Genomic DNA, 225036 nt, shown 5'->3' with positions numbered 1-225036 from the left:
CTGCTGGAGGCGTTCAGCGAGACCTGCGAGTGCTGCAAGGGCCGGGGCGTCATCATCCACACCGAGCCGGTGCCGGAGAAGCCGCGTCCCGCTGGCGCGGGGGAGAAGGTCAAGGCGGTCGCCTCAGCGGTGGCTCCCGCTCCGGCGGCCGAGCAGGGTGCCCCCTCGTCCCGTCGCCGGGCGCGCAAGAACGCCCCGGCCGCGGCCGAGCGGACCGCTGTCGAGGTCGTCGACACCGACACCACGGCCGAGCCGGACGCCGACTACCAGGACACCATGGGCTACGACCTGTCCCGCTACGAGTCGGACACTGCCGCCGCACCGGCGATCTCCGACGCTCAGCAGGGTGAGTCGGCTCGGTTGGCCGCGGCGGACGACCCGGACGCGCTCGCCGACGCTGAGGGCGACGAGGAAAGCGCCGAGGGCGGTGGCGGCCGTCGCCGGTCGCGTCGCGGTGGCGCCCGTCGGCGGACCCGCCCCTGAGCGCCTGACCGGCCACGTGTTTGACGAGGTCCCTCTCCCGGCAAAGTGACGGGGGAGGGACCTCGCCGTTGTGGCCACCCGGTCCTCGGTCGGCTGTCCCCGGTCAGGAGAAGAAGATGCGCCGTCTGCTCGCGGTCACCGCGCTGCTCACCATGCTCTCCGTCGCGGCCGGCTGCTCCACCGGTGGGACCGCCGAGGACGCCGGCTCGGCGGTCGCTGGCACCCCGGGGGGCCCGACCGGCATGCCGGCCAGCGGTGGTGTGGCGGGCGGCAACGCCACGCAGGTGTGCGCCGCCACACAGGAGGCCAGCACCACTGCCGCCCGGACGTACGTGGCTGAGCTCGGTCGGATGCTCGCGGCGGTGGGCGCCGGGGACAGCCGCACCGCCGAGGCCGCCCGGGGCCGGGCCGAGGGGGCGCTGGCGGGCTGGCGGACCGTACTGCGGGAGCAGTCGGAGCGGACCGACGATCCGCAGCTCAAGACGCTGCTCACCGACCTCGGCACCGAGGTTTCGGCACTCGGTGCCGACGTCGAGTCGATCGACGAGACCGAACTCGACCGGCTCCAGCAGCGCCTCGACCAGCTCTGCGCGCGCTGACCAGGGCGGGCCGGTTTGGGGTCCGGGCCAGCGATGGCGTACTCTTGCCTGCGGCCCACCTTTGGTGTGCCGAGTTCCCGTGTGCCCGCGCCGCCGTGCACTGCTACCCGGCGAGCCGCTGCGGGAACGACCGCCAGCAGCCTCAACGACAGGGAGTCCGCCTCCGATGTACGCGATCGTCAAGACCGGCGGCAAGCAGTACAAGGTCGCCGAGGGCGACGTGATCGAGGTCGAGAAGCTCACCGGTGCCCCCGGTGACGCGGTGAAGCTCACCGCGGTGCTCCTCGTCGACGGTGACGACCTGGTGACCGACGCGGCGAAGCTTGCCGAGGTCGCGGTGTCCGGCGAAATCGCCGCGCACACCAAGGGCCCGAAGATCCGGATCCACAAGTTCAAGAACAAGACTGGCTACCACAAGCGCCAGGGTCACCGTCAGCCGTTGACCCAGGTCAAGGTGACCGGCATCTCCAGCGGGAAGTAGGTCGTCCTCCAATGGCTCACAAAAAGGGTGCGTCCAGCTCGCGTAACGGTCGTGACTCCGCGGCCCAGCGACTCGGCGTGAAGCGCTTCGGTGGTCAGGTCGTCAGCGCCGGTGAGATCATCATCCGGCAGCGTGGCACCAAGTTCCACCCCGGTGACCTGGTCGGCCGTGGCGGCGACGACACGCTGTTCGCGCTGTCCGCCGGTGCGGTCCTGTTCGGCACCAAGCGCGGTCGCAAGACCGTCAGCATCGTTCCGCAGCAGTAGTTCTCTTCGCTCAAGCGGGCCGCGGACCTCCGGGTCCCGGCCCGCTTAGCCTTTTTCGCGTAGTGCGAGGTTGGACCTCGCTGGAAGGATTGACGCCGTGGCAACGTTCGTTGACCGGGTCGTTCTGCATCTGCAGGCCGGCGATGGCGGGCACGGTTGTGTCTCGATCCACCGCGAGAAGTTCAAGCCCTTCGGTGGACCGGACGGCGGCAACGGTGGGCACGGGGGCAGCGTGTCCCTGGTGGTCGACCCGCAGGTGACCACGCTGCTCGACTTCCACTTCCACCCGCACGTCAAGGCCGACAATGGCAAGGGCGGCGCTGGCTCGAACCGGGACGGGGCCAACGGCCGCAACCTGGTGCTCAAGGTGCCCAACGGCACAGTGGTGCAGACCTCCGACGGCACGGTGCTGGCCGACATGGTCGGCGCCGGCACCACCTTCGAGGTCGCCCGTGGTGGGCGCGGCGGGCGGGGCAACGCCTCGCTGGCCAACGCCAAGCGCAAGGCGCCCGGCTTCGCCGAGCTGGGGGAGCCCGGCGACCAACTGGACATCGTGCTGGAGCTGAAGAGCGTCGCCGATGTGGGCCTGGTGGGCTTCCCGTCCGCCGGCAAGTCGTCGCTGATCTCGGTGATCTCCGCCGCGAAGCCGAAGATCGCCGACTACCCGTTCACCACCCTGGTGCCCAACCTCGGCGTGGTCCGGATGGACAACCACACCTTCACCGTCGCGGACGTGCCGGGCCTGATCCCCGGCGCGGCCACCGGTAAGGGCCTCGGCCTGGAGTTCCTGCGGCACATCGAGCGCTGCGCGGTGCTGGTGCACGTCATCGACTCGGCGACCCTGGAGCCCGGCCGCGACCCGGTGGCCGACATCGACGCCATCGAGGCGGAGCTGAGCCAGTACGGCGGCCTGGCCGACCGCCCACGTCTGGTCGCCGTCAACAAGGTCGACGTGCCGGACGGTCGCGACCTCGCCGAGATCGTGCGCCCCGACCTGGAGGAGCGCGGTTACCAGGTGTTCGAGGTCTCCGCGGCCACCCGGGAAGGGCTCAAGGAGTTGACCTACGCGATGGCCGAGCTGGTCGACGCGGAGCGTAAGGCCGCTCCGCCGGCCGAGCCGACCCGGATCGTCATCCGCCCGATCGCGGTGGACGACGACGGTTTCACCATCACGGCCGAGGCGGACGGCTCGTTCACGGTGCGCGGTGTGCGGCCGGAGCGTTGGGTCAAGCAGACCAACTTCGACAACGACGAGGCGGTCGGCTACCTGGCTGACCGGCTGGCCCGGCTCGGGGTGGAGGACAAGCTGGCCAAGGCCGGCGCGCAGCCCGGTGATCTGGTCCGGATCGGCGCGCGCGAGTTCGACTGGCAGCCGACGCTCTTCGCCGGCGTGGAGTTCGTGCCCGGTAACCGGGGCACCGACGTCCGCCTGGAGGAGAAGTCGAACCGGGCCTCCGCCGCGGATCGGCTCGCCGCCCGGAAGGCTCGCCGCGTGCGGCCGGAGGATGAGGTGGGCGCGGACCTCTCCGACGACGACATCGACGATGACATCGACGGCGAGGACGACGCCGAGTAGTTCGTTGCGCTCCGTGGTGGGGTTGATTTCCGGAAACCTCCGCGAAATCCACGCGTCCTAGCGTGGGGTGATGCTGATCGAGTCCCGGCCTGCCACCGATCCGGAGATCACCGCCATGGTCATCGCGCAGCAGCGTGAGCTGCGCGAGGCCGATGGCGGGTTGGACGGGCAGGTCTTCGTCCCCCATGACGACGTCCACTACCTGGCGGTGGTGCTGAACGGTCGGGCGGTCGCCTGCGGCGGGCTCCAGGCACTTGATGCCGAGACCGGCGAGGTCAAGCGGATGTACGTCCGGCCCGCGTTCCGGGGGCGGGGGATCGGTCGTCACTTGCTCGCCGCGCTGGAGGAGTGCGCGTTCCGGCAGGGGCAGTCGGTGGTCTGCCTGGAGACGGGCACCTACCTGCCGGCCGCGATCGCTCTGTACTCCGCGTGTGGCTACCAGCAGATCCCGGTGTACGGCGAGTACGTGGGCAACCCGTACAGCGTCTGTTTCGCCAAGCGGTTGCCGGTCGCGGCCTGACGGCCGCGTCGCCGCTGCTGGCGTGCTCGACGGTCACCGGCTTCGGCCCGGCCGAACCCCGCTGCACCGAAACCCAGGTCAGTGCCGGTTGGCGGGGTTGTCCAGGCGTCCGCCGGTGCCGGCCTGGTTCGACAGCAGCAGCCCGAGCGCGAGCATCCCGAAGCCGAGCGCCAGGTGCAGCCAGTTGTCGGCGTCGTTGACCGGCAGGATGTTCGCTCCGCCCTCCGGGTTGACCGCCTCGATCGCCAGGCCGTACAGCCAGAGAGCGAGGTAGACCGCGCCACCGGCGGCCAGGAAGACGCGGGCACCGGCGACGCTTCGGGCCAGCACCAGGCCGACCAGCCCGAAGAGCAGATGCACCACGTTGTGCAGGATCGACACCTGGAACAGCCCGAGCAGGTGGGCGTCCGAGTGGTGCCCGGCGAACCTCAGCTCGCCGTAGTCGGTGGTGATGCCGGGGATGAAGCCGAGGACGCCGATCAGCAGGAAGACCCCGGCCACCACCAGCGCGGCCAGCTGGACCCGGGGTCGGGGACCGGCCGCTCGGCCGCCTCGTGCGTCTCGTGCCATCGCTGCCCCCTCCGTGGATCTGCCGATCTCGCGAACCTCACTGTCCGCAGCGGCGACGTGACGCAGCCCGACGATCCTCCATTTTGAAGACCAACCAGGGGGCCGCGCAGATAAATGCACGAAGAGGTATGGAAGCCGAAACGCAGGGTAGGTCAATGGTCAGCGGCCGCGGCAACGGGCCGCATCCCCCCAGCACAACCGCGACGACTTTCTGAGCGGAAGGGAAATCATGACTTACGATCTTTCACCTACGTCTTCCACGTACGGGCAGCAGTCGACCAACGGCGGTGGCGTCCGCGACCAGGCGCGCCAGGTCGGGTCGGAGGCCGCGCAGGCTGGTGGCGCGGTCGCCCAGACCGCCAAGGAGCAGGGCACCGAGGTCGGCCGTGAGGCGGCCCGGCAGGCCCGCAACCTGTACGGCGAGGCCCGCAGTCAGCTGGCCAGCCAGACCGGTGAGCAGCAGCGCCGGGCTGCCGGCGGGTTGCGTTCGCTGGCCGACGAGATGCGCTCGATGGCCGAGCAGGGTGGCCAGGCCGGCCCGGTGAGCGAGCTCGCCCGCCAGGCCGCCGACCGGGTGCACGGCGTCGCCGGCTGGCTCGAGGAGCGTGAGCCCGGTGACCTGATCACCGAGGTACGCGACTACGCGCGGCGTAACCCGGGCACCTTCCTGGTCGGCGCGGCGGTGCTCGGTGTGCTGGCCGGCCGGCTGACCCGTGGCATCTCGGCTGCCGGCGACGACTCCGGCAACGGTTCCTCGAACTTCCGGGGCGCCGGGGCGTACGACCCGGAGCAGACCGCTGTGATCCCGACGCCGCCGCCCGCGCCCCGCGCGGTGCCGGACGCCGTCCCGCCGGGCGGCTACCTCGACCCGACCCCCGGTACGCACACCCCGTCGACGTCCGGTGGCTACGCCGACCAGACGCCCGGTACCTACGCCGACTCGGCGCCCGGTGACTACGCCGAGCCCACTCGGGGCGACCACCCGGAGCACTCCGGCACCGGTCAGCCGCTGCCGCCGGTGACCCAGACCGACCCGCTGCCGGGCGTGCCGTCCAGCGGCAGCCCCCGCCCGTGAGCCGCCGAGTCATCCGAAGGGAGGCGACGGCATGAGCATGCCGACGCAGGGGTCCGGACTGGACTCCGGTTACCACCCCGACGCGGGTGCCCCGCACACCGCGTCGGAGGTGAAGAGCAGCTCCCTGGGTGACCTGATGCGTCAGGTCACCACCGACCTGTCGACGCTGATGCGTCAGGAGGTCGAGCTGGCCAAGGCCGAGATCCGGCAGGAGGGCAAGAAGGCCGGCAAGGCCGCAGGCCTCTTCGGCGGTGCCGGCTTCGGTGGCTACATGGTGGCCCTGTTCGTGTCCATCGCCGTCTGGCAGTTCCTGGACAACGTCATGGACTCCGGCCTGGCCGCGCTGATCGTGGCCGTGATCTGGGCAGTGGTCGCCGCGGTCCTCTACTCGATGGCCAAGAAGAACGCCCAGCACGTACGCGGGCTCAAGCAGACGAACGACAGCGTGCAGCGGATCCCTGACGCGCTCAAGCCGCACCCGGAGGGAGTCACCCGATGAGCACCGATCCCGATCAGATCCGCCGGGAGATCGAAGCCACCCGTAACAGTCTCAGCTCCGACGTGGACGCGCTGGCGTACAAGGTCAGCCCGAGCCGCATCGTCGACGACCGCAAGCAGCGGGCCCGTTCCGCTCTGCAGAATGTGAGGGACAAGGTCATGGGAACCGCGTCTGACCTCGGCCACGGCACCGGCCAGGCCGCCCACTCGGTGGGTGACCGCGCCTCGTCGGCGGCCTCCAGCGTCAGCGACGCCGCGCACTCGGCGGCGACCACTGTCAGCGACGCCGCGCACAGCGCGCCGCGGGTGATCCGGCAGAAATCCCAGGGCAACCCTCTCGCCGCCGGCCTGATCGCGTTCGGGGTCGGCTGGCTGGCCTCGTCACTGATCCCGGCCTCCCGTCGCGAGCAGGAGGCCGCCGCCCAGGTGAAGGCCAAGGTCAGCGAGCACAGCGGGGCGGTGAAGGAGAAGCTGAGCGAGGTGGCCAGCGAGCTGCGCGAGCCGGCCCAGCAGGCCGCCGAGTCGGTGAAGTCCACCGCTCAGGACGCCGTGCACGCGGTCAAGGACGACACGAAGTCCGCCGCCCACCAGGTCAAGGACCACGCCACTCCCTGAAACACCCCCTCACCAGCACGACAGCTCGCGGTCACCCTCGGGTGCCCGCGAGCTGTCGCGTTGAGGTCAGCGCCGATCTTGCGGTTTCGGCTGGAGTTCTGTGCGTCTACCGGCGGTAATGTCCCAACCGGAAGTGCAAGATCGCGGGGAGCGGTGGGTTGCGCGGGGCGGGGTTGGCGGCTCGGCGGATTCGGGTGTCGCCGTAGCGGACGCCGCCCAGCAGGAGGCGTCGGGTGACCGCCAGCCAGCCGCACACACCACGTTCCAGCAGCCAGAGTGGGGCCGCCAGCGCCGTGCCCGGCGGGAACACCCGGGTGCCGCCGGCGCGGCGGCGACCCGTCTCGGCCAGGGCGACGACACCGGCCACCGCGCCGAGCAACAGCCTGGGGCGGCGCGACGCGACCGCCACCGCCGGGAGCACCGCGAGCGCGGTCAGCAGGCGAGCCGGCTGAGCCAGATCGTCGTACGCCTGACGCACTCGTTGACCACGGAAATGCGCGGCGTCCGGAGGCAGTCGGCGGACGTACAACCAGGCCGGAGTCGCCTCGGTGCCGCCGTACCCGCGCACCGTGCGGATCAGCTCCAGGTTCTCGAAGAGCACGTCCGGGTCGTACCCGCCCATGGCGAGGAAGGTGCTGCGCCGCACGGCGAGGGTGCCCGGGTAGTCCGCCCCGAGCGCCCGGTTGAGCAGGGTGCGGCCGGTGTCCCACCAGGCGTGCCAGGGCAGCGGGTCGAAGTAGTTCTGCGGTCGTACCAGGTCGGCCCGGTCCAGCAGCCGGTGTACCGCGGTCAGCGCGGACCCGTCGTACCGGACGTCGTCGTCGGCGATCACCACGTGCTGGTGGCCGGCCGCGCGGACGCCGGTGTGTACGCCCAGCACCTTGCCGTTGAGCCCACGCTCACCCGGATCCGGTGGAAGGTGCCGGACCAGCCCTCGCCACGCCTCGGCGTGTCGGGCGAAGACAGGCGGAGGCGAGCCGTCGACCACGAGCACCTCCACCCGGTCACCCAGCCAGCGCAGGTAGTCGGTCAGCTCGGTCAGGCCGGTGTCAGTGTGCCAGCGCAGCGGCAGCACGTACGTCATCGGTAGGCGGGTCGGTGGGGCTTCGGTCCGCCGTTTCACGTCGTCACCTCGACCACGCACGATCATCGTCCGTTCGGGAGGAATGGCGGACGTTGGTGAGGGTCAGCCCGAGGGGCGGCAGCGCGGGCATCCGGTGCAGATCCAGGGCCAGGTTCTGGACCGGCACGTCGTAGCGCATGGTGGTGGTCAGGTTGGTGACCGCCCGCTTCATCAGGTCGATGGTGATCCACTCGCCGGCGCAGCGGTGTCCGGCCCAGTGGTCGCCACCGCCCTGCGGGATCAGCTCGAACGGGTCCACCCGGCGGCCGGCGAACCGCTCCGGGCGGAACAGCTCCGGTTGTGGCCAGAGCGTCGGGTGGTGGTTGGTGCCGTAGAGGTCGAGCAGCACACGTCGACCCTTCGGGAAGTGGTGGCCCTGCCAGTCGAAGGACCGCCGGACCCGGGCCGCCGCCATCGGAAAGAACGGGTAGTAACGGCGTACCTCCTGGACGAAACGCTCGGTGGACTCGTCGTCGTCGCGGACCCGTTCCCGCCATCCCGGATGGTCGTGCAGGGCGAGCGCGGCGAAGGTCATGTACTGGTCGACGGCGACCACCGGGCGCAGCACGTTGAGCAGCTCCACCGCAGCGAACCGCCGGGGCAGGAGGTTGCCGCGCCCGTCCCGGTGTTCGGCGATCACGGCCAGGGCGCTGCCGGCCGGCGCCGGGGCGAAACCGACCCGGGTCCGTTCGACGAGGTCGGCGAGCCAGCGTTCGGCGCGGTACCGGGCGATCCGTCCCCGCCAGTGTCGGGGTCCCATCACCGCCGGGGCCTCGATCATGGCGTGCAGCTCGACGGCGCGGCGTTCGACCTGTGACGCGGGCAGCGGAATCCCGGCCCAGGCGCAGACCACCCGGGTCAGCAGCCGACCCAGCTCGTCGTAGAGCGACACCGGACCGGCGCGCTCCCAGGCGGCGACCCGGGTCCGCCACTCGTCGTCGAAGAGCTGACCGAGCCGCTGGATCGCCGCCGGCGTCATGATCGACATGAACATGGCCTTGCGGTCGACGTGCTCCGGCCCGTCCAGCCCCTGCACCCCGCCCCTCCCGGTCAGGGTCCGCTGCACGCGCAGCGGCATGGCGGTGGCGCGCTGGAAGCGGTCGTCGTCGTAGAACAACTCCGCCGCCGGCCGGCCACGCAGGCAGATGGTCGGGGCGAGCAGGATTCGGGTCTCGAAGACGTCGCTGCCGTACCGCTCGCAGCGCTCGCCGATGAACCGGTAACCGGCGCGGAGCAGCGCGAGGGTGCTGTCCGGGCTGCGGTCGGCCGGCATGGTCGCCATCGGGTCTCCTCACGCGCAGGTGGGCTGGTCGCGTTTGGCGCTGCGCTTACCCCCGTCGTCGCCGCTGAACCCCGCTCGGCTGGCCCCTCCCAGGGACGGCGGAACCTGGTTTGCTGGTGAAACGAGCACGGGGAGGGCGGATGCGCGACAACAGAGCGCCGCACTGGCGGCAGCGGCGAGTGGCCGGGGCACTGGGCGGAGGCCGCGACGGGCGGTCCCTGATCGGGCCGCCTCGGCGGCCCACCCGTCCGCATCGGTTCTTCACTGTGCACCTGGGCTTCACCGCGCCCGGCCCGGCCGAGGCGCGCGAGCTGGCGGTGGCGTACGCGGAGGCGCTGAGCCTGCTGCGGTCGGAGGTGGCACTCGGTGCGGCGGCCCTGTCACCGGCGGACGCCTGGCAGCGGGCCGAGCGGCTGTTCTGCGGGGCGGTCGGCCCGGACGGGGAGCGCTGCGTCGACGTCACCGACCATCCCGGTTTCCACCACGCCCCGGGCCCGGGTGGCCTCGGTTGGGGCGACGGCGACGGCCCCGGCGATGGTTGACCGCCAGCCCCGGGTGGCCGACCCGGGAGTGCGCCGGCCAACCCGCCAGCGTGGCCGTGCCGGTGTCCCGACCACGGGCACCGGCACGGCGATCCACCACCGACTGGTCGGCGGGCGCGGTCAGTCCAGGTCGAACTCGCCGTCCTGCGCGCCGGCCACGAAGGCGTCCCACTCGGCCTGGGTGAAGACCAGCACCGGCCCGTTCGGCTCGGCCGAGTTGCGCATCCCGATCAGATCGTCGACGAAGGCGACCTCGACGGCGCTGTCGGAGGTGTCCCCCTCGGCCCGCTGCCAGACCGCCCGAGAGAGGTCGAAGTCGCCCTTGGGGTGCTGCGCCATGGTTCTTTCCTCCAGTGCCGAGGGTCGTGTGGTGACCGGGTGCCGATCCCCATCGGGCAGGATAAGCGGATGCCGAGCCTGACCCGTGTAGAGGCGACCGCGCGTGGCGCGGCGATTACTGTCGAGTCCTATCAGGTGGACCTCGACCTGACCGCTGGCGGCGACCTGTTCCGCTCCCGCGTCGAGATCCGGTTCCGGGCCACCGCCGGCGCCGCGACCTTCGTCGAGGTCAGGCCCGTCACACTGCACGGTGTACGCCTCAACCACCGTGACCTGGACCCCGGCCTGCACACCGACAACCGGTTGCCGCTCGACGGGCTGGCCGAGGAGAACACGCTCGTCGTCGAGGCCGACATGGCGTACTCGAAGACGGGGGAGGGGATGCACCGCTTCGTCGACCCGGCCGACGGCGAGACGTACCTCTACGCCATGTCGTTCCTCGACAACGCGCAGCGCATCTTCGCCGCCTTCGACCAGCCCGACCTCAAGGCCCCGATCACCCTCTCGGTCACCGCGCCGTCGCAGTGGATCGTCGCGGGCAACGCCGAGCTGGCGGCCAACCCGGCCCCCGGGCGTTGGGAGTTCGCCCCGAGCGAGCCCCTGGCCACGTACTTCTTCTCGCTGATCGCCGGGCCGTACCACGTCCGGCGGGCCGAGCACGACGGCGTGCCGCTGGGCATCTACTGCCGCCGGTCGCTCGCCGAGCACCTGGACGCCGACGCCGACGAGATCTTCGACGTCACCCGGCAGTGTCTGGACCGGTTCCACCAGCTCTTCACCGAGCGCTACCCGTTCGGCAAGTACGACCAGGCGTTCGTGCCCGAGTTCAACGCCGGGGCGATGGAGAATCCCGGCATCGTCACCTTCCGCGACGACTATGTGTTCCGTTCGGCGGTCACCGACACCGAACGCGAGCAGCGGGCCACCACCATCGCCCACGAGATGGCGCACATGTGGTTCGGCGACCTGGTCACCATGCGCTGGTGGGACGACCTGTGGTTGAACGAGTCCTTCGCCGAATACCTCGGCACCCGGGTCACCGCCGAGGCGACCCGCTTCGACCAGGCCTGGACGACCTTCGCGATGCGACGCAAGGCCTGGGGCTACGCCGCCGACCAGCGGCCCTCCACCCACCCGATCGCCCCGCCGGAGGTCGTCGACGCCGAGGCGGGCCTGCTCAACTTCGACGGCATCTCGTACGCCAAGGGCGCCAGCGTGCTGCGGCAACTGGTCGCGTGGCTCGGCGACGAGGCTTTCCTCGCCGGCCTGAACGCGCACTTCGCCGCACACCGCTTCGGCAACGCCACCCTCGCCGACCTGCTGGCCAGCCTCTCCGCCAGCAGCGGAAGGGACCTGTCCGACTGGGCCGAGCTGTGGTTGCGCCGCCCGCAGGTCAACACGCTGCGTGCCGAGGTCGCCGTGGACGCGGACGGTCGCTACAGCGAGGTGGCAGTGGTGCAGACCGCGCCCGAGTCGTACCCGGTGCTGCGCCCACACCGGATCGGCGTGGGCCGCTACTCGATGGACGGCAGCGCGCGGCGCGACGAGGTGGACATCGATTCGAACGCCGACGGGGGTCGTACCGTTCTCGGTGCGTTGACCGGCGAGCCGGCGGCCCGGTTGTTGCTGCTCAACGACGGTGACCTCACCTTCGCGAAAGTTCGCCTCGACCCGGCGTCGGCGGGCGCCGTCCCGCAGGTGCTGCCCGTTCTGACCGACCCGCTGGCCCGGGCGGTGCTCTGGCGCGAGGCACTGGACGCGACGATCGACGGCGAGCGGCCGGTCACCGGCCTGGTCGACCTGATGGCCGCCGCGCTGCCCGCCGAGACCGAGGTGATCATCGCGGAGGACGTCCTGACGCTCAGCCGGTCCCTGGTCGACCGCTACCTCGACCCGCTGACCCGCTCCGCGGCGCTGGCCAGGGTCGCGGGGACGTGCCAGCGGCTGCTCGACGGCGCACCGGCCGGGCAGTCTTTGCAGCTCGCCGCCGCACGGGGTTGGATCGCCGCGACCACCGACGCGGATCTGCTCGTCGGTTGGCTCGCCGGCCGGGACGTGCCAGCCGGTCTGAAGGTCGACGCGGAGCTGCGCTGGGCGGTGCTGCGCCGCCTGGTGGTGCTGGGTGCCGCCGGCGAGGCGGAGATCGCCGTCGAGGCCGCCGCCGACAACAGCTCCACGGGCGCGGAACGGGCCGCCCACTGCCGGGCGGCACTGCCCGACCCGGTGGTCAAGCAGGCGACCTGGGAGATCATCGTGCGGGACACCGCACTGTCCGGTCGGCTGTTGGAGGCGATCGCCGAGGGGTTCTGGCAGCCCGAGCAGGCCGACCTGACCGCCGCGTACGTCGATCGGTACTTCGCGGAGATGCCGGCCGCCGCGCATCTGCGTACCCCCTGGACGGCCGACCGGGTGGCAGCCCTGGCGTTCCCCCGCTACGCCGTGGCGCAGCCCACCCGGGAGGCGGCCGCGGCGCTGCTGGCCCGCGACGACCTGACCCCCGGCCTGCGCCGGGTGGTGACCGACGCCGACGACGACCTCCGTCGCGCGCTGGTCGCCCGGACGGCGGTGGCCGCCGCCTCGGCCTGACCGCTGCCCGCGCCTCCTGACGCCGTGGGTGGCCGGCCCGCGCCTCGCGGCCGGCCCGATCGCCGGCCGCGAAGGCGATGGCCGCTGCGGGGTGGCTGGCCGGCCACCCCGCAGTCACCGCTCAGCGCAGGGCGGGCTCCACCGTGACCGGCGAGTCCCAGTCGATGACGTAACGCTGCTCGTCGGCGACGGTCTTCTCCGGGTCCAGCACGGTGCGCACCATCAGCGGCATCAGCAACGGCATCAGTGTCCGCGCTACCGCACCGGGGGCCTTCGCGTGGTTGATCCGGGCCGCGCGGGCCGCGACCTTCTCCACCCGGGCACGCCGCAGCCGCACGTACGCGGCGAACGCCGCCTGGACGTCCGGCAGGTCCCGCAGGCAGCGGGCGAGTTGCACGGCGCTCTCGATGGCCAGCGACGCACCCTGCCCCGAACTGTTCGACGGTGCGTGCGCGGCGTCGCCGACCAGCACCATCCGGCCCCGATACCAGTGCGGCACGGGCGGCATGATCTGCAACGACCCGACCACCTGGAGATCGTCGGCGTTGCTGGTCGCCATCAACTCCCGGCCCGGGTCGTCGTCGCCGTAGGCGGCGCGCAGCGTGTCCAGCCACTGCTCCGCCGGCAGCGCCCGGGCCTCGACGAGGCTCATCGGCCGCTGCTGCGGCAGGTTGGCCCCCCACCGGGTGCCGCCGCCCGGCTCCGGCCAGTACAGGTAGTAGCCGCGCCGGCCGAACGCGAACGTCATTGTGCCCGGCTCGGCGTCCACGTCGTGCCGGGCGACCGCCTCGAAGCCGAGCAGCCCGGTGAACCGGGGGCCGGGCGCGGCGGGGTCGATGAGACCCCGGACCGTGGAGCGGATCCCGTCCGCGCCGACGAGGATGTCCGCGGTCGCGGTGCTGCCGTCCTCGAAACGTGCGATCACGCCGTCGCCGGTCTGCTCGGCGTCGACCAGCCGCTTGCCGTACGCGAACGGCACGCCCTCGGCGAATGCCTGGTCGTGCAGCACCTGGTACAGCTCGGCCCGGTGCACCACGCGCAGCGGCGGCACCCCGGTCAGCGTGGGCATGGCGATCCGACGCCGGCCGACGGCCAGAGCGCTGCGTTCGATCGGTGTGGCGATCGCCGTCACCGCCTCGTGCGCGCCGACCGTACGCAGAGCCGCCACGCCGTTGGGCGCGAGGGCGAGGGTTCCGCCGATGCCGCTGGCCGTGGTCGGGTACGCCTCGTAGACGGTTGCGGTGATGCCGGCGCGGCGCAGCGCGAGCGCTGTCACCGGCCCGGCGATGCCACCGCCGATGACGATCGCGGTTCGTACAGTGGTCATGCTCTCTCCCTGGTGTGGTCGTCGGTGCGCGGGCGCGCGGACCTGGTGTGGTCGGTGCGCGGGCGCGCGGACCTGGGAGGGAGCCCGGTTATCCTCGTGGTTGCCGCTTCGGGCCGGGTGCCTTCCCAGGCGTCGGTTCGGGGTCAGGGCCCCGGTGAGGTGTTGGCGCACCTCGCCGGGGCCGCTCTTCAGCCGGTGGTGTCGGTGCCTGCCTCCGGGGTGGGGGTGTCGGGGTTGGACTTCGGGGCGAGCCTGCTCTCGGCCAACTCGGTCAGTTCGGCCGGCATCTCGCCCGTCTCGTGGAAGGCCCGCCAGGTGTCCAACCCGGGGTAGGTCCCCGAGGTCAGCTCCGCGAGCAGCGCCCGCAGCCAGTCGGCCTCCGCGTTCCGGATGGCGAGGTCGTACTCCGACTCCACCAGGAACAGCCGAGGGATCTCCCGCAGGTGCGTGTCGAGCGTCTCGCGGTCCTGGCGAAGCGCGGCCTCCAGCAGGTCGAGTCGTTGCCGCAGCAGGCCGGTGGCCTCGTCCGGGTGCAGCGCGGCGAGCACCGACAACCCGGCCCGGAAACGGGGATGCTCCGCCATCGGGGTGGAGACCAGCTCGCGGGCCCAGTCGACCAGCTCCGCCCGACCGGCGTCGGTGATCCGGTAGACGGTGCGTTCCGGGCGTCGGCCCTCGCGCACGTTCTCCACCGCCTCAATGAGGTGGTGTTTGTCCAGGTTGCCGATCACCGTGTAGAAGGACCCCCACTTGAAGTCCATGTCCTGGTCCTTGCCCCAGCCCCGCAGCGCGGTGGCGATCTCGTACGGGTGCATCGGCCGCTGGACCAGGGCGGACAGCACGGCCAGCGCCAGCAGGTTGCCGACCTTGCGCCGCTTCGGCACTGTGACCCCCTCGCTCGTCAACGGTTACTCGTCGACGAATATACGCTGACGCGCGAAGAACGGCGACCCCCTGGCAAGCTGAGCCGAGTCGACCACCGTGCGGCGTCGGGGTGGTCGCGGCGCGCTGGACCGTGGGCTGGAGTGAGGTGACGTACGGCGGGGACGGGCCGGGACGGTCGGCCACGATGCTCGGCCTACGATCATCGGGTGGAGGAAGATATCCGGCGGATCGGGATCATGGGTGGCACCTTCGACCCGATCCACCACGGGCACCTCGTCGCGGCCAGCGAGGTGGCGGACCGGTTCGGCCTGGACGAGGTGGTCTTCGTGCCCACCGGGCAGCCGTGGCAGAAGGCCGACGAACCGGTCAGCCCGGCCGAGGACCGCTACCTGATGACGGTGATCGCCACCGCCTCCAACCCCCGCTTCCAGGTCAGCCGGGTCGACATCGACCGTAGTGGGCCGACCTACACCGTCGACACGCTGCGTGACCTTCAGGCCGAGTACGGCCCGAAGGTGCAGTTGTTCTTCATCACCGGCGCCGACGCCCTGCAACGCATCCTGTCCTGGAAGGACCTGGATGAGATCTTCGAGCTGGCCCACTTCGTCGGCGTGACCCGGCCCGGCTTCCCGCTGAGCGACAAGCATCTCCCGGCGGACACCGTCAGCCTGATCCAGGTGCCCGCGATGTCCATCTCGTCGACCGACTGCCGCGCCCGGGTCGCCCGAGGTGAGCCGGTCTGGTACCTGGTGCCGGACGGTGTGGTGCAGTACATCGCCAAGCGGAGCCTCTATCAGCGCTGAGCACGCCCGTTATGACCAGGTTCGTGGCGCTAACCGACCAGAACTGGACGATCGGGGTGCCGCCGGGTATGAGACGCTTGGAGGATCGCACGCTTGATCGAAGGAGAACGGTGACAGTTTCCGAACGCGCTCACGAGCTGGCTATCGCTGCCGCCCAGGCCGCCGCCGACAAGAAGGCGCAGGACATCACGATCATCGACGTCGGCGACCAGCTCGCCATCACCGACGCGTTCGTGCTCGCTGCTGCCCCCAACGAGCGTCAGGTGCTGGCCATCGTCGACGCCATCGAGGAGCGCCTGCTGGAGCTTCCGGAGAAGGCGAAGCCGGTGCGGCGCGAGGGCGAGCGTGGTGGCCGCTGGGTGCTGCTCGACTACGTCGACGTCGTGGTGCACGTCCAGCACACCGAGGAGCGCGAGTTCTACGGGCTCGACCGCCTCTGGAAGGACTGCCCCACCATCCCGTTCGTCGATCGCGACCTGGTCGAGGCCGACGCCAGCGGGTCCGCCGCCGCCGAATGACCCGACTGATCGTCTGGCGGCACGGCAACACCGACTGGAACGCCGCCAACCGCGTCCAGGGGCAGCTCGACGTACCCCTCAACGAGCGTGGTCGCGACCAGGCTCGCGCCGCCGCGCCGCTGCTCGCGGCGCTGCGGCCCGACGCCATCGTGGCCAGCGACCTGAGCCGCGCCGCGGAGACCGCCGCCGCGCTCGCCGCGCTGACGGGCCTGCCGGTCCGCACCGACGCCCGGTTGCGCGAGCGGCACTTCGGCCAGTGGCAGGGCCTGCACCTCACCGAGGTCGCCGAGCGATTTCCCGACGAGTACGCGCGCTGGCGGGCCGGCGACCCGGACCCGGGCGCGGATCTGGAGCCCCTGCACGACCTCGGCGAGCGGGTCGGTGCCGCGCTGCGGGAGGCGGCCGAGGCCGCAGCCGGCGGCACGGTGGTGATCGCCACCCACGGTGGCGGCTCCCGACAGGGCATGGGCCATCTGCTCGGCTGGGACACCGGTGTGCTGCGCTCCGTCGGCTCGTTGGCCAACTGCCACTGGAGTGAGCTACGGCACGACGACAGTGCGCCGGCCATCGGGCGTCCCCAGGACGTCAGTGGCTGGCAGTTGCGGGCGCACAACGTCGGCCTGATCACCGCCCCGGTCGCCGTCGACGCGGTCTGAGCACTCACGCCTCGGCGTTCGCGGCCTCGATCGGCTAGCGTGCCGGGCATGCCCGTCGCGGTTGTCATCGACTCCACCGCCTACCTTCCGTCCGAGCTGGTGCAGGCGCACCGGCTGACCGTCGTGCCGTTGACCGTCGTGCTCAACGGCGCGGAAGGGCTGGAGGGGGTGGAGACCCAGCCGGCCGACGCCACACGGGCGTTGAGCGCCCGCCGGGTCACCGCGACCACCTCCCGCCCGGCACCCGAGCAGTTCGCCCGCACGTACCGCCGGCTGCTCGACGCCGGTGCCGACGGGATCGTCTCGGTGCACATCTCCGCCGCGCTGTCCGGCACGGTGGAGGCCGCCCGGCTCGCCGCCGCCGACCTGGACGGTCGGGTCGAGGTGGTGGACAGCCGCTCGGCGGGCATGGGGCTGGGCTTTCCGGCCATCGCCGCCGCCACCGCCGCCGAAGCCGGCCACGACCTTGCCGCCGTACGCGACGCGGCGCTCGCCGCCATCGCCCGCACCACGGTCTGGTTCTACGTCGACACGCTGGAGTTCCTCCGCCGGGGCGGCCGGATCAACGCCGCCGAGGCGTTGGTCGGCACCGCGCTGTCCGTCAAGCCGATCATGCACATGCCGGACGGGGCGATCGTGTTGCGCGAGAAGGTTCGCACCGCCAGCCGGGGAGTGGCCCGTCTCGTCGACCTGGCCGTCGAGGCGGCCGACGGCGACGACGTGGATCTCGGGGTGCACCACCTGGCCGCGCCGCAACGGGCCGAGGCGTTGCGCGCCGCACTGACCGAGCGGTTCGGCGACCGGCTGCACGACACGTACGTCTCCGAGGCTGGTGCCGTCGTCGCCGCGCACGCCGGGCCGGGCCTGGCCTGTGTGGTCGTCCACCGCCGCCCGGAGGGCTGAGCGGTGTCCACCTCACAGGTGGTGACCGGAGGCGGTCGCGGTGTCGGCCGGGCCGTGGTGGAACGGCTGCTGGCGACAGGCGCCACCATCGTCGTACTGGAACGCGACGCCGACGCGGTCGACTGGTTGGCCGACCATCCGGCCGCCGATCGGCTCGTCGCGGTGGTCGGCGACGCCGCCGACGAGCAGGTGGCCGAGCACGCCGCCGAACTGGCGGACCGCGCCGCGCCGCTGACCGGCTGGGTGAACAACGCGGCGGTCTTCCGCGACGCCACGCTGCACTCCGCGTCGGCCGACACGGTACTGGACCTGATCGGGTTGAACCTGCGGCCAGCCGTGGTGGGCGCGGCGGTCGCCGTCCGCCGATTCCTCGCCCGCGAGGCCGGCGGCGCCATAGTCAATGTCTCGTCGCACCAGGCCCGGCGACCGGTGTCCGGTGCCCTGCCGTACGCGACGGCGAAGGCCGCGGTGGAAGGGCTGACCCGGGCGCTGGCAGTCGAGTACGGGCGGCACGGCATCCGGGCCAACGCGGTAGCGCTCGGCTCGATCGCCACCGAGCGGCACGCCGCATTCCTCGCCACCCAGGAGCCCACCCAGGCCCAGTGGATCGACGCCGAGTTGACCCGACTGCACCCTGTGGGCCGCATCGGGAGGGCCGAAGAGGTGGCCGAGGCGGTCGCGTACCTGCTGTCACCCGCGGCGAGCTTCGTCAATGGAGTGACGTTGCCGGTGGACGGCGGACGGGCCGTGCTCGGCCTCGACCCAGAGGCCCGCTGACCGCCTAGATCGCTCGGCTTCTAGCTGTCCGCGACGAAGACGCCCTGCCCCTGCTGACCGTAGATCAGGTTCCGCTCGTGTAGCTCCTTGACGGCTCGATAGGCCGTGGAGCGTGCCACGTTGTAGAGCTCGCCGATCTCGGACACCGATGGCAGTTGTTGGCCAGGCGAGTATTCGCCCGAGCGGATTTTCTGCTCGATGTCATCCGCTACGCGGCGGTAATGCGGTGGTCTCGTCGGCATGAGCGGCTCTCCCGGACTTCAGCAGAGATCATGTTTCCAGCCCAGGCGTGATCGAGGCAAGGCGGCAACGCGGCAAAGTGGAGATAGTGAGAACTTGACTACACCGAGACAGTAGATACAGTGAGACAGTGGCCGGGTGCTCCTGGACTTCAGCACTCCTGAAGTGTCCGGTCTGCCCGCCCTGAGGGAGTTCATCGCAAGGCTTCGACCCCCGGGGCGGGCCACTTCGGATCGCGCGGAGGCGCCGAACATGCCAATCGATGAACCGGTGTCAGCGGCGACCGAACTGTTCATGGCGAGGCGGGTGCTGGATGCTCACTGGAGCCGGGCGATCGACCTGCCGTGGCGGGCGGGCGGGTGCCTGGAGTGCCGAGGACACAGCGACTGCCGGCAACTCGAATGGGCGTTGGCGCTTCTGGCAGAAGTCGCCTCGGTCATGCTCCAGAAACGGTGAATGATCCCTGCCCGCGCCGCTGTGTTAGCCTCCGTGCGCGCCCCAGATGGGCCTACCCCCGGAGGTTCTGGCTACTTCAGCCACCACGCCGAGATCAACGCGATATTCGCGTCTCTCGTGCGGGATCCGGGGCGTCGGTGCCCTCGGGGGTTCGTCATCTGCGTGGTTGGGTGAACGCTGCTGGGCCTCCGGTCGGGTCTTCGGATCGACCGGGAAGAAGACGGCACGGATGACAGTCACGTTCAACCACACCATCATCGCCAGCAAGGACAAGAGCGCCTCGGCGGCGTTCTACCGGGAGCTGTTCGAGCTGCCGGAGGCACCGTGGTGGGGGCCGTTCGCCAACGTCCAACTGGATGAGGGTGTGCTGCTCCAGTTCGCCGAGCCGCCGGTGGACATCCAGATGCAGCACTACGCGTTCCTCGTCGACGACGAGTTGTTCGTGCGGTGCCTGGCGTTCGTCGAGGGACGTGGCATCACGTACTGGGCCGACCCGCAGCTGAAGCGGGAGGGGGAGACCAACACCGAGCACGGTGGACGGGGCTTCTACTTCTTCGACCCGGCGGGACACGCCATCGAGATCATCACCCGCCCGTACCTGTAGCAGGCCCGTCGGCCGGTCGGGCGCTGTCGCCCCACCGGCCGTCAGCCCTGCTGCTGAGCCTCGTGGGTCGTGGGGTCCGCGCCCTCGCCCGGGCGTACGGGGTTGGTCAGATGGAACCCCGACGCCGCGAAGTTGGCCCTATGCTCGCGATCGGACAGCACGAACGTTCCGCCCCGCTGCTCTGGCTGCCAACCACTCTTCAGGCCGCAGATGATGACCTCCCGCACGTCGGCGGGTGTGGGGTAGCCGTTGTCGACAACGTACGGGCCGGGGGCCGACAACAGATCCGCTTCGAGTTTCTGGCTGTTCTTCCCGCCGGATCCCCAGGCGCGAACGTAGACGGCCCGGTGGTAGAAACCGTTGACCTGCACGCTGTGCAGCGCCGCGCGCCACGTGAAGGTGTGCCCGTCGATGTGTATCTGCCGTAGTCGAGCCCGCACTCAGCCGTACTCTACTTCGCGCTCCTCAATGGACCGACCGGGATGTGCAACCTGATCCTCCTTCCGGTCGTCTTCGCCGTCCTCGCCGCGTTCTGCATGCTGGCCGGTCGGCCCTGCCCGACGCTGACGCACCGCAATGATGGCGACCCGCCCGGACGATCTGAGGCCACTCATTGAGTCAGCGCTAGGCCGGCCTGGCGCGCAATACCTGAGTCGTTGCCTACCGGACCTACGCTGCGCCCATGAGGGCTCTCGGTGTTCGTCGATGGGTCAACCCGTTGGCCGGGGTGTACCTGGTGGTGTTCACCGTCACCCAGGCGGTCGGGACCGTGGGAGCGACAACCTGGATCCGAGCCGAGGACACCATCATCCCAGCCCTCTTATTGTGGTGCGTCTCCCTGGCGGTGGCCGTGCGGGTGACCTCGCCCGGGATGCCACCGCACGTGGTCCTGCTGGTCCTCGCTTCGCTGGTCAGTGCCTTTCTCATGCTCGTTGCTGCCCAGGGATTGTGGTCGGCTGTGCTCACGCATCGCGGCGAGCGGGTCGTAGCCACCGTCATTTCCCTGCGCGATGAGACGGGGAAGGTTCATCAGCTTCACTACACCCTCGCCGATCAGCACAATCAGCGCATTCCCGGGGAATTGGGGCGGTGGCCAGGGAATCCCACTGGAGCGTCGGACAAGCCAGAAGGGGCAGTGGGGCAACGAGTCACGGTGGTGCGTGATCCCCAGGGCCTGGTCGACCCGCGGCTGCCGGAAGAACTCGTCGAAAGCGAGAGCGGGTGGCCCCTCTGGCCGGGCATCTTCGCCGTCACCGCTGTGCTCAGCATGCTGGCCGCCGGCCGACGCGCGATCAACGGTGACGGAACGACAGGCTCAAGGCGGCGTCGACCTGCTGGACGCACTGCTGCCAAGACTGGCACTCGGCCGCGGCGGAAGCGCACGCGGGGAAGGACCGGTCGCCGGATATCCGGCCCGCCGGGCTCGGAGCCTTCGCCTCGCCAGGCGCGCCCCCAGTCCTGAAACGCAGCTTGGTTCCTCCTCTGGCGTCCGGGGCCGGCTCTGACCAGACCAGGCCCAACATGCTGACCCCTTAGCAAATCGATGCTTGATCAGGTAGTTGTCCACAGTGAGGTTGGCCATCCACAGGGCGGTGCCGCCGCACTCCACCGTCTCGGCCGCCGTCATAGCGTCGCGTTGTGTCGCACGACGAGGAGACAGAGGTACGCCAGCGCCTGCGCCGGTTGACGGAGACGGTTGTCGCACCGTTACCCCGGCCCGAGGCGTCGGCCGCGGGCGTACCCCCGTTTGGTGCGCCGCTCGTGGACGCAACCCCGGGTGGCGTGTTGCCGTCCCAGCTTGCGGCATCGGTCGCGGAGCCAGCACCGGACGGCCTTGCGGTCCCGCCCGAGTCTCGGTTGCCCGGCCCGTCGGCGTTCGACCCTGGGCGGCGGGGCGTGCGGGCGTTGGCGGTGGTCGCCGCGGTGGTGGTCTTGGGCGCGGCAGGTTGGGCCTGGCAGGCCCGGCCGCAGTCGGAGACGGTCGTCCCACTGGCCAGCGACGCCGCGTCGGCCGCACCGGCCGGTGACCCGAGCGTGTCCAGCTCCGGCGAGTTGGTGGTGGCGGTCGCGGGCAAGGTCCGAAAACCCGGTCTGGTACGCCTGCCGGCCGGGTCCCGGCTCGCCGACGCGGTGCAGGCGGCCGGCGGCGCGCTCCCGGGGGTCGACGTGGCGCTGCTCAATCCCGCCCGCAAGGTCACCGACGGTGAGCTGATCGTGGTCGGGGTGACGCCAGCGCCGGTGCCGGGCGGTGCGGCCGGGCCTGCGGCGGGCGGTGCGGCTCCCGCCGCCGGGCCGGTGAACCTCAACACCGCGACACTGGCGCAGCTCGACGCGCTGCCCGGGGTGGGGCCGGTGCTCGCCCAACGGATCCTCAGCCACCGGGATCAGCACGGCGGGTTCAAGTCCGTTGGCGACCTACGCCAGGTCGACGGGATCGGCGATGCCCGTTACGAGCAGCTCAAGGACCTGGTGACGGTGTGAGCGAGTCCGCCGTCGCCGCTGACCCACCGCAGGTCGGCGGACCCCAGCCCGCACCGCCGGCTGGGCCTTCTCAGGCCGTGCCGCCGGCCGGGCCGGCTCAGGCCGCGCCATCGGCAGGGTCGGCTCAGGCCGCGCTGTTGGCCGGCGGGACCCGGTCGGAGCCGCCGGATCTGCGACTGGCAGGGCTCGCCGTGGCGGCGTGGCTCACCGCGCTCGCCGGGCTGCACCTCGGCAGCCGCGCGGTTCTGCTGGTGGCCGGCGCGGCGGTCGGTCTGACGGCGATTGGTGCTGTCCACCTGCTCGGCCGTCTCGGCCGTCCCCGAGCCATGGCGCTGCGCTACGGGTGGGTGGCCGTGGCGGTCGGCCTCGGTGTGGTCTGCGGGGGTGCGGCCACCGCCGCCCAGCTCGCCGTGCGCGACGCGCCGGCGATCCGTGCCCTGGCCGAGCAACGCGCGCCGGTCACCGCCGACCTGGTGGTCCGGGACGACCCGCGCCCGATCCGGAGCGCCGGGCGACCGGGGATGCTGCTGGTGTCGACCGAGCTGGTCCGGCTCACCGGCCCGGATGGTCGACGGATCCACGCGTCGGTGCGGCTACTCGTCCTGGCGACCGACCCGGCGTGGCGGGGCCTGCTGCCCGGGCAGCGCCTCACCGTTGACGGTCGGCTCGGCGTTCCGCGCGGTGGCGACCTCACCGCAGCGGTGCTCAGCACCAATGGCCCACCGGAACGGCACGGCAAGCCGTCCTGGGCGCAGCGCGCCGCCGGGACGCTGCGTACCGGGCTGCAACGGGCTTGCGCGCCGCTGCCCGATGACCCCGGCGGGCTGCTGCCGGGTCTGGTGGTGGGCGACACCAGCCGACTCCCACCCGCCGTCGAGGCGGACTTCCAGGCCACCGGGATGACACACCTCAATGCGGTTTCCGGCTCCAACGTCGCGATCGTGGTGGGTGCGGTGTTGTTGCTGGCCCGGTGGTCGCGCGCCGGCCCGTGGCTCGCCGCCGCGCTGTGCGGGGTGGCGCTGGTGGGGTTCGTCATTCTGGTCCGTCCGTCGCCGAGCGTCGTACGGGCCGCCACGATGGGAGCGATCGGGCTCGCCGCGCTCGCCGCCGGTCGACCTCGGGCAGCGCTGCCCGCGCTGGCCGCCGCCGTGACCGTGCTGGTGCTCGTCGACCCCGAGTTGGCCGGGGATCCCGGGTTCGCCCTCTCCGTGCTGGCCACCGGTGGCCTGCTGCTGCTCGCGCCGCGTTGGCGGGACGGACTGCGTCGGCGAGGCGTTCCGCCTGGGCTGGCCGAGGCGTTGGCCGTGCCGGCGGCTGCCCAACTTGCCTGCGGCCCGGTCGTCGCCGGGATCTCCGGCACTGTGAGCCTGGTGGCGGTGCCGGCGAACCTGCTGGCGGTGCCGGCCATCGCGCCAGCGACAGTGCTGGGCGTGCTGGCGGCCATGATGTCGCCGATCTGGCCGGCCGGCGCCGAATTCGTCGCGTGGCTGGCGAGTTGGCCGGCCTGGTGGCTGGTGGTCATCGCCCGGCACGGAGCCCGACTGCCAGGTGGCACCCTGCCGTGGCCGGGCGGGGTGCCCGGTGCCCTGCTGCTGACCGGGCTGACCGTCGCGCTGCTGATCGCGGTGCGCCGGCCACTCGTACGCCGGCTGGTGGCAGTGGTCGGGGTAGCCGCCGTGCTGGGTGCCCTGCCGGTTCGACTGGTAGCCGCCGGCTGGCCGCCCGCCGGTTGGGTGGTGGTGGCCTGCGCGGTGGGGCAGGGCGACGCCCTGGTGCTCCCGGTCGGCCCCGGCCGGGCCGTGGTGGTGGACGCCGGGCCGGAACCGGGTGCGGTGGACGGTTGCCTACGTCGGCTCGGCGTACGGGAGGTGCCTCTGCTGGTGATCAGTCACTTCCACGCGGACCACGTGGGCGGGGTGGCCGGGGTGTTCCGGGGACGGCGGGTGGGTGCCGTGCTGACGCCGTCGTCCACCGACCCGGAGAGCGGTCGGGACCTGGTTCGGGCGGCGGCCACCGGAGGGCGGGCCGCGCTGCTGACCACCGTGGCCGGCGCTCGTCACCCGGTGGGTGGGGTCGACCTGCTGGTGCTCGGCCCGCCGTACCCGCTGGCCGGGACCAGGTCCGACCCGAACAACAACTCGCTGGTGCTGCGCGCCACAGTGGCCGGGGTGCGGATCCTGTTGGCCGGCGACGCGGAGACCGAGGAGCAGCACGCGATGGTGGCGCGGGCGGCCCCCGGCGAGTTACGGGCGGACGTGTTGAAGGTCGCGCACCACGGTTCGGCGTACCAGGACCAGGGTTTCCTTGATGCGGTGCGGCCGGCGGTGGCACTCGTGCCGGTGGGCACGGGCAACACCTACGGGCACCCGAGTCCGCGGCTGCTCGCCCAACTGGGCAGGGGCGGCGTGCGGGTGCTGCGTACCGACACGGACGGCGACGTGGCGGCGGTCCGGACGGGCGGCGGTCTGGCGGTAGCCCGGCGAGGTGTGCCCGCCGGCCGGCAGCCCTGACCCCCGTGGGACGGCGGGCCGCCGATCAATCGGGCGACTTGCGAATTAAAAGGGAATTGAGTTGGATGTCTGGATTTGCGCTGTGTGCGGGCTGCGCCGATCAAGCAGCGAATGAGCAGGCACGATCCCGCCGCAGGCCGTGCGAATATGGGCGGCGTGACCCCCGCCAGCCTCGCACCTATTCTGCTCGTCCTCGGTGACGAGGAGCTCCTCGCCACGCGCGCGGTCACCGAAGCTGTCGCCAAGGTTCGCAGTGTCGACCCCGAGGTGGACGTCCGCGAGTACCAGGCCAGCGCGCTCACCGTCGGCGAGATCGCCGAGATGCTCAGCCCCTCGCTGTTCGGCGGGCGGCGGCTGCTGATCCTGCGCTCCGGCCAGGACGCCCGCAAGGACCTGGTCGCCGCGCTGTTGGCGTACGCGAAGAATCCCGACCCGGAGGTCCAGCTGCTGGTGCTGCACCTGGGCGGCGCCAAGGGCAAGGCGTTCGCCGACGGTCTGCGGGCGGCTGGCGCGACGGTGGTCCCGGCCGCCAAGCTCAAGGGGCACCGTGACCGGTTGGCCTTCGTCCGCGACGAGATCCGCCGGGCCGGCGGGAAGTGCACCGACGACGCCGCCGAGGCGCTCATCGCCGCGGTCGGCAACGACCTGCGTGAGCTGGCCGCCGCCTGCTCCCAACTTGTCGCCGACACCGATGGGCGGATCAGCGCCGAGACGGTCTCCCGTTACTACCGGGGCCGGGTCGAGGTGACCGGCTTCACGGTGGCGGACGCCACAATGGTCGGCGACGTGCCGGCGGCACTCGAAGCACTGCGCTGGGCCCTGCACGTCGGGGTCGACCCGGTGCCCATCGCCGATGCCCTGGCGGACGGGGTGCGCACTGTGGCCCGGGTGGCATCGGCCGGCCGGGGTAGCCCGTACCAGCTCGCCAGCAGCCTCGGAATGCCCTCGTGGAAGATCGAGCGGGCGCAGCGGCAGGGGCGGGGCTGGACACCGGAGGGCCTGGTCCGGGCCATGCAGGTCGCCGCCGAGTGCAACGCGGCCGTCAAGGGCGGCTCCGACGACCGGGCGTACGCCCTGGAGCGCGCGGTCTTCTCGGTCGCGGCGGCCCGGCAGGGCAGCGCCAGGTGACGGGGGCGAACCGCCCAGCGTGGGCCACCATTCCCGTGGACGAGGCGCGTTACCGGCCGCTCTACGCCCGGCTCCTCGGCCTGCGGTTCGTCAACCCCGGTGGCGTGCTGTGCTTCCTCTTCTTCGAGGGCGCCATCGCCCTGGCGGTGCTGCTCGCCCTCGCCGAGTTGGTCAGCTGGTGGGCGGTGCTGGTGCTGCCGGTCGTGGTGGCCGCCATGGTGAAGCTCAACGACATGGTGGCCGCGATCGTGGTCCGCTCCGCCGCGCTCGTGCCCGAGCAGGAACGGGACCGGTTTCGCCGGCAGATGGAACCGGTGGTCGGCCGGGCCCGGGTGGAGTGGGTTTCGCACAGCGTCCCCGGCGTGGTGATCACCGCCGATCCGGTGCCACCGCCCCGGCGGGCCAACCCGTCAGACTGAGCGCCGCCGCCCGTCGGGCCCTCGCCCGCAACGGCCGGCTCGGTTGAACACCGGCCGGCCTCTGGACACACGGAAACCCCGGGCCTGGGGCCCGGGGTTTTCCGAATCAGTCTGACTGTGAAATCGTCAGGCGGAGAGCGACACCACGCGCTTCGCGATCGCGGACTTGCGGTTCGCGGCCTGGTTGGAGTGGATCACGCCCTTGCTGACGGCCTTGTCCAGCTTGCGCGAGGCGTCCAGCATGAGCGCGGTCGCCTTCTCGACGTCACCGGCCTCGGCAGCCTCGTGGAACTTCCGGACGGCGGTCTTCAGCGACGACTTGACCGACTTGTTGCGCAGCCGGGCCTTCTCGTTCTGCCGGTTGCGCTTGATCTGGGACTTGATGTTCGCCACGCGACAGCCTCGTCTTGATAGCTCGGGTTGGTCAGCTTATTGCGCGTGATGACGAACGTGCGTCATCGCTGCGCGAAGAGCCAGGTTACCAGGTCGCCCGGGACGAGCCAAAACGGCTCGGCCTTTCGCGCGAACGGACCCAGCCCGTCGGGGACCAGGCTACGCCCTCGACCACGGTGGCGGCTCACCGTCAGCCCGGCGGTGAGCCGGTCCGCGTCGCCGGGAGTCCAGGCCGCCCCGGGCCGGTCCGCGTCACCGCCAGCCCTGACGGTGGGCCAGCCAGTCGAGTGACTGCTCGCCGCTCCACCGCTGGTGGGCGGGCAGGTGCGGCGAGGCCGTCGGCGGTGCCGCCGCAGCACCGGTGAGGTAGTAGCCGGCCAACGCCGCCAGGGTCGCGTCCAGCGCGTCCGGGGGCGCGCCGGCGGTGGCCGGGTGCGCGGCGAAGAGCCGGTCCGCGTCCAGCCCGCTGGCGTACGCGGTGAGCAGCAGGCCGGCCAGGTCGAACCAGGCCGGCCCTAAGCAGACCCAGGTCCAGTCGCAGAACCAGGCTCGGCCGTCCGGGCCGATCAGCACGTTGTCGACCCGCAGGTCGCCGTGGATCAGGCCGGTCGCTCCGGCGGCGTACCGGGGGAGGAGAGATTCCAACTGCACCAGCTCGGGCAGCCGGCCGAGCAGTGGCGCGGGCAGTGGTGGGGTCGGCTCCCGACCGGCGGCGACCTCCTCCCACCAGAGGATGCCCGACCGGGCCAGGTCGGCCAGCTGCGGCAAACCCAGCCCGGTCAGCTCGCCCGGCGGGTCGGCCAGGGCGGCGGCGACCTGCGCGTACCCGGCGAGGGTGGCGTCCAGCTCGGCGGGCACCCAGGGCAGGTGCGGGGTGTGCCCGTCGACGGCGTCGGTGCAGAGCACGAACCAGCCGGCCGCGGAGAGGGTCCACCGGGGGCGGGGCGCCGGCAGGTCCGCCGGCAGCCGGTCGAGGATCGCGGCCTCCCGGGCGTACCAGTCGACCAGGTGCGGTTGCTCGGCGGCGGGCGCGGCTTTCACGAAGGCCCGACCACCGTCGGCGGTGTCGAGCACGGCGGCGAACCCACGGGTGAAGCCCGCGCCCGCGACCCGGGCGGTGACCACCGGCGCGCCGAGCCGTTCGGCGACCGCGGCTCGCAGCGCCGCCGGTAACGCCGGCCACGACGGGCGCAGGGCGCTCGCGTGGTACGGCGGCAGCGGGGGAGAGGACATCACACCATGCTGCACCGGGGTACGTGCGCGACGCACGGCGACACTGCCAGACTGCCAAGCCATGAGGACCGAGGACTTCTGGCAGCTGATCGACCAGGCACGGGCCGGCGGTGGGGGTGAGCCTGGCCCGGTCGCCGCGCGAGCCGTGGCGTTGCTCGCCGAGCGCGACCCGGAGGACATCATCGGGTACGCGCGGCACCAGACGCGGGTGCTGGCCGCCTCGCACAAGGCGGATCTGTGGGGTGCGGCGTACCTGATCAACGGTGGTGCCTCGGCTGAGGGTTTCGAACACTTCCGGGGCTGGCTGATGACCCAGGGTCGGGCCGTCTTCGCCGGCGCGGTCACCGAACCGGACTCGCTGGCCGAACTGCCCCAGGTGCGGGCGGCCTCGCTCAGCGGCGAGGAGTTCTCCGCCGAGCAGATGCTCTCGGTGCCGTGGGACGCGTACCGCAAGGCCACCGCTACCGAGTTGCCGGCGGACCGTGACCCGGTGCGGACGCCGGATCTCAACGACTTCTGGGACTTCGACGACGAGGACGAGGCGCGTCGCCGGCTGCCCCGGCTGGCCGCGCTCTTCGTCGAGCCGCCGATGGAGTGAGGGGTCCTCGGGCCGTTCCATCGCCCGCGCAGTGGGCGCACCCCGGCGGCGTGGGAACATAGAGGGGGTCGGCGGCGCGCCGGCCTGTTCACGTCAGCCGACCAGAACGGACCGCTGTGCCACCGAAGCTCGATCCCGGCGCGAACGCCCCTGGTGCCACCGACCCCGGTCGCATCCGGAACTTCGGCATCATCGCCCACATCGACCACGGGAAGTCGACCCTGGCCGACCGGATGTTGCAGCTCACCGGTGTGGTCGACCCGCGGCAGATGCGCGCGCAGTACCTGGACCGGATGGACATCGAGCGCGAGCGCGGCATCACCATCAAGAGCCAGGCCGTCCGCATGCCGTGGACCATCCGCGAGGGTGAGCGGGCTGGTGAGCAGGCGGTGCTCAACATGATCGACACCCCGGGGCACGTGGACTTCACCTATGAGGTGTCCCGGTCGTTGGCCGCCTGTGAGGGTGCCGTGCTGCTGGTCGACGCCGCGCAGGGCATCGAGGCGCAGACCCTGGCCAACCTCTACCTGGCCCTCGAGAACGACCTGCGCATCATCCCGGTGCTCAACAAGATCGACCTGCCGGCCGCCCAGCCGGAGAAGTACGCCGAGGAGTTGGCCCACCTGATCGGCGGCGACCCGGCCGACTGCATCCGGGTCTCCGGCAAGACCGGCGAGGGAGTTCCGTACCTGCTCGACGAGATCGTCCGGCAGTTCATCCCACCGGTCGGTGACGCCGCGGCGCCCGCCCGGGCGATGATCTTCGATTCGGTGTACGACGTCTACCGCGGCGTCGTCACGTACGTCCGGGTCATCGACGGCCGGATCAGCGCGCGCGACCGGATCAAGATGATGTCCACCGGCGCGGTGCACGAGCTGCTGGAGATCGGTGTCATCTCACCCGAGATGGTCAAGGCCGAGGCGCTCGGCGTCGGCGAGGTCGGCTATCTGATCACCGGTGTGAAGGACGTCCGGCAGTCCCGGGTCGGTGACACCGTCACCATCAACAGCCGGCCGGCGGCCGAAGCGTTGGGTGGCTACAAGGACCCGAAGCCGATGGTCTACTCCGGCCTCTACCCGATCGACGGGTCCGACTACCCCAACCTGCGCGAGGCGTTGGACAAGCTCAAGCTCAACGATGCCGCCCTCGACTACGAGCCGGAGACCTCCGGCGCGCTCGGCTTCGGCTTCCGCTGCGGCTTCCTCGGCCTGCTCCACCTGGAGATCATCCGGGAGCGGCTGGAGCGCGAGTACAACCTCGACCTGATCTCCACCGCGCCCAACGTCGTCTACCGGGCGATCACCGACGACGGCGAGGAAATCGTCGTCACCAACCCGAGCGAGTACCCCACCGGCAAGATCGCCGAGGTGTACGAGCCGGTGGTCCGGGCCACCGTGCTGACGCCCAACGACTACGTGGGCGCGGTCATGGAGCTCTGCCAGGGCCGGCGCGGCACCCTGCTCGGCATGGACTACCTCTCCGCCGACCGGGTGGAGCTGCGCTACACGCTGCCCCTCGCGGAGATCATCTACGACTTCTTCGACCAGTTGAAGAGCCGTACCAAGGGCTACGCCTCACTCGACTACGAGCCCTCCGGCGAGCAGGCGTCCGACCTGGTGAAGGTGGACATCCTGCTGCACGGCGAGCCGGTGGACGCGTTCAGCGCCATCGTGCACAAGGACAAGGCGTACAACTACGGCGTCACCATCGCCGCCAAGCTGCGCACCCTGATCCCGCGCCAGCAGTTCGAGGTGCCGATCCAGGCGGCCATCGGCAGCCGGGTCATCGCCCGGGAGACCATCCGGGCGATCCGTAAGGACGTGCTCGCCAAGTGCTACGGCGGTGACATCAGCCGTAAGCGCAAGCTGCTGGAGAAGCAGAAGGAAGGCAAGAAGCGGATGAAGATGGTCGGCCGGGTCGAGGTGCCGCAGGAGGCCTTCATCGCCGCCCTCTCCTCCGACTCCGGCGACGCCAAGGCCGCCGGCAAGAAGTAGTTCGCACCGCCGTACGCGCCCGGGTGCCATCCGCACCCGGGCGCGTCGCGTTTCGTGGGTGCGCTCGCCCACCCCGGCCCCGGTATACCGCCGTGTCTGCCGGCCGCCCAGCGCTGCGGTGCGGTGGGTGCGACCACCCGTGCGGAATTTTTTCGGTCGCTGCCGCGGGGCCGGTGGGCCGAGGAGATGGGCTCCTACCTGTGTGGACGTACTTCCGCGCCAACCGACGCACCTCCGAAGCATCGACAACTGGCGTTGTCTTTTGAGGTGAGTCGGTTTGGGCTTTCGGTGGGTCGGGCACTTAGCCGTCACGACAGGAAGCACACACCTCGTGTGTCAGACATTCTTTTGAAGGAGGGCGACCGTGGAGTTCACCGTGTGGGGCATCATCACTGCGATCGTTGTCGGTCTCATCGTCGGCGCGCTCGGCCGCCTGGTCGTCCCGGGTAAGCAGAACATGCCGATCTGGCTGCACATGCTGATCGGTATCGGCGCGGCCCTGCTGGGCACCGTCCTGGCCCGGGCCATCGGCATCGCGACCGAGACGAGCGGTATCGACTGGGGCGAGCTGCTGGTGCAGGTCGTGCTGGCCGCGATCGCCGTCGCGCTGGTGGCCGGTGTGGGTGGCCGCCGCCGCGTGACCCGGTAACACCAGCAACCCGTAGTACCGCAACACCTTCGAGGGGCGCTCGGCCATCAGGCCGGGCGCCCCTCAGTGCTTGATCGAATTCGATCGACGGGGGTCTGATCCGGCGAATCGCTGCGTCCGGCTCGGCCGCAGTGTCGTCCAGCCCTCCGCGCGCGCCGCGTCCTGCGTCCCGCGCCTTTGTCCGTGGCCCGTGTCCTGCCTCCCGCGTCCGGGCGCCCCGTGTCCCGCCCCCGCGTCCGGGCGCCCCGTGTCCCGCCCCCGCGTCCGGGCGCCCCGTGTCCTGCCTCCCGCGTCCGGGCGCCCCCGTCCAGCGCCAAGATCGTGCTCCACCCTGGTTGTAGTGGCCTCCACCTGGCCGCGATACCACTACAACCAGGATGGAGCACGATCTTGGGTGCGACACGGGACGGGCGCACTGGAGCGTGAGCGCGAGACGCGGTTCGAGCAGTACCGCGGAGTCACGGAGTCACTCCGACCGCGCCGATCTTGCACTTTCTGCTGCGACACTCCGGGCATCTCACTCCTATCGACCACCGGAAGTGCAAGATCGGCGGGCGTGGGGCGTGGGGCGTGGGGCGTGGGGCGTGGGGCGTGGGGCGTGGGGCGTGGGGCGTGGGGCGTGGGGCGTGGGGCGTGGGGCGTGGGGCGTGAGGCGTGGGGCGTGGGGCGGTTTGTGGTCCGTGCCTGTGTTCATCAATTCGTGATCGTCTGGGCCGTGTAGTCGGTTTGGATTTTCGGTGGGTAGGGCAATTAACGGTCACGACAGGAAGCACACGAACCGTGTGTCAGACATTCTTTGAAGGAGGGTGGCCGTGGAGCTCACCGTGTGGGGCATCATCACTGCGATCGTTGTTGGTCTCATCGTCGGCGCGCTCGGCCGCCTGGTCGTCCCGGGTCGGCAGAACATGCCGATCTGGCTGCACCTGCTGATCGGCATCGGCGCCGCGCTGCTGGGCACCGTCCTGGCGCGCGCCATCGGCATCGCGACCGAGACGAGCGGCATCGACTGGGCCGAGCTGCTGGTGCAGGTGGTGGTAGCCGCGATCGCTGTCGCGCTGGTGGCCGGTGTGGGTGGCCGCCGCCGCGTGACCCGGTAACGACCTGGCATCATCTGGCGACACAGCACCACCGTAGGACAGCACGACTGAAAGAGCGCCCGGCCGAGAGCCGGGCGCTCTTTCGTGGTGAAAGGCCTGACTTCGGCCGGATGTTGGAGTGCCGGTCGTCGGGCCGCTGCGGTACGGTCGCCACGCTTCGGCCAGTCCCGCCCACTGTCGTAAAGGAATTCTCCGTACTAGGGTGCGGCGGAGAAGGTTAGTTCCAGGCGGCGCGAGGGGAGAAGTGGCGTGAACAGGTGGAAGCGGCTGGCCCCGGTCACCGCCATGGTGGCCTCGGCCGCGATGGTGCTGACCGGCTGTGGAGGGTCCGGCGACGACGCGGCCGACGACAGCAAGCTCACGGTCTGGATGATGGGTGAGGGCGGGGACGCGCAGAACTCCTTCCTCGACGGGGTCGAGGCCGAGTTCCGCCAGAAGCACCCCGACACCGATGTGGTCGTGCAGTACATCCCCTGGCTGGAGGCGCCCAAGAAGTTCCAGGCGGCGCTCGCCGGCGGTGAGGGGCCGGACATCACCGAGCTTGGCAACACCGAGACTCAGGGTTGGGCTGCCCAGGAGGCGCTCGCCGACGTGAGTGGTCGGATGGGCGGCTGGGCCGACGGCAAGGATCTGCTGCCAGACCTGGTGCGCAACGCTCAGCTCGAGGGCAAGCAGTACGGCGTGCCCTGGTACGCGGGTGTGCGGGCGATCTACTACCGCACCGACTGGTTCGCCGAGGCCGGCGTGCAGCCCCCGAAGACCTGGGACGACCTGGTCACCGTTGCCAAGGCTGTGCAGGCGAAGAAGAAGGGCACCTACGGCATCGCCCTGCCCGGCAACTCCGAGCTGCCCTTCTACTCCTTCCTCTGGGGTGCCGGCGGTGAGATCGCCAGCAACCAGGGCGGCACCTGGAAGTCCGGTTACACCACGCCCGAGGCGCAGCGGGCCGTCAAGTTCTGGACCGACCTGGTGACTGTGCACAAGGTCGCCCCGCCGGCGGCGGCGGGTTGGAACGAGATCGACGCACGTACCCAGTTCGCCACGGGCAAGGCCGCGATGGCCTTCGCCGGTAGCTGGCAGCAGGGCGCCATCAAGAAGGACAACCCCGAGATCGAGAAGGTCTGGGGTACGTTCCCGATCCCCGGCCCGGACGGCAAGGCGGCGCCCGGTTTCGCGGGCGGCTCGGACGTGGCGATCTGGAAGGACAGCGAGCGGCAGGACCTGGCCTGGGACTACCTGACCGTGCTGCTGAACAAGAAGAACGCGCAGAGCTTCGCGAGCAGCCTCGGCTTCTTCCCCGTCTACCAGGACCTGGTCTCCGGTGACGCGTACGCGAACGACAAGGTGATGGCGTCGTTCGCCACCACGATGCAGAACACCAAGCTCACGCCGCTCACCCCGAAGTGGGTGGAGGTCAGCCGGACGAAGACGGTGACCCAGGCGATGAACAGCTCGGTCATGAAGGGTCAGAAGACGGTCGAGAAGGCTACCGCCGACGCGGCCGCCGAGATGGAAGGCATCTTGAACAGCAAGTGAGCCTACAGACCAAAAACCCGGAGACGTCCGCCGCGCGGGAGACCCCCGCGCGGCGGCGTCGCCGGGTGGACCGCCTGCCCTACCTGCTGCTCCTGCCCGCCCTGCTGATCATCGGAGTGCTGCTGCTCTGGCCGCTCGGCCAGGTGGTGGGGATGTCCTTCTACCGGCTGAACAGCGTCCGGCAACTGCGCGGCGATCGGGAGTGGCCGTGGGTGGGGCTCGGCAACTACGCCGACATTCTCTCCGACCCGTTCTTCCTGACCGTGCTGCGCAACACGGTCCTTTTCGCCGCGGCGAACGTGCTGCTCACCATGGTGCTCGGCACCCTGGTGGGGCTGCTGCTCAACCGGCTCGGTCGAAAGATGGCGACGTTCGTGGCCAGCTGCGTGATGCTGGCCTGGGCCACCCCGGCGCTGACCGGCACCATCGTCTGGAAATGGATCTTCGACGATACGAGCGGCCTGGTCACGTGGCTGTTCAACGCGTTGCCGGACGGGCTCTCGACCAGCCTGTTCGGGCGTAGCGACTGGACCGGTTACGGCTGGTTCAACTCGCCGCTGCTCTTCTTCGCCATCCTCACCCTGGTGGTGGTCTGGCACTCGTTCCCGTTCATCGCGGTGAGTGTGCTGGCCGGTCTCAAGAGCGTGCCGAGCGAGTTGCACGAGGCGGCCCGGGTGGATGGTGCCAGCCCGTGGCGGGTCTTCTGGAAGATCACGTTCCCGCTGCTGCGTCCGGTCTTCGGGATCCTGATCGTGCTCTCCACCATCTGGGACTTCAAGGTCTTCACCCAGCAGTTCGTGCTGGCCGGCGGCACCCAGGACCGGCCGACGTTCATGCTCGCCATCTACTCGTACGCCGAAGCCTTCTCCCCGCCGCCCAAGTACGGGCTCGGCGCTGCCATCGCGGTGATCCTCACGCTGATCCTGCTCGTGGTCACCGGCTTCTACGTACGGATGGTGCTCAGGCAGGAGGACGAGTCGTGAAGAAAATCGCCCTCAACGGCGCCGGGCTGTTGGTCGCGCTCTTCGCGGCGTTCCCGGTCTACTGGATGATCTCCACCTCGTTGAAGCCGAGCAACGAGATCTTCTCGGCCACCCCGCAACCGGTGCCGACCCATCCGACGTTGGCGCACTACCGGGAGATCCTGACCGGCAACCTGATCCCCGGTGTCAGCTTCCTGGACTTCTTCCTCAACAGCGCGCTGGTCGCCGTTTCCACTGTGGTGCTCAGCGGCCTGGTGGCGTTGCTCGCCGCGACCGCTGTGGCCCGGTTCCGCTTCAAGCTGCGGACCAGCTTCCTGATCATGCTGCTGGTGGTGCAGATGATCCCGCTGGAGGCGTTGGTCATCCCGCTGTTCCTGATGATCCAGCGGCTCGGGCTCTACAACACCCTGCCCAGCCTGATCCTCACGTACCTCGGTTTCTCGCTGCCGTTCGCGGTCTGGATGCTGCGCGGCTTCGTCGCCGCGGTGCCGAAGGAACTGGAGGAGGCGGCGGCGATCGACGGGGCCAGCCGGGCCCAGATCTTCCGCCGGGTGCTCTTCCCGCTGGTCGCGCCCGGCCTGGTGGCGACCAGCATCTTCTCTTTCATCACCGCGTGGAACGAGCTGATCTTCGCGTTGACGTTCATCAACGACCAGGGCAGTTACACCCTGCCGGTGGCGATGACCTTCTTCTTCGGTCGGGACGACACCAACTGGGGGCCGGTGATGGCCGCTTCCACCCTGTTCACCCTGCCGGTCATCATCTTCTTCCTGCTGGTGCAGCGCCGGATGGTCTCCGGCCTGGTGGCCGGCGCCGTCAAGGGCTGAGCCCGCGTCGGGAGGGCTGGGCGGTGCCAACCCGAAGCGGGGTGGACTGCTCGGCGGTGGACCGCCACTAGGCTGGCCGTCATGACGGGCAGGGTGGCAGCGGTGAACCTCGGCGTGGTGACCGAGGCGGAGTGGGCCGGCGATGCGAGCGGGCGCAGCGGCATCGACAAACGGCCGGTGGACGGCCCCGTGCCGATCCGCTTCGACGGGGTGGTCGGCGACTTCATCGGAGAGCGAGCCCATCACGGCGGCCCCGACCAGGCGGTCTACGCCTACGCGGAGGAGGACGCCGCATGGTGGGCGGCGGAGCTGGGCCGCGACGTCCGACCGGGTGGCTTCGGGGAGAACCTGTCCACCTACGCGGTCGACGTGACCGGCGCGGTGATCGGTGAGCAGTGGCTGGTCGGTTCGGCACTGCTCCAGGTCACCAAGCCACGTACGCCGTGCACCACCTTCGCCGGGTTCTGGGGCGTACCGGATCTGATCAAGCGGTTCACCGCCCGGGCGCTGCCCGGCGCCTACCTGCGGGTGCTGCGTGAGGGGGAGGTCGGCCCGGGCGACCCGGTCGAGGTGGTGGACCGGCCGGCGCACGATGTGACCATCGGCGAGGTGTTCCGGGCGACCAGCCTGGAGCCGGAGTTGCTGCCTCGGTTGCTTGAGGCGGAGGACCTGCCGGAGTCGATCCGGGAGAAGGCCCGCCGCCGCCTCGCCGCCCGTGGCTAGCTGGTCGGCGTAAGCCCACGCGGCCGGCGACCGCCGGCGTCGACATGCGGAACGGCCCCCTGTCATCGCTGAGCGTGACGGGGGGCCGTTCTACGAGCAGGGATCAGCGGAGCCAGGGGATGTTGCGGTCGAGCAGACCGCGCTCCTTGAGCTCCTTGCGCAGCGGGATCTCGTCGTCGACGTACCCGTCCCAGTTGATGCCCCAGTAGTTGGCGGTGTGGGTGCCCTCACCGATCAGCTGGCGCTGCACCGGGGTGCGGTTGCGGTACCACTCGCCGTTCACGTCGGGGTGCAGCTCGTCCAGCGGACGGATCCACCGGTAGGTGTAGCCGACGAAGAGCATCTTGCGGGTGATGGTCGACAGGTTCGTCGACCGCGAGTGCCACTGCCGGCGGTCGAAGATGAAGGCGTCGCCCGGGTTGGCGGTGATCTCCACCGTGCCCTCCGGGTCGGGGTTCTGCACGGTCAGGTCCGCCGGCCGGGGCAGCGAGTTCTTCAGGTGGCTACCCGGGATGACCTTGGTGGCGCCGCGGCCGGTCTCGGAGAGGTCCGACAGCACGTACGCGACCTTCAGCGAGAACATCGGCCGAGGCAGGTTCGGGTCCATCGTCTCCGGGTCGGAGTTCTGCCGGTACCCGTCCTGGTGCCAACCCCAGTACGGCTTCTCCGGCTCGGCGGCCGGCGGGGTGACGTCCAGGTGGTTGTGGTGGGTGTAGATGTTCCAGCCGGCCAGCCCCCACATGTACGGGAAGGCGATCGGGTGGGTCAGCAGCTCACCGAAGAGCTCGTCGCGCTCCAGGAAGCCCAGCAGGTGCAGGGTGCCGTCCTTCTTGGTGGTGCCCTTGGCCTGCTCCTCCGCGTAGACGCGGTCGACAGCCGCCTCCAGCGCCGCCCGGTGGTCCTCCGTCAGGACGTTGCGCAGCAGGAGGAAGCCCTGCTCGTGGAACTCCTTGCGGTCAGTGTCGCTGATCGGTTCGTAACCGGTCCGGTCGCCGTAATCGAACACCGCGTCGTACCCCTCCCCATGAGGTGAAACCTTTTCTGGCACAGGCCGCCGATCGTAACGCGGCGGTCCAGGCCTCGGGGAGGGCGTGGTGCGGGATTGGGCCACGGCGGGACCCCACGCAGCGAGAGAAACGCACAGAGTGAGATCTGCGTGATCAATAGTGCGATTCAGTGCGGATTGCCCGATTGTGCGGTGACTGCCGGTTAAGAGATCCGGGTCGGTCAACCCTCGTTGAACACCTCGGCGACCACCTGACCGGCGGGGTTCTGGCGGCCGTCCACCCGGCCCCACGAGCCGCCGCGAGCGGTCCACTCCAGGTCGCCGAAGCGGACCCGCTTCACGCCGTGGTCCTGGGCGTGCGAGACCAGCCAGTGTGCGTACCGCCAGCCGTCGCGCTGGTCGCCCGGAGTCACCGCCAACCCGGTCTGGTCCGTCGGGTCGGTGCCCTTGAGCCCCCAGTCCAGCACCAGGTTGCGGGTCAGTTGCGCGGCCGCGGCCGCACCGTGCATCGCCGGGGTGCGCCCCACGGTGCAGGCGACCGCGCCGCTGGCGTCGCCGAGCAGGGCCCGGCTGAGCACCTCGGAGTCGTCCGCCCACTTCTGGTACGCCTCGGGGAACGCCGAGCGCTGCACCCGCTGGGCGGCGTCGGTGACGCGCATCTTCTCCCAGCCGCGCACCTTCTTGAGGGCCGCGTAGAACCGGTTCGCCGCGTACCGCGGGTCGCGGATCTGCGCCGGGGTGCCCCAGCCCTGGCTCGGCCGCTGCTGGAACAGGCCGACCGAGTCGCGGTCGCCGTCGGCGAGGTTGCGCAGACCGGACTCCTGGTACGCGGTGGCGAGCGCGACCACGACGGCCCGCTCGGGCATTCCGCGCTTCGCGCCGATCGCCGCGATGGTCGCCGCGTTGGCCATCTGGTCGGCGTCCAGCGCGACACGTCCGTCGGCCTGCACCGTGCACTTGCGTGCCACCAGCGGCAACCTGAGGTTGTCGCCGACCTGTCGTACGACGAGCCAGATCGCGATCACGGCGACGAGGATGAGCACCACTCCACCCGCCACGGTTGCCCGAGTTCGCACCCACACCCCCAGATCGACAGTCCGACAAGCGTACGTCCCCGCAGGCCCCTTCCGGGTCGTCCGAGCGGTTCGGGCCCGGCCTGGACGACTCCGACCGGTTCGGGGCCGGCTCCGCTGCCGCGTACCGGTTGGCGACGTTCCCGCTCCGGTCGCGATCTCACCTGCCACGGCCCTCCGACACGCAGGGCTGTCGTCGTGTCGTGCGTGTCACCGGGTACGCGATATCGGGAAGCGATTGACCGGTCAAGGACTTACCTCGGTTGACATGTCAATCTGACCTACCGTCGCAAAGCCTGGCGCGTCGGTCATTGAACGAGGAGGAGTTCCATGGGAACGCTTGATGGCAAGGTCGTGCTGATCACCGGCACCGGCGGGGGCCTGGGCCGCGTCGCGGCGCTGACCTTCGCCCGCGAGGGCGCCAAGGTCGTCGGGGCCGACCTCCAGGTAGCGGGTAACGACGAGACAGTCGAACTCGTCCGGCGCGCGGGCGGCGAGATGACCGGCATCGCGCCGGTCGACCTCACCGACCCCGAGCAGGTACGCAAGCTCGTCGACGACGCCGCGGCCGCCTATGGCGGGCTCGACGTGGTCTACAACAACGCCGCCGCGCTCCGCTTCGGCCCGATGCCCGACTTCTCCGTGCAGGACTGGCGCTACACCATCACCGGAGAACTCGACATTCCGTACTTCGTGTCGAAGTTCGCCTGGCCGCACCTGGTCCGACGCGGCGGCGGCGTCATCATCAGCGCCGCCTCCATGGCCGGAATGATCGGCGGCCACGTCCCGCCGATGGTCGGTCACACCGCCGCGAACGCCGGCATCATCGGCATGACGCGACAGCTCGCCCTCGAAGGTGCGCCCCACGGCATCCGCGCGGTGGCGGTCAGCCCCGGGCCCACCCTCACCCCGGCCAGCGAACGCGACCTCGGTGACAACCAGGAGGCGCGGGACGCCATCACGGCCAAGACGCTCCTCAAGCGCTTCGCGCGCCCCGAGGAGGTCGTCGAGCTGGTGGTCTTCCTCGCGTCCGACCGGGCGTCGTACATCACCGGGGCGAACTACCCGGTCGACGGCGGCGCGACCGCCTGGTGACCCGACCCGCGCTGACCGGATCGGAGACCGGGGCGCCGCCAACCGAAGGCGGCGCCCCGGACGCGCCCTAGGCGGAGTCGCCGTCCAGGGCGGGCACCCATCGAGCCGGCCGACGTTCGCGGAACGCGGAGACCCCCTCGCGTCCCTCGTCGGAGAGGAAGTAGCCGGTCGAGACGGCGGAGAGTCGGGCCAGGTCGGCGCGCAACTCGGCGGTCCCCGGTCGACGCAGCAGCTCCTTCGCGCCGGCCAGCGCACCGGGGGCGCCGCGCACCAGCGAGTCGCAGTAGCCCCGTACCGCGTCGTCCAACCCGTCCGCCGGGACCGAGGCCGTCACCAGGCCGACCTCGGCGGCCCGACGGCCGTCGAAGGTGTCCCCGGTCAGGTACAGCTCGGCGGCGGCGCGGGGGTGCAGCCGGGGCAGCACGGTCGCCGAGATCACCGCCGGGATCACCCCGATGCGTACCTCGGTGAACGCGAAGGTCGCCTCGTCGGCGCAGACCGCCAGGTCGGCGGCGGCGATCAGGCCCAGCCCGCCGGCCCGCGCCGGGCCGCCGACCCGGGCCAGCACCGGCTTCGGGCACTCCCAGAGCGCCGCGAGCACGTCACCCAGCATCCCGGCCGGCACCGTCCCGCTGGCGTACGCCGCAGCGGTCTCCTTCAGGTCCGCGCCGGAGCAGAACACCGGGCCGGTGTGGTCGAGCACGATCACTCGCACCGCCTCGTCGGCGACCGCGTCCGCCAGCCCGGCCAGCAACTGGGTCATCAGGGCGGTGGAGAGGGCATTGCGATTGTGCGGGCTGTCGAGGGTGAGGGTGGTCACCCCACGGGCCGTGGCGACCCGCACGAGGACGTCGGGAGAGGTCATGCCGGGCACACTAGTGGCCATGCCCGGCGTCCTTCCAGATGGTGAGACCGTCCCCGTCGACGGATCGTTGCCCGCCACCGCCACCGCGGCGGTCGGCGCGCGCGGCTTCGGCGTGTACGTGCACGTGCCGTTCTGCGCCAGTCGATGCGGATACTGCGACTTCAACACCTACACCGCGGCCGAACTGGGCGGCGGCGCGAGCCGCGAGGGGTACGCGGACACGGTGCTGGCCGAGCTGAGGCTCGCCGCCCGGGTGCTCGGCGACACTCCGCCGCCCCGGGTCGACACCGTCTTCGTCGGCGGCGGCACGCCGACCCTGCTCCCCGCCGACGACCTGGCCCGCATCCTCGACGGCATCGACAGCACCTGGGGGCTGGCCGCCGACGCCGAGGCGACCACCGAGGCCAACCCCGAGTCGGTCACCCCGGAATCGTTGAAGCTGCTGCGGGCCGCCGGCTACACCCGGATCTCGCTGGGCATGCAGTCCGCCTCCCCGGGGGTGCTGGCGATCCTGGACCGCAAACACAGCGCCGGCCGGGCCACCGCCGCCGCCCTGGAGGCGCGCCACGCCGGGTTCGAGCACGTCAACCTGGACCTGATCTACGGCACCCCGGGGGAGCGTCCCGAGGACTTCGCCGCCTCGCTGGAGCAGGTCGTCGCCGCCGGGGTGGACCACGTCAGCGCGTACGCCCTGATCGTCGAGGACGGCACCCGGCTCGCCGCCCGGATGCGGCGCGGCGAGCTGGCGTACCCCAGTGACGACGTGGCAGCGGACCGCTACCTGGCCGCGGAGGCCGCGCTCGACGCGGCCGGGCTCTCCTGGTACGAGGTCTCCAACTGGGCCCGCACCGAGGACGCCCGCTGCCGGCACAACCTGCTCTACTGGACCGGCGCGGACTGGTGGGGGCTGGGGCCGGGGGCGCACAGCCACGTCGGCGGGGTCCGCTGGTGGAACGTGAAGCACCCCTCGGCGTACGCCAAGCGGTTGGCCGCCGGGGAGTCTCCCGGCCTGGCCCGGGAGGTGCTCACCGTCGACGAGGCGCACATGGAGGACGTGATGCTCCGGCTGCGGTTGGCCAGTGGTCTCCCGCTGGCGGTGCTCGACGCGGCCGGCCGGGCCGGCGCCGAGCGGGCCCTGGCCGGCGGTCTGCTGGCAGCCGACGAGTACGCCGCCGGCCGGGCGGTGCTCACAGTGCGCGGGCGCCTGCTCGCCGACGCGGTCGTCCGCGATCTGCTGCCCTGAGTGGCCCACCGCTCCCGGACCGGGACGGCGGTGAATCGGGCCGGCCGGGGGAGCGGCCGGCCCGGTTCACTTGATGAAGGTGGCAGTCATCGGGTAGCGGTACGGGGTGCCCTCGTTGGCCTTCATGCCGGCGATGATCCCGAAGAGGATCTGGATCACCACGACGGCGATGCTGGGCAGGAAGAGCAGGCACCAGCTCACGAAGAGCAGCACGAACGCGATGATCGACCAGAGGATCTGAAAGTTCAGGGCGGCGAGGGCGTGCGCCCGGACGGTCGGCGACTGCTGGCCGCGGGCCAGGTAGGCGATCAGCGGGGCGACGAAGCCCAGCGGACCGAAACTGACCAGCGCGCCGAGCGCGCCGCCGAAGTGCGCGACCAGCGCCCAGGTCTTGTCCTCGTTGTTGGCGTAGCCACCGCCGGGGCCGCCGTAGGCCCCACCGGCCGGGTAGCCGCCGGGCGGGGGATAGCCCCCGGGCGGGGGGTAGCCGCCTGCCGGAGGGTAGCCGCCTGACGGCGGTTGGTCACCGGTGGGCGGCGGATAGCCACCGGGCGGGGGATAGCCGGCCGGGCCGGGCGCCCCGGACAGTGGTGCGGTGGGCGGCTCGGCCGACGGGTACGGCCCGGGGGAGGTGGGCTCCGGCGGGTAGTTGCCGGGGTCGCCCGACCCGGGAGGGCGAGGAGGTTCAGTCATGGATGTCACGGTAGGTGCCGGTGGCAACGCCGCACCAGAGCGACTTCGCCTCGCAGTGCGGGCCGATCGGCCCAACAGCGTGGCGTGGGCCGCACCGAAGGGTGGCCGTTGATCATCGCGTCGGCGGGCCCGCCGACGTAGACTGGCACTCGCTACAGTCGAGTGCCAGGACGGCCCGGCCGGCCCAGAGCGCCGGCGGCCGACGTGCGACAGGAGGTGCGGAGGATGGGTCTCGACGACCGGAAACTCGCCGTGCTCCGCGCCATCGTCGAAGACTACGTCTCCACCCAGGAGCCGGTCGGCAGCAAGGCGCTGGTCGAGCGGCACCAGCTCGGGGTCTCCCCGGCCACGGTCCGCAACGACATGGCCGTGCTGGAGGAGGAGGGCTACATCCGGCAGCCGCACACCAGTGCCGGCCGGGTGCCCACCGACCGCGGCTACCGCCTCTTCGTCGACCGGTTGTCCCGGGTCAAACCGCTCAGCCCGGCCGAGCGCCGGGCCATCGAGCGCTTCCTGGTCGGCGCGGTCGACCTCGACGACGTGGTGCACCGTACGGTGCGGTTGCTCGCCCAGCTGACCCGACAGGTCGCCGTCGTGCAGTACCCGAGCCTGGCCCGCTCCTCGGTGCGTCACCTGGAGCTGGTGCCGATCTCCACCACCCGGTTGATGCTCGTCATGATCGCCGACACCGGGCGGGTGGAGCAGCGACTCGTGGAGCTGCCCGGCCCGGTGCCCGCCGACGACGTCACCGACCTGCGCCGACTGATCAACGAGAAGCTCGCCAACGCCCGGCTGTCCGAGACGCCCCCGCTGGTGCAGGCGCTGGTCGAGGAAGCGCCGCCCGGCCTGCGTCCGACCATGACCACGCTCGCCACCGTCCTGCTGGAGACGCTCGTCGAGCGGCACGAGGAGCGGATCGCCCTCGCCGGCACCGCGAACCTCACCCGGGGCGGCCTGCTCGACTTCCAGGGCTCCCTGCGGCCGATCCTCGAAGCTCTGGAGGAGGAGGTCGTGCTGCTCAAGCTCATCGGTGAGACAGAGCCGAGCACGACCCGGGTGCTGATCGGCGACGAGAACGAGTTCGACAACCTGCGAGCCGCCTCGGTGGTCAGCACCGGGTACGGCCCGGGCACCACCATCCTGGGCGGCCTGGGGGTGCTGGGGCCCACCCGGATGGACTACCCCGGCAACATCGCCACGGTCCGCGCCGTGGCACGCTACGTGGGCGAGTTGCTGGCCCAGAACTGATTGGTCAGGGCCGATGCGGCCGGCTGCGGCCGCCGACCGGCGCAACGCGAGACGAACATGAGGACACGGAACGCAGTGGCCAGGGACTACTACGGCATTCTCGGTGTGAGCCGGGAAGCCTCCGATGACGAGATCAAGCGCGCCTACCGCAAGCTGGCGCGCCAGTTCCACCCGGACGTCAATCCGGACCCGGAGGCTCAGGAGAAGTTCAAGGACATCAACGCCGCGTACGAGGTCCTCTCGGACGACCGTAAGCGGCAGATCGTCGACCTGGGTGGTGACCCGCTCGCCCCCGGTGGCGGCGGCGCCGGCGGCCCGGGTGGCCCCGGAGGCGCCGGCCCGTTCGTCGGTTTCCAGGACATCATGGACGCGTTCTTCGGCGGTGCCGGAGGTGGCGCCCGTGGCCCCCGGCCGCGTACCCGCCCTGGGGCCGACGCGATCCTGCGGCTCGAACTCGACCTGCACGAGACGGCCTTCGGCGTGGAGGCCCCGATCACCGTCGACACCGCGGTGCTCTGCACCACCTGCTCCGGCGCCGGCACGGCCGCCGGCACGCACCTGGCGACCTGCGAGGCGTGTGGTGGTCGGGGCGAGGTGCAGTCGGTGCAGCGCACCTTCCTCGGCCAGGTGGTCTCCGCCCGGCCGTGCACCGTGTGCCAGGGCTACGGCACCACCATCCCGCACCCCTGCCCCACCTGCGCCGGCGACGGCCGGGTGCGGACCCGCCGGTCGTTGACCGTCAAGATCCCGGCCGGTGTCGAGGACGGCATGCGGATCCGGCTGGCCCAGCAGGGCGAGGTGGGCCCCGGCGGCGGCACCGCCGGCGACCTCTACGTGGAGATCCACGAGCGCCCGCACGACGTGTACTCCCGCAAGGGCGACGACCTGCACTGCCGGGTCACGGTGCCGATGACGGCGGCGGCACTGGGCACCCGGCTGACCATCAAGACGCTGGACAGCGAGGAGACCGTCGACGTCAAGGCCGGCACCCAGCCGGCCAGCACGCTGCGACTGCGCGCCCGGGGCGTGCCGCACCTGCGCGGCACCGGCCGGGGCGACCTCTACGTCCACCTCGACGTGCGGACGCCGACCAAGCTCGACCCGGACCAGGAGAAGATGCTGCGCGACTTCGCCAAGACCCGTGGTGAGGAGGTCGCCGAGCTGTCCAAGCAGGGCGGCTTCTTCTCCCGGATGCGCGACGCGTTCAACGGGCACGCCTGAGGTGTCCGCGCCGCTGTTCCTGGTGGAGGCGCTGCCCACCGGCGACGCGCTGACCCTGGACGGCCCGGAGGGGCACCACGCCGCGACAGTGCAGCGGTTGCGCGTCGGCGAGGAGTTGCTGCTCGCCGACGGCCGGGGTGGCACGGCCGTCGCCGTGGTCACGGCCGTCGGCCGGGGCAGCCTGGAGGTCACCGTCACCTCCCGGGGGTACGCGGACGCGCCGGTACCCCGACTGGTGACGGTGCAGGGCATCGCCAAGGGCGACCGGGGTGAGCTGGCCGTGCAGGCGATGACCGAGGTCGGGGTGGACGAGATCGTGCCCTGGGCGGCATCACGTTCGGTGACCCAGTGGCGCGGCGACCGGGGCGTACGCGCCCGGGAGAAGTGGGTGGCCACGGCACGGGAGGCGGCCAAGCAGGCCCGCCGGCCGTGGCTGCCGGTGGTGGCCGGTGCGCCGGACGAGTCCACCGCCACCGTTGCCCGCCGGATCGCCGGTGCCGCCGTCGGGTTCGTGCTGCACGAGGAGGCCGACGACCGGCTCACCACCGCCGAGCTGCCCTCCACCGGCGAGATCGTGCTGGTGATCGGCCCGGAAGGCGGCATCGCCCCGGCCGAGTTGACCGCCTTCGTCGAGGCCGGCGGGCGACCCGTACGCCTTGGGCCGGCCGTGCTGCGCACCTCCACCGCCGGGGTGGCGGCCCTCAGCGTGCTCGCCGCCCGCCTCGGCCGCTGGTGACCGTTCAGGGCCTCGGGAACACCGGTACGACCTCCTCCTCCGGCCCCAGGTCCAGCCCAGCGTTTCCGATGATCTGCGGGTCCGGTGTGCCGACCACAGCGAAGTCCTTGCCGGTGTAGTCGAAGCGGTGCAGCACGTGCCGCATCGCCTCGAGCCGGGCCCGCTTCTTGTCGTTGCTCTTCACCACCGTCCACGGCGCGTCGGCCGTGTCGGTCCAGAAGAACATCGCCTCCTTGGCCTCGGTGTAGTCGTCCCACCGGTCGAGTGAGGCGATGTCCATCGGGGACAGCTTCCACTGCCGGACCGGGTCGACCTGGCGGATCGCGAACCGGGTGCGCTGCTCGTTCTGGGAGACGGAGAACCAGAACTTGACCAGCCGGATGCCCGAGCGCACCAGCATCCGTTCCAGCTCCGGGGCCTGCCGTAGGAACTCCAGGTACTCCTTGCGGCTGCAGAAGCCCATCACCCGCTCGACGCCGGCCCTGTTGTACCAGGAACGGTCGAACAGCACGATCTCGCCGGCCGCCGGCAGGTGGGCCAGCCAGCGCTGGAAGTACCACTGGGCGGCTTCCCGCTCGTCCGGCTTGGCGAGCGCCACCACCGACGCGCCACGTGGGTTGAGGTGCTCCATGAAGCGTTTGATGGTGCCGCCCTTGCCGGCGGCGTCCCGGCCCTCGAAGAGGATCACCAAACGCTCGCCGGACTCCTTGATCCAGTCCTGGAGCTTCAGCAGCTCGATCTGGAGCAGCCGCTTGTCACGGTCGTACTCGTCGCGGTCCAGTCGCTCGTCGTACGGGTAGTCCTCGCGCCAGGTCTCGACAGGGGTGCCGTCGGGGCGGAGCAGGACAGGGTCGTCGTCGTGGCCATCGGCCACCCGGTAGTCGGCGGTGAGGTCCAGCAGCGCGGAGTCGGCCATGTCGGTGGGACTTACCCTGCCCTGACCCCCCAACCACCTCCCCGGTCGGGTGATCTGCGGACGGCGTGGACCTCAGCTGCGCAGGTAGGAAGCGCCGTTGAGGTCGACGATCGTGCCGGAGGCCCACTCGGCCTGCGGCGAGGCCAGCCAGTGCACGGCGGCGGCGATCTCCTCCGGTCGGCCCACCCGGTCGAACGGGCTCTGCGCCCGGATCGCCGCGCCCTGCTCGCCGTGCAGGTACTCGGTGACCATGTCGGTCGCCACGAAGCCCGGCGCGACGGTGGCGATCGTGATGCCGTACGGCGCGAGCGCCACGGCGAGGGACTGGCCCAGCGCGTTGAGCCCCGCCTTGCTGGCCCCGTACGCCGGCTGGTGCGGCTCGCCGCGGAACGCGCCACGGGACGAGACGTTGACGATCCGCCCGCCGCGTTCGCGCATGTGCTGGGCGGCGCACCAGATGGCGTTGCCGGCGCCGGTCAGGTTGGTCTCCACCACCTGCCGCCAGCGCTGCTGCCACTCCTCGTACGAGGCACCGAAGATCGGGTGGGGGTCGTCGCGGTCGCCGTACGTCCCGGCGTTGTTGACCAGCACGTCCAGCCCGCCGAGCAGTTCGGCGGCCCGGTCGACCATGACCCGGACCGCGTCCGGATCGGTGAGGTCGGCGCGGACCACCACGTGCCCGGTGCCCGGCAGTTGCGCGCGCAGCTTCTCGGCCGCGTCGGCGGAGTCGCGGTGGTGGATGGCCACCCGGTCGCCGCCGGCTGCGAACGCCTCCGCCACCGCGCGGCCGATCCCGCGCGAGGCCCCGGTCACGAGTACCGCCCGATCCGTCATGCCGGCCATCCTGCCTCAGCGTGCCTTCCCCGCTAACAGGCCGGTGGCGGTCGCCGCGCCGGAGTGTCCCCGGCCCGTTGGTCCCTACACTGCTCCGATGGGATCCGACTGCCTGTTCTGCCGCATCGTCGCCGGGGAGATCCCGGCCACAGTGGTCCGGGAGACCGACACCACGCTCGCCTTCCGCGACATCGACCCGAAGGCGCCGGTGCACGTCCTGGTCATTCCGAAGGAGCACTACGCCGACGTCGCCACGCTCGCCCAGGGTGACCCGGCGCTGGCCGCCGACGTGCTGGCGACGTCCGCCGCCGTGGCCGAGGACGAGGGGCTGCTCGGCGACGGTTTCCGGCTGATGTTCAACACCGGCGCGTACGGCGGGCAGGAGGTGTTCCACGTGCACGCGCACCTGCTCGGTGGTGCGCCGCTCGGCCCGATGCTCGCCCGGGACCTGGCGTGACCCCAGCGGCGGCGCCCGGCTCACCGGTGGATGAGCACCTGGCCCGGTTGGTCCGGCGGGTGCAGGCCGAATCGCGGGTGCCGGCGGTCTCGGCGGCCCTGCACCGGGCCGACCGACCGCTCTGGAGCTGCACCGTCGGCGAGACCGGCACCGACAGCCCTCTGGGCGCGGGCACCCAGTTCCGGATCGGCTCGATCACCAAGACGTTCACCGCGGTGCTGGTTCTGCAGTGCCGCGACGACGGGCTGCTGGACCTGGACGACCCGGTGGGCCGGCACCTGGACCTCCCGGCGCACGGCGAGCTGACCGTACGCCGGTTGCTGTCGCACACCGGTGGCCTGCAACGCGAGCCGTTCGGCGATGTGTGGGACAGCCTGCGCGCACCGGACGACGACCAACTGGTCGCCGAGCTGGACCGGGCCGAGCGGGTGCTGCCGACCGGCCGGCGGTTCCACTACTCCAACCTGGGCGTGGCCGTGCTCGGCCAACTCGTCGCCCGGCTCCGGGGCGGCAGCTGGGAGCAGGCGCTCACCGAGCGGATCCTGACTCCGCTGGGGCTGCCCGACACCACGGTGACCCCACGCCCGACGGCGGCCACCGGGTTCCTGGTCGACGCGTACTCCGACGAGGCGCACCCGGAACCGCCGACCGACTTCGGCGCGGTCGGCCCGGCTGCCCAGCTCTGGAGCACCGCTACCGACATGGCCCGCTGGGCGGCGTTCCTGGCCGACCCGGCGGCGCTGGACCCGGCCGGCGCGGTCCTCGCCCCGGCCACCCTGGACGAGATGCGCTGGCCGCTGACCACCACCGACGAGACGCTCTGGAGCGCGGGCTTCGGGCTCGGGCTGATCCTGATCCCGCAGGGGGAGCGGGTGATGCACGTGGGGCACGACGGGGCGATGCCCGGGTTCCTCGCCGGGGCGTACGGCCGGCGCGGCGGTGACGGCACGCCCGGGGCGATGGGCGCCGCCGTGCTCGGCTCGTCCGGCACGGCGACCGATCTGTTCGATCTGTCGCACCGGCTGCTCGCCGCGGCGGTCGAGCGCGACCCGGCCGAGATCGAGCCCTGGCGACCCGGCGCACCCGCGCCGGCGGCCCTGCGGGGTGTGCTCGGCCGCTGGTGGGGCGAGGGCTCCGAGTACGTCTTCTCGTGGCACGACGGCACCCTGCGGGCGCGCGGGGTCGCTGACCCGACCGGACGTCCGCCGGCGATCTTCACCCCGCTGCCGGACCAGCCGGACGTGTTCCGGGTGGTCTCCGGTCGGGAGGTCGGGGAGCTGCTGCGGCTGACCCGGGACGAGGCCGGCGCGGTGGTCCGGATGCACTGGGCGACGTACCGGTTCACCCGCCACCAGGAGACCTTCGACCGGTACGACTTCCGGGCCGGGAGTTGATCGCGGCCAGCGGAAATGGGCGCGATGCGCCCCGCGTTGAACCGATACGATGGGTGTAACGTCCGCACGCCAGGCCAGCAGGCCGGCGCCGAGATCGAGAGCAGGTGCGCAGGGCCCTTCGGCCCAACCTATGACCGGCACCCCACCTCCCGGCCCGCCCCGGGTGCAGACCAGGATCACCGTGCCCGACCCGAAGATCATGGTCAATCTGCTCGGCGCAGGCGACGAGATCCTCAGGCTCGTCGAACGCTCGGTCACCAGCGACGTGCACGTCCGCGGCAACGAGATCACCATCACCGGTGACCCAGCGGACAACGCCCTCGCCGAGCGGGTCTTCAGCGAGCTCCTCGAACTCATCGAGAAAGGCGAGACCCTGACCAGTGACGCCGTCCGGCGTACCGTCGGCATGCTCGAGCAGGGCAGCGCCGAGCGGCCCGCCGAGGTCCTGACACTCAACATCCTCTCCCGGCGCGGGCGCACCATCCGCCCCAAGACGCTCGGGCAGAAGAAGTACGTCGACGCGATCGACACCCACACCATCGTCTTCGGCATCGGCCCCGCCGGCACCGGAAAGACCTACCTGGCGATGGCGAAGGCCGTCCAGGCGTTGCAGGCCAAGCAGGTCAACCGGATCATCCTCACCCGGCCGGCGGTCGAGGCGGGCGAGCGACTGGGCTTCCTGCCCGGCACGCTCAACGAGAAGATCGACCCGTACCTGCGCCCGCTCTACGACGCACTGCACGACATGCTCGACCCGGAGACCATCCCGAAGCTGATGGCCGCCGGCACGATCGAGGTCGCTCCCCTCGCCTACATGCGGGGTCGGACGCTCAACGACGCGTTCATCATCCTGGACGAGGCGCAGAACACGACGCCCGAGCAGATGAAGATGTTCCTCACCCGACTCGGCTTCAACTCCAAGATCGTCGTGACCGGTGACATCACCCAGGTGGACCTTCCCGGCGGGACGAGCAGCGGGCTGCGCGTGGTCCGGGAGATCCTGGAAAACGTCGATGACGTGCACTTCTCCCAGTTGTCCAGCTCCGACGTGGTCCGCCACCAGCTGGTCGGGGAGATCGTCGACGCGTACGCCCGCTGGGACGCCGAGCGGGAGAACCAGCAGGCGCAGGGCGTTCACGCCGTGCCTGGGCGACCCGCCCAGGGCGGCCGGGCCGGCCGCCGCCGCTAAAGCAGAGGAAAGCAGTTGTCCATCGAGATCGCCAACGAGTCCGGTGTCGACGTCGACACCGACGCCGTGCTCGCCGTCGCCCGGCACGCCCTCGACGAGATGGGGGTCAACCCCCTCGCCGAGCTGTCAGTGCTGCTGGTCGACATCGACTACATGACCGAGCTGAACCACCGCTGGATGGGTGGCGACGGCCCGACCGACGTGCTCGCCTTCCCCATGGACGAGGGCAGCGTCGACCACGGCCCGGGTGAGTCCGCACCGGCCGGCGGCGAGCCCGCCCTGCTCGGCGACATCGTGCTCTGCCCGGAGGTGGCGGCCAAGCAGGCGGCGACCGCCGGGCACGCGCCCGCCGACGAGCTGCACCTGCTCACCGTGCACGGGGTGCTGCACCTGCTCGGTTACGACCACGCCGAGCCGGAGGAGGAGCGGGAGATGTTCGCACTCCAGGCTCGGCTGCTGGCGAGCTGGCGGTCGACCCGCACCCAGTGATGTCCACTCCTCCGTTACTCGCGGCCGGCGCCACCGCCGGCCTTCCCGACTTTCAGCTGATCGTCTTCGCGGCCGGTCTCGTGGTGCTGGCCGGCCTGATCGCGATGACCGAGGCGGCCCTCGCCGCGGTCTCACCGGCCCGAGCCGCCGAGCTGGCCCGCGACGGCGTGCGTGGCGCCCGTACCCTCCAGGTCGTGGCCGGCGACGTCGTCCGGCACCTCAACCTGCTCCTGCTGTTGCGGCTGCTCGCCGAGCTGACCGCCACCACACTGGTGGCGCTCGTGGCGGTGGACAGCTTCGGCGCCGGCTGGCGGGCCGCACTGGTGACCGCCGGCGCGATGACAGTGGTCAGCTTCGTGGTCGTGGGCGTCGCCCCGCGCACCATCGGCCGGCAGCACGCCTACGCCGTGGGCCGTGCGGTGGCACCGCTGGTCCGCTGGCTGGGCCGGGCGCTCAACCCGCTCGCGTCGCTGCTGATCCTGATCGGCAACGCGGTCACCCCGGGGCGTGGCTTCCGGGAAGGCCCGTTCGCCACCCAGGTGGAGCTGCGGGAGCTGGTCGACCTGGCCGAGCAGCGCGGCGTGGTCGAGCACGGCGAACGCCAGATGATCCACTCCGTCTTCGCGCTCGGCGACACCATCGCCCGTGAGGTGATGGTGCCGCGTACCGAGATGGTGTGGATCGAGGAGGGCAAGACGCTCGAGCAGGCGCTGGCGCTCTTCCTGCGCTCCGGTTTCTCCCGCATCCCGGTGATCGGCGAGAGCGTCGACGACGTGCTGGGGGTGCTCTACCTCAAGGACCTGATCCGGCGCTCCCGTGGCGGGGACCCGAGGGCCGAGCAGTTGCCGGTGGCCGAGCTGATGCGCCCGGCGACCTTCGTACCGGAGTCCAAGCCGGTCGACGACCTGCTGTCCGAGATGCAGGCGGCCCGCAACCACCTGGTCATCGTGGTCGACGAGTACGGCGGCACCGGCGGTCTGGTCACTATCGAGGACATCCTCGAGGAGATCGTCGGTGAGATCACCGACGAGTACGATGTCGAGCGCCCGCCCGTCGAACGTCTGGCGGACTCCTCGGTGCGGGTGACCGCTCGCCTGCCGGTGGAGAATCTGGGCGAGATGTTCGACACCGACCTGCCCACCGACGAGGTGGAGACGGTCGGCGGTCTGCTCGCCCAGTCGCTGGGGCGGGTGCCGATCCCGGGCGCCGAGGCCGAGGTAGCCGGTCTCCGCCTGGTCGCCGAGGGCACCACCGGCCGGCGCAACCGCATCGACACCGTCCTGGTCAGTCGGGTGGAGCCGGGCGATGAGCAGGACACCGCGGGGCGCGGCGAGCACGCCGGCCCCGGGGACGACACGGACAACTATCGAGACGACGAGAGGCAATCCGCCGATGCCTGACACACCCGCCGTGCCTGCCGCCCGGCCCACCCCCACCGCGTCGGGCGCGCTGAGCGCCGAGGACGGCAAGCTCGTCGTCCTGGCCCGGGGAGCCCGGGCGCGGGTCGGTGCCGTCGAGGGCGCCGCGGTCCGCGACCAGGACGGCCGGACGTACGCGGCGGCCAGTGTCGCGCTGCCGTCGCTGACGCTCACCGCGTTGCAGTTGGCGGTGGCGTCGGCCGTGGCGGCCGGCGCGAGTCGGTTGGAGGCGGCGGTGGTGGTGACCGAGGCGTCGACGCTGGATGGTGCCGGGCACGCGGCGGTACGGGACCTCGCGGCGGACGCACCGGTCCACGTGGCCGCTCCGGACGGCACGGTCCTCGGCACGGTGACCCAGTGAGCCCGGTGCAGGATCCGCAGGCGCGTCCGTACCGGGCCGGGTTCGGCTGTTTCGTCGGTCGCCCCAACGCCGGCAAGTCGACGCTGACCAACGCCATCGTCGGCACCAAGATCGCCATCACCTCGAACAAGCCGCAGACCACCCGGCACGTCATCCGGGCGGTGCTGCACCGACCGGAGTCGCAGCTGGTCCTCGTCGACACACCGGGCCTGCACCGCCCCCGTACGCTGCTCGGCGAACGTCTCAACGACCTGGTCCGCTCCACCTGGACCGAGGTCGACGTGATCGGTCTCTGCATCCCGGCGAACGAGCCGGTCGGGCGCGGTGACAAGTTCATCACCGGCGAGCTGGCCGAGTTGAAGGCGACAGTGCTGGCGGTGGTCACCAAGACCGACCTGGTGGACAAGCGCCAACTGGCGGAGCAGTTGCTCGCGGTCAGCAAGATGGGGGAGTTCGCCGAGATCGTGCCGGTGAGCGCCGTGTCCGGGCACCAGGTGGACACCCTCGTCGACGTGATGACCAAGTACCTGCCGCCGTCGCCGCAGCTCTACCCGGACGACATGCTCACCGACGATCCCGAGCAGGTGCTTGTCGCCGAGCTGATCCGGGAAGCCGCCCTGGAAGGGGTCCGCGACGAGCTGCCGCACTCCATCGCCGTGGTGGTGGAGGAGATGATCCCCGAGGGTCAGGTCATGAAGATCTACGCCGACCTGTACGTGGAGCGGCCCAGCCAGAAGGCCATCGTGCTCGGGCACAAGGCGAGTCGGCTCAAGGAGGTCGGCACCACCGCCCGCAAGCAGATCGAGGAACTGCTCGGCGGTCGGGTCTACCTCGACCTGCACGTGCGGGTCGCGAAGGACTGGCAGCGCGACCCGAAGCAACTGCGCAAGCTGGGCTTCTGATCCGTTTCTTCGGCGGTGCCCGACCGGCGGCACCATCGCCGCCGGTCGGGCAGCCGGGGATGTTCACGCATGGCCGGGACAGCGGTCGTTTGGTGCGGGCGCCACGCAGGGTAGGAAAGTCGTGCCCCGCGTCCCCGACCGAGATGCAGGCTGATGCGCAACAGGTACCTCGACCTCCTCCGTGCCCTGGCCATCATTCGAGTGGTCGTTTACCACGTCACCGGATGGGCGACCCTCACCCTCGTCTTCCCCGCCATGTCGGTGATGTTCGCGCTGGCAGGCTCACTGATGGCCGCGTCGCTGACCCGGGTCGGCCCGGCGGCGGTCGGGCGTCGGCTGCGTCGGCTGCTGCCGTCGCTGTGGGTGCTCGCGGTGGTCTTCGTGCCGGCCATGCTGTTCAGCGGGTTGTCGGTGAGCCCTCGGGTGCTGCTGTGGCTGTTCCCGATCGCCGACCCGCCGGCCAACCACTGGGGCGCGCTGGCGCTGAGCACCATCTGGTACCTGCGCGACTATCTCTGGTTCGTGCTCGCCTCGCCTGTCGCGATCTGGCTGTTCCGGCGTGCCCCGCTGATGACGGTGCTCGCCCCGTACCTCCTGCTGGTGACCATCGAGGTGGGGATCTACCCGGCACCGCCGGTGCTGCGCGAGTTCGGGCTCTACTTCGGCGCGTGGCTGCTCGGCTTCGCCCACCACGCCGGGATGCTGCGCCGGCTCTCCGGCCGGCTGCTGTACCCGCTCGCCCTCGCCCTCGCCGTGGGCGGCGGCGCCTGGATCGTCGAGCATCCCGGTCCGCGTGGGTACGACCTGAACGACAACCCCCTGGGCAACGCCCTCTGGTCGGCCGCGTTCATCCTGATCGTGCTGGGCCGGGCGCCGGCCGGGGTGGCCTGGCTGAGCCGGAGCCGACCGGCCGACCGGGCGGTGACAATGCTCAACCGGCGGGCGCTCACCGTCTACCTCTGGCACATGCCGTTCGTGGTGGCGCTCACCCCACTGGTCGACGTGGTGGGCTGGTCCCACCAGGACCCGGTGGGCCTGGCCATCCGGGTGCTGCTGGTCTTCGCCCTGGTCGGGCTGGTCACCCTGGCCGTCGGGTGGGTCGAGGACGTCGCCGCCCGTCGCCGCCCGGAGCTGATCCCCGGTGGCCCGACGCCGTCCGTCGACGCGACGGCCCGGCCGGGTGCCGAAGCCGCGGGCGGGGCGACCGTCGGACGAGCGGTGGTGCCGGCGCAGCGGACGGCCGGGGAGCCGGCCGACGTCGAGATCAACGCTCGCTGATCGTGAGGTTGCCGCTGTTGGCCGAACCGTCGAGCACCAGGGACGCCGCCGGGTTGTCAGCGACGGTCACGGTCTCGTCGCCGGAATCGGCGTTGGACCGGACCCGGTAGCTGCCCTGCGGCACCACCAGCGTGACGTCACCGCTGGAGGCGTGGACCCGGGCCGAGGCGGGCTTGTCCAGCTCCACGTTGACATTGCCCGAGCTGGCCTCAGCATCGACAGTGCCGCCCAGCCGGCGCGCGGTGATGTCTCCCGACGAGGCGCGCAGCCGTACCGCCGCGGCGGCCTCGTTCACCTCGATGTTGCCCGACTGGGCCTCCACGCCGACCGCGCCCGACGCACCGGAGATCCGCACGTCGCCCGAGCGCACCTGTAGCTCCACGGTGCCGACCCGGCTCAGCTCGACGTTGCCGGAGCTGGTCTCGCCCTTTACCGCCACACCCTCCGGCACCGTCACCTCGTAGGAGATGCTGCATCGCGAGCCACAGTCGGTGTCCAGCACCAACTCGCTGCCCTCGATCTCGTAGCGGGTGTTGTCCGGTTCACCGCCCTGGTAGCGAACCACTCGCTTGATCCGCACCTCGGACGCCGCGCCGGTGCCGCGGATCACCACGTCGCCCGAACCCCCGGAGACCCGGACCGTGGTGATCCGGGCCGCCTCGGTGTTGTCGTAGTCGAGCCGACGGAACGACAGGTTGTCGCACCCGGCGAGCACGATGAGGGTGGTGGCGAGCCCCAGCGCGACGGGAGCGGCGACGCGACGACGGCGGGCGGTGGTGGTCAGGTGCAGGGCCATGACCAGCACGCTACGGCCGGGCACGAGGCCGACGCATCGGGGTTCAACCGCGCTTGCACCCCGAACCAACCCTGATTTCACACCCCGAGGGAGAATGGCCCGATGGCCGGGTATCGCCGACAGCTCTACCGCGACGACGCGGTGGTGCTGCGTGTGCAGAAGCTCGGCGAGTCCGACCGGATCATCACCCTGCTCACCCGCCGGCACGGCCGGCTACGCGCGGTGGCTCGAGGCATCCGCCGCACCACCAGCAAGTTCGGTGCCCGGCTTGAGCCGTTCGGCCACGTCGACCTCCAACTCGCCGGCGACCCGAAGGGCAACCACGGCAGTTCACTGCACACCGTGAGCCAGGTCGAGGGCATCGACCTGTACGGCAAACGGTTCCTGGGCGACTATCCGCGCTACACGGCGGCCAGCGCGATCGCCGAGACCGCCGAGCGGCTGACCCCGGTGGAACGGGAGCCGTCGCTGCGGCTGTTCCAGCTCACCATCGGCGCGCTGAAGGCGCTGTCCCGGGGCGAGCACGCCACCACCCTGGTGCTCGACGCGTACCTGCTGCGCGGGATGTCCCTGGCCGGCTGGGCGCCGGCGCTGGTCGCCTGCGCGGTCTGTGGCACGCCCGGGCGGCACCGGGCGTTCTCGGTTCCGGCCGGCGGCGCTGTCTGTCCGGACTGCCGGCCCCCCGGGGCGGCTCATCCCGCCCCGGCCACCATCGACCTGATGTCCGCGCTGACCTCCGGCGACTGGGTGATCGCCGACGCCACCGACACCGCCGTACGTCGAGAGTGCAGTGGGCTGGTCGCGGCTCACCTGCAGTGGCACCTGGAGCGCGCGCTACGCTCGCTGCCGCTGGTCGACCGGGGTCCCTCGGCGGCCGGCACGGCCCCTCCGCCGGAAGGCACCGGGGCCGTGGTGCTCCGGCCACGCGGCGACGTCGAGGCCGGGGCGGACGGCGCGAACAGGGAGTGACCGAGTGATCCGATCGAAGAAGGCCGGCCGGCGCGAGCCGACCCCGCCGGTGCCACACCCGTCCGGGGCCCGACCGCCGGCGCTGCCCAGCGACGCGGTGCCGAAGCACGTGGCGGTGGTGATGGATGGCAACGGCCGCTGGGCCAAGGACCGCGGGCTGCCCCGCACCAAGGGGCACGAGGCGGGGGAGCACAGCCTCTTCGACACCATCGAAGGCGCCATCGAGATGGGCATTCCGTACCTGTCGGCGTACGCGTTCTCCACCGAGAACTGGCGGCGCTCGCCCGACGAGGTCCGGTTCCTGATGGGCTTCAACCGCGACGTGATCCGTCGCCGCCGTGACCAACTGGTCGACCTGGGCGTACGGGTGGTGTGGTCGGGCCGGCCCGGTCGGCTGTGGAAGAGCGTCATCACCGAGTTGCAGACCGCCGAGGAGATGTCCCGCGACAACTCGACGCTGACCCTGCAGTTCTGCGTCAACTACGGCGGGCAGGCCGAGATCGGTGACGCCGCCGCCGCGATCGCCCGGGACGTGGCGGCCGGCCGACTGGATCCGGCGAAGGTCACCGAGAAGACCGTGGCGAAGTACCTCTACCACCCGGAGATCCCGGAGGTGGACCTGTTCCTGCGCCCTTCCGGCGAGGAACGGATCTCCAACTTCCTGCTCTGGCAGACGGCGTACGCCGAGTTGGTCTTCCTGGACACGCTCTGGCCCGACTTCGACCGCCGCCACCTCTGGTACGCGTGCGAGCTCTACGCCCAGCGGGACCGACGCTTCGGCGGCGCGTTGCCCAACCCGGTCGCCCCGGTTATCTGAGCCGACGCGCTTACCCGCACGTCACTCTGGGTATCAGAGTCGTCAGAAGCCACTGACGGAGGTGAACCCACATGATCCAGAAGCGCATTGCCCAGTGGGCGGTGATGGCTATCGCGGTGCCGCTGGCCGCGGCCGGCGCCCGCCGACTCAGCCACACCCTGGAGGCCCGGCGTGGTCCCTCCGGGGCGACCCGGCTGCTGACCAAGGGCGCGGACCTGATCCGTCCGCAGAAGGCCAAGCGTCGCCGCTTCTTCTGACCGATTCCTTAGCTGTCCTCGGCGCCGCCCGCACTCCCGTGCGGGCGGCGCCGTCGCGTCCCCACCAACTCACCCCGCCTGTGAGGGTGGGTGCGCTCGTTTCGGAATCCTGCGCAAAGGCGGCGGGTAGGGTCCGGAGGTGGTGGGACGACGGCGGTTGGGGGCCAGATGCGGGATCTCCGCTTCAAGATGATCATGGCGTTGAACGCCGCCGACCTGGGCGACCCGATCTGCGAGCAGGTAGCCGAGATCTGTGCCGAGATCGCCGAGCAGCACTGTGCCGAGTTCGGCCACACTCCCCAGTTGCGCACCGGTGAGATCGCCGAACTGGCCAGCGGCGATCCGGCCCTGACCTGGGCGCCGTCAACCCCCGACGCCGGGCAGCGTGCCTGGTGACCGCGCCGGCGCCCGCCGTCGACATCCGTCGTGCCGATGATCGATTCGCCACCCGGATCTCCTGGCTGGACTCCAAGCACTCCTTCTCGTTCTCCCGGCACTACGACCCGGCCAACACCCACCACGGCCTGCTGCTGGTCAACAACGACGATGTGGTCCGACCGGGGGCCGGCTTCGAGACCCACCCGCACCAGGACATGGAGATCGTGACCTGGGTGCTGCGCGGTTCCCTGGTGCACCAGGACTCCACCGGGCACTCCGGGGTGATCTACCCGGGTCTGGCCCAGCGGATGAGCGCCGGCACCGGCATCCTGCACTCGGAGAAGAACGACGCCTGGCGGCTCAACAACCAGGAGCCGCACACCGACCCGGTGCACTTCGTGCAGATGTGGGTGCTCCCCGACGAGCAGGGCGTAGACCCCGGCTACGAGCAGTTGGAGATCGAGGACGAGCTGCTCCGCGGGGGCCTGGTGCCGATCGCGTCCGGGATGGACCGCTACGACGGCGCGTCCGCGATCCGGATCCGCAACCGGTACGCGACCCTGCACGCCGCCCGTCTCGCCCCCGGCGACGAGGTGACCATCCCGGACGCGCCCTACGTGCACCTCTACGTGCCCAACGGCACGGTGACCCTGGAGGGCAGTGGTCCGCTCGGCAGCGGCGACGCGGCCCGGCTCACCATGACCGGTGGCCGGCGGGTGACCGCCGACGAACCGGCCGAGATCCTCGTCTGGGAGATGCACGCCACGGTCGCCTGACCGCTACCGGTTCGCACCTGCCGTCTCCCTCGATCACGCTTGAACATGGATGTAGTGGCCTCCACGGAGAGGGAGGCCACTACATCCTGGATCAAGCACGATCTTGCAGGGCGCAGGGCGCAGGGCGCAGGTCGCAGATCGCCGCGAACCGGGCGCCGCGCCGGCTACGCCGGCGACTCGGTGCGGTCGGCGGCCCAGGTGGTGTGGAACGAGCCCTCGCGGTCCACCCGCTGGTAGGTGTGCGCGCCGAAGTTGTCCCGCAGACCCTGGATCAGCGCCGCGGGCAGCCGCTCCGCGCGCAACGCGTCGAAGTACGCCAGCGACGACGAGAACGCGGGCGTCGGCACACCGGCCCGGGTCGCGTCGGCCACCACCCGCCGCCAGCTCGGCACGCCGGCGCTGACCGCCTCGGCGAAGTACGGCGCCACCAGCAGCGTCGGCAGGTCGGGCTGCTCGTCGTACGCCTCACGGATCCGGTTGAGGAAGCGGGCCCGGATGATGCAGCCGCCCCGCCAGATCGTCGCGGTGCCGCCGAGGTCGATGTCCCAGTTGTATTCCTGGCTGCCCGCGCGGATGTGGTCGAAGCCCTGCGCGTACGCGACGATCTTGGAGGCGAGCAGCGCCCGGCGGACGTCCTCGACGAACGTCTCCCGGTCGGTCACCTGCCACTTCTCACCCGCGTCGGGGAACGCCCGGCGGGCCGCCTCGCGCTGGTCGACGTGCCCGGAAAGCGAACGGGCGAAGGTCGCCTCGGCGATCCCGGTGATCGGGATGCCCAGGTCCAGGGCGCTCTGCACGGTCCACCGACCGGTGCCCTTCTGCTCGGCCCGGTCCTGCACGATGTCCACGAAGGACCGGCCGGTCGCCGCATCGGTGTGCGCGAGCACGTCGGCGGTGATCTCGATGAGGAACGACTCAAGCTCGCCGTTGTTCCACTCCCGGAAGATCTCCGCGATCTCGGCCGGCGTCGCGTCCAGGCCGGCCCGGAGCAGGTCGTACGCCTCGGCGATGAGCTGCATGTCGGCGTACTCGATGCCGTTGTGCACCATCTTGACGAAGTGCCCGGCGCCGTCCGGCCCGACGTGCGTGCAGCACGGCACGCCGTCCACCTGGGCGGCGATCTTCTCGAACATCGGCCCGAGCTTCGCGTACGACTCGGCGGAGCCGCCCGGCATGATGCTCGGCCCGCGCAGCGCGCCCTCCTCGCCGCCGGAGACACCGGTGCCGCTGAAGTGCAGCCCCTGGGCCCGCAGCGCCTCCTCACGGCGACGGGTGTCGGCGAAGTGGGCGTTGCCACAGTCGACGATGATGTCGCCCTCGTCGAGCAGCGGCACCAACTCGTCGATCACCGCGTCGGTGGGCGTGCCGGCCTTCACCATCACGATGACCGCGCGCGGTCGTTCCAGTGACGCCACGAAATCGGCCATCGTCTCGCCGGGCAGGAACGTGCCCTCGTCGCCGTGCTCGGCAACCAGGCTGCGGGTGCGCTCCGGCGAGCGGTTGTGCACTGCCACCGTGAAGCCGTTGCGGGCCAGGTTGCGGGCCACGTTGCGACCCATCACCGCCAGCCCGGTCACACCGATTTGTGCCCTCGCCTGATCAGCCATTCGTGCCGCCACCTCTCGTCACACCACTATCAGCGCTTGGAAACTTACCGTGATGTGAGCCGATACGGACCAGTGATCGACGTCCCGTTACTGCACGTGATGCGGACGTTGCCCCTGGCGGCTCGGGCCCTCGGCGCTGGTCGGTGAGCCCCGCGCAGGGAAACCTGTCGTCATTCCGCGCCGCGCGCGTCAGCCTTCGGCGAGACGGGCTTCGATGCGGGCGATCTTCCCGGTCAGCGCGTCGGTGACCCCGGGTCGGACATCGGCCTTGAGCACCACACTGACCCGGGGCGCCCGCGCGGCGACTACATCGACCGCCTGCTTCACCACCGCCATCACCTCGTCCCACTCGCCCTCAATGGTGGTGAACATGGCATCGGTCCGGTTGGGCAGGCCGGACGCACGGACCACCCGCACCGCCTCGGCGACCAGGTCACCCACGGAGTCGTCACCGCCGAGCGGGGTGATCGAGAACGCGATCAGCATCTGCCGATCGTGCCAGTAAAAACGGATGCGCGTCGGTCGGGCGGTGGCTACGGTACGAACATGCGTAACTGACGCCCCAATTCCGAGCCGGCCCGCCGTCCCGCGTCGCGGTCCGTGCGCTCCCGGGCGTCCCGCATTCCCTCCCCGCCGTTCGGTGGCGATGGCCCTGCCTGGCCCGTGAGCAGTCCCTTCCCCACTCGACCGCCGCGCAACGGCGGTCACCAGCCGATCCGACCGACCGCCGCAGCGCGGGACCGGCCGTGCCGGTCGGCATTGAAGGAGGCCCGGATGCCTGCCAGGCGTAACCCGAAAAAGACCCGTACCCCGAGAGTGACGCCGCTCGGCGTCGACCCGGCGGCCGGCCCCGGCCACGGCCCGCTGCCAACCACCCTCCCGGCCCTCGACCTCGCGGTCGAACCGGCCCTGCCGGCGCTGCTCGTGGAGCCTGCGCTGCTTGTGGAGCCTGCGCTGCGGGCTGAGCCGGCGCTGCGGGCTGAGCCGGCGCTGCCGGCGGCACTGGTGGAGCCTGCGCTGCGGGCTGAGTTGGCGTTGCCGGCGGCACTGGTGGAGCCTGCGCTGCCGGCAGAGTTGGCGCTGCCGGCCTCCGCCCCGGGCGAGATGGCGGTGCCGGACGAGGTGGCGGTGCCGGCAGCGGTCGATGTGCCGGCGGTTGTCGACGCGCCTTCGGTGGGTGATCTACCGAAGGCGACCGGCCGACCGAAGGCACCGACGGCAGGGCCACCACAGGGCGGCGGCAACCGCTCCGGCGGCGGCCGCAGCCAGCAGGCCGGCCAGGCCCGCCGCTACGCCTTCCGCCGCAGCTGACCAAGCCACCCCCATCCCACCCCACCCCACCCCACCCCGACCCACCCCACCCCGCCCACCCCACCCCGCCCGTCCCACCCCACCCCGCCCACCCCGCGATCTTGCACTTTCTGCGCTCACATAACTGGCATACATGAATGAATCGACGACAGAATTCGCAAGATCGACGGGGTGGCGCGTGGGCGCCGGGTGGTGACAACAACATCAGGGATGTAGTGGCCTCCTTCGCCAGCGAAGCCACTACATCCCTGATGTTGTGCGGATCTTGCCGGCGGGCAGCGGGCGGGTTGCCGGCGGGCAGGGGCGGGCAGCGGGCGGGGCGCGGGCGCGGGGTCAGCTGATGAGGGGGCGGAAGGTGCCCAGGATGACGCTCGTGGTCAGGGCGGCTGCGGCGAGTACGGCAGCTCCGGCGATGAGGAGGACGTCGGCGCGGGTGAAGTGCTGTTGGCGGGCGACGGTACGGGGTGTGCCGGCGTCGAAGCCGCGCGCGTCCATCGCCACCGCCAGTCGGGTGCCTCGGCGGATGGCCCCGACCAGCAGCGCGAACGCGGTGGAGGCGAAGAGTCGCAGCTTCGCCACCGGATTGCGTCCCGCGTCGACGCCCCGGGCGCGTCGAGCCATGCTGATCATCTGCCACTCCTGACCGAGCAGCGGCACCAGCCGGAACGCGGCCAGCGCACCGATGGCGAACCGGGCCGGTGCCTTCGCGTTCTGGATCAACGCGTCGGCCAGGTCGGTGGGGTCGGTGGTCGCGAAGACGATCACACCGGGCAGGGCCACCGCGAACACCCGCAGCACCAGGCCGAGCGCGGTGACCAGGACGCCGGTGCTCACCAGCACCGGTCCCACGTCCAGCAGGACCCGGCCGGAGCGGTCGGCGGCGAACAGCACCAGGGTGACCAGGATGCCGGCGGCACTGAGCAGCAGTGGCCACGCCCGCCGGGCCAGCACCCGGTAGCGGATGCCGAACAGCGGCAGGACGGCCAGTTCGAGGGCGATGGCGATAGCCGGGGCCACCGGGTCCAGGGTCGCCAGCAGGGTGAACGAGAAGACCAGTGCGGCGGCGACCTTCGCCACCGGGTTGCGGCGCGCCAACGGCGCGTCCGGCGCGGCGACCGGCTCGATGCTGATCATCGGTGGTCGTCCGGGGTTCGGTGCAGGGTGACGGTGCGGTCGGCGAGCGCGGTGACGAAGTCCGCGTCGTGGGTGACGGTGACCACGGCGTGCCCGGCGTCGCGCAGGTCGGCGAAGAGGTCGACCAGCTCCCGCCAGGTCCGCCGGTCCTGACCGAAGGTGGGTTCGTCGCAGATCAGCAGGCGTGGCGCGGTGGCGAGGGCGGTCGCCACGCTCAGCCGCCGCGCCTCACCACCGGAGAGGGTGTACGGGTTGGCGGCGGCGAGTCGGGCCAGCCGTAGTCGTTCCAGCAGTCCGGCCACGGTCTCCTTGACGGCAGCTTCGGGTTGACCGGTGCGGCGCGGGCCCAGCGCCAGTTCGTCGAAGACGGTGCTGGTGACGAACTGGTGCTCCGGGTCCTGAAAGACCGACCCGATGCGTCGGGCCAGCGCGGGTGCCCGCCACCGGTGCGGGGGAGTGCGGTGGTCCGCACCGGCCAACTCGGCGGTCGCGGTGACGTGACCGCTGCCCGGCCTGAGCAGACCGCCGAGCAGCAACGCCAGGGTGGACTTGCCGGCACCGTTCGGTCCGCGTACGGCGAGTGCTTCACCGGCGCGTACCGCCAGGTCGGTGGGGCCCAGCCGGGGCGGCAGGCCGAGCCGGTCGGCGGTGAGCAACAGCTCCCCGGGGCTGGCGGTGGCCGGTCGGGGCGCGATGGGGTGACCGGGCACCCAGACCCCCTCGGCGGCCAGGGCGGCGCCGTGGGCGGCGAAGACCGCCTCGGGCGGGCCGTCCGCGCGGACGCCGCCACCCGGTTCCAGGACGACCACCCGGTCGACAAGCGGCAGTGCCTCGGCGACCCGGTGCTCGACCAGGATCAGCGTGGTGTCGGCGTCCAGCGCGCCGGTCACCGCGTGCCGGACCAGCTCGGCCCCGGCCGGGTCGAGGTTGGCCGTCGGCTCGTCGAGCAGCAGCAGGGCGGGGCGCAGGGCCAGCGCGCCGGCCAGGGCGAGGCGTTGCTGCTCGCCGCCGGAGAGCGCGGAGGTGTGGCGGTCCCGGGAGTACGGGAAGCCGACCCGGTGCAGGGCCTCGTCCACCCGGGGCCAGATCTCGTCGGCTGGTACTCCCCGGTTCTCCAGCCCGAACGCGACGTCGTCGCCGCAGCGCGCCATCACCAGTTGGGTCTCCGGGTCCTGGAAGACGATGCCGACCCGTTCCCGCCCCTTGCGGGGGTCGAGCCCGTCGATCTCGACGGTGCCCTCCTGCTCGCCGGAGTCCTCGGGCAGCAGTCCCGCCAGGGCGCTGAGCAAGGTGCTCTTGCCGGCCCCGGAGGGCCCGAGAAGCAGAACCCGTTCCCCAGCCTCAACCCGCAGGTCAACTCCCCGCACGGCCCAGGCGCGCCGGCCAGCGTGGCGCCACCCGAACCCCCGCAGCAGTACCCCGCCCACCGAACCACCCCCTCCCAGCCGCACGCCCCCGCTCCACCCTGCACGGTCGATCATGAGGTTGACGGTGGTTGTGGAGATCCATCCGCCCGTCAACCTCATGATCGACGCGAGTTGGTGGGGGTTAGATCAGGGCTCGGTTTCGGCCTGCCGGGAAGCGGTCCAGGACGCCGGTGTTGGCCAGGGCGTTCGTCAGCAGCCAACCGCCCAGGCCGGCGATCACTGTGGCGCTGACGATGGTGAGCAGCGCGTACGGGATGCGGTAGTCAGTCAGCGCGTAGTCGACGTTCCAGACGAAGAAGTCGAACAGCGCGGCGCTGAGGCCGGTCAGCGCGCCCGCGAACACCGCGGTCGGCAGGCGGAACGACCGGTACCGGAAGGCGGCGAAGGCCAGCTCGGCGCCGATGCCCTGCACGATGCCCTGCGGAATGACAGTGCCGGCCCACTGGCTGCCCAGCAGCGCGGACAGGACCGCGGCCACGGTCTCGCAGTAGAGCGCGGCGCCGGGCTTGCGGATGACCAGCCCACCGATCACCGCCGGCATCAGCCAGACGCCGTAGAGCAGCGTCTGCGCCGGCGGGAAGAAGGCGAACGCGCCCTCGGTGGCGCTCCAGACCAGGCCCCAGGCCCAGAAGATGACGCCGAAGGCGACCGCGATCACCGAGGCGACCACGATGTCGATGGTGCGCCAACGGTGTGTGTCAGTGGTGGATGTCATGTGTTGCTCCCAGTTCGTGAGTGCGAACCAGGAGAAGACGCACGCCGCGTCCGGTGGCACCGGACTGCGGCGCGGCTGGAGGTCGACCGAACTCCCTGCGCTGGCATTACCCAGATCAGGTTCGAGGGTCTGCGGGCGTGCCCGCACTCTCAGCGCTGTGCGCTCCCCTGTCGGATATGAAGTTGTCTCGCTGACGCTAACACCGACCAGGGGCGCGGGCCCAGCAGGGCATCCGCCTGACCTGCGGGAGCGAGCGGCCGACCGTCGTCTGGGTACGCTTCCGATCATGCGGGTTGACGCGCGAGGCTTCACGTTCGAGGTGACCGTCGGCGGTCCGACGGACGGCGTACCCGTCCTGCTGCTGCACGGTTTCCCCCAGCACAGCGGCGAGTGGGACGACGTGGTGCCGGCGCTGCACGCGGGCGGGCTGCGCACGTACGCGCTGGACCAGCGCGGTTACTCACCCGGCGCCCGGCCCACGGTGGTGGCCGACTACCGGATTCCGGAACTCGTCACCGACGTGGTGGCGGTGCTCGACGCGCTCGGGCTGGACGCCGTGCACCTGGTCGGCCACGACTGGGGTGCGATCGTGGCCTGGGCGGTTGCCGCCCGGCATCCCGAGCGGGTCCACACGCTGACCGCCGTGTCCGTACCGCATCCGGCGGCCATGGCGCACGCCCTGAGCACCGACGCCCAACAGAAGGCCCGCTCGTCGTACATCGCCCTGTTCCGTAAGCCGGACAAGGCGGAGAAGGTCCTGCTGGCGTGGCACGCCACCGCGCTGCGCAAGATGCTCGGCGGGGTGGGCGACACGTCCCGGGTGAACCGGTACGCCGACCCGATGCGTGAGCCGGGTGCGCTGACGGCCGCGTTGAACTGGTACCGGGCGATGTCCCGCGCCGACCTGGCCGGCGTCGGCCCGGTCGCGGTGCCCACCACGTACGTCTGGAGTGACCGGGACGTCGCCATCGGCCGGACCGCCGCCGAGGCGTGCGCGGAGAACGTCACCGGCGACTACCGCTTCGTGCAGCTGCCCGGGGTGAGTCACTGGATCCCGGACGCGGCGCCGGCCCCGCTCGCCGAGGCGATCCTGGCCCGAGCCGGCGGGACGGCCTGAGTCGTGCGGGTCATCGGGGGAGGGCCATCGTGACGACGGACGCGAGCGGGCCTGGCAGCCGTCGCTCGATCGCCGCGCAGCTGCGCGTGCTGGGCGTACGCCCCGGCGCGACGATGCTGGTGCACGCCTCACTGCGTCCGCTGGGCTTCGTCAGCGGCGGCCCGCACGCGGTGGTGCTCGCCCTGCGCGACGCGCTCGGCCCGGACGGCACGATCGTCGTGCCCACCCACACACCGGAGAACAGCGATCCCGCCCAGTGGCGCAACCCGCCGGTGCCGGCGGGCTGGTGGCCGCTGATCCGCTCGGAGACGCCCGGGTTCGACCCGGCGATCACGCCGAGCCGGTTCATGGGGGCGCTCGCCGAGACGGTCCGCGGCTGGCCCGGTGCACTGCGCAGCTCGCATCCCCAGGTGTCGTTCGCCGCCCTCGGGCCGACCGCCGAGCAGGTGGTCGCCGGGCACGCCCTGGCCGACATGCTCGGTGAGGGCTCCCCGCTGGCCCGGCTCTACGACCTGGATGCCGACGTGTTGCTGCTCGGCGTGGACCACTCGGTGAGCACCTCGCTGCACCTGGCTGAGTACCGCCGCCCCGGCTCGCCCCGGGAGCGGATCGGTGCCGCCGTGCGTACCGTCGACGGTGGTCGGGAGTGGGTGTGGTGGCAGGACGTACGACTCGACGCGGCCGACTTCGCCGCGTTGGGCGGGGACCTGGAGGCCACTGGAGCGGTACGCACCGCACCGGTCGGCACCGGGACCGGCAGGTTGATGCGCCAGCGGGCGGCGGTCGACTTCGCGGTTCGCTGGCTGGCCCGCAATCGAACGACGGAGGACGTATGACGGTGAGTGCCGAGGACTACCTGGCCGTGGTGACCGAGACGATCGGCCAGGTGGCCGCCAGTCAGCGGGAGGCGGTGGGGCGGGCCGCCGACCTGATCGCCGAGGCCGTCCAAGCCGACGGCGTGGTGCACGCGTTCGGCACCGGGCACTCGGAGGCCCTCGCCATGGAGATCGCCGGACGGGCGGGTGGTCTGGTGCCGACCAACCGGATCGCGCTACGCGACCTGGTGCTGCTCGGCGGCGAACCGGCCGACCGGCTGGGTCCGCTGCTGGAACGGGACCCGGCCGTCGCGCACCGCCTCTACGAGCTGGCCCCGGTGCGCCCCACCGATGTCTTCGTGCTCGCCTCGAACTCCGGCGTCAACGGCGCGATGGTGGAGTTCGCCACGCTGGTGAAGGAGCACGGCCACGGGCTGGTGGCGATCACCTCGGCGCGGCACTCCGGCCAGATGGCCTCCCGGCACCCGTCCGGTCGCAAGCTGAGCGACCTCGCCGACGTGGTGCTCGACAACGGCGCGCCGTACGGCGACGCGACGCTGCCCCTGCCGGGCGGTGGCGCGGTCGGCGCGGTCTCCTCGATCACCGCGGCGCTGCTGGCGCAGCAGGTGACAGTGGAGGTGGTGGCGCGTTTGCTGGCGGCGGGGGAGCGGCCCCCGGTCTACCTGTCGGCGAACATCCCGGACGGTGACGCGCACAACAACGAGCTGGAAGCGCGCTACGCGGGCCGGATCCGACGCGGGTCCTGACGCCGACGGAGGCCGACGTGCGTCGCCGAGATGAACGGCAGGTGTCGTGAACTTGTTTCGCGCTCGGCCGGGTGGGGCATTGGCGTTGCTGCCGGCGGGCGGGACCGCCGGCAGTAGCGTCTCACCGGAGGTAGCGCGTGTCCAAGGAGACCGAGAAGCAGCGCTGGCAGCGCAACTTCGCCGACCTGCTGCAGGAGTTGCGGGTCGCCCAGACCGGCGTGCAGATCCTCTTCGCCTTCCTGCTCACCCTGCCGTTCAGTAACGGGTTCACCGAGACCACTGAGTTCCAGCGCGACGTCTACATCGTGGCGTTGCTCGCGGCGGCCGCCGCCACCGCGATGATCATCTCGCCGGTGGCGTTCCACCGGGCGCTGTTCCGGCAGGGGCGTAAACCGGAACTGGTCCGTTTCGCGCACCGGATGGCGACCGGTGGCCTCGCCTTCATGCTGATCGCGATGGTCAGCGCGGTGCTGCTGATCACCGACTTCGTGCTGGACCGGCCGATCGCCTTCCTGCTCAGCGCCCTGACCGGGCTCTGGTTCCTCACCTTCTGGATGCTGCTGCCGTTCGCCCGGCGCAGCTGGGGTGAGGACGACATCGACGACGACGACGATGACCCGAACGCGACTGTCGGCGACTGACCGCGTCGAACTACACGCAGCGCTACCCCTGGGTAACAACCGGGGGTAGCGTGGTGGTAGTCGCGCACGTCGACGCAGCCGCACCGAGCTTCAAGGGGGCAGCCGTGACCACGACGCAGAACGGCCGACCGGCACCGGACGGCCCCGACTCCGAAACCACGGCCGGTGCCGCCGCGCCGCTGCCCGCCGAAGCCGGGCAGGTCACCGAGAAGGAAGCCCGGCAGGTCGCCGAGGCCGCCCGCGAATCCACCTGGGACCGGCCCAGCTTCGGCAAGGAGCTGTTCCTCGGCCGGTTCCGGCTCGACCTGATCGATCCGTGGCCCCGATCCGACCCGGACGACGTGGCTCGCGCGGAGGAGTTCCTTGGTCGGTTCCGCGCCTTCCTGACCTCCGAGGTGGATGGTGAGGCCATCGAGCGGGACGCGTCCATACCCGACTCGGTGTTCCACGGCCTGGCCGACCTCGGCGCGTTCGGCATGAAGATCGACCGGAAGTACGGCGGGCTCGGGCTGAGCAACCTGCACTACTGCCGAGCGCTCATGCTGGCCGGCTCGGTCAGCCCGGCCATCGGCGCGCTGCTCTCGGCGCACCAGTCGATCGGGGTGCCGCAGCCGCTGAAGATGTTCGGCACCCCCGAGCAGAAGCAACGCTTCCTGCCCCGGCTCGCCGCCGGTGAGGTGTCCGCGTTCCTGCTCACCGAGCCGGACGTCGGCTCCGACCCGGCCCGGCTGGCCACCATCGCGGAGCCGACCGAGGACGGCACCGGTTACCGGCTCAACGGGGTGAAGCTCTGGGCCACCAACGGCATCGTGGCCACCCTGCTGGTGGTGATGGCCCGGGTGCCGGCCACGCAGGGACGTCGGGGCGGCATCACCGCGTTCGTGGTGGACGGCGACAGCCCCGGCATCACCGTCGAGCGGCGCAACGAGTTCATCGGCCTGCGCGGCCTGGAGAACAGCCTGACCCGGTTCCACGACGTGATCGTCCCCGCCGAGAACGTCATCGGCGGAGAGGGCAAGGGGCTGAAGATCGCCCTGACCACTCTGAACACCGGCCGGCTCTCACTGCCGGCCATGTGCGTGGGCGCCGGCAAGTGGGCGTTGAACGTGGCCCGAGGGTGGGCCGCCGACCGGGTCCAGTGGGGACGGCCGGTGGGCGAGCACGAGGCGGTCGCGCAGAAACTCTCCTTCATCGCCGCCACCACGTACGGCATGGAGACGATGCTCGACCTCTGCTGCCTCCTCGCCGACGACGACCGCAACGACATTCGGATCGAGGCGGCACTGGTCAAGCTGTACGCCAGCGAGATGGCCTGGAAGATCGCCGACGAGCTGATCCAGATCCGAGGTGGGCGCGGCTACGAGACGGCCGACTCACTGGCCGCCCGTGGCGAACGCCCGGCCGCCGTCGAGCAGATGCTGCGCGACCTGCGAATCAACCGGATCTTCGAGGGTTCCACCGAGATCATGCACCTGCTGATCGCGCGGGAGGCGGTCGACGCCCACCTGTCGGTGGCCGGCGACATCATCGACCCGGACGCGGGGCTGGGTCGCAAGGCCCGAGCCGGCGCGCGAGCGGGCGCCTTCTACGCGAAGTGGCTGCCCACGCTCGCCGTCGGTCGAGGGCAGAGCCCTTCGGCGTACGCCGAGTTCGGCCCGCTCGCCGCGCACCTGCGCCAGGTGGAGCGTTCGTCGCGCAAGCTGGCCCGGTCGACGTTCTACGCGATGTCGCGCTGGCAGGGAAAGATGGAGCGTAAGCAGGCGTTCCTCGGCCGGGTGGTGGACATCGGCGCCGAGTTGTTCGCGATGTCCGCGGTCTGCGTCCGGGCCTCCGCCGAACGGGACAGCCGCCCGGAGAACGTCGAGCTGGCCGACCTGTTCTGCCGGCAGGCGCGGGTGCGGGTGGACGCCCTGTTCGCCGGCCTCTGGGACAACACCGACTCGGTCGACACCGCTGCCGCGAAGCGCATCCTCGCCGGCCGCTACGCGAGCCTGGAGGAGGGCGTGCTCACCCCGTCCGAGGAGCTGCCCTGGGTGGCCGGCTGGTCGCCCGGTCCGTCCACCTCCGAGGATGTCCGCCGCCGCATCCCGCCAAAGCCCTGAGCCTTGTCGCGCGGCCTCGCCGCCGCTTGGGTTGGCCGGGGTGCGGGTTGGCCGGGGTTGGCCGCCGTGCGGGTCGGCGGCTCCGGTCAGCGGGCGACCGCCCAGGCCAGCACCCCCGCCAGGATCAGACCGTTGAGCCCGGCCAGGGCCAGGTACGCCGCAGGTGGAATCTTCTTGCCCCGGCGCAGGAAGGAGACCAGGACAGCGGCGTAGCCGAGCAGCAGGACGGCGATGACGACGAGGAAGTAGAACACCCGACGACTTTAGCGGCCCCGGCTGCGTAGACCGAGTTGGCGCAGCTCCAGAGCGGCCAGAGCGTCGACTGTCGCGTCGTCGCCGCGACGCCACGCCTCAGCGACGTCTGGGCCGATCCGGGTCAGTTGGCCCAGCGGCTGGGTGGCCAGGGCGCGCAGGGCGAGCAGGTCCCGGCCGGCCGGCCCGACGGCCAGCTTCGCGGCCGACCCGGCTCGGCGCATCCAGCGCAGCCGCAGCGGCAACCAACCGAAGAGCACGATGCCGAGCGGGAAGATCAGCACCGCGACGGCGAGGGCGAGGGCGAGCTGATCTACCAGGTGCTGCTGGTCGCGGCCGGCGTCGGCCAGCCCACGGGCCGCGTCGGCGGCCTGCCGGAACGGAGCGGTCAGCTCGTCGCCGACCAGTGGCACCCGGCCGACCTTCCCGCCGGCTTCGGCGAGGTTGTCGGCGAGGCCGCTGCCCGCGCCCTCCAGCTTCTGTCCGGGTACGGCGAGCTTCTGCACCAGGTCGTGCAGCCACAGCGCGCCGCGGATCGCCACGTACACCCAGGCGACGACGAGCAGGTCGGTGAGCAACTGACGGGCGGCTGTCGGAAACCGATCGGCATAGATCTTCACGCCGGACAGCGTGTCACGAACGGCCTTGGCGGGGCACCCGTGAAGTGAGCCCGGATCGCGATCGACCGGGCCGGTGGTCAGCGCGGGCAGGTCGGGCAGGTGCCGAAGATCTCCAGGGTGTGGCTGACGTCGGCGTAGCCGTGCTGCGCGGCGACCCGGTCGGCCCAGCTCTCCACGGCCGGCCCGGCCACCTCGACCGTACGCCCGCACACCCGGCAGACCAGGTGGTGGTGGTGCCCCTCGCTGCACCGGCGGTACAGGTGCTCGCCGCCCGGCGGACGCATCACGTCGATCTCACCGGCGTCGGCGAGCCCCTGGAGGGTGCGGTAGACGGTGGTCAGGCCGACCCGCTCGCCGCGCTGCCGCAGCATCGCGTGCAGGTCCTGGGCGCTGTGGAAGCCCTCCATTTCGCCCAGCAGCGCGCTCACCGCCGAACGCTGCCGGGTGTTGCGCACCGCGGCGCTGCTCTCGCTCATGATCCCTCCCCGGCGTGGCTGACCGCGTCCGCCACGATGTGCGCGACGTGCTCGTCGACCAGGCTGTAGGCGATCTCCCGGCCTCGGCGGGAGCCGCGCACCACGCCCGCTCCGCGCAACACCCGCAGGTGCTGGGAGACCAGTGGTTGCGCCGCGCCGAGCTTCTCCACCAACTCGTGCACGCACCGCTCGCCGTCGGCCAGCTCGCTGACGATGGCCAGCCGAATGGGAGCGGACAGGGCGCGGAGCAGTTCGCTGGCCCCGTCGAACCCGTCGTAGCCCGTCGCGCTGGTCATCCTGCAACGGTAACCAATACCACCGACGTCGCGCTGACCAGGCTCAGCTCAGCACGACCTCGTGAGGTTCCGGTGTCGGTACGGCGGTCGGCGTCGTCCGGCGGCGCACGACCCGCCAGACAGCGCCGGCCACGGCCACCACCAGGAACGAGGCGATCGCCACCAGCACCACCGAGGCGCCCGGCGCGGTGTCCGCCGTGGCCGCCACCCAGACACCCGAGCCGGCGGCGAAGAGCCCGAGCGCCATCGCGGCGGCCATCGTGCTGCGGAAACCCCGAGTGACCTGCTGGGCGGTGGCAACCGGCACCACCATCAACGCGCTGATCAGCAGCACGCCGACGGCCCGCATGGCGATGGTCACGGTGACCGCTGTGGCGACCGCGATCAGCAGGTTCAGCGTGCGGACCGGCAGGCCGGAGACCCGGGCGTACTCCTCGTCGTGACTGACCGCGAAGAGCGCCGGCCGCAACGCGATCATCGTGACCAGGATCGCCGCGCCGAGCACCGCGATGGTGGTCAGGTCGGCAGGCGAGATGGTGGTCAGCGACCCGAACAGGTAGGCGTTGAGGTTCGCGCTGGTCGCGTCGGAGAGGCCGACCAGGAGTACGCCGCCCGCGATGCCGCCGTAGAAAAGCAGAGCCAGAGCCAGATCACCGGAGGTACGCCCACGGGCCCGGACGATCTCGATGGCGATCGCGCCGATGGTGGCGGCGATCACCGCGACCAGCACCGGGGAGCGGTTGAGCAGCAACCCCGCGCCGACGCCGGTCAGCGCCACGTGCCCCACCCCATCGCCGATCAACGCCAGCCGGCGCTGCACCAGGTAGATGCCGAGCGCCGGCGCGGCCAGGCCGATCACCAGCGCGCCGATCAGGGCGCGCTGCATGTAGGGGTACTGGAAGAGTTCCATGGGTCAGTTGCTCCACAGCCCGGCGGGCTCGTCGTAGCAGTGCGGGTGCACGTGGTCGTGGTCGGGCTCCGCGTGATGGCCGGCCGGGTCGGGCACCGCGCCGTCGTGGGCGATGCGACCCTCGTGGACGACGACGGCCCGGCTGATCACCGGTCGCAGCGGGCCCAGCTCGTGGGCGACGAGCAGCACCGTTCCGCCGTCGGCGACGAAGTCGCGCAGCGCGCCGGCGAAGGCCTCCTGGCTGGCCGCGTCCACCCCGGCGGTGGGCTCGTCGAGCACCAGCAGCTCCGGCTGGCCGGCCAGGGCGCGGGCGATCAGGGTGCGTTGCTGCTGGCCGCCGGAGAGCGTGGACACCGGGTCACCGGCCCGGTCGGCGAGCCCGACCGCGTGCAGCGCGGCGTCGACGGCGGCCCGGTCGGCTCGACCCGGCGGACGAAGCACCCCTCGACGGGCCAGCCGGCCGGAGGCCACCACCTCCCGGACGGTCGCCGGTACGCCGCCGCCGGCGCCCAGGCGTTGCGGGACGTACCCGATGCGTGCCCACTGCCGGAACCGGCGCAACGGCCGGTCGAAGAGGGTGACCGAGCCGGCGCTGATCGGCACCAGCCCGAGCACGGCGCGGATCAGGGTGGACTTGCCCGAGCCGTTGGCGCCGAGGATGGCGACCACCTCGCCGGCGGTCACGGTGAGCGAGATGTCCCGGAGCACGGGGCGGCCGTCGTAGCCGACCACCCCGTGCTCGACGGTGATGACAGGTGAGGTCACGAGCAGCTCAAGGCCGTCTGCAGGGTCCGCAGGTTGGTGCGCATCACCGAAAGGTAGTCCCCGTTGCTGCCGGCGGCGAGCCCTTCGATCGGGTCGAGCACGGCGGTCTTCGCGCCGACCTGACCGGCGATGGTCTCGGCCACCTTCGGGCTGACCAGGGTCTCGAAGAAGATCGTGGTGGCCTGGTGCTCCTTGGCCTCCTCGATCACGTGCGCGAGGCGCTGCGGCGAGGGCTCGACGTCCGGGCTCAGCCCGGTGATACCGACCTGGTCGAGCTGGTAGCGGTCGGCGAGGTACCCGAACGCGGCGTGGCTGGTCACGATCTCCCGCCGCTGGCAGGTCGCCAGGCCGTGCTTGAACTCACCGTCCAGGGTCGTCAGGTCGGCGCGCAGGGCTGCCGCCCGAGCGGTGTAGTCGGCGGCGTGGTCCGGGTCGGCCTTGCCGAGCCGCTGGGCGAGCTGGTCGCCGATGCCGGCCAGCCGGGTCGGGTCGAGCCAGACGTGCGGGTCCTTGCCGCCGCTCTCCTCGGCGTGCCCCTCTTCGCCCTCGTGGTCGTGCCCGCCGGCGGACGCGTCCAACAGCGGCTGCACGCTCGTCACGTCGAACGCCCGGTCGCCGCCGTTCTGGGCCACGGCGTCGTCCACGGCCGGCTGGAACCCCTTGAGGTAGACGATCAGCTCCGCGTCGCTGACCTCTCCGACCTGGCTCGGGTTGAGCTCCAGGTCGTGCGGCTCGGCGCCGGGCTTGGCCAGGTTGGTGACCCGGACCGCGTCGCCGCCGATCCGTTCGGCCAGGAACTGGAGGGGGTAGAACGCGGCCACCACGTCGACTCGCTGGGGGTCGGCGCCGGCGGCGCCGCCGGTGGAGCAGCCGGCTCCGGCGCCCAGGGCGAGGAGGGCGGTCGTGGCGGCCAGGACACGGTACGTGGCGCGGTTGGTCATGTCGTCAACTGTCCGTGGCAACGATAATGATTGTCAAAAACGCATGATTGCATGTCAGAGGAGCTTCGCGAGACCCACAGTCACCAGCAGGGTGAGCATCACCAGCCGGATCAGCCGGGTCTGCGGCGCCTGAACCGCCCAGGTCGTCGCCAACAAGGCGATCAGGACCCCGGCGAGCGCGAGCGTGAGCAGCCCGCCGATCACCCCGGGCGTGAAGAACGCCACCAGCACCACCACCAGGGTGAGCAGGAACACCGACGTCGGGTTCGCCCCGGCCAACCGGGCGAGCAGAGGGCGCTGCGTACGCTGCATCCCACAGACTCTACGAGGAGGAACCCCCGGTGCTGGTGACCAACCGGTTCGTGGTCGACGTCGATGCCGCCGACGGCTTCACCGAACGGGCGCACGCCGCCCTCACCGCGCTGGCCGCCCGGCCCGGCTACCTGCGCGGCCAACTGGTCCGGGCGCTGGACGACCCCCGGCACTGGTCACTGGTCACCGAATGGGAGTCGGTCGGAACGTACCGGCGGGCGCTGGGCGCCTTCGACGTCAAGGTCAGCGCCGTGCCGCTGCTCGCCGAGTCCGTCGACGAGCCCTCCGCGTACGAGGCGCTGGCCACCGCCGCCCCCGGCGGGGCCGTGGTCGTCGCCGAGAGTGATCGGGCTGCGGGTCCTTACCGCTGAGCCGCCGGACACTACGCTGCTCCTATGACCGCACCCGCCCCGCCACCCGGTCCCGGGGTGGCTCCGCCGTTCGCCGCGCCGCCCACCGAGGGCCGTCGGACTCGGCTCTGGATCGGCCTCGGCGTCGGCGCGCTCGCCGTGGTGCTCTGCTGCGGCGGCGGTGGCACCGCCGTCGTCGGCCTGGCCGTCAGCGGAGTCCAGGCCATTCGGGAACAGGCCCGCACCGTGACCGGCGACTACTACCAGGCGCTGGTCGAGCGGAACTACGGGCGGGCGTACGACCAGCTCTGCGACGACGCGCAGCGGCGTGAGTCCCGGCCGGAGTTCGAACGGCGTGCCGCCGCCGAACCGCAGGTGACAGCGTTCCGGGTGGGCGAGGTGGACACCACCTACCTGACCGTGCCGGTCGACGTGACCCTCGACGGCGGCGACCGGGAGCGGCAACAGGTCAGCCTCGGGCAGGACGGGCAGACCGGCGGCGTGGAGGTCTGCGAGGTCAGCTGACCCGTCCCCGGTATTCTGCTGGGCTCGGGGCGACGGTGGTCGTACCGTTGTCCCGAACCGACCGTTCCATCCACATCTCGCCCCCGCCGACCGCCAGCCGGCGTAGGAGGAAACATGCCAGCCGACCGTATCGACGCCGTCGTCAGCCTCGCCAAGCGCCGAGGCTTCGTCTTCCCCTCCAGTGAGATCTACGGAGGCACCCGATCGGCGTGGGACTACGGTCCGCTCGGCGTGGAGCTCAAGGAGAACGTCCGCCGGCAGTGGTGGAAGACGATGGTCCAGCAGCGCGACGACGTCGTCGGCCTGGACTCCGCGGTGATCCTGTCCCGCAAGGTGTGGGAGGCGTCCGGCCACATCGCCGAGTTCGTCGACCCGCTCACCGAGTGCCAGTTCTGTCACAAGCGGTTCCGGGCTGACCACCTCGAAGAGGCGTACGCCGAGAAGCACGGCAAGCCGCTCACCTCGCTGGCCGAGCTGAATTGCCCCAACTGCGGCAACAAGGGCACCTTCACCGAGCCGAAGATGTTCAACGGCCTGATGAAGACCTACCTGGGCCCGGTGGAGAGCGACGAGGGGCTGCACTACCTGCGCCCGGAAACCGCGCAGGGCATCTTCGTCAACTACAAGAACGTCGAGACGGTCGCCCGCAAGAAGCCCCCGTTCGGCATCGCTCAGACCGGCAAGTCGTTCCGCAACGAGATCACCCCGGGCAACTTCATCTTCCGGACCCGCGAGTTCGAGCAGATGGAGATGGAGTTCTTCGTCGAGCCGGGCACCGACGAGCAGTGGCACGAGTACTGGCTCCAGGAGCGCTGGAACTGGTACCTCGACCTCGGCCTCTCGGCGGACAATCTGCGGCTGTTCGAGCACCCCAAGGAGAAGCTGTCGCACTACTCGAAGCGGACCGTGGACATCGAGTACCGCTTCCAGTTCGGTGGCACCGAGTTCGCCGAGCTTGAGGGTGTCGCCAACCGCACCGACTTCGACCTCTCCACGCACAGCAAGCACTCCGGCGTCGACCTGTCGTACTTCGACCAGAGCAAGAGTGAGCGCTGGATGCCGTACGTCATCGAGCCGGCCGCGGGTCTGACCCGCGCGGTGCTCGCCTTCCTGCTGGAGGCGTACGACGAGGACGAGGCGCCGAACACCAAGGGCGGCGTGGACAAGCGCACAGTGATGCGGTTCGACCCGAGGCTCGCCCCGGTCAAGGTGGCGGTGCTGCCGCTGTCCCGCAACGAGGCGCTGTCGCCCAAGGCCAAGGATCTCGCGACCCTGCTGCGCAAGCGCTGGGTGGTGGAGTTCGACGACTCGCAGGCGATCGGGCGTCGCTACCGGCGGCAGGACGAGATCGGCACCCCGTTCTGCGTCACCGTCGACTTCGACACCCTGGACGACAACGCGGTGACGGTGCGCAACCGGGACACCATGGCCCAGGAGCGCGTCTCCCTGGACCAGGTCGAGCGCTACCTGATCGAGCGTCTCCCGGGCTGCTGAGACTCTGCGCACGGGGCCTCGGCCGACGCGATGAGCGCCGGTCGGGGCCCCGTACACTTGTCCGGTGACTGCCTCGACCGTGCCCGCGCTGCGCCCGCTGATTCTCGGCCAGCACCAGGTGTGGCCGCCGGTCGTGCTCGCACCGATGGCTGGGATCACCAACATCGGGTTCCGTCGGCTCTGTCGCGAGCAGGGCGGCGGCATCTACGTCTGCGAGATGATCACCACTCGGGCGCTTGTCGAGCGCAACCCGAAGACGCTGCGCATGATCGCGTTCGGCGACGACGAAAAGCCCCGCAGTCTCCAGCTCTACGGCACCGATCCGGAGATCACCGCCGCCGCCGTGCGGATCGTCGTCGAGCGCAACCTGGCCGACCACATCGACCTCAACTTCGGCTGCCCGGTCCCCAAGGTCACCCGGCGTGGCGGCGGCGCCGCGCTGCCGTGGCGGCGCCGGCTCTTCGCGCGACTCGTGCGGGCCGCGGTGGCCGCCGCGTCACCGTCCGGCGTGCCGGTCACTGTCAAGATGCGCAAGGGTATCGACGACGACCACCTGACGTACGTCGAAGCCGGGCTCGCCGCCCAGGAGGCCGGCGTGGCAGCGGTGGCCCTGCACGGGCGCACGGCCTCGCAGCGCTACTCGGGCACCGCCGACTGGGACGCGATCGCCACCCTGAAGCAGGCCCTCGATGTGCCGGTGCTCGGCAACGGCGACATCTGGGAGGCCGACGACGCGCTGCGCATGGTGGCCCACACCGGCGTCGACGGCGTGGTCATCGGGCGCGGCTGCCTGGGCCGGCCGTGGCTCTTCGCCGACCTGGAGGCCGCCTTCAACGGTCGGCCGGAGCGGCGGCTACCCACCCTCGGTGAGGTGGCCGTGACCATGCGCCGGCACGCCGAGCTGCTGGTCGACCAGTTCACTGCCGGCGCCCGCAACCCGGCCCGAGGTGAACGGGACGGCTGCACCGACTTCCGCAAGCACGTCGCCTGGTACCTCAAGGGCTTCCCCGTCGGCGGTGAGCTGCGGCGCTCGCTGGCGATGATCGAAAGCCTGGCCCAGCTCGACGACCTGCTCGGCAAGCTCGACCCGGCGGAGCCGTTCCCGATGACCGCCCTCGGGCAGCCGCGCGGGCGTACCAACTCGCCCGGCAAGGTCTTCCTGCCGGAGGGTTGGCTGGCCAGCCGGGACGACGACACGGTCCCCGAGGGTGCCGAGATGGACGACTCCGGCGGCTGAGTCCTCGATCCTCGTGGGGTCGTCGCCGTCGGATCTTCTTCGCAGGCTCCCGGCCCGGTTCGGCCGGGAGCAGGGGGCGGACGTAGGGGTGCGGCACGCTATCGAGCTGATGTCGTAAACGAGTCATGACCTGGGCTCGGCCGTCCGCCGTTCGGCGGTGCCACTGACTCGCGCTGCCCTGTGGTTGCCGCGACCGCTTGTTGTTCTGTGGTTGCCGCGACCGCTTGTTGTTCTGTGGTTGCCGCGACCGCTTGTTGTTCTGCGGTTGCCGCGACCGCTTGTTGCTCTGCGGCTACCACCACCGTTGCCGTCACCGTTTGCCCTGCGATTGCCGTGGCGAGTTGCCCTGCGGTGCCGTCACCGTGTTGCCCTGTAAGTCCCGTTGCGACGTTGCTTCGCGGCTGCCCTGGCGACGCTGATTCGTCTACGACATCAGCTCCAAAGGACCCGTGACGCAACCAACGGCCCCGCGCCGGGTACTCGTCGCCGAGATCCGCGCAATATCAGGGATCTTGCGGTCTCCGGCGAGTCGGAGGCAGCAACATCGGAGATCTTGTTCGGATCTTGGGCGCGGGGCGCGGGGCGCGGGGCGCGGGGCGCGGGGCGCGGGGCGCGGGGCGCGGGGCGCGGGGCGCGGACCTGGACATGCGGAAGGGCCGGACCCCGTGGTGGGGTCCGGCCCTTCCGAGTTGGGTGGTGCTCAGCTGGTGGCGTAGCCGCGGGTGGCGATCCAGTCCGCGAGGTGCTCGATGGTGACCTCGTACGAGGCGGTGTTCGGGTCGGCGGAGTCGGCGATCTTGACGATGTTGCCGTTGTCGCGGTAGCCGACGACGCTGATGTAGTGCCCACCCTCGAAGGAGTGGATACCACCGTCGGTGTCGGTGGCGGTGCCGGCGATGTTGGCGACCACGGCCCGACCGTCGTCGACGGTCTTGACGACGTCGGCGCGAAGCTTGTCGGTCTGCTTCTCATCGGCCTTGGGGGTGCTGATCTCGACGGAGTGGTAGGCGTCCTTCTTGCCGGTCTCCTTGTTCAGCACGGGGGTGATGTCGTTGATGGAGTTGGTGCCGGCCTCGGTGGTGCCCATCTCCTTGGCCATGGCGTCCACGCTGATGTCCTTGCCCTGTACGGACAGGGCGTTGCGGGTGGCGGCGGGGCCGCAGTAGTAGAAGTTCGGCTGCGCCTCGTAGCGCACGCCCAGCTGACGCTCACCGTGGCCCTTGCGGTCGGTCTGCGCCTGCGAAGCCGGCTTGCTGGTGGTGGGTGCGGCGAACGCGGTGGTCACGGGGCCGGCGATGGCGCCTCCGGTGAACGCGAGGCCGGCGGCGGTCAGGGCGGTCTTACGGATCAGATCGGTACGCATGATGGCGTGCTCCTCTGCCTCGGGGGATTTCCACACCCACACCCGGGGGTGAGTGGTGGTGTGGGGAAAGTTCGTCTGCCCGGCGACCCGCAACGGGGGTCGGCGTCGGGACGGGGTGTAACGGGTGCCGGTGGCGGATCATTCCGCCTACCCGCTAGGGGCCGGCCGTTGTGGTGCTCGGCCGTTCGGGGGTGTAACCGGGGCGGCCTGCCGGGTGTTCCCGGCGGCTGTTCCGGCGGCCGGCCCGCGGTGACCCGGGCTGCTGCGGTCGTCTGCCACGTATAACGACCCGGCCCGGCCCACGATTCCGCCGCCGGGGTGGCCCCGGCCACCCGACACGCACCATCAAATCGGATGAACCGCCCGCCGCGCTGGCTGGACGATACGGACACGCCGGGCGAGATGGGGTGATCGACGGAATCCTGCAAGTCGCGTGCCACGGACATCCCGACGGCATGACCATGGCGGGGCATCATCGCCCATCAAGGGGACGAGCGGGGCAGCCATCGTGAAAATGGTCGGCCATTTCCCGCCTGCGTCCTTGGCGGGCCGCCTGGGTCGGGCCGGCGCGGGGGGCAGGGTGCCGTGTGGGCTGGGCCGGTCTCGGGCAGGGCGCCGTGATCGGGTCCTTTCTGATGTGTGAATTGCTCCCATTGGTGCGGGCGAGGGCGGGATTGCGCCACGCGAGGTGCGGCGGCGACCAATTCGCGTACGCACCAATGCTCTGCTGTCGGAACGGGCTTCGCCGCGTCCCGCGCCACACCGTCGGAAACGGTCGAATTCGAGCGAGTCGCACTGCGGTCGCTTGCCGCGAGCGCCAGTGGCCAAGCCCGGCCATCGTTGCCAACCGACCAAAATGGTCGATCTGCTCTGGATTCGACCTCAATTTTATCAACGAAATTGCGTATGGTTAAACGCAGTGGATCTATGTATTGTCTGCCGCAAGACTTCTTGGGCTGCTCTACGGGGGTGCGGCTGTGGTTCTACTTCGTCATGCCTGGCTGGCAAATATTACGGCCGGCACCCTTTTGGCGGGCGCGATAGCGGTTGTCGGGGCGAGCGGTCAAGCCACCGCTGCCCCCGAATCGGACCGTTGTTCCGCAGCCGCCACCGGCGGTGCGGCAATGGCGCCGTCCGAGAATGCAGCGATCTCGCTCGCACGCACCTGCGAGACGTCGGTCGAAGTGCTGGCGGCAGCCTCGGAGACCACGAAGGTCTTCGCGCAACCCTCCGGTGAACTCACCCTAGAGTCGTGGGCCGAGCCGCAGTGGGCAAAGGTCGGTAGTCGTTGGCGGGGGATCGACACGACGTTGGCGGTCGGTGGCGACGGTCGCGTCCGTCCGGTCGCCTCCACGGCCGACGTGGTCTTCTCCCAGGGCGGACAAGGCCCGTTCGCCACCATGACCGGCGCTGGCGCGGACTTCTCGCTCGGGTGGCCGAGCGCGCTGCCGCAGGGCGTCATCCACGGCGACACGATCACCTACCCGAACGTCTATCCGGACGTCGACCTGGTGGTGCGTGCCGAACGCGGGGGCTTCTCGCACCTGCTGGTGGTCAAGAGTGCTGTGGCGGCGAAGAACCCGGCAGTCCGGGAGACGCGGTTCGTCCTCGGCGGATCGGCCGACGTGGCGGTGACCGACAATCGCGTCACCATCTCCGGTCCGGGTGGGTTGTTCGCGGCTGCCCCGCCGGCGATGGCATGGGACTCGACGGCGGCGACTGGTGAGCCCTCCGCCGGGAAGCGGGGTGCCGGGACCCTCGACTCCAGCCGGGAAAGCGCCGTGACCAGCTCCAGTGTCAGTGGTCCGTCCGACGCCGCTGCGGTGGCTCGGGTCGACGTACGTGTCGACAAAGGATCACTCACAGTGGCCGTTGACCCGGCGGTGTTGAGCGGAACGCAGTTCCCGGTCTTCATCGACCCGAGCTATGACATGAAGTGGGCCAGGTGGGCCCCCGTGAATGATTCCAACGGAAACACCCAGTGGACCTCGGGTAGTTCCTGGCCCCGCGAGGTGGCCCGCGTCGGCTCAAATTGGGACGACCACGGGGACATCTGGCGGTCGCATTTCTACTTCGATATCTCAGCGATGTCGGGCCGGCGTCTCGTGAATACGACGAGTGTCGACGCGTACCTGGTGCACACGGGTAACTGTAATGAGTCTGTCGGCATCTGGCAGACGAACTCATTGGCAAGCAGCACTCCCACCTGGAATGGCATGGCCGGTACGTGGCTGCATGAAGGGCCGCTGCAGACCAAGACGGTCGGGGCCAACTGCGGTCAGTCGGCCAATTGGCAGAGTTTCAACGGAGGAAACGTCGGCTACCACGTCCAGCGGCACGCGAACGCAGGCGCTGCCTCGATAACCTTCGGCCTCAGGATGGGGAACGAGAGTGGTGGACACTGGGCCAAGTTCGATCCGGCCAACGTCAGATTGAAGGCGACGTACCAGTCCCGGCCTTCCTCTCCGGTGGCGATCCGCACGTCGCCCGGAGGCAACTGCAGCACGACGTCACCGGGGCCATGGGTCAACGTCCCCACTCCGACGCTCTACGGCAAGGCCAGCGACGGCGACGGCTCGGTGAAGGTGCAGTTCGACATCAACGGTCCGACCAACCCCCCTGACCACACCTCGGCATGGACCACCTCCGGCGTCGAGCGTGGATGGACCGCCCCCGCTCTCGTCGACGGGGCCTACAACTGGCGGGTGCGGGGTTACGACGACGTGGACGGCGAGGCCACCGGTTGGACGGGATACTGCTATTTCCGGGTCGACCACACCGCTCCCACCACGCCAGTGGTCACCCGCGTCTCGGGCACCCCGGTCGCCGGCGCGCCTGTGACACTCAGCTTCACCTCCGCTGACGCCATGTCCGGCGTCAAGCAGTTCGCCTACGGCATCGGCACCGACGCGATGCAGGCCTTCCAGGCATCCGGCGGCACGACGACCGTCACCTTCACTCCGGAGGTCGGCCGAACTGTCGTCTACGTCTGGGCGCAGGACAACGCCGGCAACTACTCGGCGCGGACCGCGTTCAACTTCTTCACCGGACGGATCACCCAAGCCCAGCCACAGGCCACCTGGAGGCTCGATGGGAACGGATTCGACGACTCGGGACAGGGACGCGATCTGACCCTCGGCAGTGGGGTCAGCTATGGCGCCGATCGCAAGGGAGTGCCGGGTGCCGCCCTCGCTATGAGCGGTGCGGGTTGCGCGAGGAGTGCACCGACGGTTCGCACCGACGCGGAGTACACCGTCTCCGGTTGGGTGAACCTGGCCGACAAGTCTTCCCTCCGTACCGTGTTCGCTCAGGTCGGTACGGCACGGCCTTCGTTCTACCTCCTCTACCACCACGTCCATGACCGCTGGGAGCTGGCCGTGACCGGCGGCGACTTTGACGGGTCGCCCTTCGCCAGCATCTACGCGCCGACGTCCACGCCGCTTGGCCAGTGGCAGCATGTGGCGGCCACTGTGGACCCGGTGGCGCGGATCATGCGGCTGTACGTGAATGGGCAGTTCGCGTCCGAGGGTGAAATTCCGTTCACGCCATGGAACGCGAAGAGCCGCTTCCTTGTCGGTTGCTTCGGGAGCGCGGATTCGGAGTTGTACCACCTGATCGGCGGGATCGACCACGTCGGCGTCTGGCAGGGCCTGCTCTCCGAGGAACAGATCGCCCGTGCCGCCGCCGAACTGCCCGCCGGCCTGGTCGGCGACTGGCAGCTGCGCGGTAGTGGCGCCGAGGCCACCGGCCGATCCTCCGACGCGGTGGTGCCGGAGGACGTGCCGTGGGTCGAGGACCAGCACGGCCGGGTCGCGTCCGCACTGAGACTGAACGGCCAGCAGCAGTGCGCTACGACGAGCGGGCCTGCGGTGCGGACCGACGAGTCATTCACGATCGCGACGTGGGTCAAGGTGGACGACCCGGGTCTGGGCAACCAGACGGTCATCGGTCAGGACGGCGAACGACACAGCGGCTGGTATCTCGGCACGCGGGTGTTGGACGGCACCCACTACTGGGGCTTCCTGATGATGGACGTCGATTCCGACGGCTCCTCGGCGCCGTGGGCGAGATCCCCCGCTGGTATGGCTGCCGACGTGGGTAGGTGGACCCATCTGACTGGCGTCTACGACGCCACAGCCCAGCGGATGACCCTGTATGTCAACGGTGTCCTGGCCTCGTCGGCCCCAAGGCTGGCGGCACCCTGGCAGGCCAACGGGCCGGTCACCATCGGCTGTGCGAAGTACACAGGTATTCCTGTGGATCACGTCGTGGGGTCGGTCAGTGGTGTGCAGGCCTGGCAGGGCGCCCTCACCGCCGCCCAGGTGGCCGCCGCGCACGGAGGTAACCCGGGGGTGAAGCTGGAGGGTCTGTGGCCGCTGGACGGGCCGGCCAGCGACACGCCGACATACCTGACCGACACGTCCGGCAACGGCCGCGACCTGACCATCACCGGCCCGTACGCCTGGGCACGCGATCGGGGCTTCGGTCGGGACGGTGCCCTGGGCCTGGAGTTGGCCGAGAACTCCTGCGCGGAGGCTCCGGGTCCGCTCGTGCGTACCGACGCATCGTTCACCCTGACCGCCTGGGTGCTGCTCGAGAAGGCCACCGGGCACCACACGGTGATGTCGCAGATATCCAATGGCAATACCGCCCTTTATCTCGGCTACCACCCGGGCGCCAATCGATGGCACTTCGGCATGCCGGACTCGACGGCAGCGGATGCCGTCTGGCACAACTCGGAGTCGCAGCAGCCACCGGCCCTCGGCAAGTGGACGCACCTCGCCGGTGTGTACGACCTCGGCGCCGGCAAGGTCCGCCTGTACGTCGACGGCGTCGCGCAGGGCGAGGTTGACGGCCCGGTCACTCCCTGGATGGCTCCCGGGCCAACCCTGATCGGCTGCGGCGGGGACACCAGCGGGAGCCGTCACTCGCGGCTCGGTGGCGTCGTCGACGACGTACGGATCTGGACCTCCACGCTTGCCCCGGAACGGATCGCCGACCTCGCCGCCGGCTGATCGCCCCGAGTGTGGCCGGAGATCCGCCGTTCGGGCGGGATGCGGCGGGCGTGGTGGACCATGCCCGCCGCATCGCAGCGCGGACCGCGTGGCGGACCTGGCCGGGCTGCGAGGGGAGCTGACGGACCGGCTGCTCGTCTAGCGATCGAACGTCGTTTCGAGGCTCGCGTCGCGCGGTGCGGGAAGTGCCGGCCCGGTGGGCCAGGGGACCTCGGGCGCGCGGTGGAAGGTGATTCCGGCCGCCGTCCAGCGCGGGCCCTGGCCGGCCAGGCGGTCGCGGAAGTCGGCCCAGTCGTGGCTTGCCCGGGGTGACCAGCCCAACTCGGCGATGGCCGGGAGGCGGGGCAGGAGCAGCAGTTCGATGTCGGCCAGCGAGGTGACCGATTCGGTCCAGAGCGGGGCCTCCACACCGAGAACCGCCTCGGTGGGTACGCCGGGGACGTGCGTGCCCGGATCCCAGTCGTACGCCTTTCGCACGTCGATGAGGCCGGCCCAGTCGTGCCCGATCGGGGTGTCCGGGGCGTACTTCATGTCCAGGTAGGCGTGGTTGCCGGGGGAGACGATCAGCCGGGCACCCCTGCGTACGGCCTCGACGGTGGTGGGGTCCTCGCCGTTCGTGCCCCACCACTGCAGGACCCGCCCGTCGAGGTGGGCGGCTGGCGCGAGCTGGTGCCAGCCGACGACGGTCTTGCCGAGGTCGGCCACGATGCGCTGGACCCGCTCGACGAAACCGGTGTAGACCTCGCCCTTGACCTTGAACGCCTCGTCGCCGCCGATGTGCAGCCAGGGGCCGGGGGTGAGCGCGGCCACCTCGCCCAGCACGTCGGCGACGAAGTCGTACGTGCGCTCGTCGGCGGGGTCGACGTAGCTGAAGCCGACCTCGGTGCCGGTGTACGGCGGCGGTGCGATCTTGTCCGGTGCCAGTTCCGGGTACGCGACCAGCGCCGAGTTGGTGTGCCCCGGCAGGTCGATCTCCGGGACGACGGTGATGTGGCGGGCTGCCGCGTAGGAGACGATCCGCGCGTAGTCGGCCTTCGTGTAGTGCCCGCCGGGGCCGCCGCCGACCTCGGTCGTCCCGCCGATGCTGGTCAGCTTCGGCCAGGAGTCGACGGTGATGCGCCAGCCCTGGTCGTCGGTGAGGTGCAGGTGCAGGTGGTTGAGCTTGTAGCGGGCCAGGTGGTCGACCACCCGCAGCACGTCCTCGACGGCGAAGAAGTGCCGCGCGACGTCGAGCATCGCGCCCCGGTAGGGGAACCGGGGTGCGTCGGTGATGGTCCCGCCGGGCAGCACCCAGCGTTCGGTGACCGGGGTGGAGCTCTCGATCGCCGCTGGCAGCAGTTGGCGCAGCGTCTGTACGCCGTAATGGAGGCCGGCGGCGGTGGCGGCGGTGAGGTTCACCCCGTCGGTGGCGATGTCGAGTCGGTAGCCCTCCGCGCCGAGGTCGGCGCTGCCGTCGAGCACCAGCGCGATGCCACCGGCGGGCTCCGGCGTGGTGGCGTCGGTTACCGGCAGCGGGTAGCCGGTGGCCAGGCGCAGGAGCTGGGCGAGCTGCTCGGCGACCGCCAACGCGGCGGGGTCGGCGCTGGACGTGATGACGGCTTCGGCTGGGAGGGTCCAGTCGGCGGTCGGGTCCGGCTGGACCTGCTGTGGGGCGGGCACGACGTCGGCCAGCCGGTGGGGGGCCGCCGGGGCGAGCAACGCGCCCGCTGTCTGCTCGGCCGTGCGGGCCAGCGTGGCCGCGTCCGGTTCCCCCGCCGAGCGCGGTGTGGGGACGGCGGTGGGGCCGGGGGAGGGGGTGGTCGACACGGCGGCGACTCCGGGGGTGTATTCGCGTCGGTTATGGCAAAAGTGAGGTTCACCGGCTGGCGTGCCGTCAAGCGTACGACGCTCGGCCGGATGCGTGATGGTGCGCATGGAAGCGTTCCCAAAAACCGGTACGAACACGGATAGTCGTGATAGCTGTGCCAATTGTCACCGAACGGTCCCAGGTCACTCGATGGTCGCTTAACCTTCGCCCACCGATCGACGTTGACCCCGGGATTACCGGCGGTCCGTCCCGGGGAAGAAGAAAACTGAACCTTCGTTAAGTGTCAATCCGGCGCGTGTGTTGTGGAGGCTCTGGTGGCAGCGCAAGAGACCGTCGATCACAAGTACGTCTACGACTTCTCCGAAGGCAACAAGGAGCTCAAGGAGTTGCTCGGCGGCAAGGGGGCAAACCTCGCCGAGATGACCAATCTGGGCCTGCCCGTTCCGCCCGGCTTCACCATCACCACCGAGGCGTGCCAGGCGTACCTCGCGACGGGACGGGAGCCGGACGGGCTCGCCGGTCAGATCGAGGCGCACCTGGAGTCGCTGGAGCGCGCGATGGGCAAGCGCCTCGGTGACCCGCAGGACCCACTGCTGGTCTCCGTCCGCTCCGGTGCCAAGTTCTCCATGCCCGGCATGATGGAGACCGTCCTCAACGTCGGTCTCAACGACCAGAGCGTGGAAGGACTCGCAGCCCAGGCCGGCAACAACGAGCGGTTCGCCTGGGACTCCTACCGGCGACTCATTCAGATGTTCGGCAAGACCGTCTGCGAGGTGCCGGGTGAGGAGTTCGAGCACGCGCTCGACGAGGCCAAGCACGCCAAGGGCACCCACAACGACCTGGATCTGGACGCCGACGACCTGCGAGGGCTGGTTGACGCGTACAAGAAGATCTTCTTGAAGCACACCGGCCGGGAGTTCCCGCAGCAGCCGCGCGAACAGCTCGACCTGGCCATCCGGGCGGTCTTCGAGTCGTGGAACGCCGAGCGCGCCGTGCTCTACCGCCGTCAGGAGCGCATCCCGGCCGAGCTGGGCACCGCTGTCAACGTGGTGACGATGGTCTTCGGCAACCTCGGGCCCGACTCCGGCACCGGTGTCGCGTTCACCCGTGACCCGGCCAGCGGGGCGCAGGGCATCTACGGCGACTACCTGGCCAACGCCCAGGGTGAGGACGTGGTCGCCGGCATCCGCAACACGGTGCCGTTGCAGGAGTTGGAGCAGCTCGACAAGGCGTCCTACGACGAGCTGCTCGGCATCATGGCCCGGCTGGAGGAGCACTACAAGGACCTCTGCGACATCGAGTTCACCATCGAACGCGGCAAGCTGTGGATGTTGCAGACCCGGGTCGGCAAGCGCACCGCCGCCGCCGCGTTCGTCATCGCCGGGCAGCTCGTCGACGAGGGCCTGATCGACCTGGACGAGGCGCTGCACCGGGTCAACGGCGCGCAACTGGCCCAGCTGATGTTCCCGCGCTTCCAGCTCGACCACGAGTTCCAGCCGGTCGCCACTGGCATCGGCGCGTCGCCGGGCGCGGCGTCCGGCACTGTGGTCTTCACCTCCGCCCGAGCCGTCGAGCTGGCCGCCGAGGGGAAGTCGGTGATCCTGGTGCGCCGGGAGACCAACCCGGACGACCTGAACGGCATGATCGCCGCGAAGGGCATCCTCACCTCGCGCGGCGGCAAGACCAGCCACGCCGCGGTGGTGGCCCGGGGCATGGGCAAGACCTGCGTCTCCGGTGCCGACGAGATCGAGGTGAACGTGCCGGCGAAGCGGTTCACTGTCGCCGGCCAGACCGTCGCCGAGGGCGATGTGGTGTCCATCGACGGCACCACCGGCAAGGTCTACCTCGGCGAGGTGCCGGTCATGCCCTCCGAGGTCGTGCAGTACTTCGAGGGCAGCCTCGACCCCGAGCACGTCGACAACGCGCTGGTCCGGGCCGTACACCGGATCATGACGCACGCCGACGGCAAGCGGCGGCTGGCGGTCCGCACGAACGCCGACACCGGCGCGGACGCCGCCCGGGCCCGGCGCTTCGGCGCCGAGGGCATCGGGTTGTGCCGCACCGAGCACATGTTCCTCGGTGACCGGCGGGAGCTGGTCGAGCGGCTGATCCTGGCCCGGGCCCCGGGTGAGCGGGAGGCGGCGCTGGCGGCGCTGCTGCCGTTGCAGCGGGCCGACTTCGAGGAGATCTTCCGCGAGATGGACGGCCTGCCGGTCACCGTCCGGCTCATCGACCCGCCGTTGCACGAGTTCCTGCCGCCGTTGGAGCAGCTCGCCGTCAACGTGGCGGTCGCGCAGGAACGCGGCGAGGACGTGGCCAAGGAGGAGGCGCTGCTCGCCGCCGTCCGGCGGATGCACGAGGAGAACCCGATGCTCGGGCTGCGGGGTGTACGCCTTGGCCTGGTCATCCCCGGCCTGTTCGCGATGCAGGTCCGCGCCATCGCCGAGGCGGCGGTCAGTTGCGCCCGCGACGGGGGCGCGGCCAAGCCGGAGATCATGGTGCCGCTGGTCGGGGCGGTGCAGGAGCTGGAGACGGTTCGCGCCGAGGCCGAGAAGATCATTGCCGAGGTGGTCGGGGACAGCGGCGTCGAGGTGCTGATCGGCACCATGATCGAGGTGCCCCGGGCGGCCCTGACCGCCGGGCAGATCGCTGAGGCCGCCGAGTTCTTCTCCTTCGGCACCAACGACCTGACCCAGATGGGCTGGGGCTTCTCGCGCGACGACGTCGAGGGCGCGTTCTTCTGGCGCTACCTGGAGTTGGGCATCTTCGGTATCTCGCCGTTCGAGTCGATCGACCGTGACGGTGTCGGCCGGCTGGTGCGGATCGCCGCCGAGGAGGGCCGGGCCGCCCGCCCCGGGCTCAAGCTCGGTGTCTGCGGTGAGCACGGCGGTGACCCGGACTCGGTGCACTTCTTCCACGAGGTCGGCCTGGACTACGTGTCCTGTTCGCCGTTCCGGGTGCCGGTGGCCCGGCTGGAGGCCGGTCGGGCGGTCGTGGAGACCGGCGGGTCGGACAGCCGTTGACGCACGCCGGCGGCGGCCCGGTCACCGGGCCGCCGCCGGCGCTCAGATCGGCGGACGACGCCAGGTCGGTCGGGACGAGCGGCGCAACTGCGCAGGCAGGGTCGCCATCGGGGTACGCGTGGCCAGCGGGGCGTGCGCGTCCGGTACGGCTGTCGCGCCGATGCCCGCGCCGCGAATGTCCAGGAACGACCCTGCCCGACGGGCCACCACCCGCGCCTCCTCGTGCAGCGCCTCCAGGTCGTCCGCCGCCGACGCGGTGACGAGGGTCAGCAGGGCGCTGCGCCCGGCCGGATAGGTGACCACGCAGCCTGCTGTGGTGCACACGACCGACTCCCGGAACTCACCATGCCGGACGGTGTCGGCCACCCGGTGCCCGAGCCCGAAACTCGCGGCGGCGAGCGCGGCGAGATGGGTGGCGTCGGTGCTGGGTAGGTCGCTGGAGATGAGCAGGCCGTCGGTGCCCGCGAGCACCGTGCCGGCGATGTCGGGTCGGCGCTGGCGCAGCCCGCGTAGCTCCGGTCCCATCACCGTGTCTGCGTCCACGAGCGTTACCCCTCACCGGTCGGCTCTGCGTGTCAGTCGGCTGGTCACGTTCCGCGCTGGGAACGCTACCGGTGGCGACTTCCGACCGCGAGACCGTAACCCTCGGCGATCGGTCGGCAACTGGGGGCCAATCGGTGGTTGTGTGCCATTCATCGATGCGTCGTGAGCGGGTCGGGCAGTGGTGGCGGGCGTAACCTTGGCTCGCTCGTACACGGCCGATTGGGCGCCGCGTCGAACGGGAAGAGGTGACTGCATGACGAGTGTCTGGGAGAGCCTGACTGTCGACGCCCGCGATCCGGCCCGACTGGCCCGTTGGTGGGCTGAGGCGCTCGGCTATCAGGTCGTCACCGAGAAGCCCGACGAGGTGGAGATCCGCCAGTCCGCCGACCGCCTGCCCGGCCTGGTCTTCGTGCCGGTGACCGAGGGCAAGGAGCGCAAGAACCGGCTGCACCTCGACCTGCGCCCCGCCGATCTGGAGGCTGAGGTCGAGCGCCTGGTCGACATGGGCGCCCGGCACGTCGACATCGGTCAGGGCGACGTCGAGTGGACGGTGCTGGCCGACCCCGAGGGCAACGAGTTCTGCATACTGCGTGAGAAGTGAGCCGGGGGCGGCGGACGCCCGGTTGGTCGAGGAGCCGCCCAAGGACACCGGGCATCGCCGGTCGCCGTACGAGCGCGACCGGGCCCGGGTGCTGCACTCGGCGGCGTTTCGCCGGCTGGCCACCAAGACCCAGGTGCACACCGCCGGCACCGACGACTTTCTGCGTACGCGGCTGACCCACTCGCTGGAGGTGGCCCAGATCGCCCGGGAGATGGGTTCCCGGCTCGGCTGCGACCCGGACGTGGTGGACGTCGCGGGGCTCGCGCACGACCTCGGGCACCCGCCGTTCGGGCACAACGGCGAGGCTGCGTTGGATCTGCTCGCCACGCCGTGCGGCGGCTTCGAGGGCAACGCGCAGACCCTGCGGGTGTTGACCCGCCTCGAGGCGAAGGTGCTCGCCCCGGACGGCTCGTCCGCCGGGCTGAACCTGACCCGGGCGTCGCTGGACGCGATCGGCAAGTACCCCTGGCCGCGCCGGCCGGGGGAGCGCAAGTTCGGGGTGTACGCCGACGACGCGGCCGTCTTCGACTGGATCCGGGCCGGCGCACCCGGCGACCGGCGTTGCCTGGAGGCCCAGGTGATGGACTGGGCCGACGACGTCGCGTACTCGGTGCACGACGTGGAGGACGGCATCCACGGTGGTTATGTCACGTTGCACCCGCTGCTCACCGACGCCGACGAGCGGGCCGCGCTCTGCGCCGACGTGGCCGCCGCCTATTCCGGGGAGTCCGAGGCGGACCTGGCCGAGGTGCTCGTCGATCTGCTGGCCGGGCCGCTGCTCGCCCCGCTCGCCGGCTACGACGGCAGCCATCGCGCGCAGGTCGCGTTGAAGGCCACCACCAGCGGCGTGACCGGGCTGTTCGTGTCCGCCGCGGTGGCGGCGACGGAGGAACGCTTCGGTCCGGGCCCGCACCGCCGCTATGCCGCCGACCTGGTCGTGCCCCGCCTGGTGCGGGCGCAGTGCGCGCTGCTCAAGGGCATAGCGCTGCGGTACGTGATGCGTCGCAGCGGCTTCCGGGGCCGCTACGAGCGGCAGCGGACGATGCTCGCGGAGTTGGTCGCCGCGCTGGTCCGACGTGCCCCGGAAGGGCTCGACCCGATCTTCGTCCCGCTGTGGCGGGCCGCCCCGGACGACCGGGCCAGGTTGCGGGTGGTGATCGACCAGGTCGCCTCGCTCACCGACCCGGCGGCGGTGACCTGGCACACCCGCCTGGTCGGCAAGGGGACACCCCCGGCCGACCCCGAGCCAACTTAGGCTAACCTAACTGACATGACGGAACGCCCCAGGAACGTCACCTCGGCCCGGGTGCTGCGCACCGAGCGGCCCACCCCGCACCTGATCCGGCTCGTCCTCGGTGGGGACGAGCTGGTCGGCCTGCCGGTGGGCGAGTTCACCGACCACTACATCAAGGTGGTGTTCCCGCAGCCGCACGTCGCGTACCCGCAGCCGTTGGACCTCGCCGCGATCCGCCGGGACCTGCCCCGGGAACAGTGGCCCCGGCTGCGCGCGTACACCGTGCGGCGCTGGGATCCGCTGGCCGGGGAGCTGACCGTCGACGTGGTGCACCACGGCGACGAGGGGTTGGCCGGCCCGTGGGCCGCTGCGCTGCGTCCCGGCGATCCGGTGCACTTCGTCGGCCCCGGCGGCGCGTACGCCCCGAACCCGGACGCGGACTGGCACCTGCTTGTCGGTGACGAGAGCGCCCTGCCGGCGATCGCCGCCGCGCTGGAGCGCCTTCCGCTGGGCGCCCCGGCCCACGTCTTCGTGGAGATCGCCGACCCGGCGGAGGAGCAGAAGCTGCTCAGCCCCGGGGCGGTCGAGTTGACCTGGCTGCATCGCGGCGAACGCCCGGTGGGCGAGGCGCTGGTCGCGGCGGTACGCGCGTTGGAGTTCCCGGCCGGCCAGGTGCACGCTTTCGTGCACGGCGAGGCGGCCTTCGTCCGGGAGTTGCGCCGGCTGCTGCGCGGTGAGCGGGGCGTACCCCTCGACCGGCTCTCCATCTCCGGCTACTGGCGGCGTGGCATGGACGACGAGGGCTGGCGTTCCAGCAAGGCCGACTGGAACCAGCAGGTGGCGGCCGAAGAGACGAGCGTCGCCGAGCCGGCCGGGGTGGCCTGAGCGCGCTCATCCCTCGGGCGTCTGGTTCGCCTGGCCGGCCTTGGCCAGTCGCCGGCTGACCAGGACGGCGTACCCGACGACGGCCAGGGAGAGCAGCGACAGCATCAGCCTCGGCTGGTGCACCGTCACGGTGATCAGCGAGACCGAGACCACCCCGTAGACGGCGATCGCGAACCGGGCGGCGCTCGGCCGCGTCCACAGCCAGTACAGGGCGAGACCGCAGAGCGTCCAGATCACCATCGACGCGCCGAGCAGCAGCCGCAACTCCAGCGGCAGGTGGTTGGCGTTGTCGTCGACCAGCCGGACCACCTGCCCGAGTGACCAGCCGAGCAGCAGCAGCGCACCGCCGAGCGGAATGTGCAGGTAGCTGTACGCCTGGCCGCCGCGCAGCCGGCGCTGGAGCAGGCGGGTGGTGACGAATGTGGTGTAGACCCACCAGACGGCCGCCGGGATCAGGAAGGCCAACGCGGCGGTGAGGATCATGTGGGGCGGGGGGTGGTCCGGCACGGCGAAGAGCAGGCTGGCCAGCGCGCTACCCAGCACGATGATGGTGAACTGCCCGATCCGTTCCGGCAGGTGCCTGTTGTCCACCGGCCAGCGGTTGAGCCAACGCGCCCCGACCCAGGGCGTCGACAGTTCGATCAGCATCGCGACGATCCACAGGACGGGTCGCAGCTCGGTGGGCACGATCAGCGACACCAACCAGATCAACCAGCCCGACCCGAAGCCGATCAGGTAGATGGTCGTCACCATCCGGGCCATCGGACTGGTGGAACGGGCGCGCAGGTACAGCAGGAGCAGCACACCCCGCACGATCAGGTACCCGATGGGCAGGAGCACGCTCTCCGGCACCTCGTCGACCCCGAGTGTCATCGCGCCCGCGCCCACCAGCGCGACGAGCACCAGCACCCGGTGCAGCGCGTCGTCCGGGTCGAACCGGGTGTCGTAGTAGACCTGTCCCATCCAGGCCCACTGGATCACCACGAAGAGCCCGATCACGGCCAGTACGTCGGTCGGCGACGGGCTCGGCTCGTCACCCAGCCGAGCCACCACCGCCGCCAGCGCGTACACGAAGATGAGGTCGAGGAAGAGCTCCAGCCAGGTGGCGTGGCGGTGTCCGGCTTCATCCGCACCCGGGGTCTGATCGGGTAGCCCGACCCGGCCGGCCAGCCATCTCGGCAGGCGGGGGGCTTGGCTGCGTACCCGGCGCATCTGGTCATGGTCCCCGGGCGGACCCGGCCTGCGGGCCGGAACCGCCCAGCCGGCAGCGGCCGCCGCCACACCGGCGTCCCCCGGCCGGCGTGTCGTCGGTCCGGCAGGGCAGGATGTACGGCGAGGGGGTGGCGCATGGCTGGGCGGATCCGGGACGAGGACATCGCACTGGTCCGGGAACGCACCTCGATCGGGGATGTGATCTCCGAGACGGTCACCCTGAAGTCCGCCGGCGGCGGCAACCTCAAGGGTCTGTGCCCGTTCCACGACGAGAAGAGTCCGTCGTTCAACGTGTCCCCGGCCCGCAACGTCTGGTACTGCTTCGGCTGCGGGGCCGGCGGGGACGCGATCAAGTTCCTGATGGACGCCGACCATCTCAGCTTCGTGGAGTCCGTCGAGCGGCTGGCCGGTCGCGCCGGCATCCAACTGCGCTACATCGAGGACGACAAGGGCACCCCGCGTCCCCGCCCGCAGCAGGGTCAGCGGCAGCGCCTGGTCGCCGCGCACGCCGCCGCCGTCGAGTTCTACAGCGCGCAACTGAGCACCGCCGGCGCGCGGGCGGCACGGGAGTTCCTGGCGCGCCGGGGCTTCGACCGGGCCGCCGCCGAGCGCTACGGCTGTGGCTTCGCGCCGGAGGGTTGGGACCCGCTCACCAAGCACCTGCGCCAGCAGGGCTTCACCCACCAGGAGCTGGTCACCGCAGGGCTGTCCCGGGAGTCCCGTTCCGGCACCCTGATCGACAGGTTCCGTCGCCGGCTGCTCTGGCCGATCCGCGACCTCGCCGGCGACGTGATCGGCTTCGGCGCGCGCAAGCTCTTCGATGACGACGACGGCCCGAAGTACCTGAACACGCCCGAGACGCCGATCTACAAGAAGTCGCACGTGCTCTACGGCATCGACCAGGCCAAGCGGGAGATCGCCAAGCAGGGTCGGGCGGTGATCGTCGAGGGTTACACCGACGTGATGGCCTGTCACCTGGCCGGAGTGACCACTGCGGTGGCGACCTGCGGCACCGCCTTCGCCGCGGACCACATCTCCGTCCTGCGCCGGCTCCTGTTCGACAGCGACGAGGTGGCCGGCGAGATCATCTTCACCTTCGACGGTGACGCCGCCGGGCAGAAGGCCGCGTTGCGCGCCTTCGAAGACGACCAGCGCTTCGTCGGGCGCACGTTCATCGCGGTCAGCCCGGACAACATGGACCCGTGCGACCTGCGGCTGGCCAAGGGCGACCTGGCGGTGCGTGACCTGGTCGCCCGCCGTGAGCCGCTCGTCGACTTCGCGCTGCGGCACGTGATCAGCCGCTTCGACCTGGACACCGTCGACGGCCGGGTCGAGGCGATGCGCCACGCCGCGCCGCTGGTCGCGCGCCTGAAGGACCGGGAGAAGCGCCCGGAGTACGTCCGCAAGCTCGCCATGGACCTCGGCATGGAGATCGAGCCGGTGCAGCGGGCGGTGCTCGCCGCCGGCAACACCACGCCGTCCGGCACCCGCGAGGCCGCCCCCGCCGGTCGGCCAACCTCCGCCCGCCCCGAGCCGGCGGTGGACAGCCCGCAGTCGATGGTCGAGCGGGAGGCGCTCAAACTCGCCCTCCAGCAACCGGTCCTGGCCGGGCCGATGTTCGACACGGTCGAGGCCACCGAATACCGCCACCCGGTGCACGTGGCGGTGCGTACGGCCATCGCGGCGGCCGGTGGTGCCGCGTCGGCGACCGGCGGCGCGGTCTGGATCGAGTCGGTCCGCGACGCCTGCGAGGACCTGGCGGCAGCGGCGCTGGTCGGTGAGCTGGCCGTCGAACCACTGCGGATCGACGGCGAGCCGGACCCGCGCTACGTGTCGATCACCATGGCCCGGGTGCAGTTCGGGTCGGTGACCGCCCGGGTCCGGGACCTCAAGTCACGCATCCAGCGGATCAACCCGGTCAACAACAAGGACGAGTACTTCGCCGCCTTCGGTGAGCTGCTGTCCCTGGAGCAGCACGCCCGGGCGTTGCGCGAGCAGGCTGCGGGAGGCCTCTAGATGGGACTGTTCAGCCGCAAGCCGAAGCTGCCGCCGGCCGACCGGCCGCCGCTGACCGCCGACGAGCGGGTGGTGGCCTGGGCCGCCGCCGGCAACGGCGAGGGCGACGGGGTGGTGGTCGCCACCAACCTCGGGTTGTGGCTGCCCGGTCGAGGGCACCGGCTCGGTTGGCACACCATCCTCAAGGCGGTCTGGTCCGGCCGGCAGTTGACAGTCACTCCCGCCGAGCCCGTCGTCGAGCGCGACGGTTACACGGTGGTCGCCGACGGTCCGGCCGAGACGTACCTGCTGCTCGACCCGGGGGAGCTGCCGCACCAGGTGCGGGCCCGCGTGACCCGTTCGGTCGCGTACACCGAGCACCAGCCGGTGCCCGGCGGCGCGGCGCGGGTCGCGGCCCGACGCGTGGCCGGGGTCGACGGTCTGACCTGGACGGTCCGACTCGACCCCGGCACTCCGACCGACGACGACGCAGTGCTCGCCGACACCGACCGGCTGGTCGGTGTGGCCCGCGCCGCCACCGCGCCGGCCGACGGCTGACCGGTCGGGTCAGTTCGCGCCGAGGTCGTTCAGCGCCTTTTCGGCGCCGCGGTGCAGCGGCACCGGCAGGGTCCGGCGGGCCCTCTCCAGCGTGATCCCCTTGGCCGCCGGGTTGGCCTGGGCCAGAGCGTCGCGCTTGTCGAACACCGTCCGGGTGATCGCGCAGGCCACGTTGGCGTCCAGATCCTTGCGGACAAGCAGCACGTTGGGCACGACGATGGTCGGGGTGTCGCTCGCCGTCTTGTACGCGTCCCGGCCGATCGTGCCTTCCTGGTAGCCGGGGCTCAGCGCGGTCATCTTCGGCAGCAACGGCGAGACGTCGACGAACTTCACCGAGTTGCCGGCCGTGGTGAACAGGTCGGTGAGGCCACCGGTGGGCAGACCACCGGACCAGAAGAAGCCGTCGACGCTGCCGTCCTTGATCCCCTCGACAGTCTTGGTGAGGTCCAGTCGCTGCGCCCGGATGTCCTTGGCCGGGTCGAGACCGGCGGCCTCCAACAACCGGTTCGCGATCACCTCGGTGCCGGACTTCGGTGAGCCTGTGGAGATCCGCTTGCCGCGCATGTCGGCCACCGAGGTGATCCCGGAGTCGTTGCGGACCACCACCTGCGTGTAGTTGTCGTACATGCGGGTCAGCGCCTGCACCGGCTGCGGCTCGGTGAAGCTGCCCTTGCCCTCCACCGCGTTGACCGCCGTGTCGAACAGCGAGAAGGCCACGTCGTACTGGCCACCGACCAGTTGCTCGACGTTCTGCACCGAGGCGCCGGTCTCGGCGGCGGTGCCGGTGAGCTTGCCGCCGGTCGCCCCGGACAACTGCCCGGCCAGGGCGTTGCCGACCACGTAGTAGACGCCCGTCGCGTTGCCGGTGGCGATGCCGACGCGGGTCTCCTTGGTCACCTCGCAGGTGACCTCGCTGGCCGTGTCGTCAGTGGCCGCGCCGCCCTGCTGACCTCCGCAACCCGCGGCACCGACCGCGACGAGGGCGAGCGCGCTCACGCCCGCCGCGAGCCGTACGTCGATTCGTCTCACAGTTGTTCCTCCACAGGATTTGCTGGTGATCCGGACGTTGACCGGCCGGCGGCGCCGCGTCGGACGAACACGCCCGCCGCCGCGACGGCGGCCAGCGCCGCGCCGACAGTGACCGGCACGGGTTCGAGCCAGAGCAATGTGACGCCGGCGAGAGCGCCCAGCACCCGCTCCGGTACGCCGGCCGGGCCCACACCGGGCAGCCAGCCACCGGCGGCGACGGCGAGCACCGCCACGCTGAGCGCTGTGACGCCGGCGGCGAAGGCGATCCGCTGGACACCACCGATGCCGAGCAGACCGAGCCCCGCCGGCGTGATGACGAACGCGATCGGGGTCAGGTAGGCCGGCAGCGCGTACCGCAGGGTCTGCCACATGGTCGGCACCAGCCGGCCGCCGGTGACCGCGGCGGCGGCCACCGCAGCGAGCGCGGTCGGCGGGGACACCTCGGACAGCACCGCGAAGTAGAAGACGAACATCGCCGCCGCCGGCGCGGTGACGCCCAGGTCGAGCAGGGCTGGTCCGACGATCACCCAACCGATCACGAACGACGCGGTGACCGGAACGGCCAGGCCCAGCAGGCTGAGCGCGACGGCGGCGAGCAGCGCGGTGAGCACCAGCACCAGGGTCGGGTCCGACGTGGCCGCCTGCGCCCCGCCGATCAGCAACGCCGCCGCCTGCGGCCCGAGGCCGGTCTTCGTGGTGGTCGCCGTGATGATGCCGGCGGCGGCGCAGACCGCGGTGACGGCGAGGACGCCGCGTACGCCGGTGACGAGCGCGGTCACCAGCCGGCCCGGGGTGAGTCGGTGCGCCCGGTCCAGGTAGGAGAGCACGACGGCGAGGACGATGGCGAACACGACGGCCCGCGTCGCGGACACACCGATGGCGAGGAACACGATGATGGCGATCAGTGAGGCGAAGTGGTAGCCGAACCGGGCCAGCAGCCGCCAGGGCGAGCCGACGTCGATGACCACCGGGCGTACGCCGGAGCGGCGGGCGTCGATCTCCACGGCCAACAGGATGCCGAGGTAGTAGAGCACCGTCGGTACCGTTGCCCAGCCCAGCACCTGGAGGTACGAGACGCCCAGGTACTCGGCGATGATGAACGCCGCCGCACCCAGGGTTGGCGGGGAGAGGATCGCGCCCACCCCGGCCGCGGCCAGCATGCCGCCGGCCCGCTCCGGCGGGTAGCCGGCGCGGCGCAGCAGCGGCCAGGTGACCGCGCCGATGCTCACCGTCGTCGCCGCGCCGGAGCCGGAGACGGTGCCGAGCAGGAAACCCGAGGCCACCGCCGTCCGGCCTGCGGCGGTCCGGGAACGTCGGAACGCCGCGGCCGACAAGTCGACGAAGAACCGCCCGGCCCCGGACAACTCCAGCACCGCGCCGTAGATGGTGAACAGCACGATGTACGAGGCGGCCACGTCGAGCGGCGTGCCGTAGAAGCCGCTGTCGGAGTTGTAGAACGCGTCGACCAGCTGACTGAAGTCGAGCCCGGCGTGCGCGACCGGCCAGGACTGCGGCAACAACCCGCCGTAGTAGCCGTAGCCGAGGAACAGCAGGCAGACCGCTGGCAGGATCCAACCGGTGGCACGTCGACACGCTTCGAGCAGCAGGAGCAGCAGGACGGTGCCCAGCACCAGATCCGTCGCCGCCAGCAGGCCCTGCCGGTCGAGGAACGCGTTGTAGCCGCCGCCACCGCTGCCGATCCGGATCGGGAGGACGGGGTAGAGGCAGGCCGCGACCGCCAGGGCGCTCAGAGCCCAGTCGGTCACTGTGGGCCGCGTCGACGCGGGTGCCGGGACGCGCCCGTCGCTGTCGCTCCCGGTGGCCTCGGCCCGGTTGGCGCTTAGTCGGGCGCGTAGGCGGGCCGGCAGCCGCAGGTCGGACGGGTAGGCGAGGAAGACCAGCGGGAGTACGCCGGCCAGGAAGATGATCAGGTAATACTTGCTGCCCTGCGACAGGGGGCGGAACACCTGCCACAGGGCGAGAGCGCCGACCGCCAGCGCCGCCACGGTGAGGAGCAGGCCCGCCGGCCCGGAGAGCACCCGCCCTGGTTTCTCGTCCTCGAACTGGGCGGCCAGGTCCCGAGTCGCCTGCTCGGCGACGCTCGGGTCGCTCGGCTCGGCTTCAGATCGCGGTCGGGGTGGCCCGCCGGGGCTCGCTGTGGGCCCGTCAACGGAAGAGTTGGCTGGTCGGGCACGTGACTGTGAACCATCGGGCGAGCTGATGGGCGGCACGAAAGGACGATACACGTCGATTGGCTGACGGGCGGGGCATTGATCGGCGTTTCGCCGTCGGTGGTACGGAAACCACTGTGATCGGCCGGGCGTCGGCGGATATTTGCGTGGAGGGGTGTCGGACCGGGCGGTTAGGGTCGGGCGGTGACTTCGGGGCGACCACTGATTCAGGCTCGCGGGCTGGTGAAGCGGTTCGGCGATTTCACCGCCGTGGACGGCATCGACGTCGAGGTTCGCCCCGGTGAGGCGTTCGGTTTCCTCGGGCCCAACGGTGCGGGCAAGTCGTCCACCATGCGGATGGTCGGCTGCATCTCCCCACCCAGCGCGGGTGAGCTGCGCATCCTCGACATGGATCCGGTGGCTGACGGGCCGGCCATCCGGGCGCGCCTCGGCGTGTGCCCCCAGCTCGACAATCTCGATCCGGAGCTGACCGTCCGGGAAAACCTGACCGTCTACGCCCGCTACTTCGGCATCTCCCGCCGGGCGGCCCGGGAGCGCGCCGCCGAGCTGCTCGACTTCGTCCAGCTCACCGAACGGGCCGACAGCAAGGTCGAGCCGCTGTCCGGTGGCATGAAGCGTCGGTTGACCATCGCCCGAGCGCTGGTGAACGATCCGGAGATCGTGCTGCTCGACGAGCCGACCACAGGGCTGGATCCGCAGGCCCGGCACCTGGTGTGGGAGCGGCTGTTCCGGCTCAAGCAGCAGGGCGTCACGTTGGTGCTCACCACCCACTACATGGACGAGGCCGAGCAGCTCTGTGACCGGCTGGTGGTGATGGACGGCGGCCGGATCGTCGCCGAGGGCTCGCCCCGCGCGTTGATCGAGCAGCACTCGACCCGCGAGGTGGTCGAGCTGCGCTTCGCCGCCGAGTCGCAGGAACCGTTCGCCGGCAAGCTCGACGGGCTGGGGGAGCGGGTCGAGGTGTTGCCCGACCGGGTCCTGCTCTACGTGCCCGACGGCGACGCGGCGGTCGCCGAGGTCAGCGCGCTGGGGCTCCAGCCGGCGAATGTGCTGGTCCGGCGCAGCGGCCTGGAGGATGTCTTCCTGCACCTGACCGGCCGCACCCTGGTCGATTGATCCACTCCGCTTCCTGCAAGTCGGGGTGATACGGCGCAGCGGACAGCCCGACTTCCTGAAACCCGAGTCGATCGAGCGGCCTGACCGGCTGCCGACGAGCACCGCTCAACGGGCTCTGGCCCAGGTGATGAATCGGTCGGTCAACCGGTCCTGACCGGCCTGGCCGGCGAGGTCCCCGGCCGCCTCGTACAGCAACGTGGCGAGGTAGACGAGCAGGCCGACCCGGTCCTCTCGGTACTCGCCCAGCAGCGCCAGGCGGGCCGGTGAGCAGGGCCACGCCGCGCCGCAGACCCGGCAGCGCCAGGAAGGGCGTGCCGCGACGTGCGGGCGGTACCGGGGCATCAGAGCCTGCCGCCGTCGTTTGCCGACCAGGTGAGTCGCACGGGGAAGAACCTCCATCGGGTGGGTGGGAGCGCCCCGGATCGGGGGTCACGGGGCGCTCCCGGCCTGGTTCCGCCCGCCGTCTGGATCCCGTGAGCGGTTCCGCTGCGTGACAGTCTGGTGAAGGCCCGACTACTGTGGGAGGTTCCGCACGCCGACGACCAGCGCGTACGACAATCGGCCCGGCACGGTACGGAGATGTACGGGGGTTGTCCGTGGAGAGTTCGTCCATGCTGGAGCACTTCGCCGAAGAGTTGCGACTGGCCCGGGCCGCCAGTGGGATGTCGCAGACGGCGCTGGCCGAGGCGTTGAGCTATTCCGGGGCGTTGGTCGCCAAGGTGGAGACATCCGAGCGCCGGCCGAGTCTGGACTTCGCCCGCCGTTGTGACGCCGTGTTCTCAGCCGACGGTCGGTTCGAGCGCATCCAGCGGCGGATCAGCCGTGAGGCGGTGGTGCCCTGGTTCCGCGACTGGGCCGGCATCGAGCAGGAGACCACAGCGCTGCGGTGGTACGAGCCGCTCTACGTGCCGGGCCTGGTCCAGACCGAGGGGTACGCCCGCGCCATCCTGGCCGGCGCCGGACTCTTCGCGGCGGACGAGGTCGAGCAGCAGGTGACCGCCCGGCTCGATCGGCAGGGCGTGCTCACCCGGGACCGGCCGCCACTGCTCAGCGTGGTCGTCGACGAGTACGCGCTGCGCCGCCACGTCGGCGGGCCGGAAGTCATGCGTGAGCAGTTGCGGCATCTGGTGAAGCTCGGCTCGGCCCTGCCTCGGGTCCGAATCCAGGTCGTGCCGCTGTCCGCAGGTGCGTACGCTGGGCTCGATGGTCCCTTCGTGATCGCCACCGCAGCCACCGGTGAAGATGTGGTCTTCCTGGACGGGCAGCGTCACGGGCAAGTCATCGACCGCGCCGAGTACGTCCGTCAGATGGTCGAGGTGTGGGAGTCGATCCGCGGTGAGGCACTATCGCAGCAGCAGTCCCTCGACCTGATCGCGGAAGTGGCGGAGACATGGATCTGACCGGTGCCCAGTGGCGCAAGAGCAGTCGCAGCAACGGCAGCGGCGGTGCCTGTGTGGAGGTTGCCGGCAACCTCCCCGGGTTGGTGGGCGTCCGGGACTCCAAGGACCCGACCGGCCCTGTGCTGGTCTTTGCGCCCGACACGTGGCGCGCGTTCGTCGGGTCCGACGCCGTCCGCCGCTAGCTGGTGCGGTGACCACGAACCCACTCGGCTTTCAGGAAGTCGGGGTGTTGGGGCGGCTCTGACACCGCGACTTCCTGAAAACCGAGTGGATCAAAGGGGCCCAGGCCGACGGCGCGAAACCCGGGCGACACGTCGGCGGGGTCGTCGTAGGGTGACCGGCGGTCTGTCGTACCCCTTGGGTAGACAGGTCGTGGTGGACGGCGCGGTGGGCGGGGTGATCGGGTGAGTGTGACGGGATCGGCGCGGTTCCCCTGGGTGCCGGCGTACGCGGTGTTCGAGCACTACCTGGTGGGTCTGCGGCGCACCTGGCGGGCCGGGGTGTTCTCGTCGTTCCTGCTGCCGGTGCTGACCGTCGTCGGCTTCGGGCTGGGCGTCGGCACCTACATCGACCAGGGCGTCGGCGGGGTGCGTTACCTCGACTGGTTGGTCCCCGGGCTGATCGCCTCGACCGCGCTCCAGGTGACCGTCGGTGACTCGACCTGGCCGGTGTTCAGCAACTTCACGTGGGTCAGGACCTACTTCGCGCAGGGCGCGTCGCCGCTTCGGGTGGGCGACATCGTGGCCGGGCACCTGGCGTTCGTGCTGTTCCGGGTGCTCACCACGATTGTGGCGTTCCTGCTGGTCACCGGGCTGTTCGGGGCGTTGCGGTCGCCGTGGGCGGTGGCCACCCTGCCGGTGGTCGCCCTGCTCGCGCTGGCCGTCGCCGCGCCGACCTTCGCGTACGCGGCGTCGGTGTCGAGCGACAGTTGGCTGGCGATGCTGTTCCGGTTCGCGGTCATCCCGATGACGCTCTTCGCCGGCGTGTTCTTCCCGGTCGAGTCGTTGCCCGAGGCGCTGCGCTGGCTGGCGTACGCGACACCGTTGTGGCACGCCGTGGACCTGTGCCGCGCGGCCACCCTCGGCGTCGCCGCACAGTGGTCGGTCGTCGGGCACCTGCTCTACCTGGCCGCCTGGGCGGTCGCCGGCTGGTTGCTGGCGGTGCGCGTGTTCCGTCGCAAGCTCGTCGTCTGAGCAGCGGCTCGTCTTCCGAACAGCTTGCAGAGAGGGTGTCGTGGTCACGCTGATCCTGCCCCGGCTGGTCGACGTCTCCGCCGCGTCCCGGCGGTCGGCGTCGGTGGTCGGGCGCAACGTCGCGGCGCTGAAGTCGGTCTACTGGCTGCTGCTGCTCTCCGGCTTCGTGGAGCCGCTGCTCTACCTGCTCTCCATCGGGGTGGGCGTCGGCGCGCTGGTCGGCGACCTGCCGCTGCCCGACGGGCGGCTGGTCTCGTACGCCGAGTTCGTGGCCCCGGCGATGCTGGCCGCCTCGGCGATGACCGGGGCGCTCGCGGAGACCACCTTCAACTTCTTCGGCAAGATGAAGTACATGAAGCTGTACGACGGGATGATCGCCACCCCGGTACGGCCGTTCGAGATCGCCGTGGGCGAGTTGGGTTGGGCGATGCTGCGGGGCAGCGCCTACTCGGCGGCGTTCCTCGGGGTGATGGTGGCGCTGGACCTGACCAGCGTCACCCGGGCGTTGACCGCCTTCCCGGCCGCGGTGCTTGTCGGGTTCGCGTTCGGGGCGCTCGGCATGGCGATCTCCACCTTCATGCGGAGCTGGCAGGACTTCGACCTGATGGGCTCCGCCCAGTTCACGCTCTTCCTCTTCTCCGGCACCTTCGTGCCGGCGCAGGCCTACCCGACTTTGCTGCACTGGCTGGTCGAGGTCACCCCGCTGTACCGGTCGGTGCACCTGATCCGTGGGGTCGCGCTGGGCGGCGGTGGCTGGGTCTGGGTGCTCGACGTGCTCTACCTGCTGGCGATGCTGGCGGTCGGCCTGTACGTGGCCTCTCGCCGGATGGGCAGGTTGCTCTACAAGTAGGGGTTATGTGCGCGCGTTCACGGGGCATGTCCGGAGGTGACACCACCGACGAAGAGGAGGGGCGATGGCCTCGGACGAGTCTTCCGCCCAGCGGGAGCGGGAGCATGATCCCGCGAACGCGCCGGTCGGGCCTGACGCGGGGCCGGACAGCCCCACCGATCTGCCCGGCAGTGGCTGGAAGGCGGCGTTGCGCCGGACGGTCCGCGAATTCCAGGACGACAGCCTGACCGACTGGGCGGCGGCACTGACCTACTACGGGGTGCTGTCGATCTTCCCCGGCCTGCTGGTGCTGATCTCGATCCTCGGCCTGCTCGGCAAGAGTGCCACCGAGGGCGTCAAGGACACCGTCAACCAGGCGGTGCCGAACGACAGCATCCAGAAGATCATCGAGGGTGCGATCGATACCGCCCAGCAGAACGGCGGCCTGGCCAGCATCGCGGCGATCATCGGTCTGTTGGCCGCGTTCTGGTCCGCCTCTGGTTACATCGGCGCGTTCATGCGCGCGTCCAACACCATCTACGACGTGCCGGAGGGGCGGCCGATCTGGAAGACGCTCCCGATCCGGCTCGGCGTGACCGCGGTGGTCGGGGTGTTGCTGCTGGTCAGTGCGGTGATCGTGGTCTTCACTGGGCGTCTCGCCGAATCGGTCGGTGACGTGATCGGGTTGGGCTCGACGGCGGTCGCGGTGTGGGACATCGCGAAGTGGCCGGTGCTGCTGATCCTGGTCAGCCTGATGTTCGCGATCCTCTACTGGGCCTCACCGAACGCGCGGCACGGCGGCTTCCGCTGGGTCAGCCCGGGCGGGGTGCTGGCCGTGGTGATCTGGTTGGTGATCTCCGGCCTGTTCGCCTTCTACGTGAGCAACTTCAGTTCGTACGACGAGACGTACGGGACCCTCGCTGGGGTGATCATCTTCCTGGTCTGGCTCTGGCTGAGCAACATCGCGATCCTGCTGGGGGCCGAGTTCGACGCCGAGTTGGAGCGGGGCCGCGCCATCGAGGCGGGTCACGACGTCGACGACGAGCCGTACGTCGAGCTGCGCGACGACCGCAAGCTCCGCAAGAAGCGAAATTCTGCCGGCCGTCGCTGACGGCCCCGCGCGAATCGCCCCGCCACCGAGGATCGGCTGGCGGGGCGTTTGCGTGTCCGTCGATGGAACTGTTGGCGAGGGGACGCGACCGGTCCGTGATCCTTTCCTTGATCGACTAGTAGCTTTTGTTCTTTCGGACAAAAGTTGGTCTCGGAACGGCTGAAGCTCTGGACAGGCGGCGTCGAACGCTCTTACTGTGTCGGACACAACACACCGACATTGCGTCGATGTGAACGCTGCCAATGAAGAGGGGGCCCAGGTGCGCACCGTCGACCCCCTGCACGTGCGCCTGTTGCGGCTGCTCCGCGACGAGGGCGCTGTGTCCCGGGCCGAGCTGGGCGACCGGCTCCAGATGCCGCGTCCGCGCATGCTTGCTGAGCTGGATCGCCTGGTGGCGTTGGGTTATGTGGCCGAGGCCGGGCTGGCCGCGTCCCGAGGTGGGCGTCGCTCGACTCTCGTCGAGCTGAACCCGAAGCTGCGCTTCGCCGCCGTCGACCTCGGCGCCAGTTCGATGGACGTCGAGGTGGTCAACGGCCGCCTCGAACCGGTGGCCCACTACGCCGAGGCAGCCGACATCCGCAGCGGCCCGAAGGTGACCCTGCAACGAGTGAACGAGCTGCTGCACAAGGCCCGGGTCGACGGCGCGTACGAGCGCCTGGACGCCGTCGGCATCGGCGTACCCGGCCCGGTCAGCTTCCGCGACGGCGTGCCGGTCTCACCGCCGATCATGCCGGGCTGGGACCGATTCCCGGTGCGTGAGCTGCTCAGCCGGGAGCACGGCTGCCCGGCGGTGGTCGACAACGACGTCAACATCATGGCGATCGGCGAGCGGCACGGCGGGGTCGCCCACTCGGTGGACGACTTCCTCTTCGTGAAGATCGGCACCGGCATCGGGTGCGGCATCTACCTCACCGGCGAGGTCTATCGGGGCACCGACGGCTGTGCCGGCGACATCGGCCACATCCAGGTCGACTCGCACGGTCCGATGTGCTCCTGCGGCAACGTCGGCTGCCTGGAGGCGCTGTTCAGCGGCGCCGCGATGGCCAAGGACGCCGCAGCCGCCGCCCGCAGTGGGACGTCGCCGGCGCTGGCCGAGCGGCTGGCGCTGCGGGGTGTCGTCACCGCGCTCGACGTCGCCGAGGGCGCCGTCGAGGGCGACGTGACCTGCATCCAGCTCATCCGGGACGGCGGACGGCGGGTCGGCGGAGTGCTCGCCGGTCTGGTCAGCTTCACCAACCCGTCCATGATCGTGATCGGTGGAGGGCTGGCGCAGCTGGGCCACATCCTGCTCGCCGAGATCCGCAGTGTGGTCTATCGGCGGTCGCTGCCGCTGGCCACCGGCAACCTTCCCGTCGTCCTGTCCGAGCTGGGCGGCCGTGCCGGTGTCACCGGCGCGGCGGTGCTCGCCAGCGACGTCGCCTTCGGGGAAGCCGCATGAAGCTGTTCGAGATTCCGTCGTGAGCGAGGAGGAGACTGTGGCTCTGCCCGAGGATGACCCCGCCACCGCGTCGGCCGAGGCCGTCGCCGAGGCGCCGCTGGTCGAGGCTCCCGCCGACACCGTCGCGGGCGAGGTGGTCCTGCGCCTCACCGATCTGGTGAAGACCTTCCCCGGTGTACGCGCGCTCGACGGCGTGCAGCTGGAGGTGCGTGCCGGCGAGGTGCACTGCCTGCTCGGGCAGAACGGCGCCGGCAAGTCGACCCTCATCAAGGTGCTGGCCGGGGTCCACCAACCGGATTCCGGGCTGGTGGAGTGGCGCGGCGAGCCGGCCACGTTCGCCAACCCGCAGGCCGCCATGAAGGCGGGCATCGCCACGATCTACCAGGAGCTCGACCTCGTCGAGGACCTGTCGGTGGCGGAGAACGCGTTCCTCGGGCACGAGTACCGCAACTTCGGTTTCGTCCGGCGCGGCCGGATGGCTCGGCACACCCGCCAGATCCTCAGCCGGCTCGGCCACGGTGAGATCCCGCCGAATCGGATGGTCCGGTCCCTGCCGGCGGCCGGCAAGCAGATCGTCAGCATGGCGCGGGCGCTGTCGCACGAGGCGCGACTGATCATCATGGACGAGCCGAGCGCGGTGCTGGCCCACGACGAGGTCGGCAACCTGTTCCGGATCATCCGGGAGCTGACCGCGCAGGGCATCGCCGTCATCTACATCTCCCACCGCATGGAGGAGATCCGCGAGATCGGCGACCGGGTCACGGTTCTCAAGGACGGCCGGACCACGGCGGCGAACCTGCCGGCGCGCGACACCCCGACCCGCGACCTGGTGAGCCGGATGACCGGCCGCACCATCGAGTACGTCTTCCCGGACCGGCCGACCGACGACCCCGCTGGCGCCGACCTGCTCCAGGTGCAGGGGTTGACCCGCACAGGCGAGTTCGCCGACGTGTCGCTGAACGTGCGTGCCGGGGAGATCGTGGGCATCGCGGGGCTGGTCGGCTCCGGGCGTTCCGAACTGCTGGAGACGATCTACGGTGCCCGCCTCCCGGAGGCCGGCACGGTGCAGATGGACGGAAAGGTCCTGCGGCCCGGCGTCGGCGCCGCGGTTCGCGCCGGCATGGGAATGGCCCCGGAGGAACGCAAGAGCCAGGCTCTGCTGCTCGGCGAACCGATCTACCGAAACGTCACGCTGGCCACCTTCGGCCGGTACGCGCGCCTCGGCTTCACCAACGCCGCCAAGGAACGTGCCGAGGCGGACCGGATCGCGGAGACCCTGGAGCTGCGGCCCCGGGACGTGGACCGGCCGGTACGCACGCTGTCCGGCGGTAACCAGCAGAAGGTGGTGGTCGGGCGTTGGCTGCTCGGCGGCACCAAGTTGCTGCTTCTCGACGAGCCGACCCGAGGCGTGGACGTGGGCGCCCGAGCCGAGCTCTACCAGGTCATCCGGGGCTTGGCCGCTCAGGGCGTGGGGGTGCTGCTGGTCTCCAGCGAGGTGCCCGAGGTGCTGGGTCTGGCCGACCGGGTGCTGGTGATGCGGGAAGGGCGTGTCGTCCGCGAAGCCGCGGCCGGCGAACTCGACGAGAACACTGTGCTTGACCTCGTGATGGCGGGGTCCTTGATGGAAGGCGCACCGGCATGAGCGACGCGACTCCCACTCCCACCGCGACACCGGAGCGCCCGCAGCTTCCGGCGCAGTCGCCTCCGGTGGATCCGGCGGAGACGGCGGTGGCCAGCGACAAAGCAGGATCCGGGGGCAAGCTCTCCTGGTGGCGGGGTGACGGTGGCGACGGCGCCAAGCGCAACCTCGGCCTGATCGGGGTGCTCGCCGCGCTCGTCGTGGTCGGCGCGGTCACCAAGCCCGACCTGTACGGCGACCCGAACTGGGTCTGGAACAACGTCCTGGCCATCCTCCAGTTGGCCTCGGTCGTCGGCGTGGTCACGGTCGGGATGACCTTCGTGATCATCGGTGGTGGCATCGACCTGTCGGTCGGCGCGATCGTCGCGCTCGCCGGGGTCTGGTGCACCACAGTGGCCACCCAGAGCTACGGCGCCGCCGGCATGATCTTCACCGCCCTCGCGGTCGGCGTCTGCGTCGGCCTCGTCAACGGTGTGCTCATCTCGTACGGGCGGCTGGTCCCCTTCATCGCGACGCTCGCGATGCTGGTGGCCGCGCGGGGGCTTGCGGCTTCCATCTCCAACAAGCAGACCCAGGTGTCGAGCAGCACCTTCATCAACGACATCGCCGCGCGCAAGGTGATCGGTATCCCGATCCTCGTCTACATCCTCGGCGCGGTGGTGCTGGCCGGTTGGGTGGTGCTCAACCGCACGACCTTCGGCCGGCGGACCATCGCCGTCGGCGGTAACCCGGAGGCGGCCCGACTGGCTGGCATCAACGTCCGGCGGCACACCATGCTGCTCTACGCCCTCTCCGGTCTGTGCTGCGGTATCGCCGCCATCATGCTCACCTCGCAGGCCACCTCGGCGCAGGCGGCGATGGCCAACCTGTACGAGTTGGACGCGATCGCCGCGGCGATCATCGGCGGAACGCTGCTCAGCGGCGGCCGGGGCACCATCGTCGGCTCGCTGCTCGGCGTCATCATCTTCGCCACCATCACGAACCTCTTCGCCATCAACGGCCTCTCCATCGAGGCGCAGAACATGGTCAAGGGCGGCATCATCGTCGCCGCCGTCCTGGTCCAGCAGTTCCAGTTCAAGTCCGTCACTCGGCTCCTCGCGCGGAACAGGGTCACCACCGCAACCTGACGCACCGCACCGTTGTCCTGGCGACGTCGAGAACGTTCGACGGTGGCCGGGCCTCGCACACCCTCGATAAGTCAAATCCCGCTCCCAGGAGGTCATTCATGACCCAGCACAGTCGCGACCTGTCGCGCCGCCGGTTGCTCTTCGGTGGAGCCGCAGTGGGCGCTGCCACCCTCCTCACTGCCTGCACCAGCAACGACACCCCGGCCGCCAGCACCCAGACCAAGGCCGCCGGAAACAGTGAGGGCAACAACGCCCCGGGCAAGAAGGTCGTCATCGGCTTCTCCGCCCCGGCCGCCGACCACGGCTGGATGGGCGCCATCCACGCCAACGCCAAGGCCCAGGCCGCTGCCTACTCGGACGTGGAGTTCAAGGAGGTCGACGGTGGGTCGAACTCCGAGGCCCAGCGCTCCACGCTCGGCACCCTGATCGCCCAGAAGCCGGACATCATCGTCGTGCTGCCGCACGACGGCAAGGAGGTCAACGCCGTTGCCCTCCAGGCCATGCAGGCGGGCATCCCGATCGTGAACCTCGACCGGGCGTTCCCCGACGCGCTGGCCTCGCGGCTGGTCATCAAGGGCGACAACTACGGCATGGGCGTCTCGGCCGGTCACTTCATCGGCAAGATGCTCAAGGACAAGGGCGTCGCCAACCCGGTCATCGGTGAGATCGCCGGCCTGGAGATCCCGCTGACCGTCGAGCGCAGCGAAGGCTTCAAGGCCGCCCTGGCGACCTACGGGTTCACGGTGAAGAACCGTCGTTCGGCCGAGTTCACCTCGGACAGCGGCCAGCGCGAGGCGTCCCAGCTGCTCCAGGCGCTGCCGAAGATCGACGCCATCTGGAACCACGACGACGACCAGGGCATCGGTGTGCTCGCGGCCATCAAGCAGGCCAACCGGTCGGAGTTCTTCATGGTCGGCGGCGCGGGCTCCAAGCTCGCGATCGACGCGATCAAGGCCGACAACAGCGTGCTGAAGGCCACTGTCACCTACAACCCGTCGATGGCCTCCTCGGCGGTCTCGCTCGCGCGGCTCATCGCGCAGGGTCGGGGCCTGGGCGACCTGACGGAGCTGCAGGTGCCGAAGGAACTGACCCTGGCCTCGGAGACGATCACCAAGGAGAACGCGAGCAGCTACGACAAGCTCGGGTTCTGACATACCGGGGGGAGACCCACCTTGTCCACGACAGACAAAGAACTGCGGGTCGGCATGGTCGGCTACGCGTTCATGGGGGCCGCGCACTCACAGGCGTGGCGCACCGTGAACCGCGTCTTCGACCTGCCGGCGCGGGCCCGGATGGCGTTGATCTGCGGCCGAGACACAGCGAAGGTGGCGGACGCCGCCGACACGCTCGGCTGGGACGCGTACACCACCGACTGGCGTGACCTGATCAACCGGGACGACATCGACGTTGTCGACATCTGCACACCGGGCGACAGCCACGCCGAGATCGCTCTCGCCGCGTTGGCCGCGGGCAAGCACGTTCTGTGCGAGAAGCCGTTGGCCAACTCGGTGGAGGAGGCACGGGCGATGACCGCTGCGGCGGACGTCGCCCGGGCTTCCGGAGTGCGGTCGATGTGCGGGTTCAACTACCGCCGGGTCCCCGCGGTCACGATGATGCGCCAGTTGGTCGCCGACGGACGGCTCGGGGTGATTCGACACGTCCGTGCGACGTACCTGCAGGACTGGATCGTGGACCCGCAGTTCCCGCTGGTCTGGCGGTTGCAGAAGGACAGGGCGGGCTCCGGCGCGCTCGGTGACATCGGTGCGCACATCATCGACCTGACCCAGTTCGTCACGGGTCAGCGGATCAGCGGCGTCAGCGCGGTCACCGAGACCTTCGTCAAGGAGCGGCCGTTGCCCGCCGAGTCGAGCGGTCTGGCGGCCTCGGTGGACGGCCACGCGGCGCCCACCGGGACGGTCACCGTCGACGACGCCGCGGTCTTCGTGGCGCGACTCGACGGTGGCGCCCTGGCCACGTACGAGGCGAGTCGGTTCGCTACCGGCCGGAAGAACGCGCTGCGCGTCGAGATCAACGGCTCGCTGGGCAGTGTGGTCTTCGACCTGGAGCGCCTCAACGAGCTGGAGTTCTACGACGCGACCCGCCCGACTGCGGAGCAGGGCTTCAGCCGCATCCTGGTGACCGAGGGCGAGCACCCGTACATGTCGGCGTGGTGGCCCCCGGGCCACATCATCGGCTACGAGCACTCGTTCACGCACGAGATGCGCGATTTCATCGAGGCGGTCGCCACCGGTGTCGACCCGACTCCCTCCTTCGCCGACGCGTTGCAGGTCCAGCTGGTGCTGGACGCGGTGGCCCGCTCGGCGGAGCTCGGCTCCTCCTGGGCCGAGGTGGAACCGACGCTGACCGCGGCGGCTCTCTGACCATTGACCATCCGCGACGGCGGTGTTCGCACCGCCATCGCCCGACCGGCTTTCCGAAGCCGACCGGCGAGGGACCAGCCACGGATTGCGCCCCGTGGCCGGGACAGAGGTCGGCATCGGAGAGCGTGCAGCCGGGCCCTACGGCCCGGTGGCGCACGAGCAGGACGGTCGTCCGGTGCGACCGGACCGGGATTCCCCGGCCGCACCGGAGGACCGCCACCACCGGTGACCTCCGGAGGACCTGATGACACCGCCCGCCGCTGCCCCCGCCCGTACCGCACCCGCTCGCCGGTTCCCGGCGGGTAGTGGTTCGGTCGGTGTTCCGGTGGGCGCGGCGGCCTGAGACGCCCGGCCGGGGCATACCAGTGCCCCGACCGGCCGGATGCGGGGGAGGCAGGGTCGAGACGCCGACCCGACCCTGCCTACCAGCCCCGTCTGCTCGCACCTGCCGGGATCCGGTCCGGCGTCGTCGCCGCCGACGCCGACGTCGGAAGCCGGTGCTGTTCCGGTGCGGGGCGAGCGGACGGGGCCCATTCCACCCGGCCCGAAACTTTTCCGAAACTGGGCCGTATCTTTCCGAAACATATTCTGATATTCCTATATTTAGCGGTACCGACGGTTCCTCGGAAATGGGGAAGGAGCACCATGCGAACAGGTGTCTGGCTGGTAGGAGCGCGCGGTTCCGTCGCGACCACCAGCATCGTCGGGGGGCTCGCGCTGCGGGCCGGCCTGGCCGGGCCGACCGGCTGCGTCACCGAGCTTCCCGATCTGCGCGGCCCGGCCCTGCCGGCCTTCGCCGACCTGGTCTTCGGCGGACACGACCTGGCCACCACTCCACTGTGCAAGCGCGCCGAGGCCCTCGCGGACGCCGGTGTCATCCCCTGGCGGTTGGTCGCCGCGCTCCGCGACGAGCTGGGCGTGGTCGAGCAGGAGCTGCGCCCCGCGCCGGTCGGCGACACCCAGGCTGAGCGGGCCGAGGCAGTGGTCCGCGACCTGACCAGCTTCCGAGAGCGGCACGAGTTGGACCGGGTGGTGGTGGTCAACGTCTCCGCCACCGAGCCGGCCCCTCGACCGCACCCCGCGCACGCCGACCCGGCCGCGCTACGCGCCGCCCTCGACGGTCCGGACGAGGTGCTGCCGGTCAGCTCTCTCTACGCGTACGCCGCGGTGCTCGCCGGCTGCCCGTACGTCGACTTCACCCCGTCCACCGGGCTGCGGCTGCCGGCGCTGGCCGCGCTGGCCGAGGAGGCCCGACTGCCGTACGCCGGGCACGACGGCAAGACCGGGGAGACCCTGGTCAAGTCGGTGCTCGCGCCGATGTTCGCGATGCGCAACCTGGCAGTGGGCTCCTGGTCCGGGGTCAACCTGCTCGGCGGCGGCGACGGCGCCACCCTCGCCGACCCGGCCGCGAACGCGGCGAAGGTGCAGAGCAAGCAGCGGGTGCTCGGCGAGACGCTGGGCTACGTCCCGCAGGGCGGCACCCGCATCGAGTACGTCGAGGAGCTGGGCGACTTCAAGACCGCCTGGGATCTGATCACCTTCAGTGGATTCCTCGGCACCGGCATGCGGATGGAGTTCACCTGGCACGGTTGCGACTCGGCGCTGGCCGCGCCGCTGGTGCTCGACCTGGCCCGACTCACCGCCGCCGCGCACGCCGCCGGGCAGGTGGGGCCGCTGGCCGACCTGGGCTTCTTCTTCAAGGACCCGCTGGGCGCCCCCACCCACTCGCTGGGCGAGCAGTGGGCCCGGCTGACCGCCTTCACCCGGCAACTGCACGACGGCGGGGACGGTGATCATGACAACGTTGGCTGATCTCGCCGAGCTGGTTCGGGCGCCGGCCGCGCTCTCGGTGCCCGGCGACGTGATCGCCGGGGCTGCGGCGGCGGGCGCGCTGAGCCCGCGTACCCCCGCCCTGGCCGGCGCATCGGTGCTGCTCTACTGGGCCGGCATGGCCGCCAACGACTGGTCCGACCGGGATCTGGACGCCGAGGAACGGCCCGAGCGGCCGATCCCGAGCGGGCGGGTCACCCCGGCCGCCGCGGTCGGTCTCGCGGCGGGCCTCACGGCCGCCGGTGTGGGCCTGGCCGCCGCCGTGGGCGGTCGCCGCGCCGCCGCGCTCGCCGTGCCGCTGGCCGCCACCATCTGGGGGTACGACCTGCTGGCCAAGAACACCGCGGCCGGTCCGGCCGTGATGGCCGCCTGCCGAGGGCTGGACGTGCTGCTCGGCGCGTCCGGCGGTCGGATCACCAGGGCGTTGCCGGCGGCGGCCACCGTCGCCGCGCACACCTGGACGGTCACCGCGCTGTCCCGCCGGGAGGTCACCGGCGCCGATGCCACCCTGCCGATGCGCACCCTCGCCGGCACCGCGTTGGTCGCCACCAGTGCCGCAGTCGCCGTGCCGGGCGCCTTCCGAACCGCGAACCCCGCCGGGGCCACCGACCGGGCCGAGACCGTCGACGAGACGGGCGTGCGCGCGGGTCGCAGCCGGTCGGCCACGATCGCGGCGCTGCTGCCAGCGGTGCTGGCCGGGTGGTACGCCGCCCGGTACGGCGCGGCCCAGGCCGAGGTTGTCCGGGACCCGTCGGCCAAGCGGGTCCGCGCGGCCGTCGGCGCCGGGATCACCGGGTTGCCGGCCCTCCAGGGAGCGCTCACCGCACGCGGTGGAGCAGGTCTGCTCGGGGTGGCCGTCGCGGCGGCCGCGCCGCTGGGTCGACGACTGGCCCGGAAGGTCTCCCCGACATGAGCGTCCCCGAGCCACGGCCCGGTGCGCCGGCCACCGACGCCACCACGCTGCGCCTCGGGTACGGCACCAACGGGTTCGCCAACCACCGCCTCGACGACGCGCTCGCGGTCATCGCCGACCTCGGCTACGACGGGGTGGCGCTCACCCTGGACCATGACCACCTGGACCCGTTCGCGCCCGGGCTCACCCGCCGGGTCGCCGCTGTCAGTCGACGGTTGGAGTCGCTGGGCCTGGCGGTGGTCATCGAGACCGGCGCCCGCTACCTGCTCGACCCGTGGCAGAAGCACGCCCCGACGTTGCTGCACGACGACCCGACCCGGCGGATCGAGTTCCTGCGCCGGGCCGTGCGGATCGGCGCCGACCTGGGCGCGGAGGCGGTCTCGTTCTGGGCCGGCGTCCGACCCGAGTCGGTCTCACCGCAGTGCGCCTGGGACCGGCTGGTGGCCGGCTGCGCCACAGTGGTCGACGCGGCCGACACCGCGGACGTCACCCTCGGCTTCGAACCGGAGCCGGGCATGCTGGTGCAGGACATCGCCGACTGGCGTCGGCTGCACGCCGCACTGGACAACCCGGCCCGCTTCGGCATCACCCTCGACATCGGTCACTGTCGGTGCCTGGAGCCCTGGCCGGTGCCGCAGTGCGTCGCCGAGGTGGCCGACCACCTGGTCAACGTGCAGATCGACGACATGCGCCGAGGCGTGCACGAGCACCTGGAGTTCGGCGTCGGCGAGATCGACTTTCCGCCGGTGCTGGCCGCGCTGCGCGACGCCGGCTACCAGGGGCTGGTCGCGGTGGAGTTGCCCCGCGACTCGCACGCCGCACCCGCCGTGGCCGCCCGGTCGATCGAGTTCCTGCGGGCCGCCGCGGCCACCGATCGTCACGCCACCCGCACCCTTTGCTCTGCACCCGCCGATGCGCCAGCGGCCGAGGGATCGTCCGCCGAGGCGACATCCGCGAAAGAGGCCCCGGTGCACATGTAGGTGCAGAGCAAAGGGTGGCGTGGCACCGGGAGCAGCACAAGGGAGGAGACGGGATGACACCGGATTCACTGCGGGCCGCGCTGGGAGGCGTACCCGACCCCGACTGGCTGGACACGGCGCTGCGCCGGGTCACCACCGAGCCCACCGCGATCACCAGGCTCTTTCCCGCCGTCGGCCGACGGTGCGGGCGGGCCGCGCTGCCCGACGCCCCCGGCTGGACCGCCGACGACGCGGCCCGGGTGCTGCTGCTCACCAGCCTTCCCGGCGAGCACGCGGCGTACGCCGAGCGCCTCTACCAGCACGGTGACGCGGCCGAACGACGAGCAGTGCTGCGTGCCCTGCCGCTGCTGCCGATCGGCGCGGACGCGGTCCCGTTGCTGCACGACGCGATCCGGACCAACGACACCCGGCTGGTCGCCGCCGCGCTCGGCCCGTACGCCCGGCACCTCGACCAGGCCGCCTGGCGGCAGGCGGTGCTCAAGTGCGTGTTCAGCGGCGTCCCCCTGGCCGGGGTGGCCGACCTGGACTCCCGGGCCGACAGCGAGCTGACCGCCATGCTCGCCGCGCTGGCCGCGGAACGACACGCCGCCGGCCGTGACCTGCCCGCCGACGCCACCGACCTGCTCGACCGGCTGACCGCCGCACTGCCCCGGGAGGCGTGAATGCGCATCTTCGACCCCCACATCCACATGACCTCACGCACCACCGACGACTACGAACGGATGGCCGCCGCCGGAGTGCGCGCGGTGGTGGAGCCGGCGTTCTGGCTGGGTCAGCCGCGCACCAGCGCCGCCTCGTTCACCGACTACTTCGACTCGCTGATCGGCTGGGAGCCGTTCCGGGCCGGGCAGTTCGGGGTGCGCCACTTCGCCACCATCGCGCTGAACCCCAAGGAGGCGAACGACCCGCGCTGCCGGCCGGTCCTCGACCTGCTGCCCCGTTACCTGGACAAGGACGCGGTGGTGGCGGTCGGCGAGATCGGGTACGACTCGATGACGCCCGAGGAGGACGAGGCGTTCGCGGCGCAGCTCGCCCTCGCGGTGGCGTACGAACTACCGGCGCTGGTGCACACCCCGCACCGGGACAAGGCGCGCGGCTGCGAGCGGACCCTCGCCGTGGTCGCCGAGTCCGGCATCGACGCAGGTCGGGTGGTCGTCGACCACCTCAACGAGGTGACAGTGAAGCTGGTCCGCGACAGCGGCTGCTGGCTGGGTTTCTCCATCTACCCGGACACCAAGATGACGCCGCAGCGGATGGTCGAGTTGCTGCGGGAGTACGGCACGGAACGGATGCTGGTCAACTCGGCAGCCGACTGGGGGCGCTCCGATCCGCTGCTGACCCGAGCCACCGGCGAGGCGATGCTCGCGGCGGGCTTCAGCGACGACGACGTCGACAAGGTGCTGTGGCGAAACCCTGTGGAGTTCTACGGGCAGTCGGGGCGGCTCGACCTCAGCGACCTGGACGCCGCCGCCGCCGTGGACCCGCAGACCGGCAACTCGATCCTGCGCGGCGGCAGCTGATGCGGCTGCGACATGCCGGCGGCGAGACCGTCCACCTGGGCTACTGCACCAACGTGCACCCGGCCGAGGACCTCGCCGGGATCCTCGGTCAACTGGACACCTACGCGGTGCCGGTCCGCGAGGCGCTCGGCAGCGACCTGCTCGGGCTCGGCCTGTGGCTGGCCGCCCCGGTCGCCGCCGAGCTGGCCGCCGACCAGACGCTACGCCGCCGGTTGCGCACCGAGCTGGACGCGCGCGGCCTGGAGGTGGTCACCCTCAACGGCTTCCCGTACGCGGCCTTCCAGGCCCCGGTGGTCAAGCAGGACGTGTACCACCCGGACTGGACCACCGAGCAGCGCCTGACCTACACCCTGGACCTGGCTCGGGTCCTCGCCGACCTGCTGCCCGACGACGCCGCCCGAGGTTCGATCTCCACGCTGCCGCTGGCCTGGCGTCAACCGTGGGACACCGGCCGGGCCGACGCGGCCCGACGCCGACTGGACCAGCTCGCCGCCGGCCTGGCCGACGTGCAACGGGACACAGGCCGTGAGGTGCGTGTCGCCTTCGAGCCCGAGCCCGGCTGTGTGGTGGAGAGCACCGGTCAGGCGGCCGCGCTGCTGTCCGGGATGGACACCGACCGCCTGGGTGTCTGCGTCGACCTCGCCCACCTGGCCTGCGCCTGGGAGGAGCCGGCCGAGGCGCTGCACCGACTGCGGGCGGCCGGACTGCCGGTGGTGAAGGTGCAGGTCTCGGCCGCTGTCGAGGCCGCCGACCCGGCCCGCGACGCCGAGGCGTTGCGCCGCTGGGTGGAGCCGCGCTTCCTGCACCAGACCCGGGGCGCCGGTTGCGCCGGTCTGGCCGACCCGGCCGAGCCCACGTACGCGGCCGACGACCTGGACGAGGCGTTGGACCGGGTGCTGCCCGGGCCGTGGCGGGTGCACTACCACGTGCCGTTGCACGCCCCACCCGAGGAGCCGCTCGGCTCGACAGTGCCGGTGCTTCGTGCGGCCCTGAGAGCGCTCTTCGACGGCCCGACCGCCGGCTGCGACCACCTCGACGTCGAGACGTACACCTGGGGGGTGCTGCCGGCCGCACGACGGCCCGGCACCGACGCGGAGCTGGCCGCCGGCATCGCCGCGGAGCTGGCCTTCGCCCGGGACGAACTGGTCGGCCTCGGCCTGACCACAGACCGAACCGTGAGCATGGGAGTGACGCGATGAGCCGGCGACTGGTGGTCCTCGACGTGGTGGGGTTGACGCCCCGACTACTGGCCCACATGCCTCGACTGCGCGGGGTGGCCGACGGCGGCTTCCGGGCCGAGCTGGGCACTGTGCTGCCCGCCGTGACCTGCTCGGTGCAGTCCACCTTCCTCACCGGCGAGCAGCCCAGCGGGCACGGGATCGTCGGCAACGGGTGGTATTTCCGGGAGCTGGGCGAGGTGCTGCTGTGGCGGCAGCACAACGCGCTGGTCGGCGGGGACAAGCTCTGGCAGGCCGCCCGTCGGGCCGAACCCGGCTACACGGTGGCCAACGTCTGCTGGTGGTACGCCATGGGCGCCGACGTCAACTGGACGGTGACGCCACGCCCGGTCTACTACGCCGACGGGCGCAAGGAACCGGACTGCTACACCGACCCGCCGGAGCTGCACGATGCGCTCACCGGGCGGCTGGGCACCTTCCCGCTCTTCACCTACTGGGGGCCGACCGCCGCCCTGCCGTCGTCGAAGTGGATCTGCCAGGCCGCCGAGCAGATCCTCGCCGACGTGTCACCCGACCTGACCCTGGTCTACGTTCCGCACCTGGACTACGACCTGCAACGCTTCGGTCCCTCGTCGGCCCAGGCCGCCGCGGCGGCAGCCGAGCTGGACGCGGTGCTCGGCCCGCTCCTGGACGCCGCCCGGGCCCGGGACGCCACAGTGGTGGTGCTGTCCGAGTACGGCATCACCGACGTGTCCCGGCCGGTGGACGTCAACCGGTTGCTGCGGGCCGAGGGCCTGTTGCGGGTGCACACCCAGGCGGGCATGGAGTACCTCGACCCGTGGACGTCGAAGGCGTTCGCTGTCGCCGACCACCAGATCGCGCACGTCTACGTCAAGGACCCGGCCGACGTGCCGGCGGTGGCGAAGCTCTGCGCCGGCCTGCCCGGGGTGGCCGAGGTGCTCGACGCCGAGGGCAAGGCCGCACACGGGCTCGACCACCCGCGCGCCGGTGAGCTGGTGCTGGTGGCCGAGCCGGACTCCTGGTTCACCTACTACTACTGGTTGGACGACGCCAACGCACCGGACTTCGCCCGGCTCGTGGAGATCCACCGCAAGCCCGGTTACGACCCGGCGGAGCTGTTCTTCGACCCGGCGAACCCCGGTGCCGCGAAGGCTCGCGCCGGGGTGGCCCTGGCCCGCAAGAAGCTCGGCATGCGGTACCTGATGAGCGCTGTCGGCCTGGACGCCGGTGCGCAGGCGGTTCGCGGCTCGCACGGTCGGCTGCCGGCAGACCCGGCGGACGGCCCGGTGCTGCTCTGCTCCGACCCGAGCGCGGCCCGGGACAAGATCGCGGCGACCGAGGTCAAGGCGCTGCTGCTGGAGTTGGCCGGATTAGGCGCTGACGGCGCGAGCGGCTCGGGGGAGCGGACATGACGGTCACCGTCGCGCCCACCGACGCCAGCGAACTGCGGGCACGCTTCGACGCGGAGCTGGCCGGTTTTCTCAGCCGACAGGGCCCGGACTGGCCGGACGGTGCGCCGCGGGGCGTGTTCACCGCGCTGCAACGGTTCGTGCTGGCCGGTGGCAAGCGGTTACGACCGCTCTTCTGCTACTGGGGTTGGCGCGGCGCGGGGGCGGCCGACGGCACCCCGATCGTGGTGGCCGCGGCGGCCCTGGAGCTGTTCCACGCGTTCGCGCTGATCCACGACGACATCCTGGACGGCAGCGACCGCCGCCGGGGTGAGCCGTCGGTGCACCGGCTCTTCGCCGACCTGCACGCCCGCTCGTCGTGGCGTGGTGACCCCGAGGCGTACGGCCGCAACACCGCGCTGCTCTGCGGGGACCTCTGCGCGGCCTGGTCGGATCAGATGTTCCACGAGTGCGGGCTCAGCACCGAGCAGGTGCACCGGGGGTACGGCGTGTTCGCGCTGATGCGTACCGAGGTGATAGCGGGGGAGTACCTGGACCTGGTCTCCGGGGTGGGCGACGGCTCGGTGGCCAGCGCGCTCACCGTGATCCGGATGAAGGCTGCCCGGTACACGGTCACCCGGCCGTTGCAGATCGGTGCGGCGCTGGCTGGGGCGGGGCCGGAGCTGATCGCCGCGTTGGGCGAGTTCGGTGACCCGCTGGGTGACGCGTTCCAGCTCCGCGACGACGTCCTGGGTGTGTTCGGTGACCCGGCGGTGACCGGCAAGTCGGTCCTGGACGACCTGCGTGAGGGCAAGCCCACGGTCATGATGGCGCTGGCCCGCAGCGCCGCCGACCGGCCCCAGACCGTCCGGTTGCGGGAGCTGTTCGGTAACCCGGCGTTGGACGCCGAGGGCGCGGCGGAGCTGCGCGACATCATCGAGGCGACCGGCGCGCGGGAGCGGATCGAGCAGATGATCCGGGTCCGGACCGAGGCCGCGCTCGCCGCGCTGCGGAACGCTGTGGTGGCCGACGAGGCCCGCGAGGCCCTGGTTGCGCTGGCCGGGCAGGCGATCGACCGACGGGCCTGACCGGCGACTTTCGATCAAATCGACAAAAGTTGATGCTGAACCGCCGGAAGGTATGGACACATCGACACGTGCGACTTAGTGTCGTGACCAACACGAAAATGTTTCGTCGAGGTGAACCGGCGGCGCGGTAACCCATCGACCCCCCACCACCGCTACGGCATCCGGCGCGACGGCGCGCGCCCGGCCTGGCAGTCACACGTCAGGAAGGGACAGCACAGATGTCAATGAAGGACGCTCCCCGACAACGGTCCCGACGATGGTTCTCCAGCGGATCCGCGCTGCTGCTGGCGGTCGCCGCCGGCACTGTCACCTTCGCCGCCGGCTCGGCCCCCGCCCAGGCACACACGATCGTCGCCAGCGACTTCCAGCAGGTCGAGTTGGCTCGCGGCGTGACCGACATGGGTGAGCCGATGTCCCTGGCGGTGCTGCCGGACCGCTCGGTCCTGCACACCGCCCGCAACGGCACCCTGCGCCGCACCGACGCCAACGGCACCACCTCCGTGATCGGCACCGTCTCGGTCTACACGCACGACGAGGAGGGGTTGCAGGGCGTCGGGGTCGACCCGGGCTTCGCCAGCAACCGCTACATCTACCTCTACTACGCCCCGCCGCTCTCCACCCCCGGCGGCGACGCACCGGCCACCGGCACCGACTTCTCGGCCTTCGACGGGGTCAACCGCCTCTCCCGGTTCACCCTGAACTCCGACTTCACGCTCAACCAGTCGAGCAAGGTCGACGTGCTCGACGTCCCGGCCAGCCGTGGCATCTGCTGCCACGTCGGCGGTGACATCGACTTCGACGCCGCCGGCAACCTTTACCTGTCCACCGGCGACGACACGAACCCGTTCGAGTCGTCCGGCTACTCACCACTGGACGAGCGGACCAACCGCAACCCCGCGTACGACGCGCAGCGCAGCGCCGGCAACACCAACGACCTGCGCGGCAAGATCCTGCGGATCAAGGTGAACGCCAACGGCACGTACTCCATCCCGTCAGGCAACCTGTTCGCCCCCGGCACGGCCAGGACCCGGCCGGAGATCTACGCCATGGGGTTCCGCAACCCGTTCCGGATCAGCGTGGACAAGGCCACCGGGGTGGTCTACGTCGGTGACTACGGGCCGGACGCCGGCTCCACCAGCTCCACCCGCGGGCCGTCCGGCCAGGTGGAGTTCAACCGGGTCGCGGCACCGGGAAACTACGGCTGGCCGTACTGCACCGGCACCAACACCAGCACCGAGACGTACAACGAGTTCGACTTCGCGACCAGCGCCAGCGGCGCGAAGTACAACTGCACCGGCGGGCCGACCAACAACTCGTTCCGCAACACCGGCCTGACCACCCTGCCGCCGGCCCAGCCGGCCTGGATCCGGTACGCCGGTGACGCCGGCACCCCGACCGAGTTCGGCGGCGGCTCCGAGTCGCCGATGGGCGGCCCGGTCTACCGGTACAACGCCTCGTCGACCTCCACCACCAAGTTCCCGCAGTCGTTCGACGGGCAGTTCTTCGCCACCGAGTTCGGCCGGGGCTGGATCAAGCCGATCCACGTCAACTCCGACGGATCCCGGGGCACCATCGACACCTTCCCCTGGGTCGGCAAGCAGGTGATGGACTCGGCGTTCGGCCCGGACGGCGCCTACTACGTCCTCGACTACGGCACCGGTTACTTCAACGGTGACGCCAACTCCGCGCTCTACCGCTTCGACTACGTCGGCGGCGGCAACCGGGCGCCCACCGCGAAGGCCAGCGCTAACCGCACCTCAGGTGCGGCCCCGCTCGCCGTGACGTTCTCCTCGGCCGGCTCGTCCGACCCCGAGGGTGGCACGTTGACCTACGCGTGGGCCTTCGGTGACGGCACCACCTCGACCGCCGCGAACCCGACGAAGACCTACAGCGCCAACGGCACCTACACCGCCACGCTGACCGTGCGGGACCCGCAGGGCGCCACCGGCAGCAGCAGCGTGCAGATCAGCGTCGGCAACACCGCGCCCACCGTCACGATCAACAACCCGGGCAACGGTCAGCTGTTCGGCTTCGGGGACACGGTGCCCTACAGCATCACGGTGACCGACCCGGAGGACGGCACCATCGACTGCACGAAGGTCAAGATGACCTACGTGCTCGGCCACGACCAGCACGGCCACCAGATCACCTCGAAGACCGGCTGCTCCGGCTCGATCACCATCCCGGTCGACGGTGAGCACGACGACGCGGCGAACATCTTCGCGATCTTCGACGCCGAGTACACCGACGCCGGTGGGCTGACCACGCACACCCAGCACACGTTGCCGCCGCGGCACCGCCAGGCCGAGTTCTACGGCACCTCGTCGGGGATCAACGTGTTCAGCAAGACCCCGGCCGAGGGTGGCAAGACCGTCGGCGACATCAACAACGGCGACTGGATCGCGTTCCAGCCGTACCGGCTGGGCAACGTGACCTCGTTCAACGCCCGGGTCTCCTCGGCGGGCGCCGGCGGCACCCTCCAGGTCCGGGCCGGCTCGGCCACCGGCACCGTGCTCGGCTCGGCCACGGTCCCGGTGACCGGCGGCTGGGAAACCTTCACCACCGTCACCGGGACGATCAGCAACCCGCCGACCGGCACGACCACGCTCTACCTGACCTTCGCCGGGTCGGGCACCGGGGCGCTCTACGACCTGGACGCCTTCACCTTCGTCACCGGGACGCCCCCGGCCGGTGGGGCCGGGCCGATCAAGGGCCTGGCCAGCAAGTGCCTGGACGTGCGCAACGCCGCCACCGCCGACGGCACGCAGATCCAGATCTACACCTGCAACGGCAGCGCGGCGCAGACCTGGGCCGTGACGCCGAACTCGACGATCAAGTCGTTGGGTAAGTGCCTGGACGTCGCGGGTGCCGCCACCGCCGACGGCACCAAGATCCAGCTCTACACCTGCAACGGGACCGCCGCGCAGAACTGGGTGGCCCAGGCCGACGGCACGTTGCGGAGCCCGGCGTCCGGCAAGTGCCTCGACGTCTCCGGCAACAACTCCGCCGACAGCACCGCGGTCCACCTCTGGACCTGCGTCAGCGGTGCCGCCAACCAAAAGTGGATCCTGCCCTGAGCTGACAGGTGGGGGCCCCTCGGCGCGCCTAGTGTGAGGCGAGGGGCCCCTCCTAACCGCAGTTAGGAGAGCGATATGCGCAGACGTCTGCGACCCGTCCTCGGTGCGGCAATGGCCGCACTCGCCGTCATCGCCTGCACCACCCCAGCCACCCCGGCCAGCGCCGCCGACGCCCCGTACGACGTGCTGGTCTTCTCCAAGACCGCCGGTTTCCGGCACGACGCGATCCCGGTCGGCATCCAGACCATCCGCGACCTGGGCGCGGCGAACAACTTCACGGTCACCGCGACCGAGGACGCCGCCGCGTTCACCACGAGCAACCTCAACCAGTACGAGGCTGTCGTCTTCCTCAACACCACCGGCGACGTGCTCAACGCCAGCCAGCAGACCGCCTTCGAGTCGTACATCGGCTCCGGCCGCGGATACGTGGGTGTGCACGCCGCAGCCGACACCGAGTACGACTGGCCGTTCTACGGCAACCTCGTCGGGGCGTGGTTCGCCTCGCACCCCGCGATCCAGCAGGCCAACATGAAGGTGGAGGACCGGGGCCACGCGGCCACCGCTCACCTGCCGCAGACCTGGACCCGCACCGACGAGTGGTACAACTACCGCACCAACGCCCGGTCCAGCGCCCACGTGCTGGCCACCCTCGACGAGTCGTCGTACTCCGGCGGCGGAATGGGCGCCGACCACCCGCTGAGCTGGTGCAAGAGCTACAGCGGCGGCCGGTCCTTCTACACCGGCGCGGGGCACACCCAGGCGTCGTACGCGGAGTCGGGTTTCCGGAACCACCTGCTCGGCGGCATCCGGTACGCCTCCGGTCGGAGCAAGGCCGACTGCCGGCCCGAGACCGGCTACACCCCGCTGTTCAACGGCTCGACGGCCGGTTGGTCACAGGCCGGCCCGGGCAGCTTCACCAACACCGACGCCACCCTGACCTCGGTCGGCGGCATGGGGCTGTACTGGTACAACGCGAAGCAGTTCACCAACTACTCGCTGAAGATGGACTGGAAGCTGGCCGGTGACGACAACTCCGGCATCTTCATCGGGTTCCCTCCGTCGAGTGACCCGTGGTCGGCGGTCGACAACGGGTACGAGATCCAGATCGACGCCACCGACGCGGCCGACCGCACCACCGGCGCGGTCTACACCTACAAGTCCGCCGACATCGCCGCCCGCGACGCGGCGCTGAACGCGCCGGGGGAGTGGAACACGTACGAGCTGCTGGTCGAGGGCGAGCGGCTACAGATCTTCCTCAACGGGGTGAAGATCAACGACTTCACCAACACCAACCCGGTACGGTCGCTGGCCGGCCACATCGGCATCCAGAACCACGGCACCGGTGACGACGCCTCCTTCCGCAACATCCGGATCAAGGAGCTGGGCGGCACCCCGCCGCCGACCGGGAACACCACGATCCAGGCCGAGGCGTTCAGCTCGGCCAACGGGGTCTCCGCGTTCACCAAGGCGGGCGCCAACGGCGGGCAGACCCTCGGCTACATCGAGCCGGGTGACTGGGCTGCGTACAACGGGGTCAACCTGGCCGGTGTCACCTCGTTCACGGCGCGGGTCGTCTCCGGCGGCGCTGGTGGCGCCATCCAGGTGCGCACCGGTTCGGCCACCGGCCCGGTGCTCGGCACTGTCGCGGTGCCGAACACCGGCAGCTGGAGCACCTACGCCAACGTCTCCGCGGCGCTGTCCAACGTCCCGTCCAGCACCCAGAACCTCTACCTCACCTTCACCGGTAGCGGCACGGGGCTCTTCGACCTGGACGACTTCACCCTGGTCAAGGGCGGAGGTGGCACGAACGGGGTGGGCCCGATCAAGGGTCTGGCCGGCAAGTGCCTGGACGTGCGCAACGGCGGCACCGCCGACGGCACCCAGATCCAGCTCTACACCTGCAACGGCAGCGCCTCGCAGACCTGGACCGTGACGCCGAACTCGACGATCAAGGCGCTCGGCAAGTGCCTGGACGTCAACGGCAGCGGCACCGCCGACGGCACCAAGATCCAGCTCTGGACCTGCAACGGCAGCGGCGCGCAGAACTGGGCTGCCGCGTCCGACGGCACGCTGCGCAACCCGTCGTCGGGCAAGTGCCTGGACGTCTCCGGCAACAACTCCGCCGACAGCACCGCAGTGCACCTCTGGACCTGCCTCAACGCGGCCAACCAGAAGTGGACCCTGCCCTGACCGACTGACCCGAAGGGGCCGCGGCTCACGTCGTCGGCCCCTCCGGGCCGGCCGGCGTGCCCGGCCGACGTGCCCGGTTGGCGTCCCCCGTCAGCCAGTTGCGTCGGCAAAGGGCGACGAGCGGTGTCTTCAACGAGCGTGATGCCTCTGAGTCATCCTGATGACTCAGAGGCATCACGCTCGCACCGATTCGTCCGCCGGTTGCCATCCCGCCAGCCCGCCGTTTACGCGGGGGTGCGCGGGGTTGTTGGGGAGGCCGGAGTCCCGGTGCAGGGCTGGTCCCCGCACCGCTGCCGGCGCACTCGGATGCAGCCACATTGCGTGGATGCCGCCGACCGGCTCACAGGTGGCTGCCGTACCTTGACCTGCATGGGGTTGTTCGCGCAGTGGCGCGGGACGGTGCTGGCGCGAGGCCATCAGCTGCTCGGTGCGCTGGGCCGGGCCGACGAGCCCGACGACCCGTCCCAGCCGGCGCCCAGCCTGAACCGCCTCGACGCGCTGGTGGAGGGCTTCACCGCCGGTCAACCGGTGCGGTGGACCATGGCCGGGCAACCCCGCCCGCTACCCGGCCCGGTCGACGTCGTGGCGTACCGGATCATCGAGGAAGCGCTGACCAACGCCTGCCGGCACGCGCCGGGCGCTCCGGTCGGGGTCCGCCTGCGCTACGACGCCGCGGGCATCAGCATCGAGGTCCGCGACGAGGGCGCCGGTCCCGCTCCGTCCGGCGGCGGCACCCAGGGCGCCGGTCGGGGTCTGCTCGGGGTACGCAGGCGCGCCGAGCGGCTCGGCGGCACGTTCTCGGCCGGCCCGCGTGCCGGTGGCGGCTTCACGGTACGGGCTGTCCTGCCCGCGCCCGAGGAAATGATCGGATGATCGGCCGACTGCGGGGCTTCCCCGATGGGGCACTGCGGAAATAGGGTGGGGGTCGGCGACCGTGCTGGTGGCCGGTGACCCGGTGGGAGGCGCAACCCGCCGGGCTCAGGTGTGCTCCGCACCCACCGGTGACCGTTCGGGTGCCACGCACGTCCGGTCACCCTCGCCCCGGTCCGCACAAGGAATCCCCATCACATCAGGGGAGAAGGACAATGGCGCGACCCATCACGCTCTTCACCGGCCAGTGGGCCGATCTTCCGTTCGAGGAGGTCTGCCGGCTCGCCTCCGAGTGGGGCTACGACGGTCTGGAGATCGCCTGCTGGGGCGACCACTTCGAGGTCGACAAGGCGCTCGCCGACGACTCGTACGTCGAGCGCAAGAAGGAAACCCTCGCGAAGCACAACCTTGAGGTCTTCACGATCTCCAACCACCTGGTCGGTCAGGCGGTCTGCGACCACCCGATCGACGAGCGGCACCAGGACATCCTGCCCGGCCGCATCTGGGGCGACGGGGAGCCCGAGGGGGTTCGCCAGCGGGCCGCCGAGGAGATCAAGGACACCGCGCGGGCGGCGGCGAAGCTCGGAGTGAAGACTGTCGTCGGCTTCACCGGTTCGTCGATCTGGCACACCCTCGCGATGTTCCCGCCGGTGCCGCCGTCGATGATCGAGCGCGGCTACCAGGACTTCGCCGACCGGTGGAACCCCATCCTCGACGTGTTCGACGAGGTGGGAGTGCGGTTCGCGCACGAGGTGCACCCCAGTGAGATCGCGTACGACTACTGGACGACGAAGCGGACGCTGGAGGCGATCGGCAACCGGCCCGCGTTCGGGCTGAACTGGGACCCGTCGCACTTCGTGTGGCAGGAGCTGGACCCGGTGAACTTCATCTTCGACTTCGCCGACCGGATCTACCACGTGGACTGCAAGGACGCGAAGGTGCGTACCGGCGATGGCCGGCGTGGCCGGCTCGCCTCGCACCTGCCCTGGGCCGACCTGCGGCGCGGGTGGGACTTCGTCTCCACCGGCCACGGCGACGTGCCCTGGGAGGACTGCTTCCGCGCGTTGAACGCGATCGGCTACACGGGCCCGATCTCGGTCGAGTGGGAAGACGCCGGAATGGACCGGCTGGTCGGCGCTCCGGAGGCGTTGCAGTTCGTCCGCCGGCTCGCCTTCGACGCACCGAGCGCCGCCTTCGACGCGGCGTTCAGCAGCAAGGACTGACCGCGCGTCGGACAGACCACGGGCCGGTCGCCCTGCGGCGACCGGCCCGTCGACGTGCGATTGGTCAGAGCGTGCTGGCGTTCGTGCCCGAGCCGGACGGCTTGGTGCGGGGGTTCGTGGACGACGGCGACCCGGAGGTCGTGCCGACCGTGCTGGTGCCCGCCTTGGCGCCCACAGTGGCGGGCGTGCCGGCGAACGCGTCGTCGGCGGCGGTCAGCTCCTGCTTGCCGGTGCTGCCGTTGCCGTTGCCCAGCTTCTCGCCCAGTTTGGTCTGGCCGAGCTTGTCCTTGCCCTCGCTGTAGAGCTTGTTGGCCTGGGCCTGTGCCACCCCGGCCGCCTCCTGGACGGTCGGGTGGTCAAGCACCTTGCGGCCCCGGACCACGAGCTCTTCGTACTTCTCCCGGCCGGCACGGGCGCCCAGGACGAATCCCGCAGCCAGCCCGCCAAGAAACATGATCTTTCCGCGCATGGCGGCTCCTTCCGTACCTGACGCGCCGTCACCCCGGCGAGTTGCCCCGTCGGAAGGCGACCTGTTCGCGCCTGCGTCCTCTGTCCGCAGCTAACTACCCATCCTGCTCCCCGCTCAAGCATGGTTGTGCCGGGATGGCGATTTACCCTGTTTGTCAATGCGTCGCGGACCCTGACCTGCGCCTCTTGATCAACCGGCGCCGGGGTGGAACCCACTGGACCGCCACCGGGGAAAGTCCTGTACTCTTGTCCCGTCGCACGGCGTCGGCGAGATCCGATGTCAGGCGGTGCACGATCCCCTGTAGCTCAATTGGCAGAGCAGCCGGCTGTTAACCGGCAGGTTATTGGTTCGAGTCCAATCGGGGGAGCTTCTCCACCCAACGCCCGTCGGCCCCAGGCCGACGGGCGTTCTTCGTATCTGCCCCCATCCGCAGGGTCGATCATGCAGTTGTGGTGCCGGTTGCACCCTGCTTTGCGCATTTCATCCACCACCACAACTCCTTGATCGACGCTGACGGTATGCCGGATTCGCGCTGCCTCGACGGGTTTGGGCGGCAGGATGGGCGATGGTGGCCGCGCTCAGAGCGCGTCGAACCTTGGGGTGTGAGGGGCGGATGTCCGGACGAGGCGGCAGGGCCACGCTGATCGCGGTGGCGGTCGTGCTGGCCTGGTTGGTGATCGGCGGCGTGTCCGGCCCGTACGCGGGACGCCTCAGCGAGGTCGCCACCAACGACAACGCCGCCTTCCTGCCCACCGACGCCGAGGCGACCCGAGCCCAGGACCTCGCCAGCGAGTTCGTCGACAGGCAGACCATCCCGGCTCTGGTCGTCTACGAGCGGCCCACCGGGATCACCGACGCGGACCGGCAACGGGTGAGCGCCGACGCCGCCCGGTTCGCCCAGATCCCCGGAGTGGTCACCCCACTGCCCCCGCCCATCCCGAGCGAGGACGGCCAGGCACTCCAGGTCGTCGTACCGGTGGACGACGCCGAGGGCGAGGAGATCGGCACCGTCGTCGAGCAACTGCGCGACATCACCGGCGGAGACCGGGACGGCCTCACCGTGGACGTCTCCGGCCCGGCCGGTCTGCTCGCCGACCTGATCGAGGTCTTCTCCGCCATCGACGGACCACTGCTGCTGGTCACCCTGGTCGTGGTGCTGGTCATCCTGCTGGTCGTCTACCGCAGCCCGGTCCTGTGGATCTTCCCGCTGCTCGCAGCCGGGATGTCGTACGCCCTCGCCTCGGTCTTCGTCTACCTGCTCGCCGACGCGGACGTGGTCAAGCTCAACGGGCAGGCCCAGGGCATCCTCACAGTGCTGGTCTTCGGCGCCGGCACCGACTACGCGTTGCTGCTGATCGCCCGCTACCGGGAGGAACTGCACCGGCACGAGCGCCCATGGGACGCCATGAAGGCCGCCTGGAAGGGCGCCGCGCCGGCCATCATCGCGTCCGGCGGCACCGTCATCGTCAGCCTGCTCTGCCTGCTGCTGTCCAGCCTCAACTCCAACCGGGCGCTCGGACCGGTCGCCGCCATCGGCATCGCCGCCACCCTGCTGGTGATGCTCACCTTCCTACCCGCACTGCTGGTGCTCGGCGGACGGTGGGCGTTCTGGCCCCGACGACCCCGAGCCGACCAGGCCGACCCTCGGGCCGAACACGGCATCTGGAGCCGCGTCGCCGGCTTCGTCGCCCGGCACGCCCGCCCGATCTGGCTGAGCACCGCCGTCGTGCTGGCCCTGCTGACCCTCGGCCTCACCCAGCTCGGCGCCACCACCCTCGGCCAGTCCGACCTGTTCACCCAGCGCACCGACTCCGTCGACGGCCAGGAGGTGATCTCCCGGCACTACCCGGCCGGCACCGGCAGCCCGGCCACCATCTTCACCACCGAGCAGACCGCCCGACAGGTCGCCCAGGTGGCGAAGGACGTGCCCGGGGTCGCCGATGTCCGCCCCCTCACCGCCGGCCCGCAGACCGGCCCACCCCAGGAGAACGCCGCCCCGAAGGTCGTCGACGGGCGGGTGCAACTGGAGGCGACCCTGGCCGACCCACCAGACAGCGACGGCGCCGAGCGGACCATCCGCGAGCTGCGGGTGGCCGTACACCGGGTGCCTGGCGCGGACGCTGTGGTCGGCGGCTTCACCGCGATCAACGTGGACACCTCGGACGCCGCGAAGCGCGACCAGAACGTCATCATCCCGGTGGTGCTGGTGGTCATCGCTGTCATCCTGGCCCTGCTGCTGCGCGCGCTGCTCGCCCCGCTGCTGCTGATCGCCACGGTGCTGCTCAGCTTCGCGGCGACCCTCGGCCTCTGCGCGCTGCTGTTCCGCCACGTCTTCGACTTCCCCGGCGTGGACTCGTCGTTCCCGCTGTTCGCGTTCGTCTTCCTGGTCGCGCTCGGCATCGACTACAACATCTTCCTGATGAGCCGCGTCCGCGAAGAGTCGGTCAAGCGCGGCACCCGCGCCGGAGTGCTCGCCGGCCTCGCCGTCACCGGCGGGGTGATCACCTCCGCCGGCATCGTGCTCGCCGCGACGTTCTCCGCCCTCGCCGTCCTGCCACTCGTGGTGCTCGTCGAGTTGGGTACGGCGGTCGCGATCGGGGTACTGATCGACACCATCATCGTCCGGTCGCTGCTGGTGCCCGCACTCGCGTACGACATCGGGCCGAAGATCTGGTGGCCGGGCCGGTTGTCCCGGGCGAACGGTGAGCGGGAGGCGCGCGGTGCTGGCTGAAACCGATGTGGTCATCGTCGGCGGCGGCCTGGCCGGCCTCGCCGCCGCCCGCCGGCTGCACCGCGCCGGCGTGCCCTGGCGGCTGGTGGAGGCCGAGGGTCGGCTCGGCGGCCGGGTCGCCACCGACGTGGTCGACGGTCACCTCATCGACCGGGGCTTCCAGGTGCTCAACACCGCCTACCCCCGGCTCGGCACGCTGCTCGACACCGACCAGCTCAACCTCGGCTACTTCACGTCCGGGGTGCTGGTCCGCAAGGGCGACAAGCTGCTGCGGCTGGTCAACCCGTTGCGCGAGCCGACCGGCGGGCCCGGCACCGCGCTCGCCGGGGTCGGCTCCCTGCTCGACCGGCTGCGCTTCGCCGCCCTCGCCACCGGTTGCGCCACCCTCCCCGCGTCCCGGCTGCTCGACGCGCCGGAAACCAGCACCGAGACCGCGCTGCGCCGCGCCGGCCTCTCCGACGCCATCATCGAGGAGCTGCTGCGACCGTTCCTGTCCGGTGTGTTCATCGACCGGGAACTCTCCACCTCCAGCCACGTGCTGGCGATGGTGCTGCGCTCCTTCGCCCGCGGCCGGATCGGCCTGCCCGCCGAAGGAATGGCCGCGCTGCCCCGGGCCGTCGCCGCGCCGCTGCCCGCCGACCTGCTCGACCTGAACACCCCGGTCGCCGAGGTCACCCCGGGCCGGGTCCGCACCCAGGCCGGCGACATCCGCTGCCGGGCCGTCGTGGTCGCCGTCGACCCGCCCGCCGCGGCCGCGCTGCTGCCAGCCCTGGCGACGGTACGCATGCACAGCTACACCACCTACTACCACAGCGCCCCTGAGCCGCCGCTCACCGAGCCGATCCTGCTCGTCGACGGCGAGCGACGCGAACTCGTCGCCAACACCGTGGTGCTCAGCAACGCCGCCACGACGTACGCGCCCACCGGGCGGCACCTGATCGCCACCTCGGTGGTCGGCCCGACGGCCCCACCCGAGCCGACCATCCGGGCCGAGTTGACCCGGCTGTACGGCCGTTCCACCGCCGACTGGACCCACCTCACCACAGTGGCCATCCCCGAGGCGCTACCCGCCGCGCCACCGCCGCAGGGACGGCTGCGCAAGCCGGTGGCAATGGGGGAGGGCCTTTTCGTGGCCGGTGACCACCGGGACAGCCCATCGATCCAAGGTGCTCTCACCAGCGGCTGGCGCGCCGCCGGCGCCGTACTGGACGAGCTGCGCGCCGGCTGACGGTCGTACCCGAGCACGCTGTTATATTCCTGTTGCCCATCGTGCTGGCGCAGGCGTGGGCACCGGCCGGCTTGATGCTGGCTGCTGATCGCCGAGCGGGATAAGATCCGGCGCGGTGTTTCGGGGCGGTAGCTCAGCCGGTTAGAGCAGGGGACTCATAATCCCTCGGTCGCGGGTTCGAGTCCCGCCCGCCCCACCAGCCGTCTTCCCTGGTCAGCCATGCTGCCGATGACCCGGACGGACCGCATCGAGGTCCGGGCCGACGCCCTCAGTCCGCACTGAGTCCGCAGCAGCACGACCCGCCGCCCGGTCGAGGCGGTCCGCCACCTGGTCCAGGTCGTCCTCGAAAAGGTCCGCGTACACGTCCAGCGTCATCGCCGCCGAGGCGTGCCCGAGCATCCGCTGCACCGCCTTCACGTTGGCGCCCTCGGCCACCGCCAGACTGGCCGCCGTGTGCCGCAGCTCGTGCGGCGTCAGGCCAGCAAGACCGATCGACTCCGCAGCCCGATCGAAGACCCGGCGACGGAAGTTGTTGTTGCGCAGCACCTCGCCGGCCGGGGAGGTGAACACCAGCTCGTCACCGGAACGGCCGGCGATCTGCGCGGCCAGGGGCTCGACCAGGAACCGGGGGAGTGGCACCGACCGGCGTTGGTGCGTCTTTGGCGTACCGAACACCGCGCGTCCGTTGACCTCGGTCACCGACTCCGCGACCAGCAGCCGACGCTTCACCAGGTCCACCCGCCGCACGCGAAGCGCGGCCAGCTCGCCCCAGCGCAGACCGGTGTAGGCGAGCACGCGGATGATCAGCCCGTGCGGCTCTGCCGCTGCCGCCAGCTCGCCCACCTGGCCGTGGGTCAGGAACACCTTCTCGGAGCGTCCGACCCGTGGCAGCCGCACACCTGCCGCGACGTTGCGAGTCAGCCGACCATCCCGAACGGCGAGGGCCAGCAGCAGCGAGAAGACCCGGTGAGCTTGCCGAACGGTGGATGGGGCAAGACCGGCCTGCGTCATGCGGCGGACCCACTCGCCAACGTCGGCGTGCGTAACTGCCGAAAGCGGGACGCGTTCCCACACCGGAAGCACCTGCCTCCGCAGCAGACTGCCGTACCGCTGGCGAGTCGACGGCTTGAGCTGCACCTGATTGGCGAACCACCGAGCGGCCCAGTCGCCAACCGTGACCCGCGCGAGAGCCGGATCGACCCACTCACCGCGAGCGAGCGCCGTCTTCATCGACGCATGCCACCGATCAGCGTCGACCTTGCGGTCGAAGTGCCGAGCGTGCTCCTTGCCGGCAGCATCCCGGTACCGGGCACGCCATTTCCCGTTCGGGCGCTTGACGACGCTCACCGGTCTGCCTCGTCCAGCCAGGAACGCACGTCGGCCGGGTCGTACCGCAAGTGACGGCCGACCTTCCGGGCACGTGGACCCAGACGCCGGTACCGCCACTGATAGAGGGTGCTCACCGGCACGCCGAGGAACGTCGACACGTCCTCAGCCGTCCACAGCGGTTCGATGGTCCGGGCCTTCATGCTGCTCCCTCCTGCGTCGTGACGGTTGCCGAAACATCGGGCGGGTCGGCAGCGGCGCGTCTGGCGCTGTCGAGCTGGACGCGCCATTGGATGCGTTCGGAGATGGCGCGCAGGACACGATGCCCGAGCGGCGCGACATCGGGGTCGGTGGGTTGAGCGAGTTCCCAGGCGTGGCGTTGCTCGCCGCCGGCCGGGGCGGTGTCGGCGTCGGTAGTTACGCCAAGCAGGGCCTTGACCCACTCCCTCCGGTCGGCGCGGTGGTCGGTGAGGGTCTTGCCGGACCACTGCCGGGAGATGAGGACGCGTCGGCCACCGATGCCGAGGGTTTCCCGTTTGTGGACCTTGTTCTTGCAGTTCCCCGGCCGCAGCCCCGGTCGGGCCTTCTTGGGCTGGACTCCGTAAAGCAGCCAGTTGGCGCACCGCTCTGAACAGGGCGTGTGCCGCAGCTCTTGCCAGAGCCGTTCCAGGTGCGCCCGCTGCCGCCCGGTGGTCACCTCGTGGCAGTCGGCGGCCTGCTTGGTGAGGTACTTGGTGATGTAGCCGACGCACCGGTCAGCGTCCTTGGTGCCGGCAAGCACGCCCTTGGCATCGACCTGCACACCGAAGCGGGCGACGTGCACGGGGTGGGCGTCGGGGTCGGCGTCGACCAGGTCGAGCGCGTCATCCCACGACGGCAGCAGCCGCCCGGTGGCGGGGTCGGTGTAGCCGGAGGCGTCGGCGTCCCACTGCGGCACGTTGCCCCGTTCGTAGACCCGCACGTCGACCGAGGGCCACCACACCTGGTGATACGTCGCGGCGGCAACCTGCCGCACCAGCGACCGGGGGATGGTGCCCCGGATGGCGAAGTGTGCGTGAGGGGCGAGCCGTCGCTGTGGCTCGACGGCACCGGCGTATTGGACGTTCCAGCCGACCGCCCGGCGCAGGTTTTGCCAGAACCGATCGAGCAGCCGCGGGAAGTGCACCGCATCCCAGGCGGCCCGCCGGTAGTCGTAGCCGTCCGGGTCGACCGGTGTCCCGTCGGAGTGCACACGGCCGTAGGAGCCAAGGGTGAGGGTCAGGAACATCGACGGCCGGAACACCTGCCCACCGCGACCCTCGAAGGTACGCCCAACGGTCCGATTCTCCACGGGCAGCCGGGGCAGGTCCGGGGCGTCCTGTCTCCGCCTGGTGGAGCGGACCCGCCGGTTGCCGTCGCCGTCCTCCTGATCCTCGCCACCGTGGCGTGGGGCGGGGCGACCGCGCATGCCCTCGGTGGTGATCTGGCTTTCCAGTTCCTCGATCGCGTCGTCCAGGTCCGCGACCTGATCCCACTGCGAGATCCGGGCCGCTTCGTCGCGGGCGAATTCGAGATGAGCGCGAGCGACGATCAGGCCGCGTTGCGCGTCGGTGGCGGGCTGCGGACCGGGGTCGGGTTCGTCGGTCCGGTGCCAACCTTCCCGAATCTGCTGCTGGCGCAGCCGACGAGCCTTGGTGGCGCAGGCGGGACACTTCGCCTCTTGGGTGGCGCCGCACGGCATGTCGATGACTTCGGTCTGTCCGGAGTCGAGGTCAGTGCGGCGCAGGGAGACGGGGCGGGTGCAGACGCCATAGTCGGCCGCCAGATCCTTGACCACGTCGACGGAGCGGGGCATGAGCATCCGGGCGGCCCGGGAGCCCGGCCTCGGCTCCACCACGGGGGCGGGTTCGAGGCCGGGCAGCGTCGGGGTGAGCGTCATCGGCCCACCTCCACAGTCGGGGTGAGGTCACGGACCCGCACGACCGGGCGGGGGTCGGCGGTGGCGTGGTCATCACGCAGCGGGTCGAACGCCACCACAGCGGCCCGGGTCGTCTTCGCCCGATACATTGCCGCGTCAGCGTCAGCCAGCGCGGCGGCGAGCCCGGCCGGACTGGCGGGGGCCAGGCCGATGCTCGCGGTCACCGACACCGACACCCCCGAGGGCAAACGGACCGGCGAGGCGATCGCGGCAGCCATCTGCCGGGCAGCCGCAGCCGGGTTCGGGTCCAGGAGCAGCGCGGCGAACTCGTCCCCGCCGAGGCGAGCCGGCACGCCGTGGATGGCGCGCAGGCGGGAGGCGACGGCGGTGAGGACCAGGTCCCCGGCGGCGTGGCCGTGGGTGTCGTTGACCGGCTTGAAGCCGTCCAGGTCGACCACCACCACCCACGGGCGCAGCGAGGCAAGCTGGGTCCACGCGTCGGCCAGGCCAGTGCGGTTGGCAAGACCAGTGAGCGGGTCGCGCAGGGTGGCGCGTTGCAGGGCGGCCAGCTCGTAGCGGGCGACGTAGAGCCGGTACTGATCCCAGGCAAACAGGGCCAGGACGGCGACGAGGAACAGGCCGGACACGAGTGCGTCGGTCATCGGGTCACCTCTCCGATCAGCGGAACGCCGTTACGGCGAACGAAGGCAGCCGGCGGCACCGGGGCGACCGGAGCCGGGAAAGCCGGATCGACGGGGACCAGGGCGACGGGCTCAGAGACGGCCGGCGCGGCGACGGTGGCCGGGGCCGGCGGGGCGGGCTGCGCGACCGGCCCGGCCGGCGCGTTGTCGGCGAGGGCCGGGTCGGTGGACAGGACGAGTTTGGACAGGCCGATGAACGCCAGCGCCGGCACAGCGGACAGCAGCCACCCGGACAGGCCCGGCTTCGCCACGGCGAGCTGCGCGGCCAGGGACAAGGCGACGGCGGCGACGAGCAGGAACATCGGGTAGCCGATCGAACCGCCCGAGCGGCGTCGGCGGCGGATAGTCAGCAGCGCAGCAGCGGGGATCAGCTCGGAGATGACGGCGTTAGCCCAACCGAACCACTCACCCGTGCCCGCCGGGGAGTTGTCGAGGGTCCAGTCCTTGACGTGGGTGAACGAGGCGGCCCCGGCGAAGCCAGCGACGATGAGCAGGATGACGACGAGGACCAGGCCCTCGACGCGGTCGGCGCGCGTGGCCGTGGGGTGGGGCTTCATGCGACACCTTCCAAGATCTCGCCGTCGATCACGCGCAGCCGGCCGTAGGTCTGGGCCATAGCGCGGATCTCGTCATCGCTCAGGTAGGAGAAGCGGACCCGCATCGGGGTCGGGTCACCGTCGATGACCACGAACCCCACCCCGGGCAGGGACTGCGGAATGCGGTCACACAACGCCCCGCGATCGCGCATCCCCTCGCCAAGCACGAGGTCGACCTGGGCGGCTTCCGCGAGGCGCAGGCCGATGCGGGTCGGGAACAGGTCCCGGAACGGCAGGACCTCCTTGCGGGGGTCCTGGATCGCGGCGACGACATGCACGCCGACCGCGCGACCCTGGGACAGCAGGATGGACAGGGCGGCCTTAATGCGGTCCTTCAACTGGCGGTCGGTGAGGTAGGCGGTCAGGTTCGCCAGCTCATCGATCACCAGGACGATCAGCGGCTCATCAGGGGTCGGGGTGTGCTGGCGGGTGCGGCCGTAGAGCTTCCCGGCCCGGTCCTTGGCAACGGTCGCGGCTTCCTCGATCAGCTCACACATCGCCGTGTAGTCCTTGCGGGCGAAGCGGGTGAACATCGGCGCACCCATCCCGAGTTCCATGCCGCCCTTGGGGTCCAGGCCCCAGATCTGCACCAGCCCGGAGGTGACCCCAGCGGCGAGGGAGCGGACCACGGACCAGATGACCGAGCCCTTGCCCGACCCGGTGGCACCCACGACCAACACCTGTGTGCCGAACAGGCGCAGCTCGTAGCCGTCGCCGTCCTCGCGCTTGCCCACCGGCAGGGCGGTGAACTCGGGCACCGCTGGCACCGGCATCGGGCGGACGAGCTTGGCGAGGGGGTCACCGCGGAACAGGTGCAGCAGCACCACATCCGGACGCGGACCCGGTGCGGCCTTGACCTGCCGGACACCGAATGTGTGCGCCAACCTCTCGGCGACGCGGGCGAAGTCGTCGGGGATCTGCCCGGTGACCATCCGCACGACCACCACGTCGACACCGCCGCCGCAGCGCACCCGCCGCAGCACCGGTAGGACGGTGTGTCCGTCGAAGGAGACGGCGAGCTTTGCGGTCACCATCGCGGCCATCCACTTGCGGCGGTAGAGCATCCGGCGGTAGCAGGACAGCAGCGGCCACCACCCGAAGCGCAGGAACGACGGCCGATGTCCGAATGCCCAACCGGCAGCGGCGGAGGCGACCAGGGCGACGAACCCGACCGGACCGGCCCATCCGAACCGGCCGTAGAGCCAGGCGAAGAACACCGCCGGGGCGGTGACGTACCAGAACCGCACCACCACGAACACCAGCCGGGCCAGGCCCTTGAGCGTCCACCAGGTCAGGGCCATCCACATCGGGATGCGGATGAACGGGGTCCGGACGTTGATCGGAGCAGAGTCGATCCGCTCACCCCGGATCACATTGACCAGCGGCACGGCTCAGCCCTCCCCAGCGGCGGCGAACAGGGCGGCCTGCCCCGGCGTCCCGGGACGACGGCGCACCACGCGACGACGCACCGGCATCCGGGCGGGCAGCAGCGCGGCCAGTTCGACGGGTCCGGACTCCGGGGCGGGGACGTGGCGGGTCATGGTCGGCAACCACCGGCCACGACCGAGGACCGCGCGCAGGTCGACGCGGTCGGAGACGTGTGGGGCGATCAGGTCCGGATCGAGGTGGCGCAGCTTCACCACCGTCCGGGCCAGGGCGGCAGCGGCGGCGGCAATCTCCACCAGCGCGGCCACGCGGACCGCGTCGGCGGGGACGGTGGTGTAGACCTCGCGGGTGGCCCGGATACCGGGACCGGCGAGGCGCATCACGGTGCGGCGGTGAGTGCGGCGGTGGGGGGCGGGGCGCGGGTTCCCGACGATGCGGGCAGCGTCAGCTAGCGTGGGCATCAGCCCAGCTCCTTTCAGGGAGATGAGGGTCAGGCGCGGGGCGGGAGTTGTCTTGGCGGGCGAGTCCCACCCCGCGCGTTCCTGTCTGGTCAGGCCGCCTGCTTGATCGCGGCCGGTTCGGTCATGGCCCCGGCGCGGATCGACCACGCCTGACGCGCCCGGCACTTCCCCGAGCCCTTGCACCGCTGCGAGTCCACGTACGGCGTCAGCGTCACGTCGGTGAAGGTCACGGCCGGCGGGTAACCGGGGATCTTCGACGCCGGCGGCACCGGCTGCACCGGGGCGGCGATCTTCACCTTGACTTCCTTGGTCCCGCCGAACTTGCCGGCCTCCGGGTCCAGGTCGAGGACCTTGACCACCCACAGTCGTTCGCCCGTGTCCTTGTCGCGGGCCTGGTCGTCGCCCTGGCCGCGCTTGTCGAAGTCCGTCACCGGCTCCACACCCAGGCACAGCGCACCCTGCGGAAACACGTACTCGAACGGCACGGGGACCTTGATCGTGTTGGGAATCGCCATCGGTTCCATGTCCTCTCAGTCGCCGCCGGCTCGTCGCCAGCACTTGGCGTTTCGTGCGGCCGTGCCGCACACAAAGGACGGTACCCGCACTTTTAGTGCGGCTCAATACTTAGAGTGCGGGTCGATGCGGCGAGCGGGAAAACAGACAAGTCGCCCGCCATTGGCGCAGGGCCAGCAGCGGGCGACTTGTGGTGGTGACTATGAACAGAGGCAGCGCCTCGATGTCAGCGCATGCCGAACCTCTCGGCGAGCGCGCGCAGATCCGGATCTTCTGACTGGTCCATCCGCAGCAGGTCTGCAACAAGCCCACGCGCCAGCGGGTGTGCCGCCACCCGCTCGGGCGTCAAGTCGGCGGCCTGTGTCAGCGCCTCCACTGCGGCGGCCAGGTTGCGGCGCTGACCATGGGCGCGAGCGATGTCGATGAGGTACCGGCTCCGCCGTTCAGGCGATAGCCCTGATGGGTCGAGGGTGGCGGCAGTTCGCAGAGCAAGTCCGGCATCGCCCAGCTCAACCGCGACAGCCACCTCATGAAGCGCAACATTGGTGGGACCAAACTCCGTGTTGTAGTCGTTGCGGTCCTCGCCGAGGCGTTCCGCAGCTCGTCGCGCTACCTCAATCTCCCGGTACGCCCGCTCGGCGTCGTTCTGCCGAGCCGCCACGACGGCCAGTTGGAGATGCAGCGCGCCCGACACCGACAGGGCCCCTGGTTCGCCAACGTCCGCGCGGTCCTCTAGGGCCACCGCGGCTGTACTGGCGGTCTGGTGCGCCCGGTCCAGTCGTCGCGCAGCCTGGAAGACCAACGTAAGCCGAAACGCGCCCTCACTCATGAGGAGCACGTCCTCCGCACGCTCGGCGGCAGCGATCGCGCGGTCCGCTGCGACCCAAGCAGCCCCCGAGTCGCCAATAGTGGAAAGCACTGCCGCACAGGCGTGGTACGCCCGAGCAAGCGCCGCATAGACGGCCCGCTGCCCTTCCCCTTCGGTGGAACGAGCCGCGCTCTCTAGATCCGGCAGCAGCTGCACAAGCAGCTCACCGACCTGAGTGACCTCCGACGCGTGCGTATGGCTCCACGCTCGCTCGACCCGATCCGACAACTCGCCGATATCGACGGATGGCGATTCCGTCCTGAGGACGGCAGCCAAGGCGTGACTTGAACTCAACGCCAGGCTCAGCTCCGTTGCCGCTTGTGGCTCTTCGTGAACGGCAGCGATCACCGGAGCCTCAGGGGCCAGTTCCGACAGTGGCACATCGAGGACCTGGGCGAGACGCTCAAGGACCGTCATACGGTCGATCTTTCGAGCCCCCCGCTCAACCTGAGACAGCCACGTCTCGGACCGATCGATCAGACGGGCAAACTCCCGCTGCGACAGCCCTCGCCGCTGACGGTGCAACGCAATCCGCCGCCCCAGCGCACGCTCGGCGCTCGGGTCCTCGCTCACGAGGCCACACCCTTCATGCCCATCGGCTCCAAGAACTCCACACGGACTCCCGACAGGTACTGCTCACGCTCAGCCAGAGCCCGCAGGGTGTGCGGCTGCCGCTCGTGCTCGTCGAAGGCCGCACGATCCCGGTAGACCTCGTAGAAGACCCGCGCCAACGGCTCACCCTCCACCTGGTGTGTGGCGTACACCAGCGTCCCCGGTTCGAGCGACTGAATGCCCGGCAGCGTCTCTTCCATCAGTCGGTCGAAGCCCGCCGCAGCGTCCTCGTCTTTCAGATCAAACCGGACCACCAGCGCAAACATCGCAACCTCCCGAAGAGAAGACCCGCACTCCTTGTGTGCCATCGTACCGGCGCTGCGGGCTAGTGAGTCGGTTGCCGAATTGGCCTCTTATGAATCAAGGCGGCCCGCAAGCGGGCCGCGCCGGCCGCGCTCGGCCTGCTGGCGGCGCAAGCGCCGGCATCGGCCGGCGCGCCGGCCGATAAGAGCCTTTGCCTCCGGCGGGGGCCAGACGACTCCGAGATGGAGTTGCCGAACGGTTCCGGTTCGTGGGTGGTGGGATGCCATCCCGCCAGCCGCCGACCCAGGCAGAGCCGAGCAGACCAGGGCTAGGGCGCCAAGGTCGTTCGTCCGGTAGGGCGCTCCACCTTGTCGCCCTAGCCCTGGTCCGCTCCACGGTGTGTGGGTCGGCGGCAGACGGGATGGCGGCAGGCTAGGTCGTCGCTGACGGCGGGGCGGCCATTCGAGAGATTTCGTCCCAGTACCAGTTTTCTCTAAAATGATCACCAAACAACAGCAGGGCGAGGACTTTCCCCGCGCCCGTCAGTTGAACGTTGTGGCGTCCCTGCGGTAATGGCTGCCCCCGCAAAAGGCGACGATCAAAAAGCTCCTGCAGGGCAGGGTTCTGATCGCCTGCGAGAGATAAAAAGACGATAGTACGCGAAAAATCAGGAGCCCCTGTTGTGGCTATATTGATGAACAGTAGCAGGGCGCCAGGGCTGAGAGTGCGAAAAATATCAAGGATCTGTCTGCCCGCCTGCGCAGCGAGCGTTCCCGGAACTCGCATCCGCGTCTCCCCGCCAACTCCCGTAGCAGATTGATGCGAAAGCAGCTTCTTTACTCGCTCCTCGACTCGCTCCGCAACCGCCTCTGGATCGATGGCTCCCGCCGGCCCGCCGGTGTCGTGCACGTCTACCACGGTGGAGGCTTCGGTCGCTTCCCTGACGGCATCCTCGGTGGCTGAGCGAAGAAGTGCCGATAGTACTTGGTTGAACTGTTCAGACTGATTGGTTAGAAGCGCGTTCGCGGTCGACTTGACCTCGGCAAGTGCCGATCTCGTCTCGGAATTTACTCGCTCCGTTTGCGTCAGTTGCTGCGCCGACCCTTGGGCTTGGGCGAGCGAGACGATCAGTTGAGAGGCGAAGGCAAGTACGGCCAACGCCAAAGCGATGGTGGAGAGAATGTCGACATTCTTAATTCCTACAACGACGCTCAGTGTTCCCAGTGAGGTTATTGCGAGGACCAGTAATCCGAGGCTCAACCATGACCAGGGCACATGCAGACCCGCGCGCTCAGGAGCTTTCATAGTGTGAAAGTTGAGTCCTCCGACGACTACTCCACTGTTGGCAGCCTGCGATTCGTCCCGCATGAGAGGAGTCTACTCATGCTCGTGTATGGAACTAGTGAGGCGATGCAGCGCTGCAGGCGTCACAAGGCTGGAAGAGCTGCGGACGCAGAGCCGGCGAGTGGTCGGCTCGGGTGGTGGGTCACCCCGGACGAGTGGCGTTCACGCGGCTGTACAGCCAGGCGTACAGCCAAGCCGACCGACGGACGCAGCCCGAGTAGCACCTGGCCGCGAGTAGTCCGCATCCAGTCCGCAAGAGGCCGACGAACGGTGGGGAGTGGTGAGAGATGTCGAGAGGCGTTTCCGCTGCTAGAAGGCCACTAGGGCAGGTCGCCGGGTAGCCCAACTTGATCTCATAATCCCTCGGTCGCGGGTTCGAGCCCCGCCCGCCCCACCAGCCGTTTTGCTGGTCAGCCATGCTGCCTATGACCCGGACGGAACGCGTCGAGGTCCGGGCCGACGCCCTCAGTCCGCAGCAGCACGACCCGCCGCCCGGTCAAGGCGGTCCGCGCTACCAGGCTGGACGGTCTACGGCTGCCCGACGAGGAGATCCGCCGCCAGCGCGGAAGCGGTGGGAGATGCCGAGAAGTGCTTCCGCTGCTCCCTCGACCCCGGCCGGTTCAGCCGTCGTGGGGATCCGGTAGGAGTTGATTGGCGAGTGATCGTGCTGTGGCGGTGAGCGTCGCCGTGTCCATGCCGGTCCGGCTCATGAACAGCAGGCCTTGTTGCGCGGCCAGGAGTGCGCGCGCCAGTGCGATCGGATCCGCCTCGGCGGGTAGGTCGCCCTCGCGTTGGGCGCGGGCGACGCAGTCGCCGATCAGCGCGGTGGACGTCTCGTACGTGCGGTGGGCGTGATCGAGGACTTCGGGGTCGGCGTTGCCGAGTTCCGAGGTGCTGTTGGCCATCAGGCAGCCACGCCGTTTGCCGGCGCCGGTCGGGTCGCCGATCGGTGGCTCAAGGATCGTGCGTAGTGCGACCACGGCCCGCGGAGCTTCGGTGAGGGCTTTGCGCAGGTGGTCGTGGTTGTCGTCGGTGTAGCCGCGCAGCGCCCGGAGGAAAAGCCGGCGCTTGTCGCCGAACGCTGCGTACAGGCTGCCTTTGCCCAGCCCGCTGACCCGCATCAGGTCCTCCAGCGAGGTCGCGGCGTAACCGGCGTTCCAGAACTGATCACGGACGGCGTTGAGTACCTGCTTCTCGTCGAACCCTCGCGGACGTGCCATGCGACCCAGGATACGGATCCTTGACCGTCCGGTCCACAATCCTTATGGTGGACCGGTCAGTCAATAACTCGTCGTACGCGGGAAGTGGGCAGCAGTGGGAAAGCTGGACAACAAGGTGGCGATCGTGACCGGCGGATCGCGGGGGATCGGCACCGCGATCGCGCTGGCGCTGGCCGACGAGGGAGCCGACGTCGCAATCAGCTACGTGGCCGCGGAGGATCGGGCCAAGGCCGTGGTCTCCGACCTGGAGGCGAAGGGAGTTCGCGCGGCGGCGTTCCGGGCCGACCAGACGGACGTGACGCAGGCGACCAGCTTGATCCACCAGGTGGTCGAGCAGTTCGGAAGGCTCGACATCCTGGTCAACAACGTGGGAATCGGTGGTGGTGGCCGCATCGACGAGGTCGATCCCGATGAGGCCGCCATCGAGCGCCAGCTCACCGCCAACTACAGGAGCCCGGCGGCCGCGATCCGGGAGGCGTTGCCGCTGCTGCCGGATGACGGGCGAATCATCAGCATCAGCTCGGGTGTGGGAATGCGGGCCGGTTTCCCCGGGATGGCGTATTACACGGCGACGAAGTCGGCCCTCGAGGGCTTCAGTCGAGGCGTGGCCCGCGATCTGGCCGGCCGGGGCGTCACTGTCAACGTCATCCAGTCCGGATTCATCGACACCGACGCCAACCCGGCTGACGGCCCGGCCGCAGCCGTGTTCCTTCCGACGACGTCAATGGGGCGCTACGGCAGGGGGGAGGAGATCGCCGCGGGCGTCGTCTTCCTGGCCAGCCCGGAGGCCTCCTACGTCACCGGTGCGGTACTCCGGATCGACGGCGGATACGGCGCCTAGCTCGAACTCCAACCTGTGGCCGAGCGACAACGACCCCGGCCGATCACGACGACGGCCCTCGGTCGAGGCAGGTCGTGCAGGAGCTTTGCCGCACCCGTCCGATGCTGGCGGGCGCCGAGACCACCGGCACCTGCGCAGGCGCCGGTGGTCTCGGACCGGCACCGAACAGAGGTTGCCGGGAAGTCGCAGCATCCCGCCCGTACGCACTCCATTCACGGCGCGCGTCCAGGACGAGCAACACCAGGGCAACCAGATGTCCGCAGACGACAAGCGGCGGGCGGTGTGTCAGGACCAGCGGAACATCCGCACCGGCAGGAGTACGAGGACGACGGTCGCAGCGACGGCCAGCAGAATGCGCACCGTGCGAAGACCTCGCCACCATGGAATGACCCAGAGCAGCAACCACATGACGCCTGAGATGAGCACATGTAAGCCGGCCACCCCGAGGATGGTCTCCTCGCACATGTTTTCTGCTATGGCCTCCTTGCACAGCGCCGGTGGACCGTTGTGGTCCCCGAGGCTCCCCAACACCCCGACGAGGCAGGCCAACACTGGAGCGGCTATCAGGGTGAACAGCGGCGTCACCAACCACCCGGCGAGATCACGCTGCCGGTCCAATAGCCGTCCCACTGGCAGAACGCTACAGCCGGACATCGGCACTTCTCAAGCTGACGATTCGGGCCCCGCGCCAACGGCACGGCCCGCATCCAGCCGCACGAGGTTCACCGACGGTGAAGGGGCGGTGAGAGGTGCCGGCAGGTGTTTTCCACTTCCAGACCACCATGTGCCTGACGCCCGCACCGTCGAGCCGACGAGGGGATCCGCCCCAAACAGTTGTCGCACCCGAGCTTCGGAATCCTGATCTTGACGATCGCCGTCGCGGGGGCGGAGGGTGACCAGATGACGTCGAAGGTCTGGCTCCACCGTGACGAGGACTTCCGTCCGGGTGTCGAACTCTTCCGTAGCGAGCGGCTGTTCGCGCTGTGGTCGTACTCGGCGACGCACGGCCAGCTCCTGCTGCGCGCGGACCAGATGCCCGAGGGCCACGGCCGGCTTTCGACGACGATCGAGGTGCTGTTCAACCCGGTCGACGCCGTGCAGATCCAGGCGGCGTACCGCGGGCTGGTGATCCGGTGCGCGACCAGGGACGAGGCCGCGCTGATCTGCGGTGACATCAGTGACGACGGTTACCGCTCGGAGAATGCCAGGGTGCTCGTGCTGGAGAGCGAAGGGGTGACCGGCCACGTCATCACCGCCAATGTCGGGTGGTGCGAGGGCGAACTGTCGGACGTGCAGCCCTCGTTCTTCAACACGTTCAGTCCGTACGACCCGATGTGGCCAGTCAAGCCGCTCAGCGGAATCGGCGGCGAGCTGGACATCGCCTCGCCACAGAAGGTGGCGGAGGCGTTCCTCACCGGCCTACCAGAGGGCGTACGCCGGGAACGACACCGCTACCTGCACCTGCTGACTGCGTTGACCGAGCAGGACGGCCGTCGGAGGTGGCACAACCTCGGCGTCTTCCTCACCGAGAAGGATGTCGAGGAGGCCAAGCGACTGGTTGAGCCCCACGTGACGATGTGCGACATCGAACTGATCCCGGTGGTGCTGTAGCGGGCCGCAGCCTGGTGGACCGAATAAATGACGCCTGGCATGAGCCGATGATCGAGCAGAGTCGACGACGCGTTCCTGTGCCGGTCCCCGTCGCCGCCGTGATTCTGCTTGTGGGCGCCGCCATCCCGGCGTCGATGATGTTTGCGAATGGTCCATCCGTTGCCACCGGGTTGACAGGCGTACTTCTCCTACTGGCGTTGGCTTACGGCCTGTGGCGTGGTAGCGGGCGGGCCCGGTTCTGGACGACCGTTTTCTCGACCTGCCGGCGGCGGGCACTGGTAGGTCCCGCACACCACGAGCCCGGAGTGTCGAGGTCCGGCGCACCTGTGCGCTGAGTGTCAGCGTGTCCGGCTGACGGACGAAATCCTCGGGTCTACGGAGTAGCGGCGGACGACGTCGGCGGCGTCGCCAGCGGTGGCACCGGGATCGGACAGCACCTCCAGGCACGGCGCGCGTCCAGGACCAGCAGCACCAGGGCAACCAGGTGTCCGCAGACGACAAGCGGCGGGCGGAGGTACGCCAGGATCCGTGCGACCATCGGAAGACCCTGCGTGATGTGACCGACTTCGACGAAGGCTCTGATCCGGCCCGACCGGCGAGCGGTGACGTGAGGAGGGGCAGGACATGGTTCAAGGCACCCGCGGCGAGCTGCTCGAACGGCTGGCTGAGGCAGTCGGGTCCGTTGCAGTCGCCCACCCGACGCGGGTTGCCGTCGACGGGCCGCCCGCCGCAGGCAAGACCACCCTCGCCGACGAGTTGGCCGTCGTCCTGCGCGCACAGGGCCGCGAGGTCATCCGCGCCACGATCGACGACTTCCTCTTCCCTCGGGCGCGGCGCTATCCGCGCGGCGAGTACTCGGCCGAAGGCTGCTACCACGACACCCACGACTATCAGGCGCTGAAGCGGTTTCTACTCGACCCGCTGGGGCCGGGCGGAGATCGACGCTTCCAACCCGCGGTCTACGACAGCGCAACGGATGCCGTGCTGTCCCCGCCGGTCGTGACTGCACCGGCCGACGCCGTGCTCGTCTTCGACGGCGTCTTCCTGCTGCGCCGGGAACTGGTCGACCGGTGGGAGCTGCGCGTCTTCGTGTCGACGGCACTGGGGAAGACCGTGGACCGTGCCGTGGTCCGGGAGCGCCGGGTGTCGACCCGGGCTGACGTCGAACGGCGCTGGCGGGAGCGTTACATTCCCTCCCAGCAGCTCTACCTCGCCACGGCTCGGCCGACCCAGCACGCCGACATCGTCGTGCACAACGACGAGCCTCAGCGGCCGGCCTGGGAGACGCGGACGCACTGACCGCACTCATCCTGACTCTGGGCAGGCCGGTCCAGCGCACGGTAGGCAACCATGTCACCCAAGGTCGGGGTGTGGGGTTTCGACGTACTGGCCAAACGCCTCGCATCCTGTCTCCCCGAGGCGCTGGTGCGTCGGCGCTACCGTGAGTGCGTCAACCCCACCGAGGAGCGCCGCATGACCGCCGCACCGCGCAGGGCCGTACGCCGGGGTCTCATCGTCCTTCTCGTCCTGCTGGCGGTCACCGGCTGGACCTATGTCGCCATCGGTGACCGGTGGAAGAGCAACGTCGCCTTCTTCACCCTCGACGAGGGCGACAACTACCGGCTCCGGGTCACCGGTTCGTTCGATGTCCGTTGCGCCAAACTTGAGCGGGAGACGTTCTCCGACCCGTACGTCAACTGGCGGGAGGCGGGTAAGGACTGCGCCTGGCCCCGGGTGGCTGACGGCGACGGCTGGCTGGCCGGTGGGCGGGTCGAGCAGGTCCATTCGGAGCGTCTGGGCAGGCGACTGCCGGAGGTGATCCTCTACGGCATCGTGCCGGCCGCCGCCACGTCGATCCAGATCACCCTTGGCGACGGGACGCCACGCGAGGCGGCCACGATCGCGTCGGGTCACGACGCCTACCGGGTCTACGCCGTGTACGTACCCGATGCGGGCGACCGGGTCGAGGTCGTGTCGCTGCGGCTGCACGACGCGCAAGGCGGTGATCTGCGTGTCTACTAGCCGTTTCCGTACCGTGGTGGCCGCCGTGGTGGTGTTCGGTGGTCTTGCCGTGGTCGGCGGCCTCACCTGGGAGGGCTGGGACGGGCGGCGGCCGAGCGTCACCGGTCCCCGGTTACTCACCGAAGGCACGACCGGCGGCGTGAACTGGTCGGTGGTCCAGGTTCGGGAAAGCACCTGGGGCGAGTGTCTCTACCTGCGTCAGGACGGCGCGACAGTGGAACGCGCCTGCACCGAGTCCGGAGTTCTGCAGAACTACGAACTCAGCGTCCGTACGCTCCGCGGCGCCGCCGCCCCGATCATCTTCGGCGTGCTCCCCGCCGCTGCCGCCCGAGCCGAGGTGGCCGCGGACGGCGGAGATGTCCAGGCCCGCTTCCGCAACGCCGAACTGCTGCCTCTCGAGGTCCACGGCTCCGACGGGTCCAGGCGCTTCGTGGTGCAGGCCGCACCACCCGGCCCGGACTGGGCTGGCAGGAAATCGGTGTCAGTCGCCGTCCAGGACGCGGCGGGTCGGCCGCTCACCCCCCGCGACCTTCGGCCCCGCTAGTCGCCGGGGTGACAGGGCAGTTGGTTCGTGGCTACTGGTCACCGTGACTCTGCTCGCGGGTGCGCTTGATGCTGCCGACCTCGCCCTTGATCGGCAGCCAGTAGAAGGGGATGAACGCGATGACCACCACGAGGCCCACGACCGGATGAATAGCGCCTAGTGCGGTCCCGACGACGATCCAGAACGGCGCGGGGCGGAAGCGTCTGCTGATCGCCCGTGCGGTGTCGTCGTCGGTGGTGGAGGTCAGCAGGCGACGGCCGTGCCTGGCGTACTCCCAGATCACGTTGAAGAGGATGGCGGCCACCACGTAGGTGGCTCCGTAGAAGATGAGTGCGGTGCGCTGGCCGTGGCCGGACTCGAACGCGTGGGCCAGGAGGGACGAGGCGAACGGCAGGAACGCGATCACCATCAGCAGCAGCGTGTTGAGCAGGAGCAGCATGCGGTCGGCGGAGCGGATGTGGTCGAACATGACGTGGTGGTTCACCCACATCTGCCCGATCAGCAGGAAGGTGATCGCGTACGCGAGGTAGGAAGGCCACAGTTCGGAGAGGCCGCGGAGCAGGTGCTCGGTGTCCTCCGGCGGCTGGATCTCCAGGACGAGCAGGGTAACGGCGATGGCGATGACCGCGTCACTGAAAGTGACTGCCCGCTTCGGATCTCGTTCCGCACCGATCGGGTTGCTGGCTCTGGTTGTGCCCTCGGTGGAGGTGCCGCGAGCCGCGCGAAACCAGCGCATCAGCCTCCCCCACGGTGGTCACCCAAGAGCCCTTCCGGTGCCGCGGGTTCCCGCCGTCGCCGGAACCAAACCGGCCTGCGGGTCAGGCAGCGTCCTCCGCCGGGACGAGTCGGCCTCAGCCGATGTGCAGCAGCAACACCTGGCGGTCGCTGAGGTCGGAGACGCAGTCGCGCAACAGCCTCAGCCCGTCCAGCCCGGCCGGGCCACTCTCCTCGAAGTCCATCCCCATCTCGGCGAAGTGGGCCGCCAGATCCTCCGCGCGGTGCCCGCCGGGATCGAGCTGATCCAGTAACCCTGGTGCAGGAGTGATGAGCGTGGTCAGGCCGTACGCGCTGTTGATGGCCTCCGACTCGGCGTTGAACTCCGGCGGATCCAGGTCGATGCCGCGCTCCTCCAGATAGGTCAGGACGTACAGCATGCAGTAGCCGGACCAGTCGTACTCCTGTCGCGCCCTGCGCCCGTGTTCGGCCAGGTACGCGCGGAACGACGACGGCGATGTGCGGGCCAGGCGGGCCAGCTCAAGGATGCCGTCCCTGGGGAGCACTGTCAGTGACGCGATGGCGGACAACGCATCCTCCGTCGGTTCAGGAGAGCACGCGGTAGGCGACGTGCAGGACCGCGCTCGCCGCCCGTGCCGTCACCTGTTCCAGTTTCAGCGACGGGACGCCGTCGAACAGCCGCACACCGGTGCCGAGGGTGAGCGGCACGATGTGCAGGCGCAGCTCGTCGACGAGGCCGGCGGCGAGGTACTGGTTGATGGTGGTCGCACCGCCGTGGATCAGGATGTCGCCGCCATCGGCCGCCGCACGGGCCCGCGTGAGCGCCGACTCGATCCCGTCGGTGACGAAGTGGAAGGTGGTGCCGCCCTCCATCGGCTGCGGCTCCCGTGCGTGATGGGTGAGCACGAACACCGGCTTGTGGAACGGTGGGTCGTCACCCCACCAGCCGTTCCACTGCCGATCCCATGCACCGCGTACCGGGCCGAACATGTTGCGCCCCATGATGACCGCCGACGCGTCGGTGATCTGGTCGAGCTCGGCCTGGTTCTCCTCGGCGGCGTCGAACATCCAGGCGTGCAGCCCACGGCCCCAGCCGTCACCGCCGTCGTCGCCGAACGGGCGTTCCTCGGTCTGGTTGAGCCCGGCCGAGTACCCGTCGGCGGAGATGGTCTGGTCGACGATCACCTTGCCGTTACGTGTGGTCACAGCGTTCTCCATCGACGACGTCTGCGCGGGAGATCAGCCTACGGCCACACATGGTCCCGATCGTGCACGATCCGACCCGAGTCGACCGGCACCGCCCCGGGAAGCAGCCGCGCCATCACGGTCCGCGTCTGGTCGTCGCTGGGCGCAGTGACACCGCGACCGCCGTACCAGGAACCGAGGCTGAGGCCGACCGTACCCAGCAACACCGCGCCGAGCAACACCATCGCGACGCGCCGCAGCCGACGGCTCATCAGCGCACCTCCCTGCCGCAGTGCGCTAGAGGGTAGCTCCCGGAGTCCGGTTCTGGTGCCCCCTGGATCGTGTCCAGTGCGCGACGATCGGATCGAGCATGCCGGGGCGGAGATTTAGCCTGATTCGGTGATCTCGATGGTTGGTACGGGCGTGCGGGTCAGGCTGCTCGGGCCGGTGGAGGTGGTCGTCGCCGGCGCTCCGCAGGCGGTTAACGGTGTACGGCGCAAGGCGGTTCTGGCCACGTTGGCATTGCACGCGGGCCGTGTCGTCAGCATCGACCGGCTCGTCGACGTGGTCTGGGGCGACCAGCTACCGGCCACCGCGGCGAACACGTTGCAACGCCACGTGTCCTACCTACGCGGGGTGCTCGGTGAGCCCGGGTCGATCGTGGCGCGCCAGCCGGGCTATCTGCTCGACACCGGGCCGGACTCCACTGACGTCCAGACCGCCGAGCGCCTCATCGAGCTGGCCCGGCGCTCGACCGACCCCAACGAGCAGGTGAAGCACCTGACGGCCGCAGTGGCACTGTGGCGGGGCCCACCGCTGGCCGACGTGGCCGGGTCGGCCTGGCTTGAGGAGCAGGCCGAACACCTGGCACGCCTACGGTTGGAGGCCGAACGGTCGCTCGCCGAGGCCCGGCTGTCCGTCGGTGAGCACGCCGGCCTCGTCCCCGGGTTGGAACGGCTCGTCCGACAACACCCCTTCGACGAGCACCTGCACGCGCAGCTGATGCTCGCCCTGTACCGCGACGGCCGGCAGGGCGAGGCGGTCGCCACGTACCGGCGGTTGCGCGACAACCTGCGGGAGAACCTCGGCCTCGACCCGGGTCCGCGGCTACGCGACCTGGAGTGCGCCATCCTGCGCCAGGACACCGCCATCGCCGCACCGGCCCCGGCGGCACCGACGCGGGTGGCGGCGCAACTGCCTCCTCCCGTACCCACGTTCACCGGACGCGACGCGGAGCTCGCCGCCCTCGACGCGCTGATCGACCGGGGCGGCGCCGTCGTGGTGTCCGGGACGGCCGGCGTCGGCAAGACCACCCTCGCCGTGCACTGGGCGCACCGCGCGGCCGAGCGCTTCCCCGACGGGCAGCTCTACGTCAACCTGCGCGGCTTCGACCCGGCGGCCCCACCAACCGAACCGGCGCGGGCCCTGCACGGTTTCCTTGAGGCGCTCGGCGTTCCGGTGGCCCGGATGCCCCGCGACCTGGACTCGATGGCGAGCTTGTACCGCACGACGGTGGCGGGCAAGCGACTGCTGGTGGTGCTGGACAACGCGCGCGACGCGGAGCAGGTCCGGCCGCTGCTGCCCGGCTCACCGGACTGCCTCGCCATCGTCACCAGCCGCGACCAGCTCATCCCGCTGGTCGTCACCGAAAGCGCCCAACCGGTGCCCCTGGACCTGCTGAGCCCCGGCGAGGCCCGCGACATGCTGGTCCGCCGGCTCGGGGAGCGCCAGGTCGCCGCCGAACCCGCCGCGGCCGACACCATCGCCGACCGGTGCGCCCGGCTGCCCATCGCCCTGGCCATCGTGGCCGCCAGAGCCGCCACCAACCGACACTTCTCGTTGGCCGCCGTCGCCGGCGAGCTGGGCGACCTGGATGCCTTCCGCGCAGGTGACGAGGCCACCGACGTACGGGCGGTCTTCTCCTGGTCGTGCCGGACGCTCAGCCCGGCCGCAGCCCGGCTGTTCCGGCTGCTGAGCCTGCATCCCGGCCCGGACGTCTCCGCCCCGGCCGTGGCCAGCCTGGCCGGCGTCGACGGGCAGGCGACCGGCCCGCTGCTCACCGAGCTGACCCGGGCGAATCTCTTCACCGAGCACACGTACGGGCGCTACGCGTTCCACGACCTGCTGCGCGCGTACGCCGCCGACCTGGCCGAGGAGACCGAGCCGCCGGCCGAGCGTCGAGCCGCCATCCACCGGCTGCTCGACCACTGCCTGCACACCGCTCACGCCGCCGACCTGGCACTGCACCCGCACTTCAGCGCGATCAGTCTCCCGCCACCCCGGGCGGGCGTGACGCCGGAACGCCCCAGGAGCCGATCGGCCGCCGCGGCGTGGTTCGCCACCGAGGTCCCCGTCCTGCTCGCCGCCGTGCCGCTCGCGGCGCGGTCCGGGTTCGAGGGACACGCCTGGCAGCTCGCCTGGACCATGGCCGGCTTTCTGCACCGGCAGGGGCACTGGCAGGACTGGCTCGGCACGCAACAGATCGCTCTGGCCGCCGCGTCCCGCATCGGGGACCAGGCGGGGCAGGGCCACGCGCACCGCAGCCTCGGTCTCGCCTGCTCCCGGCTCCGACGGTACGACGAGGCCGACGACCACCTGCGGCGCGCACTCGACCTGTTCACCGACGTCGGCGACGACGCCGGACGGGCGCACACCTGCCTGAACCTTGGTCAACTGGCCGAGCGGCAGGGGCAGCACCAGCAGGCGCTGCGCCATTCCCGGCGGGCGCTGACCCTGTTTCGGAGGGCCGGAAACCGGGCCGGGCAGGGGTACACCCTCAACGCGGTCGGTTGGCAGGAAGCGCTGCTCGGCAACTACCACAGTGCCCTCGAATCGTGCGGCCAGGCGCTGCGCATGTTGCAGGAGGTGGACGACGTCCAGGGGCAGGCCGACACCTGGGACAGCCTGGGCCACGCCCACCACCAGCTCGGCGACGACCGGCGGGCCATCGCCTGTTACGGGCACGCCCTCGAACTCTTCACACAGGTCAACGACAGGTACGCCGAGGCGGGCACGTACGTCAATCTCGGCGGCAGTCACCTGGCGCTCGGCGACGTGCCCGCCACCCGTGCCGCGTGGCGGCGAGCCCTGACCATTCTCGACGAGCTCGGCGATGCCGACGCCGACTCGATCCGCGCCGACCTCGAACAGCTCGACGCCACTCGGCTGCGCTGACGTACGCCGCTTTCTGCGCCGTTTCCGGGCCGCTTCAGCGTGGCCCGGCACTCTTCGGACACCAGTCTCTTCCGCATCAGGAACGGAGCGTTCGATGAGTCGTTTGGCACACCACCTCGCGGTGATCGGGGTGGTCAGCGCGACGGTGCTGGCCATGTCCTCCGCCGCCGTCGCCCAGAGCGACAAGCCGCCACGGAAGGGCGTCGACTGCGTGGTTCAGCACGTCGACGAACGCGGCAAGGTCCTCCGCACCGAGACCGCGCCCGAGGGCCGGGAGTACGGCCCGTTCCGCTGCGTCGGCGGGAAGTGGACGTTCGCCTGGGCACCCTTCGGGGCGGACGACATGATCACTGCCGCCGAGATCCAGATCGAGCCGTCCGGTGCCGTGTCGGTCCGGCGGTTCACCGGCCCCGCGCTCGGCAACGACCTCACAGTGGGCGAGATCGCCGGCATCGCCCAAGCCGTCAGCGGAAGCCGGGAGGTGCTTGTCGACCGCGCCATCGTTGCGGTCGACGACGGCAAGGAGCGGACCCCGGAGCAGATCGAGGCGCTGCTGGCCGGCAAGGACGACACCGGGGTACGGGTGCTGGACATCATCGAGAAGCCCGACGCCGCCATGTCGACGAAGGACGTCATCGACGAGGCCGGCGGCACACCCGAGACGACTGTCGTCTATTTCAGCCTCTGGGGCGCGATCAAGTCGGTGTTCGCCTGGATCGTGGACACGATCGGCGAGATCGGCGAGTGGATCGACGACCACTGCGACTGGGGGTCCCCCAACACCACTGGCGACATCGTGACGTGTCGGTGGTAGCCCGTCCCACCCCGCCGGCACCGATCACGGAAATGAGGACAGCATGACAACTCTGCGGGACATCACCAGGCGCGCCACCATCGTCACGACCGCCCTGATCGTCGGACTGACGGCTTCGTACGCACCGTCGCAGGCCGCCGAGGGGGAGGCCCGGACGACGATCACCGACCACCCCGGTGCCCCGGGGACGATGCTTCGACAACTCGAGGACCTGACCGGCCGGCCCGTCGGCGACCTGGACAAGGTGCTGGCCGTCGACACCGGCGGGCGGAACCTCACCAGCGACCAACTCGCGGCGCTCGCCGCCGGCAAGCAGGTCGACGGCGTCAAGGTCGTCGGCACGATCCCGGGCAGCCGGGAGGTGCTCGGCACGACAATGGCCGACCTCGCCGACGGCACGTACGACGGCACTGGCGACGGCGGGACGGCGACGTCCCTGCTCTTCGCCTCGTCCACCTCCGGCGGCCGGGAGTGGTGCCTGACCATGTGCGTCGCGTCGGGCAAGTCCGTCTGGGAATGCCTGCTGTCGCGCCGGACCGGCGAGCTGATCCTCACCCTCGACCTGGCCGGCGGCACCACGGTCGGCGGGACGAAGGCGGCCTTCGAGAAGGCGAACGGTGTCGCCGTCGACGGCCCGTCCAGCGTGCAGACGCTCATCGGCGACGGTGAGCCGTCAACGGACGAGATCAGGACGCTCCTCGACGGCAGGGACATCACGTCGTTGCGCCGGGTGGCGACAGTGGACGGGCCGGACCCCGGGTGGGCGCTGGCCGACATCGCCGAGAAGTCCGGCGTCGTGTACGCGAAGACCAAGGCCCACATCTTCACCCTCAACCTGCCGATCCTCGGGAAGATCCTCGTGGTCTGCGTCTCGCAGGACGGCGGAAAGACCTGGAAGTGCTCGGCTCGTCAATGGGGCGGGTTCTGACCGGTAGGCCGTCCACGGTCCCGCTCCGCCCGACCTCCCCGGTCGACGCGGAGCGGGGTTCCGCGCTTGAGCGGGCCGCTCATACTCACGAGATGATCAGCAGCGACCCTCGCGTCCCGTGGCCGCCTCGGGATTCCCACCCGACAGAAAGCTCGACATGAGCCCGTCGACTACGACGCCGCTCGTGCGGTCCTCCACTCAACCCCGGAGACCGCCGGCTGCGTCTCACTCTGCGTCCGCACGAAGACGTGGGGTGGACGTGACCTGGAGGTGGAGTGAGTCGGCACGAGGACGACGAAGAGTTCCGGCTGTTTGTCCAACGACAGTGGGGATCGCTGCTCCGAACGGCCTACCTGCTGACCGGTGACCGGGGGACAGCCGAGGACCTGACGCAGTCGGCGTTGGAGAAGACCCATCGGCGCTGGGGGCGGGTGCTGCGCCGGGACGCGCCCGAGGTCTACGTACGTCGGGCGATGGTGAACACGGCGATCTCCTGGCGGCGTCGACGGCGGCCGTTGGAGGTGCCGCTGCTGACCTCCGACAGCCAGCCGACTCACGACGCGTACGTGCAGGTGGAGCAGCGGCAACTCCTCCTCGCCGCGTTACGGCGATTACCGCCCAGGACGCAGGCGGTGCTGGTGCTGCGCTACTTCGAGGATCTCAGCGAGGCGGACACCGCCAAGGTCCTCGGCTGCTCCGTCGGCGCGGTGAAGAGCCAGGCGTCGCGCGGCCTGGCCCGACTGCGCAACGACTTCGCCCCACCCGCCGCGCAGTCCCCGGCACGGCTCAAGGAGGAACTGGCATGACCGGAAGCTTCGCCAATTCGACGCTCGGTCCCGCGCTGCGGCAGGCCGCGCACGGCGTCGACGTACCCGAGGATCCCTGGCCCGGATTCGCCCGCCGGGAGCGACGGCACCAGCGGACGCGGCTGATCCGCACGGCGTTGGCCGCCGCGGTCGGGGTCGCGCTCGTCGGGGTCCAGACCAACGTGGTTCCGTTGCCCGGATGGGCGCCGGGTATCGCGGTCGCCGCCACTCCGACGGCGCTGCTCGACGCGCCACCACGCGGCGCGCTGGCCGGAGATCAAGCTTGGCTGGACACGCTACGGGCGCGGATCACCGCCGATCCGCCGGTGCGAATCGACGCCCCGGTGGGTGCCTGGAAGATCGGCGACAGTGATCGGATCCGTCTGATCTACGGCAGTGACCAGCCGGGCCATCGGGTCGCGCTGGTCGCGGTGCCGCTGCGGTTCGGCCTGCTGACCAGAGAGGCACTGGTCTGGTACGTAGGCCCCGCCGGGGCCGGTGCCCAGCAGATGCGGTACAGCGGCCACAGCGAGGGTGACGACGACCCGGTGATGACGCTGATGCGGGCCTACCCCGACCGGGCCGGGTTCGCGGTCGCCGTCGGTCCGCCCGAATCCACTGTGATGATCAGTGGTGAACCTCGATACACGCCCAGGGGCACTGTGGAGTACCAGGACATCGCCAGGGCGGACGGAGGTGGGGTCGGGTTCGCCGTGCTGCCGCCCGAACCCCTGCCGCACGAACCCGTCGTCCGGGTCAGCCGCGGCGACCGGGTGTTCTTCCAGGGCGGTCTGGGCGGCGGCCCGTACGCCGGGCTCGACCCGACCGGGCCGGAGATGGACGCCCTGCTCGTCGGTGCTCGTCAACCCGTCCGAGGTAAGCCGCTCGACGACACCAACCTGCGCGACTTCGTCCAGACGGCACTTCAGAACAGTCACCTCGCGGCCGGCGGCGCGACAGTACGGGTGCGGTGGTCGGGCCGCGATAACGGGCAGGCCGCCGCGCTGCTCACCGTGCAACCGGCCGGGGGCGGAGTGATCGCGTACGCCATGCACGGCGACGGTCGGACCGGCTGGTACATCGACCTGCGGCTGCTGCTGCCGACCGAGGGCGCCGACCAGCGACCGATCGGCTGGCGGGTCCGGACCGAGGACGGTGCCCGACCCGCCACCGGAGAGGTGCGGGTGATCGCCCCGCCGGACGCGGCCCGCGTCACGGTGACGGTCGAGGGCGCACCCCCGGCCACTGTCACCCTCGACGCGTCGAACGCCGGCACCACCCGGGTACCAGCGGACCGGGCGGCCACTCTCACCGCGTACGGCAGGGACGGCGGCGTCCTCGGGACCACCCCGCTGCCGCCCGTGGAGACCGACAGCAGCGCGGGAGGTCTGCCCGGCGACAGCCCTGCCACCCGGGTGACACCCTGACGTGACGTCAGGCGGGCCGAGCCGTCCCCGGACGGCTCGGCCCGCGTCGGCCTCCAGGATCGACAGTCTTGACGGCGACGACGGCCTGCGGGAGCGCGTGGTGACGATCGAGGCAGAACGGCCAGCCGACCGGCTCGCCGACATCGCCGAGCGGGCCGAAGCCGTACTCGTGGACTTCCGGGGCGTCGTCCTGCCCGACGCGCTACGCGACGGAGACGACCCGCTGGCGCTGTTCCGCGCGACAGCTGCGTTCGCGCCCGAGCTGGTCGGCGTCGTCGTCCTGGCCCCAGCTATGAGTCGAGCCGGGGCTCGCACATGCGCAGGGCATCCTCCTGCCATGCGCTTCCGACGAGAGCGACCGGGTAGCGCGCCTCTCTGAGCCGCTTGTCCTCGGTCTCGACGGAGAACCGCACCGACAGCGGCTCCGGCTGGAACGCGGTCGAGCACTCCAGTTGCAGATCGACGAGAATCTGCCCGGTGCCACCCGGGCGTATCAGCCGGGCTTGGCCCATGCCGCGTACCTGGACGCCCGGCCTTTCCGCTTGGATGGCGCGAATCGTGATCGGCGCGGGGCCGGTGTTGATCAGTGTCAGCTGCCCGTTGAGCCGGACGATTCCCCTGGAGTTCGAGCCTCCCGAATAGCCTGACTCGGGGAGGGCCACGAGGGCAACCACAGAGGACCGGTCGTGCTGGGCGCGGGAGTCCCGCAACTCAGCGACACCGATGCCGCCGAGCACCACACCGATCACGAAGGCGGCGACGAGTTGAAGGAGCACCTTCCGCCTGTTCGCGATGTTCCGGTGGGTGATGGCGCTCCTTTCGGCCGACTCATGACCGTGCTCGTCGAGGTCGATCACCACCTGCTCCACCGCCATCGCGACAGCCTAGGGCTGGCGCACATCCGGTCAGGACGCGGCCGTGCGGATCTCCGATCGGGTGGGGACGACGCGGTGGCGGCGGACCGGGTACAGGACCGGGTGCGCCATGCTCCAGGCGGCGCCCGCGCAGACGAACTCCTTGTACCGGGCCGCCAGCTTCCCGGTGAGCTGGGCGGGCCTGGCCCTGTCGTCGGCGGTCACGTACTGGATGATGCCGTCGCGGCGACCGAGGCTGATGCACTGGTTGAAGTAGCGCAGCGGGGCCTTGGGGAACTTCGCCCGACCGGTCAGGCGTGCGGCGATGGCGTCGGCGGCCTGCCAGGCCATCGGGATGCCCGAGGCGCAGGACATCCGCAGTGGCTTGCCGCCCGGTCCTTCGGCGGTCGCGGCGTCGCCCACCGCGTACACCTCGGGGTGTGAGACCGACCGCATGCTGGCGTCGACGATGATCTGGCCGGTCTGCGCGACCGCCAGGGTCGTGGCGGCGGCGATGGGGTGCACGGCGAAGCCGGTCGTCCACACCGTCACCTGGGCCGGGATCTCCCGACCGTCGCGGGCGACCGCACCGTCCGCCTCGACCCGCGTGATGTCGGCGTGCTCGTGCACTGTGATGCCGAGCCGGTCGCAGACGCCGCGCAGGTGCTGCTGCGCCTTGCCGTTGAGCCAGTCGCCGAGACCGCCGCGGGCGGCGAGCGCGACGTCGAGGTCCGGCCGGGTCTCCGCGATCTCGGTGACCGCTTCGAGGCCGGTGAGGCCGCCGCCGACGACGAGCACGGTCCCGCCGGCAGCGAGGTGGGCGAGGCGGTCGCGCAACCGCAGCGCCGAGGGCCTGCCGGCGATGTCGTACGCGTGCTCGCCGACCCCGGGGACGCCGTGGCCGGCGGTGACGCTGCCGAGGGCGTAGACGAGCGTGTCGTACGCGATCTCGTCGGTGCCGTTGTCGTCGACGAGCGCGACGGTCCTGCGGTCGGCGTCGACGGCGGTGACCCGCGCCTGCCGAAGCGTGACGCCGGTGCCGGCGTAGATCTTGCTCAGTGGGCGTGGTGTGAGGTCCTGTCCGGTGGCGAGTTGGTGCATGCGGACCCGCTCGACGAAATCCGCGTCGGCGTTGACGAGGGTGATCTCGGTGTCGCCCGGGTGCAGCCGCTTGGCGAGACGCCCGGCGGCCATGGCTCCGGCGTAACCCGCTCCGAGGACGACGATGCGGTGCTTCATGGTGGCACTCCTGTCTCGGTGGTGGTCACTTCCTGAACCGGACAGCGACGCGATTCCTGACAGGAGTCGGCTATGAGCTGGATCACCAGACGCGGAGGGTGGGCTCCCCGTGCTCCGAGGCGGACCACTGCCGGGTGGCGCGGACGAGCTTGTCGGGGTTGACCTGGTTGTGGATGGCCGCGACGCCCCCGGGCGTCACCTCCAGCGACATCACGCCGATGACCCGGTCGTCGATCACGACCACCACCGCCGGAGCGCCGTTGGCGGCGGCGACGTGCACGGCTGGGCTGCCACCCACCAGGTCCCGTTTGACGTCGGTCGGCTTGAACAGGCCACGCAGGAACTTCGCCACCGCCAGTGCGCCGACGATCGGCGCGGACCGGGCCGGGATCTTGCCGCCACCGTCGGCGGTGCTCGTCGCGTCACTGGTCAGCAACTCCACCAGCCGCTGGATCTCGCCGTTGTTGGCCGCTGTGAGGAACTCCGCGACGACCTTCCGGGCGGTGGCCCGGTCGACCTCCGCGCGGGCCCGTTCGGCGGTGACGTGCTGCTTGGCACGCCGGTAGGTCTGCTGGCAGTTCGACTCGGTGATGCCGAGGATCTCGGCGATCTCACCGTGCGGGTAGCCGAAGGCCTCCCGCAGCACGTACACCGCGCGCTCGTTGGGTGACAACCGCTCCAGCAGGGTCAGCACCGCCATCGAGACGGACTCGCGCTGCTCGGCGGTGTCGAGCGGGCCGAGCATCCGGTCCCCGCCGAGGACCGGCTCGGGCAGCCACGTGCCCACATAGGTCTCCCGCCTGGCCCGCGCCGAGGTCAGCTGGTTGAGGCACACGTTGGTGAGGACCTTCGTCAGCCACGCCTCGGGCGTCTCGACGTGTTCCCGGTCCGCGCCCTGCCAGCGGAGGAAGGTGTCCTGGACGGCGTCCTCCGCGTCGCTGGCCGAACCCAGCAGGCGGTAGGCGATCGCCTCCAGGCGGGGCCTGGAGTGCTCGAACACCTCGACCTCGTCAGGGCTGAGCGGCATGACTAGACAGTATCCGGGCGGACGGCGGCGTCCCGGTGCCCGTTCCCACCGCTCGCACCATGATCAAGGGATGAAAAGTAGCTTTGAGCGCTGTTTCCTGACCTCCTTTTCATCACTTGATCAACGGATCGCACGGCACGACTCGCCTTCCAGGCGACCCATCCGGTACGCGGGTGAACCCGGTCAGCGGCTCGTCGGACCCGTCCCAGCCGTCCGGCGTGGTGTGGACGCGGTCGGCGTCTCGTCGTACGGCGTCGACCGGCGGCGGAACGTCGCCATCACCACGGCGGTCAGGCAGATCGCCGCGGCTGCCATGAGCGGCGGGCGGGCACCGAGGTGGACGGCCGCGGAGCCGAGCGGAATCGCCACGACGAGCGGTCCGAACATCGCGGTGTTGGCCGTCGCGGAGACCCGTCCCAGCAGCGCTGACGGCGTGTGGGTCTGTACGGCGGTCACCGCCGCGACCAGGGTCCAGGGCAGCCCGACGCCGGCCACCACCGCCCCGACGACAGGTGCCGGCCACCACGGCAGGCAACGCGTCAGGCAGCCGACCGCGAACAGTGCCGTTCCGGCGACACCGACGGCCACGGGACCTCTCGCCGCGATGAGCCGGCCGACGATCAGGCCACCGAGAACGGAACCCGCGCCCTGCGCGCTGGCCAGCACACCGAGGAACGTCGTCGGCAGGCGTAGCTCGGTCACGACGATCGCGTAGATTCCCGCGGTCGTGAAGCCGGACATGGCGATCGAGACCGCGGCGAGCACGACCGCCAGCCGTGTCGCTCGCTGTCCGAACAGGACCAGCAATCCGGCACGTGGGCCGTCGCCGCGTTCGGTGGGCCGGCCGGTGGGCACACCGTTGAGGCGAAGGAGCGCGTACAGGGTGGCGACCAGGACCGGCATGGCGGCACTGAGGACGGCGACCGCGTGGCCGCCCCGCCACGCGTAGAGGCCGGCCCCGGCCAGGGGAGCGACGAGCTTCATGCCCTCCTGCGCGCTGGAGCGCCACCCGTTGACGTCACCGAGTTCGGCCGGCGCGAGTGCCGACGGCAGCAACGCCGTCTCGCCGGCGTCGATCAGCACGTAGCTGACGCCGTAGGCGCACGCGACGGCGAAGATGAGCCAGGTCTGCCCCGGCCCGCGCACCGCGAGGAGTGCGAGCAGGGCGGCCGCCAGCATGAGGTTGACGGCGATGACCAGCGGCCGTCGGGCCGCCCGGTCGAGCAGACCGCCCAGCCACGGGCCGGTGAGCACCGGGGCGTAGACGCAGAGCCCGGCGAGGGCGGCGAGGCTGGTGGAGCCGGTCAGGTCCAGGATCCAGATGCCGGCGACCAGGGACATGGCGCTGCTTCCGAAGCCGGACAGCAGGGAGATCGCCACGAACAGGCCCGCGTTGCGACGCATGAGCACTCCGAGTTGAGTCGAGGTGACTCATATCCTCAAGCTTGAGCGGAGCCGCAGGCAATGCCGCTGGCATTTGTCAATCAACCGTTGACAGGGCGACGTCGATCTTCCTCGCCGCGGTCCGCGCCGGCGCGGGCAGTCGCTCACCCGCTCCGGTGAGATCGGTGGTGAGGTGCAGGGCCAACGCGTGCAGCGAACCCGGGGCCGCGTCCAGCGCGGCGTCCACTGTGCTCCGCACGAGCGCCGCTCGACGAAATCGGCCGTCCCACCGCTGGTCGGCCCCGATCCACCGGGCCAGGTCGGCCACCGCCGCCCGCAGCGCCGCGATCTGCTGAGGCATCCGGAGGTCGAGCTGCTGCCGCCGGGACCACCGTGCCGCCACCAGCCGTTGTCGACGCTGCTCGGCGGCCTGCCGGCTGCCGAGGCCGAGTGCCGTCGCGATCTGAGCCCACGTCGCACCGTCGTGGCGTGCGCGGTCGATGAGCTCCAGCTCCTGCTCGTCCAGGCGGGCGCGGGTGGCGCGGATCTCCGCCAACTGGGCCAGCTCCGACGTCATCCGTCAACGTTACATTGACACTGTCGGAGTCCGGGCGGCGATCGTCCTGGGGGCGCGAACCATGAACACGTCCACCGCATCCTCGGTGTCGAGGGTGAAACCGTGCCGCTCGTACAGGCTCCGGGCCGGGCTGCCCCGCAGCACGTTGAGCCGGACCGGCGTGCCGGCGCTGTCGCACCGGCGCAGCAACTCGCGCAGCACTGCGGTGCCGATGCCACTGCCCTGTAGCCGCGGAGCCAGGTAGAAGTGCTCCAGCCAGTGGGCGTCCACGGCGGGCCGTAGCGCCACGCAGCCGGCGAACGCGCCGTCCACCTCGACGACCCAGGTGTACGCCGGTGCGAAACCGTCCCGCAGGCGCTGCCGCACCCGCTGTTCGTCGTACCGCCCGAGCCGCTCCAGATCGGCCCGCAGTACCACCGCCCGCAACTCGGCCACCGCCTCGACGTCCGCCGCCGAGGCCGGCCGAAGCTCCCAGTCCACCATGATCAATAAGCTAGCGCGGCCCGGTTTCCCGGTGGTGGCGCAGCCCCGCGACGAGGAGTTCGACCATGCGACGCGCGTCATAGCGGGGTTCGCCGGCGCCGATGCAGAGATTGCCGACACCGCGCAGCAGCTCGAAGGCCGTCACGTCGGGGCGGATCTCGCCAGCCGCGGCAGCGGCGTCGAGCAGTTGGGCGCACACCGGCAGGAGCCGGTCCAGGAAGTAGGCGTGCAGCGCCTCGAAGGCCGCGTTGTCGGACTGTAGCGCCTCGGCGAGGCCGTGCTTGGTGACCAGGAAGTCGACGAAGATATTGATCCACTGGGCGAGGGCGGCGTGCGGTGTGTCGCTCTCCGCCAGCAGCGTCGGCCCGGCCTCCGCGCACGCCTCGACCTGGTGTCGGTAGACGGCGACGATGAGGTCGGCTCGGGTCGGAAAGTGGCGGTAGATGGTGCCCACACCGACGCCGGCCCGGGTGGCGATGTCGCGTACGGGCACGTCCACGCCCGAGGTGACGAAGGCCGAGGCGGCGGCGGCCAGCAGTGTCGCCTCGTTGCGCCGGGCGTCGGCCCGCTTCCGCGGGGTCGGCCTCCCTGGTTCGCCGTCGATGTCGACCAACGCGCCGTACCTCCGTCACTCGGCAAACGGAACAGTGTCCCGTGTCATTGTTAGCGGAACGAGGTTCCACTTGCCCAGGATGCCAGATCGGGTGGACCAGTCGCCACCGCCGCGGACACCGCGCTCCCGGCCGACCTGCTCGGGCGCTGCCGCTGCCCGATCCAGGGTGTCTGAGTAACCGTCGCACCCCGCCCTTCCGGGCTCTTGTCGCAATTCGGACAAGACGGTAAATCCCCTGGTAGGGCACCCTTGGGGCAGGTGGAGGTAGACGGGTGGCGGGCCACATCCCGATCCTCCGGCCCGGTGGGGACAACATCGTCCGCACCGGTGCCGCCCTCACCCAGCCCGGCCTCGAAGCCGTGGCGGTCACGGCACAGCTGCCGTGTCGATCGCGCGTACGACAGGTCGTGGCTGTCACCGACACCCCTGCGGGCGCCCGCAGCGGTGCCTCCGCCCATCGGGACAAGGACGTCAGCACCATCGGCAGTCAGGCAGCGCCGTCGGCCGATCGTGCCCACCGTCCCCGTGCCCCGCCGGCCTTTCGCACTGTGGACCCCGCCGGGGTCCGGCGTCGCTCGACCGCGCGCCGAGACCCGGCGACCGAGCAAGAAAGGGCCCGACATGGCCGCTCCCACAGCAACCGCAGCCCTGAACGCATCCGTCTTCGCGCCGGGTGACCAGATGCTGCTGACCGTCACCTACTCAGACGCCGACACCAAACCGCTGACCGTCACCATCGTGGTCACCGACGCGCAGGGCAACAGCAGCGCGCCGGTCAAGGTCACGGCGGTCATCGACCCGCTCACCGTCACCGTCACCGACAACTCCGGACGTACCTGGACCCGGGTCTCCGACAACGGCTCCGTGGCCGTGTATCGGTCGGTGGCGTGATGCCCAGGGTCACCGTCCAGGTCCGCGACGCCGCCGGCAACACCGCGACGGCAGCCGCCGACTACAGCCTGAGCCAACCCGTGCTCGGCGGCTACTACCTCTCCGGGGGCGCCGACCCGACCGCCGACATGGCCGGCGGCAACTTCCGGTCGCTCACCCAGTACCGCAGCTTCGCCGACGGCTTCATCTTCCCCGGCTACAACCGGCCCTGGCTGGTCAACCTGGGTAAGGCCGGTGTGCAGATGAACATGGTCCTGGAGTTGAAGAGTTACGGCGCCCCGAACTACGGGCCGCAGAGCTTCACTGTGGACGGCGTCAGCTACACGGTGCCGGCCCCGTCGATGACCATCCAGCAGCGACCCGGCACCACCTGGCCGAGGGCGTACGGGTACAACCAGGTGATCAAGGGGCAGTGCGACGGGTTGTTCGCCCGCGCCCTGTCGCAGTACCGGGCGCTCGGTTTCGGGGTGAACATCCAGCTCGCCTCGGAACTGGACACCGATCACGAGTTCGGCACCACCGAGGACGGGAAGGCGTACACCTGGGCCGAGTCGGACGCTCGCGCGGTGCAGGCGATGAACTACATCCTGACGTGGTTCAAGGCGCGGACCCTGCCCACCGGGACGACCTTCTCGGTGGGGTTGGGCGGCTTCGACAGGGAATGCTTCCAGCGCACCCACCCGGAGTCACTGATGTCCCGCCTCGACTACCTCCAGTGGAACGTGTACGGCACCAACGCCAGCCACACCGCGCTGGCCCGGTTTCGTCGCACCAAGGACTGGGCGGTGGCGGATCTCGGCCCGGTGGCGCTGTCCCGACCCGTGATCATCGCGGAGTGGGGCGTCAGGGTCGCCGAGATTCCGAACCAGGCCGCCTGGATCGCCACCGTCCCGCCGGCGATCGCCCAGCTCAACGCCGAGCGCGGGCCACGGATCGTGCGCACCAACTACTTCAACTCCGGGTGGGGCACCCTGGTGCCGAAGGCGGCCGGGTTGACCGCGCTCCGCGAGGCGTACGCCAAGCGACCGTACGTCTGACCGGGTTCCGGCGGCTCCGGGCTCCGGGGCCGCCGGAACTGCACCGGTCAGCCCTCACCGAGCCGTTCGGCGTACGCGTCGCGCAGCTCGGGCCAGCCGAAGTCCTTGGCCTCCGCGCCGCGGATCGGGCCGACCGGGTCGCCGTCGAGCAACCGGTCGGCCACGTCGAGGCAGAGGTGCCAGCCGGCCGCGACCATCGGCAGCATGCCCCGGTCGGCGACGGTGTGCCGCAGGGTGAGCCGGGTGCCGTTGCCCAGCGGGCTCAGCTCCCAGCGCAGCAGGTCGTCGCCCCAGGTGTACTCCAGCAGGTGCGGCGGCTCGGCCCGGCGTACCGTCGCCGGGTCCTCCTGGGTGGTCTCGCCGTCGACGAGGGTGAGCACGGCGGCGCCGGCGTTGCCGAGATCGCGGTCGGCGAGGAACGGCGCCCACTGCGCGAGCTGCGCCGGGTCGGTCAGTGCCGCCCAGACGGTGGCTGGCGGATGCCGCAGGTCGCGGACGAAGACGAGGGTCGCGCGAGCGTCGTTTCGCTCGGCGCGCACGTCGGCGGGTGGGCTCGGGCGGAACGCGTCGCGGTCCATTCACTGCTCCTGACTGTCGAGGTGTCGTTCCAGGGCGTCCAGGTGTCGGGCCCAGAGCCGCCGGTACGGGTCGAGCCAGCCGTCGACGACCCGCAGCGGGCCGGGGTCGAGGCGGTAGATCCGCTGTCGGGCGGCCGTCCGGCAGGTGACGAAGCCGGCGTCGCGAAGCACCCGCAGGTGTTTGGAGACGGCTGGCTGGCTGACCCCGAGCCCATCGACCAGCTCGCCGACGCTGCGTTCGGCGTCGCGGAGCTGATCGAGGATCCGGCGCCGGGTGGGCTCGGCGAGGACGGTGAAGGCGTCGGTGGACACCTTCCCAATATGCCTCTTTCGTCATATGACCGTCAAGGCATATGGCGGCGGTCGCCGTCCCGACGCGCCACCGCCGATCGGCTTCCTATGCTCGGATCATGGAACTTCGGATCTTCACCGAGCCCCAGCAGGGTGCCAGCTACGACCAGTTGCTCGCCGTCGCCCGGTGCGCCGAGGACGCCGGCTACGGGGCGTTCTTCCGGTCCGACCACTACCTGAAGATGGGTGACGTGAGCGGCGAGCCCGGCCCCACCGACGCGTGGACCACGCTCGCCGGCCTGGCCCGGGAGACCAGCCGCATCCGGCTCGGCACGCTCATGACCGCCGCCACCTTCCGGCTGCCCGGCCCGCTGGCGATCACGGTGGCGCAGGTCGACCAGATGAGCGGCGGCCGGGTGGAGCTGGGCATCGGCACCGGCTGGTACGCCGAGGAGCACAGCGCGTACGGCATCGCGTTCCCGCCGCTGGGCGAGCGGTTCGACCGGCTGGAGGAGCAGCTCGCCGTCATCACCGGGCTCTGGGCCACGCCGCCGGGGGAGCGGTTCGACCACGACGGCCGGTACTACCCGGTCCGGAACTCGCCGGCCCTGCCCAAGCCCGTGCAGCAGCCCCGTCCTCCGATCCTGCTCGGCGGTACGGGCCCGAAGCGCACCCCTCGGCTGGCCGCCCGCTACGCCGACGAGTTCAACCTGCCGTTCGCCTCGGTGCCGGACACCGCGGCGCAGTTCGACCGGGTACGCGCGGCCTGCGTCGAGATCGGCCGGGACCCGGCCGAGATGGTCTGGTCCAACGCCCTGGTGCTCTGCTGCGGGCGCGACGACGCCGAGGTGGCCCGCCGCGCTGCCGCCATCGGTCGCGATCCGGACGAGCTGCGGGCCAACGGTCTGGCCGGCACGCCCGCCGAGGTGCTGGACACCATCGGCCGGTACGCGGAGATCGGCAGCGAGCGGCTCTACCTCCAGGTGCTGGACCTCAGCGACCTGGAGCACCTGGAGCTGGTCGCCGGCGAGGTGATGGCGAAGCTCTGAGTCGGCCGGGTGGCCGTGGGACGACGTCGCCGGTCAGGCCCGGTGGAAGTTTGTCCCGACCGCGCTCGGGTCACCCAGCACGGTGTCCAGCCGTCCGTCGCGGTCACTGTCCAGATAGGTGATGTCCGGGATCCCGTCACCGTCCACGTCGATCTGGACGACGTCGGCGACGCCGTCACCGTCGAGGTCGGTGACCACCTCCACCGAGCCGTCCAGGTGACGCGTCACGATCGACTGTGCGCCAGGAGCGCGCGGCGGCGGGCCGGGTGCCGGCACCGGCGTCGGGGCGGGCGCGGGCGTCGGTGTGGGCCGAGGGCCGGGCGTCGGCGACGGGTGGCTCGAAAACTCGCCGGCCGGCGGCGCGCTGGCCTGCTCGACCTCGGTGCCGGTCGGGTCCAGCTCCTCCTCGGAGGGGAAGACGTCGCCTCGTGCGGCCGGATCACGGTAGCTGCTCATGGGCGTAGGGTTCCCCGACGGCGACGAGAACAACCGTGCCCGATCGACCGGTGTCCCTGGTGCCCGGTCTGGCGGAAGATGTCGGGACCGACGCCACGGTCATGAAACGGGGGTCCGAGCGTGGAACTGCGCCGGAATCGGGGGGCCCGTGCGCTCGCCTCGGTGTGCGTACTCGGTGGAGTGCTTCTGTTGGTCTATCCCAGCGACGGCGCCCTGCTACGGACGATCATCGCGGTGGGGGCGATCGCGCTCGGCGCGGTGGCGCTGGTCAGCGCGATGCGGCCGTTCCGGTTCGGGATCCACTCGGAAGGGCTCAGCATCCGGCGTCCCGGCCTGCGCCGGGAGATTCGGTGGGACGAGGTCGACACGCTGGTCCTCGACGAGCCGCCCCGACGCGACGGCTACGCGAAACCGCCGCGACTGTTGCTGGTTCCTGTGCAGGGTGTGCCCCGTGAGCTGGTGACGGCGCGCCACCCGTCCGACGGTCGCCCGGCCATCGAGTTGCTCGTCCTCGACCAGGTCCGTGAGCAGCCCGAGCAGGTGTCGGAGGCGTTGACCCGCTATGCCGGCGACCGGTTCGTCGACCTGCTCGCGGTGCGCCGCGCCGCCTTCGAGGCACCGGAGCTCATGATCGGTCTGCGTGGCTACCAGATGGACCGGGTCGACCGGTTGATCCGACGCGGCCAGGACGCGCTGATGTCCGGGGACACGTCAGCCCGGCAGGCGGCCCGCGGGGAGATCCAACGCGCCACCAGGGCTGGTCTGCCGATCGCCCAGCGTGGCTACAACACGTCCGAGACGGATACCGTTCTGGGTGCCCTCGTCGCCGCGTTGGCCGACCAGCAGAGCACCGATCGGGAGACCGCCACATGACCGCGCAGGGACCGCACACCGCGTCGACCACTGACGTTCCGCGCCGCAACTGGGCCGGCAACGTGCGGTACGCCGCGAAGGCGTTCCACCGCCCCACCTCCGTCGACGAGCTGCGCCGGCTCGTCGCCGGCAGCAGCCGGATCCGGGCGGTGGGCAGCGGGCACTCCTTCAACCGTCTCGGCGACACCGACGGTGACCTGGTCAGCCTCGCCGGGCTGCCCCCGGTCGTCGAGGTGGACCACGAGCGCGGGCAGGTCACAGTGAGCGGCGCGATGCGCTACGGCGACGTCGCCCGACAGCTGCACACCCAGGGGTACGCGCTGGCGAACCTCGCCTCGCTGCCGCACATCTCGGTGGCTGGCGCGGTGGCCACCGCCACCCACGGCTCCGGTCAGACCCACGGCAACCTGGCCAGCGCGGTCGCCGGCCTGGAACTGGTCACCGCCGACGGCGACCTGCTCCGTGTCGACCGAGACAGCGACACGTTCGCCGGCATGGTGGTCGGGCTCGGCGCGCTCGGCCTGGTCACCCGCGTCACACTGGACGTCGTACCGACCTTCGCGCTGCGCCAGTACGTACGCCTCGACCTGGACCGGACGGCGTTGGACGAGGCGCTCGGCTCGGCGTACAGCGTGAGTGTCTTCACCGACTTCCGTACGCCTCGGCTGCGCGAGGTGTGGCGCAAGCAGGTGGCCGACGAGCCGTCACCCCCGGCGGACTGGCTGGGCACCACGGCGGCCGACCAGCCTCGGCACCCTGTGCTCGGGATGCCGGCGGAGAACTGCACCCCGCAGCTCGGCGAGCCGGGCCCGTGGCACGAGCGGCTGCCGCACTTCAAGCTCGGTTTCACCCCGAGCAGCGGCGACGAGTTGCAGTCCGAGTATCACGTCGCGCGTACGGCGGCGGCGGACGCGCTCGCCGCCCTGGACGACGTGGCGGACCTGATCGCCCCGGTGCTGCTGGTGTCCGAGCTGCGGACGGTGGCGGCCGACGAGCTGTGGCTCAGCCCGAACTACCGGCGGGACAGCTTCGTGCTGCACTTCACCTGGGTCGACGACACCGCGGCGGTGCTGCCCGTGGTGGCCGCCGTGGAGGAGCGGCTGGCGCCCTTCGCGCCCCGCCCGCACTGGGGCAAGGTCTTCGTGACCGACCCGGCCGAGCTGTCCGCCCGCTACCCGCGCTACGACGACTTCGCCGCGCTCCTGGCCGACCTTGACCCGAAGGGCACGTTCCGCACCGAGGCCATGGACCGCTACTTCCCCCGGTGACCCGGCGCGTGTCATAGCGCTGCGGCATGGGGCGGCTGGGATTGGTGGGGTGCGAGACCCCGAGCGGACACTGACGTCTGTCGATGAGTCTCATCGTCCGGTCCCCGTCCCGGGACCGTCGGCTCCACCCCTCGGAGCGAGACATGCAGCCCGTACCCGCCATCATCCCCGAACCAGTCGTCCCTCGCCCCCGCCGCGGTCTGCGCTGGGCGCTCGCCCTGGCCGTGCTCGGCGCCGGACTGGGCGCAGCGACCCCAGCCGCCCACGCCGCCGCCAGCCCCTACGAGCGCGGCCCGGCCCCCACCGTGGCCAGCATTGAGGCCAGCCGGGGCGCGTTCGCCATCGCCCAGAGCACCGTCGCGGCCTCCAGCGTCAGCGGTTTCCGGGGCGGGACGATCTACTACCCGACCAGCACCGCCGAGGGCACCTTCGGCGCGGTGGCCATCTCACCCGGCTACACCGCCACCCAGTCCAGCGTGGCCTGGCTGGGGCCGCGCCTCGCCTCGCAGGGCTTCGTGGTGATCACGATCGACACGTTGTCCCGCTACGACCAGCCGGCCAGCCGGGGCACTCAACTGCTCGCAGCCCTGGACTACCTCACCAACACCAGCGGCGTGCGTACCCGGATCGACCGCAACCGGCTCGCCGTGATGGGGCACTCGATGGGTGGCGGCGGCAGCCTCTCGGCGGCGAACTCACGACCGCAGTTGCAGGCCGCGATCCCGCTGACCGGCTGGCACACCGTCAAGAACTGGTCCGGCGTACGGGTGCCGACGCTGGTCGTCGGCGCGGAGAACGATTCGGTGGCACCGGTCTCGTCGCACTCGGAGCCCTTCTACACCAGCCTGCCGTCCACGCTGGACAAGGCGTACCTGGAACTCAACAACGCCAGCCACTCCGCGCCCACCTCGACGAACGTGACGGTCGCCAAGTACAGCATCTCCTGGCTGAAGCGCTTCGTGGACGACGACACCCGCTACGACCAGTTCCTCTGCCCCGCACCGCAAGCCTCAACAACCATCCAGGAGTACCGCGACACCTGCCCCCACTCCTAACCCCCCTGCCCGTCCCCGCCCCGCCCCGCCCTGCCCCGCCCGCCCCGCCCCGGTCGATCATGAAGTTATTGCCACTCGGCACGGCGTGTCGGCGCAATAACTTCATGATCAACGGGAGGGGGTGGGGGTGCGGAGGGTGCTGCGTTGGACGGCGCGGCTGATGTCGCTGGGGGAGACGATGCCGGTCAGGTGGCCGTCTTCGGTCACCACCAGGGCGCGGCCGTCGGCGCACTCGGAGAGCCGGGGGAGCAGGTCGTTGAGCTGTTCACCGGGCTGGGCCAGCACCAGATCGTCGGCCCGGCAGGCCACCTCGGCCAGCGTGGTCGACGCCCGTCGCTCCGGCGGCACGCCCCGCACCCGGTCGACGGTGACCAGCCCGGTCGGCCGGCCGTCCTCGGTCAGCGGCAGCGCCGAATGCCGGTACGCGAACAGGTAGTGGTCGACGAAGTCCGCGACAGTCATCTGCGCCGAGGCCGTCTGCGGCTGCGGGGTCATCACGTCGCCCACCCGGATCCCGCGCAGCGCGGTGCCGGTGCGGGCCTGCCGCTCCTCCATGCCGGCCGCCCCGATCAGGAACCAGCCGATCAGCGCCAACCAGAGCCCACCGAAACCGACACCGGACAGGAACTGCCACAACCCCAGGCCGATCAGCAGCACACCCAGCACCCAGCCGGCCCGAGCGGCGACCACCGACGCCCGGGTCCGGTCACCGGTGGCCTTCCAGACCGCGGCGCGCAGCAACCGGCCACCGTCCAGGGGCGCGGCCGGCAGCACGTTGAAGACGGCCAGCAGCACGTTGATCCCCGCCAGCCAGGCCACCGCCCCGAACAGCAGACCGCCCTGCCCGGCCAGCGCGAGCAACGCCGCGATGGCACCGAAGAACGCCCCGATCAGCAGGCTGATCAGCGGGCCGACGCCTGCGATGCGCAACTCCGCGCCCGGGTCACGCGGCTCGCCCCGCAACTCGGCCACGCCGCCGAACAGCCACAGCGTGATGCCGTCGACCTCCAGCCCGTTGCGTTTGGCCACCACCGCGTGCGACACCTCGTGGGCGAGCAGGCCGACGAAGAAGACCACCGCCGCGGCCAGGCCGGCGAGGGTGTACGCCACGGGCGAGCGGTCCGGGTACGAACGGGGGAACTGGTTCGCGGCCAAACCCCACGCGATCAGCGCGAAGATGACCAGCACGCTCCAGTTGACACCGACCGGCACTCCTGCGACCCGGCCAAGCCGGAAACTGGCCCTCATCGCACAGAGGTACCCCGCCAGGACGCCGACATGCCGCACCGCCAGAGTGGTCTTGCGTGATCAGGTGATGAGAAACAGCTGTCAGAGGCGTTCCTGAGCTGTTTCTCATCACCTGATCATGGCAACCGGGCAGGGCGACCAACCGGGTCAGCGGCGGGGGGTTTCGCTGGCGATTGTCGCCTCGCGGGGCAGGGCCGCCGCGCGCAACGCCCAGTCCAGCGCGTAGTCGGCGATCGGCTCCCAGCCGGGTTGACCGACGGTGAAGTGTGACCGGCCCGCGAACTGCTCGTACGCGGTGAGGGCCCGGGACTTCTGGTAGAGCCCGGCGTTGGCGCGGACCACCGACGCCGGCACCACATGGTCGGCCTCGCCGGCCATCAGCAGCAGCGGTGCCCGGTCGTTGCGCCCGACGTCGACCCGGGCGGGTGAGCGCGGGTCGACGTTGGCGAAGGCGCCCTCGAAGAAGACCCGGCCGGCGCCCGGGACGGCGTAGCGCTGCCAGGCCCGGTCGGAGTCCTCGCGGCTCATCGTGTTGCCGAAGGTGTAGGCGAAGTCGTCCTGGGTGAACGGGACGGCCTTGCTGCGGTTGGCGGGGCTGCGCAGGATCGGGAAGCCCGAGCGGAGCTGACTCAGCGGCACCTTGAGCACTCCCTTGATCGCCGCGGGATGCACCCCCACCACTGCCGCGCCGAGGCCTCGGTCGGCGAGGACCTGGGCGAACAGGCCACCGAACGAGTGCCCCATGATGATCGGCGGTCGGGGCAGCGCCCGGATGATCTTGTCGTAGTGCGCGACGATGGTGGCCATGCTCTGCTCGGCGATGGGGCCGGGATCGTCGCGCAACTGCTCCACGGACCGGTCCATGCCGGGCCAGGCCGGGGCGATGACGTGCATGCCGCGTTCGGTGTAGCGCTGGGCCCACCCCTCCCAGCTGCGCGGCGTCATCCAGAGCCCGTGGATCAGCACGATCGTGTCGACCTGACCCTGCGGCGTGGCACCCATCGCGTCCTCCCGGTGTCGCGGCTTCGGCCCGGCGGTTACCCGCTGCCGGGCGGGGAAACCCTCCGGGGGAACGGGCCCCTGACAAATGTCACGGTCGGAGCGTGACGACCGCTCCGGGCATCGGGGTACGCGCCGCCGGAGCATGATTGGCATGACCAGTACGCATCCGGCTGTCGAGTTGGACGGCCTCACCAAGAGCTTCGGCGCGGTCACCGCTGTTGACGGGTTGAGCCTTCGGGTGCAGCCCGGCGAGGTGGTGGCGTTCCTCGGCCCGAACGGCGCGGGCAAGACCACCACCATCGACATGCTGCTCGGGCTGTCCCGCCCGGACACTGGCACCGTCCGCGTCCTCGGTGGCACCCCTGACGAGGCGGTGGCCCGAGGTCGCGTCGCCGCCGTACTCCAGACCGGTGGGCTGCTCAAGGACCTCACCGTGGGCGAGACGGTGCGGATGACCGCGCACTTCTACCGGCACACCCGCCCGGCGGCGGAGGTGCTGGAGCGGGCTGGTATCACCGACATCGCCGATCGGGTGGTCGGGCGCTGCTCGGGCGGTCAGCAGCAGCGGTTGCGCTTTGCGCTGGCCCTGCTGCCCGACCCGGACCTGATGGTGCTCGACGAGCCGACCACCGGCATGGACGTCGAGGGTCGGCGCGACTTCTGGCAGGCCCTGCGCCGTGACGCCCGGCGCGGACGGACCGTCATCTTCGCCACCCACTACCTCGACGAGGCGGACGCGTACGCCGACCGGATCGTGCTGGTCCGGCAGGGGCGCATCGTCGCCGACGGCACCACCGCGGAGATCAAGAACCTGGCCGCCGGCCGTACCGTGCGGGCCACCCTGCCCGGTGCCGACCAGGCCGCGCTCGCCGCGCTGCCCGGCGTGGACGCCGTCGAGGTGCGCGGCGACAGCGTGCTGGTACGGACCGGCGACTCGGATGCCGTCGCCCGGCACCTGCTGACCCGGACCGCCGCCCGGGACGTCGAGATCACCTCCCGCAACCTCGAGGACGCCTTCCTCGCCCTGACCACAGCGCAGACCGGAGCCTGAGATGACCACCTCCACCCCCACCCGCGCCGCTGTCACCGAGCCGGACCGTCGGCTGCCCGCGCTGGGCGGGTTCGCTCCCGGCGCCCTGGGCATCGAGCTGCGCCGGGTGCTGCGCAACCGCCGCACCCTCGCCTTCACGCTGATCATGCCCGGCGTCTTCTTCCTCATCTTCGGCCTGCCGCAGGGCGGGCAGTCACTGGACAACGGTCGGCCGGTGACGGCGTACGTCATGATCAGCCTGGCCGTCTACGCGGCGATGGTGGCCACCACCAGTGTCGGTGGCGCGGTGGCCACCGAACGGGCCCTGGGCTGGAGCCGGCAACTGCGGCTCACCCCGCTGCGCCCGGCGGCGTACGTGGCGACCAAGCTCATCACCGCGATGAGCCTCGGTCTGCTCGCGGTGGTCGTCGAGTTCCTGGTGGGTGCCGTGGCCGGCGTTCGCGTCCCGGCGTACGTCTGGCTGCTGTCCGGGCTCGCCGCCTGGGTCGGCTCGCTGGTCTTCGCCGCGTTCGGTCTCTTCATCGGCTACCTGGCGCCGGCCGAGAACGTCATGCAGATCATCGGCCCCGTGCTGGCGGTGCTGGCCATGTTCGGCGGGCTGTTCGTCCCGGTCGAGGTGCTGCCGGACGTGCTCCAGCAGGTCGCGAAGTTCACCCCGGTGTACGGCATGGGCGTGCTGGCCCGTGCCCCGCTGACCGGCGACGGGGTGAGCATGGCGGCGGTGGCGAACCTCGTCGTCTGGGCGCTGCTGTTCGGCGTCGGCGCGGCCCGGCTGTTCCGCCGGGACACCGCGCGGGTCTGAGCGACCGGGCCGCTAGCGTGAACCCGATGGACCTCCCGACCGGGCAGCCCTGGCCGGTGAGCCGCCACTGGCGGGTCACCGGCTGGCTGCTGGCCGCCGTCTGGCTGTTCTTCCTCAACGTGCCGCTCGCCACCGCCCTGCACCAGCCGGAGCTGTGGCGGCGGCTCCTCGGTGTGGTGGCCCTTGTCGTCTTCGGCATCGGTTACGTGTTGCTGTTCCAGTGGGCGCGCAAACTGCGCCAGTCACTGTCGCCCATCCCGGCCGGCCGGGCTCGGGCCGGGCTGGCGCTGCTGCTCGCGGTGGGCCTGGCCAGTCTCCCGGGCACCGAAGGGGACTGGCTGGCCACCCTGGTCTACGTGGCCGCGGCGGCGGTCTTCCTGCTGCCGCTGCGGGAGGCGTTGGCCGTCGTCGTGCTCTGCGCGGTGACCCCGGTGCTGGCGTCCTGGCTGGTGCCGGGGTGGTCGGCGGAGAGCGGCATCGTCTTCGCGGTGCTGCTCGCCTCGTTCGCCATGTTCGGGGTGTCCCGGTTGGCCCAGCGCAACAGCGAACTCCGGGCCGCCCAGCAGGAGATCGGTCGGCTCGCGGTCGCCGAGGAGCGGTCCCGTGCCGCCCGCGACCTGCACGACATCCTCGGGCACTCGCTGACCGTGGTGGCGATCAAGGCCGAGTTGGCCGGCCGTCTGATCGAGGTCGACCGCGAGCGGGCCGCCACCGAGATCGCCGAGGTGGAGGCGCTGGCCCGGGCCGCGCTGGCCGACGTACGACAGACGGTCGGGGCGTACCGCGAGGTGAGCCTCGCCGCGGAGCTTGCCGGCGCCCGCTCCGCGCTGGCCTCGGCGGGCATCGCGGCGGACGTGTCGGCCGAGGTGCCCGAGCTGCCGCAGGAGTGGGACCGGTTGTTCGGCTGGGCGGTACGGGAAGGGGTGACCAACGTGGTCCGGCACAGCGGGGCGCGGTGCTGCGTCATTCGGGTGCACCCGGATCGGGTCGAGATCAGTGACGACGGTGGCGGGCCGTCCACTCCCGACCCGAGCGGGCACGGGCTGGTGGGCCTGCGGGAGCGGGCGCGGCGGCTGGACGCTGTGGTGACCGTCGGCCGGCGGTCGACGGGCGACGGTTTTCTGCTGCGGGTGCACGCGCCGGGGGAGGCCCGGTGAGCGGCGGCTCCACGCCGATCCGGCTGTTGCTCGCCGACGACCAGGCGCTGGTCCGGGGTGCACTGGCGGCCCTGCTCTCGTTGGAGGAGGACCTGACAGTGGTCGCCGAGGTCGGCCGGGGCGACGAGGTGGTGCCCGAGGCCCGACGCAGCGCTCCGGACGTGGCTCTGCTGGACGTGGAGATGCCCGGCCTGGACGGGATCGCCGCCACCGCGGCATTGCGGGCCGCGCTGCCGACCTGCCGGGTGCTGGTGGTGACCACCTTCGGTCGACCCGGCTACCTGCGGCGGGCCATGGAGGCCGGCGCGAGCGGTTTCGTGGTCAAGGACACGCCGGCCCGGCAGCTCGCCGACGCGGTCCGTCGGGTGCACGCCGGGCTGCGGGTGGTCGACCCGACGCTGGCCGCGGAGACGCTGGCCGCCGGGCTCAGCCCGCTGACCGAGCGGGAGACCGAGGTGCTGCGGACGGCCCGGGGCGGTGGCAGCGTCGCCGACCTGGCCAGGGCGTTGCACCTGTCCGAGGGGACGGTACGCAACCACCTGTCGGCGGCGATCGGCAAGACCGGTGCCCGCAACCGGGCCGACGCGATCCGGGTCGCCGAGCAGAACGGCTGGCTGCTCGGCGACTGACCGTGCGGGCCGGTGTTCAGGCGGTCGGCGGTGGGGCGGCCAGTTGGTCGACGACGACGACGCTGCTGCCGGGGCGGACCTCGGCGAGCAGTTCCCGTTGACCGCTGCGGGTCAGCCGGATGCAGCCGTTGGTGGTGTTCTCGCCCAGCTCGTCGTCGTTGTGCCAGGTGTGCACCCCGATGTGCGCGCCGCGCAGCCCGGACGGGACCGACTCCGGGTCGTCGGGCACCGACCCGAGGGCGTAGATGTCCACCCCGCCGTAGACCTCCTCCGGCGGTGGGGTGCGGCCCAGGATGAAGGTGCGCCCCAGTGGGGTCTCCTGGCCCGACTGGCCGAGGCTGACCTCCCAGGAGCGCACCGCCTTGCCGGCCCGGTACCAGGTGAGCCGGTGGACCTTGCGTTCCACAACGATCTGGTCGCGCAACGCCACCGTCTCGAACCCGCCGGGCGGCAGCCAGGCGAGGCGGCGGTTGGCCGAGGGCAGCAGGACCGCCGTCCAGCCGGCGCGCCGCTGGGCGATCGGCATGGTCAGCTCGACACCGCGGATGGTCGGTTCGAGGAAGGCGCGCGGCCGACCGCCGGGCGCGTCGTACGCGGCGATCCGTCTGGTCGGGTGCGCGCCGTCGGCCAGCGGTGTGACGTCCATGCTGAACGGATCGGCGGGGAACCCGCCGGGGGCGGGGTCGTAGTCGACAACCGGCAGCCCGTCCGGGGCGGGCGCGGCCGGGGGGATCGGCTCCTCCGGGCTCTGCTCCACACTGCTCGGAGTGGGGTCGGCTGCCACCACGTCGCGGTCGGCGGGGGCCGTCGAGCTCGGGGTGAGGGCCTGGCCGACCAGCAGCGCGGTCACCAGCAGCGCGGGTACGCCGATCGCGGCGGCCACCCAGACGCCGCGACGGCGGTACGGAGTCTTTCGGTCAAACGGCACGAAACCACTCTATGGTGGCGAATGCTTCGGGGCCCCCGGTTCGGCGAGACCCGCCGTCCGGAGGCCCCGATCGCGTCAGACCCGCGCGCCGATGTGGATGGCCACCGCGTCGTGCGCCGGCACGTTCGCCGCGAACCAGCCGTTACCGTCCACCGTGATCACCGGACCGCTGCACGTCCCACCCGCGTAGGTGCCGTGGATGACGTCGCAGTACCGACCGGCGGGCAACCCCGTGTAGTAGGAGCGGCCGTTCACCGCCGCGTCCTCGTCGTTGACGGTGAGGAAACCCTTGCCGCTGCGACTGAACGCGATGTGGTTGTTGCCGTTGTCGTACCAGTTGGCCACGCCGGCACCCTCGGTGGCGTTGCGGAAGCCGACCATGTTGGCGATCACCGGCCAGCGGTGTTCGCACTCCCAGCCGGAGTAACAGGTGGCGCTGAGCGTCTTGTTGGCGCCGTCCGACGGTGGGCCGGCGTCCCGGTTGCTGAAGGTGTAGCTGGACATGACGGTCGGAGAGCCGTACGGCCAGGCCAGCATGAAGGCGTTCGCCAGCGCGTAGATGCCCCGGTCGCGGTAGGTCAGCACCCCACCGGAGTCGCGTTGGGTGTCGTGGTTGTCGACGAACACCGAGGCCGGGCCGGTGGGCAGGTGCCCCCAGCCCTCGCCGAAGTTGCGCAGGTACGCCAACCGCTCGGAGCGGAACACTCGGGCCAGGTCCTTGCCGTAGCGGAACTCGTGCACGTCACCGTTGCCGGTGTACTCGGTCGGCTGGACCGGCTCGCCGGCACCGTAGATGACCTCCTGCACGATGTACGCGGAGCGGGACAGCTTGCCCCTGATGGCGGCGATGTCGGCGGCCGGCATGTGTTTGCTGGCGTCCATCCGGAAGCCGTCGACGCCGAGCGAGAGCAGGTCGTTCAGGTACGAGGCGATCTTCGTGCGGACGTAGTCCGACTCGGTCTTCAAGTCCGAGAGGTTGACCAGTTCACAGTTCTGCACCTCGTACCTGTCGTTGTAGTTGGCGATGTCGTCGCCGCCGTTGCGCCCGCAGTGGTGGAAGTCCTGGGTCTGGTAGATGCCCGGGTAGTCGTAGTGCGAGTAGGACGAGCCGGCCCAGCCGGTGCCGCCGTTGTCCTGACCGGACATGTGGTTGATCACCGCGTCGACGATCACCTTGACCCCGGCCGCGTGGCAGGTGTTCACCATCGACTGGAACTGGGCCCGGGTGCCCTTGCGGGACTCGATCCGATAGCTGACCGGCTGGTACGCCAGCCACCACTGGTTGCCCCGCACGTGCTCCTGCGGGGGCGAGACCTGCACGTACCCGTAGCCCTTCGGGCCGAGGGTGCTCTGGCACTCGCTGGCCACCGAGGGCCAGTTCCACTCGAAGAGCTGGACGATGACCTTCTTGCCGCCGGACGGGGCGGCGACGGCCGGGGGTGCCGTCACGGCGGTGGGGACGAGCAGGCTGGCGATCAGACCGAGGGCGAGGAGCGCCGAACCACGTCGACGTCGGTGCATGGGGGACTCCTGACGGGAGCGGGAGCGGGAGCGGGGGTGGTGGTGCGGTGGGGGAGTGCCGGCTTGCCGGGATCTTGCAAGCCTGACTGAAAATTGCTGAAAGGTTACAAGCGTGTTGCGAGGACTGTCAATGCATGGGCATTCGTCACTGTCCTGATCGGTGGGTGTGAGCGGGTGGAACGCACGGCTGCGCCCCTCGGTTCGATGTCGGCCCAGAAATTTCCTTCCGCAGGTGATCCGCGCGCCCCGCCGGTCCGTACTGGATGGGGGAGCAGGGGTCGGCCGGTGGTGCGCCGCCGCGAGACGATCGAGGAGCAGATGGCCCGGGCAGAGCAGGACAAGAAGGCGGCGACGGTCCGGACCAGCGCCAGCAGTCGGGGGGTGCGCGCCCCGTCACGGTCGGCGAGCGCCCTGCTGATCGCGTCGGTGCTCGCCGCGCTCTGGGCGGCGATCATGCTGACCGGCGTTGGCCAGACGGCGTACGCGTACGGCTTCTTCTTCACCGAGTTCTTCGCCGGGGTCATCTCCCTGGTGGCGTTGAGCCTCACCGTGATGCTCGGTCTGCTCGCCACCGACCGGCTGGTGCTGCGCATCCCGCACCGGGTGCTGATGCAGTCGGCGCACCGGGCCACCGGCGTGCTGGGCGTGGCCGGGCTCGGCTTCCACGTCCTCACCAAGGTCGCCACCGGGCGGGCGGCGGCGACCGACGCGCTGGTTCCGTTCGTCGGCGGCCGTGGGCTCTACATCGGGCTCGGCACTGTGGCGGCGCTGCTGATGGTCAGCGTGATCTGGACCGGCATCATCCGCGCCCGCTTCGCCGGCGTCGGCCCGAAGTGGCTGTGGCGCACGCTGCACTCCACCGCGTACCTGGCCTGGCCGTTCGCTGTCTTCCACGGCCTCAACGCCGGTCGGGCCGCAGCGCCCTGGGTGATGTTCAGCTACCTGGGCTGCATTCTGCTGGTGGTGCTGGCCCTGCTGGTCCGGTTCTCGGTCAGCATCGGTCGGCGCAGCCGCGAGCAGCACCAGGCAGCGGTGCGCAACGCGGTGATGGTCGGCCGGGCCGAGGAGGCGAAGACCGCCAGATCGCTGCTGGCCGGGTTGGGTCGGCGCCCGAAGGCCGCCGAGAAGCGTCCCGCCTGGGCGGACACGACCACCGCCACCTGGGCCGCGCCGGCCACGCGGCGCGACCCGGAACGGTTCACCGTCCCGGTGGTGCCCGAGCCCGGTTCCCTCGTCGAGCCGGCCCGCCCGAGCCGCCGTCGGCGGGAGGAGGAGCCGGCCGCCCGCCGCGACACCGAACGGTCCTCACGCGGCCGACGTGCCGAGGAGGAGTCGACGACCCGCCGGTCGGCCCGCCGCAGCGTGGAGGAGACCGACACCCGTCGACGCGACGAGGAGGAGGTCGAGCCGGTGACCCGGCGGCGCGCCTCGCGTACCCGCGACGAGGCCGTGCCGACCGGACGGCGCCGCGTCGAGGAGCCGGCCGCCGAGCGGTCCCGTCGCCGGTCCCGCACCGAGGACGACGGCAGCCGTTACTCGGCGCCGCCGCTGCCGGCCCTCGCCGAGCCCGAGGAGCCCTGGGACAGCCCGCGCCGGTGGCAGGCCGACGAGCCGATCTCCGCCGGCCCGGTCTCCGCCGAGCCGATCTCGTCGGCGCCGCGCAGCGGCAGCGGCCGGCACAGCGTCGACGACGACCTGCCCGAGGAGCCGGACTACTGGCGTCCGCCGGCCCGGTACGTGCCGGACGAGGTGGCGCCGCCCGTCGACGACACCCCGACCCTTGTCGACCTGGCGTCCCGCCGCGCCAAGCGGGCAGCCGGCGAGGGCAAGTCCAAGCGCCGCAAGGCCAGCGCCGACGCGGTGGACGGGGCGTACTGGGCCGGGCTGCGGGGTGAGGCGAAGTGATGCGGACCGCCGTGCCACCTGTCGCCTGTGTGGGCGAGCCCCGGCTCACCGCCGGATTCGCCGAGTACGGCCGACTCGACCTGCGCGCGCACGAGGAGGTGCACGGACCGATCGGCCCGATGGAGCCCGCGCAGCTGCTCCAGCTCGCCGAGGGCATGCAGCTCAAGGGCAAGGGCGGGGCGGGGTTCCCGTTCGCCCGCAAGATGCGCGCGGTGCTGGAGTCCTGCGAGCGGCAGGACCTTGCCGCCGTGGTGGTCGTCAACGCCACCGAGGGGGAGCCGGCCAGCTGGAAGGACAAGGTGCTGCTGACCCGCGCCCCGCACCTGATCCTGGACGGTGCCGCGCTGGCCGCGTACGCGCTGGACGCCGACGAGATCGTGATCGGCGTGGCGGACGACGGGGTCGGCCGGGACTCACTGATGGACGCGCTCGACGAGCGCCGGATGCCGGTGCAGACGACGATCGTCACAGTGCCGCACCGGTTCATCTCCGGCGAGGGCGGCGCACTCGTCAACGGCATCAACGGGCTGCCGCACATCCCGCCGGGCACCAAGAAACGCTCCAGCGACTCCGGGGTCAGCGGTCTGCCCACCCTGCTGTCCAACGCCGAGACGTTTGCCCAGCTCGCCATCGGTGCCCGACTGGGCCCGTACGAGTACGCGGCGCTCGGCACCGACGACGAGCCGGGCACCGTGCTGCTCACGGTGACCGGCGCGGCGGGCCGACCGGCCGTGGTGGAGTGCACCGCCGGCATGCCGCTGCGCGACGTCCTCGACCTGTGTGAGGTGCCGGACGTCCAGGGCATCCTGATGGGCGGCTACCACGGCAAGTGGATCACCCCGGAGGCGGCGGAGAAGGCCGAGGTTTCCCGCAAGGGCCTGGCCGCTGTCGGCGGCACCCTCGGCGCGGGCATCATCGTCCCGCTCGGCGTCGACACCTGCCCGCTCGGTGAGGCCGCCCAGGTGGTGCGCTACCTGGCCGGCGAGTCCGCCGGCCAGTGCGGGCCGTGCAAGATGGGCCTGCCGGACCTGGCCCGCGCGGTGGACCTGGCCGTGGCCGGCAGCCAACCGGCGGACGTCGTGCGCGCCGCCGCCGGCGAGGTGAAGGGCCGGGGCGCGTGCAGTCACCCCGACGGCACCGCCCGGTTCGCGCTCTCCGCGATCGAGGTCTTCGTCGAGGACCTGCGGCTGCACAGCACCGGCGACGGCTGCGGCCGGCGGGTCAAGGGCATGATGGGGCTGCCGGGCGCACCCGACGCGAATCCGCAGAAGCTCACCCTGGACTGGTCCCGCTGCGACGGGCACGGCCTCTGCGCCCACGTCGTACCGGACTTCATCCGGCTCGACGCGAACGGATATCCGGCCTTCCCGGCCACCCCCGTGCCGACCTGGCTGCGCGAGGGCGCGCTGAAGGCGGTCAAGGTCTGCCCGGAGTTGGCTCTCCGACTCGCCAAGGCCGAATAGCCAAGCGTCAGGCCCACCAAGGGGTCCCTTCCGGACCGGAACGGAGAATCGGATGCGGATCAGCATGGCGTGGACAGGGGCCGGGCAGTCACGCCGCCGGACCGCAGCCGGGCAGTTGCGCCGCGGGACCGCGGCCGGGCAGGTACACCGGGCCGCTGCCGCCGGGGCGCTCGTGGTGGCACTGTTGGGTGTCGCCGCCTGCACCGGCACCGCGCCGGGTGGGCCCGCCGCCGCCGGGTCGGCCCCGGCGTCGACCGATGTCCCGTCCACCACGACGGGGGCGCCACCCGCACCGACCGGGGCAGCGTCCACGCCGACCGGCGGGCCGCCGGCCGCTCCGGCGCAGGTCCCGGACGTGCTGCGCTTCACCGGGACCACGCTCGGTGGGGCGGCGTTCGACGCGGCACGGCTCGCCGGCAAACCGGTGGTGCTGTGGTTCTGGGCGCCGTGGTGCGCCACCTGCGCCAGCCAGGCCTGGACGGTGGCCGAGATCGAACCCCGATACCGGGACGCCGTGCCGATCGTCGGCGTCGCCGGGCTGGGCGAGCGGAAGGCCATGAAGGAGTTCGTCACCGAGTTCGACCTCGGCGCGACGACGCAGATCGAGGACACCAAGGGCGCGCTCTGGAAGCGGTTCAAGGTGACCGAGCAGAGCATCTTCGTGATCATCGACCGGAACGGCGCTGTCGTGCACCACGGCTTCCTGGACGGTGAGGCGCTCACCGCCAAGGTCGCCGCACTGGCCGGGGCGTGACCGCCACACTGCTGCTCGCGCTGACCGCCGGCATGCTCGGCGCTGTCAACCCGTGCGGCTTCGCGTTGCTGCCCGCGTACCTCTCGCTGTTGGTCGCCGGGAAGTCGGACACCCGCGGCGCGGTCGGCCGCGCGCTCACCGCGGCGGCCGGGCTGACAGTGGGGTACGTGCTGGTGTTCGGCGCGTTCGGCCTGGCGCTGGCGCCGTTGGCCGGCTGGCTGCGACCCCGGCTGCCGTGGCTGACCGTGGCGCTCGGCGTGCTGCTGGTGGTGGCCGGCTGCTGGTTGCTCGCCGGTCGGCGGCTGCCCGCCCCCGGCTGGTCGGCCCGTGCACCTCGGCTGACCCGCACCTGGCCGTCGATGGTGCTGTTCGGCGCCGCGTACGCCCTGGCGTCACTCGGCTGCGCCATCGCGCCGTTCCTGGCCATCGTGGTGACCAGCCTCCAGGCCGGCTCGACCGGTCAGGGGTTGGCGCTGTTCGGCGCGTACGCCCTCGGGATGGGTCTGGTGGTCGCGGTCGCCGCGCTCGGGGTGGCGCTGGTGCGCGACGGCCTGGTGGCCCGGCTGCGCGTCGCCGGCGCGCTGGTGCCCCGCCTCAGTGGACTGGTGCTGCTGATCGCCGGCTGCTACGTCGCCTGGTACGGCTGGTACGAGCTACGGCTCGCCGCCGGCCGCCGTGATGCCCTGCACGACCCGGTCATCCGGGTGGCCGCCCAGGTCCAGCGAGCCCTGGCCGACGCCCTGGACCGGATCGGCCCGGCGGTGCTGCTGGCCGCCCTGGCCACGTTCCTCCTGGCCGCGCTCCTGGTGAAGCGCGCCCACCGCCCGCCCCCAGCCTCTGTCGATCATGAAGTTATCGCCGCGACACGCCGGGGTGACGGGCAATAACTTCATGATCAACCAGGAGGGCGCGGTGGGGATTGACCACGGCGTTACACCTGTGGCCTGAATGGACGGCGGCCGGGCCGGTGCGTTCGCACCGGCCCCGCCGCTTTCGACCGCTTCGGGGGCCGGCTAGCGCAGGGGGGTCAGGCGGTCGGTGCCCAGGCGGTCCTGGAGGACCTTGGGGACCAGGACGCTGCCGTCGGCCTGCTGATTCTGCTCCAGGATGGCCGGGAAGAGCCGGCTGGTGGCCAGTGCCGACCCGTTGAGGGTGTGCACGAAGCGGGTCTGCTTGCCGCCCGGCTCGCGGTAACGGATGGCCGCGCGACGCGCCTGGTAGTCGCCGGCCCAGGAGACCGACGACACCTCCTTGTACTTGCCAGTGCTCGGCATCCACACCTCGATGTCGAGGGTCTTCTTCATCGAGGCGCTGGCGTCACCGGCCGAGAGCAGCGTGCGCTGGTAGTGCAGTCCCAGCCCTTCGACCAGGCTCTCGGCGTGGGCGAGCATCTCCTCCAGCGCCGCGTCGGCCTGCTCCGGCAGGGTGAACTGGAAGATCTCCACCTTGTTGAACTGGTGCCCCCGCACCGTGCCGCGCTCGTCCGAGTGCGAGCCTGCGGACTCCCGCCGGTAGCACGGGGTGTACGCGAACGCCTTCAGCGGCAGCTTCGGGGTCTCCAGGATCTCGTCCTGGTACGCGCCGAGGATCGCCGTCTCCGACGTGGGCAGCAGGAACTGGCCGCGCGGGGCGGACGCCGAGTCCAGGTGGTAGACGTCGTCGTAGAACTTGGGGAACTGCCCGGCGGCGAAGCCGGCCGAGTCCAGCAGCAGGTGCGGCGGGAGCAGGAACTCGTAGCCGGCCCTGATGTGCTGGTCGACGAAGTAGTTGAGCAGCGCCCACTCCAGCCGGGCGCCGACCCCGGTGTAGATCCAGAAACCGGAACCACCGAGCTTGACCCCACGCTCGTAGTCGACCAGGCCCAACGCGCGGCTCAGCTCCACGTGGTCGCGGACCTTCTCGATCACCGGCGGCTCACCGAAGGTCTTCACCACCCGGTTGGCTTCCTTGCCGCCGGCCACGACGTCGTCGCTGGGCAGGTTGGGCAGCTCACTCATCGCGTCGCGTAGCCGGGCCTGCACCTCGTCCAGCTGGGACTCCAGCTCGGCGAGCTGCTTACGCTCCGCCTCCGGTGCGGCGGCCTGCGGCTCCTCGCCGGCCCGCTTCGCCTGCGCGTACGCCCGGGCCTCGGCCTTGCGGCGCTGCCGCTCGGCGTCGATCTCCGTGATCAGGGCGCGGCGTTCCTGGTCGAGCCGCTGGATCTCGTCCAGGGCACGGGTGACCTCGGCGGGATCCAGACGCTTCGCCAGCGCGGTCGCCACCGCCTCGCGATCCTTCCGGATCAACTCCATGTCGAGCATGCTGCTCCGTACGCCTCCGTCCGGGGTTCACTGGTGAACCATCAGATGCTACCGTCGCGGCCCTCTCGGCCCGGGACGGGGAGGTTCTCCAGCCGGATCGGCATCAGCACCGAGTAGGTGTCGGCGTCATCGGGTCGGCGTACGGCCAGCGGTGCGATCGGCCCATCCAGCTCCAGCACCAGTTGCGGTGCGCCGGCCGCGTTCAGCGCGTCCAGCAGGTAACCGCCGTCCACCCCGACCCGCAGCGCGTCAGTGCCCAGGTCGGCGGCGGGAAGCAGCCGCAGCCCGCCCTGGTCGTCGACGCCGAGCACGGTGACCGGCCGGGTCGTGCCGTCGTGGTCGAGGGCGACAGTGGGTGCCGCCGGGTCGGCCAGCGCGGCGCGCAGCGCGGCCACGTCCACCGGGATCCGGCGCGCGGTCGGTCGCTCACCGACGGACTTACGCAACAGCCGGTGGTAGTCCGGGAAGTCGTACGGCAGGGCGGCGGCGGTCAGCGTGCGGTCGGCCACCCGCACCCGCAGGTCCGTGCCCGCCACCGTCAGCCGTACCGGCCAGGTGTCGCCGGTGTCGAGCAGCGGCCGGAGCTGGTCGACGAGGGCCACCGGCAGGAACACCCGCACGGGCGGCCCGTCGACGTCGGCCCCGGCCCGAGCCAGCGCGAGCCGGTACCGGTCGGTGGCGACGAGCCGGACGCCGTCGGACTCCACGTCGAACAGCACCCCGGCCAGCATCGGCAGCTCCGGGTCGACGCCGACGGCGAAGCGCACCGCGTCGAGCGCTGCGGCCAGGGCGGTGGGGGTGACCAGGAGTGTGGTGGCGGTCGGCGGGGCCGGGTCCACCAGGGCGCGGAGGCGGTCGACCTCGCGGCGGGCGTCGCTGAGCCCGTCGGCCAGCCGACGCAGGTGCGCGTCGAGCAGGTGGTGCACCACTGCCGGCTCGGCGCGTACCGCGGCGGCGATCTCCGGCACCGGCATGCCGATCCGACGCAGCCCGGCCACCAGCCGGGCCGGGGCGATCTGCCCCTCGGTGTACCAGCGGTAGCCGGTCACCGGGTCGACCAGGGTCGGCTCCAGCACACCGGCCGAGTCGTAGAAGCGCAGTGCGCTGACGGTCAGGCCGCTGGCTCGGGCCAGCTCGCCGATGCTGTGCAGGTCACTCACGCTGGGCATCCTGCCCCCTCGACCCGGTTGAGGGTCAAGCGGCGGGCTCCCGCGTCTCCTGCTTGAGCACCCGGAAGGTGAGGCCGGCCCGGACGAGCCGGTCGAGCAGCGCGTCACCCATCGCGGCGACCGGGGTGAGCTGACCGGCGGTCGACGGCAGCTCGTCGAGCGCCAGGCACAGCGCCGACTCGGCGAGCATCTTCGCCGTCTCGTCGTAGCCGGGGTCACCGCCGGCGACCTCGGTGACCACCCGCCGCCCGCCGCCGGTGCCGACGAACCGGACCCGGAACCAGGACGATGCCCGCTGCTCCGCCGTGGGCCCCTGCCCGGACGCGAGCCGGCCGAGCAGCCAGCGTCGGCTGGGCGGCAGCTTCACCAGCCCGATCAGCGCGCCGAGCCCGGCCGCACCGGCCAGCACGGTGGGCAGCCGCTTCACGGCGGCGAAGTGCCGGTAGCGGAAGTCCGGGCCGTACTCCGGGCGGGCCGCAGCCGAGCGGCGGACCACCTGCGGGTCGATGGTCGGCAGCGGCACGGTCCAGATGCCCAGCTCCGCCGAGCGGGCCAGCCGGCCGGGCACCGCCCGGACGCGCCGGTCGGTGGGGCGCGGCTCGACCGCCCGACGGTCCCGGGCGGCCTGGCTGGCCTGCCCGGTACGGGAGAACGCGGTGAGCGCCGAGTGGTAGGTGCCGGCGGAGAACCGACCGCCGGCGCGTACGTACCCGTCCACTGTGATCGGGACGTCGGTGGGCAGCTGTTTGACGGTGAACCAGACGCCCAGGTCGTGCGGGACGGAGTCGAAGCCGCAGGCGTGCACCAGCCGCGCGCCGGTGCGTGCCGCCTCGGCGTGGTGACGCACGTACATGAGGTCGACGAACTCCGGCTCGCCGGTGATGTCCAGGTAGTCGGTGCCGGCACGGGCGCACGCCCCGACCAGCGGCTCCCCGTGGTGGATGTACGGGCCGACAGTGCTGGCCACCACCCGGGCGCTCTCCGCCACCGCCCGCAGGGACTCGGCGGCGGTCACGTCGGCGGTGAGCAGCGGCAGGTCGGCCAGGCCCGGGTCGATCGCGGCGAGCCGGTCCCGCAGGGCGGCGAGGCGCTGCGGGTTGCGCCCGGCCAACGCCCAGCGCAGCTCGGCCGGCGCGTGCCGGGCCAGGTATTCGGCGGTCAGGCCGCCGGTGAACCCGGTCGCTCCGAACAGCACCACGTCGTACGTTCGCTCGCCAGTCATCCTCAGAGTCTGCCATTCGTGGTCGCCGATCAGCGATCACGAGGAGGCGGTCACGGCGTGAACACGGCGCGTACGCAGCCGTCGGCCCGGTCCCGGAACAGCGCGTACCCCTCGGGGCCCTGCGCCAACGGCAGCCGGTGGGTGGCCAGGTGTTCGGTCCGCAGCTCGTCGCGGGCCATCCGGTCCAGCAGCATCGGCACGTCCCGCAGATCCGGCCGACCGGCGCCGCGCAGCGTGAGTCGCCGTTCGGTCAGCGCGCCCAGCGGGAACGCGTCGACGAACCCGCCCGTCGTGCCGAGCACCACCACCACACCGCTCTTGCGGCACGCGTGCACTGCCTCACGCAGCGCGTCCGGTCGGTCGGCGTGCTGGCCACCGAACCGGTCGGCCCTCGACCGGGCCGGTGGCGTGCCGACCGCCACCACGCACACGTCCGGCCCGCGCCCACCGCTTCGGTCGCGCAGTTCGGCCGCGACGTCGGTGTGGCGGTAGTCGAGCGGCTCGGCGTCGGAGTGCCGCTCGGCCATCCGCAGCCGCTGCTCGTGTCGGTCCACGACCAGCACCCGGGCGGCTCCGCGCAGCACCGCCGCCCGGGCGGTCACCTGACCCACCGCCCCGGCGCCCCAGATCGCCACCACGTCGCCGGGACGCACCGCACCCAACTCGGCGGCGAGCCACCCGGTAGGCGCCACGTCCGCCGCGAACACCGCACGGTCGTCGGCGACGGCGTCCGGCACCCGGAACGCGCTCACATCGGCGTACGGCACCCGCACGTACTCGGCGTGGCCGCCAGCGAAACCGCCCGCCGCCCGGGGTCGGCCGAAACAGCCTGCGTCGGAGCGGGCCCAGTCGGGGTCGGCGCTGGGCAGGTCGGCGTGGGCGTTGTCGCAGCAGGAGTGCAGGCCCTGGCGGCAGTACCAGCAGCCGCCGCAGGCCACGCTCGCACCGACGACCACCCGGTCGCCGGCGCGGTGTCGGCGGACCCCGGGGCCGACCTCCACCACCTCGCCCAGGAACTCGGCGCCGAGCACCTCGCCGGGCCGCAGCAGCGGGTGCCGGCCGGCCAGCAGCGGCAGGTCACCGCCGCAGGTGGCGCTGCGCCGAACCCGGACGATGACGTCACGCTCGTTGCGCAGCTCCGGGTCGGGGACCTCGCGTACGGCCAGTTCGCCGGGGGCCACCCAGCAGAGCGCTCTCACCCGGGGACCTCGGGGCGGTCCAGCGCCGAGCGGTCCGCGCGGAGCACCTCACCGGCCTCCACCCGTTGCTTGATCTGGCGCAGGGTCCGGCGGACCAGCAGACCCGGGTCGTCGCCGACGACGTGGGCGGCGAGCCCGGTGGGCGGTGTGACGCCGGCCAGCGGTCGGGCGGCCAGTTCGGTGCCCCGGTCACCGGGCGCCGGGCGCACCCGCACCTCGACCGCCCCGTCCAGGCGACGCAGCGGCTCCGGCCAGCGGCCCTCCGGCAGCACCTGCTCCGGCGGCCGGTCGACGGTCACCACCTCCCACCGGGCCGACGCTGCGGCGTCACCGTCCGCGCCGTGCCGGCCACGTGGTGCGGCGTCGCCGTCCGCGCCGTGCCGGCCAGCCCGACGGGGTACGCGCAGCAGCCGCGCCGCCCCGGCCAGCGCCGCCCCACCGAGGGCGGGTCCCGCCCGCGCCAGCCGTCCCATCGGTACCACCCGTCCTCCCGGTTCACGTCCCCCGATCGTCGGTCGCACCCGGGTGAAGCGCGCTCGCCCGGAAGGGGTGAACCGGCCCGTGCCGGGTAACCGCTCGCCGACCGGGGGCGGAGCGCGTGGTGGGGGTGGGGCTGGGTGCCGGAACAGGATCACGTACGGGTCGAACCGGCATCGGGGCCACCGCTGTTGGCGTCCCGGCTGACGCCGGCCGTGCCGCCGGAGCCGGTGGTCGCCCGGCCCCGCCTGCTGCGCCGGTTGGACGAGGGCAGTGCGGGACCGGTCACCCTGGTCGCCGCTCCCGCCGGCTGGGGCAAGACCACCCTGCTCGCGTCCTGGACACGGCTGGGCGGCGCGCCGCCCGACGTGGAGCCGGGCGGGATGGTGCCGGACAGCGGTGACCTGTCGGTCTCGTCGGCTGACGTCCCGGTCTCGGCGTGGATGTCGGTGGAGGCAGGCGACGACTCCGACCGGCTCTGGGCGTACCTCGCCGCGGCGCTGCGTTCGGCGACCGGGGCGACGGAGGGCGGCCCGGTGCCCGACCGGCCGCCCCGCCCCGACCAACTGGAGGCGCTGGCCGCCATGCTCGCCGCCGCCGACCGGCCGGTGCTGCTGATCCTGGACGACCTGCACCGGGTCGCCGACCCGGCGGCGTTGACCGGCCTGGAGTTCCTGCTGCGGCACGCCGGGCGGCGGCTCCGTCTGGTGATCGGCGCGCGGGCCGGACTGCACCTGCCACTGCACCGGCTCCGTCTCGCCGGCGAGCTGACCGAGATCGGCCCGGACGAGCTGGCGTTCACCGACGACGAGGTGGCCGACCTGCTCACCGCCCACGCCGCCGCGCTGCCGGCGACCGCTGTGCGCCGGCTGCGGGAGCGCACCGGCGGCTGGCCGGCCGCGCTGCGCATCGCCGCCCTCGCGGTACGCGGACAGTCCGACCCGGAACGCTGGGTGGGGCAGTTCGGCGGAGACCACCCGGAGATCGCCGGCTACCTGCGCGAGGAGGTGCTGGCGACGCTCGACCCGGCCGAGGAGGAGCTGCTGCGCCGTACCGCAGTCGTCGACACCGTCAGCGCCGACCTGGCCGAAGCGCTGACCGGCCGCGCCGACGCCGGGCAGGTGCTGGCCGACCTGGCCGGGACCGGTGGTCTGCTGCACCGGGAGGACACCCGGCCGCCCTGGTACCGGTACGACTCCCTGCTCGCCGAGCTGCTCCGCGCCGACCTCGCCCGGTTGCCCGTCGACGAGCTACGCGACCTGCACGTCCGGGCCGCCGACTGGTACGCGGCTGACGGGCGGCCCGCCGACGCTCTGCGGCACGCCCTGGCCGCCGGCCGCTGGGACCTGGCCGGTGACCTGTTCGTCGCGCACTGGCCGGAGCTCACCCGCTACGACCGGGACCCGGTGCACGCCCCGGCACCCACCCCGCCGCCGGCGGAGGTGATCCGGGCCGACCCGGAGGTGGCGCTGGCCTGCGCCGCCGAGCGCGCGTACGCCGGTGACCTGCCGGCCGCCACCGGTCACCTGCGGGCCGCCGCCGGGCACGCCGCAGGGCTGCCGGTGCCGCGCCGGGACCGGTTCCTGCGGTTGGTCACCGCGCTGGAGCTGACAGTGGCCCGGCTCGCCGACGACCGCAGCGAGGCCCGGGCCGCCGCCGCTCGCCTGCTGCGGACCCGACCGGCGGAAGCCACTCCCACCGGGCTGCCGACCGGGGTTTCCAGTTCCGCCCCGACGGCCGGTGGCGGCGGCACCGCCGACGACCTGGACCTGCGGGCGTTCACCGGTACCGCGCTGGGGCTGGTCGAGTTGGCCGACGGGGCGCTGCCCACCGCCCGGTTCGTGCGGGCCCGGGCGGCCGCGCGGGAAGCCGGCCGGCCGCGCACCGAGCTGGTCGCCACAAGCCGCGCCGCGCTGCTGCTCGCGGTTCGCGGCGAGCTGCGGGCAGCCGAGCAGGCGGCCAGGGAGGCGCTCGGCATGCCGCCCTGTCGGGGCTGGTCCTGTCGGCTCGACTGCGGCCACGCGTACCTGGCTCTCGCCGTGGTGGCACTGCTGCGCGACCAGCCCGAGGAGGCCGCCGCGAACCTCGCCCTCGCCGTCGGGGCGCTCGACGTCACGCACGGCTGGGCCGGCGACCCCGCCCTGGGCGACCCCTCCCTGGGCGGCGACTGGCTGGCCGCCGCCTCCGACGAGCCGGTGGCGGCGGCGGTGGCTGCGCTGTGCCGGGCACAGCTACGCCGCGACTCCGGTGACCCGGCGACCGGCCAGCGGCTGCTCGTCCAGGCCCGGGAGGCGCTGGCCGACCGGCCGTCCGCCGACGAGCTGACCGGCCTGCTGCGGGCCGCCGAGGCCGAACTGCGGGCCGCGCGGGGCGACCTGGACTCCGCCCGCGACCTGCTGGCCGACGCCGCCGACGAGGGGGCCGACCCGGTGCTCGCCGTGACGTTGGCGAAGGTGCAGCTGCGGGCCGGTGACGCCGCCGTCGCCGAGCGGACCCTGCCGGACTGGCAGGCGCCGGCCGCCACGGCCTGGCCGCTACCGGTACGCCTGGACGCCGGTCTGCTCGACGCGGTGCTGGCCCAGCGCGCCGGGGACGGGCGTCGGGCGGGTCGGATCCTGGAGCAGACGCTGAGCCTGGCCGGCCCGCAGGGCTGCCGCAGGGTCTTCACCCGCGCCGAACCACCGGTGCGGGACCTGTTGGCCGCGCACCTGGACGCGGGCACCGCGCACTTCACGCTGGTCAGTGACCTGGTGCGGGGCGCGGGACAGGGCGCCGCCGGGCCAACCGCCGGGCCGGGGGGCGCGCTCGACGAACCGCTCACCGAACGGGAGCTGACGATTCTGCGCTACCTGCAGAGCATCCTGTCCAACGTGGAGATCGCCGCAGAGTTGTCCCTCTCGGTCAACACCGTCAAGACCCACGTCCGCAACATCTACCGGAAACTCGACGCGACCCGCCGGCGCGAGGCGGTCCGGCGGGCGCGCGAGCTGCGTCTGATCTGAGCGGGTCAGGCGTTCGCGGCGGCATCCGCTGCCGTCAGCAGGTCGGGCAGGTCGTACCCGCCGTCGTGCCTGATGCCGTTCACGAACAGGGTGGGGGTGCCGTTCACCCCGCTGCGGATGCCCCCCACGAAGTCCCGACGCACCCGGTCCGCGTGCGCACGGTTCTCCACCTCGGCGTTCAACTCGTCCGGCGGCAAGCCGACCTGCTCGACGCCGAGCGAGAGGTGCACCGGGTCGAGCTGGTCCTGATGCTCGTAGAGCCAGTCGTGCATCTCCCAGAACCGGCCCCGGACCCCGGCGGCCTCGGCCGTCTCGGCGGCCCGTTCGGCGTACGGGTGCACGTTGGCGATCGGGAAGTAGCGGTAGACCAGCCGTACGGTGTCGGCCCGCTGCCGCAGCAACTCGTGCAGGTTCGGGTACGCGGCACCGCAGAACTGGCACTGGAAGTCGCCGTACTCGACGATGGTCACCGCCGCGTCGGCCGGCCCCCGGATGTGGTCGTCGGTGGTCACCGGGTCTCGAAGTCGGGCGGTGACCTGCAGTGGCGTGCTCATCGGGCCATCACCTTCCGATCGGCGGCGAGTTGGTCCAGCGCGTCGAAGATCCCGTCGGCGCCGGGGTTGACGTCGGGCGGCGACAGGTAGCTCCAGGTCACCTTCCCCGCCGGGTCCAGCACCACGAGCGCGCGTGCCGCCTCACCGTTGGGCATGTACGCGCCGTAGCTGCGGGCCACCTCGCCCTTGGGCTCGAAGTCGGACAGCAGGGGGAACTCGATGCCCCGGCTCTCCGCGAACGCCCGGTGTGACCAGATGCTGTCCACCGACAGGCCGAGCACCACCGCCTGGTACTGGGCGAAGACGGGTGCCGCCGACTGGTAGAGCGACATCTGGTCACCGCAGACCGGGCTCCAGTCGGCGGGGTAGAAGGCGAGCACTACCGGCCGGCCACGGAACTGCTCGGGCCCCAGCAGGGCCCCGTCCGGGGTGGCCGGCAGGGTGAAGCCGGGTGCGGTGCGCCCCGGTTGGATCAGCCCGTTCGGATCACTCATGCCACCAGCCTGCTCCCGGGGTGGGTGAGACGGGCTCACCCACCCCGGGTGGTTTCCCGCCCGTTCAGCGCCCGCTGAGCGGGCGCCCGCGCCCGCTCAGCGCAGCACCGGGGCGACCGCGATGTGGTTCTGCACCTCCCGGATGCCCGGTGCGGACCAGGCCACCTGCTCGACCTCGGCCCGTTCGGGCATCGAGTGCACCAACCCGGCGAGGATCGCGGTGTCGCCGTGCACCCGGACGCTGATCCGTTCGGCCTCGGTCGCTCCGGCCCGGGCGAGGGCGTCGACGATCCGGTCGGCCAGGTTGCGGGCGTCCGGCGCGCTGGCAGGTCGGACGGTGATGCCGTTGCTCACCCCGCGTACGCCGGTCAGCCGGGCCACCGCGCGTTCGGCCGCCCGGCGTTGGTACTCCCACTCGACGTCGCCGTGCAGCGTCACCCAGCCGGCGGAGACGGTGACCTGGAGCTTCTCGATGGGTACGAACGCGTCCCACTCCAGCCCGTGGCTGGCCGCGGCGGCCAGGTCGCTGTCGTCGCGCTCGGTGCCGTTGGTGAGCTGCACGGCCAGGTCGTTCGCGACGGCCCGGACCGAGGCGACCCGGTGGGTGGCTCGTTCGGCGGCCCACTTCTTGGCGTAGCTGTCCACGCGGCCGGTCAGGGTGACGACGCCCTCGGCGACGGTGACGCCGATCTCGTGCGGCTGCACCCGTGGTTCCCAGGTCAGCTCGTCGAGCACGGCGGACTGGATGTCCTGGTCGGTGCGACTGATCTCCGCGATGGCCATCTGTCCCTCCTCCGCTGTTCCGATGGCGGACCGGGTGCTGGCCGCGGCCGGAGGTCCGCCGTGCTGCGATCCTGCCGCCGCCCCGGGTGAGCCGCCCTCGCCCGGACCGGGTGACGGAGGGGTCCGACCTGGGCGGGGCGAGTGGGGGAGCGCGTCGAACATCGATGATGGGAGCGCTTCCAAAGCGAGCTGCTTTCGGTTACGGTAATCGCATTCCTCGATTGCGGGAGCCGTCGCGTCGGGTGGTGGAGTCAGGGCAGCTCTACCCGTCTCGTCGTCGTGCTCGTCCCCCGGGCCACGGCGGCAGTCAGGTGATCAATCCCGTCCCCCGGGGCCCGATCCCGAGAGGAACCGCCCTTGCGCAGATCAGTCCGGCGACCTCCACCGGCGCCGACGTCCACTTCGGCCTGCCACCGACCGGCAGCCTCGGAGTATCGCGCCGACAACCACCCAGACCTGCCGTCGTGACGGGCGCGAGCCACTGAGCGGGTGATCCGGACGGGACCCCGGATCACCACCGATGCACCGGTCCGCCGGGCCGCCTGAGGGGTCCGGCACCCGGCGGACCGGGTTCCACCCGAGCGGGCGGATGACAGCGGGCCCCGCCCGACCGGGGTCGAGCGGGGCCGATGGTGGTGCTGTCGGTCAGACGGCGGGGGAGTTGGGGCGGTCGACGTCGACGAACTCCACGTCGTCGACCGTGTCGTCCCGGCTGCCGGCGGCCCGCGCGGCGGAGCCGACGGCCCACCCGACCGCCGCGCCGACGAGCGCGGCGCCGATCAGGAGCGTCCAGGGCAGTGCCGGCTGGCGGCCGGCGAGCGCGTCGAAGGCCAGCGAGGCGCGGCGTCGCGCCTCCTCGGCGGCGGAGCCCACCAGGTCACCCGCCCCGTCGGCGAGGTCGCTGCTGTTCTGGCGGGCCGATCGGGCGGTGTCCCGCACACTGTCACCGGCGTAGCTGACCGCTGAGAGCAGGTGCTCCCATGCCTGGTCCGCGATCCGCTCCGGCTTGCTGCGGCGGTCCAGCAGGTTGGTTCCGAACATCGTGGTTACCTCCTCAGGTGCCGAAGCCGCCGGCCACTTCGGACTTCGGCGTCTTTCCAGCGCGTCACGGTGTCGCCTACCCCGCAGTGCCCCGGGTCAGCCGGACGCAAACCCCGAGCTGCACGCAGCACCGGTAGCCCGGCGCGCCGGGAACCTGCGCGCCACCGAATCAGCGCACCACTGACACGGCGACACCTCGGGCGAAGTCGTCGTCATCGTCGTCATCGTCGCCTCCCCCGCCGAAACCGCAGGCCAGGACGAGGGCGAGCAGAACACCGACGCCGGCCAGCCCGGCAAGTCGCTTGATCATCGAAGATCCTCTCCGTAGCGGTGGTGTCCAGGCCGATGCTAGGGCGCGTCGGCAACCGGGGGGCGCGGGCCGCGCCGGCCGACGGTGGGCGACACGCCGACGGCACACGGGGCGGGCGTACGTCATGGGCCGCATGTCGGGCGCGCCGGTTCCGGACCGCTACCCTGGTTCGGCGGCGGGCCGGTCCCGACTGATCGCCGATGGTCAGATAACGAAAAGTCTTGAGTAATCAGATACTGAAAAGTACGGATATGGGTGGCTTTGTGGGCCCGGATCCGTGAATTGCTCATCCCGAGGGGTGGCGACCGAGGCCGTCAGAGGAATACTCTCGGTCGCGGCCCGCGTACTGATGAGGCGCCCGGGGGACGGGCGGGTGGAGGTGCTCGCGTGAGCCTGTCGATCGTGAAGTCGGTTCTGTCCGGTGGTGTCGTGGAGATCGCCCCGCGGGGTGAGATCGACGTCGACACAGCGTACGAGGTGCGCGAAGCGATCGCAGAGGTGCTGGCCAAGGGCCGCCCGCTGCGCATCGAACTCAACATGAGGTTGGTCACCTTCATCGACTCGGTCGGCATCAGCGCCATGGTCGCCGGCTTCCAGACGGCCGAGGTCAGCGACGTCAAGCTGGTGGTGACCCAGCCGAGCCGGTTCGTGCACCGGCAGCTCTGGGTGACCGGCCTGCTCGGCCTCTTCGGTGCCCCGGAGCCCTACTTCGCCGGCGCTGCCACCCCCGAGGTGCTGCCCGGCGCCTGAGCGCGCCGGGTCTCCCCGTCAGGGTTGCTCGTCCAGACCGGTCAGGTCGATGTCGGTCGCCTCGGTGACCGCTCGGATGGCCGTCACCGACGCGTACCCGGCGGCCAGCAACGCCACGTCCGTGCCCGGCTGTGCGGCCTGCCCCGGCTCCTCCAGCGAGGTACGGACGAACCCGTGGCCGGATTCGGCCACCGTCATCTGCACCTGGCCGAAGCTGGCCAGGGTGCCGCGCCGCACCCCACGCAACTGCCCGTGCGGCAGGTCCGGGGTGTTCACGTTGAGCACGCTCTCCATGGGCGCGGAGGTCAGGCGGGGGAGCAGGTCCAGGGCGACCCGCGCGGCGGTGCCCCAGTGCCGCTCGGCGTCGCGTATCCGGGCTGCGGCATCCACTGCGGCGCCACCGCTCGCGGCCGTCGCCTCGCCCACGGAGAGCACGTCCAGGGAGACCGCCATCGCCCGGCAGCCGTTGCTGGCGGCGGTGAACGCGGCGCCCACGGTCCCGGAGTGCAGCACCGCCCGGCCGGCGTTGGCGCCCCGGTTGACGCCGGAGAGCACCACCGACGGCGGTGGTCCGAACGCCCCGTGCAGGGCGATCAGCGTGATGAAGCCAGGGGACCCGGCGACCCCGTACGTCGGCACCCCCGCCAGGTCCGGCAGCGGATGGTCGTTCACGACGACCCGTCCGTCGCGCTCCACGGCGCTCATCGCGGCACTGGTGCCGCTCGCCTCCTCCATCGGTGCGGCCACGACGACGTCCAGGCCCCGCTGCCTGGCTGCCCAGGCCAGCGCCTGGATGCCCGGCGCGGCGACCCCGTCGTCGTTGGTGATCAACACCCGCAGGGTCATCGCTCGACCACCCGGCCGGCCAACTCGTCCGGGGTGGTCCGCTCCTGTTGACGGCTGTCCGCCGGCACCAGCCGGACCCGGTCCACCAGGCCGGTGATCGAGTCCAGCCGCCCGGTGCCCAGGCCGTGCCGGGTCACGTTCAGGGCGCCAGCGGCGGCGCCGGTGCGAATGGCGGTCCGAATGTCGCCGCCCCTGGCCACGACGGCGGCCACTCCGGCCGTCATCGAGTCGCCCGCGCCGCGTGGGTCGGCGGCCTCCAGCCGGGGCATCTCGACCTGGAACAGCTCCCCGTCGATGAGCGCCAACGCCGGCTGGTCGGCGCGGCTCACCACCACGGTCTCGGCGCCGCCCGCGTGCAACTCGTACATGGCCCGGGTCAGCTCCTCGGTGTCGTCGCTGCGGGCGCGGCCGTCGCGGATCAACTCCTCGTGACTGACCTTGAGGAAGAACACCCCGCTCTCCAGCACCGAAGCGAGGTGATCGCCGGAGAGGTCGACCACCACCCGAGCACCGTTCGCGCCGAGGTCGGCGGCGAAGCGTCGGTACAGGTCGGCCGGTACGAGCCACGGTTCGTTCGGCCCACTGAGGATGCTCACCGAGGCCCGCAGGCCCTCGCCGAGGGCGAGGTTGTACAGCTCGTCGATCTCGTGCCGGCTCAGCGGCTGTCCGGGCACGTCGGCGATCTCCTGCCGGGAGCCGTCGCGGCGATCGTGCACGTACCCGCCGCTGCCGGAGTCACGGACCACCACCTTGAGGTCCACACCCTCGCTGACCAGCAGTGGCTCCAGCACCTGGCCGATCTCACCGCCGAGGGCGGCGCAGAGCACCACGTGGACTCCGAGGGAGAGCACCATCCGGGCCTGCCAGACGCCCTGCCCGCCGGGGTGCAGGTGCAGCTCGGGGTGGTCGTTGGGCTGGTCCACCATCACCGTCAGCTGTGGGGTGGGCGCGAAGACCATCACGTGCCCACTCATCGGTCGTCGCCGTTCATGCTGGCCGCCCTCCGGCACCTTCGGGATATTTCGTACTAACCGACCTTAATGGCGCAGGTGGTGGCAGGTCGTCGCATCAGCCCGGTCCGGCGCGGCGCTGAGGGTCAGTGGGGCGTTGCCAGCCAGACATAGGTACGGGACGATCGGGCGACCAGACGACGGCGGGAGACGGTGTGCTCAGCAGCGATACCTTCAGCTACACCGTCCAGGCCCGGTGCTCACCCGCCGAGGCGGCAGCGTTGCTCAGCGACCTGACCCGGCAGGGCGAGCTGCATCCGCTGATCGTGCGGGTTCGCCGGGTACCGCCCCGGCCCGGCGCCCATGCGAGCTACACGATCAACGACCGGTTGGCGGCCGGTCCGCTGCGCTTCCGGACCACCTACCACGCGGACGTGCTGATCAGCGAGGCCGACGAGATCGTCATGGTGGCCCGCCAGTGGCCGGCCACCACGGTGCGAAACCACACTCGACTACGCGCCGAGCCGGACGGCCTGACCCGCGTCGACGTCGAGATCACCCTGACCGCGCCGAGGCCCCTGTTCCGCTACGCGTTCCGCCAGGCCCAGGCCGCTCACCTCGCCCTGGCCACCCGGCTGGGCGCCGCCCTAGACCGCACCACCAACACCCCGCCCCCCAACCCCTGACCCACCCCGCCCCGTGGCCGACCCCGTGCGGCGCCCCTCGGCGCGCCGATCTTGCACTTTCGGCTGTCGATATCAGTGGGATGAAGCCATATGTCGGCGCAGCAAGTGCAAGATCGCGGGCGCGTAGGGCGGGCAGGGCGGGCAGGGCGGGGTGTGGGGGCGTTAGATCGGGGTTGGCGTGCTGTTGCGGGTCGGGCGGGTGGTGGGACGTCGGCCCCACGGCTTGTAGGTGGAGAGCACTGTCGCGATGACCATCAGGCTGGTCGACACCGCCGGCGCGATGACCAGGTCAGCGCGATCGCGGGCGGGCAGGGCGGCGCCGACCGCTCCGGCGTGACGCAGATTCGGGGTGAGCAGGAACAGCACCAGCCCGACCATCACCGTGGTGAGCACGAGCTTGACCAGCACCCAGCGGTGGCGCAGCAGGCCCCATGGGGTGAGCAGCGAGCTGGCGACTCCGATCAGCCAGACCAGGACGCTCAGCGGCGCGAACAGCACCGTGCCGACCAGGGCCGTGACCGGATAGACCACCGCCGGGTCGGCGCCCCGCTGCACGGCGACGCCGAGGGTGAGCAGCACCAGGTCGGCGCCGAGCCAGCCGAGCGAGGTGACGAGGTGCAGGGTGAGCAGCGCCTTGCGGGTGGTGGGTCGGATCCGAGGCATACCGCGATGCTGCCCGCCGGCCGCGGCCGGGTCGTCCGACGAGCGACGACATCAGGGGTACGCCCGGTGACGTAGCCCGGCCCCGGACGCACGTGATGCCTGTGAGCATCAGTGGCTCACAGGCATCACGACGCGTGGGTCAGTAGACCGACAGGTGTACGTGGTTGGTGTGGTCGGTCGACGGGGTGCCTTGCGCCCCGCTGTACGACTTCCACCCGCTGCTGGGCAGCCAGATCTGCCTGTACCAGATCACGTAGAGCACGGCGAGCCGGTCCGCGTTGCGGATGAAGTACGCGGCCAGGTTGCTGCCGTACGTCTTGTCGCCGCCGGTGGCGTTGCCGCCGAAGCCGTTCTTCTGCGCCGCGAAGTCGCAGGCCCGGCCCTTCGGGTGTTCACCCGAGCCGCTGGGGCGGTGGCACGAGACGTACCGGGTGAATCCCGCGGCCTTGGCCTGGTTGAGCGCGTGCAGGGTGCGCGGGGTGATGCAGCCGTTGGCCGGCGTGGGGTCGTTGACGCTGCACGACTCGGAGGGCCAGGAGCCGTCGGAGTTGCGCGGTGCGGCCTTCGCGTTGGCGCTGGAGGTGCCCCGGTTGGAGCCGGCGTCGGCAGTGGTCTGCGGCTTGGGCGTGGTGGCCACGGTCAGGGCCCGTTCGGCCTGCTCCTTGCGCTTGGCCATCACCGCGACCTGCTTGCGCTGTTCGTTGATCTCGCCGTCCAGGGCGACGCGGGTGCGGTTGGCCTTGTCCTTGGTGTCCAGCAGGTCGCGCAGCACCCGGTCCTCGTTGGCCGCCACCGCGTCCAGCGCGGCCGCCCGGTCCATGAAGCCTTCCGGGGTGTTGCTGTTGAGCAGCGCCGACACCGCACCGAGCCGGCCGGTGCGGTAGGCGACCTCGGCGATCTCGCCGACCTTGCCGTTGCGCTGGTCGATCTCGACCTCGATGGTCTTCAACTGGGTGCCGAGCTGCTTCTGCCGTTGCACTGAGGTGTCCAGGGCGCGCTTCGCGTCCAGGTAGCCCTTGCTGGCCGCCTCAAGCTGGGCCCGCAACGCCGGGGTGCCGCCCTCCTCGTCGGAGTCGGGTGCGGCGGCCCGCAGGCCGGTCGGGGGTGCGGCCGAGGCGGTGCCGGCCGGAAGCGCGACGCCGAGGGCGAACATCGCGACGATCAGGGCCGCCAGTCGGGCGGCGGGTGGTCGTGCTGGTGCCACTGCGCATGTCCTTCCGTCAGCCGCCGACCGGGTTAGCTGACGGGTTCGGGACGGAAGATCCCTACCGCTGACGCGGATACACCCCAGGAACATGGTTCCCCGGTTCGCCCAGGTGGGCGATTAGGCGGCGACCGCCACCGGCGCCGGGAGGGCGCCGCCTGGTGACGGCCGGGACCGAGCCTACCGGTGCGGGTGGGGCCGCTGCAGCCGATGTGACGGACGGTGCGTGCGTCACCACGGAAATCGACGAACCGGTCACCATTCGATGGAGCCGCAGGCTCCAGAAGCGGCGCCGGGCTCGATCTGCAAGGTCGCGTGTTCGATGCGGAAGTCGTCGTGCAGGGCCGTACGTGCCGCGGTGAGCACCGCGCCGACCTCCGCGCCCGGTGCCATGGTCAGGTGGGCGGAGGCCACCTCCATGCCCGAGGTGAGCGTCCAGACGTGCAGGTCGTGCACCTCGACGACACCGGGGACGGCGGCGAGCCGGTCGTGCACGGCGGTCACCTGGAGGTGCTCCGGGGCGGCCTGCACCAGGATGCGGATGGCGGCGCGGGCCAGCCGCCAGGTGCGCGGCAGGATGAACACGCCGATGGCGACCGCGACCAGAGGGTCGGCCCACCACCAGTCGGTGACGGTGATGAGCAGCGCCGCGCCGATGACGCCGACCGAGCCGAGCAGGTCACCGAGCACCTCCAGGTAGGCGCCCTGGAGGTTGATGCTCTCCCGGGCTCCGGCGCGCAGCAGCGCGAATGCGGCGATGTTCGCGAGCAGGCCGAGCACGGCCACCGCGAGCATCGGGCCGGCGATGACCTCATGCGGGTCACCGAAGCGGCGGATCGCCTCGACCACCACGTAGATCGCGACGCCGGAGAGCAGGACGGCGTTGGCCAGCGCGGCGAGCACCTCGAGCCGGTAGAGCCCGAAGGTGCGCTGCGGGTCGCCGGTGGCCCGCCGGGTCGCCGTGATGGCGGCGAGCGCCATCCCGATGCCGAGCACGTCGGTGAACATGTGCCCGGCGTCGGAGAGCAGGGCGAGCGAGCTGGTGTGCAGTGCGACCACCGCTTCGACCACCATCAGGGTGGCGAGCAACCCGAAGGCCGCCCAGAGCCGACCTCGGTGCTGGTGTGCGGCATTGGCGACGGACCCATGGTGGTGGTCATGACCTGCGCCCACGAGAACCACCTTCCGCCGCTGGTCGGGACCCGGTCAAATGTATGCTCACATCGCTATGTGTGCAAGTGTACGGGCAGGGCGTGCCGCCTGCGGCAGTCCGCACACGTCAGCCGGTCGGGTCGATGGTGGTGAGACGCTGGGTGGCCCGGGAGAGCGCCACGTACAGAGTGCGCACCCCGGCGCCCGGATCCGCCCGGATCTCGCTCGGGGCGACCAGCACCACCCCGTCGTACTCCATGCCCTTGGCCTCCAGGCTGGTCACCACCTGCAACCTGGGCGCGCCGAGCGCGCCCAGCCAACCGGCGACCTCGTCCCGGCGGGGGACCGGCGTGATCACCCCGACCGTGCCCTCCACCTCGGCCAGCAGGCCGGCGGCGGCCTCCACGGTCGCGGTCTCCAAGCCCGTCGCGGGCACCACCAGCTCCACCGGCTCGACCCCGGTGGAGCGGACGGCGGTCGGCAGCGGCAGGTCCGGGTAGAGCCGCCGGATCTCCGCCGCCGCCACCGCGAAGATCTCCGCCGAGTTGCGGTAGTTGGTGGTGAGCGTGAAGTCGTGTCGCTTACGCCGGCCCAGCGCCTGGTCGCGGGCCCGGGTCAGCTCCTCCGGATCGCCGGTCCACGCGGTCTGCGCGGGGTCGCCCACCACGGTCCAGGAGGCCAGTCGGCCGCGTCGACCGATCATCCGCCACTGCATCGGCGAGACGTCCTGTGCCTCGTCCACCACCACGTGCGCGTAGTCCCGGTAGTCCTCGGGGCGCTCCCGGGCCGCCGCGCGGGCGGCCCGTTGCCGTTCACCGAGGGTGCTCAGCTCACGGACGCCGCCGGCGAGGTGGAACGGGTCGCGTCGCGCGCGGGCCGGCTGCGCGGGCTTGCCGAGCAGCGCGTCCAGCTCGTCCAGCAGTGCCACGTCGGCGATGGTCAGCCCGGCCGAGTCCAGGTTCCGGTACGCGGCGTTGAGCAGCCGGATCTCCGCCGAGGAGAGGATCCCCCCGGCGTACCGGCGCAGCCGGTCCGGCTGCGCCAGCCAGCCGAGCACATGCCGGGGGTGCAGCCGAGGCCACCACGCCTTGAGGAACTCCCGGAACTCCGATCGCTCGGCGATCTCCGCCTCGAAGGCCGGTTGCTCCGGCAGCCGACCGCTGCTCAGCTCACGGGCCTGCGCCCAGAGCGCGGCGAACACCCCGTCGAAACCGGCCCGGCGCACCTCGTTGCGCCGTGCGCCGCGTTGCAGCGCACGGTCCCGGATCCGGTCCAGCGCGACCCGGTCCAACCGCAGCAGCGTGCCCCGGTAGAGCAGCCGCAGCTCACCCGGGCCGCCCGGCACCGCGTCGCGGGCCGCCCGCTCCAGCACCCGGCGCATCCGCAGCGAGCCCTTCACCGCCGCCACCTCGGGCGGGTCGGGGCGGGTGGCCGTCATGCCCGGGAAGAGGGTGCCCAGCGAGTGCAGGGTCGCGGTGTCCTCACCGAGCGACGGCAGTACGGAGCCGATGTACTCGACGAACACCGACGACGGGCCGACCACCAGGATGCCGCCGCCGGCGTAGCGGCTGCGGTCGGAGTAGAGCAGGAACGCGGCCCGGTGCAGGGCGACAGCGGTCTTGCCGGTGCCGGGGCCGCCCGCGACGATCGTCACCCCGGAACCCGGCGAGCGGATCGCCTCGTCCTGCTCCCGCTGGATGGTCGCCACGATGTCGCGCATGCCCCGGCCGGTGGCCTTGGACAGGGTGGCCAGCAACGCGCCGTCACCGACGATGGTCATCCCCTCCGGGGCGGCCGTCGGGTCCAGCAGGTCGTCCTCGATCCGGGTGACCCGCTCGGCGCGGGACTGGATGGTGCGGCGCCGCACCACGTCCAGCGGCTGCGCCGGGGTGGCCTGGTAGAACGCGGCGGCGGCCGGCGCGCGCCAGTCGACGACAAGCGTGACGGCGTTCTCGTCGCGGATCCCCAGTCGCCCGACGTGCAGTACCTGACGGTCGCGCAGGTCCAGTCGGCCGAAGACCAGCCCCTCGTGCTCGGCGTCCAGGGTGTGCCGCCGCTGCGCGGCGTGGAAGACCATCGCGTCGCGCTCGACCAGTGCGCCGTGCGTGCCCACCCGGGCCATCCGGTAGCCGTCACGCTCGGCGCGTACGGCCGACTGCCGCAGCTCGGCCAGTCGGGCGTACACCCGGTCGAGGTGTCGTTGCTCGACGGCGATCTCCTGCTCCAGGCCGGTCTGGTCGGTCAACGCACGCTCCTTCAGAGGTCGCCGGCAGGCGGCGGAAACCGCGCGGGCCAACGGAGAAGAGTACGGCCCCGGAGCGGACCCGCCGCGCCCGAGGTGCGCGAACGTGCTCAGGCACCCGTCTCGGCGGGGGCCGCGCCACGGTGGGCCGGCGGTGACGCGCCGAGGTGGGCCGGCGACGATTCGGCGATCGCCCGTCGTACGACGCCGGTGAGCGCGGCGTTCACCTCGTCCGGGCGTTCCATCATCAGCATGTGCCCGGCACCTGGGCAGACGGTCAGCTCGGTGGCCGGCAGAGCCGCCGCGATCGACTCGGCGCACGGCGGTGGGGTCAGCCGGTCCCGGTCGCCGACCAGGGCGGCGGCCGGCAGGTGGGCCAACGCGGCGAGGGTGTCCAGGCGGTGCTGGGTGCCGATGGAGGCGCGGAACCCGCCGATCGAACGCAGCGAGGCCCGGGCCACCGCCGACGTCACCAGGCGGATGTCGGCCGGCTCGCAGCGGTCACCGAAGAGCATCCACCGGATGCTCGGTCGCAGCGCGTTCAGCAGTGCCCGGGGAGCACGCCACGAGCCACACCGGGCCAGCACACCGGCGCCGGTCGTCTCGGCCAGCCGGATCAACCGGGCGATCCGCGGCGAGAGCCCGTAGACGGTGTGCGTGTGCCCCTCGGCGGTGGTCGAGACGAAGACCAGGCCGGCGGTACGGGCGGCGAAGTGCGCGGGGTGGCGGTGGGCGTACTCCATGATCGTCATGCCGCCCATCGAGTGCCCGACCAGCACCACCGGGCCGCTCGGGGCGACCGCGTCGATGACCGCGGCCAGGTCGTCACCCAACTGGGCCAGGGTGGCCGTGGGCAGCGCCATGCAGCTGGACCGGCCGTGCCCCCGCGCGTCGTAGGCGACCACCCGCACCGCATCGCCGAACTGCGGCGCGGTGAGCGCCTCGACCTGCCGGTGCCAGGCGCGCCGGTCCAGCGTCCAGCCGTGCAGCAGGATGGCGGTGACCTGGGCGTCCGTCGGACCCGTCGCCTCGACGTTGAGCCGTACACCGTCCGGCAGGCCGACCTCGAACCGCTCCGGCATCGCCACCTCCCCAGGGCCGCCAGTATCACCAGCACCGGGATACCCGGCGGTAACACCGGCTACCCGCCATGACACCACGCCAATCGCGCCGTGGCGAACATTCCCGACCTCGCCCGTGCCGGACGGCGGCGGGCCAAGCTGGACGGCATGGGGTCGTCGGGAGCGCCCATGGGTGCGACGTCGGGGCAGGGGCGGCAGGCCGGCGGTACGCCCCGCGCCGCCCTGGCCGACCTGCTCGCCGGCAATCGGCGGTTCGTCAGCGGCCAGCCGGTGCACGGACACGACGTCACGGCAGCCGCCGCGGCCTCCGGCGACCAGCAGCCGTACGCGGTGGTGCTGGGCTGCATCGACTCCCGGGTGCCGTTGGAGGCGATCTTCGACCAGACCTTCGGCGCGATCTGCGTGATCCGAACCGGTGGGCACGTGCTCGATCGCGCGGTCTGCGGCTCGATCGAGTACGTGGTCGGCCAGCTCGGCGTACCGCTGGTGATGGTCCTCGGCCACGAGCGGTGTGGCGCGGTGCAGGCCACGGTGGAGGCGCTGCGCATGGGCCAGCGTCCCGGCGGGTCGCTGGCGCACCTGGTGGACGAGATCGCGCCGGCGGTCACCGAGGCGGGGATCGATGATCCGGCGGTCCTGCCGCTGGCGATCCGCCGGCACGTCCGGCGTACGGTGCGCACCCTGCGCCAGGACGATCTGCTGGCCGGGCCGGTGGCCGCCGGCCGGGTGGCCGTGGTCGGCGGCCTCTACGACCTGGCCACCGGCGAGGTCGCCCTGCTCGATCCAGGCTGACCCGCCCTGGCCCGAGTGACCGTCCCCGCCGCCGCCCGAAGCCGATCCGCGCACGCGAAACCGCCCGCCGGGAACTCCCGGCGGGCGGTTTCGTTGGAGCGGTGGGGGAGGGCTCAGCCCTCGAAGACGCCGGCCGCGACCAGGCGCTTCTCGGTGGCCTCCCAGCCGTCACCCGGGTGGGTGGCAGCCAGGTTGTTGATCTCCGCCCGGATCTTGGCGGCGTGGCCGGCGGCGGCCAGAACGCGGATCTCCTCGACGAAGGCGTCGGAGTCCGTGCGCAGGTGCGCGGTCTTGCCGTTGGTCAGGTTCCGCACGTAGGCGTGCTTGCCGCCGTTGAGCGGGATGAGGTACTTGAACTCGCCCAGCACGCTGAGGGCGCCACCCTGGCCAGCCTGGCCGGCCCGGACTGACGCGCGCGCGGTCTTAGAGGTGTTGCTCGCCACGGAGGTACTCCTTGCAAGACGTACGGGAGGACTAGACGTCCGGGGGCTGTGTGCGGGTCGTACGTGACTCGGCCCGCGAAGGTGTAACGCGGCATAAGCCGCCGGTGGAACTGTACAGGACCACGACATCATGCTGGTCGTCGCGGTGTCCTGAGAGGCAACGGCGACCACCCGTCCGGCTATTCCACCCGGCGTTTTTTCCGATTCCCTGGCGCACCACGCGTCACAGGAGTCATCATGTGTTGCAGCAGCCACCTGGGTGGACGAGGTCGTAGGGGAAGACGCACCTCGCTCTCCGGGAGGTCACCGTGCCAACGCGTGGCGTCGTATACGTCCACTCGACCCCGCTCGCCGTGTGCTCACACGTCGAGTGGGCGATCGCGCGCGTCCTAGCCGCGCCGGTCAACCTGCAGTGGACGGCTCAGCCCGTCGACCCCGGCGCACGCCGGGCCGAGTGCGGGTGGACCGGTCGTCCGGGGACGGGCGCCGAGCTGGCTGCTGCCCTACGGCAGTGGCCCATGATCCGTTTCGAGGTCACCGAGGAGCCGAGTCCCGGCGCCGACGGTGAGCGCTTCATGTACGTGCCAGCCCGTGGCCTGTTCCGGGCGACGGTCGGTGTGGCCGGCGACATCCAGCTCGGCGAGGACCGGCTCCGGGCGCTGATGGCGGCCTCCCGGGCTCCCGAGGCCCTGGCGCACGCCCTCGACAAGGCGCTCGGCACGGCATGGGACGCTGACCTGGAGCCCTACCGGTACGCCGGCGACGGCGCCCCGGTGACCTTGCTCACTCGGGTCGGCTGACTCGGTCGGCGGACCGCTGGCCGTACGCCGTCGCGCCGGTGACGACCGGTAAGGTCAAGTTGCCCCGATAAGGGAGAAGCTGGTGGGATGGGCGACGTGTCGAATCGCCCGTGGCGCGCCAGTGTCGCTGTCGCCGCCCTGACCGCCCTGCTCGTCTCCGGCTGCTCAGGTGACCCGGAGCGCCCCACGCCGACGCCCAGCCCCGTCGGGACGTCGGCGGGCCCGAGCGTCCCGCCCGCGCCGCCGGCCAGCGACCCCGCCGGCCGCGCCGCCGCGCTGGTGGCGACGCTGTCCGACGAAGACCTCATCGGCCAGGTGCTGATGCCGTACGCCTACGGCGACTCGGCGACGCAGGTCTCCGCCGGTTCGGCGGCCGGCAACCAGGCCCTCGCCGGGGTGGACACCCCCGCCGAAATGATCGCCAAGTACCGACTGGGTGGCCTGATCCTGGTCGGCTTCAGCGCCGACGACCCGACCAAGGGCAACCAGGAGACCACGAACGTCGACAACCCCAAGCAGGTCCACGAGCTCACCACCGGGCTGCGCAGCGCCGCCGGTCGGCTCGCCGCCGGTTCGGCGCCGCTGCTCATCGGCACCGACCAGGAGTACGGGGTCGTCACCCGCGTGACCGACGGTGTCACGGTGCTGCCCAGCGCCCTCGCGGCCGGCGCGGCCGGTGACCCGAAGCTCACCGAGGCCGCCTGGCGGGCCGCCGGCGCCGAGCTGGCCGCGATGGGCATCAACATCGACTTCGCCCCGGTGGCCGACGTGCTGGCCACCCGCAGCACAGTGATCGGCTCCCGGTCCTACGGCTCCGACCCGAAGCAGGCCGCCGCGCAGGTGGGCGGCGCGGTCCGTGGCCTCCAGGCGGTCGGGGTCGCGGCCACCCTGAAGCACTTCCCCGGGCACGGCCACAGCGCCGACGACTCGCACAAGGATCTTCCGGTGCTGACCCAGTCCGCCGCGGCGTTGCAGAGCGGCGCGTGGCCGCCGTTCACCGCCGGAATGGACGCGGGCGCGATGGCCGTGATGTCCGGTCACCTGGACGCGCGCGCGATCGACCCGGGGACCCCGGCGACGTTCTCGCACAAGCTGCTCACCGACGTCCTGCGCGGCCAACTCGGCTTCAAGGGCGTAGTGATCACCGACGGGATGAACATGCCGCCCGCGATGCGCTGGGCTCCCGGCGAGGCGGCGGTCCGGGCGCTCAACGCCGGTAACGACCTCATCCTGATGACCCCGAACGTCGGTCAGGCGTACGACGGGCTGCTCGCCGCGCTGCGCGGCGGGTCGCTGCCCCGGACCCGGCTGGTCGACGCGGTCACCCGGGTGCTGACGATGAAGTTCCAGCTCGCCGAGCTGCCGGCGGCGCAGATGTCCACGCTCAACACCCCGGCACACCGGGCGGCGGCCGACGCGCTGGCCGCTGCCGCCGTCACCGTGCTGCGTGGCGCCTGCGGCGGAGGGGTACGCGGGCCGGTCACCGTCACCTCGTCCGGCGGTCGGAGCGGCACCCGGGCCACCCTCACCGCCGCGTTGACCGCCGCCGGAGTGCAGGTCAAGCCCAGCGGCGGCACTGTCGTGCACCTGGTGGGCTACGGCGACGGCGCCAAGGACCTGAGCCCCGACGCGGCGATCACTGTCGCCATGGACACCCCGTACGTGCTGGCCGACGCGAAGTCACCGAGGCTGTTGGCCACGTACTCGTCCAGCCGGGCATCGATGACCGCCCTGGCCGCTGTGCTCGCCGGCAAGGCCCGGCCGGGCGGCCGGTCCCCGGTGACCGTTCCCGGACTTCCCGCGACGACCTGCGCCAGCAACTGAGCCAACGGGGCCGACCTCAGCGGGCAGCCGTGAGCCCGCGCACCGCGAGCCGGTACGCCGGCAGCACGTCGGTCCGTTCGGTGATCAGGCCCTCGTTGACCGCGAAGACCAGCGTCTGCCCCGCCGACTGAACGGCCAGCGCCCAGTTCCGCGCCGCCTCCTCCTCGGCCAGCGGGCTGGTGGCGAGCCAGGTCATCTCGGTGGCGTCGAGGCCGCCGGCGCGGAGGTCGCGGAACTGCTGGCCGGTGACCGTCTCGCCGGCTCCGGTGGCGAAGCTCTCCAGCGCGGCGCGCGGAGCGGCAGTCGGCGTGTCCGTCGCCCAGATCCGCAGGAACCCGCCGCCGGCCGGCCGGCCGTCCACCTCGCAACGCACTGTGGTGCCGCCGCGCTTGGTGAGCGCCTCGCCGACCAGCTCGGCCAGCTCACCCTTGGGAGGCTCGACAGCCTTCGCCGTCCACCCGTCGGCCAGCGGAAACGTCACCGGTACCGGGCAGGGGGAACCGGCGCCGCCGGTGGTGCCGCCGGACGCCGCCGGGGTCGTCTCGTCGTACCAGGGCTCGCCCGTGGCCTGTGGGGCCGGGTCGCCGGCCGCAGGAGCGGCGGCGTCGTCGCCGCAGCCGGCCAGCAGGCCGAGGATGAGCGCCGCCGACACGGCGACGCGGGTACGAGCGTCCATTGTGGTGATCCCCGTCAGTCGATCTTCAGTCGGCCCATCTAAGCCGCGCGGTCCCTCGACGTCAATCGGGATCGAGTGCCCGCGACGGAAATCCGGTCGCCTGCGCGCCGATCGGTCTGACAGCCTCACCCCATGGGAGCGGCAGCAGGATTCCGGCACGTACGACGGGCGGACGGCACCGTGGTGATCACTCACCACGGCCGGGTCGCCGGCACGCTGCGCGGCGCTCGGGCCGCCGAGTTCCTGGCCGAGGTCGACGACGACCCGCAGCTGGTGATGGCCCGCTGGACCGGCAACTACCGCCACGGCAACGAGCGCACCGCGAAGCAGCACCCCCGCAACCGGGGCTGAACGATGAAAGGGCCCCTCCTCTGGACGAGGAGGGGCCCTTTCGCAGGATCTCAGGGGCGGGCGAAGACCAGTGCCACGTTGTGGCCGCCGAAGCCGAACGCGTTGTTCAACGCGGCAGGGATCTCCATGTGACGGGCCTTGTGCGCGGCGACATCCAGGGTGAGGCCTGGCTCGGGGTCGTCGAGGTTGATCGTCGGAGGGACGACACTGTCGCGGATCGCCAGGATGGTGGCGATCGACTCCAGCGCACCGGCCGCACCGAGCAGGTGACCGGTCATCGACTTCGTCGCGGACAGCACCGGGTGGTCGCCGAGTGCCTTGTGCAGGCCACCGATCTCCAGCATGTCCCCGACCGGGGTCGAGGTGGCGTGCGCGTTGACGTGCACGATGTCCCGCTTCGCCACGTCCGCGTCGGCGATCGCCTTGGCGATGGCCCGGATCGCGCCCTCGCCCTCGGCGTGCGGCTGCACGATGTCGTACGCGTCGGAGGTGATGCCGGCGCCGGCGAGGCGCGCGTACACCCGGGCGCCCCGGGCCGCGGCGTGCTCGGCCCGCTCCAGCACCACGATGCCGGCGCCCTCGCCGAGGACGAAGCCGTCCCGGCCCCGGTCCCACGGGCGGGAGGCCCGCTCCGGGTCGTCGTTGCGGGTCGACATGGCCCGCATCGAGCTGAAGCCGGCGATCGGAAGGGGGTGGATGACCGCCTCGGTGCCGCCGGCCACCACCACGTCGGCCCGACCGGAGCGGATGATGTCCAGACCGAGGGCGATCGCCTCGGCGCCGGTGGCGCAGGCGCTGGCCACCGAGTGCACGCCGGCCTTGGCGCCCAGCTCCAGCCCGACCCAGGCGGCCGGACCGTTCGGCATCAGCATCGGGATGGTGTGCGGGGAGACCCGCCGTGGGCCGGAGGCCTCCAGGATGTCGTCCTGGGCGAGCAGCGTGGTGGCACCACCGATGCCGGAGCCGACGCTGACGGCCAACCGCTCCCCGTCGAGGTCGGAGCCGGCGAGGCCGGCGTCCGCCCAGGCCTGCTGCGCCGCGATGATCGCGATCGCCTCGGAACGGTCCAGGCGGCGCAGGCGGACCCGGTCCAGCACCTCGGACGGCTCCACGGCCAGCTGGGCGGCGATCCGGACCGGCAGTTGCTCGGCCCACTCCTGGGTGAGGGCACTCACCCCGGAGCGGCCGGCGAGCATTGCGTTCCAGGTCGACGCGACGTCCCCGCCAAGCGGGGTCGTCGCGCCGAGCCCGGTGACGACGACGTCTGGACGACTCATGATCAGGACTGCGCCGCGATGTAGCTGACAGCGTCGCCGACGGTCTTCAGGTTCTGCACCTCGTTGTCCGGGATCTTGACGCCGAACTTCTCCTCGGCCGCGACCACGACCTCAACCATGGAGAGCGAGTCGACGTCGAGGTCGTCGGTAAAGGACTTCCCCTCGGCCACGTCGTCCGGGTTCACCCCGGCAACCTCTTCGAGGATCTCGGCGAGGCCGGTGGTGATCTCGTCACGGGTCATTGCGGTTGGTTCCTTTCATCGGGGTTCTCCGGCGGCCGGCGTCGCCGACCGCCAATCCTGGACGCGTACGCGCCCGAGGGGGTCATCAGGGGCAGCGGACAACCTGACCGGCGTAGGTCAGGCCGCCGCCGAAGCCGAACAGCAGCACCGGTGCGCCCGAGGGCACCTCCCGGCGCTCGACCAGCTTGGACAGGGCCAGCGGCACGCTCGCCGCGGAGGTGTTGCCGGACTCGACGATGTCCTTCGCGATGATCGCGTCGGGGATGTTGAGCCGCTTGGCGATGCCGTCGATGATCCGGGCGTTGGCCTGGTGCGGCACGAACGCGGCCAGCTCCGACGGGTCGACCCCGGCCCGCTCGCAGGCCTGCAGCGCGAGCGGCGCGATGGCGGTGGTGGCCCAGCGGAACACCGCCTGCCCCTCCTGCTGGATGTACGGGCGCCAGCCCTCGATGCGGACCGCGTCGCTCTTGTCCGGCACCGAACCCCAGACGACCGGGCCGATCCCGGTCGGCTCGTCGTCGGCGGTGGCGGAGACCACCGCGGCACCGGCCCCGTCGGCGAAGATGATGCAGGTGGAGCGGTCGGTCCAGTCGGTGAAGTCGGACAGCTTCTCCGCGCCGATGACGATCGCGTTGCGCGACGCCCCGGCCCGGATGGCGTGGTCGACGGTGCCCAGCGCGTACGCGAAGCCCGAGCAGGCGGTGTTGAGGTCGAACGCGCCCGGCGCGGTGATGCCCAGCTTGCCGGCGACCCGGCAGGCCACATTGGGGCTGCGGTCGATGGAGGAGCAGGTGGCGACCACGACCAGGTCGATGTCGGCGGCGGTCAGGCCCGAGTTGGCCAGTGCCTTGCCGGCAGCCGCGGCGGCCATGTCGGCGACCGTCTCACTGTCGGCGATCCGCCGGCTGACGATGCCGACCCGGTCGCGGATCCACTCGTCGTTGGTGTCGACGAGCTGGGCGATGTCGTCGTTGGTCACCACCCGGGAGGGCTGGTAGTGCCCCATCGAGACGATGCGACTGCCAGTCATGAACGGCCTCCGATACGGGCGATCAGGTCCCGTGCGGCCGGCAGGTCGTCCGGGGTGTTGAGGGTGACGATCTCCGGGGCGCCGTCGCCCTTGAGTTCCCGCTTGACCAGGCCGGCGAGGGTGCCGGCCGGGGGTAGTTCGATCACGCCGGTGACCCCGAGGTCGGCCAGCGTACGCATGCACAGGTCCCAGCGCACCGGCGCGGTGACCTGACGAACGAGGCGCCGCACCATGGCCGCGCCGTCGTCGACAGCGGTGCCGTCGAGGTTCGACAGCAGGGTGCGGGCCGGGTCCGCCGGGGTGATCCCGGCGGCTTCGGCGGCGAGCGCGGTCTCCGCCGGAGCCATGTACGGGGTGTGGAAGGCGCCGGCCACCTGGAGGCGGATGATCCGGGTCCGGGTGGGCGGCGCGGCGGCGAGCTTGTCGAGCCCGTCCAGGGCACCCGCGGCGACGATCTGACCGGCGCCGTTGCGGTTGGCCGGGTAGAGCCCGTTCGCCTCGATCGCGGCGATCACCTCGTCGGGATCACCACCGAGCACCGCGGCCATTCCGGTCGGCTCCAGCGCACACGCGGCGGCCATCTCCCGGCCGCGCACGCCGGCCAGGGTGATCGCGGCGTCGGCCGACAGCACACCGGCCAGGGCGGCGGCACCCAACTCACCGACGCTGTGGCCGGCGGTGACGGCGACGCCGTCCAGCGGCAGGTGCTCGGCCGCGAGCAACGCCGCGGCGACCAGCAACGGCTGGGTGCGGGCGGTGTCCTTGATCTCGTCGGCGTCGGCGTTGGTGCCCAGGTGCAGCAGGTCGACCCCGGCCAACGCCGACCAGTCGCGCAGTCGCGCCTCAGTGCCGGTCAGGTCGAGCCAGGGGGTCAGGAAGCCGGGTTTCTGAGAACCCTGGCCGGGACTAAGTACGGCGAGCACGTCTATGACTCTCCCGGATAATGGCGGGTAACGCGGTGCCGCCTTCGACCAAACCACACTAGGACCTTTAGAGGTTTCCTACAAAGATCGGCGGGGATCATCCTCGGTTTGGGCGGATTTCCGAGTAGCCGGGGTCATTGTCTGAGTCGGGACCGGCGAGGCCAGCGGGGCGACCGGATCCAACCGACCCACGGTCAGCGCGACCTGAAGGGCGAACGCGTCGCGCGGCGACAGTGGCGAGAACCCGGTCACCTCGGCGATCCGGCGCAACCGGTAGCGCACCGTGTTCGGGTGCACGAACAGCGCCCGGGCCGCGCTCTCCAAGGTGCCACCGGCGGCCAGGAAGGCGTCCAGGGTGGCCAGCAGTTCCCCACTGGCGCGCACCAGCGTCGCGTACACATCGTGACGCAGCCGCCGACGGGCCTCGGTGTCGCCGGCGAGGGCCCGCTCCGGCAGCAGGTCCGCGGCCGGCACCGGCCGGGGCGCGCTCGGCCAGGCCGGTGCGGCCCGAAAGCCGGACAGCGCGGCCCGCGCCGACTCGGTCGCCTCGTCCAGGCTCGGTACGGCGGGACCGACCACCACCGGGCCGTCCCCGAACGCGCTCAGCAGCTTCGCGGTGGCGGTCAGCGGGTCAGGTGCGCCGCCCAGCACGATCACCAGCCGGTCGCCGTGGACGCCGCCGATCACCTCCACGCCGATCCGGCGGGCCTGCCGGTAGACCACGTGCAGCACCGCGGAGACCTCGCCGCCGGGCGACCGACCGACAGCCACCGCCACCGGCGGCGCGTCCGCCCAGCCGAGAGCGGCGGCCCGACTGGCCAGGACGTCCGGCGAGTCACCGCGCAACAGCGCGTCGACGAGCAGCGCCTGCAACCGGGCGTCCCAGGCGCCACGCGACTCCGCCGCCCGCGCGTACACCCGGGCGGCGGAGAACGCGATCTCCCGGGAGAAGCGCAGCACCGCCTCGCGTAGCTGCTGCTCCTCACCTTCAGCGGCCAGGTGCGACACCTGCTCCTCGACCACGTCGATCGTCACCTTGATCAACGCCACGGTCTGCTGGAGGGTGATCGACCGGGCCAGCGCCTGCGGGGCGGCGGCGAAGACCTCGTCCGAGACCTCCTGGGTGCTGTCCGCGGTGCCGCCGCCCTCGCGCAGCCACTGCACCAGCGACCTCGCGCCCGCCTGCGCCACCAGCATCACCCAGGAACGCTGGTCGGCCGGCAGCGCCCGGAACCAGGGCAGCGTCTCGTCCATCCGGGCCACGCTGGAGGTGGCCAACGCCCCCGCCGATCGTTCGATCCGGCGCAGCGTGGCCGACAGCTCCCCACCGCCCGGCGTGCTCACCGCCCTAGCCTGACACGTCGTGAGCAGGCCAACCACGCCGGCACCGGTCCGCCGCGTACCCAGTGGGCCGGTCTCACGACTGCGGGGGAGCGGGCAGGCCCACCTCCTGGGCCAGGATGGCGGCCTGCACCCGGCTGCGTAGGTCCAGCTTCGCCAGGATCCGGCTCACATGGGTCTTCGTGGTGCTCTCCGCCAGCACCAGCCGATCGGCGATCTGCTGGTTGGACAGACCCAACCCGAGGCAGGCCAGCACGTCACGCTCACGCGGGGTGAGGGTGTCCAGCGCGGCCCGCGTGTCAGCCGACGCACCCGGCGCGGTGGCCGCGAAGGCGGTGATCAACCGACGGGTCACAGTGGGCGCGATGAAGCCGTCGCCCCGCGCCACCGTCCGCACCGCGCCGACCAGGCCGTCGGCGTCGGTGTCCTTGAGCAGGAACCCGGCCGCCCCGGCCCGCAACGCCCCGAAGACGTACTCGTCCAGGTCGAACGTGGTGAGCACCAGCACGTCGGCGAGCCCTTCGCTGACGATCGCCCGGGTCGCGGAGATCCCGTCCCGGCGCGGCATCCGCACATCCAGCACCGCCACGTCGGGGCGCAACTCCCGGCACAGGCGCACCGCGGCGTCGCCGTCGGCCGCCTCGCCGACCACCTCGACACCCGCCGAGCCGTTCAGGATCAGGGCCAGTCCGGCCCGTACCGCCGGCTGGTCGTCGGCGAGCACCACCCGTACCGTCGCCGGGGCCGTGTCGTCCGACGGCCGCGCCGGCCCGGTCACCCGCCCTCCCCGGTGGGCAGGGCCGCCCGTACCTGCCAACGGCCGTCGTGCGGCCCGGCGGTGAACCGGCCGGCCAGCAGCGTGGCCCGCTCCCGCATGCCGATCAGCCCGGCCCCGGCGCCCGGCAGCCCGGCCCCGCCCCCACGCACCGGGTTCTCCACAGTCAGCACCACCTCGGCCGGCCGGTACGCGATCGTCAGCTCCGCCTCACCAGTACCGTGCTTGAGCGCGTTCGTCAGGGACTCCTGCACGATCCGGTACGCGGCGAGGTCCACCCCCACCGGCAACGCGCCCGGCGTGCCATCGGTCCGGACCCGCACAGCGAGGCCGGCAGCCCGGACCCGGTCGACCAGTCCGTCCGCCTCGGCCAGCCGCGCGGTGACCACCTCCGGCGCGGCCGGGTCGGCGCTGGTCCCCGGCTCGCGCAGCACCTCGATCATCTGACGCATCTCGGCGAGGCCCTGCACGCTGCTCTCCCGGATCACCCGCAACGCCGACTCCACCTGACCGCGATCCAACCCGGGTACGGAGAGTACTGCGGTGGCGTGGATGGCCACCGCGCTGAGGTGGTTCGCGACCACGTCGTGCAGCTCCCGGGCCATCCGCGCCCGTTCGGCGCTGACCGCCTGCCGACGGTCCAACTCGACCAGCCGGGCGGTCTGCTCGGCCCGCGCCCGCTCGGCGGCGGCCTGATCTCGGTACTGCCGCACGCTGATGCCGGTCAGGACCGGCAGGAGGCCGACGAGCACCACCAGCACGCCGATGGCCACCCCGCTCCACTGGTCGGAGAGGATCACGCCGACGACCGCACCGAGCACGCTCAGCCCGATGGTCGCCCACAGCAGCCACCGCCACAGCCGTGGCGGACCGTAGACACAGGCGTCGTAGAGGACCTGCGTGTAGATCAGGATCGCGCCCAGCGAGCCCCCGAGCGCGATGTCCACCACCACTGCCACGGTGCCGACGGCGAGGCTGGCACGCGGGGCGGCGCGGCGCAGACCCACCGCGACGCACATCGCCAGCAGCGACGGCAGGAACAGGACCGCGGGCACGTCCGGGTGCGGACGGATCTGCGGTTGCCAACCCAGGGTCCACAGCACCAGCCCGCCGGCCAGCGACGCCCCGGCCAGCGCCAGGTCCCGGCCGCGAGTGCCGGAGCCGAGCCACGGTGGCGGACGCATGCCCCGATCCCACCACAGTCGCACCGGGTCGGAGTCCGACCGGGGGAGGAGACCGCCGCCCGCGACATGCGCCGAAAGGGGTACGCGGGCCGCGCCTCGCCAGCCCAATAATGATCATCATGACCGTCTGCTGGACCGGGTGGCCGCCGAACTGGCGCTCCTCGTTCCGACGGAGACCGAGGTCCTGGCCGGTCTGGAGATGGGCGGCATTCCGGTGGTGACCGCGCTCGGTCGGCACACCGGGCTGCCCTGCGCCTTCGTCCGTAAGAGCGCCAAGGCGTACGGGACGGCCAGGCTGGCCGAGGGAGCGGAACTGGTCGGCCGTCAGGTGCTGATCGTCGAGGACGTGGTCATCTCCGGCGGCCAGGTCGTCATCTCCGCCGGGCAACTGCGCGATCTGGGAACACGCCCTCTGCGTCATCGACCGGGCTGAGGGCGGGGCGCAGGCGCTCGCCCATCACGGCGTGACACTGCGGGCGCTCTTCGCCAGCGCCGACCTGGAGGCTCACCGCGCCCGCTGACCGCCGGTCCGCCGCGCCGCCGAACCTCACGGTGAACGACACGAAAAGAAGCTGTGAACTGCGTAACCGGCTCCCGCGCTCAGCGGCGTCTCCGGGGACCGGCCGGTCCGGACCCCGGGTACGCTGCGCGCGGCCCGTCGGTCCCGGCCAGTACGGTGACAGGGCACCTCGGGGAGCATTCGAGGGTGAGGCGAGCGTGAGGAGACCGGGGATGGCGCACGGGGAGGCCGAGCACGGCTGCGCCCAGGGCGAGCCCTGCCGGCCGGGGCACCACGACCCGCAGGCGGCTGGCAAGCCCCGCCGGCCGGTCGGCGGTGCGCCATCGCACCCGGTGGAGCCGTTGCCGGGGCGCATCGACGACGAGCCCGTGCTGCCGCGCCAGCGCTCTGCCGAGCCCGACTCGGACGTTCCCGCTGGTTGCCTCAGTGAACTTTCCGGCTGGGCCGGGGCGCACCGGCACGGCGCGGTCCGGCCGCGTCCACGAGCCACCCGCCGGGAGCGCCCACCGCGCCGCTGGTGCTGAACACCGCGTTGCAGTGCCCGGTCGGCACACCGCGTTCCGCTGCCCGGTCGGCCGACGCACCCGCTGACCAGCGAGTGCGTCGGACCGTCGCGTGTTGTTGCGGGTCAGCGAGAGCGTGACCTCAGCGCGTGCGCCAGCTCAGCGCGTGCGCCTGCGGATCAGCAGGGCGATCCCGGCGAGGCCGACGGTGATGGTCAACATCACGCCGACGTTGAGCAGCAGCAGGCGTTGCAGGTCGCCGAGCGCCTCGTCGAGGTCCTTCGCCGGGTCCAGCGTGTCCTCCGGGAGGACACGTTCGCCGCCGCCCGCGCCGCCACTGACCGTGTCGAACTGCCGCTCCAGCGGCACACCGGCGGTGCGCAGGGTCTCGGACATGCTGAGCCGACCCAGGAACCAGCCGGCGCTGGTCTTACGGCCGTCCGGCTGCTTCGCCGGCCGGAAGACGCGAGGGCCGCCGATCGCCTTGGGGTAGAGGTCGTAGGTCTGCTTCGGCGTCTCGCCGGCGAGCACCACGACGGTGTATTTCGGACCGAGGTTGGCTGCCTTCGGCCCGGTCGGCATGCCGGTGCGTGCGAGGAAGTTGACCTGGTCGATGACCGCGCCCACGAGGGCGGGCTCCTTCTCCGCGCGCAACCGCAGCGGTGCGGACAGCCCCGTGCCGGTGATGTCCACTCCGGCGGGTGCCGGCTTCGGCGCCGCCGAGGCCGAGCCCGCGGTGCCGAGCGACAGCAGTGCCACCGCCAGCGTGCCCGCCAACACGGCGGCCAACCGCCTCATGTGTCGGAGCATCCCGCCTCCTCGCCCCGTTCGATGGATGGCTTCGTGGTGACGTCTGGACCGATCTGCCGGTGCGGCATCGACCGGATGGTCGCGTCCACTCCTACAGACTCCGCAGAACGTCGATGAGTTGCAGCTTTTGGAACAGTAATTGGAACTATCTGCGATCTCTGCTCGACTAATGAGGAGCCGTTTGATCAGCGGGCGGATCGTACCCTTACGGAGGGGTTCATGGGGGGCAGGGTTACACGTACGGTGCGGGTCGTGCCAGTGGTGCTCGGCGTGGCGTTCGGTGTGTTGTTTTTGGTGCCGGCGACTCCGGCCGCCGCCCACAACCAGCTGACCGGCAGCAACCCGCGCGACGGCGCCCGCGTGGCGTCGGCACCCGCCCGGGTCGAGCTGCGGTTCCTCGCCAAGCCGTCGCCGACTACGACGAAGATCACAATAACCGGACCGGACAATGTGGTCGCTGGCGGGACTCCCGCCTTCGACGGCAGTCGGGTGCGGGTGCCGTTCAAGCCGGCCGCAGCCGGGCTCTACATCGTCGGCTACCAGCTCGCGTCGTCCGATGGGCACCCGGTGAAGGGCGAGGTGCGGTTCACCCTCACCACCGGCACCGCAGCCGACCCCACTGCCTCGCCGTCGGCCACCGCCGGAACCACCCCGGCGAGCTCGCCCTCGGCTGGCGCGTCGGCCATCGGCGTACCCTCCGCCGGCTCGCCGTCGGCGGCGCCCGGCAGCGCGACGGCCTCCCCGGTGCCGGCCGCCTCAGAGCAGTCCGACTCCGGCAGTCGCTGGTGGATCTGGGCTCTCGGCGGCCTGCTGCTGCTCGCCGCACTCGCGGCCGGCCTGTTCTTCCGCCGCCGCCGAGGCACCGCCTAGTCGATCATCTGATGCCCGGTAGGTCCCGAACCCGACCGGGCATCATGGCCCCCGGGGCCGAGCTGGCCCTGCTCCGCGATCTTGCACTTTCTGTCCCGACACAAGGGGCATCCCACCCATGTCGACAACCGAAACTGCAAGATCGACGCGCTGGAAGCGGGAGCGGCGCGCGGGAGGGGGAGCGGCGCGCGGGAGGGGGAGCGGCGGGGGCGGGGGCGGGGGCGGGGGGTTAGACCAGGCGTAGGCGGGCGGCGCGGATTCGGGTCAGGGTGCGCTCGCGGCCGAGCACCTCCAGCGACTCGAACAGCGGCAGACCCACTGTGCGACCGGTGACCGCGACCCGCACCGGCGCCTGCGTCTTGCCGAGCTTGAGGCCCCGCTCGGCGCCGACCGCCTCCAGCGTCGACTTCAACGACTCGGCGTCCCAGGACTCCAGCGCCTCGAACGCCGCGACGGCGTCGTCCAGCAGCTCGGCGGAACCGTCCTTCATCGTCTTGGTCCAGGCGGCCTCGTCGATCAGCGGTGAGGCCAGGAAGAGGAAGTCGACGTTCGGCACGATCTCGCTGAGCACCGCGATCCGCGTCTGGGCCAGCGGCGCCACGGCGGCGAACGCGTCGGCGTCGAACTCCTCCGGCTGCCACGGCGGCGGCGCGATGGTCGCGGTGCCGGTCAGCCACGGCTGGCAGGCGTCGATGAACTCGGTCACCGGCAGCGCGCGAATGTACTCGCCGTTGAACGCGCGCAGCTTCTTCTCGTCGAAGAACGCCGAGGAGAGGTTGACCTCGTCCAGCCGGAACTCGTCCTCGATGACCGACCAGGGAACGATCTCCCGGTCGCCGGAGGGAGCCCAGCCGAGCAGCATGAGGTAGTTGCGCATCGCGCCGGCCAGGTAACCCTCGTCGCGGTACGCCTCCAGGGCGACCTTGTCCCGGCGCTTGGAGAGCTTCTGCCGCTTCTCGTTGACCACCACCGGCACGTGTGCCCAGATCGGCGGCTTGACCCCGAGGGCTTCCCAGAGCAGCTGCTGCTTGGGGGTGTTGGGCAGGTGCTCCTCGGCCCGGATCACGTGGGTGATCCCCATCGTCATGTCGTCGACGACGTTGGCCAGCAGGAAGACCGGCGAGCCGTCACCCCGGGCGATGACGAAGTCCTCGATGAGCTTGTTCTCGAACGTGGGCTCACCGCGGATCAGGTCGACCACCACTGTCGCGCCCTCGTCGGGCGTACGGAAGCGCAGGGCGTGCCCGGGGCCGGGGCCGAGGCCACGGTCGCGGTGGTAGCCGTCGTAGCCCTGGTACTGCGAGCCGGTGCGGGCCTGCACGTCCTCGCGGGTGCAGTCGCAGTAGTAGGCGCGGCCCGACTCGTACAGGCGCGCGGCGGCGGCCCGGTGTTCCCCGGCGTTGGCCGACTGGAAGTACGGGCCCTCGTAGCTGCCCCGGGAGATCCCGATCCAGTCCAGCGCGGAGAGGATGCCCTCGGTCCACTCGGGCTTGTTGCGTGCCGCGTCGGTGTCCTCGATGCGCAGCACGAACACGCCGCCCTGCTGCTTGGCGTAGATCCAGTTCTGCAACGCCGAGCGGGCGCCGCCGACGTGGAACATACCGGTCGGGGAAGGGGCGAAGCGCACACGTACTGTCACGTCCCCCAGCCTACGGCGGTCCGCGACTGCATTCCGCCACCGCCCCCCACGGCTCAGGGGACCGAGCGGATCTTGACGACCAGCGCGCTGCCGAGCAGGGTGACCACGGCGGTGACCGCGTAGAGCGTGGGATAGCCGCCCAGGTACACCACGAGCGGGGCGGAGAGTGCCGGGCCGAGCACCTGCGGCGCCGAGTTGGCGATGTTGATGACGCCAAGGTCCTTGGCCCGGTCGGTGGCCCGGGGCAGCACCTGGGTGATCAACGCGGCGTCCACCGAGAGGTAGACGCCGTAGCCGGCGCCGAGCAGCAGCGCCGCGACGATCGCCATCGGCCAGACCGGCGCGACCGCGAGCAGCAGCGCCGCCACCGCCATGATCAGCCCGGAGACGATCACGTAGATCTTGCGGCGGCCGGAACGGTCGGACAGCCGGCCGGCGACCACAGCTGTCAGCATCATCCCAAGCGTGTAGAGCAGGATCAGCACCAGCAGGCCACCCTCGGGATCGGGGTGGCGCACCCCGTCGCTGAGGAAGTACAGCAGGTAGAGGGTGCCCAGGGCGTTGCCCAACTGGACCAGGAACCGGGTGATCCAGGCCCAGGCGAAATCCGGGTGCCGTCGGGGGCTGATCCACATCGAGGCCAGCAGCGCCCGCGCCCGGATCGCCGGCCGATGGGTACGCGGCAGCGGTTCGTCGGGGGTGAGCAGCGCGAACGGCAGCGACAGCAGCAGGACGGCCACGGCGATGGCCAGGTAGCCGGCGGCGTTGCCGGTGACCACTGCGGTGACCAGCACCGCGCCGAGCACCAACCCGAGCGCCTGCGGGATGCCCACCCACCCCGAGACGCCGCCGCGCTGCCGCACCGGGACCCGGTCGGGGATGGCGGCGCTGAGGCTGGCCAGCATCGCGTTGAAGCAGACCTGCGCGGCGACCCAGCCGAGGGCGACGCCGAGGATGGTCCGCTGCTGGGCCAGCAGCACCAGGGCCGCCGCGCCGAGCACGGCCCCGCCCGCCGTCCAGACGTGCCGACGGCCGAACTCGCGGCCGGCGATGCGCAGGCAGGTCCGGTCGGAGAGCGCGCCCGCCAAGGGGTTGGCCAGCACCGCGGCCAACGCGCCGAGGCCGGTGACCACGGCCAGCATGTTTTCCTTGTCGCCGGGCGCGATCTGCTCGATCTGCTGGGGCAGCAGCACCTGGATGGGCGTGAAGAACGCCATCCACACGCCGAGGTTGGCCGCGAAGATCAAGCCGACCCAGCTGCGCCTCACCGGCACCGTCGGCTCGGCGAGCGCCGCCGGCAGCGACGCCGGCGTCGGGTCGAGGGTGGTCACCGCGCCGACCCCGGCCGGCTGGCCGCGATCACGTCCCGCAACCAGGTGTACGACGACTTCGGCGTACGGGTCTGGGTGGGGTAGTCGACGTGCACCAGACCGAAGCGTTTGGTGAACCCCTCGGCCCACTCCCAGTTGTCCAGCAGCGACCAGACGAAGTACCCGCGGACGTCGACCCCGTCGTCGATGGCGGCCCGGACCGCCCGCAGGTGCCCGTCGAGGTACGCGATCCGTTCCGGGTCGGCCACCTGCCCGTCGGCGTCGGGCTCGTCGTCGTACGCGCAGCCGCTCTCGGTGATCTCGATGGGCGGCAGCGCGTCGCCGTAGGTGTGGCGGAGCCAGCCGAGCAGCTCGCGTAGCCCGTCGGGGTCCACCGGCCAGTCGAAGGCGGTACGCGGGTAGCCGTCCAGCGGCACGAGGTCGAACGGCAGGGGTGAACCCTCCTCGGCCGCCCGTACACCGGTGGGGTTGTAGTAGTTGACCCCGAGCACGTCGATCGGCGCGGCGATCGTGTCGAGGTCGCCGGGGTGGATGACGCTCGGGTCCAGGCCGGGCAGCTCCGGGTAGCCGCGGCCGAGCAGCGGGTCGGTGAAGAGCCGGTTGTGCAGCGCCTCGTACGCGGCCCCGGCGGCCCGGTCGGCGTCGCTGTCGCCGAGCACCCGCACCGGTGAGTAGTTGTTGGCGATCGCCACCGGGCTGGTGGTGTGGGTCCCCAGCGCGGCGACCGCGAGCCCGTGCCCGAGCAGTTGGTGGTGGGCGACCGGGAAGGCGTCGAACAGCAGCATCCGGCCGGGAGCGTGCACGCCCATGCCGTACCCCATGCTCATGTGGACGAACGGCTCGTTCAGGGTGATCCAGAGCCGGACCCGGTCGCCGAGGCGAGCGGCGGTCTTCTCGGCGTACTCGGCGAAGCGGGCGGCGGTGTCCCGGTGCATCCAGCCGCCGGCGTCTTCGAGGGGTTGCGGCAGGTCCCAGTGGTAGAGGGTGGCCACCGGGTCGACTCCGGCGGCCAGCAACTCGTCCACGAGGCGGTCGTAGAAGTCCAGGCCGGCCGGGTTGGCCGGGCCGGCGCCGGTGGGCTGGACCCGGGGCCAGGCGATGGAGAACCGGTACGCGGAGACGCCCAGGCCGGCCAGCAGCGCCACGTCCTCGGTGTGTCGGTGGTAGTGGTCGCAGGCCACCTCGCCGCTGCTGCCGTCGCTGATCCGCCCGGGGGAGCGCGCGAAGGTGTCCCAGATGGACGGAGCGCGGCCGTCGGCGGTGGTGGCCCCCTC

Annotated in this window: 223 protein-coding genes, 2 tRNA genes, 2 pseudogenes and 2 riboswitches (2 of these 229 running past the window's edge); of the genes and pseudogenes, 127 read left to right on the top strand and 100 right to left on the bottom strand. The window is 71.3% G+C overall.

Annotated elements, in window-relative coordinates; translation table 11 throughout:
* From ACGF3C_RS16950 to ACGF3C_RS16925, 6 genes are all read left to right on the top strand, one after another.
* Positions 1-483, top strand: partial view of a ribonuclease E/G gene (locus tag ACGF3C_RS16950; protein WP_393222788.1) — the end only. Its footprint begins 2640 nt before the window's first position; 483 of the gene's 3123 nt are visible here — the last part of the coding sequence; its start codon lies beyond the left edge, outside the window; it ends in the stop codon at positions 481-483.
* A gap of 116 nt (positions 484-599) precedes the next feature.
* Positions 600-1082 carry a hypothetical protein gene (locus ACGF3C_RS16945; RefSeq protein WP_357224241.1) on the top strand — a complete coding sequence of 161 codons (483 nt, stop codon included), beginning with the start codon at positions 600-602 and terminating at the stop codon, positions 1080-1082.
* 166 nt (positions 1083-1248) lie between these two features.
* The gene (rplU, locus tag ACGF3C_RS16940) at positions 1249-1563 is read left to right on the top strand and encodes a 50S ribosomal protein L21 (protein WP_007464063.1); all 315 of its coding nucleotides are present in this window, start codon (positions 1249-1251) and stop codon (positions 1561-1563) included.
* Positions 1564-1574: 11 nt separating this feature from the next.
* A complete protein-coding gene (gene rpmA / locus ACGF3C_RS16935) occupies positions 1575-1829 on the top strand; it encodes a 50S ribosomal protein L27 (RefSeq protein WP_007464062.1) in 255 nt (84 codons plus the stop codon).
* A 97-nt stretch (positions 1830-1926) separates the two neighbouring features.
* A complete protein-coding gene (gene obgE, locus ACGF3C_RS16930) occupies positions 1927-3405 on the top strand; it encodes a GTPase ObgE (RefSeq protein WP_393222785.1) in 1479 nt (492 codons plus the stop codon).
* Positions 3406-3475: 70 nt separating this feature from the next.
* Complete coding sequence (locus tag ACGF3C_RS16925; RefSeq protein ID WP_393222782.1) at positions 3476-3925, top strand: GNAT family N-acetyltransferase; 450 nt, start codon at positions 3476-3478, stop codon at positions 3923-3925.
* 78 nt (positions 3926-4003) lie between these two features.
* Here ACGF3C_RS16925 and ACGF3C_RS16920 read toward each other — a convergent pair whose 3' ends face one another.
* On the bottom strand, positions 4004-4495 hold the full coding sequence (locus ACGF3C_RS16920; RefSeq protein ID WP_357224235.1) for a DUF4383 domain-containing protein: 492 nt from the start codon (positions 4493-4495) through the stop codon (positions 4004-4006).
* 229 nt (positions 4496-4724) lie between these two features.
* Here ACGF3C_RS16920 and ACGF3C_RS16915 point away from each other — a divergent pair, with 229 nt between their 5' ends.
* Genes ACGF3C_RS16915 through ACGF3C_RS16905 form a run of 3 tightly spaced genes read left to right on the top strand, consistent with a single transcriptional unit; the run spans position 4725 to position 6683 of the window.
* Positions 4725-5570 carry a hypothetical protein gene (locus tag ACGF3C_RS16915; RefSeq protein WP_393222778.1) on the top strand — a complete coding sequence of 282 codons (846 nt, stop codon included), beginning with the start codon at positions 4725-4727 and terminating at the stop codon, positions 5568-5570.
* Positions 5571-5601: 31 nt separating this feature from the next.
* Positions 5602-6069: a phage holin family protein gene (locus ACGF3C_RS16910; protein ID WP_357224227.1), complete on the top strand. Its 468-nt coding sequence runs from the start codon at positions 5602-5604 to the stop codon at positions 6067-6069.
* Positions 6066-6683, top strand: coding sequence for a DUF3618 domain-containing protein (locus ACGF3C_RS16905; protein ID WP_355009310.1), 618 nt, complete (start codon positions 6066-6068; stop codon positions 6681-6683). The genes ACGF3C_RS16910 and ACGF3C_RS16905 overlap by 4 nt, the downstream gene beginning before the upstream one ends.
* Before the next feature lie 106 nt (positions 6684-6789).
* Here the strand turns inward: ACGF3C_RS16905 and ACGF3C_RS16900 are convergent, their stop codons facing one another.
* Positions 6790-7806, bottom strand: coding sequence for a glycosyltransferase family 2 protein (locus ACGF3C_RS16900; protein ID WP_357224225.1), 1017 nt, complete (start codon positions 7804-7806; stop codon positions 6790-6792).
* Between the two features lie 4 nt (positions 7807-7810).
* Complete coding sequence (locus ACGF3C_RS16895) at positions 7811-9088, bottom strand: cytochrome P450 (protein ID WP_393222772.1); 1278 nt, start codon at positions 9086-9088, stop codon at positions 7811-7813.
* A 140-nt stretch (positions 9089-9228) separates the two neighbouring features.
* Between ACGF3C_RS16895 and ACGF3C_RS16890 the strand changes: the two genes are divergently transcribed.
* Positions 9229-9630, top strand: a complete 402-nt coding sequence (locus ACGF3C_RS16890) for a hypothetical protein (RefSeq protein WP_393222769.1) — start codon at positions 9229-9231, stop codon at positions 9628-9630.
* A gap of 120 nt (positions 9631-9750) precedes the next feature.
* Here ACGF3C_RS16890 and ACGF3C_RS16885 read toward each other — a convergent pair whose 3' ends face one another.
* The gene (locus ACGF3C_RS16885; RefSeq protein ID WP_124817462.1) at positions 9751-9969 is read right to left on the bottom strand and encodes a DUF397 domain-containing protein; all 219 of its coding nucleotides are present in this window, start codon (positions 9967-9969) and stop codon (positions 9751-9753) included.
* Positions 9970-10038: 69 nt separating this feature from the next.
* Between ACGF3C_RS16885 and pepN the strand changes: the two genes are divergently transcribed.
* Entirely contained in the window at positions 10039-12555 is a 2517-nt protein-coding gene (gene pepN, locus ACGF3C_RS16880; RefSeq protein ID WP_393222766.1) for an aminopeptidase N, read from the top strand.
* A 121-nt stretch (positions 12556-12676) separates the two neighbouring features.
* Here the strand turns inward: pepN and ACGF3C_RS16875 are convergent, their stop codons facing one another.
* Entirely contained in the window at positions 12677-13882 is a 1206-nt protein-coding gene (locus tag ACGF3C_RS16875; RefSeq protein WP_393222763.1) for an FAD-dependent monooxygenase, read from the bottom strand.
* A gap of 188 nt (positions 13883-14070) precedes the next feature.
* On the bottom strand, positions 14071-14787 hold the full coding sequence (locus ACGF3C_RS16870; protein ID WP_393222760.1) for a PadR family transcriptional regulator: 717 nt from the start codon (positions 14785-14787) through the stop codon (positions 14071-14073).
* A 186-nt stretch (positions 14788-14973) separates the two neighbouring features.
* Between ACGF3C_RS16870 and nadD the strand changes: the two genes are divergently transcribed.
* The 5 genes from nadD (at position 14974) to ACGF3C_RS16845 (ending at position 18424) form a co-directional block, all read left to right on the top strand.
* The gene (gene nadD, locus ACGF3C_RS16865) at positions 14974-15570 is read left to right on the top strand and encodes a nicotinate-nucleotide adenylyltransferase (protein ID WP_355009302.1); all 597 of its coding nucleotides are present in this window, start codon (positions 14974-14976) and stop codon (positions 15568-15570) included.
* Positions 15571-15680: 110 nt separating this feature from the next.
* Complete coding sequence (gene rsfS, locus ACGF3C_RS16860; protein ID WP_357225731.1) at positions 15681-16088, top strand: ribosome silencing factor; 408 nt, start codon at positions 15681-15683, stop codon at positions 16086-16088.
* Positions 16085-16744 carry a histidine phosphatase family protein gene (locus tag ACGF3C_RS16855; protein WP_357225728.1) on the top strand — a complete coding sequence of 220 codons (660 nt, stop codon included), beginning with the start codon at positions 16085-16087 and terminating at the stop codon, positions 16742-16744. The genes rsfS and ACGF3C_RS16855 overlap by 4 nt, the downstream gene beginning before the upstream one ends.
* 48 nt (positions 16745-16792) lie before the next feature.
* Positions 16793-17647 carry a DegV family protein gene (locus tag ACGF3C_RS16850; protein WP_357204667.1) on the top strand — a complete coding sequence of 285 codons (855 nt, stop codon included), beginning with the start codon at positions 16793-16795 and terminating at the stop codon, positions 17645-17647.
* Positions 17648-17650: 3 nt separating this feature from the next.
* A complete protein-coding gene (locus tag ACGF3C_RS16845) occupies positions 17651-18424 on the top strand; it encodes an SDR family NAD(P)-dependent oxidoreductase (protein WP_393222755.1) in 774 nt (257 codons plus the stop codon).
* A 20-nt stretch (positions 18425-18444) separates the two neighbouring features.
* On the opposite strand, the gene ACGF3C_RS16840 is transcribed toward ACGF3C_RS16845, so the two are convergent.
* Positions 18445-18666: a GntR family transcriptional regulator gene (locus ACGF3C_RS16840; protein ID WP_091409860.1), complete on the bottom strand. Its 222-nt coding sequence runs from the start codon at positions 18664-18666 to the stop codon at positions 18445-18447.
* Positions 18667-18802: 136 nt separating this feature from the next.
* Between ACGF3C_RS16840 and ACGF3C_RS16835 the strand changes: the two genes are divergently transcribed.
* Together ACGF3C_RS16835 and ACGF3C_RS16830 are read left to right on the top strand one after the other, a co-directional pair.
* Complete coding sequence (locus ACGF3C_RS16835) at positions 18803-19120, top strand: hypothetical protein (RefSeq protein WP_357225716.1); 318 nt, start codon at positions 18803-18805, stop codon at positions 19118-19120.
* Positions 19121-19349: 229 nt separating this feature from the next.
* Complete coding sequence (locus tag ACGF3C_RS16830) at positions 19350-19724, top strand: VOC family protein (protein ID WP_357225711.1); 375 nt, start codon at positions 19350-19352, stop codon at positions 19722-19724.
* Positions 19725-19765: 41 nt separating this feature from the next.
* Here the strand turns inward: ACGF3C_RS16830 and ACGF3C_RS16825 are convergent, their stop codons facing one another.
* Entirely contained in the window at positions 19766-20164 is a 399-nt protein-coding gene (locus tag ACGF3C_RS16825) for an integrase (protein ID WP_357225708.1), read from the bottom strand.
* Positions 20165-20406: 242 nt separating this feature from the next.
* Between ACGF3C_RS16825 and ACGF3C_RS16820 the strand changes: the two genes are divergently transcribed.
* The 5 genes from ACGF3C_RS16820 to ACGF3C_RS16800 all read left to right on the top strand — a co-directional run bounded on the left by ACGF3C_RS16820 (position 20407) and on the right by ACGF3C_RS16800 (position 26262).
* Positions 20407-21186 (top strand): hypothetical protein, encoded by a 780-nt coding sequence (locus tag ACGF3C_RS16820; RefSeq protein ID WP_357225706.1) that lies wholly within the window; start codon positions 20407-20409, stop codon positions 21184-21186.
* Positions 21187-21362: 176 nt separating this feature from the next.
* Entirely contained in the window at positions 21363-22205 is an 843-nt protein-coding gene (locus tag ACGF3C_RS16815) for a helix-hairpin-helix domain-containing protein (protein WP_357225702.1), read from the top strand.
* A gap of 134 nt (positions 22206-22339) precedes the next feature.
* Positions 22340-24715 (top strand): ComEC/Rec2 family competence protein, encoded by a 2376-nt coding sequence (locus ACGF3C_RS16810; RefSeq protein ID WP_393222890.1) that lies wholly within the window; start codon positions 22340-22342, stop codon positions 24713-24715.
* A gap of 147 nt (positions 24716-24862) precedes the next feature.
* Complete coding sequence (gene holA, locus ACGF3C_RS16805) at positions 24863-25843, top strand: DNA polymerase III subunit delta (protein ID WP_355009295.1); 981 nt, start codon at positions 24863-24865, stop codon at positions 25841-25843.
* Positions 25840-26262, top strand: coding sequence for a hypothetical protein (locus ACGF3C_RS16800; RefSeq protein WP_238670907.1), 423 nt, complete (start codon positions 25840-25842; stop codon positions 26260-26262). Before holA ends, ACGF3C_RS16800 begins: the two co-directional genes overlap by 4 nt.
* Positions 26263-26388: 126 nt before the next feature.
* Here ACGF3C_RS16800 and rpsT read toward each other — a convergent pair whose 3' ends face one another.
* Together rpsT and ACGF3C_RS16790 are read right to left on the bottom strand one after the other, a co-directional pair.
* Complete coding sequence (gene rpsT / locus ACGF3C_RS16795; protein ID WP_030491765.1) at positions 26389-26655, bottom strand: 30S ribosomal protein S20; 267 nt, start codon at positions 26653-26655, stop codon at positions 26389-26391.
* Between the two features lie 252 nt (positions 26656-26907).
* Entirely contained in the window at positions 26908-27888 is a 981-nt protein-coding gene (locus tag ACGF3C_RS16790) for a phosphotransferase (RefSeq protein WP_393222748.1), read from the bottom strand.
* A 61-nt stretch (positions 27889-27949) separates the two neighbouring features.
* Here ACGF3C_RS16790 and ACGF3C_RS16785 point away from each other — a divergent pair, with 61 nt between their 5' ends.
* The 8 genes from ACGF3C_RS16785 (at position 27950) to ACGF3C_RS16750 (ending at position 36295) form a co-directional block, all read left to right on the top strand.
* The gene (locus ACGF3C_RS16785; RefSeq protein ID WP_357204680.1) at positions 27950-28486 is read left to right on the top strand and encodes a DUF4240 domain-containing protein; all 537 of its coding nucleotides are present in this window, start codon (positions 27950-27952) and stop codon (positions 28484-28486) included.
* A 116-nt stretch (positions 28487-28602) separates the two neighbouring features.
* On the top strand, positions 28603-30480 hold the full coding sequence (gene lepA, locus ACGF3C_RS16780) for a translation elongation factor 4 (protein ID WP_393222744.1): 1878 nt from the start codon (positions 28603-28605) through the stop codon (positions 30478-30480).
* 364 nt (positions 30481-30844) lie between these two features.
* Positions 30845-31129: a GlsB/YeaQ/YmgE family stress response membrane protein gene (locus tag ACGF3C_RS16775; protein WP_357233897.1), complete on the top strand. Its 285-nt coding sequence runs from the start codon at positions 30845-30847 to the stop codon at positions 31127-31129.
* Positions 31130-31941: 812 nt separating this feature from the next.
* Complete coding sequence (locus tag ACGF3C_RS16770; protein ID WP_357208614.1) at positions 31942-32226, top strand: GlsB/YeaQ/YmgE family stress response membrane protein; 285 nt, start codon at positions 31942-31944, stop codon at positions 32224-32226.
* Positions 32227-32475: 249 nt separating this feature from the next.
* Positions 32476-33762, top strand: a complete 1287-nt coding sequence (locus ACGF3C_RS16765; RefSeq protein WP_393222740.1) for a sugar ABC transporter substrate-binding protein — start codon at positions 32476-32478, stop codon at positions 33760-33762.
* The gene (locus ACGF3C_RS16760; RefSeq protein ID WP_357207702.1) at positions 33759-34745 is read left to right on the top strand and encodes a sugar ABC transporter permease; all 987 of its coding nucleotides are present in this window, start codon (positions 33759-33761) and stop codon (positions 34743-34745) included. Before ACGF3C_RS16765 ends, ACGF3C_RS16760 begins: the two co-directional genes overlap by 4 nt.
* Positions 34742-35572 (top strand): carbohydrate ABC transporter permease, encoded by an 831-nt coding sequence (locus ACGF3C_RS16755; protein ID WP_238678492.1) that lies wholly within the window; start codon positions 34742-34744, stop codon positions 35570-35572. Before ACGF3C_RS16760 ends, ACGF3C_RS16755 begins: the two co-directional genes overlap by 4 nt.
* 81 nt (positions 35573-35653) lie before the next feature.
* Positions 35654-36295 (top strand): MOSC domain-containing protein, encoded by a 642-nt coding sequence (locus ACGF3C_RS16750; protein WP_393222736.1) that lies wholly within the window; start codon positions 35654-35656, stop codon positions 36293-36295.
* Positions 36296-36398: 103 nt separating this feature from the next.
* Here the strand turns inward: ACGF3C_RS16750 and ACGF3C_RS16745 are convergent, their stop codons facing one another.
* The gene (locus ACGF3C_RS16745) at positions 36399-37301 is read right to left on the bottom strand and encodes a phytanoyl-CoA dioxygenase family protein (RefSeq protein ID WP_091409805.1); all 903 of its coding nucleotides are present in this window, start codon (positions 37299-37301) and stop codon (positions 36399-36401) included.
* 221 nt (positions 37302-37522) lie between these two features.
* Positions 37523-38383: a hypothetical protein gene (locus ACGF3C_RS16740; protein ID WP_357207708.1), complete on the bottom strand. Its 861-nt coding sequence runs from the start codon at positions 38381-38383 to the stop codon at positions 37523-37525.
* A 321-nt stretch (positions 38384-38704) separates the two neighbouring features.
* Here ACGF3C_RS16740 and ACGF3C_RS16735 point away from each other — a divergent pair, with 321 nt between their 5' ends.
* Entirely contained in the window at positions 38705-39469 is a 765-nt protein-coding gene (locus tag ACGF3C_RS16735) for an SDR family NAD(P)-dependent oxidoreductase (protein WP_112620159.1), read from the top strand.
* Positions 39470-39536: 67 nt separating this feature from the next.
* On the opposite strand, the gene ACGF3C_RS16730 is transcribed toward ACGF3C_RS16735, so the two are convergent.
* A complete protein-coding gene (locus ACGF3C_RS16730) occupies positions 39537-40334 on the bottom strand; it encodes an enoyl-CoA hydratase-related protein (RefSeq protein ID WP_357235514.1) in 798 nt (265 codons plus the stop codon).
* Between the two features lie 19 nt (positions 40335-40353).
* Here ACGF3C_RS16730 and hemW point away from each other — a divergent pair, with 19 nt between their 5' ends.
* A complete protein-coding gene (hemW, locus tag ACGF3C_RS16725; protein WP_393222887.1) occupies positions 40354-41577 on the top strand; it encodes a radical SAM family heme chaperone HemW in 1224 nt (407 codons plus the stop codon).
* A gap of 66 nt (positions 41578-41643) precedes the next feature.
* Here the strand turns inward: hemW and ACGF3C_RS16720 are convergent, their stop codons facing one another.
* Complete coding sequence (locus ACGF3C_RS16720) at positions 41644-42270, bottom strand: DUF4870 domain-containing protein (RefSeq protein WP_393222732.1); 627 nt, start codon at positions 42268-42270, stop codon at positions 41644-41646.
* A gap of 225 nt (positions 42271-42495) precedes the next feature.
* Here ACGF3C_RS16720 and hrcA point away from each other — a divergent pair, with 225 nt between their 5' ends.
* From hrcA to ACGF3C_RS16705, 3 genes are all read left to right on the top strand, one after another.
* Positions 42496-43518 (top strand): heat-inducible transcriptional repressor HrcA, encoded by a 1023-nt coding sequence (hrcA, locus tag ACGF3C_RS16715; protein WP_355009281.1) that lies wholly within the window; start codon positions 42496-42498, stop codon positions 43516-43518.
* 75 nt (positions 43519-43593) lie between these two features.
* Positions 43594-44739, top strand: coding sequence for a molecular chaperone DnaJ (gene dnaJ / locus ACGF3C_RS16710; protein ID WP_181518639.1), 1146 nt, complete (start codon positions 43594-43596; stop codon positions 44737-44739).
* A gap of 1 nt (position 44740) precedes the next feature.
* On the top strand, positions 44741-45475 hold the full coding sequence (locus tag ACGF3C_RS16705) for a 16S rRNA (uracil(1498)-N(3))-methyltransferase (RefSeq protein WP_393222728.1): 735 nt from the start codon (positions 44741-44743) through the stop codon (positions 45473-45475).
* A gap of 4 nt (positions 45476-45479) precedes the next feature.
* Here the strand turns inward: ACGF3C_RS16705 and ppk2 are convergent, their stop codons facing one another.
* On the bottom strand, positions 45480-46391 hold the full coding sequence (gene ppk2, locus ACGF3C_RS16700; protein WP_393222725.1) for a polyphosphate kinase 2: 912 nt from the start codon (positions 46389-46391) through the stop codon (positions 45480-45482).
* Positions 46392-46463: 72 nt separating this feature from the next.
* A complete protein-coding gene (locus ACGF3C_RS16695) occupies positions 46464-47225 on the bottom strand; it encodes an SDR family NAD(P)-dependent oxidoreductase (RefSeq protein WP_393222723.1) in 762 nt (253 codons plus the stop codon).
* A gap of 97 nt (positions 47226-47322) precedes the next feature.
* On the opposite strand from ACGF3C_RS16695, the gene ACGF3C_RS16690 reads away from it, so the two are divergent.
* From ACGF3C_RS16690 to ACGF3C_RS16655, 8 genes are all read left to right on the top strand, one after another.
* Positions 47323-47682, top strand: coding sequence for a histidine triad nucleotide-binding protein (locus ACGF3C_RS16690; protein ID WP_088988083.1), 360 nt, complete (start codon positions 47323-47325; stop codon positions 47680-47682).
* Entirely contained in the window at positions 47679-49076 is a 1398-nt protein-coding gene (locus tag ACGF3C_RS16685; RefSeq protein WP_393222720.1) for a serine hydrolase domain-containing protein, read from the top strand. The genes ACGF3C_RS16690 and ACGF3C_RS16685 overlap by 4 nt, the downstream gene beginning before the upstream one ends.
* A 130-nt stretch (positions 49077-49206) precedes the next feature.
* On the top strand, positions 49207-50265 hold the full coding sequence (locus ACGF3C_RS16680) for a PhoH family protein (protein WP_393222717.1): 1059 nt from the start codon (positions 49207-49209) through the stop codon (positions 50263-50265).
* 15 nt (positions 50266-50280) lie between these two features.
* A complete protein-coding gene (ybeY, locus tag ACGF3C_RS16675) occupies positions 50281-50754 on the top strand; it encodes an rRNA maturation RNase YbeY (protein WP_030491788.1) in 474 nt (157 codons plus the stop codon).
* Entirely contained in the window at positions 50730-52154 is a 1425-nt protein-coding gene (locus ACGF3C_RS16670) for a hemolysin family protein (protein WP_357204771.1), read from the top strand. The genes ybeY and ACGF3C_RS16670 overlap by 25 nt, the downstream gene beginning before the upstream one ends.
* Complete coding sequence (locus ACGF3C_RS16665; protein WP_357204754.1) at positions 52147-52533, top strand: cytidine deaminase; 387 nt, start codon at positions 52147-52149, stop codon at positions 52531-52533. The genes ACGF3C_RS16670 and ACGF3C_RS16665 overlap by 8 nt, the downstream gene beginning before the upstream one ends.
* Positions 52534-52538: 5 nt before the next feature.
* The gene (gene era / locus ACGF3C_RS16660; protein WP_387354928.1) at positions 52539-53435 is read left to right on the top strand and encodes a GTPase Era; all 897 of its coding nucleotides are present in this window, start codon (positions 52539-52541) and stop codon (positions 53433-53435) included.
* 153 nt (positions 53436-53588) lie between these two features.
* On the top strand, positions 53589-54713 hold the full coding sequence (locus ACGF3C_RS16655; RefSeq protein ID WP_393222713.1) for an acyltransferase: 1125 nt from the start codon (positions 53589-53591) through the stop codon (positions 54711-54713).
* On the opposite strand, the gene ACGF3C_RS16650 is transcribed toward ACGF3C_RS16655, so the two are convergent.
* Positions 54700-55509, bottom strand: coding sequence for a DUF4097 family beta strand repeat-containing protein (locus tag ACGF3C_RS16650; protein WP_393222710.1), 810 nt, complete (start codon positions 55507-55509; stop codon positions 54700-54702). The two genes, ACGF3C_RS16655 and ACGF3C_RS16650, sit on opposite strands and share 14 nt — an antisense overlap.
* A gap of 102 nt (positions 55510-55611) precedes the next feature.
* On the opposite strand from ACGF3C_RS16650, the gene recO reads away from it, so the two are divergent.
* The 5 genes from recO to ACGF3C_RS16625 all read left to right on the top strand — a co-directional run bounded on the left by recO (position 55612) and on the right by ACGF3C_RS16625 (position 58706).
* Complete coding sequence (gene recO, locus ACGF3C_RS16645; protein WP_355009271.1) at positions 55612-56478, top strand: DNA repair protein RecO; 867 nt, start codon at positions 55612-55614, stop codon at positions 56476-56478.
* 4 nt (positions 56479-56482) lie between these two features.
* Positions 56483-57295 (top strand): isoprenyl transferase, encoded by an 813-nt coding sequence (locus ACGF3C_RS16640; protein ID WP_393222706.1) that lies wholly within the window; start codon positions 56483-56485, stop codon positions 57293-57295.
* A 71-nt stretch (positions 57296-57366) separates the two neighbouring features.
* Complete coding sequence (locus tag ACGF3C_RS16635; protein ID WP_030336441.1) at positions 57367-57552, top strand: hypothetical protein; 186 nt, start codon at positions 57367-57369, stop codon at positions 57550-57552.
* A gap of 168 nt (positions 57553-57720) precedes the next feature.
* Positions 57721-57948, top strand: a complete 228-nt coding sequence (locus ACGF3C_RS16630) for a thioredoxin reductase (protein ID WP_355009269.1) — start codon at positions 57721-57723, stop codon at positions 57946-57948.
* Positions 57945-58706 carry a pirin-like bicupin family protein gene (locus tag ACGF3C_RS16625; protein WP_112677214.1) on the top strand — a complete coding sequence of 254 codons (762 nt, stop codon included), beginning with the start codon at positions 57945-57947 and terminating at the stop codon, positions 58704-58706. The genes ACGF3C_RS16630 and ACGF3C_RS16625 overlap by 4 nt, the downstream gene beginning before the upstream one ends.
* 164 nt (positions 58707-58870) lie before the next feature.
* Here ACGF3C_RS16625 and gndA read toward each other — a convergent pair whose 3' ends face one another.
* Together gndA and ACGF3C_RS16615 are read right to left on the bottom strand one after the other, a co-directional pair.
* Positions 58871-60313: an NADP-dependent phosphogluconate dehydrogenase gene (gene gndA / locus ACGF3C_RS16620; RefSeq protein WP_393222702.1), complete on the bottom strand. Its 1443-nt coding sequence runs from the start codon at positions 60311-60313 to the stop codon at positions 58871-58873.
* Between the two features lie 189 nt (positions 60314-60502).
* Positions 60503-60799 (bottom strand): thiamine-binding protein, encoded by a 297-nt coding sequence (locus ACGF3C_RS16615; RefSeq protein ID WP_355009267.1) that lies wholly within the window; start codon positions 60797-60799, stop codon positions 60503-60505.
* 288 nt (positions 60800-61087) lie between these two features.
* Between ACGF3C_RS16615 and ACGF3C_RS16610 the strand changes: the two genes are divergently transcribed.
* Positions 61088-61624, top strand: coding sequence for a hypothetical protein (locus tag ACGF3C_RS16610; protein WP_393222699.1), 537 nt, complete (start codon positions 61088-61090; stop codon positions 61622-61624).
* A gap of 333 nt (positions 61625-61957) precedes the next feature.
* Here the strand turns inward: ACGF3C_RS16610 and ACGF3C_RS16605 are convergent, their stop codons facing one another.
* The 3 genes from ACGF3C_RS16605 to ACGF3C_RS16595 form a co-directional block, all read right to left on the bottom strand.
* Positions 61958-62758 carry an energy-coupling factor transporter transmembrane component T gene (locus ACGF3C_RS16605; protein ID WP_357225786.1) on the bottom strand — a complete coding sequence of 267 codons (801 nt, stop codon included), beginning with the start codon at positions 62756-62758 and terminating at the stop codon, positions 61958-61960.
* Positions 62755-64185, bottom strand: a complete 1431-nt coding sequence (locus ACGF3C_RS16600) for an ABC transporter ATP-binding protein (protein ID WP_393222696.1) — start codon at positions 64183-64185, stop codon at positions 62755-62757. Before ACGF3C_RS16600 ends, ACGF3C_RS16605 begins: the two co-directional genes overlap by 4 nt.
* Before the next feature lie 121 nt (positions 64186-64306).
* Positions 64307-64900 carry an ECF transporter S component gene (locus ACGF3C_RS16595; protein WP_210786970.1) on the bottom strand — a complete coding sequence of 198 codons (594 nt, stop codon included), beginning with the start codon at positions 64898-64900 and terminating at the stop codon, positions 64307-64309.
* 74 nt (positions 64901-64974) lie between these two features.
* Positions 64975-65079: riboswitch (TPP riboswitch) on the bottom strand.
* A gap of 107 nt (positions 65080-65186) precedes the next feature.
* On the opposite strand from ACGF3C_RS16595, the gene ACGF3C_RS16590 reads away from it, so the two are divergent.
* The 5 genes from ACGF3C_RS16590 (at position 65187) to ACGF3C_RS16570 (ending at position 70342) form a co-directional block, all read left to right on the top strand.
* Positions 65187-66017: an alpha/beta fold hydrolase gene (locus ACGF3C_RS16590; protein ID WP_357225792.1), complete on the top strand. Its 831-nt coding sequence runs from the start codon at positions 65187-65189 to the stop codon at positions 66015-66017.
* Positions 66018-66046: 29 nt separating this feature from the next.
* Positions 66047-66853 carry an aminoglycoside N(3)-acetyltransferase gene (locus tag ACGF3C_RS16585; protein WP_393222691.1) on the top strand — a complete coding sequence of 269 codons (807 nt, stop codon included), beginning with the start codon at positions 66047-66049 and terminating at the stop codon, positions 66851-66853.
* Positions 66850-67599 carry a sugar isomerase domain-containing protein gene (locus tag ACGF3C_RS16580; RefSeq protein ID WP_393222688.1) on the top strand — a complete coding sequence of 250 codons (750 nt, stop codon included), beginning with the start codon at positions 66850-66852 and terminating at the stop codon, positions 67597-67599. The genes ACGF3C_RS16585 and ACGF3C_RS16580 overlap by 4 nt, the downstream gene beginning before the upstream one ends.
* A gap of 137 nt (positions 67600-67736) precedes the next feature.
* The gene (locus ACGF3C_RS16575) at positions 67737-68240 is read left to right on the top strand and encodes a DUF6328 family protein (RefSeq protein WP_357225796.1); all 504 of its coding nucleotides are present in this window, start codon (positions 67737-67739) and stop codon (positions 68238-68240) included.
* A gap of 104 nt (positions 68241-68344) precedes the next feature.
* Positions 68345-70342: an acyl-CoA dehydrogenase family protein gene (locus tag ACGF3C_RS16570; RefSeq protein WP_357225800.1), complete on the top strand. Its 1998-nt coding sequence runs from the start codon at positions 68345-68347 to the stop codon at positions 70340-70342.
* A gap of 86 nt (positions 70343-70428) precedes the next feature.
* Here the strand turns inward: ACGF3C_RS16570 and ACGF3C_RS16565 are convergent, their stop codons facing one another.
* The 8 genes from ACGF3C_RS16565 to ACGF3C_RS16530 form a co-directional block, all read right to left on the bottom strand.
* On the bottom strand, positions 70429-70596 hold the full coding sequence (locus tag ACGF3C_RS16565) for a hypothetical protein (RefSeq protein WP_355009250.1): 168 nt from the start codon (positions 70594-70596) through the stop codon (positions 70429-70431).
* A 9-nt stretch (positions 70597-70605) separates the two neighbouring features.
* Entirely contained in the window at positions 70606-71214 is a 609-nt protein-coding gene (locus ACGF3C_RS16560) for a hypothetical protein (RefSeq protein ID WP_355009249.1), read from the bottom strand.
* A gap of 77 nt (positions 71215-71291) precedes the next feature.
* Entirely contained in the window at positions 71292-71690 is a 399-nt protein-coding gene (locus ACGF3C_RS16555) for a Fur family transcriptional regulator (RefSeq protein ID WP_091409697.1), read from the bottom strand.
* Entirely contained in the window at positions 71687-71986 is a 300-nt protein-coding gene (locus tag ACGF3C_RS16550; RefSeq protein WP_088988100.1) for a metalloregulator ArsR/SmtB family transcription factor, read from the bottom strand. Before ACGF3C_RS16550 ends, ACGF3C_RS16555 begins: the two co-directional genes overlap by 4 nt.
* 43 nt (positions 71987-72029) lie before the next feature.
* Complete coding sequence (locus ACGF3C_RS16545) at positions 72030-72896, bottom strand: metal ABC transporter permease (protein ID WP_357206258.1); 867 nt, start codon at positions 72894-72896, stop codon at positions 72030-72032.
* Between the two features lie 3 nt (positions 72897-72899).
* Entirely contained in the window at positions 72900-73661 is a 762-nt protein-coding gene (locus tag ACGF3C_RS16540; RefSeq protein ID WP_393222682.1) for a metal ABC transporter ATP-binding protein, read from the bottom strand.
* Entirely contained in the window at positions 73658-74602 is a 945-nt protein-coding gene (locus ACGF3C_RS16535; RefSeq protein WP_357225810.1) for a metal ABC transporter substrate-binding protein, read from the bottom strand. Before ACGF3C_RS16535 ends, ACGF3C_RS16540 begins: the two co-directional genes overlap by 4 nt.
* 54 nt (positions 74603-74656) lie before the next feature.
* Positions 74657-74914 (bottom strand): hypothetical protein, encoded by a 258-nt coding sequence (locus ACGF3C_RS16530; protein ID WP_030338196.1) that lies wholly within the window; start codon positions 74912-74914, stop codon positions 74657-74659.
* Between the two features lie 29 nt (positions 74915-74943).
* Between ACGF3C_RS16530 and ACGF3C_RS16525 the strand changes: the two genes are divergently transcribed.
* The 4 genes from ACGF3C_RS16525 (at position 74944) to dusB (ending at position 78520) form a co-directional block, all read left to right on the top strand.
* Positions 74944-75285, top strand: a complete 342-nt coding sequence (locus ACGF3C_RS16525; RefSeq protein ID WP_357225814.1) for an antibiotic biosynthesis monooxygenase — start codon at positions 74944-74946, stop codon at positions 75283-75285.
* A gap of 24 nt (positions 75286-75309) precedes the next feature.
* Positions 75310-75789, top strand: coding sequence for a hypothetical protein (locus tag ACGF3C_RS16520; RefSeq protein WP_112589144.1), 480 nt, complete (start codon positions 75310-75312; stop codon positions 75787-75789).
* 114 nt (positions 75790-75903) lie between these two features.
* Entirely contained in the window at positions 75904-77283 is a 1380-nt protein-coding gene (locus ACGF3C_RS16515) for a glycine--tRNA ligase (RefSeq protein WP_091409675.1), read from the top strand.
* A 64-nt stretch (positions 77284-77347) separates the two neighbouring features.
* Complete coding sequence (gene dusB / locus ACGF3C_RS16510) at positions 77348-78520, top strand: tRNA dihydrouridine synthase DusB (protein WP_393222676.1); 1173 nt, start codon at positions 77348-77350, stop codon at positions 78518-78520.
* A gap of 700 nt (positions 78521-79220) precedes the next feature.
* Here dusB and ACGF3C_RS16505 read toward each other — a convergent pair.
* Entirely contained in the window at positions 79221-79883 is a 663-nt protein-coding gene (locus ACGF3C_RS16505; protein ID WP_393222673.1) for a C39 family peptidase, read from the bottom strand.
* Positions 79884-81007: 1124 nt separating this feature from the next.
* Here ACGF3C_RS16505 and ACGF3C_RS16500 point away from each other — a divergent pair.
* Positions 81008-84898, top strand: coding sequence for a LamG domain-containing protein (locus tag ACGF3C_RS16500; protein ID WP_393222670.1), 3891 nt, complete (start codon positions 81008-81010; stop codon positions 84896-84898).
* Between the two features lie 138 nt (positions 84899-85036).
* Here ACGF3C_RS16500 and ACGF3C_RS16495 read toward each other — a convergent pair whose 3' ends face one another.
* Complete coding sequence (locus tag ACGF3C_RS16495; protein WP_393222667.1) at positions 85037-86812, bottom strand: beta-N-acetylhexosaminidase; 1776 nt, start codon at positions 86810-86812, stop codon at positions 85037-85039.
* A 207-nt stretch (positions 86813-87019) separates the two neighbouring features.
* On the opposite strand from ACGF3C_RS16495, the gene ppdK reads away from it, so the two are divergent.
* A complete protein-coding gene (gene ppdK, locus ACGF3C_RS16490; protein WP_357233186.1) occupies positions 87020-89728 on the top strand; it encodes a pyruvate, phosphate dikinase in 2709 nt (902 codons plus the stop codon).
* Between the two features lie 42 nt (positions 89729-89770).
* On the opposite strand, the gene ACGF3C_RS16485 is transcribed toward ppdK, so the two are convergent.
* On the bottom strand, positions 89771-90271 hold the full coding sequence (locus tag ACGF3C_RS16485; protein WP_357207070.1) for a roadblock/LC7 domain-containing protein: 501 nt from the start codon (positions 90269-90271) through the stop codon (positions 89771-89773).
* A gap of 253 nt (positions 90272-90524) precedes the next feature.
* Here ACGF3C_RS16485 and ACGF3C_RS16480 point away from each other — a divergent pair, with 253 nt between their 5' ends.
* The 3 genes from ACGF3C_RS16480 to ACGF3C_RS16470 are packed head-to-tail and all read left to right on the top strand — an operon-like array spanning position 90525 to position 92991.
* Positions 90525-90872 carry a VOC family protein gene (locus tag ACGF3C_RS16480; protein WP_357234248.1) on the top strand — a complete coding sequence of 116 codons (348 nt, stop codon included), beginning with the start codon at positions 90525-90527 and terminating at the stop codon, positions 90870-90872.
* Complete coding sequence (locus ACGF3C_RS16475) at positions 90862-92127, top strand: deoxyguanosinetriphosphate triphosphohydrolase (protein ID WP_357234245.1); 1266 nt, start codon at positions 90862-90864, stop codon at positions 92125-92127. Before ACGF3C_RS16480 ends, ACGF3C_RS16475 begins: the two co-directional genes overlap by 11 nt.
* 15 nt (positions 92128-92142) lie before the next feature.
* Positions 92143-92991, top strand: coding sequence for a siderophore-interacting protein (locus ACGF3C_RS16470; RefSeq protein WP_357234242.1), 849 nt, complete (start codon positions 92143-92145; stop codon positions 92989-92991).
* Positions 92992-92997: 6 nt separating this feature from the next.
* On the opposite strand, the gene ACGF3C_RS16465 is transcribed toward ACGF3C_RS16470, so the two are convergent.
* A complete protein-coding gene (locus ACGF3C_RS16465) occupies positions 92998-94203 on the bottom strand; it encodes a low temperature requirement protein A (RefSeq protein ID WP_393222661.1) in 1206 nt (401 codons plus the stop codon).
* A 113-nt stretch (positions 94204-94316) separates the two neighbouring features.
* Between ACGF3C_RS16465 and dnaG the strand changes: the two are divergent.
* Both dnaG and ACGF3C_RS16455 read left to right on the top strand, forming a co-directional pair.
* A pseudogene (gene dnaG / locus ACGF3C_RS16460) lies at positions 94317-96219 on the top strand (DNA primase).
* Positions 96220-96756: a hypothetical protein gene (locus tag ACGF3C_RS16455; protein ID WP_355009809.1), complete on the top strand. Its 537-nt coding sequence runs from the start codon at positions 96220-96222 to the stop codon at positions 96754-96756.
* A 9-nt stretch (positions 96757-96765) separates the two neighbouring features.
* Here ACGF3C_RS16455 and ACGF3C_RS16450 read toward each other — a convergent pair whose 3' ends face one another.
* Positions 96766-97785, bottom strand: coding sequence for a TAXI family TRAP transporter solute-binding subunit (locus ACGF3C_RS16450; RefSeq protein ID WP_357228395.1), 1020 nt, complete (start codon positions 97783-97785; stop codon positions 96766-96768).
* Positions 97782-99824, bottom strand: a complete 2043-nt coding sequence (locus tag ACGF3C_RS16445) for a TRAP transporter permease (protein WP_393222656.1) — start codon at positions 99822-99824, stop codon at positions 97782-97784. The genes ACGF3C_RS16450 and ACGF3C_RS16445 overlap by 4 nt, the downstream gene beginning before the upstream one ends.
* Positions 99825-100160: 336 nt before the next feature.
* On the opposite strand from ACGF3C_RS16445, the gene ACGF3C_RS16440 reads away from it, so the two are divergent.
* A complete protein-coding gene (locus ACGF3C_RS16440; RefSeq protein WP_145792454.1) occupies positions 100161-101093 on the top strand; it encodes an ABC transporter ATP-binding protein in 933 nt (310 codons plus the stop codon).
* Positions 101094-101198: 105 nt separating this feature from the next.
* Here the strand turns inward: ACGF3C_RS16440 and ACGF3C_RS16435 are convergent, their stop codons facing one another.
* The gene (locus ACGF3C_RS16435; RefSeq protein ID WP_357229165.1) at positions 101199-101435 is read right to left on the bottom strand and encodes a flavin reductase; all 237 of its coding nucleotides are present in this window, start codon (positions 101433-101435) and stop codon (positions 101199-101201) included.
* 269 nt (positions 101436-101704) lie between these two features.
* On the opposite strand from ACGF3C_RS16435, the gene ACGF3C_RS16430 reads away from it, so the two are divergent.
* The 22 genes from ACGF3C_RS16430 (at position 101705) to ACGF3C_RS16325 (ending at position 128489) form a co-directional block, all read left to right on the top strand.
* The gene (locus ACGF3C_RS16430) at positions 101705-102493 is read left to right on the top strand and encodes a helix-turn-helix transcriptional regulator (protein WP_355009804.1); all 789 of its coding nucleotides are present in this window, start codon (positions 101705-101707) and stop codon (positions 102491-102493) included.
* Positions 102484-102675: a DUF397 domain-containing protein gene (locus tag ACGF3C_RS16425; protein ID WP_393222651.1), complete on the top strand. Its 192-nt coding sequence runs from the start codon at positions 102484-102486 to the stop codon at positions 102673-102675. Before ACGF3C_RS16430 ends, ACGF3C_RS16425 begins: the two co-directional genes overlap by 10 nt.
* Before the next feature lie 222 nt (positions 102676-102897).
* Positions 102898-103686, top strand: a complete 789-nt coding sequence (locus ACGF3C_RS16420) for an ABC transporter permease (RefSeq protein ID WP_393222648.1) — start codon at positions 102898-102900, stop codon at positions 103684-103686.
* Positions 103687-103726: 40 nt separating this feature from the next.
* Entirely contained in the window at positions 103727-104536 is an 810-nt protein-coding gene (locus ACGF3C_RS16415) for an ABC transporter permease (protein ID WP_357229171.1), read from the top strand.
* A 64-nt stretch (positions 104537-104600) separates the two neighbouring features.
* A complete protein-coding gene (locus ACGF3C_RS16410) occupies positions 104601-105626 on the top strand; it encodes a YihY/virulence factor BrkB family protein (protein ID WP_393222644.1) in 1026 nt (341 codons plus the stop codon).
* Between the two features lie 259 nt (positions 105627-105885).
* Entirely contained in the window at positions 105886-107064 is a 1179-nt protein-coding gene (locus ACGF3C_RS16405; RefSeq protein ID WP_357206724.1) for an ROK family protein, read from the top strand.
* 133 nt (positions 107065-107197) lie between these two features.
* Complete coding sequence (locus ACGF3C_RS16400; RefSeq protein ID WP_393222882.1) at positions 107198-108706, top strand: sugar ABC transporter ATP-binding protein; 1509 nt, start codon at positions 107198-107200, stop codon at positions 108704-108706.
* Entirely contained in the window at positions 108703-109830 is a 1128-nt protein-coding gene (locus ACGF3C_RS16395) for an ABC transporter permease (RefSeq protein WP_357232344.1), read from the top strand. The genes ACGF3C_RS16400 and ACGF3C_RS16395 overlap by 4 nt, the downstream gene beginning before the upstream one ends.
* Before the next feature lie 98 nt (positions 109831-109928).
* The gene (locus ACGF3C_RS16390) at positions 109929-110981 is read left to right on the top strand and encodes a substrate-binding domain-containing protein (protein WP_357232347.1); all 1053 of its coding nucleotides are present in this window, start codon (positions 109929-109931) and stop codon (positions 110979-110981) included.
* A gap of 54 nt (positions 110982-111035) precedes the next feature.
* Positions 111036-112211: a Gfo/Idh/MocA family protein gene (locus ACGF3C_RS16385; RefSeq protein WP_393222879.1), complete on the top strand. Its 1176-nt coding sequence runs from the start codon at positions 111036-111038 to the stop codon at positions 112209-112211.
* 645 nt (positions 112212-112856) lie between these two features.
* Positions 112857-114023, top strand: a complete 1167-nt coding sequence (locus ACGF3C_RS16380; RefSeq protein WP_393222639.1) for an inositol-3-phosphate synthase — start codon at positions 112857-112859, stop codon at positions 114021-114023.
* On the top strand, positions 114007-114954 hold the full coding sequence (locus ACGF3C_RS16375) for an SCO3242 family prenyltransferase (RefSeq protein WP_393222636.1): 948 nt from the start codon (positions 114007-114009) through the stop codon (positions 114952-114954). The genes ACGF3C_RS16380 and ACGF3C_RS16375 overlap by 17 nt, the downstream gene beginning before the upstream one ends.
* The gene (locus tag ACGF3C_RS16370) at positions 114951-115934 is read left to right on the top strand and encodes a sugar phosphate isomerase/epimerase family protein (protein WP_393222633.1); all 984 of its coding nucleotides are present in this window, start codon (positions 114951-114953) and stop codon (positions 115932-115934) included. Before ACGF3C_RS16375 ends, ACGF3C_RS16370 begins: the two co-directional genes overlap by 4 nt.
* A 53-nt stretch (positions 115935-115987) precedes the next feature.
* On the top strand, positions 115988-116596 hold the full coding sequence (locus ACGF3C_RS16365) for an EboA domain-containing protein (RefSeq protein ID WP_355009792.1): 609 nt from the start codon (positions 115988-115990) through the stop codon (positions 116594-116596).
* On the top strand, positions 116597-117454 hold the full coding sequence (locus ACGF3C_RS16360; protein WP_355009791.1) for a TatD family hydrolase: 858 nt from the start codon (positions 116597-116599) through the stop codon (positions 117452-117454).
* Entirely contained in the window at positions 117454-118653 is a 1200-nt protein-coding gene (gene eboE / locus ACGF3C_RS16355) for a metabolite traffic protein EboE (protein ID WP_393222629.1), read from the top strand. Before ACGF3C_RS16360 ends, eboE begins: the two co-directional genes overlap by 1 nt.
* Positions 118650-120065: an alkaline phosphatase family protein gene (locus ACGF3C_RS16350; RefSeq protein ID WP_393222626.1), complete on the top strand. Its 1416-nt coding sequence runs from the start codon at positions 118650-118652 to the stop codon at positions 120063-120065. Before eboE ends, ACGF3C_RS16350 begins: the two co-directional genes overlap by 4 nt.
* A complete protein-coding gene (locus ACGF3C_RS16345) occupies positions 120062-121129 on the top strand; it encodes a polyprenyl synthetase family protein (protein WP_357229900.1) in 1068 nt (355 codons plus the stop codon). The genes ACGF3C_RS16350 and ACGF3C_RS16345 overlap by 4 nt, the downstream gene beginning before the upstream one ends.
* Positions 121130-121347: 218 nt before the next feature.
* Entirely contained in the window at positions 121348-124206 is a 2859-nt protein-coding gene (locus ACGF3C_RS16340) for a PQQ-dependent sugar dehydrogenase (RefSeq protein ID WP_393222623.1), read from the top strand.
* Between the two features lie 75 nt (positions 124207-124281).
* The gene (locus ACGF3C_RS16335) at positions 124282-126396 is read left to right on the top strand and encodes a ThuA domain-containing protein (RefSeq protein WP_393222620.1); all 2115 of its coding nucleotides are present in this window, start codon (positions 124282-124284) and stop codon (positions 126394-126396) included.
* 369 nt (positions 126397-126765) lie between these two features.
* Positions 126766-127269, top strand: coding sequence for a sensor histidine kinase (locus ACGF3C_RS16330; protein WP_393222617.1), 504 nt, complete (start codon positions 126766-126768; stop codon positions 127267-127269).
* A 212-nt stretch (positions 127270-127481) separates the two neighbouring features.
* Entirely contained in the window at positions 127482-128489 is a 1008-nt protein-coding gene (locus ACGF3C_RS16325) for a sugar phosphate isomerase/epimerase family protein (protein ID WP_355009784.1), read from the top strand.
* Positions 128490-128553: 64 nt separating this feature from the next.
* Here the strand turns inward: ACGF3C_RS16325 and ACGF3C_RS16320 are convergent, their stop codons facing one another.
* Positions 128554-128958: a hypothetical protein gene (locus ACGF3C_RS16320; protein ID WP_269682837.1), complete on the bottom strand. Its 405-nt coding sequence runs from the start codon at positions 128956-128958 to the stop codon at positions 128554-128556.
* A gap of 294 nt (positions 128959-129252) precedes the next feature.
* On the opposite strand from ACGF3C_RS16320, the gene ACGF3C_RS16315 reads away from it, so the two are divergent.
* The 4 genes from ACGF3C_RS16315 (at position 129253) to ACGF3C_RS16300 (ending at position 133116) form a co-directional block, all read left to right on the top strand.
* Positions 129253-129325, top strand: a tRNA-Asn gene (locus ACGF3C_RS16315).
* Between the two features lie 246 nt (positions 129326-129571).
* Positions 129572-131689, top strand: a complete 2118-nt coding sequence (locus ACGF3C_RS16310) for an MMPL family transporter (RefSeq protein WP_357233588.1) — start codon at positions 129572-129574, stop codon at positions 131687-131689.
* On the top strand, positions 131679-132917 hold the full coding sequence (locus ACGF3C_RS16305; protein ID WP_393222612.1) for an FAD-dependent oxidoreductase: 1239 nt from the start codon (positions 131679-131681) through the stop codon (positions 132915-132917). The genes ACGF3C_RS16310 and ACGF3C_RS16305 overlap by 11 nt, the downstream gene beginning before the upstream one ends.
* Positions 132918-133039: 122 nt before the next feature.
* A tRNA-Ile gene (locus tag ACGF3C_RS16300) sits at positions 133040-133116 on the top strand.
* A gap of 14 nt (positions 133117-133130) precedes the next feature.
* Here the strand turns inward: ACGF3C_RS16300 and ACGF3C_RS16295 are convergent.
* From ACGF3C_RS16295 to ACGF3C_RS16240, 12 genes are all read right to left on the bottom strand, one after another.
* Positions 133131-134264 (bottom strand): tyrosine-type recombinase/integrase, encoded by a 1134-nt coding sequence (locus tag ACGF3C_RS16295; RefSeq protein ID WP_393222609.1) that lies wholly within the window; start codon positions 134262-134264, stop codon positions 133131-133133.
* The gene (locus ACGF3C_RS16290) at positions 134261-134446 is read right to left on the bottom strand and encodes an AlpA family transcriptional regulator (RefSeq protein ID WP_151496864.1); all 186 of its coding nucleotides are present in this window, start codon (positions 134444-134446) and stop codon (positions 134261-134263) included. Before ACGF3C_RS16290 ends, ACGF3C_RS16295 begins: the two co-directional genes overlap by 4 nt.
* The gene (locus ACGF3C_RS16285; RefSeq protein ID WP_393222606.1) at positions 134443-136161 is read right to left on the bottom strand and encodes a replication initiator; all 1719 of its coding nucleotides are present in this window, start codon (positions 136159-136161) and stop codon (positions 134443-134445) included. The genes ACGF3C_RS16290 and ACGF3C_RS16285 overlap by 4 nt, the downstream gene beginning before the upstream one ends.
* Complete coding sequence (locus ACGF3C_RS16280) at positions 136158-136802, bottom strand: GGDEF domain-containing protein (protein WP_393222603.1); 645 nt, start codon at positions 136800-136802, stop codon at positions 136158-136160. The genes ACGF3C_RS16285 and ACGF3C_RS16280 overlap by 4 nt, the downstream gene beginning before the upstream one ends.
* Positions 136799-137398 (bottom strand): DUF2637 domain-containing protein, encoded by a 600-nt coding sequence (locus ACGF3C_RS16275; protein WP_393222601.1) that lies wholly within the window; start codon positions 137396-137398, stop codon positions 136799-136801. The genes ACGF3C_RS16280 and ACGF3C_RS16275 overlap by 4 nt, the downstream gene beginning before the upstream one ends.
* Positions 137395-138825: an FtsK/SpoIIIE domain-containing protein gene (locus tag ACGF3C_RS16270; protein ID WP_393222598.1), complete on the bottom strand. Its 1431-nt coding sequence runs from the start codon at positions 138823-138825 to the stop codon at positions 137395-137397. The genes ACGF3C_RS16275 and ACGF3C_RS16270 overlap by 4 nt, the downstream gene beginning before the upstream one ends.
* A 3-nt stretch (positions 138826-138828) precedes the next feature.
* On the bottom strand, positions 138829-139284 hold the full coding sequence (locus ACGF3C_RS16265) for a hypothetical protein (RefSeq protein ID WP_393222595.1): 456 nt from the start codon (positions 139282-139284) through the stop codon (positions 138829-138831).
* 89 nt (positions 139285-139373) lie between these two features.
* The gene (locus ACGF3C_RS16260; protein ID WP_393222592.1) at positions 139374-139799 is read right to left on the bottom strand and encodes a hypothetical protein; all 426 of its coding nucleotides are present in this window, start codon (positions 139797-139799) and stop codon (positions 139374-139376) included.
* 224 nt (positions 139800-140023) lie between these two features.
* Positions 140024-141238, bottom strand: a complete 1215-nt coding sequence (locus ACGF3C_RS16255; RefSeq protein ID WP_393222589.1) for a helix-turn-helix domain-containing protein — start codon at positions 141236-141238, stop codon at positions 140024-140026.
* Positions 141235-141543 (bottom strand): putative quinol monooxygenase, encoded by a 309-nt coding sequence (locus ACGF3C_RS16250; protein WP_393222586.1) that lies wholly within the window; start codon positions 141541-141543, stop codon positions 141235-141237. Before ACGF3C_RS16250 ends, ACGF3C_RS16255 begins: the two co-directional genes overlap by 4 nt.
* A gap of 409 nt (positions 141544-141952) precedes the next feature.
* Positions 141953-142888 carry a hypothetical protein gene (locus ACGF3C_RS16245; RefSeq protein ID WP_393222583.1) on the bottom strand — a complete coding sequence of 312 codons (936 nt, stop codon included), beginning with the start codon at positions 142886-142888 and terminating at the stop codon, positions 141953-141955.
* Between the two features lie 596 nt (positions 142889-143484).
* Positions 143485-144084 (bottom strand): TetR/AcrR family transcriptional regulator, encoded by a 600-nt coding sequence (locus ACGF3C_RS16240; protein ID WP_393222580.1) that lies wholly within the window; start codon positions 144082-144084, stop codon positions 143485-143487.
* Between the two features lie 94 nt (positions 144085-144178).
* Between ACGF3C_RS16240 and ACGF3C_RS16235 the strand changes: the two genes are divergently transcribed.
* Complete coding sequence (locus tag ACGF3C_RS16235; protein WP_393222577.1) at positions 144179-144925, top strand: SDR family NAD(P)-dependent oxidoreductase; 747 nt, start codon at positions 144179-144181, stop codon at positions 144923-144925.
* A gap of 285 nt (positions 144926-145210) precedes the next feature.
* Here the strand turns inward: ACGF3C_RS16235 and ACGF3C_RS16230 are convergent, their stop codons facing one another.
* On the bottom strand, positions 145211-145555 hold the full coding sequence (locus tag ACGF3C_RS16230) for a hypothetical protein (protein WP_393222574.1): 345 nt from the start codon (positions 145553-145555) through the stop codon (positions 145211-145213).
* A 270-nt stretch (positions 145556-145825) separates the two neighbouring features.
* On the opposite strand from ACGF3C_RS16230, the gene ACGF3C_RS16225 reads away from it, so the two are divergent.
* Positions 145826-146536, top strand: a complete 711-nt coding sequence (locus tag ACGF3C_RS16225) for a hypothetical protein (protein ID WP_393222571.1) — start codon at positions 145826-145828, stop codon at positions 146534-146536.
* Between the two features lie 373 nt (positions 146537-146909).
* Here the strand turns inward: ACGF3C_RS16225 and ACGF3C_RS16220 are convergent, their stop codons facing one another.
* Complete coding sequence (locus ACGF3C_RS16220; protein ID WP_357232061.1) at positions 146910-147074, bottom strand: hypothetical protein; 165 nt, start codon at positions 147072-147074, stop codon at positions 146910-146912.
* Between the two features lie 86 nt (positions 147075-147160).
* Here ACGF3C_RS16220 and ACGF3C_RS16215 point away from each other — a divergent pair, with 86 nt between their 5' ends.
* The 3 genes from ACGF3C_RS16215 to ACGF3C_RS16205 are packed head-to-tail and all read left to right on the top strand — an operon-like array spanning position 147161 to position 149102.
* Positions 147161-147835 (top strand): uridylate kinase, encoded by a 675-nt coding sequence (locus ACGF3C_RS16215; RefSeq protein ID WP_357232058.1) that lies wholly within the window; start codon positions 147161-147163, stop codon positions 147833-147835.
* Between the two features lie 51 nt (positions 147836-147886).
* Entirely contained in the window at positions 147887-148558 is a 672-nt protein-coding gene (locus tag ACGF3C_RS16210; protein ID WP_357232055.1) for a hypothetical protein, read from the top strand.
* Complete coding sequence (locus ACGF3C_RS16205; RefSeq protein ID WP_393222567.1) at positions 148548-149102, top strand: hypothetical protein; 555 nt, start codon at positions 148548-148550, stop codon at positions 149100-149102. The genes ACGF3C_RS16210 and ACGF3C_RS16205 overlap by 11 nt, the downstream gene beginning before the upstream one ends.
* A gap of 31 nt (positions 149103-149133) precedes the next feature.
* Here the strand turns inward: ACGF3C_RS16205 and ACGF3C_RS16200 are convergent, their stop codons facing one another.
* The 4 genes from ACGF3C_RS16200 to ACGF3C_RS16185 all read right to left on the bottom strand — a co-directional run bounded on the left by ACGF3C_RS16200 (position 149134) and on the right by ACGF3C_RS16185 (position 151294).
* Positions 149134-149838: a TMEM175 family protein gene (locus ACGF3C_RS16200; RefSeq protein WP_393222564.1), complete on the bottom strand. Its 705-nt coding sequence runs from the start codon at positions 149836-149838 to the stop codon at positions 149134-149136.
* Between the two features lie 115 nt (positions 149839-149953).
* A complete protein-coding gene (locus ACGF3C_RS16195; RefSeq protein ID WP_393222561.1) occupies positions 149954-150406 on the bottom strand; it encodes a hypothetical protein in 453 nt (150 codons plus the stop codon).
* Positions 150407-150422: 16 nt separating this feature from the next.
* Positions 150423-151043 carry a dihydrofolate reductase family protein gene (locus ACGF3C_RS16190; protein ID WP_393222558.1) on the bottom strand — a complete coding sequence of 207 codons (621 nt, stop codon included), beginning with the start codon at positions 151041-151043 and terminating at the stop codon, positions 150423-150425.
* Between the two features lie 38 nt (positions 151044-151081).
* Positions 151082-151294 (bottom strand): hypothetical protein, encoded by a 213-nt coding sequence (locus ACGF3C_RS16185; protein WP_393222555.1) that lies wholly within the window; start codon positions 151292-151294, stop codon positions 151082-151084.
* Between the two features lie 136 nt (positions 151295-151430).
* On the opposite strand from ACGF3C_RS16185, the gene ACGF3C_RS16180 reads away from it, so the two are divergent.
* From ACGF3C_RS16180 to ACGF3C_RS16160, 5 genes are all read left to right on the top strand, one after another.
* Positions 151431-154196 carry a BTAD domain-containing putative transcriptional regulator gene (locus ACGF3C_RS16180; RefSeq protein ID WP_393222876.1) on the top strand — a complete coding sequence of 922 codons (2766 nt, stop codon included), beginning with the start codon at positions 151431-151433 and terminating at the stop codon, positions 154194-154196.
* Positions 154197-154290: 94 nt separating this feature from the next.
* On the top strand, positions 154291-155010 hold the full coding sequence (locus tag ACGF3C_RS16175; protein ID WP_357227620.1) for a hypothetical protein: 720 nt from the start codon (positions 154291-154293) through the stop codon (positions 155008-155010).
* A gap of 43 nt (positions 155011-155053) precedes the next feature.
* Entirely contained in the window at positions 155054-155938 is an 885-nt protein-coding gene (locus ACGF3C_RS16170; RefSeq protein WP_393222552.1) for a hypothetical protein, read from the top strand.
* 275 nt (positions 155939-156213) lie between these two features.
* Positions 156214-156744 carry a SigE family RNA polymerase sigma factor gene (locus tag ACGF3C_RS16165; RefSeq protein WP_393222549.1) on the top strand — a complete coding sequence of 177 codons (531 nt, stop codon included), beginning with the start codon at positions 156214-156216 and terminating at the stop codon, positions 156742-156744.
* Entirely contained in the window at positions 156741-158171 is a 1431-nt protein-coding gene (locus tag ACGF3C_RS16160) for a hypothetical protein (RefSeq protein WP_393222546.1), read from the top strand. The genes ACGF3C_RS16165 and ACGF3C_RS16160 overlap by 4 nt, the downstream gene beginning before the upstream one ends.
* 290 nt (positions 158172-158461) lie before the next feature.
* Here ACGF3C_RS16160 and ACGF3C_RS16155 read toward each other — a convergent pair whose 3' ends face one another.
* From ACGF3C_RS16155 to ACGF3C_RS16125, 7 genes are all read right to left on the bottom strand, one after another.
* Positions 158462-159046: a hypothetical protein gene (locus ACGF3C_RS16155; protein WP_393222543.1), complete on the bottom strand. Its 585-nt coding sequence runs from the start codon at positions 159044-159046 to the stop codon at positions 158462-158464.
* A 30-nt stretch (positions 159047-159076) separates the two neighbouring features.
* Entirely contained in the window at positions 159077-160264 is a 1188-nt protein-coding gene (locus tag ACGF3C_RS16150) for an FAD-dependent oxidoreductase (protein ID WP_357227609.1), read from the bottom strand.
* A gap of 82 nt (positions 160265-160346) precedes the next feature.
* Positions 160347-161291 (bottom strand): RNA polymerase sigma-70 factor, encoded by a 945-nt coding sequence (locus ACGF3C_RS16145; RefSeq protein ID WP_393222540.1) that lies wholly within the window; start codon positions 161289-161291, stop codon positions 160347-160349.
* Between the two features lie 183 nt (positions 161292-161474).
* A complete protein-coding gene (locus ACGF3C_RS16140) occupies positions 161475-162695 on the bottom strand; it encodes an MFS transporter (RefSeq protein WP_393222537.1) in 1221 nt (406 codons plus the stop codon).
* Between the two features lie 76 nt (positions 162696-162771).
* A complete protein-coding gene (locus ACGF3C_RS16135) occupies positions 162772-163251 on the bottom strand; it encodes a hypothetical protein (RefSeq protein ID WP_393222534.1) in 480 nt (159 codons plus the stop codon).
* 9 nt (positions 163252-163260) lie between these two features.
* Positions 163261-163734: a GNAT family N-acetyltransferase gene (locus ACGF3C_RS16130; RefSeq protein WP_393222531.1), complete on the bottom strand. Its 474-nt coding sequence runs from the start codon at positions 163732-163734 to the stop codon at positions 163261-163263.
* A 10-nt stretch (positions 163735-163744) separates the two neighbouring features.
* Positions 163745-164338 carry a TetR/AcrR family transcriptional regulator gene (locus tag ACGF3C_RS16125; protein ID WP_393222873.1) on the bottom strand — a complete coding sequence of 198 codons (594 nt, stop codon included), beginning with the start codon at positions 164336-164338 and terminating at the stop codon, positions 163745-163747.
* A 630-nt stretch (positions 164339-164968) separates the two neighbouring features.
* Between ACGF3C_RS16125 and ACGF3C_RS16120 the strand changes: the two genes are divergently transcribed.
* Positions 164969-165238: a hypothetical protein gene (locus tag ACGF3C_RS16120; RefSeq protein WP_124859437.1), complete on the top strand. Its 270-nt coding sequence runs from the start codon at positions 164969-164971 to the stop codon at positions 165236-165238.
* Positions 165238-166275: a hypothetical protein gene (locus tag ACGF3C_RS16115; RefSeq protein WP_357223907.1), complete on the top strand. Its 1038-nt coding sequence runs from the start codon at positions 165238-165240 to the stop codon at positions 166273-166275. The genes ACGF3C_RS16120 and ACGF3C_RS16115 overlap by 1 nt, the downstream gene beginning before the upstream one ends.
* A gap of 47 nt (positions 166276-166322) precedes the next feature.
* On the opposite strand, the gene ACGF3C_RS16110 is transcribed toward ACGF3C_RS16115, so the two are convergent.
* Both ACGF3C_RS16110 and ACGF3C_RS16105 read right to left on the bottom strand, forming a co-directional pair.
* On the bottom strand, positions 166323-166853 hold the full coding sequence (locus ACGF3C_RS16110) for an SRPBCC family protein (protein WP_357223904.1): 531 nt from the start codon (positions 166851-166853) through the stop codon (positions 166323-166325).
* Positions 166854-167165: a metalloregulator ArsR/SmtB family transcription factor gene (locus ACGF3C_RS16105; RefSeq protein WP_355009751.1), complete on the bottom strand. Its 312-nt coding sequence runs from the start codon at positions 167163-167165 to the stop codon at positions 166854-166856.
* Positions 167166-167263: 98 nt separating this feature from the next.
* Between ACGF3C_RS16105 and ACGF3C_RS16100 the strand changes: the two genes are divergently transcribed.
* Positions 167264-168193, top strand: a complete 930-nt coding sequence (locus ACGF3C_RS16100; protein WP_393222526.1) for an LLM class F420-dependent oxidoreductase — start codon at positions 167264-167266, stop codon at positions 168191-168193.
* A 33-nt stretch (positions 168194-168226) separates the two neighbouring features.
* Here the strand turns inward: ACGF3C_RS16100 and ACGF3C_RS16095 are convergent, their stop codons facing one another.
* Entirely contained in the window at positions 168227-168649 is a 423-nt protein-coding gene (locus ACGF3C_RS16095) for a hypothetical protein (protein WP_393222524.1), read from the bottom strand.
* 189 nt (positions 168650-168838) lie between these two features.
* Here ACGF3C_RS16095 and ACGF3C_RS16090 point away from each other — a divergent pair, with 189 nt between their 5' ends.
* The 3 genes from ACGF3C_RS16090 (at position 168839) to ACGF3C_RS16080 (ending at position 171845) form a co-directional block, all read left to right on the top strand.
* Positions 168839-169522 (top strand): hypothetical protein, encoded by a 684-nt coding sequence (locus ACGF3C_RS16090; protein ID WP_357223895.1) that lies wholly within the window; start codon positions 168839-168841, stop codon positions 169520-169522.
* Complete coding sequence (locus ACGF3C_RS16085) at positions 169519-170790, top strand: FAD-binding protein (RefSeq protein ID WP_393222520.1); 1272 nt, start codon at positions 169519-169521, stop codon at positions 170788-170790. The genes ACGF3C_RS16090 and ACGF3C_RS16085 overlap by 4 nt, the downstream gene beginning before the upstream one ends.
* 143 nt (positions 170791-170933) lie before the next feature.
* Entirely contained in the window at positions 170934-171845 is a 912-nt protein-coding gene (locus ACGF3C_RS16080; protein WP_393222517.1) for an alpha/beta hydrolase, read from the top strand.
* A gap of 108 nt (positions 171846-171953) precedes the next feature.
* Here ACGF3C_RS16080 and ACGF3C_RS16075 read toward each other — a convergent pair whose 3' ends face one another.
* Both ACGF3C_RS16075 and ACGF3C_RS16070 read right to left on the bottom strand, forming a co-directional pair.
* Positions 171954-173093, bottom strand: coding sequence for a site-2 protease family protein (locus ACGF3C_RS16075; protein WP_393222515.1), 1140 nt, complete (start codon positions 173091-173093; stop codon positions 171954-171956).
* A gap of 147 nt (positions 173094-173240) precedes the next feature.
* Positions 173241-174095 (bottom strand): alpha/beta hydrolase, encoded by an 855-nt coding sequence (locus tag ACGF3C_RS16070; protein WP_393222512.1) that lies wholly within the window; start codon positions 174093-174095, stop codon positions 173241-173243.
* 178 nt (positions 174096-174273) lie between these two features.
* Between ACGF3C_RS16070 and ACGF3C_RS16065 the strand changes: the two genes are divergently transcribed.
* From ACGF3C_RS16065 to ACGF3C_RS16050, 4 genes are read left to right on the top strand one after another with little or no spacing between them, the layout of a single operon-like run.
* The gene (locus tag ACGF3C_RS16065) at positions 174274-175146 is read left to right on the top strand and encodes an ABC transporter ATP-binding protein (RefSeq protein ID WP_393222871.1); all 873 of its coding nucleotides are present in this window, start codon (positions 174274-174276) and stop codon (positions 175144-175146) included.
* Between the two features lies 1 nt (position 175147).
* Positions 175148-175948 (top strand): ABC transporter permease, encoded by an 801-nt coding sequence (locus tag ACGF3C_RS16060; protein WP_393222509.1) that lies wholly within the window; start codon positions 175148-175150, stop codon positions 175946-175948.
* A gap of 26 nt (positions 175949-175974) precedes the next feature.
* Positions 175975-177105 carry a histidine kinase gene (locus ACGF3C_RS16055; RefSeq protein WP_357223874.1) on the top strand — a complete coding sequence of 377 codons (1131 nt, stop codon included), beginning with the start codon at positions 175975-175977 and terminating at the stop codon, positions 177103-177105.
* Positions 177102-177734, top strand: coding sequence for a response regulator transcription factor (locus tag ACGF3C_RS16050; RefSeq protein ID WP_357223871.1), 633 nt, complete (start codon positions 177102-177104; stop codon positions 177732-177734). The genes ACGF3C_RS16055 and ACGF3C_RS16050 overlap by 4 nt, the downstream gene beginning before the upstream one ends.
* Before the next feature lie 16 nt (positions 177735-177750).
* Here the strand turns inward: ACGF3C_RS16050 and ACGF3C_RS16045 are convergent, their stop codons facing one another.
* Positions 177751-178662: a L,D-transpeptidase gene (locus ACGF3C_RS16045; RefSeq protein ID WP_393222505.1), complete on the bottom strand. Its 912-nt coding sequence runs from the start codon at positions 178660-178662 to the stop codon at positions 177751-177753.
* 75 nt (positions 178663-178737) lie between these two features.
* A complete protein-coding gene (locus ACGF3C_RS16040) occupies positions 178738-180183 on the bottom strand; it encodes an alpha-amylase family glycosyl hydrolase (protein WP_393222502.1) in 1446 nt (481 codons plus the stop codon).
* A 285-nt stretch (positions 180184-180468) separates the two neighbouring features.
* Here ACGF3C_RS16040 and ACGF3C_RS16035 point away from each other — a divergent pair, with 285 nt between their 5' ends.
* Genes ACGF3C_RS16035 through ACGF3C_RS16020 form a run of 4 tightly spaced genes read left to right on the top strand, consistent with a single transcriptional unit; the run spans position 180469 to position 185192 of the window.
* Positions 180469-182088, top strand: coding sequence for a ferric reductase-like transmembrane domain-containing protein (locus ACGF3C_RS16035; RefSeq protein WP_357223863.1), 1620 nt, complete (start codon positions 180469-180471; stop codon positions 182086-182088).
* On the top strand, positions 182088-183551 hold the full coding sequence (locus ACGF3C_RS16030; RefSeq protein WP_357223860.1) for an NADH-ubiquinone oxidoreductase-F iron-sulfur binding region domain-containing protein: 1464 nt from the start codon (positions 182088-182090) through the stop codon (positions 183549-183551). The genes ACGF3C_RS16035 and ACGF3C_RS16030 overlap by 1 nt, the downstream gene beginning before the upstream one ends.
* Before the next feature lie 52 nt (positions 183552-183603).
* Positions 183604-184305 carry a TlpA family protein disulfide reductase gene (locus ACGF3C_RS16025; RefSeq protein ID WP_393222497.1) on the top strand — a complete coding sequence of 234 codons (702 nt, stop codon included), beginning with the start codon at positions 183604-183606 and terminating at the stop codon, positions 184303-184305.
* Positions 184302-185192, top strand: a complete 891-nt coding sequence (locus ACGF3C_RS16020; protein ID WP_357234947.1) for a cytochrome c biogenesis CcdA family protein — start codon at positions 184302-184304, stop codon at positions 185190-185192. The genes ACGF3C_RS16025 and ACGF3C_RS16020 overlap by 4 nt, the downstream gene beginning before the upstream one ends.
* A 126-nt stretch (positions 185193-185318) precedes the next feature.
* Here the strand turns inward: ACGF3C_RS16020 and serS are convergent, their stop codons facing one another.
* Genes serS through ACGF3C_RS15995 form a run of 5 tightly spaced genes read right to left on the bottom strand, consistent with a single transcriptional unit; the run spans position 185319 to position 190668 of the window.
* The gene (gene serS / locus ACGF3C_RS16015; protein ID WP_393222494.1) at positions 185319-186605 is read right to left on the bottom strand and encodes a serine--tRNA ligase; all 1287 of its coding nucleotides are present in this window, start codon (positions 186603-186605) and stop codon (positions 185319-185321) included.
* A 41-nt stretch (positions 186606-186646) separates the two neighbouring features.
* Positions 186647-187774, bottom strand: a complete 1128-nt coding sequence (locus ACGF3C_RS16010; protein ID WP_357231272.1) for a MerR family transcriptional regulator — start codon at positions 187772-187774, stop codon at positions 186647-186649.
* 25 nt (positions 187775-187799) lie between these two features.
* Positions 187800-188996: a saccharopine dehydrogenase NADP-binding domain-containing protein gene (locus ACGF3C_RS16005; RefSeq protein WP_357231269.1), complete on the bottom strand. Its 1197-nt coding sequence runs from the start codon at positions 188994-188996 to the stop codon at positions 187800-187802.
* Between the two features lie 50 nt (positions 188997-189046).
* Complete coding sequence (locus ACGF3C_RS16000) at positions 189047-190195, bottom strand: alcohol dehydrogenase catalytic domain-containing protein (RefSeq protein WP_357231266.1); 1149 nt, start codon at positions 190193-190195, stop codon at positions 189047-189049.
* Positions 190192-190668: a hypothetical protein gene (locus tag ACGF3C_RS15995; protein WP_393222489.1), complete on the bottom strand. Its 477-nt coding sequence runs from the start codon at positions 190666-190668 to the stop codon at positions 190192-190194. Before ACGF3C_RS15995 ends, ACGF3C_RS16000 begins: the two co-directional genes overlap by 4 nt.
* A 144-nt stretch (positions 190669-190812) precedes the next feature.
* Between ACGF3C_RS15995 and ACGF3C_RS15990 the strand changes: the two genes are divergently transcribed.
* Positions 190813-193674, top strand: a complete 2862-nt coding sequence (locus ACGF3C_RS15990) for a LuxR C-terminal-related transcriptional regulator (protein ID WP_393222486.1) — start codon at positions 190813-190815, stop codon at positions 193672-193674.
* A gap of 5 nt (positions 193675-193679) precedes the next feature.
* Here ACGF3C_RS15990 and ACGF3C_RS15985 read toward each other — a convergent pair whose 3' ends face one another.
* From ACGF3C_RS15985 to ACGF3C_RS15965, 5 genes are all read right to left on the bottom strand, one after another.
* Positions 193680-194228 carry a DsbA family protein gene (locus tag ACGF3C_RS15985; RefSeq protein WP_091409221.1) on the bottom strand — a complete coding sequence of 183 codons (549 nt, stop codon included), beginning with the start codon at positions 194226-194228 and terminating at the stop codon, positions 193680-193682.
* On the bottom strand, positions 194225-194722 hold the full coding sequence (locus tag ACGF3C_RS15980; protein WP_393222482.1) for a redoxin domain-containing protein: 498 nt from the start codon (positions 194720-194722) through the stop codon (positions 194225-194227). Before ACGF3C_RS15980 ends, ACGF3C_RS15985 begins: the two co-directional genes overlap by 4 nt.
* Positions 194723-194818: 96 nt before the next feature.
* On the bottom strand, positions 194819-195505 hold the full coding sequence (locus tag ACGF3C_RS15975; RefSeq protein ID WP_357221881.1) for a BON domain-containing protein: 687 nt from the start codon (positions 195503-195505) through the stop codon (positions 194819-194821).
* 645 nt (positions 195506-196150) lie between these two features.
* Positions 196151-196546 carry a hypothetical protein gene (locus ACGF3C_RS15970; protein WP_355008803.1) on the bottom strand — a complete coding sequence of 132 codons (396 nt, stop codon included), beginning with the start codon at positions 196544-196546 and terminating at the stop codon, positions 196151-196153.
* 169 nt (positions 196547-196715) lie between these two features.
* A complete protein-coding gene (locus tag ACGF3C_RS15965; protein WP_181541235.1) occupies positions 196716-196856 on the bottom strand; it encodes a hypothetical protein in 141 nt (46 codons plus the stop codon).
* A 387-nt stretch (positions 196857-197243) separates the two neighbouring features.
* Here ACGF3C_RS15965 and ACGF3C_RS15960 point away from each other — a divergent pair, with 387 nt between their 5' ends.
* Positions 197244-197606: an STAS domain-containing protein gene (locus tag ACGF3C_RS15960; RefSeq protein WP_088949581.1), complete on the top strand. Its 363-nt coding sequence runs from the start codon at positions 197244-197246 to the stop codon at positions 197604-197606.
* Positions 197607-197624: 18 nt separating this feature from the next.
* Here ACGF3C_RS15960 and surE read toward each other — a convergent pair whose 3' ends face one another.
* Both surE and ACGF3C_RS15950 read right to left on the bottom strand, forming a co-directional pair.
* A complete protein-coding gene (surE, locus tag ACGF3C_RS15955) occupies positions 197625-198452 on the bottom strand; it encodes a 5'/3'-nucleotidase SurE (protein ID WP_393222474.1) in 828 nt (275 codons plus the stop codon).
* The gene (locus ACGF3C_RS15950; protein ID WP_357221887.1) at positions 198449-199426 is read right to left on the bottom strand and encodes a PfkB family carbohydrate kinase; all 978 of its coding nucleotides are present in this window, start codon (positions 199424-199426) and stop codon (positions 198449-198451) included. The genes surE and ACGF3C_RS15950 overlap by 4 nt, the downstream gene beginning before the upstream one ends.
* A gap of 191 nt (positions 199427-199617) precedes the next feature.
* On the opposite strand from ACGF3C_RS15950, the gene ACGF3C_RS15945 reads away from it, so the two are divergent.
* Positions 199618-200088, top strand: coding sequence for an SRPBCC family protein (locus ACGF3C_RS15945; protein ID WP_357221889.1), 471 nt, complete (start codon positions 199618-199620; stop codon positions 200086-200088).
* A 162-nt stretch (positions 200089-200250) separates the two neighbouring features.
* On the opposite strand, the gene ACGF3C_RS15940 is transcribed toward ACGF3C_RS15945, so the two are convergent.
* The 5 genes from ACGF3C_RS15940 to ACGF3C_RS15920 form a co-directional block, all read right to left on the bottom strand.
* Complete coding sequence (locus tag ACGF3C_RS15940; protein WP_357221891.1) at positions 200251-200751, bottom strand: hypothetical protein; 501 nt, start codon at positions 200749-200751, stop codon at positions 200251-200253.
* 139 nt (positions 200752-200890) lie between these two features.
* Positions 200891-201955, bottom strand: a complete 1065-nt coding sequence (locus tag ACGF3C_RS15935) for a coiled-coil domain-containing protein (protein ID WP_393222470.1) — start codon at positions 201953-201955, stop codon at positions 200891-200893.
* A gap of 5 nt (positions 201956-201960) precedes the next feature.
* A riboswitch (cyclic di-AMP (ydaO/yuaA leader) is annotated at positions 201961-202092 on the bottom strand.
* Between the two features lie 118 nt (positions 202093-202210).
* Positions 202211-203128 carry a cation diffusion facilitator family transporter gene (locus ACGF3C_RS15930; RefSeq protein ID WP_393222468.1) on the bottom strand — a complete coding sequence of 306 codons (918 nt, stop codon included), beginning with the start codon at positions 203126-203128 and terminating at the stop codon, positions 202211-202213.
* A gap of 106 nt (positions 203129-203234) precedes the next feature.
* Entirely contained in the window at positions 203235-205352 is a 2118-nt protein-coding gene (locus ACGF3C_RS15925) for a HelD family protein (RefSeq protein WP_393222465.1), read from the bottom strand.
* Positions 205353-205459: 107 nt separating this feature from the next.
* Complete coding sequence (locus tag ACGF3C_RS15920; RefSeq protein ID WP_357221897.1) at positions 205460-206431, bottom strand: alpha/beta hydrolase; 972 nt, start codon at positions 206429-206431, stop codon at positions 205460-205462.
* Between the two features lie 168 nt (positions 206432-206599).
* Between ACGF3C_RS15920 and ACGF3C_RS15915 the strand changes: the two genes are divergently transcribed.
* Positions 206600-207223, top strand: a complete 624-nt coding sequence (locus ACGF3C_RS15915) for a carbonic anhydrase (RefSeq protein WP_393222868.1) — start codon at positions 206600-206602, stop codon at positions 207221-207223.
* Positions 207224-207336: 113 nt separating this feature from the next.
* Here ACGF3C_RS15915 and ACGF3C_RS15910 read toward each other — a convergent pair whose 3' ends face one another.
* The gene (locus ACGF3C_RS15910; protein WP_030330285.1) at positions 207337-207666 is read right to left on the bottom strand and encodes a hypothetical protein; all 330 of its coding nucleotides are present in this window, start codon (positions 207664-207666) and stop codon (positions 207337-207339) included.
* A gap of 308 nt (positions 207667-207974) precedes the next feature.
* On the opposite strand from ACGF3C_RS15910, the gene ACGF3C_RS15905 reads away from it, so the two are divergent.
* Together ACGF3C_RS15905 and ACGF3C_RS15900 are read left to right on the top strand one after the other, a co-directional pair.
* Positions 207975-208466, top strand: coding sequence for a DUF3145 domain-containing protein (locus ACGF3C_RS15905; RefSeq protein WP_091409261.1), 492 nt, complete (start codon positions 207975-207977; stop codon positions 208464-208466).
* Positions 208467-208553: 87 nt separating this feature from the next.
* Positions 208554-210290, top strand: a complete 1737-nt coding sequence (locus ACGF3C_RS15900; protein WP_393222461.1) for a glycoside hydrolase family 3 protein — start codon at positions 208554-208556, stop codon at positions 210288-210290.
* Positions 210291-210306: 16 nt separating this feature from the next.
* Here ACGF3C_RS15900 and ACGF3C_RS15895 read toward each other — a convergent pair whose 3' ends face one another.
* Positions 210307-210966 (bottom strand): lipoprotein, encoded by a 660-nt coding sequence (locus tag ACGF3C_RS15895; protein ID WP_393222458.1) that lies wholly within the window; start codon positions 210964-210966, stop codon positions 210307-210309.
* Between the two features lie 132 nt (positions 210967-211098).
* Here ACGF3C_RS15895 and ACGF3C_RS15890 point away from each other — a divergent pair, with 132 nt between their 5' ends.
* Positions 211099-211317, top strand: a complete 219-nt coding sequence (locus ACGF3C_RS15890; protein ID WP_355008813.1) for a hypothetical protein — start codon at positions 211099-211101, stop codon at positions 211315-211317.
* A 50-nt stretch (positions 211318-211367) separates the two neighbouring features.
* Here ACGF3C_RS15890 and fabF read toward each other — a convergent pair whose 3' ends face one another.
* The 7 genes and pseudogenes from fabF to ACGF3C_RS15855 form a co-directional block, all read right to left on the bottom strand.
* Complete coding sequence (gene fabF, locus ACGF3C_RS15885) at positions 211368-212594, bottom strand: beta-ketoacyl-ACP synthase II (RefSeq protein ID WP_393222455.1); 1227 nt, start codon at positions 212592-212594, stop codon at positions 211368-211370.
* Positions 212595-212596: 2 nt separating this feature from the next.
* The gene (locus tag ACGF3C_RS15880) at positions 212597-212836 is read right to left on the bottom strand and encodes an acyl carrier protein (protein WP_030330276.1); all 240 of its coding nucleotides are present in this window, start codon (positions 212834-212836) and stop codon (positions 212597-212599) included.
* Between the two features lie 85 nt (positions 212837-212921).
* Complete coding sequence (locus ACGF3C_RS15875; RefSeq protein WP_238670069.1) at positions 212922-213866, bottom strand: beta-ketoacyl-ACP synthase III; 945 nt, start codon at positions 213864-213866, stop codon at positions 212922-212924.
* 5 nt (positions 213867-213871) lie between these two features.
* Positions 213872-214789 (bottom strand): annotated as a pseudogene (locus tag ACGF3C_RS15870) (ACP S-malonyltransferase); the annotation flags it as partial.
* A 78-nt stretch (positions 214790-214867) separates the two neighbouring features.
* Entirely contained in the window at positions 214868-216196 is a 1329-nt protein-coding gene (locus ACGF3C_RS15865; RefSeq protein ID WP_393222865.1) for a PucR family transcriptional regulator, read from the bottom strand.
* 10 nt (positions 216197-216206) lie between these two features.
* Positions 216207-216908 (bottom strand): response regulator transcription factor, encoded by a 702-nt coding sequence (locus ACGF3C_RS15860; protein ID WP_357221905.1) that lies wholly within the window; start codon positions 216906-216908, stop codon positions 216207-216209.
* Complete coding sequence (locus ACGF3C_RS15855) at positions 216905-218089, bottom strand: histidine kinase (RefSeq protein WP_357221907.1); 1185 nt, start codon at positions 218087-218089, stop codon at positions 216905-216907. The genes ACGF3C_RS15860 and ACGF3C_RS15855 overlap by 4 nt, the downstream gene beginning before the upstream one ends.
* Before the next feature lie 139 nt (positions 218090-218228).
* On the opposite strand from ACGF3C_RS15855, the gene ACGF3C_RS15850 reads away from it, so the two are divergent.
* Positions 218229-218522 (top strand): orotate phosphoribosyltransferase, encoded by a 294-nt coding sequence (locus tag ACGF3C_RS15850; RefSeq protein WP_393222450.1) that lies wholly within the window; start codon positions 218229-218231, stop codon positions 218520-218522.
* Positions 218523-218821: 299 nt separating this feature from the next.
* Entirely contained in the window at positions 218822-219133 is a 312-nt protein-coding gene (locus ACGF3C_RS15845) for a hypothetical protein (protein WP_357259914.1), read from the top strand.
* 138 nt (positions 219134-219271) lie between these two features.
* Here the strand turns inward: ACGF3C_RS15845 and ACGF3C_RS15840 are convergent, their stop codons facing one another.
* On the bottom strand, positions 219272-219922 hold the full coding sequence (locus tag ACGF3C_RS15840; RefSeq protein WP_357221913.1) for a hypothetical protein: 651 nt from the start codon (positions 219920-219922) through the stop codon (positions 219272-219274).
* 252 nt (positions 219923-220174) lie between these two features.
* Here ACGF3C_RS15840 and ACGF3C_RS15835 point away from each other — a divergent pair, with 252 nt between their 5' ends.
* Positions 220175-220792 (top strand): copper resistance protein CopC, encoded by a 618-nt coding sequence (locus ACGF3C_RS15835; protein WP_393222446.1) that lies wholly within the window; start codon positions 220175-220177, stop codon positions 220790-220792.
* 229 nt (positions 220793-221021) lie between these two features.
* Here the strand turns inward: ACGF3C_RS15835 and gltX are convergent, their stop codons facing one another.
* The 3 genes in view from gltX to ACGF3C_RS15820 are tightly spaced (at most 53 nt apart) and all read right to left on the bottom strand, a layout consistent with a single transcriptional unit that may run on beyond the window.
* Positions 221022-222431: a glutamate--tRNA ligase gene (gene gltX / locus ACGF3C_RS15830; RefSeq protein WP_393222443.1), complete on the bottom strand. Its 1410-nt coding sequence runs from the start codon at positions 222429-222431 to the stop codon at positions 221022-221024.
* A 53-nt stretch (positions 222432-222484) separates the two neighbouring features.
* On the bottom strand, positions 222485-223762 hold the full coding sequence (locus ACGF3C_RS15825; protein ID WP_393222441.1) for an MFS transporter: 1278 nt from the start codon (positions 223760-223762) through the stop codon (positions 222485-222487).
* Positions 223759-225036, bottom strand: partial view of a GH1 family beta-glucosidase gene (locus ACGF3C_RS15820; protein ID WP_393222438.1) — the 3' portion only. The gene runs 72 nt beyond the window's last position; the window shows 1278 of its 1350 coding nt (coding positions 73-1350); its start codon lies beyond the right edge, outside the window — the gene reads right to left on this strand; it ends in the stop codon at positions 223759-223761. Before ACGF3C_RS15820 ends, ACGF3C_RS15825 begins: the two co-directional genes overlap by 4 nt.

Source organism: Micromonospora sp. NPDC047762 (assembly GCF_043204655.1).
GTDB lineage: Bacteria > Actinomycetota > Actinomycetes > Mycobacteriales > Micromonosporaceae > Micromonospora.
This window is presented reverse-complemented; position numbering and strand designations above follow the sequence as displayed.

Bases quoted from the DNA above. Each gene is read 5' to 3' on its own strand.
- ACGF3C_RS16285 (WP_393222606.1), bottom strand. From the start codon at position 136,161: ATGACGCTCACCCCGACGCTGCCCGGCCTCGAACCCGCCCCCGTGGTG.
- ACGF3C_RS16010 (WP_357231272.1), bottom strand. From the start codon at position 187,774: ATGCCCAGCGTGAGTGACCTGCACAGCATCGGCGAGCTGGCCCGAGCC.
- ACGF3C_RS16695 (WP_393222723.1), bottom strand. From the start codon at position 47,225: ATGACGGATCGGGCGGTACTCGTGACCGGGGCCTCGCGCGGGATCGGC.
- ACGF3C_RS16505 (WP_393222673.1), bottom strand. From the start codon at position 79,883: ATGCGTACCGATCTGATCCGTAAGACCGCCCTGACCGCCGCCGGCCTC.
- ACGF3C_RS16945 (WP_357224241.1), top strand. From the start codon at position 600: ATGCGCCGTCTGCTCGCGGTCACCGCGCTGCTCACCATGCTCTCCGTC.
- eboE (WP_393222629.1), top strand. From the start codon at position 117,454: ATGCGGCTGCGACATGCCGGCGGCGAGACCGTCCACCTGGGCTACTGC.
- ACGF3C_RS16390 (WP_357232347.1), top strand. From the start codon at position 109,929: ATGACCCAGCACAGTCGCGACCTGTCGCGCCGCCGGTTGCTCTTCGGT.
- ACGF3C_RS16425 (WP_393222651.1), top strand. From the start codon at position 102,484: ATGGATCTGACCGGTGCCCAGTGGCGCAAGAGCAGTCGCAGCAACGGC.
- pepN (WP_393222766.1), top strand. From the start codon at position 10,039: ATGCCGAGCCTGACCCGTGTAGAGGCGACCGCGCGTGGCGCGGCGATT.
- serS (WP_393222494.1), bottom strand. From the start codon at position 186,605: ATGCTCGACATGGAGTTGATCCGGAAGGATCGCGAGGCGGTGGCGACC.
- ACGF3C_RS15950 (WP_357221887.1), bottom strand. From the start codon at position 199,426: ATGAGTGGGCACGTGATGGTCTTCGCGCCCACCCCACAGCTGACGGTG.
- ACGF3C_RS16655 (WP_393222713.1), top strand. From the start codon at position 53,589: ATGCGCAACAGGTACCTCGACCTCCTCCGTGCCCTGGCCATCATTCGA.
- ACGF3C_RS16605 (WP_357225786.1), bottom strand. From the start codon at position 62,758: ATGATCAGCATCGAGCCGGTCGCCGCGCCGGACGCGCCGTTGGCGCGC.
- ACGF3C_RS16210 (WP_357232055.1), top strand. From the start codon at position 147,887: ATGTCACCCAAGGTCGGGGTGTGGGGTTTCGACGTACTGGCCAAACGC.
- ACGF3C_RS16100 (WP_393222526.1), top strand. From the start codon at position 167,264: ATGGAACTTCGGATCTTCACCGAGCCCCAGCAGGGTGCCAGCTACGAC.
- ACGF3C_RS16130 (WP_393222531.1), bottom strand. From the start codon at position 163,734: ATGGTGGACTGGGAGCTTCGGCCGGCCTCGGCGGCGGACGTCGAGGCG.
- ACGF3C_RS16145 (WP_393222540.1), bottom strand. From the start codon at position 161,291: ATGCCGCTCAGCCCTGACGAGGTCGAGGTGTTCGAGCACTCCAGGCCC.
- ACGF3C_RS16385 (WP_393222879.1), top strand. From the start codon at position 111,036: ATGGTCGGCTACGCGTTCATGGGGGCCGCGCACTCACAGGCGTGGCGC.
- ACGF3C_RS16730 (WP_357235514.1), bottom strand. From the start codon at position 40,334: ATGACCTCTCCCGACGTCCTCGTGCGGGTCGCCACGGCCCGTGGGGTG.
- ACGF3C_RS16160 (WP_393222546.1), top strand. From the start codon at position 156,741: ATGACCGGAAGCTTCGCCAATTCGACGCTCGGTCCCGCGCTGCGGCAG.
- hemW (WP_393222887.1), top strand. From the start codon at position 40,354: ATGCCCGGCGTCCTTCCAGATGGTGAGACCGTCCCCGTCGACGGATCG.
- surE (WP_393222474.1), bottom strand. From the start codon at position 198,452: ATGACCCTGCGGGTGTTGATCACCAACGACGACGGGGTCGCCGCGCCG.
- ACGF3C_RS16840 (WP_091409860.1), bottom strand. From the start codon at position 18,666: ATGCCGACGAGACCACCGCATTACCGCCGCGTAGCGGATGACATCGAG.
- ACGF3C_RS15890 (WP_355008813.1), top strand. From the start codon at position 211,099: ATGGGAGCGGCAGCAGGATTCCGGCACGTACGACGGGCGGACGGCACC.
- ACGF3C_RS16580 (WP_393222688.1), top strand. From the start codon at position 66,850: ATGACGGTGAGTGCCGAGGACTACCTGGCCGTGGTGACCGAGACGATC.
- ACGF3C_RS16530 (WP_030338196.1), bottom strand. From the start codon at position 74,914: ATGCAGCGTACGCAGCGCCCTCTGCTCGCCCGGTTGGCCGGGGCGAAC.
- ACGF3C_RS16550 (WP_088988100.1), bottom strand. From the start codon at position 71,986: ATGACCAGCGCGACGGGCTACGACGGGTTCGACGGGGCCAGCGAACTG.
- ACGF3C_RS16535 (WP_357225810.1), bottom strand. From the start codon at position 74,602: ATGACCAACCGCGCCACGTACCGTGTCCTGGCCGCCACGACCGCCCTC.
- ACGF3C_RS16720 (WP_393222732.1), bottom strand. From the start codon at position 42,270: ATGACTGAACCTCCTCGCCCTCCCGGGTCGGGCGACCCCGGCAACTAC.
- ACGF3C_RS15880 (WP_030330276.1), bottom strand. From the start codon at position 212,836: ATGACCCGTGACGAGATCACCACCGGCCTCGCCGAGATCCTCGAAGAG.
- ACGF3C_RS16785 (WP_357204680.1), top strand. From the start codon at position 27,950: ATGAGGACCGAGGACTTCTGGCAGCTGATCGACCAGGCACGGGCCGGC.
- ACGF3C_RS16480 (WP_357234248.1), top strand. From the start codon at position 90,525: ATGACGAGTGTCTGGGAGAGCCTGACTGTCGACGCCCGCGATCCGGCC.
- ACGF3C_RS16225 (WP_393222571.1), top strand. From the start codon at position 145,826: ATGACGTCGAAGGTCTGGCTCCACCGTGACGAGGACTTCCGTCCGGGT.
- ACGF3C_RS16820 (WP_357225706.1), top strand. From the start codon at position 20,407: ATGAGGGCTCTCGGTGTTCGTCGATGGGTCAACCCGTTGGCCGGGGTG.
- ACGF3C_RS16345 (WP_357229900.1), top strand. From the start codon at position 120,062: ATGACGGTCACCGTCGCGCCCACCGACGCCAGCGAACTGCGGGCACGC.
- ACGF3C_RS16060 (WP_393222509.1), top strand. From the start codon at position 175,148: ATGACCACCTCCACCCCCACCCGCGCCGCTGTCACCGAGCCGGACCGT.
- ACGF3C_RS16500 (WP_393222670.1), top strand. From the start codon at position 81,008: ATGGCGCCGTCCGAGAATGCAGCGATCTCGCTCGCACGCACCTGCGAG.
- ACGF3C_RS15920 (WP_357221897.1), bottom strand. From the start codon at position 206,431: ATGCCGGAGCGGTTCGAGGTCGGCCTGCCGGACGGTGTACGGCTCAAC.
- fabF (WP_393222455.1), bottom strand. From the start codon at position 212,594: ATGAGTCGTCCAGACGTCGTCGTCACCGGGCTCGGCGCGACGACCCCG.
- ACGF3C_RS16470 (WP_357234242.1), top strand. From the start codon at position 92,143: ATGACGGAACGCCCCAGGAACGTCACCTCGGCCCGGGTGCTGCGCACC.
- ACGF3C_RS15980 (WP_393222482.1), bottom strand. From the start codon at position 194,722: ATGAGTGATCCGAACGGGCTGATCCAACCGGGGCGCACCGCACCCGGC.
- ACGF3C_RS16435 (WP_357229165.1), bottom strand. From the start codon at position 101,435: ATGCCCCGGTACCGCCCGCACGTCGCGGCACGCCCTTCCTGGCGCTGC.
- ACGF3C_RS16180 (WP_393222876.1), top strand. From the start codon at position 151,431: ATGGTTGGTACGGGCGTGCGGGTCAGGCTGCTCGGGCCGGTGGAGGTG.
- ACGF3C_RS16885 (WP_124817462.1), bottom strand. From the start codon at position 9,969: ATGGCGCAGCACCCCAAGGGCGACTTCGACCTCTCTCGGGCGGTCTGG.
- ACGF3C_RS16200 (WP_393222564.1), bottom strand. From the start codon at position 149,838: ATGCGCTGGTTTCGCGCGGCTCGCGGCACCTCCACCGAGGGCACAACC.
- ACGF3C_RS16925 (WP_393222782.1), top strand. From the start codon at position 3,476: ATGCTGATCGAGTCCCGGCCTGCCACCGATCCGGAGATCACCGCCATG.
- ACGF3C_RS16215 (WP_357232058.1), top strand. From the start codon at position 147,161: ATGGTTCAAGGCACCCGCGGCGAGCTGCTCGAACGGCTGGCTGAGGCA.
- ACGF3C_RS16375 (WP_393222636.1), top strand. From the start codon at position 114,007: ATGACAACGTTGGCTGATCTCGCCGAGCTGGTTCGGGCGCCGGCCGCG.
- ACGF3C_RS15895 (WP_393222458.1), bottom strand. From the start codon at position 210,966: ATGGACGCTCGTACCCGCGTCGCCGTGTCGGCGGCGCTCATCCTCGGC.
- ACGF3C_RS15900 (WP_393222461.1), top strand. From the start codon at position 208,554: ATGGGCGACGTGTCGAATCGCCCGTGGCGCGCCAGTGTCGCTGTCGCC.
- recO (WP_355009271.1), top strand. From the start codon at position 55,612: ATGGCCGGGTATCGCCGACAGCTCTACCGCGACGACGCGGTGGTGCTG.
- ACGF3C_RS15840 (WP_357221913.1), bottom strand. From the start codon at position 219,922: ATGCTCCGACACATGAGGCGGTTGGCCGCCGTGTTGGCGGGCACGCTG.
- ACGF3C_RS16115 (WP_357223907.1), top strand. From the start codon at position 165,238: ATGCCCAGGGTCACCGTCCAGGTCCGCGACGCCGCCGGCAACACCGCG.
- ACGF3C_RS16220 (WP_357232061.1), bottom strand. From the start codon at position 147,074: ATGGTCGCACGGATCCTGGCGTACCTCCGCCCGCCGCTTGTCGTCTGC.
- ACGF3C_RS16005 (WP_357231269.1), bottom strand. From the start codon at position 188,996: ATGACTGGCGAGCGAACGTACGACGTGGTGCTGTTCGGAGCGACCGGG.
- holA (WP_355009295.1), top strand. From the start codon at position 24,863: ATGGGCGGCGTGACCCCCGCCAGCCTCGCACCTATTCTGCTCGTCCTC.
- ACGF3C_RS16240 (WP_393222580.1), bottom strand. From the start codon at position 144,084: ATGGCACGTCCGCGAGGGTTCGACGAGAAGCAGGTACTCAACGCCGTC.
- ACGF3C_RS16290 (WP_151496864.1), bottom strand. From the start codon at position 134,446: ATGAAGGCCCGGACCATCGAACCGCTGTGGACGGCTGAGGACGTGTCG.
- rplU (WP_007464063.1), top strand. From the start codon at position 1,249: ATGTACGCGATCGTCAAGACCGGCGGCAAGCAGTACAAGGTCGCCGAG.
- ACGF3C_RS16515 (WP_091409675.1), top strand. From the start codon at position 75,904: ATGCCAGCCGACCGTATCGACGCCGTCGTCAGCCTCGCCAAGCGCCGA.
- ACGF3C_RS15845 (WP_357259914.1), top strand. From the start codon at position 218,822: ATGGCGCACGGGGAGGCCGAGCACGGCTGCGCCCAGGGCGAGCCCTGC.
- ACGF3C_RS16495 (WP_393222667.1), bottom strand. From the start codon at position 86,812: ATGCGCACCATCACGCATCCGGCCGAGCGTCGTACGCTTGACGGCACG.
- gndA (WP_393222702.1), bottom strand. From the start codon at position 60,313: ATGGCTGATCAGGCGAGGGCACAAATCGGTGTGACCGGGCTGGCGGTG.
- ACGF3C_RS16635 (WP_030336441.1), top strand. From the start codon at position 57,367: ATGATCCAGAAGCGCATTGCCCAGTGGGCGGTGATGGCTATCGCGGTG.
- ACGF3C_RS16665 (WP_357204754.1), top strand. From the start codon at position 52,147: ATGCCTGACACACCCGCCGTGCCTGCCGCCCGGCCCACCCCCACCGCG.
- ACGF3C_RS15995 (WP_393222489.1), bottom strand. From the start codon at position 190,668: ATGGGACGGCTGGCGCGGGCGGGACCCGCCCTCGGTGGGGCGGCGCTG.
- ACGF3C_RS16875 (WP_393222763.1), bottom strand. From the start codon at position 13,882: ATGACCACTGTACGAACCGCGATCGTCATCGGCGGTGGCATCGCCGGG.
- ACGF3C_RS15975 (WP_357221881.1), bottom strand. From the start codon at position 195,505: ATGGCCATCGCGGAGATCAGTCGCACCGACCAGGACATCCAGTCCGCC.
- ACGF3C_RS16335 (WP_393222620.1), top strand. From the start codon at position 124,282: ATGCGCAGACGTCTGCGACCCGTCCTCGGTGCGGCAATGGCCGCACTC.
- ACGF3C_RS16630 (WP_355009269.1), top strand. From the start codon at position 57,721: ATGCGGGATCTCCGCTTCAAGATGATCATGGCGTTGAACGCCGCCGAC.
- ACGF3C_RS16025 (WP_393222497.1), top strand. From the start codon at position 183,604: ATGCGGATCAGCATGGCGTGGACAGGGGCCGGGCAGTCACGCCGCCGG.
- ACGF3C_RS16895 (WP_393222772.1), bottom strand. From the start codon at position 9,088: ATGGCGACCATGCCGGCCGACCGCAGCCCGGACAGCACCCTCGCGCTG.
- ACGF3C_RS16080 (WP_393222517.1), top strand. From the start codon at position 170,934: ATGCAGCCCGTACCCGCCATCATCCCCGAACCAGTCGTCCCTCGCCCC.
- ACGF3C_RS16890 (WP_393222769.1), top strand. From the start codon at position 9,229: ATGCGCGACAACAGAGCGCCGCACTGGCGGCAGCGGCGAGTGGCCGGG.
- ACGF3C_RS16545 (WP_357206258.1), bottom strand. From the start codon at position 72,896: ATGGAACTCTTCCAGTACCCCTACATGCAGCGCGCCCTGATCGGCGCG.
- ACGF3C_RS16340 (WP_393222623.1), top strand. From the start codon at position 121,348: ATGTCAATGAAGGACGCTCCCCGACAACGGTCCCGACGATGGTTCTCC.
- ACGF3C_RS16360 (WP_355009791.1), top strand. From the start codon at position 116,597: ATGCGCATCTTCGACCCCCACATCCACATGACCTCACGCACCACCGAC.
- ACGF3C_RS16170 (WP_393222552.1), top strand. From the start codon at position 155,054: ATGACAACTCTGCGGGACATCACCAGGCGCGCCACCATCGTCACGACC.
- ACGF3C_RS16905 (WP_355009310.1), top strand. From the start codon at position 6,066: ATGAGCACCGATCCCGATCAGATCCGCCGGGAGATCGAAGCCACCCGT.
- ACGF3C_RS16455 (WP_355009809.1), top strand. From the start codon at position 96,220: ATGGGACTGTTCAGCCGCAAGCCGAAGCTGCCGCCGGCCGACCGGCCG.
- ACGF3C_RS16395 (WP_357232344.1), top strand. From the start codon at position 108,703: ATGAGCGACGCGACTCCCACTCCCACCGCGACACCGGAGCGCCCGCAG.
- ACGF3C_RS16790 (WP_393222748.1), bottom strand. From the start codon at position 27,888: ATGTCCTCTCCCCCGCTGCCGCCGTACCACGCGAGCGCCCTGCGCCCG.
- ACGF3C_RS16920 (WP_357224235.1), bottom strand. From the start codon at position 4,495: ATGGCACGAGACGCACGAGGCGGCCGAGCGGCCGGTCCCCGACCCCGG.
- ppk2 (WP_393222725.1), bottom strand. From the start codon at position 46,391: ATGGCCGACTCCGCGCTGCTGGACCTCACCGCCGACTACCGGGTGGCC.
- rpmA (WP_007464062.1), top strand. From the start codon at position 1,575: ATGGCTCACAAAAAGGGTGCGTCCAGCTCGCGTAACGGTCGTGACTCC.
- ACGF3C_RS16650 (WP_393222710.1), bottom strand. From the start codon at position 55,509: ATGGCCCTGCACCTGACCACCACCGCCCGCCGTCGTCGCGTCGCCGCT.
- ACGF3C_RS16690 (WP_088988083.1), top strand. From the start codon at position 47,323: ATGGGATCCGACTGCCTGTTCTGCCGCATCGTCGCCGGGGAGATCCCG.
- ACGF3C_RS15855 (WP_357221907.1), bottom strand. From the start codon at position 218,089: ATGCGTCCGCCACCGTGGCTCGGCTCCGGCACTCGCGGCCGGGACCTG.
- ACGF3C_RS16410 (WP_393222644.1), top strand. From the start codon at position 104,601: ATGGCCTCGGACGAGTCTTCCGCCCAGCGGGAGCGGGAGCATGATCCC.
- ACGF3C_RS16555 (WP_091409697.1), bottom strand. From the start codon at position 71,690: ATGAGCGAGAGCAGCGCCGCGGTGCGCAACACCCGGCAGCGTTCGGCG.
- ACGF3C_RS16260 (WP_393222592.1), bottom strand. From the start codon at position 139,799: ATGGCGATTCCCAACACGATCAAGGTCCCCGTGCCGTTCGAGTACGTG.
- ACGF3C_RS16735 (WP_112620159.1), top strand. From the start codon at position 38,705: ATGGGAACGCTTGATGGCAAGGTCGTGCTGATCACCGGCACCGGCGGG.
- ACGF3C_RS16465 (WP_393222661.1), bottom strand. From the start codon at position 94,203: ATGCGCCGGGTACGCAGCCAAGCCCCCCGCCTGCCGAGATGGCTGGCC.
- ACGF3C_RS16350 (WP_393222626.1), top strand. From the start codon at position 118,650: ATGAGCCGGCGACTGGTGGTCCTCGACGTGGTGGGGTTGACGCCCCGA.
- ACGF3C_RS16320 (WP_269682837.1), bottom strand. From the start codon at position 128,958: ATGCGCGGAAAGATCATGTTTCTTGGCGGGCTGGCTGCGGGATTCGTC.
- ACGF3C_RS16095 (WP_393222524.1), bottom strand. From the start codon at position 168,649: ATGAGCAGCTACCGTGATCCGGCCGCACGAGGCGACGTCTTCCCCTCC.
- ACGF3C_RS16610 (WP_393222699.1), top strand. From the start codon at position 61,088: ATGCCTGCCAGGCGTAACCCGAAAAAGACCCGTACCCCGAGAGTGACG.
- ACGF3C_RS16185 (WP_393222555.1), bottom strand. From the start codon at position 151,294: ATGAGCCGTCGGCTGCGGCGCGTCGCGATGGTGTTGCTCGGCGCGGTG.
- ACGF3C_RS16590 (WP_357225792.1), top strand. From the start codon at position 65,187: ATGCGGGTTGACGCGCGAGGCTTCACGTTCGAGGTGACCGTCGGCGGT.
- ACGF3C_RS16265 (WP_393222595.1), bottom strand. From the start codon at position 139,284: ATGCCCACGCTAGCTGACGCTGCCCGCATCGTCGGGAACCCGCGCCCC.
- ACGF3C_RS16250 (WP_393222586.1), bottom strand. From the start codon at position 141,543: ATGTTTGCGCTGGTGGTCCGGTTTGATCTGAAAGACGAGGACGCTGCG.
- ACGF3C_RS16275 (WP_393222601.1), bottom strand. From the start codon at position 137,398: ATGAAGCCCCACCCCACGGCCACGCGCGCCGACCGCGTCGAGGGCCTG.
- ACGF3C_RS16040 (WP_393222502.1), bottom strand. From the start codon at position 180,183: ATGCACCGACGTCGACGTGGTTCGGCGCTCCTCGCCCTCGGTCTGATC.
- ACGF3C_RS15985 (WP_091409221.1), bottom strand. From the start codon at position 194,228: ATGAGCACGCCACTGCAGGTCACCGCCCGACTTCGAGACCCGGTGACC.
- ACGF3C_RS15940 (WP_357221891.1), bottom strand. From the start codon at position 200,751: ATGCCTCGGATCCGACCCACCACCCGCAAGGCGCTGCTCACCCTGCAC.
- ACGF3C_RS16380 (WP_393222639.1), top strand. From the start codon at position 112,857: ATGCGAACAGGTGTCTGGCTGGTAGGAGCGCGCGGTTCCGTCGCGACC.
- hrcA (WP_355009281.1), top strand. From the start codon at position 42,496: ATGGGTCTCGACGACCGGAAACTCGCCGTGCTCCGCGCCATCGTCGAA.
- ACGF3C_RS16595 (WP_210786970.1), bottom strand. From the start codon at position 64,900: ATGACATCCACCACTGACACACACCGTTGGCGCACCATCGACATCGTG.
- ACGF3C_RS16055 (WP_357223874.1), top strand. From the start codon at position 175,975: ATGGACCTCCCGACCGGGCAGCCCTGGCCGGTGAGCCGCCACTGGCGG.
- ACGF3C_RS15875 (WP_238670069.1), bottom strand. From the start codon at position 213,866: ATGACTGGCAGTCGCATCGTCTCGATGGGGCACTACCAGCCCTCCCGG.
- ACGF3C_RS16830 (WP_357225711.1), top strand. From the start codon at position 19,350: ATGACAGTCACGTTCAACCACACCATCATCGCCAGCAAGGACAAGAGC.
- ACGF3C_RS16325 (WP_355009784.1), top strand. From the start codon at position 127,482: ATGGCGCGACCCATCACGCTCTTCACCGGCCAGTGGGCCGATCTTCCG.
- ACGF3C_RS15965 (WP_181541235.1), bottom strand. From the start codon at position 196,856: ATGATCAAGCGACTTGCCGGGCTGGCCGGCGTCGGTGTTCTGCTCGCC.
- ACGF3C_RS16085 (WP_393222520.1), top strand. From the start codon at position 169,519: ATGACCGCGCAGGGACCGCACACCGCGTCGACCACTGACGTTCCGCGC.
- ACGF3C_RS15970 (WP_355008803.1), bottom strand. From the start codon at position 196,546: ATGTTCGGAACCAACCTGCTGGACCGCCGCAGCAAGCCGGAGCGGATC.
- ACGF3C_RS16070 (WP_393222512.1), bottom strand. From the start codon at position 174,095: ATGGGTGCCACGCCGCAGGGTCAGGTCGACACGATCGTGCTGATCCAC.
- ACGF3C_RS16850 (WP_357204667.1), top strand. From the start codon at position 16,793: ATGCCCGTCGCGGTTGTCATCGACTCCACCGCCTACCTTCCGTCCGAG.
- ACGF3C_RS16365 (WP_355009792.1), top strand. From the start codon at position 115,988: ATGACACCGGATTCACTGCGGGCCGCGCTGGGAGGCGTACCCGACCCC.
- ACGF3C_RS16140 (WP_393222537.1), bottom strand. From the start codon at position 162,695: ATGCGTCGCAACGCGGGCCTGTTCGTGGCGATCTCCCTGCTGTCCGGC.
- ACGF3C_RS16110 (WP_357223904.1), bottom strand. From the start codon at position 166,853: ATGGACCGCGACGCGTTCCGCCCGAGCCCACCCGCCGACGTGCGCGCC.
- ACGF3C_RS16910 (WP_357224227.1), top strand. From the start codon at position 5,602: ATGAGCATGCCGACGCAGGGGTCCGGACTGGACTCCGGTTACCACCCC.
- ACGF3C_RS16120 (WP_124859437.1), top strand. From the start codon at position 164,969: ATGGCCGCTCCCACAGCAACCGCAGCCCTGAACGCATCCGTCTTCGCG.
- ACGF3C_RS16150 (WP_357227609.1), bottom strand. From the start codon at position 160,264: ATGAAGCACCGCATCGTCGTCCTCGGAGCGGGTTACGCCGGAGCCATG.
- ACGF3C_RS16520 (WP_112589144.1), top strand. From the start codon at position 75,310: ATGACCGCACCCGCCCCGCCACCCGGTCCCGGGGTGGCTCCGCCGTTC.
- ACGF3C_RS15915 (WP_393222868.1), top strand. From the start codon at position 206,600: ATGGGTGCGACGTCGGGGCAGGGGCGGCAGGCCGGCGGTACGCCCCGC.
- ACGF3C_RS16135 (WP_393222534.1), bottom strand. From the start codon at position 163,251: ATGACGTCGGAGCTGGCCCAGTTGGCGGAGATCCGCGCCACCCGCGCC.
- ACGF3C_RS16370 (WP_393222633.1), top strand. From the start codon at position 114,951: ATGAGCGTCCCCGAGCCACGGCCCGGTGCGCCGGCCACCGACGCCACC.
- ACGF3C_RS16750 (WP_393222736.1), top strand. From the start codon at position 35,654: ATGACGGGCAGGGTGGCAGCGGTGAACCTCGGCGTGGTGACCGAGGCG.
- ACGF3C_RS16310 (WP_357233588.1), top strand. From the start codon at position 129,572: ATGTCCGGACGAGGCGGCAGGGCCACGCTGATCGCGGTGGCGGTCGTG.
- ACGF3C_RS16280 (WP_393222603.1), bottom strand. From the start codon at position 136,802: ATGACCGACGCACTCGTGTCCGGCCTGTTCCTCGTCGCCGTCCTGGCC.
- ACGF3C_RS16155 (WP_393222543.1), bottom strand. From the start codon at position 159,046: ATGGCGGTGGAGCAGGTGGTGATCGACCTCGACGAGCACGGTCATGAG.
- ACGF3C_RS16915 (WP_393222778.1), top strand. From the start codon at position 4,725: ATGACTTACGATCTTTCACCTACGTCTTCCACGTACGGGCAGCAGTCG.
- ACGF3C_RS16430 (WP_355009804.1), top strand. From the start codon at position 101,705: ATGCTGGAGCACTTCGCCGAAGAGTTGCGACTGGCCCGGGCCGCCAGT.
- ACGF3C_RS16075 (WP_393222515.1), bottom strand. From the start codon at position 173,093: ATGAGGGCCAGTTTCCGGCTTGGCCGGGTCGCAGGAGTGCCGGTCGGT.
- ACGF3C_RS16030 (WP_357223860.1), top strand. From the start codon at position 182,088: ATGCGGACCGCCGTGCCACCTGTCGCCTGTGTGGGCGAGCCCCGGCTC.
- ACGF3C_RS16615 (WP_355009267.1), bottom strand. From the start codon at position 60,799: ATGCTGATCGCGTTCTCGATCACCCCGCTCGGCGGTGACGACTCCGTG.
- ACGF3C_RS16330 (WP_393222617.1), top strand. From the start codon at position 126,766: ATGGGGTTGTTCGCGCAGTGGCGCGGGACGGTGCTGGCGCGAGGCCAT.
- ACGF3C_RS16680 (WP_393222717.1), top strand. From the start codon at position 49,207: ATGACCGGCACCCCACCTCCCGGCCCGCCCCGGGTGCAGACCAGGATC.
- ACGF3C_RS16175 (WP_357227620.1), top strand. From the start codon at position 154,291: ATGAGTCGTTTGGCACACCACCTCGCGGTGATCGGGGTGGTCAGCGCG.
- ACGF3C_RS16855 (WP_357225728.1), top strand. From the start codon at position 16,085: ATGACCCGACTGATCGTCTGGCGGCACGGCAACACCGACTGGAACGCC.
- ACGF3C_RS16245 (WP_393222583.1), bottom strand. From the start codon at position 142,888: ATGCGGGACGAATCGCAGGCTGCCAACAGTGGAGTAGTCGTCGGAGGA.